Below are 227,997 nucleotides of genomic sequence, written 5' to 3' on the forward strand. Positions count from 1 at the left end.
CTCGAACAGATAGGCAAGCCCGGTACCGTTCAGGGCTGCTTCCAGAATAACCCTGTCATCATTGACGATCAGCAGCCCTTCGATAGCGATTTCCTGCGCCTCGCCCGCCCTTTCGAACTCCCATCGATAGGTTCGTCCGCTCGGAAAACGGTGGCGAATGCAGGTGTGATGCAGGAGATCGCGCGGCTCGACCGGAACCGGATGGTTCTCGAAATAAGCCGGTGCCGCGACGATTGCCGCTCGAACATGCCCAGTGAGCCGCGTTGCTATCATATCCGCTTCAAGGCTTTCACCGAGACGTACGCCTGCATCGAAGCCCGCTGCAACAATATCGGTGAAGCCATTTTCCACCCGCAGATCGAGTGTAATGTCGGGATAAGCCCTGACAAATTCGCCCAGGCGTGGCGCGATGACCATCTGGGCAGCCACATAGGGCGCCGTGATTCGCAGTACCCCCGACGGGCGATCCCGCGAATCGACGGCGGCGCCCAGAGCCGCATTGATCTCCTCAAGCGCCGGTGCCAGCCTCTCGAGCAATTGCCGCCCGGCCTCCGTCGGGGCGACGCTGCGCGTTGTGCGTGCAAGAAGACGCACGCCCAGACTGTCCTCCAGCGTTGCCACTGCGTGGCTGACGGCTGAGGGTGCGATCGCCAGTTCCCGTGCTGCGCCACGGAAACTTCCATGCGCTGCAACGGCGGCGAGAACGGCAAGCTGTGACAGTTGGCTTCGATTCATTGTTACAAATTACAGAACAAGCCGTGAAAATAAATCGGTATTATCGAACTTACCGCCCCGTTTTATTGTTTGCGACATGATCCTCGGTCGGAGCGCAGCCAGGGCCAAGGCGCATCCAGCCGGAATCTCCTCCCGATTTTCCCGCACAATTTTCAGTACTTTCAATCAATCATTCGAAAGGAACTACAATGAAACAGCGCAAACTCGGCCAGCAATTGAGCGTTTCTGCCCTTGGTTTCGGCTGCATGGGAATGACCTATGCTTATGGCGGACAGGATGAACAGGATGCGATCCGCACCCTGCATCGTGCCGTCGATCTTGGCGTGACATTTTTCGATACGGCAGAGGTCTATGGCCCCTTTGAGAACGAGAAACTTGTCGGCAAAGCGCTTAAGCCATTCCGTGACCAGGTGACCATTGCAACGAAGTTTGGCTTCAAGATCGAAGACGGCCAGATGAAGGGTGTCGATAGCCGCCCTGAACATATTCGCGACGTAGCCGAGGCCTCCCTGAAGCGGCTTGGCATCGATGTGATCGATCTGTTCTACCAGCACCGCGTCGATCCATCCGTGCCGATTGAAGATGTGGTTGGCACTTTGAAAGACCTGATCGATGAGGGAAAGATACGCGCCATCGGGCTTTCGGAAGCAGGTAGCGCCACCTTGCGCCGCGCGCATGCGGTCCATCCCATCGCCGCGCTGCAAAGCGAATATTCGCTGTGGGCGCGCGATCCGGAAGACAATGTGCTGCCGGTCTGCCGCGAACTCGGTATCGGTTTCGTACCCTATAGCCCGCTTGGGCGCGGTATGCTGACCGGCACATTGCGCTCACAGTCAGACCTTGCCGAAGACGATTTCCGCAAGACGCTGCCGCGTTTCCAGCCGGGCAATCTGGAAGCCAACAACCGGCAGGTGGATCGTATCGTCGAGATCGCACAGGAAAAGCAGGTCACGCCCGCGCAATTGGCGCTGGCATGGGTGCTGAGCCGGGGCGATTTCATCGTGCCGATCCCCGGTGTCCGCAAGATCCATCATCTGGAAGACAATGTGAAAGCCGTGGACATCGTGCTGACGGAGCAAGATCTCAAGCGTCTGGATGAGGTATCCGCACCCGCCCTGATCGCAGGCAAGCGTTACAACGAACAGCAGCTTGCTTTGACCGGTCTTTGATAAATGCTCCAAATAAAAGGGGAGCCCGTCGGGCTCCCTTTTTTACATCCTGCGCAGAGCTGGCGGTGCAAGCGTCAGAAGCCCGGCCAGTGTCATGGCAAAGCCGACCCATAGAGGTGCATGCAGGCCATAGCCTGCCTCCATTGCCTGTCCACCAACCCACGGCCCAAGCCCGAGACCGATATTGATGACCGATGCATGCATGGCGTTCACCAGCGCGCCCGGATGCGCGATCCGCATCACCCTCGCGATAAAGGCAGGATTAAGTGCTATGCCCGTCAGGCCGATCATCACGATGGCAAGGATCGTAGCCAGTTTCAGCTCGGCGAAAAGCGCGAAAATCAGCATGGCCGACAGCATCAACACAAGACCGATAGCGATAGTCGGGATTGTGTGACGGTCGGCAAAGCGACCGGTGACATAGTTGCCGACGATATTGGCGCCACCATAGACGGCAAGCAACAATGGCACCTGCATTGCGGAGAAGCCGGCAAGCTCCACCGTGATCGGTGACAGATAGCTGTAGACCGCGAAAGACGAACCGATGACGAGCGCGCTCGTGGCATAGGCGGCCCAGAGTTTCGGCTTGCGCATTTCCTTCAGTTCAGAGCGCAGATCGGCCTGCGGCGTATCGGGCGACGACTCAATCTTGATTGCGATGACAAGCGCGCATACCAGAATCAGGACCACAATAGCCCAGAAGCTCGCCCGCCAGCCGAACGCATTGGTGATCGCCGTCGCTATCGGCACGCCGAAGACGGTGCAGAGCATGAGGCCGGCAAAGACCAGCGATGAAGCCCGCCCGCGCAGTTCCGGTCCGACAAGCTGCGCGGTGATGGCAAGCATCAGCCCGAAGCTCGTTGCCGCCGCCATGCCGGTAAGAACACGCGCTATCAGCAGAACTTGGAAGCTGCTCGTGGACGCAGCTACACTTTGCGCCGCCGCATAAAATACAAGCAGAATCAGGAGCCCCCGCTTGTTCTCGATCTTCAACGCCAGAAACAGGATCGTGACCAGCGGCCCGCCAACCATCATGCCGAGCGCATAGAGCGAGATCAGATTGCCAATATCGGCGATGGAACGGCCGAATGCCACCTGAAGCGAAGGCAGCATGCCCGAAATCATGAGTTCGGAGGTCGTGAGCGCAAAGACACCGAGACTGAGGCAATAGACGACCAGCGGGATTGCGCGCGCTTTTCTCGAGGACGCAGAAACCCCTTCCGCCGCAAGGGCGGATTCGCACGTATCGTTCATGGGACGAATCCTATTTGTATAGTATAGACTACATAATTAATATCGCCTTGCCCGAAAGGGTCAAGAGAATTATATAAGGATGATTACAGAAAGGGAGAAAAATGGTTCCACGCGGACGCCCGCGCAGCTTCGACCGCGATGCAGCGCTGGACAAGGTGATGAAGGTTTTTTGGGCCAAAGGCTATGAATGTGCCCAGATCAACGACTTCACGACCGCCATCGGCATTACGCCGCCGAGTTTCTATGCCGCCTTCGGCAACAAGGAGCAGGCGTTTCGTGAAGCCGTCGACTATTATCGTCGTACCATCGGCGCGGCTCCTTTTGATGCACTGGAAAACGCGGCCACCATTCAGGAAGGCATGCGCCAATGGCTGGAACTGAGCGCGGACAGTGCTTTTGTCTGTCCGGCGGGCGGTTGCATGATCAGTGTGAGCTCGATCCAGTGCAAACCGGAAAATGTGCCTGTGAAGGAATTTCTCCAGGCTATCCGCCACGCCAATCATGACCGGCTTTCCAGGCGCTTGCAGCGGGCGATAGAAACGGGCGACCTACCGTCCGATTCCGATATTGCGCAAATGACCGAGTTCTATCACATGATCCAGCAGAGCATTTCCTTTGAAGCCCGCGATGGCAATTCACGCGCCGCTGTGCAGAAGATCATCGATATGGCCATGCGCGCCATGCCTGCCAAAGTAAAAAGCCCGGCTTGAAGCCGGGCTTTTTGTTTCATGCCTATCCGCGAAGGGCGCCGCCGGTCTGCTTGGCCACACTGGCCACGACCTGCTTCGACAGCGCTTCCAGATCTTCGTCTGTCAAAGTGCGATCCTGTGGCTGCAGCAGCACTTCAACCGCAATCGACTTCTTGCCTTCGCCAAGCGATGTGCCTGTGAAGATATCGAACACCTGAACGCCGACGATCAGTTTCTTGTCCGCGCTTGAGACCGCCTTCACGACATTCCCAGCCTCTACATTTGCATCCACCACAAACGCATAATCGCGCTTGAGGCTCTGGAACTGCGACAGGTTGAGTGCAGGCTTGGTGCGGGTTGCCTTTGCTTTCGGCTCAGGGATCGCATCGATATAGACTTCAAAGCCGCAAAGCGCACCTGAAACATCAAGCGCTTCCAACGTGTCCGGGTGGAACTCGCCGAAATAACCAAGCACGACCTTCGGTCCAAGCTTCAGCATGCCCGAACGACCCGGATGGAACCATTCAGGACCACCGGCTTCGATCTGGATACGATCAACCGGAGCACCGGCAGCTTCAAGGACAGCCAAAGCATCAGCCTTGGCATCGAAGACGCCAACGGGTGCTGCATTGCCAGCCCAGAAACGGCCCGAACCTTCAACGCCAGCCGTGCCGCGACGAATACCGCCAGCCACACGACGCTGCTGCTCAGGCTTGTCGCCTTCATAGATGCCCGACACTTCGAACAATGCCGTATCGCCAAAACCGCGATCCGCGTTGCGCTGTGCGGCAGCAAGCAGGCCCGGCAGAAGCGAAGGACGCATATCCGACATGTCGGCTGCAATCGGATTTGCCAGCTTCAATTCCGGCTTGCCGCCGCCAAACGCTTTGGCCTGCGCTTCGGAAATGAAGGAATAGGTCACCGCTTCCATCATGCCCCGCGAGGCGAGCATGCGGCGTGCATGACGGGTTCTGATCTGCAGTGTCGTCAGAATACGGCCGTTAACCGTGCCAAGGCCCGGCAGCGGCTGTGGTTCGATCTGGTTGATACCGTGAATGCGCATGACTTCTTCAACGAGGTCGGCCTTGCCTTCCACGTCTCCACGCCATGTTGGCACGACTGCCTTGATGACCTTACCGTCACCTTCAACGCCGAAGCCAAGACGCTTCAGAATGTCGAAAGATGCGGCATAGGAAACTTCGATACCGGTAAGACGCTTCACTTCCGTTACCGGGAAATCGATTACGCGCGGCTCAGGCTTGCTATATCCTACCACATCGAGCACCGTCGGCTGACCGCCGCAGAGTTCCAGCACCAGCTTGGTCGCGATTTCTGCACCCGGAACCATCATTTCTGGATCGACGCCACGTTCAAAACGGTAGCGCGCATCTGTAACGATGCCCAACTCGCGGCCCGTGCGCGCAATCATGCGTGCATCCCACAGAGCGGATTCGATCAGTACATCGACCGTGTTTTCGTCGCAGCCAGAATGCTCGCCGCCCATGATACCGGCAATCGATTCGGGGCCGTTTTCATCGGCAATCACATACATGCCCGGCTTGAATTTATAGTCGCGCTGGTCGAGGCCGAGAATGGTTTCGCCATCCTTTGCCAGACGCACCGTCAGATTGCCCTTGACCTTGGCGGCGTCGAAGACATGCAGCGGACGGCCCTGATCGAAGGTCACGTAATTGGTGATGTCCACCAGTGCATTGATCGGGCGCAGGCCGATGGCTTTCAGGCGCTGCTGCATCCATTTCGGGCTTGGGCCGTTCTTGACACCCCTGACCATGCGCAGTGCGAAACCGGTGCAGAACGGGTTTTCGGCATCCTGATCCAGTATGACCTTGACCGGCGTTTCGCCTTCACCCTTGACTGCTTCCGGCAGAGTGTTCTTGAGTGTGCCAAGACCGGCAGCGGCCAAATCGCGCGCAATGCCGCGAATGCCAGTGCAATCAGCGCGGTTTGGCGTCAGGCCGATTTCGATGATCGGATCATCAAGGCCCATATAGGCTGCAAAGCTGGTGCCGATCGGAACATCGTCAGGCAGGTCGATAATGCCGTTATGTTCGTCAGAGAGCTCCAGCTCGCGCTCGGAACACATCATGCCGAAGCTTTCGACACCGCGGATTTTGCCGACCGAAAGCGTGACATCAAGGCCCGGCACATAGTCGCCAGGACGGCCCAGAACACCGACGAGACCGGCGCGGGCATTCGGTGCGCCGCAGACGACCTGAACCGGCTGGCCTTCGCCCGTATCGACCGAAAGAACGCGCAGCTTGTCGGCATCTGGATGCTGAACGGCGCTCACGACCTTAGCGATCTTGAAGGCCTTGAAAGCAGCGCGGTCATCGACCGATTCCACTTCCAGACCGATATCGGTCAGCTTCTCGACGATCTGATCGAGCGTCGCATCGGTTTCAAGGTGATCCTTGAGCCAGGAAAGTGTGAATTTCATGTGTCTTGTCCCTTCCTGTCCTTACGCGCTCAGTCCGCCGAAAAGCGTCGGAATGTCGAGCGGACGGAAACCGTAATGTTCGATCCAGCGCACATCGGCATCGAAGAAGGCGCGCAAGTCAGGCATACCGTATTTCAGCATGGCGATGCGATCGATACCCATGCCCCATGCAAACCCCTGATAGACGTCCGGATCGTAGCCGGAAGCGCGCAGCACATTCGGATGCACCATGCCGCAACCCAGTATCTCCAGCCAGTCATTGCCTTCGCCGAACTTCACATGCGGACCGGAACGGTCGCACTGAATATCGACTTCAACCGATGGCTCGGTGAACGGGAAGAAGCTCGGACGCATGCGCATCTTGACTGAAGGCACTTCGAAGAAAGCCTTGCAGAATTCTTCAAGCACCCACTTCATGTTGGCGACGTTAGCCGACTTGTCGACGACCAGACCTTCGACCTGATGGAACATCGGCGAATGGGTGGCATCGGAGTCCATGCGATAAGTCTTGCCCGGAATGACGATACGGATCGGTTCGTCGCGACCTTCCTTGTCGCGCAGCGCTGCAAACTTCTCCATCGTATGCACTTGCACGGGCGAGGTATGCGTGCGCAACAGCTTGCGCTCGCCCTTCTCGTCTGCATTGAAGAAGAACGTGTCGTGCATTTCGCGCGCCGGATGGCCTTCGGGGAAGTTCAGCGCCGTGAAATTATAATAGTCGGTCTCGACATCCGGGCCTTCCGCAATCGAGAAACCCATATCGGCGAAGATTGCCGTGATCTCATCGATAACCTGTGAAATCGGATGGATGCGACCGCGCGATGCAGCGCTTTCGCGCACCGGCAAGGTTACATCGACCTTCTCACGCTCAAGGCGCGCTGCAATGGCCTGCTTGCGCAGTTCCGTCTTGCGCTCGGTCAGCGCTTCGGTAACCCGGTTCTTCAAGCCGTTGATGGCCGGTCCCTGAGCCTGGCGCTCTTCCGGGGTCATGCTGCCCAGCGTCTTCAGCTTTTCCGAAACCGAGCCCTTCTTGCCAAGTGCTGCGACACGCACGGCCTCGATAGCAGGCTCGTCAGCCGCCGCCGCAATGTCTTCGAGAATTTGCCGTTCGAGTTGTTCTAGATCACTCATCATTTAAATCCCTGTCGTGCCTGCGGCACTCCACGCCTCTTGCTTTGAGTTCCCTGTCGCGCTTGCAGCGCTCCACGCCTCTTGTCTTGGGTTCCCTGTTGCGCCTGCAGCGCTCCACATATTTCGCTTTGCAGCCAAAGAAGCGTTGTCGTTACTCTCTTTGGCCTGATTGGTGAGACGCATCAAGATTGGCGTCAAAAAATTCCATCGCCTGCAAAAGCCGTCTTCCGTCACCACCTAAAAATATCCGACGGAGCAGCCTCAGCGGCGCGATGGTAAATCGGAAAAACCCGACGATTTTCTTCAGTTCCGGGATTACCGCAAACGGTGCCGCCGCGCGATAGGTTTCAAATGCCCTTTGCGGCGTCCCCGTAAGACGCGCCTGCGCGGCGATCTGGAAGAACAGGAGCCATACATCGCGCGCCTGTGCAGCGGCAAGCGGCATCACCGTTTCCGGCTCCTCCTCGAAATCCAGAAAACCGGCAACGCCGTTCTTCTCGAAAAAATCGCGCGGATGCGGACGCCCATGGCAGAGCCCTGCCGCATGGGCCTCACCCAAAGCGCGGGCACAGTGGACGAGAAGCGCGTCATGGCTTTGCGGATCATCACGACGTAACTGATTCAGCCTGTCCTGAATGATCGGTGCAACGTCGCTCAAGACCATCACCGCGCCTTGACGATAGACAATTCCAGGCACCTGAAAACCCGCCTTTAGAAAAGCGTGCATCTTGCGCTCTTCACGGTCGGCCATGCCTGCTTCCCCCACCTCTTTCGGGCTGCGCAGGAACGGATAGAGAAGAAGCGGTGAAATCAAGCTGTGCAGACGCTTCGCAAGCGGACGCCTTTCGGCATCGTAACGTTTGATCCAGACGCGATGACCGCCAATGACAGCGCTGGAAATACGCTTGCCCTGGCTCTGGACAAGCAGAACCAGCAGGCTGCGAAGATCATCCGCATCCAGATCCAGTCTCAGCTTGCCCGGTTCATCCTTCATGCCCGGTTTTCACCCTTTGCTTTTAAGCATTATCCTGCACAAATCCGCTTCGCACGTCTGGCTCTAAATGCTGCGGACTCCCGAAAAAGGAAAACCCGCGCCAGCCGAGCCAGCGCGGGTTTCCCAAATTCAAAATGTCACTTGGGAAGGGCTGGCTTAACGGACAGCGCCTTCAAAAGCGTTCGGCGTCTCGGTGTTCTTGAGATATTCGAGAGCCTTCTTTGCCGATGCAACCAGCGCACCGAATGCATCCGGTTCGTGGATTGCGATGTCGGACAGAACCTTGCGGTCGATTTCGATGCCAGCCTTAGCAAGACCATCGATGAAACGGCCATAGGTCAGGCCCTGCTCACGAACAGCAGCATTGATACGCTGGATCCAGAGAGCGCGGAACGTACGCTTGCGATTCTTGCGGTCGCGGTAAGCATACTGCTTCGAACGATCTACAGCAGCCTTAGCAGTGCGGATTGTATTTTTACGACGGCCACGGAAACCGGAAGCCTGGTCGAGAACTTTTTTGTGCTTGGCGTGGGCGGTAACGCCGCGTTTTACACGTGCCATGATATGATCTCCTTACAAGGATAGACGGCTTAGAGGCCGTTAGGCAGGAACTGTTTTACGATCTTCGCATCTGCTTCCGAGAGCACCATGGTGCCGCGTGCATCGCGAATGAACTTGTTCGAGCGCTTGATCATGCCATGACGCTTGCCTGCAGCCGCGGCTACAACTTTGCCAGTGCCAGTAATTTTGAACCGCTTCTTGGCGGCCGACTTGGTCTTCATCTTGGGCATTTTGCTACTCCTTTGTTTAGTCCCCGTCATGTCTGCGGCACTCCACGCCTCTTGCTTTAAGGGCGCTCGTGCCTGCGTCACACAGGAACAGTGTTTTTACTTTCAGGCAGACCGAGCCTGAAAAGCATACGAAACCGCCACGGCATGCCCTGCCGGGCGGTTCGAACGCGGCCTTATAGGCTTAAAGACCGCAAAACGCAATGCCTGAATTGGGCTGAATCGCAGCCGAAATCTCAATAAAATCGCAGCAGCACCGGCAGGACGTGGCTGTCCTGCAAATATTCCACGAACTCAAAGAACGGATAGGCGACGAAGAACACCAGACCGTCCGTAAAGGTGCGGTAGATCCGGTCAGGCCGGACGATCAGCTCCTTATCGTCGCGAAACAGCGAAAACTTCGGGAAGAAACGCGGCACACTCGCGCAATAGGCTTCATAAGGCTGACCGAAATTCTGCTTGAGGAATTTCTCTTCCGTCCGGATGACAACCGAAAAAGCGAGATAGCACAGCACGCCGAATGCTGCGGCAATGATGATGCTGCCGGTCTGCGCGCCGATACCCATCGCACCGATGCTGCTGAAGACATAGAGCGGATTGCGCGTAACCGAATACGGCCCGCTCCGCACGATTTCCGCGCTCTTGCGCCCGCCGATATAGAGCGTGCACCACATGCGCCCGATAATGGCCGCAACGATCAGGCTAAGACCGAACGCCTCGATATACTCATGAAAATGCCCGGTCGATTGCGAGCTCACGAAAAGCAGCGCCACGACCAGAAGTACTATAACGGCGCCGATCGCAAAGCGCCGACGCTGCTGATATTTACCCAGTTCGCCCAAAGTCTTCATCGCGGTTCCATGATTCCAGTTTGTCCGGGCAAATGAAAAGCCGCCCGAAGGCGGCTTTTCCAAGGCATTTCGAAATGTTCAGCGCGGAGCGAGAACCATCATCATCTGACGGCCTTCAAGCTTCGGCTCGGACTCAACCTTGGCGATTTCGACCGTGTCTTCCTTGACACGCTGCAAAAGCTTCATGCCAAGTTCCTGGTGCGCCATTTCGCGTCCACGGAAACGCAAGGTAACCTTGACCTTGTCACCTTCCTCGAAGAAACGCAGAGCAGCCTTCATCTTCACCTCATAATCATGGGTGTCGATGTTCGGTCGCATCTTGATTTCTTTGATTTCAACCGTTTTCTGCTTCTTGCGTGCTTCGGCGGCCTTTTTCTGATTCTGATACTTCAGCTTGCCGAGATCGACGATCTTGCAAACCGGAGGCTCTGCGTTCGGCACGATCTCAACGAGATCGAGGCCCGCTTCCTCTGCCATGGCGATAGCTTCCTGAATGGAAACATCGCCGTGGTTCTGGCCTTCGGCATCGATAAGCTGAACCCGGGGAACCCGGATATCACGGTTGGAGCGCGGTCCATCTTTCTGAACCGGCGTCGCTCTGAAGGGTCGGCGAATGGTCGTTATCTCCTGAATTGTTACGTCTCATGCGGTCGGATACTTGCTGCCAGACGGCATATCCCCGATCAAACCGCAGTTGATCGCGGAAATGTCGTCAAGCAGGCGGCGAAGTCAATAGCATCTTTGACAGGAAAAATCACCCCCGCGTGATAAACGTTCTTTTTGGGGTCATTTCGCGGGAGACAAGCGGCATATCGGTCACATTTGCCGTCATTTCAAGGGCCTCGCACCAGATGGCGGGTTTTCACTCAATTACGAACATGCCAAAACAATCCCGAAAATTGAGGAGATTTGACATGAGCGCTGCGGGGCCGGAATTCATCGACGTGGACGGAGCGAAAATCGCCCTGCGTTACAGAGCCGGAAGCAAATCTCCGGGTATAGTCTGGCTCGGCGGCTATCGTTCCGACATGCTGGGCACCAAGGCCGTGGTTCTCGACGAATGGGCTGGTCAAACCGGCCACAGTTCTCTCAGACACGATTATTCCGGCCATGGCGAATCCGGTGGCGATTTCAATCAAGGCACCATCTCGCGCTGGCTGAACGAAAGCCTCGCTGTCTATCGCAAATATGCCAAAGGACCGCAGATTCTGGTCGGTTCCTCCATGGGCGGCTGGATTGCGCTGCGTATGGCGCAGGAGCTGAAGAAGGAAGGGAACCCGCCTGCCGGGATCGTGCTGATCGCGCCGGCGCCCGATTTTACCGCCGTGCTCGTGGAGCCTACGCTTTCCGATACGCAGAAAAACGATCTTCAGGAAAAGGGCTATTTCGAAGAACCGTCCGACTATTCGCCCAATCCTTATGTCTATACCCGCGCATTGATCGAGGACGGGCGAAAGAATCTGGTTCTCAAAGGCATCATCGAGACCGGCTGTCCGATTCATATCCTGCAGGGCATGCAAGACCCGGATGTTCCTTACAAGCATGCGCTGACGCTGGTGGAACACCTGCCAGCCGATGATGTGACCCTGACACTGGTGCGCGACGGCGATCATCGCCTGTCACGACCACAGGATCTCGATCTTCTGATCCGCACCGTATCCGGGCTGGCAGAACGCATCGGCGAAAAATCGTAACGGAGTACGGTCATGCGGTTTTCGGTTTTCGCTTCCTCGGCGGTTGCGGCCATTGTCGGTTTCGGCGGCACGCTGGCGCTCATCATTGCTGCAGCGCAGGTGCTGGGCGCCACGCAGGCCGAAACCGCAAGCTGGGTGACTGCGATCTGCCTTGCGATTGCCGCTTCCTCCGCCTGGCTCAGCATCCGCTACAAGATGCCGATCATCGCAGCCTGGTCCACACCGGGGCTGGCACTGATCGGCGCCAGTGCCGGTTTCACCATGCCGGAAGCGGTCGGCGCATTCATCGTGACGGCACTGGCACTGGTCGCCACCGGACTGATCCGCCAATTGTCGGTGCTCGTTTCCCGCATCCCCGCCTCGGTCGCGTCAGGCATGCTTGCAGGTGTGCTGCTGAGTTTCGTCATTGCCGCTGCCAAGACAGTGCCCGGCGATCCGGTTTTCGTCCTGCCGCTGGTGGCGCTGTTCTTCATCATCCGCCTGTTCAACCCGTCGCTTGCCGTCATTGCCGTTCTGGTGACCGGCATGGTGTTCGCATTGATCACAGGACGCTCCCCCCCCCTGCCCGCGCCTGAAATCTCGACGCTTACCCTCATCTGGCCGGAATTCCACATGGGTGCGATGATTGGCATCGCGATCCCGCTCTATCTGGTGACCATGGCCTCGCAGAACCTGCCGGGCTTCGCCGTGCTGCGCGCTTCGGGCTATGAGCCGCCAACCAGCGCCTGCCTGCGCGTAACCGGCCTGGTTTCTTTGCTGACAGCGCCTTTTGGGGCTTCTACCACCAATCTTGCCGCGATCTCGGCAGCGCTCTGCACCAATCCCGACGCACATCCGGACCACAGCAAACGCTGGCTCACCGGACCGGTCTATGCAGCGATTTATGTGGTGTTTGCCCTTTTCGGCGCCTCGCTGGTCGCGATCTTTGCCGTATTGCCTGTAACGCTCATCGCCCTTGTTGCAGGTCTTACCCTGACGGGCCCGTTCATCAATGCGATGTCGCTGGCGCTGAAGGACGAACATGAACGTCTTGCTGCAACGATAACCTTTGCCGTGACGGCCTCAGGCATGGCGTTTTTCGGGGTTGGCTCCGCTTTCTGGGCGCTGATCGCTGGACTTGCCGTCACTTTTCTCGAACATTTTCGTAAAAAAATTTCGAGATAATCACATTGGTTAGCAGAAACACGGTCTGAATCTGCAGGTTGCATTCTTGAAAAGACGCAATCTTTTCACCACGTCGAAGTCAAGCCGCCAGAACAAAATGCCCGCACAGGGCGGGCTGGCAGGCCTTGGTTTCGCGCATGTTGCCGGACGATGTCGAACGGTTGAATGGCATGCGCTTTTCGACGGAGCAGACCATGACCAATACCGCATTGATCCGCCCGGCATGGACGCCAGCCACGATTGCGCTGATGGTGCTCGGCTTTATCCTGTTCTGGCCGCTTGGCCTTGCCATGCTGGCCTATATCCTCTGGGGCGACCGCCTCGAAGGATTCAAGCGCGGCGTGAACGAGAAGACCGATTCCATGTTTGGCTCGTTCCGCAACTGCCGCAAGGGCGAAAGCTTCAACTTCGGTAGCACCACCGGCAACGAGGCTTTTGACGACTGGCGTCGCGCTGAGCTGGAACGACTGGCCGAAGAACGCCGCAAGCTTGAAGAGGCGCGCGCCGAATTCGAGGCCTATGCGGCAGAACTCCGCCGTGCTCGCGACAAGGAAGAATTCGACCGCTTCATGGCTGAACGCCGTGCAAGCTCGAAGAAGACGCCTGCCCCGCGCGCGAAAGGCGGCAAGGATGACATCACCGATCTTTGATCGATGAAATTGCCTGCAAAGCTATTGAACGGCGCGGCCATATCCGCGCCGTTTTGCTATTCATCGCAGGAAAATCCCGGTCGCACTTTTCGGGATGCGCTCCAATTCGCACTTTAACGCGTATCTTGTTCCGAAAACCGCTTCGCACTTTTCGGGATGCGCTCTTGAACGAATCGCTTATTCTTAACTGATGGGTCTTTCCTTTCTTCGGCAAATCAGCGGTAAAGGGGCATCCGCTGGGACGACAACCGTTCGCAGCGAACGTATTCACGCGGTCGCAGGACGGGAACTTTCCCTGCGTATTTTCGAAAATCCACGTGCCAAACGACTGACCCTGCGTATCGAAGCAGGTGGCAGGGGACTGCGCATCACGGTTCCGCCTGGCCTTCCCGAGCGTGAAGTGCTGAGCTTTCTCAACCGTCACGAAGGCTGGATCGAAAGCCGCATTGCAAAACTGCCGGACCAACCGGGCGTGCGTGCCGGTATCAAAATTCCCCTGCGCGGTGTGCCACATAAGATCGTGCATCAACCGGGCCGCGGCACCACCCAGCTTCTCGAAGGAAATATCTTGCTTGTCCATGGTGACCCGGCACATCTGCCACGCCGCGTCGCCGATCACATCAAGCGCGAAGTGAAGCGCGAGATCGAGGCGCTTGTCATCCGCCACACTGCCACAGTTGGCCGCAAGGCCAAATCCGTGCGTTTCAAGGACACGAAGAGCCGCTGGGGGTCCTGCACCTCCGACGGTGTGCTTTCCTTCTCCTGGCGCATCGGCATGGCTCCTGCCCCGGTGATCAACTATCTTGTCGCCCATGAGGTCGCCCATCTCATCGAGATGAACCATGGGCCGAAATTCTGGAAACTCTGCCATGAGCTTTGTCCCGACACGGAGCGCTGCAAGGCTTGGCTGAAGCGCAATGGCAGCGCATTACAGGCAATCGACTTCACATGACCCCATCCATACTGACCGCCGCCAAGGTGCTGTGGGATTATCACTGCATCTATGATCCTCTGGAAACCGCCGATGTCATTATCGGGCTTGGCAGCTACGATCCGCGCGTCGCCGAGAGGGCAGCCGATCTGTTTCTGACCAGCATGGCGACATGGCTGGTGTTCACCGGCAAAAGCGGTCACTGGACGGACAAGCTCTATCAATCAAGCGAGGCCGAAGCTTTTGCCGAAATCGCAATCAGGCGCGGCGTGCCCGAAGAAGCGATCACTGTCGAACCCAATGCCACCAATATCGGCGAAAACATAAGGTTCAGTCGTGAACGGCTTGCGCCCGGCGCAATCAGCGCCATCCTTGTGACCAAGCCGCAGACGCAGCGCCGCGTTCTGGCGACCGTGGCACGACAATGGCCGGAAGCGCGCGCAAGCATCACCGCGCCGCTTGTTTCCTTCGAAGACCAGCCGACGGCAGATCATCCGGTCGAAATGCTTATCAATGAGATGACCGGCGACCTTCAACGCATTCTGGAATATCCAGCCAAGGGCTATCAGATTGCACAGGCGGTTCCCCTTGAGGTCATGGAGGCGTATGATTTTCTGATCGCACAGGGTTTTGATGGCCATCCGCTCTCCGAATAGATCGGCAACGGACGGAATAACTTGAGTAGCCCCCGGATTTATGCGACGGAAAACCATGGTTCTCGATATCAAGATATGCGGGCTTAAAACCCCCGACGCCGTTGCCGCCGCCCTCGACGGCGGTGCGACGCATATCGGTTTCATCTTCTTTCCCAAAAGCCCGCGTCACATAACCCCGCAGACAGCAGCCAGCTTGCGCGATGCGGTCAAGGGACGTGCGCTTGTCGTTGCCGTTACAGTTGATGCAGACGATGAAACGCTGGATGATATCGTGAAAACGGTGAAGCCAGATATTCTGCAGCTTCACGGCGATGAGACGCCGGAACGCGTGGCCTTCATCAAGGCGCGTTATGGCTTGCCGGTCATGAAGGCTTTTTCGGTGCGCGAAGCCCGCGATCTTGCCGCGATTGCAGCCTATAAAGGCATAGCAGACCGTTTCCTGTTCGATGCCAAGCCGCCGAAGGGATCCGATCTTCCGGGTGGCAACGGCGTGTCATTCGACTGGGAACTTCTGGCCGCGCTTGACGCGGATATCGATTACATGCTTTCCGGTGGGTTGAATGCGGACAATATCGCCGAAGCGCTGCTGAAGACCCAGGCGCAAGGTATCGATATATCGTCCGGTGTCGAGCACGCGCCCGGCGAAAAGGATGTGCGTCTCATCGAGAATTTTTTCCGGGCTGTCGCCAATGCGCGCCGATGCCCTGTAGACAGCCTGAAATGACGGAGTGGCAAGCGTTGAACAAGCCGGTTGAACCCAATTCCTATAAGACAGGCCCCGATGAAGAGGGCATGTTCGGTATTTTCGGCGGACGCTTCGTCGCCGAAACGCTGATGCCGCTGATCCTCGAATTGCAGGAAGCCTATGAAACGGCGAAGAATGATCCCGAGTTCAAGGCGGAGCTGAATGCACTTTCCACCTATTATGCCGGTCGTCCTTCCAAGCTCTATTATGCCGAAGGCCTGACGAAACATTTGGGCGGCGCGAAAATCTACTTCAAGCGCGAAGACCTCAATCACACCGGCAGTCACAAGATCAACAACTGTCTCGGCCAGATTCTTCTCGCCAAGCGCATGGGCAAGACCCGCATCATCGCCGAAACCGGCGCCGGACAGCATGGTGTGGCTTCGGCCACCGTTGCCGCGCGTTTCGGCCTGCCCTGCGTGGTCTATATGGGCGCAACCGACGTTGAGCGCCAGAAGCCGAATGTGTTCCGCATGAAGCTGCTTGGTGCCGAAGTGATCCCGGTTTCCGCGGGCAACGGCACGCTCAAGGATGCGATGAACGAAGCCCTGCGTGACTGGGTGACGAATGTCGAAGACACCTATTACCTGATCGGCACGGCTGCCGGTCCGCATCCCTATCCGGAACTGGTGCGCGACTTCCAGTCGGTCATCGGCACCGAAGCCCGCCAGCAGATACTCGAACAGGAAGGACGCCTGCCGGATGTGATCGTGGCAGCGGTCGGCGGCGGCTCCAACGCCATTGGTCTGTTTCATCCATTCCTTGACGATGCCTCGGTGAAGATCGTCGGTGTCGAAGCAGGCGGGCGCGGTCTCGACGGCATCGAGCATTGCGCCTCGATGAGCGCAGGTCGTCCCGGCGTGCTGCATGGCAATCGCACCTATCTTCTCCAGAACGATGACGGTCAGATTCTCGAAGGTCATTCCGTTTCTGCTGGTCTCGACTATCCAGGCGTCGGACCGGAACATTCATGGCTGAAAGATAGCGGACGCGTCGACTATGTGCCTATCCTCGACGATGAGGCGCTGGATGCATTCCAGCTTTGCACGCGCACCGAGGGCATCATCCCCGCGCTCGAATCCGCCCATGCCATCGCGCAAGCCGTGAAAATGGCACCGACCATGGGCAAGGATCAGGTCATGATCGTCAATCTGTCCGGTCGTGGCGACAAGGATGTCCACACGGTCGGCAAGCTTCTCGGCATGGATATCTGACATGGGTAACGACGTCGCCGACATCTCCGTCTATAAGCCGCGTGCCGCATGGTTCGACGGTCTGACGACGTGCGGTCCGGCGACGATCAAGCTCAATATCATCGAAGCCGATCCGGCCAATCCTCTCGCGGAGGCTGCTGTCGGCCTCGCCCGCAGACAGATCGAAACTGCCGCTGAAAAGCTCGTCGCCCTGCCGCATTTGGGGGTTGGCTTCGCCGTTCTGCATCAGGGCGAGGAGAGCCTCTGGCTGCTTCTGCACTGGTGGCTGGAGGGCGGCATCGCCACGGAAATCCTCTGGCAGTCGGAACTTGGCGACGAGGTGGAATTCATGCCCGCACAGCCGCTGCTGATGGCCTGTGTGTGGGAACTCGGAATCATAGACTTTGAACGGCGTGCATGGATGGAAACGGCGATGGCGGGCAAGCCCGTTGCCGACTATCTCGCGCGCACTTTGCCACGGGGCACGGTATGACTACTCGCATCGACACCAAATTCGCTGAACTGAAGGCCAAGGGCCGTCCGGCGCTCGTTACCTATTTCATGGGTGGCGATCCCGATCTGGAAACCTCGCTCAAGGTGATGAAGGCGCTGCCAAAGGCCGGTGCCGACGTGATCGAACTCGGCATGCCCTTCTCCGATCCGATGGCAGACGGACCCGCCATTCAGGCCGCTGGCCTGCGCGCCCTCAACGCCGGTCAGACGCTTGCCAAGACGTTGCACATGGCAGCAGAATTCCGCAAGGAAGACGATACGACCCCGATCGTCATGATGGGTTATTACAATCCGATCTATATCTACGGTGTGGAACGCTTTCTGGCCGATGCCAAGGCTTCCGGCGTGGACGGGCTGATTGTCGTCGATCTACCATCGGAAATGGATGCAGAGCTTTGCATCCCGGCGATGAAAGTGGGCATCAATTTCATCCGCCTCACCACGCCGACCACGGACGACAAGCGCCTGCCGAAAGTGCTGCATAATTCATCGGGCTTTGTCTATTATGTCTCGATGAACGGTATAACCGGCTCGGCCATTGCCGATACGACAAAGGTCGGTGAAGCCGTGCGTCACATCAAGAAAAGCACCGATCTGCCGATCTGTGTCGGTTTCGGCGTCAAGACACCGGAGCAGGCAGCAGCCATCGCCACCCATGCCGATGGCGTTGTGGTCGGCACAGCAATTGTCAACGCGATTGCCGGTGAACTGGACGAAAATGGCAAGGCGAAGGGCGATCCTGTCGCCGCTGCAACCAGACTTGTCCACGCCCTTGCGGAAAGTGTGCGTGCCACACGCCTTGAAGCCGCCCAATAAATCGTCCATTTAGTGCACATCTTGAAAGTGCTAAGCGGCTGAAGCTCTTTGCCGAAGAACAAGAAACGGAAGCAAACGTCATGAACTGGATCACCAACTACGTCCGTCCGAAGATCAATTCGATGCTCGGCCGTCGTGAAATGCCGGAAAACCTCTGGATCAAGGATCCGTCGACCGGTGAAATGGTGTTTCACAAGGACCTTGAGAGCAACCAGTTTGTGATCCCGTCCTCGGGTCATCACATGCGCATCAAGGCGAAGGATCGTCTGCGTTTCTTCTTCGACAATGGCGAATACACCACGCTTGAAGCTCCGAAAGTGCCGGTCGATCCGCTGAAATTCCGCGACGAGAAAAAATATGTCGATCGTCTCAAGGATTATCGCACGCGCACGGGCATGGATGACGCCATCGTCAACGGCCTCGGCACCATTGACGGCCTGCCGATTGTTGCCACCGTTCAGGATTTCGGCTTCATGGGCGGTTCGCTCGGCATGGGTGCCGGCGAAGCGATCATTCAGGGCTTTGAAAAGGCCATCGAGCTGAAGCGTCCGCTGGTTCTGTTCGCCGCCTCCGGTGGAGCACGTATGCAGGAAGGTATCCTGTCGCTCATGCAGCTTCCGCGCACCACGGTTGCGGTGGAAATGCTGAAAGAGGCGGGCCTGCCCTATATCGTTGTCCTGACCAATCCGACCACCGGCGGCGTGACAGCTTCCTACGCCATGCTGGGCGATATCCACATTGCCGAACCCGGCGCACTGATCGGCTTTGCCGGACCGCGCGTCATCGAGCAGACGATCCGTGAAAAGCTCCCCGAGGGCTTCCAGAGCGCGGACTATCTCATGGAACACGGCATGGTCGACATGGTCGTCTCGCGTCTGGAATTGAAGGGCACGATTGCGCGCCTTCTCAAGATCATGACCCGGCAGCCCGGCACAAGCGATGCGCCGGAACGCGAAAAGACGGAAGCAACCGACAAGGCAGCCTGATCGTGACAGAAAAAGCCGCCGCCGCAATCGAGCGGCTTATGCAGTTGCATCCAAAGGGCTTCGATCTTTCCCTGGACCGCATCCGCGCTCTTCTGGAAAAGCTCGGTAACCCGCATCTGAAACTGCCGCCGGTCATCCACATCGCCGGAACCAACGGCAAGGGATCGGCGACAGCTTTCTGCCGCGCGCTTCTGGAAGCGGGCGGCTTCGATGTGCACGTCCATACCTCGCCGCATCTCGTCAACTGGCACGAGCGCTATCGCCTAGCAGCGCCGGGCGGTGGCAGGCTGGCCAGCGATGATGTTCTGGCCGACGCAATAGAGCGCGTTGCAGCGGCCAATGACGGCCAGCATATCACCGTTTTCGAAATCCTGACGGCTGTGGCCTTTGTGCTCTTTTCCGAGCATCCCGCGGATGTGGTCGTCATGGAAGTCGGTCTTGGCGGGCGTTTCGACGCCACCAATGTCATTACCGAGCCTGCCGTCTCGCTCATCATGCCGGTTTCCATCGACCATCAGGCCTATCTTGGCGACCGCGTGGAGCTGATCGCTGTTGAAAAGGCCGGGATCATCAAGAAGGATTGTCCTGTCGTCGTCGGTTTCCAGCCCTTCGATGCGGCGCGGGAAGTTCTCGTCTCGACTGCAGATCGGCTCGGCTGTCCGGTTTCGGTTTACGGGCAGGATTTCCTCGCCTTCGAGGAGCACGGCCGTATGGTGTTTCAGAACGAGGATGGCCTGATCGACCTGCCTTTGCCGCGCCTCCTCGGGCGCCACCAGATTTCCAACGCTGCTGCGGCAATCGAGGCTGTGCAGATGGCGGGTTTCAGCCTGACCGACAAAGCCGTCGAGAAGGCGTTGATGGTAGTGGACTGGCCTGCCCGTATGCAGCGGTTGACCCATGGCGCTCTCGTGGATATGGCTCCGGCGGCATCTGAGATCTGGCTCGATGGCGGTCATAATCCGGGTGCGGGGGCAGTCATCGCCGAGGCGCTTGGCGATCTGGAGGAGCGCAATGAGCGCCCGCTGTTCCTCATCACCGGCATGATCAACACCAAGGATCCGGTCGGTTATTTCGAAGCCTTTGCCGGTATGGCGCGACATGTTTTCACCGTGCCCATTCCGTCCAGCGATGCGGGTATCCCCAATGACGAGTTGGCGGTTGCGGCCCAGAAAGCCAATCTGTCGGCAGAGCCTGTGCATTCGGTTGCCAATGCGTTGAAGCTTCTGCGCGACACCTGGCCATCGGATGAGGCGCCGCCGCGTATCCTGATCGGCGGATCGCTTTATCTTGCGGGTGAAGTCTTGAGAGATAACGGCACACCACCGGGCTAGAGCATATCTCCCGAAAGCGGGAACCGGTTTCGAAGACATGCCTAAACAAAAACCCGGCTCGAAGGCCGGGTTTTGCATTTCTTATGCTGAAACGATCAGGCAGCCGAAGCCTTGATCCAGTCGGCAAGACGGCTTTTCGGAGCAGCACCAACCATATTGGCGGCGAGTTCGCCGTCCTTGAACATCAGAAGCGTCGGAATCGAACGCACGCCGAACTGAGCAGCCAGTTCAGGGTTTTCGTCGATATTGACCTTGGCGATCTTGACCTGACCGGCCATTTCCGTCGCGATTTCGTCCAGAGCCGGAGCGATCATCTTGCAGGGACCGCACCACTCCGCCCAGAAATCCACCACGACAGGCTCGCTCGACTGAAGAACGTCCGACTGAAAATTGCTGTTATCGACCTTAACGGTTGCCATAGGGCTATCCTCTTTTCTCACCAAGAACGGCAGACATCTTTTCAGACTCACAACACAATCCGCTCTTTATTCGCTATATCATGTGGCGTGTCTGCTGCCATCCGTCAAGTTCTGGTTCGTCACCTTTCCTTGAGAGTCTTTCAGAGACTGCAGCGCTTCATTCAGCACGAAATCCGGCAGCGGCATCAGATATGGGCCTTCGGTAAACAGAAGCGCTGTTTCGACAATCCGTCCCGGATAAAGCGGCGCCAGCAATTCGCGATAGAGTGCAAGCTGCGCCCGATAGGCGAAAGGAACCGCTTGAACAGTTTTCGGTGGCGGTCGATTGGTCTTGTAGTCGACGATCAGCACACGGTTTTCATCCACGCTGATGCGGTCGATCTGACCGGACACGGCATGATCGCGCCCGCCAAGCTCGATCGTGCCCATGATGGCAACCTCCCCGCGTGAGCCTTCTGCAAACACAGGCGCATAAGTCGGATCGTCCAGAATGGTCCGCACACTTTGCCAGGCAATCTGGCGCTCCGTTTCCGGCCAGTCGGCAGCGATCCGATCAAGATAGTCACGTGCCAGCGTTTCACGCCCATCCTGTGGGACATCCGGCAGATATTGCAGCAGCATATGGATCGCCGTGCCGCGTCGCAACGCAAAAGCTGGCGTCCCACTGTCCGGCCCCAGAACCGGCGAAAACGTATCGAGCGGCGGTTCCTCGTCGGCTTCGATCAGCGCGGATGCGCCGGACGGCGCCAGCGGTCGCGGCAGTCCGGTTTCCGGCTTTATCGGTCGCAAATAGTCGAGCGGCGGTGACGGCAGCGCATGGTCCTCGGTTCTATCCTGATCGGCAATCTCGACCATTCCGCGCGGGGTATTGCGATAACGCCTTGCGGCAACACCCAGAACGGGGTGCACGAATGTTTCGGCCTTGGTGGCCAGCGCATCCTCGACAAGGCGGTGCCATGTCTCGCCGCTTTCGCGCGTGCCGCGATAACCGCAGATGATGAGCCGGTCTTCGGCCCGCGTCATACCGACATAAAGCAGGCGGCGATATTCTTCTTCGGCCCGCGTTTTCAGCGTCTCGATCTGTGCCGTCGTAAAACCGGTCTGGCATCCGGCATTCGGTTGCCAGAGATAGCCTTTCACCGACGGATTATCGTGCGAAAAGTCAAAAGGAATGAGCTTCGGCGCGCGACTGCCTGTCCAGACCGCGCTTCCCGGATCGACAAGAAACACCACCGCCCCTTCCAGCCCCTTGGCGGCATGGACAGTCATGATGCGCACTTCATTGCGTCCCTGATCGAGTTCGCGCTTGATTTCCGGCGATGCCGCTTCCAGCGTTTCAAGGAAAGCCTGCAGGCCGGGCAGACCGGCGCGCTCGGCAGAAAGCGCATAATTCTGGAATTCATCGATGATGTCGCCAGCCTCTGGCCCCAACCTCGCCAGGAGTTTTCGACGTGCACCGTCCGCACTCAATATCCGTGCATAGAATTCGAACACCGGCATCGTATCGGCCATATTGCGCCAGCGGCTCAAGGTCTTGTGCACTTCGGCCAGCACGGTATCGCCACGCGAGACCTGATAAAGCCGCTCGAACAGCGTAAGGCTTGAACCTCGCGGATGGGCAAGCTCGAATAGCCGGTCGTCATCCCAGCCGAATAGAGGGCTTTTCAACACCGATGCCAGCGAAAGATCATCCGAAGGCTGGAGCACGAATCGACCGAGCGCCATAAGATCCTGAATGGCGATATGGCTGGTGAGCCGCAGACGGTCAGCACCGGCCACAGGAACGGACAGGTTTTTCAGCGCCCGCGACAGAGCAGGCATGAACTGGTCGCGCTTTCGTACCAGAACCATGATGTCACGCGGCATGATCCGCCGGTTCTGGCCCGGAATCGGTTCGCCGCGATCCAGCCAGTGGCGAATGGTGGCCGCGATCTGATCCGCCAGCCGGACAGCAGGTGCTGCCAGATGATCGACCGGCTCGCGCCAGTCGTCCGGCTCTTCCACCACTTCCGGCGTCAGCATATCCCAGATTTCCACCTCGCCCGGCGCATCGGAACGAATGGCTTCATGAACCGTTGCACCCGCAAGGCCGCGATTGGCTTCCGGTCTCGCAAACACCTCATCCACCGCCTGTAGGACATCGGGCGCGGATCGGAACGAGAAATTGAGGCTGACGCGCTCGAATTTCAGCTCCGCATCTTCCGCGCGAAGACTGACGGACCGCCCCTGCGCCGCGAAATCCTCCGGCACCGCGCCCTGGAACGAGTAGATCGATTGTTTTTCGTCGCCAACGGCAAAGAGCGTGCGGCTGATATTACGCTGGCCGAGGCCGGAGAAAAACTCTTCCGACAGCATACGGATCACCTGCCACTGGTCGGGACTGGTATCCTGCGCCTCGTCGACCAGAATATGGTCGATCCCGCGATCGAGCTTGTACTGCACCCACTGCCCTGCCCCGTTTCGGGCGAGCAACGCCACGGTCCGGGTGATGAGATCCTCGAAATCGAGCAGGCCACGCCGACGTTTCAGGTCGTGATAGCGTTGCAGCAGATTATCGATCAGCGTGAGCGCAGCCAGATTGAGCCGCACAAGGCGCAATTCCTTCAACCGATCGAGCCCCTGTTCAACACGCGCCGCTGCCGTGTCGAAATCCTCTTCGAAATCCGGCAGAAGCTTCTTGACCGCCGCCGAACCGACATAGGAACCGGATTTGGGCTCGCCTGTGCTTTTCAGGAAGGCTGCGCGCAACACGGCTTCCCGGTCACGCTGGCTTGTCACCTTTTCGAAACGCCGGAGCTGCAGTGCAAAATCCTGTGCGCGCGACGCACCCTTCTGGATCGACATGATAAGGTCGAGCGCATCGTCGGAAAATTCCGGTATCGGCCAGAGATCGGCGACAAGATCATCTTCGCTGGTTTGCGGGTCGAAGCGGAAAGCCCGGTGCAGCGCTTCGCTGCGATGCGCCGCCACGCCCAGTTCGGCGATATAGGTCTGCAAGCCGTTGCGCCTGCTTACGGCCTCATCCAGAAGCGATTGCAGCCCCATCTCGCCCGCTGCCTGCAGAACGTCGGCGAAGGCCGCTGCGAGCTCGATATCGCCGCCGCCATGCGCGGTTTCGAGCAACTGACGCCGTGCTTCACCGACAAGGGCTGCCTGCATCAGATCGTCCATCATCTCGAAATGGCCTGCAATGTTCGCCTCAAGCGGGAACTGGTGCAGGATCGCTTCGCAGAAAGCATGGATGGTCTGGATTTTAAGTCCGCCCGGTGTCTCGAGTGCGCGCGCAAACAGGCGTCTCGCTGCAGCAAGACGCGCATCGCCCGGTCTGCGGCCTTCGAGCGACTTCAGGCGTTCGGCGAGTTCGATATCGGGCAGGACAGCCCATTCTGAAAGCCGCATGAACACGCGGTTCTGCATCACCGCCGCAGCCGCCTTGGTGTAGGTGAGGCAGAGAATCTTGGACGGGTCCGTGCCCTCCAGCAGCAGGCGGATAACACGTTCGGTCAGAACATGGGTCTTGCCGGAACCCGCATTGGCGGACACCCAGACAGAAGCCTCCGGATTTGCCGCGTTGCTTTGCGCCCGCAGCGTTTCTTCCGGAATAATCGGTGCTTTTTTCACTCGCCGCCCTCCCCGCCCGCGTCACCGCCAGCAGACCATTCCAGCACCCGCGCCAGATGGTCGTAATCGCCCGTCAGGTCCGTTTCGCGAAACGGCAATGCGCGCGACAGGTAGCCCTTATCCGGCTTCTGGTACTCCGCCAGCAATTGCGCCAGCCGCTGCCAGGATTCCTCGCCGAGCGCCGGTGCGGTTTTTTCCGATGGCGGTCGTCCGATCTTGAGGATCGATTCCGGCTTTACCTCGCCACCAGCCTTGAGGCGCACATAGGTCAGATCGGATGCGCGGACCGAGCCGAGTTCCCGGAATGCACCGCGTACCAGAAGTGCTGCTTCCAGTGCAAGCTGCGGCGACAGCAACACATGCGCCTGTTTGGGCGATGGTGTCGATCCCGTCTTGTAATCGATGATCTCCGCTGTTCCGTCTCGCATCAGATCGATGCGGTCCGCACGACCGGAAAGCGTGATGCCAAGCCCTTCGACCTCACGTTTGTCGGATGAAATCTCGGCAAAGCGGGTCTGGACATTATAGGCGCGCTCGCGTTCCCAAGCCAGAAACTGCGGAATGAGCGCCGTGAAGCGTGGCCACCACACAGCCTCGATTTCGACCGGCAAATCCATGTCGGCAAAAAGGACGCGCCCCAGTTCCATCAACCGCTCTGCAGCGTCGGGCGCCAGTGGATCGATTGCCTCTTGCGTGAAATGCCCCAGAATATCGTGGAACAAGGTGCCGCGCTCGGCGGCAGCGGGGTCACGGATCAAAGGCTCCAGCGGCCGCAGTTTTAGTATCTTCTTGGCGAAGATAGCATAAGGATCGCGGCGCAGTGTTTCGATTTCCGTTACCGAAAAATGCTTCGGGCGTGCAAGGACCGGCGGTGCAGGCTCCGGGCGCTTGACGAAAGGCACGTCGGGCGCCTGATCGATTTCGCGTGACCACTGGATGAAACGCGCCCCACGCTTGCGCATTTCGGCGGTCACATCTGCGCCCAGCACAGTTTCAAGCCGCTGCAGCCAGCGCGAGGGAACGGTCGGCGCATTATCGGAACGCTGTGAGCGCGTCAGTACGACATGATCCATGCCGAGCGCCATCTGGAAGTCATGGGCGGCAAGGCCGGTGCGGCGTTCGGGCGGATCAAGCGCGATCATCGATTTCATCGGGCGCGACATGAACGGGTCGTTGCGGGTGCGGGCGGGCCAACTCCCCTCGTTGAGGCCGCCGATCACCACCGTATCCATGGTTTGCAGGCGTGCTTCCAGCGCACCCCAGATGAAGAGGCGCGGATGACCGCCCGGATGCGGCTTGACCGTCTCGCCCGCCATCAGGGCATCCAGGACGGCAGGCCATTCCGAGGCCTCGAAATCGAGCCCGGCTTCGCTCGAAACCAGACCGCGCAAAAAGGCAGCGAGCTGTTCTCCGCGTTCCCCGGAATAGAAAGGCGCGACGCTGGCCTTTTCATTGCGCGCAAGATTTTCCAGCGCCTCCACCGTGGCGCGCGCGATTTCACCGATCTCCGTCCTGCGTCCGGTGATCACGAAAGGCACCAGCGGCGCTACGGCCTTCGACAGGCTTTCGCAGAGATTTCGGGCGGCGGCGATCATGTCCGGCGTGACCGTGCCGTGCCATGCCGGTTGCCACGGCTGGCTGGCGCTTTCCTCCAGCCGCCGCTCGAAAAATGCGGGAAGATCGAGCACAGAGGCCCGGCCTGTGCCACCGCGAAAGGCGATAAGTTCCAGGGTTTCGGCGGCAAGGCGTCGATCGATACGAGGCGCTTCCAGCCGCAACAGCGGATGCTTGACCAGCGCCAGCAGCGCAACCGGATCGCCCGGACTAAAGACGGTCTCGACCAATAGCCGCAGCAAAGTCGTGGTCTCCACATCGCGCAGATGCCGTCCACCGGAATCATCGGCATCGACCCCGAAACGGGCGAGTTCACCCACCACGCGCCGTGCCAGATTGCGGTCTGCCGTGACGAGCGCTGCCGTCTTGCCTTCATCATTGATCGCATCACGCAGGACAAGAGCGACGGCAAGCGCCTCCTCCCGCTCATTGGCGGTTTCAATCAGGTCAATCTTTTGCGCCGCCTGCTGCAAGGCTGGCCGCTGCGTGTTTGGATCGCGCGCAAGCTGCCCCCATGCATCAGTCGTTTCCGCCGGGCGAAGCGCTTGGCTCACCACCCGCTCGCGCAGGCGTTTGGAAGCGGACATATCGTCCAGATGTTCCACGTCCCCGCGCAATGTCTGCATTGCATCAAGAAGCTTGCGCAAACCGAATTGCGGATGACCGAAGGTCGAGGGATTGTCGGTTGCCGATGCCAGCATCTGCCAGGCGGCATCATCCAGATCGCGGTCCAGTCCCGGCAGCACCACCGCGCCATTCGGCAAGTCCGCAATGGCGGAAATGAGCTCGGCAGTCGCCGGTATGGAACCGGTGGAACCTGCAACGATAACCGGCCCGGCAGGAGGATGATCCCGCAGGCGCTTCACTTCGCTCCAGATGAGATCGTTGCGATGCGCGGCGGGATTTGAAAGCCGGCGTTCTGCCAGAATATCCGGCCACAGATTGGTGACGATGTTGAGAAAGCCGAGCGTGACCTGCCACCAGTCGGCGAGGTCTTCCGGAGCAATTCCCGCAAGCTCGCTCCATTTAGCCCCATCGGTTTCGACCTGATCCATCAGCCCCGCCAGATCGCGGGCAAGCCAGATTGCATCGGCAGTCGTTGCCGGAACCGAAACGTCGTCAACACCGAACAGCGCGCGCACGTGCGAGGGGAGCGATTCCCGCCATGGACGGATCAATCGTGCCAGCAGCAGAAGTCGCTCCGCCGTACCGATCGGCGGATTAACATCGAAGACACCCGACGAACCGGCATTGAAGAACGCGGCATCTTCGTCCACATCACCAAGCGGCTTTATCGTCGGCAAAATAGCGCTTTTAGCCGGATTCCTATCGACCAGTATCGATCTCAACGCACGCGATGCACGGCGCGTTGGCACGTAGATGGTCGCATTGGCCAATGCCAGCGGATCGGATGGGTCGCCGGGAAAACCTTCAACCAGCCGTCCTTCCAGAAGCGCTTTGGCAAAAGCAGGCAAAAACGGCGTACCGGGAGGAATTGAAAACAGGCGCTGTTTCCCATCTCTGGGTTGTCGTGCGCTCATGCCGTTTGCCTCCCTCATGCAAATGTTGTGAGTACCGCCTCCGCCTCGCCGATGGCTTCCGGCGTTCCGACGGTCAGCCAGTGCCCGGTCATTGGCATACCATAAAGGCGACCTGCTGCAATCGCTTCATCAAAATAGCGGTTGAGCGAGGACACACCCGGCTCGGCGCCAGCGAAAATGCGGGGATGGATGATCCCTGCGCCCGCATAGATTACCGGCTCGCCGGAGACATCGCGCGCGCGACGCAGATGCCCCTTCTCATCGGCGACGAAATCGCCCTTGCCCTCATAGCCGGTTTCCTGATCAAGACGCGCCGTCATCAGGAGGATATCCATCCGGTCCGCGTCCCAGGCCTTAGCAAGCGCCAACAGATTGGGGGCCTTCTCGTCACCCACCCAGAATGTGTCGGCATTCAAAATGAAAAAAGGCTCCGCTCCGAGTATCGGCAACGCCTTCACGATGCCGCCGGCTGAATCGAGCAGCATTTCGCGTTCGTCCGAAATCACGATCTCAAGATCGTTGCGGTCACGAATATGCGCTTCCAGTTGGTCGGCTAAATAGTGCACATTGACGATTGCGGTGCCAATGCCTGCCTGCGCCGCTGCATCGAGCCCCCAGTCGATCAAGGGCTTGCCTGCCACCTTGACCAGCGGCTTTGGAATGGTTTCGGTGATGGGACGCATACGCTTGCCAAGCCCGGCGGCAAGAACCATAGCCGCCTTCGGGGCCATTTCAGGCATTTTCATTGTGCGGCCTCTTCCTGCATCAATCCCAATTCCTCGAACCACGCTGCCACCGGTGCCATGACCGGATGTTTCAGCACACGTCCAAGATAGTCGTAAATGCGCGGCAGGTGTTTTAGATAATCCGGCTTACCATCCCGCTCATCGAGCCGCACGAAAAGTCCGAGTAGCTTGGCATTGCGCTGTGCACCCATGGCCGCATAGGCCTTGCGGAACAATGCCTCGTCGAACGCATGTCCGAGCGCGCGACGCTCATCGCAATAGGCAGCGACCACAGCCTGTTCCAGCTCCGGCGAAATCGTCACACGCGCATCAAGCGCCAGCGAAGCCACGTCATAGGCTGCCGGTCCAATCATCGCATCCTGAAAATCGATGACGCCGATCTTGTCCTTGCCTTCCGCCTCCGGGAACCAGAACAGGTTCGGCGAATGGTAGTCGCGCAAGAGCAGACTCTTCTCAACATCGGCAATGTCGGCGATCACGTGGTCCCATGCGGCTTCGTAAGCTTGCTTTTCTGCATCCGTGAGCTGCCTGCCCATCATGCGCGGCGCATACCACTGGCCGATCAGGCTGACCTCGATCATCATCGCATCGCGATCAAAACCGGCGATGATGTGGTCGGGATACCCAGCCACCGGCGCACGATCGGGCCAGGCAATGCCATGCAGATGTGCCAGAAAGCGCCCGGCAGCTTCATAGCGTTCGGCGACGGGTTCACCGGAAGCCGCACGTACGCCTTCGGTTCCGAGATTCTCAAGGATCAGAAAACCGGCATCGAGATCGGCAGCACGCATTTGCGGTACACGGAAGCCCTGCCCTGCAAGAAGCCCATCAATGGCAGCAAAGGCAAGAATGTTTTCCGCCAGATGCGCAATCTGCCGATAGGATTTTCCGTCCCGCAGCGGCGGATCATAGGGCATCTGCGGCGCATTCATCAGAATTTCAACGCTGTGAGCAGCGGTGCGGATCGTCTCATATTTGCGTGGGGAGGCATCGCCCTGCAAATAGCGTCGCGTTGCGTCGGTGCGCTCATGAAGGTCCAGAAAAGCACGAATCGCCAGGCTGCGTTCCAGCCGCTGGATCGCGGCAACAGGTCCGGACACGGCAATGCGCCGCCCTGCCCCTTCATGGCTCAGCGTGACAGCAAAAGACGGTTCAGGCAGGAACCCCTCGCCCTGCTCCGGCCATTCGGCCAGAACCACGCCATCTTCCAGAAACTCCGGCAGCCCCAGCTCATCCAGCTCTTCGCCGTGTGAAATACGGTAAAGATCGGCATGAGCAACAGGAATGCGCAAAGTCTCATAGCTTTGCACCAGCGTGAAAGTCGGGCTCGGAACATCCAGCCCTTCATCATCGGCGATGGCCCGAATGATCGCGCGGGCAAGCGAGGATTTCCCCGCCCCCAGATCACCGGAAAGCGTGACGAGATCGCCCTTCTGCAGGGCGAGGGCGAAATCCTCGCCGAAACGCTGCGTTGCAGCTTCGTCGGGCAAGAAATAGCTGATGCTGGATAGTGAGGCGCTCATGGGCACCCTTTACCTTATTCGGCGGCGACGCGGAAGCTGCGTGTTTCCGATGGAAAACGGCAAATGACCGTTGTTCCACGATCGGAACCCGTATCGATGTCGACCGATCCACCATGCAGCTCGACAAAGCTCTTGACGATGGCAAGTCCCAGTCCGGCACCCCGGCGGCGACCGCCATTCGGATAGGACTGGAAGCGCTTGAAGACCGTATCAAGCACTTCTCCGGGCATACCGGGACCATCGTCGTGCACGGCAAAGACCACTTCCGATCCCTCGCGCGCCACCTGTAGCTGGATGCTGGAGCCTTCCGGCGCATAGTTGGTGGCGTTGGACAGGAGATTGAAAAGCACCTGCCGGACGCGGTTCGCATCGGCCTTGAACACATCCACATCGTCGGCAATGTCGATGTCGAGCCCGATATCGTGGTCGCGCATGCGCTCACCGACACGGGAGGCAGCAGCAGAAATCGCTTCCACGACGGAAACTTCGCCGACCTCCAGTTCCATGATGCCTGCATCGACGGTCGCCAGGTCGAGAATGTCGTTGACGATGGTAAGCAATACCGATGACGATGTGCTGATATGGTCGAGATATTCGATCTGGCGCTCGTTGAGCGCCCCGAAAGCCGGAGTCTGCAACAGTTCGGTAAAGCCGATGATGTTTGTGAGCGGTGAACGCAGCTCATAGGAAACGTGCTGGACGAAATCGTTCTTGATCTGGTCGGCCAGTTCCAGCGCCTCGTTCTTTTCCTTGAGCGCCCGTTCGACACGCACCGTATCGGTGACGTCGATAAAGGTCAGCATGGTCTGGCCCTTCGGCAACGGCACCACGGCGAAGGAAAGAATGGCGCCGTCGTCCAGTTCCACCTGCCCCATGCGTCCGTCGCGCGTGTCGAGGAAACCGGTGACGGTGGAAACGAAATCGTCCCACAGACCGTTGCCGCCACGCTCGCCGCAGATCTTGGCTATCGATGAAATATGCGTGCCTTCGACGATGAGCGGCATCGGCAGCGCCCAGAGATCGGCAAAGGACGGGTTGGAAAGCCGGATGCGGCCATCGGAACCGAACACCGCCACGGCTTCCGCCAGATGGTCGAGCGTTTCACCCTGTACCTTGATGAGCGTATTGTAGCGGCCTTCGAGTTCGAACTTTTCGGTCATGTTCTCGAAGAACCACGTCACACCGCCTTGCGGGTGCGGGTTGGAGACAACACGCATCGTCCGCGTATCGGGCAGATGCCACATATGTTCCTGCGGCTCGACAGCGCGATAGGCCGAAAGGACGGAATCCTTCCACTTGCGCCATTCCGGCTGTTCGGGCAGCTTGCCTTCCGAACGCAGGCGGTCGAGGATCAGCGTGTTGCTGGGCTGCGATTCCAGCCAAGCGGTATCGAGCGACCACAATTTCGCGAAAGCCTGATTGAAAAATTGCAGCTTCATCTCGGGATCGAAAATCGCCACTGCGGTCGAAAGCTGGTCCAGCGTTTCGGCATGGCTCTTCATTGTGCGGTTCAGTTCTTCACGCACAGCCTGCGCTTCGGTCTGGTCGAAGCCGAGCCCGACAGACCCTGTTTCCGCGCTGACATCCGTCACATCGAAAAGACGGCGGTCACCGTGTACGACAGCCGTCAGTTGTTCCTGCAGGACAGGCTCGGCAAAGCGGTCGCGCTCCAGACGCTGACGCGCCTGTGCGCCGAAAAGCTCGCGCCCTTCTGAAATGACCTGGCTCGCATCCGCCATATCGACCGCCTGCGCATAGGCGGCGTTGACCCATTCGACGCGGCCACCGGCGTCGCGAGTCCATACTGGCTGGTCGATCCGGTCGAGAAGACGCCGGAAAAGCTCGATACGATCGGAAAACTCACGGTTTTGCGCCTGTAGTGCTGCACGTTCCGCCTGCACGCCTTGCAGGCTCAGGAAACGGGCCACAGCAAAGCCGCCCGATGTGCGCCCACGCACGTCGAGCAGGGTGCCATTGACGGTTTCAACCGTCAGATCGAACGCCCGCGCCTGTTCGCGCAGCATTCCAATGGCGCGCTCAAGCGCCACCACTGATTGCGGACGCAGCCAGCGGCCAAAAGCCAGAAAGGTCGAACGATCCTGCGGGGCAGCACTTTCATCCGGCAATAGCCCAACGACTTCAGCGCGTGAGCCGTGACCGTCCCAGACCACAATGCGCTGATCCTTGAGGTTGAGCAGGGCTTCATTGCGCTGGGCGACCAGATTGAGGTCGGCGAATTTGGAACGCAGTTCCTTGTTTTCTGCGGCGACGCGCGATCGTTCGCGGATCAGCCAGCCAGCAGAAAGAAGAGCTGCGCCCATCACGCCGAGGAACATGGAAAACTGGATGACCTCGAACGCGCCGATACTGCCGCCGCCGAAGGGCAGGGCGATGCGCGCCGATTCCGTGCCCTGTGCAAAGGCGGGCACGGCTGTAAAAAGCGTCGCGAGGGAAACGGAAGCCTTCATCAGGGCTTTTTTCGAAGCAAGCCAGGCGAACGGCTTTGCAACTTGGGCGGCAGGACGCCATTGCCTGCCAGTAACCATTGCGGAAACATTCCGCAAAATCCCCGTTGCGCCGAACTCTGGCATGTTGTCCTTTTCTCCGCCACCCGGCCATGAAAACCGCCACGAAGGCAGATTGGCCGTATTAAAACACTTCAATACACATCAAAGCCCGACCATACGCACGCCGCCACAGTGCACGATAGTCAACGCGTTTTCAGGTGTTTAGGGGATGAATCCACCTGCCGCTTCCCGCCACAACCGGCAAAAAACGCACAACGCAAACACCCGCTCAAACACCTTGATTCGCCTACACAATACCCTTCCAGCGAATCCACGTGAAGCATCTTGCACGCAAAAAGAAAGACCGGGCGGCTTGTCAACCGCCCGATCTCAACATGTAGTGCAATGCTTAATGTATGGTTAATACCTGTAGTGTTCCGACTTGAACGGCCCCTGTGGAGTGACGCCGATATAGGCAGCCTGTTCCTCGGAAAGAACGGTCAACTTGGCGCCGAGCTTGTCGAGATGCAGGCGCGCGACCTTCTCGTCGAGATGTTTCGGCAGCACATAGACTTCATTCTTGTAGGCGTCGGTACGGGTAAACAGCTCGATCTGCCCCAGAACCTGGTTGGTGAACGAAGCCGACATGACGAAGCTTGGATGGCCCGTCGCGTTGCCCAGATTGAGCAGACGGCCTTCGGAAAGCAGGATGATACGCTTACCATCCGGGAATTCGATCAGATCGACCTGCGGCTTCACATTGGTCCATTTCAGGTTGCGAAGTGCCGCCACCTGAATTTCATTGTCGAAGTGACCGATATTGCCGACGATCGCCATATCCTTGAACTTGCGCATATGGTCGATGGTGATCACGTCCTTGTTGCCGGTCGTGGTCACGATGATATCGGCGGTCGAAGCAGCATCGTCGAGGGTCACGACTTCAAAACCGTCCATTGCCGCCTGAAGTGCGCAGATCGGATCGACTTCGGTGACCTTCACGCGGGCGCCTGCACCGGCAAGCGACTGGGCGGAACCCTTGCCGACATCACCATAACCGCACACGACAGCAACCTTGCCTGCCATCATGACGTCGGTGCCGCGACGAATACCGTCAACGAGCGATTCCTTGCAGCCGTATTTGTTGTCGAACTTCGACTTGGTGACGCTGTCATTGACGTTGATGGCGGGGAAGGGCAGGAGGCCCTTCTTCTGCAACTGGTAGAGACGGTTGACGCCGGTTGTGGTTTCTTCGGTCACACCCTTGATGGCGTCGCGCTGGCGCGTGAAGAAGCCCGGCGTTGCAGCCATGCGCTTCTTGATCTGCGCGAAAAGCACTTCCTCTTCTTCCGAACCGGGGTTCGACAGAACGTCCTCGCCCGCTTCGGCGCGTGCACCGATGAGGATATACATGGTGGCATCACCACCATCGTCGAGGATCATGTTGGACGGTTCTCCGTCCGGCCACTGGAAGATCTGGTCGGTATAGGTCCAGTATTCTTCAAGCGTTTCGCCCTTGATGGCGAAAACCGGCGTGCCGGTTGCGGCAATCGCGGCGGCTGCATGATCCTGCGTCGAGAAAATATTGCAGGAAGCCCAGCGAACCTGAGCACCCAGCGCCTGCAGCGTTTCGATCAGAACAGCGGTCTGGATCGTCATATGCAGCGATCCGGAAATGCGTGCGCCCTTCAGCGGCTGCGACTTGCCGAATTCCTCGCGGGCAGCCATCAGGCCCGGCATTTCGGTTTCAGCGATATCGAGTTCCTTGCGGCCCCAATCGGCCAGGCTAAGATCCTTGACGACAAAATCTTGGCTTGCGGTCATCGCGTACTCCAATCAAAGGCAGTTCAGGGGTGTTCCGGCTCGCCAAAGATGTAATCAGCAACCGGAATTGCATTCCAATGTGGAGCGGTTTTCCATGCGGAAAAAGCGCTCCGGCTGCCGCCTTGACTAGCAGATTGCAGCCAGAAGCACAACGCAATATAAAGAAATCTTTATACGTACATATCAGGAAGGTACGCCGGATATGGGCCAGATATGGGATTAATGACCGTCAAAGGAAGATCGATCTGCAATATTTCGAGCATACGGCGAAACTTCGCCACAGAATAGGTTTCACTTTCCGTCACAAGGGCAACTGTGCGACCGGCGCCGCCCTTCGGTTGCGGAAGTGCAGCGATCACGTCGTCAGCGGGGTCGAAAAACTGCCATTCTGGTCGTGCTGCTTCAAAAAATGATCTGAGCCACGGCAGGTGGGTGCTGGAAAGTGTCAGCGCGTCTGTGAGAGGGTGGCGCTCAGCAATATCATCACAAAATGCAGCGACCTTTTGCTCAGTCTCAACCGGTTGCAGAAGAAAAGCACCGTTTTCAACCAGTTCCACCATTGCCGACGCGTTGATGAGAGCCACGTCTTCCGCACGATCCGTCTGGCTCTGGATAAAACCTGTAAGCTCGTCGCTCTCGATCATCGAGCGCACGCCCATAATGGCGATCTTTCCGCTGCAGCTTGCCGTAAGTGCAGCGCGAACGGGCGGCGCCACGCCGTAGACCGGTATCGCGAAATCGTCCTTCAACGTGTCGAGGACCATGACGGAGGGCGCATTGGAAGCAAGCACGACCGTTTGAGCCCCCAGGCTCGTCAGACAATGGATCGTGCGGCGCATGATGGAAAGCAACTGGTCGCGACTTTTGGCGCCGTAGGGGAAATTGGCCCGATCGGCAAAATAGATGATGTCGCGTTGCGGCTGGCTGCGCCTGATCAGCTCAACCAGCGCGTAACTGCCGATGCCCGCATCGAAAACGGCCACCGGATCATTGAGATCAGCCACGGTGGTCTTATTGTTCAGCATTCTTCGCCGAATTTGTCTGCGATGAGCGTCTGGAGTGCATCAAGGACCGCGCCCGCCTGTTCGCCCGAAGCGCTGACGTCGATGCAGCAACCTGGCGATGCAGCGAGCATCATCAGGCCCATGATCGACGTGCCGCCAACAGTCATGCCGTCCTTGCTGACGCGGACATGCGCATTGTAACCATCAACCAGTTGCACGAACTTCGCCGAAGCGCGGGCGTGAAGTCCGCGCTTGTTGACGATCTCGAAGGATCGGGAAACTGCGGTTTCGGGTTCGTATTCACCGGTGACGGGCACGCTGGAGTACATGAATTACTTTCCTGTCAGGACCTGGCTCGCAACATTGATATATTTGCGCCCCGCATCCTGCGCCTCACGCAGGGCTGTCTTGATGTCGCCCCCGATGCGGACGCTAGACAGCTTGATAAGCATCGGCAGATTGACACCTGCGATGACTTCGACCTTGCCTTCCTTCATGACGGAGATGGCAAGATTGGACGGCGTACCGCCGAACATATCGGTCAGAATGATGACCCCGCTGCCATTATCGGCGCGTTCCACCGCATCAACGATATCCCGCCGACGCTGTTCCATATCGTCTTCGGCACCGATGCAAACGGTCTCGAAATTGTCTTGCGGCCCGACTACATGCTCAACAGCATGCAAAAACTCTTCGGCCAATCTTCCGTGCGTGACAAGCACGAGTCCGATCATACTATAAAAGCTCCCGTCGCGTGCCCGCCGCATCACCCCGCCAGAGTGTCAGATGGCACTGAAACCACACCGGAAAAGCACCGGCGAGTTGTGCATCTTGGCAGCGCAAATCTTGATAGCAAGTGAAAAATTCCCACGCTGCCATGAAAAAAGCAAAATGCCGCAGTGTTGCGAAAAATTAATCGATTCGTAACGAAGCTCGTTTCAACCTTCGTTCGAGGACCATCTTTCATAAAACAAAGTGGCCTCAATCGCCCGCGAAAGCGCGTTGGAATCGCCATTCGAAGACAAAGCCGGCAAAAGAAGCCGGGGGAGTGAAACCCCCTCGAATTCCCATGTTTCGCCGCTCGGATAGCGTTCAGCCTCGTCACGATCCACAAGCCGGACGACGAGATAGAGCGGCGTCGTCGCAGCATAAGCCACCTTGAAAAGCCCGGCGCCACGAATCTCCACGCCGCCTGCAAGGACTGCCGGAACACTGGCGATCAGCGTGCCGCTTTCTACATGAAGCAATGTGCGGTCGTCCGCGACCAGCGAAGCAGCTTCGCCGCGAAGAAGGGCCCTTTCCACAAGTGTCAGCGCAAGTTCGGTCTTGCCTGCGCCCGAACGCCCCATGATCATGACACCGCGACCGCGAACCTGAAGCGTCGTTGCGTGAAGTCCGCTTTTTTCCTCTTCAGGTGTCATGCGCTTGCTGGCAGGTCGACGATGAAACGTGCGCCCTTGAACTGATCGGACCTTACCGGATCGACGATGTTTTCGGCAGTCAGCGTGCCACCGTGAGCCTCGATGATCTGGCGACTGATCGAAAGGCCGAGGCCGGAATTCTGACCGAAAGCCTCCGAAGCCGGACGATCCGTATAGAAGCGCTCGAAGATACGTTCGATATTCTCGATCGGAATGCCCGGACCGTTGTCCTCGACAAGCACACGCAACCGGCTGCCTTCACCATTCAGCGTCACGACGATGCGCCCCGTATCGTCGGGCACGAAAGAACGTGCATTTTCAATCAGATTGCTCACCACCTGACCAAGACGCAGATCGTGACCGGCGACAAAGAAACCCTTCTTTCCAGCGGGCAGCTTGCCGGTATTGAAGACGATTTCCGTCCCGACCTTATTGCGGCGCACTTCACGCGCTGCCGTCACGAGACTGGTCAGAAGCGTCTTCATGTCAACGCGATCGATATATTCGCGCGCAAGTTCTGCATCAAGGCGCGAAGCGTCGGAAATATCGGTAATGAGGCGGTCAAGGCGACGAACGTCATGCTGAATGACGTCGAGAAGACGCTTGCGCGATTCTTCGCTCTTGGCGAGAGGCAGCGTTTCGACCGCACTGCGCAGCGAGGTGAGGGGGTTTTTCAACTCGTGACTGACATCGGCGGCAAAACTCTCGATGGCCTCGATGCGGGTATAGAGTGAATCGGTCATTTCGCGGATCGACGTGGAAAGATGGCCGACCTCATCCTGACGTTCGGAGAAGTCGGGGATTTCCACACGGCTTTTCACACCATGGCGAACACGGTCCGCGGCGGCGGAAAGCTTGCGCAACGGACTTGCAATCGTCGATGCGAGGAAAAGAGACAGGATGACCATGACCAGCGACACGACGCCGAACACCCGGAAGACCGCCATGCGTTCGGCTTGCACGATCTTGTCGATGTCATCGCCTTCGGTCGATAGCAGAAGCACACCCAATATTGCGCGGGAACGCTGGATCGGGACGGCCACCGAGACAACCAGTTCGCCCTTTTCATTGCGCCGCTGAGCCGTTTGCGGTGAACCGGCCAGCGCCTTGACGATTTCCGGATAGGCGAGGCCGTTGCCGCCCGGCTGTTCCTGATAGACCGGCAGTCCTCCACCGTAGAACAGGCGCGAGATCCATGTTCCCGCCCGTTCCCAGAGCGTTGGAGCCTCTTCCTCGATCGGCGGCAGGTCATAGCGAAGCACAGGCCCGGCCGAAGGAAAGCTTGGCGAATAGAGTGCGCGTGAATCGAGCAGCATATTGGCGTAGCGATCATAGATGCGCGCCCGCGTACTCGTCGGCGAAATCAACCGGCGCAGCAGCGGAGAAACCTTTTCCGGATTGATCGGAAACTCCCAATTGTCGGGCGAATCCGGTGAGGGCGTCAGGCTTTGCCCGGCCTGAAGCTCCAGAAGCTTTTCCGGATCGATCATCAGCGAATTGGTGTCGATGGTCGCCGATGCCGAGATCGCGCCCGCGATGATCTTGCCTTGGGTGAGCAGGCTTTCGATCTTCGCGTCGATCAGCCCCTCGCGGAACTGATTCATGTAGAGAATACCGGAAACAAGAACCGCCAGCGCCGCCAGATTGAGAAACAGGATACGGCGCGTCAGGCTCGAGAACAGATATTGGCCGAGAAACTTGCGCAAGGGCGCAAAAAAGCGACGCCAGAACACCGAGCGCTGCCGCCGGGCTCTGCGTTCGCGCAAATCCGATTTCTGGCCGACAAGGCCATCGTTCCGGGTTTCTGCGACCATGTCGCTCTGTCTGCTCTCATTAAACTACCGCCAGACCTCATGGACTGGCGGTATGTAATTATCTATCAGGCCTCGCGGAAGCGATAGCCGACGCCATAGAGCGTTTCGATCATTTCGAAATCGTCGTCAACCGCTTTGAACTTCTTGCGCAGGCGCTTGATATGGCTGTCGATGGTACGGTCATCCACATAGACCTGCTCATCATAGGCCGCATCCATCAGGGCGTCACGGCTTTTTACGACGCCCGGACGCTGTGCCAGTGAATGAAGGATCAGGAATTCGGTGACGGTCAGCGTGACCGGTTCGCCCTTCCAGGTGCAGGTGTGGCGCTCCTGATCCATGACAAGCTGGCCGCGCTCAAGCGATTTTGCCTGCTGTCCGGTCGGCTTTGCCGTGCCATCGCGTGCAGCAACCCGGCGAAGAACCGCCTTGACGCGTTCGACCAGAAGACGCTGCGAGAACGGCTTGGTGATGAAATCGTCCGCACCCATCTTGAGACCGAAAAGCTCGTCGATTTCGTCGTCCTTGGAGGTGAGGAAGATGACGGGGAGGTCGGATTTCTGGCGCAGACGGCGCAGAAGTTCCATACCGTCCATGCGCGGCATCTTGATATCGAAGATCGCAAGATTGGGCGGACGCGCCATCAGACCATCCAGCGCGGATGCGCCATCGGTATAGGTTTCGACCCGATAGCCTTCCGATTCCAGCGCAATGGACACGGAGGTCAGGATGTTGCGGTCGTCGTCGACCAGCGCAATCGTCTGCGTTGCCGAGGCTTCCTTCATGCGAACCTTTCTCCTTCAACTAAGCCAACCGGAATGTCCGGCTGGTGACGTCGCTCAGCCGCCAAAAGCAGGCAGGCTGTATAGATCGAGCGCCTGATTACACATCGATACTATTATAATGTGCCTGCTTGTGCAGTACAAATTAGGTACAAAATGTGGCAAGGCTGGAAGAAGCCGTGAAACCGCACGCACCGAATCGCGCTTTGGTTAATACCGGGGTTAGTGTCGCCCCTACCGTCTTTCCCCGAATCTCACAGCGCATAACACATAGATTAAACGATTTAAAAAAAATTCAAAAATTTTAAATCGATTAAATATTTGAATTGCCACGATTAATCTGTTTCTGACTGCCATCCCCTGTTTCGCGATCCATCTGGTGGGCGTGAAAAGAGACCGATTAATTGTCAAACCATATGGCGGAGACATCATGAGAGAGACCGGCATTCACAACACGGCCGCTTCCATTGCCACTTCAGGACTGAAGGAACTCTCCGCAGTCTTTTACAACCTCGGGCCAGCGCGCCTTTATGAGGAAACCGTCCGCCGGGGCGAAGCCGAACTGTCGGCGCAGGGTGCGCTTGTCGCACGCACCGGCCAGCACACGGGCCGCTCGCCGAAAGACAAGTTCGTCGTGCGCGATGCAAACACCGAAGATCACGTCTGGTGGGACAACAACAAGCCGATGACGCCGGAAGCCTTCGAGCTTCTCTATGCCGATTTCATCGAACACGCGAAGGGCAAGGAGCTTTTCGTTCAGGATCTGATCGGCGGCGCCGATGCCGACAACAAGATCAATGCCCGCATCATCACGGAATATGCATGGCATTCGCTGTTCATCCGCAATCTTTTGATCCGTCCGGAGCTGGAAGAGCTCGCTTCCTACGTACCGGAAATGACGATCATCGACCTGCCGTCCTTCAAGGCCGACCCGGAACGCTATGGTGTGCGCACCGAAACCGTGATTGCGGTCGACCTGACCCGCAAGATCGTGCTGATCGGCGGCACCTCCTATGCCGGTGAGATGAAGAAGTCGGTCTTCACGGCGCTGAACTACATCCTGCCTGCCAAGGGCGTGATGCCGATGCATTGCTCGGCCAATGAGGGCCCGAACGGCGACACTGCCGTCTTCTTCGGCCTGTCCGGTACCGGCAAGACCACGCTGTCCGCCGACCCGACCCGCACGCTGATAGGCGATGACGAGCACGGCTGGGGCGAACACGGCATCTTCAATTTTGAAGGCGGCTGCTATGCCAAGACCATCCGTCTGTCCGCCGAAGCGGAGCCGGAAATCTATGCGACCACGCAGCGTTTCGGCACGGTTCTGGAAAATGTGGTTCTTGATGAACACCGCCAGCCGGATTTCGACGACGGTTCGCTGACGGAAAACACCCGCTGCGCCTACCCGCTGGACTTCATTCCGAATGCATCAAAGTCGGGCAAGGGCGGTCAGCCGAAGAACATCATCATGCTCACCGCCGATGCCTTCGGCGTGATGCCTCCGATTGCCAAGCTGACGCCTGCACAGGCCATGTACCACTTCCTGTCCGGCTACACGGCCAAGGTCGCCGGTACCGAAAAGGGTGTGACCGAACCGGAAGCCACCTTCTCGACCTGCTTCGGCGCACCGTTCATGCCGCGTCACCCTTCGGAATACGGCAATCTTCTGCGCAAGCTGATCGCCGAGCACAAGGTCGATTGCTGGTTGGTCAATACCGGCTGGACCGGCGGTGCCTATGGCACCGGCAAGCGCATGCCGATCAAGGCGACCCGCGCTCTGCTCGCAGCCGCGCTCGACGGTTCGCTGAACGATGCCGAATTCCGCATCGATCCGAATTTCGGCTTCGCCGTTCCGGTCGAAGTACCGGGCGTGGACAAGTCCATTCTCGATCCGCGCTCGACCTGGGCCGACAAGGCTGCCTATGACGCACAGGCCAGGAAGCTGGTCGATATGTTCGTCACGAACTTCGAGAAGTTCGAAAGCCATGTCGATCACGAGGTAAAGGACGCAGCTCCGGCGATCCGTATCGCTGCGGAATAATTTGCTTTTACGCAATACTGAGGAGGAGAGAGCCCGGCCACATGCCGGGCTTTCTTTTTGGGCCGGGTTTTCTTTTTGACCTTTGTCGCCGGAATTTCGTCTTCTGCCAAATCAGTGTATGCCTTCCCATATGGAAGAGAACCGGAACATCATCCGCATCACCAATCGCCTGACGATCCATGAAGACGATCTGGAGGAGAGCTTTATCCGTGCCTCCGGGCCGGGTGGTCAGAACGTCAACAAGGTTTCCACTGCCGTACAGCTACGCTTTCATGCCGTGAGCGCTGGCCTGCCGGAAGATATTCTCAACCGGCTGTTCAAGCTCGCTGGACAGAAAGGCACCAAGGACGGCGATATTCTGATCGAGGCCAATCGTTTCCGCACCCAAGAGCGCAACCGCGAGGACGCGCGCGAGCGGCTGATCGCGCTTATTGCCAAGGCTGCCGAACCACCACCGCCGCCTCGCAGGAAGACAAAGCCTACAAAAGGCTCCGTCGAACGCCGTCTCAAGGCCAAGTCCGGTCGATCCGACATCAAGAAGGGTCGCGGCAAGGTTTCGTACGACTGAACCAACCCCGAAAGACCTCCACACAGGGAAACGCGAAACCATGAAGTTCCACGAAATCGAGACCAGCCACGGTCGCATTGCCATCCGTGAAAGCGCGGGCGAGGGGACGCCCCTGCTGATGATCCACGGCAATTCCAGCGCGGGCGCCATCTTCGCGCCGCAGCTCGAAGGCGAAATCGGCACGAACTGGCGGGTGATCGCGCCGGATTTGCCGGGCCATGGCCAGTCCGGCGACGCGCTTGATCCAGATCGCAGCTATTCCATGGAAGGCTATGCCGACGCGATGACGGAAGTGCTGGCAAAGCTCGGCATTCTTGATGCGGTCGTCTTCGGCTGGTCGCTTGGCGGCCATATCGGCGTCGAGATGATTTCCCGCTTTCCGGGCACGCGCGGCCTGATGATTACCGGCACGCCGCCTGTCGCGCGTGAGGAAGTGGGGCAGGGGTTCAAGAGCGGTCCGGACATGGCGCTTGCCGGGCAGGAAGTCTTTTCCGACCGTGATGTCGAATCCTATGCACGCAGTACCTGCGGTGAGCCCTTCGAAGACCAGTTGCTTGAAATTGTCGCCCGTACGGATGGGCGCGCGCGGCGCATCATGTTCGAAAAGTTTGCAGCCGGAACCGGCGGCAACCAGCGTGATATCGTTGCCGATGCCAAACTGCCGATTGCGGTCGTCAACGGTCGCGACGAGCCGTTCGTTGAACTGGACTTCGTCTCGAAAGTCCGTTTCGGCAATCTGTGGGAAGGCAAAACCCATATCATCGACGGGGCAGGGCATGCGCCCTTCCGCGAGACACCAGCCGTCTTCGATAACTATCTGCAGCGCTTCATGCGCGACTGCGCGGCCTGACCACTGCAATCACCGAAAGATGAAAGGGCCGGATAACCGGCCCTCTTCATATCTTGCGCTTTATATTTTTCTGAGCGCCACTTCCTCGATCAGATGATCGCTGCCCTTGCGCAGGATCAGATCGGCGCGCGGACGTGTCGGCAGAATATTATCCTTGAGATTCTTCAGGTTGATATTGTTCCAAAGCCCTTCGCCAATCGAACGCGCCGCATCTTCCGAAAGTTGCGAATAGCGATGGAAGAAGGATTCCGGATTGACGAAGGCGGTTTCCCGCAATCGCATGAACCGGTCGATATACCATTTGTGGATCAGCTTCGTTTCCGCATCGATATAGATCGAGAAGTCGAAGAAATCGGAAACGAAGGGCACCATCTTGCCGTCTTCCGGCAGATCGCGCACCTGCAGCACATTGATGCCTTCGAAAATCAGAATATCCGGCTTGTCGACGATCTGATATTCGCCGGGCAGTACATCGTAGCTCAGATGCGAATAGAGCGGCGCACGCACCTGGCTCATGCCAGCCTTGATCGCCGATAGAAAGCGTAAGACAGCGCCGACATCATAGCTTTCGGGAAAACCCTTGCGCTCCATCATGTTCTGCTCGCGCAGAACCGCATTGGGATAGAGAAAACCGTCGGTCGTCACCAGATCGACCTTCGGGCTCGAAGGCCAGCGTGCGAGAAGTTCTTTCAGGATACGCGCGGTCGTGGATTTTCCCACCGCAACCGAACCGGCGATGCCGATGATGAAAGGCGTCTTGAACGATTCCTCCATGTTGAGGAACTGCTTGCGCTGCTCGAACAGAAGCTGGCTCGCCTCCACATGCGCCGACAGCAGCCGCGACAGCGACAGATAGATGCGCCGTACCTCGTCGAGATCGATGGGATCACCCAGCGAGCGCAGCCGCTTGACCTCGTCATAGGTCAAGGTGAGCGGCGTGTCGGCCCGAAAGCCCGCCCATTCCTCAGCCGAGAAGAAACGGTAAGGCGAATAGCGCGACGGGGTGAGCTGATCGACTTTTTCCCACATGAATGTCTGCCCCTCAGGTCGTTGTCTGAGCATGATCTTATCCGGAAACCCCGGAAACCGGTTCCCGCTTTTCGGAATCATGCTTTTGGACGGCTGGCCTTTTCCGCCAGACCAGTCTGCGCCGTGCGATGCTGCAATTCCTGCAGAACCTCATTGAGCGGCACCTCCGCAATCTTGAGGACCACCAGCAGATGATAAAGCAGATCGGCGCTTTCGGTGACCACTTCTGCACGGTTGCCTTCAACAGCAGCAATGACCGTTTCCACGGCTTCTTCACCAAGCTTTTTGGCGGCTCGTATCTGTCCCTTGGCAATGAGGCTTGCAGTATAGGACGATCCATCCGTCGAATTTGCACGCTCCGCGACGATGCTTTCAAGGTCGGAAAGGGTGAACTCAGTCATCGGATTTCCTTCAGATTTTATACTCAACGGACTGGGTCGAGCCGCATCGGAATACCCGCTTCAGCCATATAGCGCTTGGCTTCGCCAATTGTATAAGTGCCAAAGTGGAAGATGGACGCCGCGAGAACTGCCGTCGCATGGCCGTCGCGAATGCCTGCCACCATGTGATCGAGATTGCCGACGCCGCCCGATGCAATCACCGGAACGCGTACGCTGTCGGCAACGGCACGCGTCAATGCCACGTCGTAACCGACCTTGGTGCCGTCGCGATCCATCGAGGTCAGCAGGATTTCACCGGCGCCGAGGCTCACCACCTTCTGCGCAAACTCCACCGCGTCGATGCCGGTTGTCTGGCGGCCGCCATGGGTGAAGATTTCCCAGCGATCGACTTCACCAACACCTGAAACCTTCTTCGCGTCGATGGCAACGACAATGCACTGATCGCCGAACTTGTCGGCAGCTTCAGCAACAAATTCCGGGTTCTTCACCGCGGCCGTATTGATCGAAACCTTATCGGCACCGGCCAGAAGCAACTTGCGAATGTCAGAAACCTGACGCACACCGCCGCCAACCGTCAGTGGCATGAAGCACTGTTCTGCCGTCCGGGCCACCACATCGAAAATTGTCTCGCGATTGTCCGAAGACGCCGTGATGTCGAGGAAGCACAATTCGTCTGCGCCCGCCGCATCATAGGCGCGGGCAGCTTCCACCGGATCACCCGCATCGATCAGATCGACGAAGTTCACGCCCTTGACGACGCGTCCGTCTTTCACATCGAGGCAAGGAATTACACGTGCTTTGAGTGTCATGCTGAAGCCCTCAGAACCGCTAGTGCTTCTGCCGGATCAATGCGGCCATCATAAAGCGCGCGACCGGAAATCGCGCCTTCCAGCTTGCGGGCATCGGGTGCAGCAAGGCGCTTGATGTCATCCATCGAAGCGAGGCCGCCTGATGCGATCACTGGGATGGAAACGCTGTCTGCGAGACCGAGGGTCGAATCCCAGTTGATGCCAGCCAGAACGCCATCGCGGTCGATATCCGTATAGATGATGGCGGCAACGCCTGCGCCTTCAAACTTTTTCGCCAGTTCCACCACGCCAAGCTCGGAAGCCTCGGCCCAACCTTCAACGGCGACATAGCCGCCCTTGGCATCGATCCCTACGGCAACCTGACCCGGAAATTCCTTGCAGGCTTCGATCACCAGTGCCGGATCGCGCACGGCAACCGTACCGAGGATTACGCGGCGCAGCCCCTTGGAAAGCCAGTTCTCGATATGCTGGAGCGTACGGATACCGCCACCGAGCTGAACCGGGTTTTTCGTGGCTTTCAGGATCGCTTCCACAGCCTTGCCATTGACGCTTTCTCCAGCAAAGGCACCGTTGAGATCGACCACATGCAGCCATTCAAAGCCCTGATCCTCGAAGGCCTTGGCCTGTGCTGCCGGGTCTTCATTATAGACGGTAGCCTGATCCATGTCGCCAAGCTTCAGGCGCACGCATTGACCGTATTTCAAATCGATGGCGGGAAAAAGGATCATATCTTCAAGGCTTCCATTTCAGGAAATTGGCAATGAGCGAAAGGCCGAGAAGCTGGCTCTTTTCAGGGTGGAACTGCGTGCCGACCATATTGTCGCGACCGACGGTTGCGGTGACGTCGCCGCCGTAATCGGTCACAGCCAGAACATCGACCTTGTTCTTCGCATCGAACATATAGGAATGCACGAAATAGGCATGCAAGCCATTCTCGCCGGTCTCGATACCTTCGAAAATCGGGTGGGAATGTTTCACGTGAATCCTGTTCCAGCCGATCTGTGGAATTTTGAGCGCCGGATCGGATGGCGTCATTTCACGCACGTCGCCCGCGATCCAGCCAAGACCCTCGGTCACTTCCTTTTCAAGGCCACGCTCCGACATGAGCTGCATGCCGACGCAGATGCCAAGGAAGGGATGCGCCTTTTTCAAAACCACATCTTCCAGCGCTTCCACCATGCCCGGAACGGCATGGAGGCCGCGACGGCAATCTGCATAGGCGCCAACGCCCGGAAGCACGATGCGGTCAGCCGTCGCCACGCGGTCGGCATCCGCCGTCAGTTCGATTTCTGCTGCGATACCGCTCTCATGTGCTGCGCGCTCAAAAGCCTTGGTGGCCGAGCGCAGATTGCCGGAGCCGTAATCGATGATTGCAACACGCATTTTCAGTTTTCTCCGCGATGACCGACGAATCCGATCGTCGAGCCAAATGAGGAATAGGTGGGACGAGGGGCCTGCTGTGCCCATTCCGGCGCAGGCTTATCCGCAAGAGAGGCTGCTGGCCGCGTCGCATCTTCGAGGCCGTGGAAATAGCGGATTTCTGCTTCTTCCAGATCGGATGCATCGATGACCGCCTTTTCAACAAAGCCTTGCCGCCTGAGCTTGGCTATCTTCCAGTTGACGCCTTCCAGCGCCACAAACAGCGATACGAGCAAGGTCAGCAACGGAACCGCATCGGCGATGCCGAAATACGCTCCGGCAAATCCGAGCAGGGTTGTGATGCCCAGGACGGCAAAAGCTTCAAACCACAGACGCTGTGTCAGAAGCCAGACGAAGGGCAGGACCAGCGCCAGCACATGGAATCCGTCGCGCACAAACACGGCTTGCTCAAAGTTTTGAGTGTCTTCCGGTTCAAGAACGACAAATTGCGCCATGGCTTACCCTTTCAGCGAACCCTTGGTGGAGGGGATTGCATCCTTCTGGCGTGGATCGGTATCAAGCGCCGTGCGCAGAACCCTGGCAACCGCCTTGAAGATCGATTCTGCAATATGGTGGTTGTTGGCGCCATAATGATTGTTGATATGGAGCGTGATACCCGCATTCATTGCGAACGCCTGGAAGAACTCACGCACCAGCTCGGTATCGAACGTGCCGATCTTGGACGTCGTGAACTTCACATTCCAGACCAGAAAGGCGCGCCCCGATACATCGACGGCGGCGCCGGTCAGCGTATCGTCCATGGCAAGGTCCATCGAGGCATAGCGCACGATGCCGCGCCGCTCGCCCAAGGCTTTGGCAATGGCCTGACCAAGCGCGATGCCCGTATCCTCGACCGTGTGATGATCGTCGATATGCAGGTCGCCCTTGGCCATGACGCGCATATCGATGAGCGAATGTCGGGAAAGCTGCTCCAGCATGTGATCGAAGAAGCCGACACCGGTGGTGATGTCGAACTTGCCGACGCCGTCCAGATCGACGGAAACGGCGATGCTCGTTTCCTTGGTCGAGCGCTCGATGCTTGCCTTGCGGGTGCTTTCTGCAGTCATAAGCTTTCCTCATTCAATAGCTTGGAGGCGTTCTAGAACAGCTTGCCCGCTTTGCCAATTCCTTTTGCCGGTTTGGCAAGCTGCAAATCGGCATTTGCAATTCGTCCGTACGTTCTTAAATATTCTCAGCGAAGCACGATTCATCCACCGCTGGTTGGCCGAAGCTGTTTCTCTAACAGATGAAGGGGCATCTGCAATTGCCTTCCGGGATTGCATATGCCGCCAAAGGAGCATCCATGATCGAACATCATCCCACGACAATTTACGGCACGACCATTGTTACCGTGCGCAAGGACGGCAAGGTCGTCATTGCCGGTGACGGACAGGTTTCGCTCGGCAACACCGTCATGAAGGGCAATGCGCGAAAAGTTCGCCGCATCGGCAAGGGCAATGTTATTGCCGGTTTTGCCGGAGCCACCGCCGACGCCTTCACCCTTCTGGAACGCCTCGAAGCGAAGCTCGAACAATATCCCGACCAGCTCATGCGGGCTTCGGTCGAACTTGCCAAGGACTGGCGCACCGACCGCTACCTGCGCAAGCTGGAAGCCATGATGCTGGTTGCCGACAGCAAGGTGACGCTGGCACTGACCGGCACCGGCGACGTGCTTGAACCCGAACATGGCGTGATGGCCATCGGTTCGGGCGGCAATTATGCGCTGGCCGCCGCCCGCGCGCTGGTCGATACGGACAAGTCAGCCGAGGAAATCGCCCGCAAGGCGATGGATATCGCCGCCGACATCTGCATCTACACCAACCACAACATCATCGTGGAAAGCCTGGACGCAGAATGAGCTCGCTGGCGCAGGCCTCTAAACCGAGTGCGCAACGCTGGGGTCTGGGCGCCCTGATCGTTCTCGCCATAGTCGCGGTACAAGCCTTCTGGCTCTATCTCGACGGGCGGATTGCCATGTGCGAATGCGGGACCATAAAATTATGGTCGGGTTCGCTGAAATCGGAGAACTCGCAGCATATATCCGACTGGTATACGCTGTCGCATATCATCCATGGCTTTCTGTTCTACTGGCTGTTCACTGTCATCGCACCCAAAGCCCCGCTCGGCTTGAGGCTTGCAGCGGCGGTCGGCATCGAAGCGGTATGGGAACTGGTCGAGAATTCGAATTTCATCATCGAACGCTATCGCGCCAATACGTCCTCGGTGGACTATTTCGGCGACAGCATCGTGAATTCGGTTTCCGATACGCTCGCCGCCGCACTTGGCTTTCTGATCGCCGCCAAACTGCCAGCAAAGATAACCGTCGCCATCGCGCTGTTCATGGAAGTTCTGGCGCTGATCGTCATTCGCGACAACCTTACGCTCAACGTGATCATGCTGCTGCATCCGTTCGAGTTCATCAAGCAGTGGCAAAGTGGGTTATAATTATGAGTAATTTCTCTCCCCGTGAAATCGTTTCGGAACTCGACCGCTTCATCATCGGCCAGAACGACGCCAAGCGCGCAGTCGCCATCGCTTTACGCAATCGCTGGCGCCGCCAGCAGCTCGAAGGCCAGATGCGCGAAGAGGTCATGCCGAAAAACATCCTGATGATTGGACCAACCGGCGTCGGCAAGACGGAAATTTCCCGCCGCCTCGCAAAGCTGGCCAATGCGCCTTTCGTCAAGGTGGAAGCGACCAAATTCACCGAAGTCGGTTATGTCGGCCGCGACGTCGAACAGATCGTCCGCGATCTTGTCGAGGCAGCTATCACGCTCGTCCGTGAAAAACGCCGCGACGACGTGAAGGCCAAGGCGCATCTCAATGCGGAAGAACGCGTGCTGGATGCGCTGGTCGGCAAGACCGCAAGCCCCACCACGCGTGACAGCTTCCGCAAGAAGCTGCGCAACGGCGAAATGGACGACAAGGAAATCGAAATCGAGGTCGCAGACACCGGTTCCGGCCCAAGCTTCGAGATTCCTGGCATGCCGGGCGCCAATATCGGCGTCATGAACCTGTCCGACATGCTGGGCAAGGCCATGGGCGGCCGCACCAAGACGCGCAAGACCACGGTCAAGGATTCCTATCCGATCCTGATCAACGATGAATCCGACAAGTTGCTGGACCAGGACCAGATCATTCAGGAAGCGCTCCGCGTTACCGAAGACGAAGGCATCGTGTTCATCGATGAGATCGACAAGATTGCATCGCGGGAAGGCGGCATGGGTGCCGGCGTGTCACGCGAAGGCGTGCAGCGCGATCTGTTGCCACTGGTCGAGGGCACGACGGTTGCCACCAAATACGGGCCGGTGAAGACCGACCACGTGCTTTTCATCGCATCGGGCGCCTTCCACGTATCCAAGCCGTCCGATCTTCTGCCGGAACTGCAGGGGCGCCTGCCGATCCGTGTCGAACTCAGCGCACTGACGCGTGAAGACTTCCGCCGCATTCTGACGGAAACGGAAGCAAGCCTGATCAAGCAGTATATCGCCCTGATGGAGACGGAAGAGGTGACACTTGAAATCACCGATGACGCCATCGACGCCCTGGCCGACATCGCTGTCGACCTGAATGCATCGGTAGAAAATATCGGTGCGCGTCGGTTGCAGACCGTGATGGAACGCGTTCTCGATGAAATTTCGTACACCGCGCCTGACAAGACCGGAGCCAAGTTTGTCATCGATGCGGATTATGTACGGGAAAAAATCGGCACCCTTGCAAAGAATACCGATCTTTCGCGTTTCATCCTCTAATATCAAGGCGCTGAGATGCTGACGCATCACGCCTTGAAAAAGTTCAATCGCCACTCGGGCTTAACCAAAGTCCAATGAGTTTCACTCAATGGAGTTGGTATAAAAGTGACCAGAAAGCCACGGCCCGAGTTCACTTTCGCAAATACTGCAAAAACCCCTCGACTTGCATCGGGGGGTTTTTTATTTTCCCCGCAACTTTTACCGAATATTCACCATATCAGGACCGTTTCCTCACAATGATCAGAATACCGGGGATCAGAATACCGGGCGCAAAATCACGGCGCATATTTGCTGGATTTGTGCTGGCTCTCAGCCTTGCCAGTCAGAGTGCCTATGCGGCAACGGTCGTGCCTCCGGGCAATCGCAGTGCTGAACAACCGCCGGTTCCCGGCGCATCTGCCAAGCGCACGCGTGAACTAAGCACGACTTACGAGAAGAAATATCAGAAGATTTATAATCTCCTGAAGAAGGATGCCTCGCTGCGCTCCAAGATCCGCTCGACGGCAGCAGCCTATGGTATCGATCCCATTCATATCGTCGGCGCGATCGTCGGCGAGCACACCTATAATGTCGACGTCTACGACCGGCTCCAGACCTATTACGTCAAGGCCATGTCCTATGTGAACCAGGGCGTGAGCTTCGGCTACAACGGTGAAAGCATCGGCCAGTTCATCAAGCGGCCCGAATTTGCCGACTGCCTGAAACACAAGGACAGCTATTCGCTGTGGTCCTGCCGCGAAAATGTCTGGAACAAGAATTTCCGCGGCAAATCGGTTGGTGGCAATGCTTATCCCAACAACCGTTTCAGCGCGGTCTTCTTCCAGCCTTTCTATGCCGGGCAGACATTCGGCCTGGGCCAGATCAATCCACTGACGGCCTTGCAGATGTCCGACATGGTGAACCGCGTTTCCGGTCTGCCCAAGCTCAATGCTGAAGACGGCAACGTGGTCTACAAGACGATCATGGACCCCGATCTGACGCTGCCTTACATCGCGGCGACGCTGAAACAGTCGATCAACGCCTACCGCCAGATTGCCGATTTCGACATTTCGAAGAACCCCGGCCTCACTGCCACGCTTTACAATACGGGCGGCGCAGAAGCACGCGCGCGGGCTTTGGCCAATGAAAATGCCAAGCGAAAGGCCGATGGTCAGGAACCTGTACTGCCGCAGGAAAATTATTATGGCTGGCTGGTCAATTCGAAGCTCGATGAGCTGAAAGCGCTTTTCTAGTGGTCTGCTTCCGACATTTACATCCCTCGGATATGAGCGCTGAGCAAATGTCGGAAGCAAAAAGACCACTAGTAACTTTATGAATCTAATGGATTTTTCGAATTTGACGTTTGAAACGTGATTTATATCGGATGGGTATCAAACGTCAAATTCAATCCACTAGAGCGCGTTTCGATCTGATTGGATCGGATCGGCGCTCTGATCATTTGTTTTTACGCGCATCTTTTCTGATCGAAGCAGGATCAGAAATCAGTCCAGTGGACTGATTTCCCTGCGTAGGCGTTTTACACTTTTCGGGATGCGCTCTAATCAACTTGAACAGGCTTGATGCCGCGGCGGCGCTTACGCGCCGCCTCTATTTCCTCACTCAGATGCCTGATCGTCTCGCGGTCGATGATGCGGATATTGCGTGCCAGAAGATTGGCGAGTTCCGTTGCCTGCGGTGACAGGCCCGACGTATCGATCACCACACGCGGATGCGACACGGCAGCAAGGTTTTGTAACTCTTCCGCCTCGTCCCAGATGATATTGAAATAGGTGATGATGCGCTGAAGCAGGTCCCAGGTCGGCTGGCCGCGCCGGCCATGTTCCAGCGCAGACAGATAGGCGGGTGAAACGCGAAGCGCTGCCGCCATTTCCTTCTGCGTCACACCCCGTTCTTCCCGCAATTGGCGCAAGCGTATTCCAAATGGCGTCATCGCGGCCTATTTCCTCCCGGCAATGTCTGGCGTGGCATCTGTTGGGTCTGACGGCGAAGCCTTACATAAAGAGCGCCATGACCGCCATGATGACGTGCTGCATCCTCATAGGCACTCACCAGAAGCCGGAACAGCGGCGTGGAGAACCAGTGCGGCACCGCCTGTCGCAAAATCCCTTCGCTGCCGAATGAACGGCCTTTGCCGGTAATGACCATGACATGACGCAGGCCACGCGCATGCGCGCTGACCAGAAATCCATAGAGCAGACCGTGCGCCTCTCCCTGCGTCAGACCATGCAGGTCTATGCGGGCTTCAATATCGACACGACCTTTGGCGATCTTTCGATGCGTCGGTTTGTCGAGTGACTGAATCTGCATCTCGCTGAGCGCCGACAAGCCCTTTTTCGGTTTGCTCGCCTCCGCTGCCGGCTGGACCTTCGCTTTGGCAGGGCGCTTTTCTTCTTGCGCCATCAGTGATTTGAAGTCGGGAAGCTCGTCCGGTTTCGCCTTTGGCTTTATCAGCGGCTTTGCGGTTTTCGCGACCGTTTCCCACAGGATGCGATCTTCAGGCCGCAGGTAATCTTTTTCCGGTTTGTCGGTCTCGCGCACCATCCCGTTCAAGCCCCCAGGAGCTTGCGCGGCACCAGCGCATAGAAGTCCGCATCATCCTTCACGCCACCGGCGATCTCGCCCGCCATATCACCCGATCCGGCGAAAAGATCGCCACGAGCCGGGCCGACGATTGCCGTTCCCGTGTCCTGCGCGATCATCAGGCGTGCAAAGGGTTCGCCATCAAAGACGGTGACTGTCGGAGCGCAGACATGGATCGGCGTTCCGAATGTGTGGAGCAATTTGTCGACGGCAAGCGAGCGTCCGGCCGTGAGCGGAACTTTTGCAGCGGCAATCGGACCGGCATTCGGATCATCCACCGGTGCTTCCCGGAAGAAAATATAGGAGCGGTTCTGCCAGATGAGGTCGTCTGCCTTGTGCGGGTGCTCGGCCAGCCAGTGGCGGATCGACTGCATGGAAATTTCCGAAGCGGGAATTTCGCCATTGGCAACCAGAATGCGGCCGATGCCTGTAAACGGATGGCCGGATTTGGCTGCATATGTGATGCGCAGCAACCCGCCATCGTGCAGTTTCAGACGCGCGGCACCTTGCACATGCGCGAAAAAGGCATCGACCCGGTCTACCACGAAAGCGATTTCCAGCCCACGCCCGGAAAGACTCCCCCGTTCGATTGACTGTCGATCGTCATATTCGGCAAGGCCGTTCTCCGTCCGGCGCGCAAAGGCAAAGGACGGATCGAGACCTGCTGGACGGGCTTCATCCGTCACTTTCACCAGGTCGTCGGGCTGGCGCAGGAAGGGCACGTTGAACCGGGTGTCGGCCTCAAGGGAGGCTTCGATCTCCGGTTCATAGAACGCAGTTACAAAGCCTGTTCCCTGATCGGGAACGATCCGGCAAGGGATGAAATTCTGTTCGAAGAAAGCACGCGCTTCTTCCACACCCGGATTGTCGAGACTACGTGCAGCCGCAAAGATCGGCTCCAGCGCTTCGAAACGGATGCCCAGACTGCCACTCTTGTAAGTTTGGTGTGATGCGTAATCAGCAGAACGGCGAAACGCAGCAAATGCTGCGGACTGATCGTCCCGGTTCCAGCCCGGACAATCGGAAAAAGCCACCGGGCGCAAAATCCTCGCCAAGTCGTTCATCGCCGCATCCGTTTAAGCTTACACAAACAAAACAAAAAGGCCGCTGAGCTGGGTCAGCGGCCCGATTCATACGCTTTCTCTTAATCTTCCGCTTCGGTCGCGACAAGCTTCCAATTTGGATCACGCGAGCGCGTATCGCGTGCGAAGGTCCACAAATCCTTGATCTCGAGTACATTTTCCGGGTCGCCGTCGATCAGCTTGCCGTCCTTGTCATAGGTGGAGGAAATCATCTGGCTGACGATATTGACCGTCACATGCGCTTCCGACCCCTTCATCTCGGCGCCGGTGATTTCCGCCTTATCAATGCCGACAAAGGACGAACGCACGCTTTCGCCACGGGATTCGCGTTCATCGATAGCCGAAACGAACCCTTCGAAAACATCCTTTGAAAGCAGATTTTTCAGGACCTTGCGATCACCATCGGCATAGGACATCACGATCATTTCATAAGCGATCTTTACGCCATCCACGAAACTGGCCGGATCGAAGGCCAGATCGACAGCGTAAATGGCACGCAGACCGTCGTTGATCGGCGTGCCGGCCGGAGCGGCCTTGTCGATGGCGGTGAAATCCTTTTCGCCCGGACGGCGCGGCAGGGAGACGACATTGTCGGCCTCACCGCTTGCCGGTGCCGCATCGGCACTGCGGGCTGAAGTGTAAGGATCGAAGGGCGGTTTTTCACTTCCGGTACGACGGCCAAGAACATTCCTCAGCTGGAGAAAGATAATCACCGCTGCGATGAAGAAGAATATCGTGCCAAAATCAAAAAATTCCATGCCGCCTGCCGCTGATTGAAGGATCAGGCATTTCGCCTTTCCCTATCCCTGGTTTGTATCTCATACATATAGATCGGCTTACGTCATCATTCAAATCCCGATCATGCGTACCTATTTGATATTGCATGACAGACAGTTTCAATTTCGTTCCGAACCTGAAAAAGTTACAATTCAGGATAAATTGAAACACTGAAACCAAACAACAAAGGTCGTAACTTACGTGTCCTCCTCTCTCGCCCCTCTCGTCATGCTGGCGATGCCCTTCATCGAAATTGCCGGTTTCGTCATCATCGGCAGCAAGATCGGTGTTTTCGCGACTTTGGGCCTTGTTATTCTCAGCGCAATGCTGGGCTTCTTTCTCCTGCGCGTGCAGGGCATCGGGCTTTTACAGCGCATTCGTACCGAAACGGCTGCGGGACGCGTGCCGGATCGCGAAATGGTGCATGGCGCCATGATGGTCCTGGCGGCGATCCTGCTGATCGTACCCGGTTTCGTGACCAGCACCGTCGGCATTTTGCTGTTCATTCCGTTCATTCGCGATTTCATGTGGGAAAAATTCATGCGCGGCCGCATGGTTGTCGCTACATCTGCGCGCTATTCGGACGGTTACGGGCAGCACCCAAGCCCCGGCCAGAACCCACGTCAGGATCATGTCATCGATCTCGACCCTGAAGACTACACCACCCGGCCGAATGAAAACTCACCCTGGAAAGATGATCGCAAAGATCATTGAATGTGCAAATACTAACCTAAAAAGCCTTTCTTGCCTCATGCCCGCGCACATGCTAGCCAAACACTCCGACCTTTCCGGGCAGGCTGTGGGCAGTTTGCGCTTGAGGGGGCAAAAATTTTAATCACCGATAGAAGGCATACCGATAATGAGCGATAAGGCCGCGGGCGAAGTAAAGAACGGCAATGGCGCGACGGCCGAGCCGTCCCTCAACATTCTGGCGCAATATGTGAAGGATCTGTCCTTCGAAAGCCCGGGCGCGCCGCTGTCGCTGCGTCCGCGCGAAAAGGCACCGTCCATCAACATCAACGTGAATGTAAATGCCAATCCGCTTTCCGAAACGGATTTCGACGTTGTGTTGACGCTGGAAGCCAAGGCCGTTGACGGCAAGGACGTTCTCTTCAACACCGAGCTCGTCTATGGCGGCGTGTTCCGCATTCAGGGCATCCCGCAGGAGCACATGCTTCCGCTTCTGTTCATCGAATGCCCGCGTCTTCTGTTCCCGTTCGCGCGCCAGATCATTGCCGACGCAACGCGCAATGGTGGCTATCCGCCGCTGATGATTGACCCGATCGATTTCGCACAGATGTTCCAGCAACGCATGGCCGAAGAACAGGCCAAGTCCGCCGTAAAAAGCTGATCGTTCGAATGATGATTGCAAAAAAGCCCGGTTTCGACCGGGCTTTTTCATATCCAGGTTTCGCTTCCGCGACGTGTTCAGTACTTCTTCCAGATGGCCTTGTCGCCCAGCTTCTCCACAAGGGCCGCGTGGGCGACACGCTCGGCTTCGGAAATACGCGGGGCAAGCGGCTTTGGGCGCGCTGCAAGAATGATGGCGGCACCGTTTTCTCTGCTATTATTGCCGTTTTCGGTACCGCCCATGCTAAGCCCGAGCGCCGTCTGCTTGCCGCCGATCAGTTCGATATAGACTTCAGCCAGAATCTCGGAATCGAGCAATGCGCCGTGCAGGGTGCGGTGTCCATTCTCGATGCCATAGCGCTTGCACAGCGCATCAAGTGAATTCGGCCCCATCGGATGCTTGCGGCGGGCAAGTGCCAATGTATCGATGATGCGTTCCGACTGGATTTCGGCCTGTTTGAGCCTTGCAAGTTCAGCATTGATGAAGCCAAGGTCGAACATGGCATTATGCGCCACCAGCTTGGCGCCATCGAAAAATTCGAGAAACTCGTCCAGAATTTCCGCGAATGTCGGCTTGTCCAGCAATTGTTCGTTGCTGATACCGTGCACCGCAAGCGCCTCGGGATGAACCTGACGCCCCTGCGGGTTAATGTATTTATGGAAAGTGCGGCCTGTGGGAAACTTGTTGATCAGTTCCACGCCGCCGATTTCGATCACACGGTCCTCAAGCCTTTCCAGGCCGGTGGTTTCCGTATCGAAAACGATTTCACGCATTGAAGAACCTCTCGGGAAATAACTTTGGTACCTATAGCACGCTGCCGCCGATTATTCGGTAGCGACCGCCGGCTTTCCACTCAATTCAGCGACGATTTCGGTAATCTGGCGGCGCAGATTGTCGAAACTTCCGCTTGTATCGATAATGAAATCGGCTCTTGCCCGTTTTTCCGCATCCGGCGTCTGGCGCGCGAGAATGGCATCAAGCTTTTCTTCCGTCATGCCCGGTCGCGCAAGCACGCGAATGCGCTGTATCTCGGCAGGGGCTGAGACAACCACGATCTTGTCCACACGCTTGTCGCCGCCGGTTTCGAAAAGCAGCGGAATATCGATCAGCGCCAGAGCGGCGCCGGTTTCTTCCGCGCTGCGGCGAAAGGCTTCCTCTTCCTCACGCACAAGCGGATGGACGATGGCTTCCAGTTTTTTCAGGGCTTCGGGTTTTCCGATGACGGCAGCGGAAAGCTTTTCCCGATCAACCGCACCGTTTTCCACAGTGCCCGGAAACGCAGCCTCAATCAGCGGCACCGCACGACCGGAATAGAGCCGATGTACTGTATCGTCGGCGCTATAGATCGGCACACCGGCTTCTGCGAACATGTTCGCCGCCGTTGTTTTTCCCATCCCGATGGAGCCGGTTAACCCAAGCACGATCATAGTATCTGTTCCAAAAGTCGTCATGCCTTGTTGCAAATGGCGTTTTTCCGCGCTTCCGATGCTCATGTACTAAAGTACACCGCGCTCCGGTTCTCGAAAATCACCATTTTCGCTACGGCCTGACGCTTTTTGATTCAGACACCAGAGCACCAGTCTTTGCCATATCTGCCAGAATATGCTCACGCAGCGCTTTCGTCACTTGCGGCCTTTTGCCGAACCAGCGCTCGAAACCCGGAACGGCCTGATGCAGCAGCATGCCGAGCCCATCCACAGTCACCAGACCTGCTTCTTCGGCCATTTTCAGGAATGACGTCTTGAGCGGCACATAAACAATATCGGTAGCGACTGCCTTTCGCGATGCCTTGCCAAGATCAAGCGGGAATGTTTCCTGCTCGTCATGGCCGCTCATGCCAAGCGATGTCGTATTGATGATCAAACCGGCGTCTGAAACCAGATTCTGCGCCGCATCCCAACCATGCGCCGAAACACCCGGTCCGAAATGGTTTGCGAGATCCTCGGCTCGACTCACTGTGCGATTGACGATGGCAACATTCTTAAAGCCGCGCGACAAAAGCGCATGAACGATTGCCCGGCTTGCGCCGCCAGCCCCCAGAACAAGAGCGCTGTCAGCATTGTCCCAACCGGGAGCCGAAGCATCGAGATTGGCCGCAAAGCCGTAGGCATCCGTATTGCCGCCATGAAGCCTGCCATTTTCAAGCCAGAGCGTATTGACCGCGCCGATAGCTTTCGCGGCCTCATCCAGACTTTCCACAGCAGCAAAGGCTGCTTCCTTGTGTGGAATGGTGACATTGCCACCGGCAAAACCATTTTCCGCAAGCGATGAAGCAAAGAAACCGAAATCCTCGGGTTTCACTTCAATCGCCTCATAAGAACCGTCGATCCCGAGCTCAGCGAGCCAGAAACCATGGATCAGCGGCGACCGCGAATGTTTTATCGGAAAGCCGGTGACAAACGCCTTCTTAGCCATCGATCAGTTTTTCCTTCCGCAGTTCAGCCAGCAGCGGCAACAGCGGCAGACCGACAATCGTGAAATAATCACCTTCGATCTTCTCGAAAAGCTGGATGCCCGGTCCCTCGACCTGATAAGCGCCGACGCTCGAAAGAGCGACGTCACCAGCGCGACCGAGATAACGCCCGACAAAGCCGGGGTCGAGATCGCGCATGGTCATACGGGCAATCGAAACGTGACGCCACAAGGTCTTGCCATCCTTCACCAGCACGACAGCACTGTTCAACTGGTGGGTCTTGCCGGAAAATTTCAGAAGCTGGTGGCGCGCTGCCTCCATATCTGCGGGCTTGTGGAAAATCTCGTCGCCGAGCGACAATGTCTGGTCGCAACCGATCACCATCGCGCCGGGGTTCTTCTCGCTCACATCGATCGCCTTCGCCTCGGCCAGAACCTGTGCGACTTCTTCCGGCGTGGCGCCCGTTTCATAAAGCGGGGTTTCCACCGCGCGCTCGTCGATATCCGCGCTTGCTGTTGAAAACTCGATGCCGGCATTTTTCAACAAAGCTGAACGGAAAGGGCTTTTGGAGGCGAGAACGAGTTTGTCCGTCATGGCTGCAATCCTTGTTTATGCCTTTTCGCTATGCGCGCGAAGCAGCGCCAGAATGGCGGCTGCAGTTTCCTCGATCGACCGGCGCGACACATCGATAATCGGCCAGCCGTGCCGGTTGCATATATTACGCGCATAAGCCAGTTCTTCCGAGATGGAAACGCGATCCGTATAAAGCCCCGTATCCAGCGACGGCACATTGCCGAGCGGCCGGTTCTGGCGGATTTGCGAAATCCGTTCGGCGGTCGCAACCAGTCCCACGATCAGCGGGCGCTTTGCCGTGAACAGGACTTCCGGCAGGGGGATGCCGAGCACAATCGGAACATTGGTGGCCTTGATGCCGCGATTGGCGAGATAGATGCTCGTCGGTGTCTTGGAGGTGCGTGAAATGCCGACAAGAATGACGTCCGCTTCCTCGATGTCATAGGGCAATTGCCCGTCATCATGCTCCATCGTGAAATTAAGCGCGTCGATCCGCCGGAAATAATCGGCATTAAGCACATGCTGCGCACTGGCGCGGCGATGCGCAGGCGCGCCGAGATAGGATTGAAACGTATTCAGCACCGGTTCCAGCACTGAAACACTCGGCACACCCATTTCAGCGCAGGATTCGTCGATGATCGCCGCCAGTTTCTGATCGACAATCGTATAGAGGACGATGCCGGGTTCCGCATCAATACCTTCGAGAACCTTACGCAACTGCTTTTCGGTGCGGATCAGCGGATAAATGTGCTCGATCGCGCGTGCATTGGCATATTGTGCCGCCGCCGCTCGTCCCGCCGCCAGGAGAGTCTCTCCGGTCGCATCAGAAATCAGATGAAGATGAAAGTAGGAAAGCGGTCTGGTCACAGTTTTGTTGCCCTCCTGTTGACGGCTGTGCGTAAAGGCCGAACGTCTTCCACAAGCCATGGCAGGCTGTGGGAAAATTGGCAAGTCATCCACAGCGGGCGAACATGTGCGAAGCTGTTTTCAACATATGTGGACAAGACTCATGAAACCGCGAAATCCCGTCGTAATTCCCAGCTTTTCCACAAATCAGCATGAACTGCGTCAATTGGTAACCCTTTATATTAAAAGAGGGAATTGAGTTTTCATTGTATTTGGTCAGACTATCGGTGAATGATTACACAGGATGAGATGGCAATTTCGGAACTGTGGGGAAAAACGGAACAGACCTTAATCCCCGATTCCAACAGACTCTAAGAATCAAAAGATTCCTGAATCATCCTTTCTTTATGAGAACCGGACTGGATAACTTCAGGCCAAACCGGATCAGATAACCAACAGGGCGGATAAAAATCAGATGAAGCGCAAAGTCTTGAGAGTGATCGACGGTGAAACGGTCTTTCCACCTCCCATCTGGATGATGCGCCAGGCCGGACGCTATCTCCCCGAATATCGCGAAACGCGGAAAAAGGCGGGGAGTTTTCTCGATCTGTGCTATTCACCCGATCTTGCCGTCGAGGTGACACTTCAACCGATCCGCCGGTTTGGCTTCGACGCAGCCATTCTTTTTTCAGACATTCTCGTCATTCCCCATGCCCTTGGGCGCGACCTTCGCTTTGAAGAAGGCAAGGGGCCTTTGATGACACCCATTGATGCCGACGAGATTTTCTGGCTTGAAACCGAAGGTGTCGCCAAAAGGCTGGAGCCGGTCTACGAGACGGTACGGCTGCTGCGCGAGCAATTGCCCGACGAAACGACGCTGCTGGGCTTCTGTGGCGCTCCCTGGACAGTTGCGACCTATATGATTGCCGGTCACGGCACGCCGGATCAGGCACCCGCCCGTCTTTTCGCCTATCGCTTCCCGGAAGCTTTTGAGAAGCTCCTGAACAATCTCGCCGATGTATCCGCTGAGTATCTCATCGAACAGCTCGATGCCGGTGCCGATGCGGTGCAGATTTTCGATTCGTGGTCTGGTGTTCTGGATGAGGACTGCTTTGAGCGGTTCTGTATCCAGCCCGTCGCGCGGATTGTCCAGAAGGTGAGGGCGGTTTACCCCGAAGCCCGTATCATCGGCTTTCCGAAAGGGGCCGGGATGCTTTATGCAGGCTATCGCGAAAAGACCGGTGTGGATGCTCTTGGTCTCGACTGGTCTGTTCCCTTTTCCTTTGCCGCCGCCCTTCAGGAAGAAGGCGCAATACAGGGTAATCTCGATCCATTGCGCGTGGTGGCTGGCGGCAATGCGCTGGATGAAGGTGTGGATGCCATTCTCGAACGTCTCGGCCAGGGCCCGCTGATCTTCAATCTCGGGCACGGGATTACACCACAGGCACCGATCGAGAATGTGCATCGCATGATCGACCGTATTCGTGGAGGAAAATCATGAGCCAGACAGCTCCGGAAAATCGTGGCTCGGCAGTTGCCATTCGCACGATCGTCTCACTGGTCGTGGTGGCGCTCGGTGTATGGGCATTGTTTCACGTGAATCCAGCCGATGCCTATCTCTGGGTCAAATCGCTTCACGTCATCGCAGTCATCGCATGGATGGCGGGGATGCTCTATCTGCCGCGCCTGTTCGTCTATCACTGCGCTGCAAAGCCCGGCTCTGAAACATCGGAGACCTTCAAGGTGATGGAAAAGCGGCTGCTGCGCTTCATCATTAATCCGGCCATGATCGTGACGTGGATTGCCGGCCTGTGGATGGCATGGGAAATCTTCGGTTTTCAGGGCGGTTGGCTGCATGCAAAACTGTTGCTGGTCGTTCTGATGTCCGGTCTGCACGGTTATCTGGCAAAATCCACGCGACTGTTTGCTGAAGACCGCAATATGCGCTCGGCGAAACACTGGCGAATCATCAATGAAGTGCCGACTGTGCTGATGATCCTGATCGTCATATTGGTGATCGTTAAGCCGTTCTGATCCTGAACCCGATTGAAAAAGGGGATCCGCTTGCCGGGTTTCCGCCATTTTTTTGTTGCAGAAATTTCGTGCGCCCCCTACATGAGGCTTGCTCTGCATGCTGCAAATCAGTATGTAGAAAGCCTCTTCCCTTCAAGACAGCAGGCCTTCGATGCCGGTCACGACGCTCAGGTGGCCACCTTTCCGAACAACTGCATTTTCTCCTTACATTTTAAAAAGAGTTCCTCATCCATGCAGGAAATGAAACTACAAGAACTAAAGAACAAAACACCGGTGGAGCTGCTGGCTTTTGCCGAAACGCTTGAGGTCGAAAACGCGAGCGCCATGCGCAAGCAGGAACTGATGTTCGCGATCCTCAAGAGGCTCGCGGCCCAGGATGTCGAAATTATCGGCGAGGGCGTCGTCGAGGTGCTGCTGGACGGATTTGGCTTCCTGCGCTCTGCTGATGCCAACTACCTGCCGGGTCCTGACGATATTTATATTTCTCCCTCGCAGTTGCGTCGTTTTTCTCTCAAGACCGGTGACACAGTCGAAGGTCCGATCCGCGGTCCCAAGGAAGGCGAGCGTTATTTCGCGCTGCTCAAGGTCAATTCGATCAATTTCGAAGATCCGGAAAAAATCCGTCACAAGGTGCACTTCGACAATCTGACGCCGCTCTATCCGAATGAGCGCTTCAAGATGGAACTGGAAGTTCCGACTTCCAAGGATCTCTCGCCACGCGTCATCGATCTGGTAGCGCCACTCGGTAAAGGCCAGCGCGGTCTCATCGTCGCTCCGCCGCGGACCGGTAAGACTGTTCTTCTCCAGAACATTGCCCATTCGATCACCGCAAATCATCCGGAATGCTATCTGATCGTTCTTCTGATCGACGAACGTCCGGAAGAAGTGACCGACATGCAGCGTTCGGTGAAGGGCGAAGTTATTTCCTCGACCTTCGATGAACCGGCAGCCCGTCACGTTCAGGTTGCTGAAATGGTCATCGAAAAGGCCAAGCGCCTTGTCGAACATGGTCGCGACGTTGTGATCCTGCTCGACTCGATCACCCGTCTCGGCCGCGCTTATAACACAGTCGTGCCGTCCTCGGGCAAGGTTCTGACCGGTGGTGTGGACGCCAATGCATTGCAGCGTCCGAAGCGTTTCTTCGGTGCCGCGCGTAACATCGAAGAGGGCGGTTCGCTCACTATCATCGCAACTGCACTGATCGATACCGGCAGCCGTATGGACGAAGTGATCTTTGAAGAATTCAAGGGCACTGGTAACTCGGAAATCGTGCTCGACCGCAAGGTTGCCGACAAGCGCATCTTCCCGGCCATGGACATTCTCAAGTCCGGCACCCGCAAGGAAGACCTGCTGGTACCGCGCGCCGATCTGCAGAAGATCTTCGTTCTGCGCCGTATCCTCGCACCGATGGGCACGACCGATGCGATCGAATTCCTTATCGACAAGCTCAAGCAGACCAAGAGCAATTCGGAATTCTTCGATTCGATGAATACCTGACAATCAATCGGTCTATACCGTTGAAAAAACGCCGCGCCGGAAACGGACGCGGCGTTTTTGTTTCAGGATGTTTTGCCGAGCAGCAGTCGCAACGCATCGGTGTTTTCGACAGGCGGCAGACAGATATGTCCCTTGCAGAACCAGGCCGACGGATGCTCAGGCCTTGCTGTTCCTCCGGTTGGTAGCTCTATTGTCTTACCGGCTTCGAACCGCACGAACTTGTCCACGCGTCGTGGGTCGGGATTTCGATTCGCTGTCGAAACAAGGTCTCCGTCATCGTCCTCGGTGGCCACGACAAGGGAAAGCGGTTCGGCTGCAAAGCGCGCCGCATTCAATATGCCAATCTGTCCATATTGCTGCGCGAAGGCTCGCCCGAGCGCCTGTTCAATCAGCTTCTCGTTGCTCTGATAGAGATCGATATTACCCGTTGCGAGAAACAGTCTTGTCAGTGCTTCGATGATCTGGCTGGTCGCGCTCGGTATCGCTTCATCATAGTCGCCATAGGCGTGCAGGATGACATCATCGGCGTCCAGCGCCGATAGCCGATAATTACCGGCGCCATCGCGGTGCCCATCATCGAGCGCCTGTTTGAACTTCAATGCGTCATCAATGTAGGCCCACTCGCTCGTTGCTTCATAAAGAGCAATGGCTGCATTGATCATCGATGCGTAATCGGTAGAAAGGGCGGGATAGAGAAGCGAATTTTCCATCCGGCAATGCGCGATGCGGCCATCCCGAACGCTGCTTACTATGGAGCGATAGGCACCAGTTGCGAGATCAATCCAGTCCTGTCTCCTGAAGTTCCGGCCCGCCTCGGCCAGTGCCCGGATAGCAAGCCCGTTCCAGTCGGTCAGCGCCTTTTCATCCCGTCCAGGCCGGACCCGCAGTTCCCGACGCGCCAGCAGCTTTTGCCGTGATGCTTCTATCAGTGGGGGAAGGGTTGCACTGTCATTGACCGCATGAAGGCGGTTCAGAATATTTTGACCCTCCCAGTTTCCACCCGTTGTCACGTCAAAAAAGCCCTTGAAAGCTTCGCTATCGCTTCCGAGCACCTGGTCGATTTCCTGTTCGCTCCAGATGTAAAATCGCCCTTCCTCGCCTTCACTGTCTGCATCGAGACTGGATGCAAAACTTCCATCAGTCATGCGCATTTCACGGGTCAGCCAATCAACAGTCTCTTCGATTCGCAAACGAAACAATTCACTTCCGGTTTCAGCGAAAGCGTAATTCGCATGGCGAATGAACTGCGCATTGTCGTAGAGCATCTTCTCGAAATGCGGCACCAGCCAGTTGGCATCGGTGGAGTAGCGGCAAAGCCCGCCACCCAGATGGTCGTAAATGCCTCCCTGCAGCATCACCTTGAGCGACAGGAGGAAATTGTCCCGATGCGTTTGGCTGTGGCTGTAGAGCCAGGAGAGCCACAGATTATCCATGAAAGGGGCGTTCGGGAATTTTGGCGCCCCCTCGATACCGCCGCGGACGGGATCGATCAGACTATTGATACGTGTCGCGATCTCGTCAAATCGCTCTAATTCGTTCTGGACCGGCACATTTTGTGCTGCCAGACGGCCTTCGAGATGATCAAAGACAGCCTGGGCATTATGGTTAATTTTTTCCTTGTCTTTATGCCAGAGATTGTTGACCGCATGCAGGACGTCCACAAAGCCCGGCATGTTGTGACGCGTGTGCCGGGGGAAATAGGTGCCACCCCAGAAAGGCTTGCCGTCCGGCATTAGAAACATGGTAAGCGGCCAACCGCCTTGTTGCCCCATTGCTCCAAGTGCCGCCATATAGATCTGGTCTATGTCGGGCCGTTCCTCGCGGTCTACCTTCACATTGACAAACAGGGCGTTCATCACCTCGGCCACATCCGGATCCTCGAAGGATTCATGCGCCATGACATGACACCAATGGCAGGCCGCGTAGCCGACCGAAAGCAGAATGGGCCGGTCCAGCTCCTTCGCGGCGTCCAGTGCTTGCCTGTCCCAGGGCTGCCAGTGAACGGGATTATCTGCATGCTGGCGCAGATAGGCGCTCGGTTCTTCGGCAAGGCGGTTGCCGCCTGCAGGACGGTTGCGGTTTAACTCTGTCATGAGGCTTTTCTTTCACTGCATGATTGAATATGCCATTCCTTCAGCACCCCGTTTGGCTGCTTTCATCCTTATTGATTATAGGTCAGGAAATGCAATGAGCGAGATCGCTTCCCTTCAAGATACGATTTTTGCTTTGTCGAGCGGGCGTTTGCCCTCCGGTGTTGCTGTGGTGCGCATTTCGGGCCCAAAAGTTCGATTCGTACTCGAAACAATAATCGGGTCCGTACCAACGCCTCGATATGCTGCCTATAAACTATTCCGTAGCCGAAATGGCGATCCAATCGATCGTGGACTGGTGTTCTTTTTTCCAGGACCCAACAGTTTCACCGGAGAGGATTGCGCCGAGTTCCATTTACATGGTGGCAAAGCTGTCGTCGAAAAGCTCCTGTCGGAGTTGGGGGAACTGGCCGGTTGCCGTATAGCGGAAGCCGGAGAGTTTACGAGACGGGCTTTTTCCAATGGCAAAATGGATCTGACCATTGCTGAAGGTCTGGCCGACTTGATCGCTGCTGAGACTGAAGGGCAAAGAAGACTTGCCTTGCAGGTCGCATCGGGTAAGCAGCGCGAACTCTACACGGAATGGCGACAACGCCTGCTGCGTGCTCGTGCCTTTATCGAAGCAGAACTGGACTTTGCCGATGAAAGTGATGTTCCGGGTTCTGTATCGGAGCAAGTCTGGCAATCGCTCACGCTCCTGAAGAGAGAGATCGAGAACCATATAGCGAGCGGCAAGCGTGCCTCCATGCTGCGCGATGGGCTGCATGTCGTTATCGTCGGTGCGCCGAACGCCGGAAAATCAAGTCTGCTGAATTTCCTTGCCGGTCGCGAAGTCGCGATTATATCGGAAGAGGCGGGCACCACCCGCGATCTTCTGGAAGTTAAACTCGACCTTGGCGGTATTCCGGTTTACGTGACGGACACAGCAGGTTTGCGAGAGACAGAAAGTTCTGTCGAAAAGATAGGAATTGAACGCGCCCGTGCACGCATGGCGGACGCCGATCTGGTTCTTCTGCTGGAAGATATGAGCAACCCCATAGCTATCGCTTCCGACGAAGTGCCGGAAGTTCTGTGGAAAATCGGAACAAAAGCCGATCTGAATGATGGATCATCCGATGAGTGGTCCCATCGTATTTCGACACAAACCGGCGAAGGATTGGACGGACTGCTGAATGACCTTCAGAGCTTTGCGGAAACGCAGATAGGCCAGATTGAGGATGCCGTCCCCACACGGCAAAGACATATTAGCCTCTTACGCTCCACAGTTGCAGAAATCGATAGAGCGCTGGATGGCGCACATCTCCCACTTGAACTTCGTGCGGAGAATATGCGTCTGGCCTCGCAGTATCTTGGGCGCATCACCGGAGACGTCGATGTGGAAGAAATTCTCGACGTTATTTTTTCACAGTTTTGCATCGGAAAGTGATTCACGTGAAACACGGACAAGGACAATCGGCGTTGAAGATTGTTTCACGTGAAACATCTGTGGAATCTCGCCGGGGTAATTGACTCACTGTCTTATCCATGAGTCGACCTGTTGCAGAGATTTGATCAGATTGCCGGACAGTTTGATCTTCCGTTTCAGGCACATTCGTGTCAAAGAGACATCTTTCAGAAACGGATTCGAGTTGCGTCAGGATGAACCCAATGAGTTCGACCGAAGCTACAGTCTTTGATGTCATTGTGATCGGTGGTGGCCACGCAGGGTGCGAGGCTGCGTCTGCAGCCGCGCGCGCGGGCGCCAGGACGGCGCTTGTAACGCATCGCTTTGATACTATTGGCGTTATGTCCTGCAATCCTGCCATTGGTGGCTTGGGTAAGGGCCATCTTGTGCGCGAGATCGATGCGCTTGATGGTCTGATGGGACGCGTCGCCGACGAAGCAGGTATCCAATTTCGTCTGTTGAACCGTCGGAAGGGCCCTGCCGTTCGCGGGCCTCGAACCCAGGCCGATCGTAAGCTTTACCGACTTGCCATGCAAAAGGTGATCGCGGCGCAAGACAATCTATTTGTTGTCGAAGGCGGTGCGCACGATCTTCGGGAAGAAGACGGGTGCATTACTGGGGTTGTTCTGTCCGATGGCCGAACCTTGACATGCGGTGCAGTCGTTCTGACGACGGGCACGTTCCTGAACGGGTTGATCCATATCGGGGAGAAGAAGATTCCGGCAGGCCGTATGGGCGAGAAGCCAGCGCTTGGTCTGTCGGAGCGGCTGACATCGTTCGGCTTTGCTCTTGGGCGCCTCAAGACGGGTACACCACCCCGACTGGATGGGCGCACCATTGATTGGCAGAGCCTCGACATGCAGTCCGCCGATGAAGATCCTGTACCTTTTTCTCTCATGACGGATCGGATCACGACACCCCAGATTGATTGCGGTATCACGCGCACAACACCGGAAACCCACGCAATCATTCGGGCCAATCTGCACCGTTCCGCGATGTATTCGGGCTCGATTGAGGGCATTGGTCCGCGCTACTGCCCGTCAGTGGAAGACAAGATCGTCAAGTTCGGTGACCGCGATGGTCACCAGATATTTCTTGAGCCGGAAGGGTTGGATGACGACACCGTTTACCCGAATGGCATCTCGACGTCGCTTCCTGAAGATGTACAGCTCGATATATTGAAGACCATACCGGGGCTTGAAAAGGCCACCATGCTACAGCCCGGATATGCGATTGAATATGACTTCATCGATCCGCGCGAGCTGAAACGCAGTCTCGAAACGCGCAAAGTCAAAGGTCTGTTTCTGGCTGGGCAGATCAATGGCACGACCGGCTATGAAGAAGCAGGCGCGCAAGGTCTGCTCGCGGGTATCAATGCCGCACGTCGGGCTTCCGGAGGTGATCCGGTCATCATTCAGCGCACCGAAGCCTATATCGGTGTTATGGTCGATGACCTGACGTCTCGCGGTGTCAGCGAACCCTATCGCATGTTTACATCGCGCGCAGAATTTCGTCTTTCGCTCCGTTCGGATAATGCCGATCAACGCCTGACGCCCTTGGCCGACAAGCTCGGCATACTGGGATATGCGCGCAAGGAGCGCTTTGAAATGCGTGAGGCAGCTTTGAGCGAAGCACGGACGCTGACCCAGTCATTGACAATTACACCCAATCTGGCCAGCCGTTACGAGCTCCGTCTCAATCAGGATGGTGTTCGCCGCTCAGCATATGATCTTCTTTCGTATCCCGATATCGATCTCGATCGCTTGAAATCCATCTGGCCCGAACTCGAGGCTATCGATGCGACAACGCGAGATGCTCTGGAGATTGAGGCTCAGTATGCTGTCTATATGGAACGCCAGAAGAGTGATATCGCGGTGATGGAGCGTGAGGAGCAACTGCTCATCCCGGCGGGGTTGGATATCGACGGAATCTCCGGCCTTTCCAATGAGTTGAAACACAAGCTCATGCAGCGCAAGCCGGAAACGATTGCAGAAGCTCAGCGTGTCGATGGAATGACACCGGCAGCTTTGGCGCTGCTTATCGCGCAGATCAAGAAGTTTGGATACCGCCACCGCGCGGCTGAGGCGCTCTCTGAAGGGCAGGGCGCGGCATGAACGCCCATAGCCGTCATGAAAGTTTGAAAGCAATCGTTCCCTCTGTTTCACGTGAAACAGTTGAGCGCCTGATTGCCTTTGAAGAACTGTTCCGCAAATGGTCGAAGGCCATCAATCTGGCATCGCCTTCTACTTTGGATGAGTTATGGACACGCCATATTCTGGACAGCGCACAGCTTTTCCCATTGGCAAGCCATGCCAGCCATTGGCTGGATATTGGCTCCGGTGGTGGGTTTCCGGGTATTGTGACGGCCTGCTTTCTCGCAGAACAGTCTGGCGGTACTATAGATCTCATTGAAAGTGCGGGAAAAAAGGCGGCCTTTTTGCGCACAGCAGCCGGACATTTGCATGTACCGGCTCGGGTTCATTCGGCGCGTATCGAAGCGATGTGGCAGAAAATTGAAACACCGCAAATAGTTACCGCCCGCGCATTGGCGTCGCTGAGCGATCTTTTTGGCCTGACCGAGCCATGGCTTACCATGGGCGCCAAGGCTCTTTTCCAAAAAGGTCGGGATTACCAGCGCGAGATCGATGAAAGCCGTGTCGGTTGGAGTTTTGATCTGGTACAACATCAAAGTGCTATCGATCAGGCTTCGGTCATACTCGAAATCAGCAATCTTCGGCGTAAGGCCGTTTGATGCCTGGAAATTTCGATGGGGCGGACAGCAGCAAGGCGACGGTGATGAACAAAATGTCGAGGATCATAACCATTGCAAACCAGAAAGGCGGGGTGGGCAAGACAACCACTGCCATCAATCTGGCCACAGCATTGGCAGCGATTGGCGAGACGGTACTGATTGTCGATCTCGATCCGCAAGGCAATGCCAGCACCGGTCTGGGCATCGATCGTCGCAATCGCCCATTGTCATCCTATGATGTCCTGACTCAAGAATCGTCCGTTCCCGACGCCGCGATGCCGACAGATGTTCCTAATCTCTATATAGTGCCCTCGACGCTGGATTTGCTTGGTATCGAGATGGAGATTGCGCAATCTGCCGACCGTACGCGACGTCTGCGCGATGCCCTGCGTTTCGATTCCGGTGTGTCGGAACGATTCTCTTACGTGCTTGTGGATTGCCCGCCGTCACTCAATCTCTTGACCCTGAACGCGATGGCTGCGGCTGATTCCGTTCTGGTGCCGCTCCAATGCGAATTCTTTGCACTGGAAGGCTTGAGCCAGCTTCTGCAGACGGTTGATCAGGTGCGGACTTCGATTAACGCTGATCTTTCGATTCAGGGCATTGTGTTGACCATGTTCGATAGCCGCAACAATCTCGCCGCACAAGTGGTGGATGATGTTCGCGCTTTCATGGGCGAAAAAGTCTATCGTACCGTCATTCCGCGTAACGTGCGCGTATCCGAAGCGCCATCTCATGGCAAGCCAGCCATTCTCTATGATTTGAAATGTGCTGGCAGTCAGGCCTACTTGCAGCTTGCATCTGAAGTTATCCAGCGTGAACGGCAATTGCAGGCCGCGTAAACCAATCGATTCGACGACGAAACAATTCAGGAATAAGCCGAACGATGAATGACGATCCTTCAAAGAAGCGCCTGGGCCGCGGATTAGCTGCTCTGATCGGCGAAATCGACCGCCCTGTCGAAGAGCGCAAGGCGCCGGTTCCTATCGAACGGAATGTTCCGATTGAATTCGTGACGCGCAATCCGCGCAATCCGCGTCGCATGTTCTCGGAAGGCGAGCTGGAAGATCTGGCGCAGTCGATCAAAGAGCATGGCGTCGTGCAGCCTATCGTTGTTCGACCGGCGCCAGGGCAGCCTGATCATTTTGAGCTGATTGCCGGCGAGCGCCGCTGGCGCGCGTCGCAACGTGCCGGTGTCGATACGATCCCGGTTATTGTCCGTGACGTTGATGACCGGGTTGCGCTTGAGATTGCGATTATCGAAAACGTGCAGCGCGCTGACCTTAATGCGGTCGAAGAAGCGATGGGATATCAACAGCTTATCGATAATCACGACTACACGCAAAATGATCTGGCGCAGGTGATCGGCAAGAGCCGCAGCCATGTCGCCAATACGTTGCGGCTGTTGAAACTCCCGCAGCCTGTGCAGGACTTTATCGCCGACGGCGCGCTTTCGGCAGGTCATGCGCGAAGCCTGATCACGATGGAAAATCCGACCGCTTTGGCGGAGCGGATCGTCAAGGACGGCTTGTCGGTGCGTCAGGTGGAGGCACTGGCACAAGCGGAAGCCCGTGGTGGTGCAGAAGCGAAGCCCGGTAAAACAGCGCCCGTCGAGAAAGACGCTGACACCAAAGCGCTTGAAAAGCTGCTTTCAGATGTCACTGGCATGAAAGTAGAAATCAATCATCGTGATCGTGGCGGCGATGTCAAGATACGCTATAGCTCTCTGGAACAACTTGATGAGATTTGCCGCCGTCTTCAAAGTTAAACCTGGGAATAATAGTTAGACCTAAAGGCTCGTTGCATATCATTGCGACGAGCCTTTTCTCTTGCGCCAAAGGATTACTTGAAGTGACTGCTATTATCGACGGGAGTTTCGAAGAGACTCGACGCTGATTGCCAGCAGGCATTGGCGAATGATGGGGATACCAAGGGCTGCATTCTGGCGGCTTTCGAGGACGGCGCGCTGCAGGCGCTCCATGACGCGGGCAAGGCTTTCGCCCGTCCATCGGCTTACGGCATTTTCGATCAGCTTCTTGCGGTTGAAGAAGATCGGCGGGCGGGCTCCGGCCACAACGACCGATGCGCTTTTGCGTTCGGTATCGACGATATGGCGCAAGGTCTGTACCTGCTGGAACTGACGCATCGCCGTATTGAGCAAGAGAAACGGTGTCGTACCGGATTTCACGACACGGTCGAAGGAGACTTCGAAGCGCGGAAGATCGCCAGCCAGAACCGCATCGATCACTTCGTCGGTTGAAAGACCGGCAACATCGCCGACAGCCTCGCGCACGTCGTCACTATCGATGCGCTCCTTGCCGCGTGTGTAAAGGCAAAGCTTTTCGAGTTCGCCACGTGTGGCGAGACGATCACCGCCCAGACTTGCGCGCAGAAGCTGGCGACCGTCGAGCGTGATCTGCATCTTCCATTCGGCCAGAACGTCATCGATGACGCCATCGATGCCGCGGCTATCATCCGAGTAACAGGGCAGGGCCATACCCGCCGCAGCGTTCTCGACGGCACTGCGCAAGCCTGCACCCTTCTTGAGGTCACCGGCTTCCACCAGCACGAACGTTTCATGCGGCGGCTCGGTTGCAAGTAGCTTGACCGCTTCGGCCAGCTTCTTCTGGCCAGCGGCATTCTTGATCCAGATCAGGCGCTGCCCGCCAAACATCGAGATAGTACGGGCTTCGTCGGCAAGTTTCGCCGGGTCGGCCTCGATCTCGTCCGCTTCCATGCGAATGACGGCGAAGGGATCATCCAGCGGCAATTTGCTTGCTTCAGCAAAACGGCGCGCACGTTCGCTTACCAGCCCTTTATCGGGACCGTAAAGCAGCACGACCGGGAACGAGCTCGTCGGTCTTGCCAGAAAACTATCGACTTCGTTTGCTTTCTTCTGCGCCATAAAGTTTCACTAGCGCAATTCGCCTGCAAACGAAACAGCCGCCAGTCGAACTGACCGGCGGCTGCGAAACAAAGCTGTTTGCAAAGCTTACTCGATCAGCAGCGCATCGTCATCGAGGGTCTGCCCGCGCACCTTGCGGAACATTTCGATGAGGTCTTCAACGCCGAGCGTCTTGCGTTTGTCGCCGGTCACGTCGAGCAGGATCTTGCCGCCATGCAGCATGATCGTGCGGTCGCCATAATCGAGCGCCTGCCGCATGGAATGGGTGACCATAAGGGCGGTAAGCTTGTTCTCGGCAATCAGCGTTCGGGTCAGCTCCATGACGAACTCGGCCATGCCGGGATCAAGCGCTGCCGTGTGTTCGTCGAGCAGCAGTACTTCCGAACCGGCAAGCGTCGCCATAATAAGCGACAGGGCCTGACGCTGCCCGCCTGAAAGCAACTCCATGCGGTCCTGCATGCGGTTCTCCAGCCCCAGATTGAGGCTCGCCACACGCTCGCGAAACCATGCCCGACGGCTTGAATTGAGCGCATGGGTAAGACCGCGCGTCTTGCCGCGTGAAGCAGCCAGCGCCAGGTTTTCCTCGATTGTGAGCGTACCGCAACTGCCGGCAAGCGGATCCTGGAATACGCGGGCGACAAGGCCGGCGCGTTCGGCCGTCGATTTGCGTGTCACATCCTGCCCGCTGATGACAACCTTGCCGGCCGTCGGGATAACGTCGCCTGCAAGAACACCCAGAATGGTCGATTTGCCAGCACCGTTGGACCCGATCACGGTGACGAAGGAGCCTTGCTCCATCGTCAGGTTGATCTTGTTCAGGACCTGCTTTTCCAGCGGTGTTCCGCGACCGAAGACGACCTCGAGGTTGGATACTTCGATCATGACGATGCTCCCCCACGACGCAGGCGCGGCAATATCAGGGCGAAGGTGACGAGAAGCGCTGTAGCAATGTTGAGGTCGGAAGCCTGAAGCCCGACGATATCGCCATTGGAAAGCGCGAGCTGGATGGCAATACGATAGATGATCGAACCGGCTACACAGCCAATGAGAATGACGAGGATAAGACGCGAGCGCAGCAGGGTTTCACCGATGATGACCGCCGCAAGGCCGACCACGATGGTGCCGACGCCGGAGGTCACGTCTGCAAAACCGTTTGTCTGGGCGAATAGCGAGCCGCCAAGCGCCACCAGAGCGTTTGAAAGCGCCATGCCGAGATAGATCTGCCTGTCGGTGCGAACGCCTTGTGCGCGCGCCATTCTTGGATTGGCACCGGTCGCACGCATGGCAAGACCCATGTCGCTTTCCAGAAAGCGCCAGACGATGAAGACCGCAATGGCGACAAGCACAAACAGGAACAGCGGACGTACATAATATTCGGGAATGCCATGGCCGAAGAACGGTGTCAGCATGGTGTCCTGATTGATGAGCGCGATGTTGGGGCGTCCCATGACGCGCAGATTGACGGAGAACAGCGCGATCATGGTGAGAATGGAGGCGAGCAAATTGAGAATCTTGAAACGCACATTCAGCGTCGCGGTTACAAGTCCGGCGGCTGCACCCGCAACCATGGCGATGGCGGCTGCCAGCCAGGCATTTACGCCCGCAATAATCAGCACGCCGGTTACGGCGGCGCCCAGCGGAAACGAGCCATCCACGGTCAGATCGGGGAAATCGAGCACGCGGAAAGCCAGATAGACGCCGATGGCGACAAAAGAGAAGACGAGGCCCAATTCGACCGCACCCCAGAAGGCGATCTGACTCACAATGTCATTCCTTGTTTCTCGCCGCGACCAAAACGACAGACCGCCGCTTCAAAGCAGTATCCATCGTCGGCGTTGCGAAAACCGCTTTCCGCTCGGCCAGCTTCAGTCACGACCGGTTTTGATTTGAGTTCGTCTGGCAGCCATAGGCTGCGTCAGATCATTCCCCGGTTGTTTATGCGAAACCGCATTTTTGCGGCTTTATATCTCAGGCGGGATACAACCCACAAGTTCCAGTGTGCAAGCAATATCGCCGGGCGAGCCCCGAAATGCGGCACTTTGTGGGGCAATTGCAACATCGAGCGTTTTCCGCCAAGGCTCAGTCGTCGGAAATACTCTGTCTATTTTTAACGCGCATCTTGTCCGAAAACCGGTTCCCACTTTTCGGGATGCGCTCTAGCAAAAAGGCGAAGCCCCTTTGAGACTTCGCCTTCTCCTATTCTGCTTTCAGGCTCGATCAGTCGATCTTGCTGGTCGCGCGGTCGATAACGGCCTGCGGGAATTCAATCCCCATCTTCTTGGCGGCAGAAAGATTGATGACGAGATCGGTACCCTTGGCGATGTCGACCGGAATATCGCCCGGCTTTTCACCCTTGAGGATCTTGACCACGACGGCACCCGTCTGCTTGCCGACATCGTAATAGTTGAAGCCGAGTGCGGCCAGTGCGCCGCGCTTCACGGAATCCGTATCGGCGGTGAAGAGCGGCAGCTTGCTTTCCTCGGCGACACCGACAGCGCTTTCCAGAGCCGAAACGATGGTGTTGTCGGTCGGAACATACATGGCATCCGCACGGCCGACGAGGGCGCGCGCCGCACCCTGTACTTCCGCCGACTTGGTGGCAGCCGATTCAACGATTTCGATGCCTTCGGCGGAAGCTGCTTCCTTTAGCGCTGCCAGCAACGAGACCGAGTTGGTTTCACCGGAATTGTAGAGATAACCGAGCTTCTTGATGTTCGGCATCACTTCCTTGATGAGCTTGATATGCTCTACCACCGGCGACATGTCGGAAAGACCGGTGACGTTGCCGCCTGGCTTTGCCATGTCCTTGACGAGCTGCGCACCGACCGGATCGGAAACAGCGGTAAAGACAATCGGAATATCACGGGTTGCCGAAACGACGGCCTGCGCCGAAGGCGTGGAGATCGGAACAATCACATCCGGGCCTTCGCCGACGAACTGGCGGGCGATCTGTGCTGCGGTTGCCGGGTTGCCCTGTGCGGACTGATAGACGAATTTGAGATTTTCGCCTTCCTTGTAGCCTGCTTCGGCCAGCGCGTCCTTCACGCCGTCGCGTGCGGCGTCGAGGGCCGGATGCTCAACGATGGCGGTTACGGCAACTGTTACGTCTTTTGCCTGTGCCGAGGTGGCAATGGCCGTTGCGGCCAGCAAGGCCAGAAGCATAGAACGCATGAAAATCTCCCCTGTTTTGGTGCGTTGCTTATCGGCAAACACCTTTTCTCCAATAACCTCAGATTGAAGGTTTATCCGCCAGATTTGAGGCTTAATCGGGTCCGGATAGACTGTCAACGTATCCGAAGGAAGCGCCCATATGGAATACGCGAAAGCCGCAGGCACCGAATGCTGAACACAGTGTCAGTGTTCGGCACTCTTTCAATTCGGCTGCGCGTGGCCATATTTGGCAGGAACCAATCTTTTGCCCGCAAGCAGGGAACATCATCATGAAGAAAATCGGCTTTCTTTCCTTCGGCCACTGGTCGCCGTCGCCGCAATCGGGAACCCGTTCCGCCAGCGACGCGCTTCTGCAATCGATAGACCTTGCTGTTGCTGCCGAGGAACTGGGCGCGGACGGCGCCTATTTCCGCGTGCACCATTTCGCGCGCCAGCTCGCTTCGCCATTTCCGCTGCTCGCAGCCATTGGCGCCAAGACGAGCAAGATCGAGATCGGCACTGCTGTCATCGACATGCGGTATGAAAATCCGTTCTATATGGTCGAAGATGCCAGTGCTGCAGATTTGATCTCCAAGGGGCGCCTGCAGCTTGGCATCAGCCGTGGCTCGCCGGAACAGGTGATCGATGGCTGGCGTTATTTCGGTTATGCGCCGGAAGAGGGCAAGACTGATGCCGATATGGGTCGACAGCATGGCGAGGTGTTCTTCGAAGCGCTCAAGGGACAGGGCTTTGCACAGCCAAACCCGCGCCCGATGTTTCCGAACCCTCCCGGTCTGCTGCGCGTTGAACCGCATTCGGAAGGTCTTCGGGATCGCATCTGGTGGGGTGCTGCATCGGATGCCACAGCCATCTGGGCCGCAAAGCTTGGCATGAATTTGCAAAGCTCTACCTTGAAGAAGGACGAGTCGGGCGAGCCTTTGCATATCCAGCAGGCCAAGCAGATCCGGGCTTATCGTGAAGCCTGGAAGGAAGCCGGACATATGCGTGAACCGCGTGTTTCGGTGAGCCGCAGCATCTTTGCGCTGGTCGATGATCGCGACCGGGCCTATTTCGGCAATGGCGGCAAGGAGCAGGATTCCATCGGCTATATCGAGGAAGATCTGCGGGCCGTCTTCGGGCGGTCTTATGCTGCCGAACCTGACAGGCTCATCGAGGAGCTGGCCAGAGATGAGGCTATTGCCGAAGCCGATACGCTGCTTCTCACCGTCCCGAACCAGCTTGGTGTCGAGTACAACGCGCATGTGATCGAGTCGATCCTCAAGCATGTCGCACCGGCTCTTGGTTGGCGTTGAGTAGTGTTGGGAACAGGCGGTGAATTCCGCCTGTTTTCATTCTATGCCGTAAATCGCCAAAAGCTGCTTCATGCGGCGAATGGCGAGGTCAGGCTGATCGAGTACATTGGCCTGATCGGCGAGACGGAATATGTCGGCGTAATGCAAAATGCCACGCGCCGACTGCATTCCGGCTGGCATAGTGAAATGGCTCTGGTGGCCATTGAGCCAGGCGAGAAACACGACGCCTGCCTTGTAATATTGCGTTGGCGCTTCAAAGATTTTCCGCGACAAGGGCACGGTCGGCTCGATGATCGCGCGGAAGCGGGCATTGTCGCCTGCGGCCAGCGCCGAAAGCGCGCTGGACGCTTGTGGAGCGACCGCATCGAAAATGCCGAGCAGCGCATGGCTGTGCTTGTTTCCGTCGCCTTCGATCAGCGGGGCGTAATTGAAATCGTCCCCCGTGAAACAGAGAACGCCGTCCGGCAAGCGGTTACGCAATGCAATTTCATAGCGCTCCTCCAGCAGCGAAATCTTGATGCCTTCCACCTTGTCGCTATTGGCTTCGATGATGCCGATCACCGTATCAAGTGCATCTTCGAAACGCGAAGAACCCCAATAGTTCTTGAGCTGCGGATCGAACATCTCGCCCAGCCAGTGCAGCACGACCTTGTCGCGCGCCTGTGTCAGAACCCGGCCATAGACCTCGACGTAATCGTCTGGTGAGCGGGCAATGCGCGCCAGGGCGCGACTTGCCATCAGGATGAAACGACCGCCGTGTTTCTCGATGAAACCGGCTTGTGTCTCATAAGCCTTGATGACGTCATCAAGGCTTTTTGCCTCCGACGGATCGAGATGATCTGTGCCGGCGCCAGAGGCCAGATCAGCGCCTGCCACGGTCCTGCTTTCTGCCAGTGAACGGCGGATCAGTTCCTGCGCGCCCGCCCAGTTCAGCCCCATGCCCCGCTGCGACGTATCCATCGCTTCAGCGATTCTGAAGCCGAGGCTCCACAGGTGATGCCGGAAAGCCATGGTCGCGTCCCAGTCTATCGCCGGTTCGTTCCATGGGCGGGCATCTTTCAGCGGATCGGAAACCACATGCGCCGCTGCATAGGCGATGCGATTGAACTGCGGCGGGCTTGCCGGGCGAGGGGCCGGACGTGGAGTTGGCGTCCCGATCAGCGTGTAGGCGCTCAGGCTTTTCTTGCCATCCGGCAATGTCACTTGATGGTCGCTCATGCCCTTGTCGTTCCTCCGCTTGAATATTTGATTGTTAGTTTAGAACGTTCCAAATGGCAATCCGATCAAAAATTGTGGCGAAAGTGTGATTTTAGTGTGCTTCAGCTCGAAATGAGCATTTCTGAAGAAAATATGCGCTGAGAACTGGCTTGAATTGTGGCGAAGAGAAGGCAAATAGCCCTTTCCATATCTGCTCTTGACAGTATTGGAACGTTCCAATTAAATCAGCAATCGAAACCGGAGCAGGTCATGAGCAAGAGCAGCGTTACCGTTATCGACATCGCACGCGAGGCTGGCGTGTCGAAATCGACTGTCTCGCTGGTGCTGCGTGACAGTCCGCTGGTTCATGCTGAAACGCGCGCCAAGGTGCAGGCGGCAATCGAGAAACTCGGTTATGTCTATAACCGTTCGGCGGCCAATCTCCGTCAGGCCAAGTCGAAGATCATCGGCCTTGTGGTCAATGATCTGACCAACAGTTTCTTTGCGGAGCTGGCCGTCGGTGTTGATCGCGTCATGCAATCGGCAGGCTATGTGCAGTTTCTCGCCAATACGGCGGAAAGCATTGATCGCCAGCGCGAGGTGATTGCCTCGATGCGTGAACATGGCATTGCCGGGCTGATCGTTTCGCCTGCGCGCGGCACTGAGGCCGGTGATTTGAAACCGCTCGCCAAAAGCGGCCTGCCGGTTGTGCAGATGGTGCGCGATGTGCCGGGGTCTGGTGTTTCATCGATTGTTTCTGATAATCGCGGCGGGGTTGCCAAGGCGGTGGAGCATCTGGTTAGCCTGGGTCATAAATGCATAGCATTTATGGGTGGTTACGCGGATACGGCGGTGTTCCTGGAGCGCGTTGCTGGCTATCGTACGGGACTTGAGCAGGCGGGTTTTGCATTTGACGATGCGCTGGTTTTTCCCGCTCCTCCGTCTCGTGCGGGCGGTGTTGAGGCGGTTGAGCAGATGCTGCGCCATGGCATGAAACCGACGGCGGCGGTGTGCTTCAATGATGCGGTGGCTTTCGGCGTCTGCGATGGTTTGCGCGCCGCAAATCTGGAACCGGGCCGGGATTTCGGGGTGGTTGGTTTTGACGATGTGATCGAAGCCAAGACCGCTGTTCCGGCACTGACGACTGTGGCTGTTGATCCGCAAGGTTTGGGGGAGCGTGCGGCGCAGCTTTTGCTGAAACAGATCAATTCGGAACGAGTGGAGGCGGAGGCGCAGCGTTTGGCGGTGCGTCTTGCGGTGCGGGCAAGTTGTGGCGCGCCGTTCCGGACAAAAGAGGAGAAATTCGAATGGCAAAATGGGGCCTTATAGGCGCAAGCACCATTGCAAAAGAATGGGTGATCGGAGCCATTCGCGCCACGGGTGGCGAAGTCGTTTCCGTCTACAGCACCAATGCTGAGCGTGGCGAGGCCTATGCCCGCGAAAACGGTATTTCCCGTTCAGTGACAAGCCTTGAAGCGCTACTGGCCGATCCGGAAATCGACGCTGTTTATATCTCCACCACCAATGAACTGCACCGCGATCAGGCGATTGCCGCCGCAAAAGCTCGCAAACATATCCTCTGCGAAAAGCCGCTGGCTCTGACGATTGGCGACGCGCATCAGATGCTGAAAGCCGTGCGTGAAGCGGGCGTTGTGGCGGGTACGAATCATCACTTGCGCAATGCTGCCAGCCACCGCGCCATGCGTGATGCGATCGCTCGAGGCAAGATCGGCAAGGTGCTTGCCGCGCGGGTTTTTCACGCGGTTTATCTGCCGCCGCATTTGCAAGGCTGGCGCATTGAACGCCCTGATGCGGGCGGCGGGGTCATCCTCGATATTACCGTGCATGATGCTGATACGCTGCGTTTCGTGCTGGGGGAAAATCCGGTCGCAGCAGTAGCTTTCAGCCAGCAAGGGGGCCTAGAGGGTAAGACGAGCGGTGAAGGGTTGGAGGACGGCGTGATGGGCGTTCTGCGCTTCTCCTCCGGCGCGATTGCCCAGTTCCATGATGCTTTCACGACCAAATATGCGGAAACCGGCTTTGAAGTGCATGGCAGCGAAGGCTCGCTCATTGCACGCAATGTCATGACGCAGAAGCCGGTCGGTTCGGTGCTGTTGCGTGACAAGGATGGCGAGCACGAATTGCCGCTCGACCAGAAGAATCTCTACGAAACCGCCTTGCAGGCTTTCCATAATGCCATTGGGGGTAAAGGCCAGCCGTCGGCGACACTGGAGGACGGCATCTGGTCGCTGGCGACCGGGATCGCCGTCGCTGAAGCCGCCAAGACCGGTAAGGCAATTGCCGTTCATTCAGGACTTTGAGAATTATGAGCAAACATATTTCATTTGCGGAAGCGGCAGCACTTATACCCGACAATGCTGTCGTTTCGGTTTCTTCATCCAGCGGTCTCGGCTGTCCGGATATGATGCTGAAAGCCATTGGCGAGCGGTTTGATGAAACCGGTCATCCGAAGAATATCACCACGCTGCATCCGATTGCGGCTGGCGATATGAGCGGCATCAAGGGTGTCGATTACATTGCCAAGAAGGGGCTTCTCAAGAAGATCATCGGCGGTTCTTATCCGTCAGGACCATCGGGTGCCGAGCCGCCACTGATCTGGCAGATGATCACCAATAACGAGATTCCGGCCTATAATATCCCGTCGGGCATTTTGTTCGACATGCATCGTGAGGCGGCGGCCAAACGCCCCGGCGTGCTGACCAAGGTGGGTCTTGATACCTTCGTTGATCCCAAGCGTCAGGGATCGGCAATGAACGACAAGGCGCGCGAAGAGCCGGTCGTCAAACTGGTCAGTTTTGAAGGTGAGGATTGGCTTTATTTCCCCAATATCATGCCGCAGGTGACCATCATCCGCGCCACGACGGCGGATGAACGCGGCAATCTCACCTATGAACATGAAGGTGCCTATCTCGGCGGGCTGGATCAGGCGCTGGCTGCGCGCAACAATGGCGGTATCGTCATTGCGCAGGTGAAGCGCATTGCCAAGGAAGGCACGCTGAAACCGCATGATGTGCGCGTGCCCGGCGTTCTGGTCGATTATATCGTGGTCGATCCTGACCAGAAACAGACGACGCAGACACTTTATGATCCGGCCATTTCCGGCGAGATTTTCCGCCCGCTCGATACGTTCCGCTTGGCCGAATTCAATATCCAGAAAGCGATTGCGCGCCGCGTCGCACAGGAGTTGCAAGCGGGAAGTGCGGTCAATCTTGGCTTCGGAATTTCCGCCAATGTGCCGCGCATTCTGCTGGAAGAGGGCCTGCACGGAGCTGTGACATGGGTGATTGAGCAGGGTGCCGTTGGCGGTGTGCCGCTTCTGGATTTTGCATTTGGCTGTGCATCGAATGCCGATGCCTATATGCCGTCGCCTTATCAGTTCACTTATTTTCAGGGGGCGGGCTTCGACGCCTCGCTTCTGTCCTTCCTTGAGATCGGACGCGACGGCTCGGTCAATGTGTCGAAGCTGTCATTCCGTCCGCATGTGACTGCTGGTGCCGGTGGCTTTGTCGATATTACCGCAAGGGCCAAGAAGATCGTCTTCTCCGGCATGTTCAATGCAGGGGCGAAATTGTCGGTCGCTGATGGCAAGCTGGTGATTGAGAAGGAAGGTAAGCTCAAGAAGCTCGTTAATGAGGTTGAGCATGTTACTTTCTCCGGTCCGCGCGGTGTCGAGCAGGGGCAGGATATTACCTATGTCACCGAACGCGCGGTTTTGAAGCTCACGCCGAAAGGCATTGTGCTCACCGAGATTGCGCCGGGTGTGGATTTGCAGACACATATTCTGGACCAAGCCGAGTTTCCGCTGATTGTTTCGGATAAGCTTAAACTCATGGATGAAGCTCTGTTCCGTGACGAGCCGATCGGGCTTGAATTGCCGCAAAAGCCTGCGCGAAAGCTGGAGGCGTAAATGGCTCAACGGATAGACATCTCGATTGAGAACCACATCGCGGTCATGATCATCAAGCGGCCCGAAAAGCTGAATGCATTCGATATCGAGCTTTTGCAGGAACTGTCTATCGCCTGTGATCGGGTGGAAGCGGACTGCAGCGTCCGGGTTGCGATCCTCACCGGCGAGGGCAAGGCTTTTTCCGCAGGCGGCGACATCAAGGCATGGGGCGGCATGGAACCGGCGGAGTTCGGTCATGCATGGGTGCGCTATGGTCATCGCGTGTTCGAGCGGTTGGCAACTTTGCGTGTGCCACTGATCGCAGCGATGAATGGTCATGCTTTGGGTGGTGGTCTGGAACTGGCAGGTGCCGCCGATATCCGCATTGTTGAACGACAGGCAAAAATCGGCCTGCCGGAAACATCGCTTGGCATGATCCCGGGCTGGTCCGGCACGCAGCGTCTTGTGCGCCGTTTTGGTGCGCAGATTGTACGCCGCATGGTGCTGGGCGGTGAAATGTTCACAGCGGACGAAGCGCTGTCGCATGGGCTGGTCGATCATGTAGTCGATACGGGTGAAGCTTTGCAGGCAGCGCAGGACTATGCGGCACGGGTGGCCAAGCGCGGACCGGCTGCGCTCGAAATTTCCAAACTGATGCTTTCCGTCGCCAATGGCGAGGACAATGGAACGGCAGTCGAGGCGCTGGGTTCCATTCTGGTCGCCAAGACCGGCGATCTGACAGAAGGCGTGCGCTCGTTTACCGAAAAGCGCGAAGCAAATTTTAAGGGAGAATGGTAATGAGCGTCGTCGTAAAACCGCAGCCGCTGACCGGGCTGGAAGTCCGCGAATTCTCCATGCTCATTGATGGCAAATGGGTGGGCAGCCAAAGCGGCCAGACAATCGAGCGTGTAGCGCCCGGCCATGGCGTCACGGTCAGCCGCTATCCGGCGGGCAACAAGGCCGATGTGGAACGCGCAGTTTCAGCCGCCCGCAAGGCTTTCGATGATGGGCGCTGGTCGTCTAAAACGGCATCGCAGCGTTCGCTGGTTCTGCTGAAAGCCGCTGATCTGATCGAGGCGCGGGCTGAAGAGCTTGCCTATCTCGACGCTATTGAAGCCGGCAAACCAATTTCCCAGGTGCGCGGCGAGATTGCCGGTTCCGTCGATATCTGGCGCTACGCGGCAGCGCTCGCACGTGACCTGCATGGCGAAAGCTACAACACGCTGGGCGACGGTACTCTGGGTGTCGTGCTGCGCGAGGCGATTGGCGTCGTTTCAATCATTACGCCGTGGAATTTCCCGTTTCTGATCGTAGGTCAAAAGCTGCCATTTGCGCTTGCCGCGGGTTGTACGGCGGTGGTGAAGCCTTCGGAACTCACATCGGGTTCGACATTGTTACTCGGCGAAATTCTGGCCGAAGCAGGGCTACCGGATGGTGTCGTCAATATCATCACCGGAACCGGCGCAGACGTTGGCCAGCATATGAGTACGCATCCGGACGTCGACATGGTGTCGTTTACCGGCTCCACAGGTGTGGGCAAGCTGACCATGGCCAATGCGGCGCAAACGCTCAAGAAAGTATCGCTGGAGCTTGGCGGCAAGAATCCGCAAATCCTGTTCCCGGATGCGGATATGGATGCCTTTATCGACGCAGCCGTTTTTGGCGCATGGTTCAATGCGGGTGAGTGCTGCAATGCCGGTTCGCGTCTGATCGTGCATCGCTCGATTGTTGACGAGATTGTCGGTCGGGTCGCTGATCTGTCGAAGAAAGTGATCGTCGGCGATCCGCTGGATGTCAGCACGCAGGTGGGTGCGATCATCACGCCGCAGCATTTGAGCAAGGTCGGCACCTATGTCGATCAGGCCAAAAAGGCGGGTGCTGCAATTGCCCATGGCGGCGATGTTCTGGATCTCGGCCTTGGCCAATATATGGGACCGACCATCATTGCAGGCGTGAAAGCCGACATGGCCGTGGCGCGCGAAGAAGTGTTCGGGCCGGTTCTATCGGTGCTGTCTTTTGATACAGTGGACGAGGCGATCTCGATTGCCAATGCGGTCGATTACGGGCTTTCGGCAGGCGTGTGGAGCCGCGATTTCGATACTTGCATGAACATTGGCCGCAAGGTGCGGGCTGGCACAGTCTGGATGAACACCTTCATGGATGGCACGCCGGAACTGCCTTTTGGCGGTTATCGCCAGTCGGGCCTTGGCCGCGAGCTGGGCCGTCATGCGGTGGAGGATTATACCGAAACCAAGACGCTCAACATGCATATCGGCGCGCGCACCGGCTGGTGGATGCCGCAAGCAAAATAAGGAGTGACGGCTTTGGGAGGACAGCCGGATATCGTCATCATCGGATCGGGCATCGGCGGCGCGACAATGGCCGCCGGTCTTGCCGCATCAGGTGCGGACATTCTTATTCTCGAGGCAGGGGAGCATTTGCCGGACAGGCCGGAAAACCGCGATCCGCGCGCCATTTTCCAGCGTGGTTTCTTTCGCCCGAAAGAGTTCTGGTATGAACCGGATGGCACGCCCTTCAATCCCGGCAATTATTACAATGTCGGCGGCAATTCCAAATTCTATGGCGCAGTGCTGGTGCGCTATAGGCGTGAGGATTTTGAGGAGCTTGCGCATCTCGAAGGTGTGTCTCCAGCATGGCCCTTTGACTATGACGAGCTTGAGCCCTGGTATTGCAAGGCGGAAGAGCTTTTTCAGGTACGCGGTGAGTTGGGTGATGACCCGACTGAGCCATATCATTCAAAGCCCTATTCTCATGCGCCGGTCGTTGATGAACGTCCGATTGCCGATGTGCGTGCACGGCTGAAGAAGGCGGGGCTGCATCCAGCTTCCTTGCCATTGGGTGTTGATATTGAGCGCTGGCTTGCAAAGGCCACAACGCCGTGGGACGCGCATCCCAACAGCAATGATGGCAAGATGGATGCGGAAACCTGTCCGCTTGCGGAGGCGCTTGAATATCCGAATGTCCGGCTGGAAACCTCGGCGCGGGTGATGCGACTGGAAACCGGGCCGGATGGGAAAACAATCACGGCAGTTCATTATGTGAAGAATGGTGAGGCGCTGGTCCTGCGTCCGAAGCTGGTCGCTTTATCCGCAGGTGCCGTGCAGTCGGCAGCGCTTCTGTTGCGTTCAAGACTGGCGAACCGTTCGGATCAGGTCGGTCGCAATTTCATGAACCATAATTCCAGCGCCGTGATCGCCTTCGATCCGCGCTATCGCAATGACAGCGTTTATCAGAAGACGTTTGGTTTCAACGATTACTATTTGTCGGACAGGGCCGGCGGGCCGCCGCTTGGCAATGTGCAATTGCTGGGGCGGGTGTCGGGTGCGATCCTCAAATCCAACATGCCTCGCGTGCCGGAATGGCTTTTAAACCGCATTGCCGGGCATACGATTGACTTTTACGCGATGAGCGAAGATTTGCCATCGCCGGAAAGTCGCGTGAGCGTGGATGGTGATCGCATCGTTCTGCATTGGGTGCGTTCCAACTGGAAGGCGCATCTGATGCTGGTGGAAAAACTTAAATCCGCGCTGCGTGCGGCGGGATTTCCAGTCGTGCTGTCGCGGGCCTTTGACCGGCGCACCCCGTCGCATCAATGCGGCACTGTGCGCATCGGTAACGACCCGACAACAGCGCCGCTTGATCCATATTGCCGTGCTTATGACCACCCCAATCTCCATGTGGTCGATGCGTCGTTCCTGCCGACTTCGGCTGCGGTCAACCCGGCGCTGACCATTGCCGCCCAAGCACTGCGCGTGGCGGACTATTTGAACCGGGAGGTGCTGGCATGAACCGTCAAAGACCTGTGGCAGTGGTAACCGGCGGGCGGCGAGGGATCGGGCTTGGCATTGCCCGCACGCTGGCCGCCAAGGGGTTCGATCTGGCGATTACCGACCGCGAGCCTGACGATGCCGTCATCCATGAATTGCGCGGACTTGGTGGAAGAGTGGCTTTCTTCGAAAGCGATCTGGCCGCCATTGGAATGCATGAGGCAACGGTCGCCGCAGTACTGAAAGAATTGGGCGGTATCGATTGCCTGGTCAACAATGCGGGCATGGGTTCGGTCGAGCGCGGCGATTTCCTTGGCCTGAAGCCGGAAAATTTCGACACGATCATGGATGTGAACCTGCGCGGCACGGTGTTTTTCACGCAGGCCGTGGTGAAGGCCATGCTGGCTGTTCACGAGGTACGTTTCCCACGCAGCATTGTGACGATCAGCTCGGTTTCGTCAGTGATGACATCGCCCGAAAGGCTTGATTACTGCATCAGCAAGGCAGGGCTGACAGCCTTCGTGCAGGGGCTTGCGCTGCGTCTGGCCGAAGCACGGATCGGTGTGTTTGAGGTGCGCCCCGGTATCATTCGCACCGATATGACGGCAAAAGTTGCTGAGCGTTACGATACGCTGATTGAAGCCGGTCTGGTGCCGATGAAACGCTGGGGCGAGGCCGGTGATGTTGGCGCGATTGTCGCCGGGCTTGCCTGTGGCGATTTCATCTTTGCGACCGGCTCGGCGATCAATGCCGATGGGGGCCTGTCGATTGCAAAATTATAAGGGTAGGGCGATGGATTACGATTATATCATCGTGGGTGGCGGTCCTGCCGGTTGTGTTCTCGCCAATCGTCTGAGCGAAGATGCATCGATAAAAGTGCTGTTGCTGGAAGCTGGTGGCAGCGACTGGAACCCGCTCTTTCACATGCCTGCCGGTTTTGCCAGGATGACCAAGGGTGTAGCGAGCTGGGGTTGGGAAACCGTTCCGCAAAAGCACCTGAAAAACCGGGTGCTTCGATATACGCAGGCGAAAGTTATCGGTGGCGGCTCCAGCATCAATGCGCAGATTTATACGCGCGGCAATGCAGCCGATTATGATCTCTGGGCTGGCGAAGACGGCTGTACAGGCTGGGACTATCGCCATGTGCTGCCCTATTTCAAACGCGCCGAAGACAATCAGCGTTTCAACGATGACTTTCATTCCTATGGCGGGCCGCTTGGCGTTTCCATGCCTTCCGCGCCGTTGCCGATATGCGATGCCTATATTCGTGCCGGGCAGGAACTTGGGCTTCCGTATAATCCGGATTTCAACGGTCGCGAACAGGCAGGCGTCGGCTTTTATCAGCTCACCCAACGCAATCGCCGCCGTTCGTCGGCATCCCTTGCCTATCTGTCCACGATCAGGGATCGCAAGAACCTTACCGTGCGGATGAATGCGCCGGTGCGCACTATCGAGCTGGAAAAGACCCGCGTAACGGGCGTTACGCTGATGAGCGGTGAGGTTCTGCGCGCATCGCAGGAGGTGATTGTTTCATCGGGCGCGATTGGCTCACCAAAACTGCTGTTGCAATCAGGCATTGGACCCGCTGATCATCTTAAAAAACTTGGCGTAAGTGTAAAACATGATCTGTCGGGCGTGGGTGAGAACCTGCAGGATCATCTCGACCTGTTTGTCATTGCCGAATGCACGGGCGATCATACCTATGATGGCGTGGCAAAGCTGCATCGGACGCTTGGAGCGGGCTTGCAATATCTGTTGTTGGGTTCCGGCCCGGTGGCGTCCAGCCTCTTCGAAACCGGCGGCTTCTGGTATGCGGATCCGGATGCCCGCTCGCCGGACATTCAGTTCCATCTGGGGCTTGGTTCGGGCATTGAGGCGGGCGTCGAGAAGCTTAAAAATGCTGGCGTGACGCTCAATTCTGCTTATCTGCATCCGCGCTCGCGTGGAACCGTGCGGCTGACGTCCAATGATCCGGCTGCTGCTCCGCTGATCGATCCGAATTACTGGAGCGATCCGCATGATCGCAAGATGTCGCTTGAAGGTCTGAAGATCGCGCGCGAAATCCTGAGCCAGGATGCATTGAAACCTTTTGTCATGGCCGAGCGTCTGCCGGGGCCAAAAGTCGTCAGTGATGATGATCTGTTCGATTATACCTGTGCCAACGCCAAGACCGATCATCATCCGGTTGGCACCTGCAAGATGGGAACCGATGCGATGGCCGTTGTCGATCTCGATCTGAAAGTGCGCGGTCTGGAAGGGCTGCGGGTGTGCGACAGTTCGATCATGCCGCGCGTTCCGTCCTGCAACACCAATGCGCCGACCATCATGATCGGCGAAAAGGGTGCGGATATTATTCGCGGCCTCGATCCGCTACCGCCAGTTCTGTTTTCATGGGAGAAGAACGAACATAAGCAGCGGGCGAGGATTTAGAGCATGTCTCCCGAAAGTGGGAACCGGTTTCGGGAGACATGCGTAAAAATAAAAAAGTTAGAGCGGTTCAACGCTCCCGTTCTAACCGGAACCGCTCTAGTCCTCGTCAACAACGGGCTCAAAACGCAGATAGCCCGCAATGCCGGAACCTTTGTAGTTCGGATTATCGGACGGGTGGTTCACGCCGTCATTCACCTCGATGACTGCAAAATCGAATGGTGATACGCCCTCCAGACAAGCCGCATTCACGCCGAACTGGCGTGGATTGGAACGGCGCTGGTGAAAGGTGTAAATCCCGCATTTCGAGCAGAAATAATGTTTGGCGACGCCGGTATTGAACTGGTAGAGCGTCAGCGCATCTTTCCCTTCAAGCACGTCCAGCCCGTCCAGTTCTGCGGACACAGCGACAGCCCCGCGCATCCGGCAATAGGAGCAGGTGCAGCGCCTTGCTGTGTGCAGGCCATTGGATAGTTTGACGCGAAAACGCACGGTCCCGCAGTGACACGCGCCATTGGCTTCCTTGATGTCAGGATTCATTTTCTCTCCTCGCATTTATACGGAAGCTATTTTGTTTTTTGCCGGTTTACCATCGCTGAAAACCGATTAAATTCGTGGCCGAAAATACTTCCGGGAGGGATTTGGCATGGGTGAATTTGCAGTCGTCACAGGTGGAAGCACAGGCATCGGAAGGCATCTTGTTTCTGCTTTTGCCGATGCGGGTTACACAGTGGCCTTCAGCTACAAGCACGATGAGGAAGCTGCACAATCGCTCGTGGAAGCCATTGAGGAGGCGGGCGGTCAGGCGCTAGGGCTTGGCTGCGATGTGGGGCGGCGTGTCGAGGTCGAAGCCTTCTTCGATGAGGTCTGCGACTGGTTCGGTGACGCACCCGATGTACTGGTCAACAATGCAGGCATCCAGACCTGGGCACCCTTGCTGGAACTTTCCGAGGATGGTTGGGACGATGTCATCCGCACCAATCTGAAAGGTTGTTTCCTCAATACGCAGGCCGCCGCGAAGCGCATGGTGGAGGCAGACAAGGGCGGCGCCATCGTCAATATCGGATCAGGCTGCAACAAGCTCGCCTTTCCGAAACTGGTTTCCTACACGGCGTCGAAGGGCGGCATAGAGCAGTTCACCAAAGTGTCTGCGGTGGAGCTTGGGCCTCACGCCATCCGCGTCAATTGCGTGGCTCCCGGTGCGATTTACAATGAGCGCACCGCACAGGAACAGCCGGATTATGCAGAAACATGGGGTCGGATTACGCCACTGCGACGGGTCGGAACGGTGGAAGATCTTTCCGGTCCAGTGCTGTTTCTGGCATCCGATGCAGCACGATTTGTTTCGGGCCAGACGATCTGGGTCGATGGTGGCCTGTTTTCACAGGCCAACTGGCCTTATGAAGGGTAACGGATTGCCAGTATTCTGTAATTTTCGCACCAATTGGACGTTCCTCAATCATATCTACCATCTGCTTTATTGATGGGCAGAAATGCTAGCATTTTAGCTCGCACAATTACTTAATACTCAATTAATACTACCAATGAATTGCGCTTTTCGTATCCTTTGTGTTGGTTACGGTTTACTGGCCTTCATTGGAACGAAAACAATATGGGAGTAATACAATGCATATTGACCTTAAAGATAAAGTATCAATAGACGCTCTGACGAAAGGGCTTTCTATCACGCAAACAGACCAGAGTGCACGGATAGCCACTCCACTCTAGGGTATAATGATAAAAATGGTTCGGGCAACAAGCCTGTATGAAAATTTATTTACAGGGGCGATTATTATCGCCCCTTTCGTTTTTAATGGGAGAGGATATGTTGATGAATGCCGTTCAATCTCAGGCCCCAATTTTTTCGATCAGTGTCGAGTATGCCCGCGATTTTGCCTGCAAGAATTTACGGATCGATGACGCTCCCCTCTCGCTAGCCCATACGCGAGACAAATTGGTAATGGGCAGGTTGACCGAACAAGCTTCCCTCTTGTTTGCCGATCTAATTCCCGAAATCCGGCATCAGCTTGATCATCCATTGGTCGGGATCGTTGCTATTGACGTACCGCAAGTGTCTGAAGATGCCACCGTTGATGCAATCGTAGGTTCCTTGATTGCAGTCTCACTTACACAAGCAATTATGCCGAACTTACCCGATCGTGAGAACAAAACGCCGTTTTCAATTTTTAGTGCGTTAAGAGATAATAGTAAGAAGCTAGATCGCGTAGGTATATGTGGCCTCTCTCCTACTGATGTTCTTGACTTTCATTCTGATGGGTCGATTGTCGATGGCAAACTGTCAGTTCCAGACTACATTTCCATTTTTAACGTGTTTATCAATTACCACAATAGAGGCAACTTTTATTGGGTTCCGACGAGCAAAATTTCGAGTTTTTCTCATATCGTCGAAAAGGTAGGATTGTCGCAGGAATACTGTTTCAGTCTCACTCCCGCTGTTTATGATAACGGCCAATCTGATGTTAAGGTTGTAGATAGGCGCGCAAGGGCGGCAATTTTTACCCGCGCTCTAGACGGTTCAACTACAACTTTTATGAATGGTACTTTTGAAGGTCGGGCTGGTACTAGCGTCGATCAAGCAGAAGACGTCACCGCTGAAATCAAGACAGCTATTTCGACCAATCCGGTCCGTTATTCAATTCCGCAGGAAAGCCGGAGGCTTATCCTTCTCAATAATGTGAACGGGTTTCATGCTCGCGATATTTTTGAAAACCCTATGGAAGAATATCCCGTTACCCGAACATATCTGCGAAGCGCTTCCATTGCTGGTAAAGTTGTTGGTCAGATAGTTGAGGACTGATTTTGCTTCAAAGAGTTTTTAAGTATTTTGAACAGTTAGTTGATTTTCACCATCACGGTCTGCGGGCGCATCAGTCGCGTACTGCGCTCGCACTTTTCTTTGTTCTCATAAAACCGTTTCGGTGGCTGATTGTGGCATCTGCGCTGTCTGGTGCTGCTCTTACGGCGATTGACCTGCTTAGAATGTGGGCTGTGGCGTATATCGTTGATATGGTCGCGCATTCGCCCGAGCTCAATTTAACTTCTGCAACGATCACCTTTTTTGGCTCGTTGATTGTCGCTTATGCGGTAGCTGATCCTGCACTCTGGCTCGTCAATTACATGCTTCGAATGCAGGCGCTTCGATCACAGACAAAATCATCTGCCCTTTGGCAGTCGCACAAGGCTGCTTCTCAACATGGTATGGAATATTTCCATTCGCACCACGCCGGCCAGATTTCCGGGCGTATAGGGCAACTCTCGAATGCAGTGCAATCGGGTATAGAAATTCTAGCTGGTCGTTTCCCACTCGGCTTTGTGCGTTTCGCAGGTTCTGCCGTTCTTATTTCTTATCTTGCTCCTCTATTTGTCGTTCCAGTGTTGATTTGGATTTTACTAAATGGATTGTTAGCGATCTATCTTGTGCCAAAGTTCAATGCTCAAGCTGAAAAAATTTCCGAGACGTCCAGCATCGTAAACGGCGCTGTCACAGAATATTTTTCAAATATTCGTGCGATAAAGACCTTATTTGCTTATGATACAGAGAACAGTTTTGTTCTTTCAAGAATTGATAAGCAACACAAAACAAACCTCGATATTAACCATTTAACAACGATTGCCGGGCTGTTCATTCGTGTGCTGAACACAGGTCTGGTTGCCTGCATCCTCGCATTGGGCTTATACGGATTAGCCCACGGAATGATATCGCCCGGTGAATTTGTTGCAGGAATTACCTTAGCTGGGGGTATGGCTGCGGATGCTGGTTGGTTTGTGGGGGTATGGGAAGGGCTAACACAGACATTCGGCACTATCAGAGATGCGCGTTCAACTGTCACGGCAAAGCCAACTGTTAAAGACGGCAGCGAGCGCCTAAAGGCATCCAATCCACCACACATTTCATTGCATAACGTCAGTTTCTCTTATGGAATAAAACAAACTTTGAGGAATATCTCGTTTGAGATAGAGGCTGGGCAGAAGGTTGGTATCGTTGGGCCCTCTGGAGCAGGTAAATCTACGCTTATCGATCTAATGCTGAGACTATACGATGTTGATGCAGGACAGATTGCGCTTGATGGGCAGGATATTCGCTCTGTGAAGATTTCCGAGCTACGAGGCGTCTTTTCAGTCGTTGCGCAAAGCGACGCGCTGTTTCATCGGTCGATAAAAGAAAATATCGCGTTTGGCGCGGAAATCTCCAACAATGCAGCGATAAAGCGTGCAGCCGAGTTAGCAGATGCATCTTCGTTTATTGAAGAGCTAGCCCCGGACGGGAAGGGCTTTGACGTAGTCGTTGGAGAGAGGGGAGCGAGGCTTTCGGGTGGTCAACAACAACGCATTTTACTCGCACGCACCTTCCTACAAAATCGGCCCGTTCTTATTCTTGACGAAGCCACCTCCGCTCTCGATACCAATAGTGAAAGCTTGATTAAGAATGCAATTGCGTCGCTTGACGCAGATACAACTGTTATCGCAGTTGCGCATCGCCTTTCTACCGTCAGAGACTTTGATAAAATCATCGTTCTAGACAATGGTGCTGTCGTGGCAATGGGACCACACGAAGATCTTATTCAATCCTGTGAGCTTTATCGAGAGTTGTGGATTAAGCAGGCTGGCCTGACGACGATGTAGAATACGCTGTAGCGAGACCAGAGACCGTAGGAAACGCGACGGATTGGGGTAAGCCGGAAGACACCAAAATCAGGGACTTGTATCTGATCTCTACCACTAAAGCTTTTCAACGAACTAAGGAAATTGAATGGTGATCCCGACTGGATTCGAACCAGTGGCCTACAGATTAGGAATCTGTCGCTCTATCCTACTGAGCTACGGGACCAACCGATGAGCATCCGCCGCTGATTCCAGCATATCGAATACTTTTCGAGACATAATGGTTTTCATAGCTGTCGCCAACCCCGCAAAAGCGGGGCAGGCGGATTTCTTCAAGCATCAGGCAGCAAGTGCTGTTTCCGCTACCGCCACGAAATAGCTGACGCCATAAGGAATGGCATCGTCGTTGAAGTCATAGGCCGGGTGGTGAAGGCCGGGCGTGTCGCCATTGCCGAGGAAGATATAGGCGCCGGGGCGCGCTTCCAGCATGTAGGAAAAATCTTCCGCCGCCATCATCGGCTCGACGCTCTCGTCCACCTTGCCTTCGCCCGCCACGGCGCTGGCGACACGGGCGGCAAACTCCGTCTGTGCATCGTGATTGTAGGTGACCGGATAATTGTTCTTGTAGCGAACGGTGATTTCCGCGCCGGTGACTGCTGCAATACCAGCAGCGGCTTCGCGGATACGGCGTTCGGCGAAGGCGCGGGTTTCTTTCTTCAGCGTGCGGACGGTGCCCGACAGCGTCGCCTTTTCCGGGATCACATTATAAGCCTCGCCGGCAATGAACTTCGTCACCGAGATCACAAGTGAATCGAGCGGATCGGTATTGCGCGAAACAATCCCTTGCAGGGCAATCATCAACTGCGAACCCGCCAGGATTGGATCGATGGTGCGGTGCGGCTGCGCCGCATGGCCGCCGCGCCCGGTAATGAAAAGGTCGAACTCATCGGTCGCGGCCATGATCGGGCCTTTTCGCATCGCGAACTGCCCGACCGGCAGGCCCGGCATGTTGTGGACACCATAGACTTCCGAAATATTGAAGCGGTCCATCACGCCGTCCTCGACCATGGCGAGGCCCCCGGCACCGCCTTCTTCGGCAGGCTGGAACAGAAGCGCGACCGAGCCGCGGAAATTGCGGGTCTCTGCGAGATATTGCGCTGCGCCTAAAAGCATGGAGGTATGGCCGTCATGGCCGCAGGAATGTGCCTTGCCGGGATTCTGCGAGGCCCATTCGACACCGCTGGTTTCAGTGATCGGCAGGGCGTCCATGTCGGCGCGCAGGCCGATTGCCGGGCCATCGCCATGACGGCCCTTGATGATGCCGACGACGCCGGTGCGTCCGACGCCTGTTTCCACAAGATCACAACCGAAGGATTTCAGCTTGTCTTCGACAAATTTTGCAGTTTCGTGCACGTCGTAGAGAAGTTCGGGATTCTGGTGCAGTTTTCGCCGCCATGCGGCAATTTCCGCTTGCGTTTCAACGGCACGATTCAACACTGGCATTTTCGGATGGCTCCCCGGATTGGGCATGATTTGAAGAAAACAGGATATGACGTTTCGATGAAAGCGGGCAATCCCTGTTTGCCTTTTCATCGCCACATGGCATAGATAAAGAAAACGTTAATCCTTCACTAGAGCGGTTCCAGTTGACACGGAGTCATTGGAACGGCTCTATCTTTATGTTTTTACGCATTATCCGACGCAAAACCGCTTCGCACTTTTGCCGGAAATGCTCCAGAGCGCAATTCGAACCCGCAGAAGTTGCAGGCTATTTCGATTGGAACTACGGAATGATGTCGAAATCATTGAAAATCTGGTTTGTAGCTGCTGGCCTGTCCGCTACCGCGCTGGCGTCTGCTGCGGCTAATCCCTCGATTGCAGTGGATGTCGCAACCGGCAAGGTCTACCAGCAGCAGGAAGCTTTTCAGCGCTGGTATCCGGCTTCCCTGACCAAGATGATGACGGCCTATGTGGCATTCCGTGCGCTTCAGTCGGGCCAGATGACGCTGGATTCTCCGGTGCGCATGACGGTCAACGCCGCCAAGGAACCGCCGAGCAAGATGGGCTACAAGCCGGGATCGGTCATGACGCTCGATACCGCGTTGAAGATCATGCTGGTGAAGTCGGCCAATGACGTTGCCGTTGCCGTTGCCGAAGCCGTGGGCGGAACGGAATCCGGTTTCGTGCAGCGCATGAATGAGGAAGCGCAGCGTATCGGCATGGTCGGCTCGCATTTTGCCAATCCGAACGGCCTGCACAACCCCAACAACTACACGACGGCGCGCGACCTCGCGGTTCTGGCCGTGCAGCTTCGCCGCGAATTTCCGCAATATGCGCATTATTTCGCGACAGAGGCGATCGATCCGGGTGCAGGCAAGAAGGTTCAGGCCAATTACAACATCCTGCTTGGCCGCTATGATGGTGCAGACGGTATGAAGACCGGTTTCGTCTGTGCATCCGGCTTCAACCTTGCAAGTTCGGCGACGCGCAATGGCCGAACTGTGCTGGCAATCATTCTCGGTGCCGACCGGCAGGAGGCGCGTGCAGTTCAGGCTGCACAGCTCATGACCGATGCTTTCCGCGCAAGTGCCGGTGGTGGCGCGACGCTGGCGACCTTGCGTCCGGCGGCTGGCGGTAATCTCAATCAGGCCGTCGACATGCGCAAGGCGATCTGCAGCCAGCAGGCCATGGCCGATCGCTGGGACGGACGCGATGTCGAAGGCAAGCTGAAAATCAATTCGCCCTATATCCATGCTATGGATCGCGACCCGGTTCCGGTTCGCGTCGGTCTGGTTTCCGAGCCGGGTCCGACGACCCGTCCGAGCCAACTCGACATTTCGCAGATTCCAGTGCCGATGCCGCGCCCGCAGCGGGCAGCAGGCGTGAAGACAACGGCCATCAACTGATATGCGAAATCCCATTCCCGTTTCCGTGCTGACCGGTTTTCTTGGTTCAGGCAAGACGACGCTTCTCAACCGGCTTCTGAAAGATCCGGCGCTGAGCGATACGGCGGTGATCATCAATGAGTTCGGCGAAGTCGGCATCGATCACCTGCTGGTCGAGCAGGCGAGCGCAGGCGTGATCGAGCTTTCCGACGGCTGCCTGTGCTGCACGGTGCGCGGCGAACTGGTGGATACGCTGGCAGATCTTATCGATCGCCTCCAGACCGGGCGGATCAAGGCGCTGAAGCGTGTGATCATCGAAACCACCGGCCTTGCTGATCCGGCGCCGGTGCTGCATTCGATCATGGGGCATCCCGTGCTCATGCAGGCTTTCAGGCTCGATGGGGTTCTGGCAACGGTGGATGCCGTGAACGGCATGGCGACGCTCGACAATCATGAGGAAGCCGTCAAGCAGGCGGCGATGGCCGACCGCATCGTGCTGACCAAAACCGATCTGCCGGAAGCGCAGGCAGGACTGGCTGCATTGAAGGCGCGTCTTCACGCACTCAATCCCGGCGCGGATATTCTGGAAGCCGGTGAACAGCGCACAGGCTATGCGGCGCTTTTCGAATGCGGTCTCTATAATCCGGAAACGAAATCGGCGGATGTGCAGCGCTGGCTCAAGGCGGAAGCCTATGAGGACGAGCATCATGATCATTCACATCATGACCATGCTCATGTATGCGGGCCGGATTGCGATCACGACCATCATCACCACGACCACGATCATGGCCACGCGCATCATCACCATGACGATGCGATCCGGTCCTTTTCGCTGCGCCAGGATGCGCCGATCCCGCTATCGACCTTCGACATGTTCCTCGATCTTCTGCGTTCGACACATGGGGAGAAGCTTCTGCGCGTGAAGGGTATCGTGCAAATTGCGGAAGACCCCGACCGCCCGGTGGTCATTCACGGGGTGCAGAAGATTTTCCATCCGCCAGCGCGCCTGCCGCAATGGCCGCAGGATAAGCGCGAGACGCTTCTGGTGATGATCGTGAAGGATCTGCCGGAAACCTATGTGCGCGAGCTTTTCGATGCGTTTTTAGGACGCCCGGCGCTGGACAGGCCCGACCGTGACGCGCTGACCGAAAATCCGCTGGCTATTCCGGGTTTCTCGCCACGGAGCTGATACTCACTTCCTGCGAATAAGGAAGCGACGCAACGTCCCTTGACGCTCCTGCGCGAGGAGGGCGTGGCCTTCCTGCGTGCAGAAATGCGGGACGTCGATGCCTGACAGCGGATCGGTCGCCTCCACCCAGAGAAGCGCCTGGCTCGGCATTTTTTCCAGACGATTGCGGGTTTTCAAAACCGGAAGGGGGCATTTAAGCCCCCTCAGGTCATAGACAGGAATGTCATCCTGCAAAGTCATCAGTTCCCGATGATCTTCCACCATGGCTTTTTCGGTTCGGGGGCTGCGACAGGTGCCGGTTGTTCGACATTCTGCGCCACCGTGCTGGCGGTAGTCATTGGTGAGATTTGTGGAGCAGACGCTTGTGCAGGGGCTGCCGGGTTTGGCTGCGGTGCGGGCACGGCTGCGGTCTGTGCTGCAGGAATGGCAACCGGTTGCGGCGTCGCCGCAATGGCTGTCGGCTGTACGGACGGCGCTTGTGGGCGAATGTCCGGTGCACCGGCCTTTTCTGCAGAAGCGGGAGAAAGCGACGGTGGTTCGCGCGTTACTTTTTCACCGCGTGCACGTGCAGCACTCCAGGCGGAGACGAGCCTGGCTTCGGTAATGCCCTGAATGGACGGTGCCGGTGCCTTCTGGCTGGCGCTGAATGCAGACTGATAGGTCTTTTCGTAAGACGCATAGGACATGGCCTCGCCGCCAGCCGATGGCGGGCAGGCATCCGTTGCGGACAAGGGCTGGCCGTCAGGCGTCGCAACGTTGAATACATAGCGCTTTTCGCAGACATCGACTTTCGGCGGCACCTTGGCGGTTTCGAAAGCGTCGTAGCCCTGCTTCAGCATCTTCCAGAAGGAATAATTTGGATCGCTCTTGTAGCGCGCCATGTTGGCAGCCGTCATGCGGAACGGAAATGCCTGGATCTGGAAATCGCGCTGGCCGCCCTTGAAGGCGTCGCGACCGAAGGCGTAAATCTCGGCGACCTGTTCGTCGGTCATCGAGTAGCAGCCCGACGACGAGCATGCGCCGTGCACCATCAGATGCTGGCCGGTGCGGCCATTGGCACGGTCATAAGCGTTGGGGAAGCCGATATTGAACGAGAGATAATAGCTGGAATTCGGATTCATCTGGGCGGGGCGGACAGTATAGAAACCTTCCGGCGCCTGACGGTCACCCTCAATGAATTTCGGTCCGAGCTTGCCCGACCACTTGCAGATTTCGTAGGACGCAATCTGGTCGTACTTGCCGTTGTTCTTCTGCTTCCAGACTTCGAGTGTGCCTTCTTCCTTGAAAATGCGTACCATGATCGGCGAGGTGCGGGTCATGCCCTTCGCCTTCATCTTGGCAACGACCTTTTCGGGAAGCGGCTTCTCAGCCCGGAGGCTGAGATCGGATACGGACGAACCCTGACAGCCCGCGAGGAGCGCGGTTGCCATTACGGAGCCTAGAATTGCGGTTCTGATCTTCATGTCGCATCGAGTCTGTTAGAGCTACGCCAGAGACTTTATGAGCAAAAGCCAATTTCCTGAACGTGGAATTTTAAAACTGAAACCTTACGGTATCGTTTATAAATCCTTGCTCAGATAGCTAAAATCCAGCGCGTCGGCAATATGGCTGAATTTACAGCATGATGCAAATCCGAGAGGCGCGAGGCCTCCCGGATGAATTATCTCTTTGTTTTGTACCGCGCATCTTACCCCGAAAACCGCATTACACTTTTCGGGGTGCGCTCCAATTCGTGGTGAAAATCAGATGTTGCGACCGATTTCGAGGAACTTCTGGCGGCGTTCCTGCTTCAGCGTTTCGCCGTCGACATCCTTCATCGAGCGCAGCGATGCGGTGATGATGTCACCAGCCGCATCGATGACGGCTTCCTTGCCGCGATGGGCGCCGCCCAGGGGTTCAGGAATGATACCGTCGATGATCTTGAGATCGAACAGGTCCTGCGCGGTGATGCGCATGTTGGAAGCGGCATCCTTGGCGCGGGTCGAATCATGCCAGAGGATCGAGGCAGCACCTTCCGGCGAGATCACCGAATAGATCGAATGCTCAAGCATATAGACGCGGTTTGCAACGGCGATGGCGATGGCACCACCGGAGCCGCCTTCACCGATGATGATCGAGATGACCGGAACGCGCAGCCGCAGGCACTCTGCCGTCGAACGGGCAATAGCTTCGGCCTGACCGCGTTCCTCGGCGCTGACACCCGGATAGGCGCCTGCAGTATCGACGAAGGTGATGAGCGGCAACTGGAAGCGGTCGGCCATTTCCATGATGCGGACGGCCTTGCGATAGCCTTCCGGGCGGGCCGAGCCGAAATTGTGCTTCAGGCGCGTCTTGGTGTCGGAGCCTTTTTCCTGTCCGAGAATGGCAACGGCCTGTCCGTTGAAACGGGCAAAGCCACCCTGGATCGCTTCGTCATTGGCGAATTTCCGGTCGCCGGCAAGCGGGGTGAATTCGGTGAACAGCCGGTCGATATATTCCAGGCAGTGTGGACGGTCCGGATGGCGGGCGATCTGCGCCTTCTGCCAGGGTGTCAGCTTGCGATAGATGTCCTTCAGCGCATCGGCCGAACGCTTCTCGAGGCGACGAATCTCGTCGCTCATCTCGACGCTGCCTTGTTCCTGCGCGAGCTTCTTCAGCTCAAGAATCTGGCCTTCGAGGTCGGCGACGGGTTTTTCAAAATCGAGATAGTTGTACATCGGGCCTGACTGTTCGTACGTTTCTAATGAACTCGCCGTTATTGCGAGCCTGAAAAAGGCTGTTTTACGGCGCTTTACATATTCACTACTGGCTCATCTTGCAAATTTTTGATTTTCTCATAACCGGACAGAGGCTAATCGGCAAGCGGATGATGCTCGCTGACAAGCTTATGCAGTCTTTCCTCCAGCACATGGGTATAGATTTGCGTCGTGGAAATATCGGCATGGCCGAGCAATTGCTGCACGGTGCGCAGATCGGCGCCATTCTGCAGCAGATGGCTGGCAAAGGCGTGGCGAAGCACGTGCGGCGAGATAGCCGCCGCCGATAATCCTGCCCGCGCGGCAAGTCCCTTCAATTCGCGGGCAAAAACCTGACGCGCCAGATGGCCGCTTTCCGAAAAAGCCGGAAACAGCCATGGATTGTCATCGCTGCCGGGCAAGGAATCCCGCAAGGTGAGGAAACGCTGCAGCGCTTCGCGTGCCTTGGGCGAAAGCGGAACCATGCGTTCCTTGGAGCCCTTGCCGCGCACCAGCAGGAAGCGGTGGTCGGTGCGCGCGACGGTGACGGGCAGACCAACAAGTTCCGAGACACGAAGCCCCGTGGCATAGAGCGTTTCGAGAAGCGCATGAAGGCGCAAGGCTTTGATGTGGTCAGCCGGCTCGGCTGCTTCATCGGCTTCGAGCGTCGCGCGGTCGAGGAGTCTGGTGACGTGTTCGACGCTCATGATCTTCGGCAGCGGCTTTTGCTTCCTGGGCGCATCGACCGTACCGGTCGGGTCGTCTTGCCGATAGCCTTCCGAATAGAGAAAGCGGAAGAACTGGCGCAGTGCCGACAGGCGTCGGGCCTGCGATGTTGCGGCAAAGCCTTCCGCCGCCATGGCATCGATGGCACCGCGAACATGGTCTGGCCCGGCTTCAGCCAGATTGACGCCCCGCGCTGACAGTGCCTCTGCCACTGCCTCAAGATCGCGCCGGTAGGATTCAAGCGTGTTTTCCGCAGCACCCCGTTCGGCGCTCATCATTTCCAGAAAATTCTCAATCGCCAGCGATGCGCGCATCGTCACTCCTGCGGTGTCTGTGACGATTGGGGCAATTGGGGTGCCGTAGCGGCAGCTTCTGCCGAGGCAGGCTCGGCCGCGGGAGCTGGCGGAGGCGCAATCGTGACCGGTTTCAGCTTCGAAGCCGGTATATCGACGGTGATCTCGCGTGTGTCCGGTTCAACGAAATTGGCAAGTGTATACATCGCGCCATAAACGACGGCGGCGACAAGAGCGAGAAAGAGGACGAGGCGCGTTAGCGTAGGCATTCATCTTTTATGCTGTGGCATTGAGACGAAAGCAAGGAGGGGGACGAAAGCAAGGAGGAGGAATGAAAGAGGAGACAAGAGCGCAATCATGCAAAAAAGCCTTGCTTGCGGCCATGCACGCCCTGAAAACCAATCAAAGCAATTGACGGCGCGCTGTTTTTCATGTGGAACCGGAGCAAATGGACGAGGTCAATGAGCGGTACGACAAAACAAAACAATCTACATGAGAAAGCGGAGACGATCCGCGATCTGCTCGGTTCGAAAGTCGTGGTGCTCGTGGGGTTGATGGGGGCAGGAAAATCCACCGTCGGACGCAAGGCGGCAGCCTTGCTCGGACTGCCGTTTCGCGATGCCGATACGGAGATTGAAGCGGTTTCCCGCATGACCATTCCTGAATTGTTCGAAGCCTATGGCGAGGTCGAGTTCCGCGATCTCGAGCGCCGCGTCATCATGCGTCTGCTCGAAGACGGGCCGATGGTTCTGGCAACCGGTGGCGGGGCCTATATGAATGCCGAAACACGCGCGGCAGTTGGTCGTGCGGGCGTCTCCGTCTGGCTCAATGCGGAAATCGATATTCTGATGGAGCGCGTATCGCGCCGCCAGAACCGTCCGCTGCTGAAGAACAGCGATCCGCGCGGCGTCATGCTGCGGCTGATGAACGAACGCTATCCCGTCTATGCGCTGGCCGATCTCCAGTTGATGACCCGCGACGACAAGAAGGAAGTGATCGCTGCCGAACTGCTCGACGTTCTGGCGGATCATCTCGAAAATTTAGAGGCACAGTCGGTTCGGTAGAAGGAACCGCTGATTTCCCAGAGCATTTTCTGCTTTGCATGAGTCATTGGAAATGCTCTAGTTTTTGCTTTTACGCGCATCTTGTCCGAAAACAGCTTCGCACTTTTCAGGATGCGCTCTAGCCGCATGATATTGGAGACTACGCATGAATGCGCCTTTGACCGCCGATGCCAGTGTCACAACCGTTCCCGTCTCGCTTGGCGACCGTTCCTACGACATTCTGATCGGAAAGGGGCTGGTTGATCGCGCGGGCGCGGAGCTGGCGAAGCGCCTGAAAGGCGTGCGTGTAGCGGTGGTGACGGACGAAAATGTCGCCAACGCTCATCTGGAACGCCTCACTTCAAGCTTTGCCAGGGCCGGTATTGATGTAACGCCGATCATCGTTGCGCCGGGTGAGAAATCCAAATCCTTCGCCACGCTGGAAACGGTGACCGATGCTGTGCTGGCAGCACGGCTGGAGCGTGGCGATGCGGTCGTGGCGTTTGGTGGCGGCGTGGTTGGCGATCTGTCCGGCTTTGTCGCCGGTATCGTACGGCGTGGCATGAATTTCGTACAGATGCCGACTTCGCTTCTGTCGCAGGTCGATTCCTCGGTCGGCGGCAAGACCGGGATCAATACAGCCCATGGCAAGAATCTTGTCGGTGTCTTTTATCAGCCCCAGCTTGTTTTGGCCGATACGGACGTTCTCGATACGCTGAGCCCGCGCGAATTCCGGGCGGGTTACGCCGAAGTTGCGAAATACGGCCTGATCGATCGTCCTGACTTTTTCGAATGGCTGGAGCGGAACTGGCAGGAGGTTTTCTCCGGCGGCGCGGCGCGGACGGAAGCCATCGCCGAATCCTGCCGTTGCAAGGCTGCTGTCGTTGCCCGCGACGAGCGCGAAACCGGTGATCGTGCGCTTCTCAATCTCGGCCATACTTTCGGTCATGCGCTGGAAACGGCGACCGGTTACGATTCATGCCGTCTCGTGCATGGCGAAGGTGTGGCTATCGGCATGACGCTGGCCCATCGCTTCTCCGTCAAGATGAACCTGTGCGGTATCGAGGATGCGGAGCGCGTCGAAGCGCATCTGAGGGCCGTCGGCCTGCCATATCGGCTGTCGGATGTACCGGGCGGATTGCTCCCGGCGGAAAAACTGATGGATTATATCGCCCAGGACAAGAAAGTGGCGCGCGGTGCGCTCACCTTCATCCTGACGCGCGGCATCGGCCAGTCCTTTATTGCCAGGGACGTGCCGTCCACAGCCGTGCTAGAGTTTTTGAAAGAACGTCTGGTGGATTGAATTTGATGTTTGAATCCCGACTGAGTTAGATGCTGTTTCAAACGTCAAATTCGAAAAATCCACTAGATATGAAATAAGAGGACAAGGCGAATGGCTTTCGAGCTCTGGGTTATGTGCGGCATTATCCTGCTCTGCGTCATTCTCTCCGCGTTCTTTTCAGGGTCCGAAACGGCGCTGACGGCGGCCTCGCGCGCCCGCATGCTTACGCTTGAGCATAATGGAGATGACCGCGCAGGGCTGGTCCAGCGCCTCATCGGTCGCCGCGACCGGCTGATCGGCGCGCTTTTGATCGGTAATAATCTCGCCAATATTCTGGCTTCCTCGATCGCCACCAGCATTTTCCTCAATCTGTTCGGCGATGCGGGCGTCGCCTATGCGACACTGGCGATGACGGTCATTCTGGTCATCTTCGCGGAAGTGCTGCCGAAATCCTGGGCGATTGCAGGCCCCGATCGGTTTGCGCTCGGCGTGGCGCGCGGCGTGTCGCTGGTCGTGCTGATCCTCGGCCCTGTTTCCAGTGTCGTGAACCGGATCGTGCGTGCGATCCTCAAGGCTTGTGGCATCAATCTTGCCGCTGGTCGTTCCATGCTGAGCCCGCAGGACGAATTGCGCGGCGCGGTCGAGGTGCTGCATCGCGACAAGTCGCTCATCAAGGAAGACCGCGACCAGTTGGGCGGCCTCCTCGACCTCAAGGAACTGGAGGTGAGTGACGTGATGGTGCATCGGACCTCGATGGGCACCGTCAATGCCGACGCGCCGGCGGATGAGATCGTCCGTGACATTCTGGCCAGTCCGCATACGCGCATGCCGCTCTGGCGCGACGATATCGACAATATTGTCGGTATTATTCACACCAAGGATCTGTTGCGCGCGCTTTACGACGTGGACAATGATTTTACGCGCATCGACATCATGAAGGTCGCGCGCAAGCCATGGTTTGTGCCGGATACGACGACATTGCAGGACCAGCTCGACGCGTTTCTTCGTCGCAAGGCACATATTGCCATCGTCGTCGACGAATATGGCGACGTGCAGGGGCTGGTGACGCTTGAGGATATTCTGGAAGAGATCGTCGGCGATATTGCTGATGAACACGATATCGAAATCCAGGGCGTTCGCCTGCAGCCGGACGGTTCGGTGATCGTCGACGGCTCGCTGCCGATTCGCGATATCAATCGTGCCCTCGACTGGTCTTTACCCGACGAGGAGGCAACCACGATTGCCGGTCTGGTCATTCATGAGACCCAGACCATTCCCGAAGTGAAGCAGGCTTTCACCTTTTACGGGAAGCGCTTTTCCGTCCTGAAGAAGGAAAAGAACCGGCTGACACGGTTGCGTATCGTACCGCTCGATGCCGATGGCAAACCGACCCCGATTGTCGCGGCGCTGCCTCAATAACGAGGTGACCCGCTGCAGCTTTGCGATTGCAGATTCCTCATAATATTCTCGATTATCTATTATTAGATAAATCAAATAAACAATGTAATAATCGCTAATGTACTAAATAAACAAACAGTATACATGAATAAATATTGTTGAAATTACCGTAAAAGTAATGTTATATAGGATTTAAGACGTTTTTCAGCCATTATATGTGGCTTATATTAGGATGCGAAAACTTCGGGTTAATTCTTCTTCTATTCGTTATTTATAATGAAGAAATAAGACCTTCGTTCATTCGTTTATACCGGTTTCATTCCGGAAATTTCATCTCTCCGTAAAGTTCGATCCATAGTGTAAAGGCGCCTGCGAGGGCGCCTTTACATGCTTCTGGAATTATCTCCCCCAATCTGTTTACGTGGCTAGCCATCCTCCCTTCAGTGACGGCAAGTCGAGGCTGGGGCGGGAAAGGGTAGTCTGATAATTATTCAACGCCGCGTCTGTTCACCGGGAGCCGAGGGTTCAAGCGCCAATGCGTGCACACCGCCGTCGAGCTCGTCCTTCAAAAGGGCATTGATGGCGCGATGACGCGCGATGCGACTCATTCCGGCAAAAGCCTCGGCAACGATACGGATGCGGAAATGGGTTTCTCCGGTTCCGTCATAGACCTCGTGCTGGCCGCGTTCTTCGTGATGATGTCCGGCGTGGAGGTGGCTTTCATTAATGACTTCAAGCCGTTCGGGAGCGAAAGCCGTGGTCAGTTTGGCTTCCATTGCGCTTTGTTTGCTATTGTGAATGGACATTTGGACCACTTCTCCCCATATAGACGCTGTGCCTCATATAACGCTGCTTCGGTGGCAAAAGGTGGGGCAAATCCGCACAGGAAAGCCACCTGCTTCAAAATTTCGCCCAGTTGAAATGGCTCAAAGCCATACCGGACGAAATGTCAATTCTTGTTCAGCAACTCATAATCCGCATAATTCGATTCGATGACAACGAACTCAAAATTTTTCGACAGTATCCGCATCAAGCCCAAGAAGACCGCGGAAGCGAAGGCTTCAGGCCCCTGCTGCCAATGGGACGGTTGCGACAAGCCAGGCACGCATCGCGCGCCTGTCGGACGCATGCGTGAAGGCGAGTATTTCCGCTTCTGTGTTGATCACGTGCGGGAATATAACAAAAATTTCAATTACTTCTCTGGTCTTTCCGATGGAGACATCGCGAAATTCCAGAAGGATGCGATCACGGGCCATCGCCCGACCTGGTCGACGACGGCGAATTCCACCGCCAAACCGCGCACATCGCCGGATGTGGCCAAGATGCGCTCCGGCTCGGCCTCCTATCACAACCGTATCCGTGACCCCTTCAATCTTTTTAAGGAAGCCAAGGGACATGCGCCGGGTCAGAAGGCACAGCGCAAACCGCGTACGCTCGAGATAAAGGCGCTGGCGACGCTCGGTCTTGAACCAAATTCGACTGGCGATAAGATCAAGGCGCGCTATAAAGAGCTGGTAAAGCAGCACCATCCCGATGCGAATGGTGGTGATCGCGGATCGGAAGAAAGATTTCGCGACGTTATTCAGGCTTATCAATTGCTCAAGCAGGCAGGTTTTTGCTAAAGCCTGTTTGGGCCTGACAGGCTGACTATGGGAGTTGTCGCCGACAACTCCGACGGACATTCTTCTGCCGCGCGATTGCGCGGGCGCAAGCACGGATGCCCGCAACGAATTACGGAAGGGGCATACCGTCCGGCTCGCCGGAAAAATACGCCCACGGATGAAGATGAATGTCGCGGCCGGTCGCTGCCTGCCGCTCTGGAGGCATGATGAACAAGGTTGAGCGGGATATAGCCAATTTGCCGGATACAACGGTTTCGGTGCGTGACGTGTTCGGGATCGATTCCAACATGACGGTGCCGGCCTATGCGGCAGGCGATTCCTATGTGCCGGAGCTTGATCCGGATTATCTTTTCGACCGTCAGACGACGCTCGCGATCCTTGCAGGCTTTGCCTATAACCGTCGCGTGATGGTTTCCGGTTATCACGGCACCGGCAAGTCGACTCATATCGAGCAGGTCGCAGCCCGCCTCAACTGGCCTTGCGTGCGCGTCAACCTCGACAGCCATGTCAGCCGTATCGATCTTGTCGGCAAGGACGCCATCGTCGTCAAGGACGGCGTTCAGGTTACCGAATTCAAGGACGGTATCCTGCCTTGGGCTTATCAGCACAATGTGGCGCTGGTATTCGACGAATATGATGCCGGTCGTCCGGATGTGATGTTCGTCATTCAGCGTGTTCTGGAATCTTCCGGTCGCCTGACGCTCCTCGACCAGAGCCGTGTCATCCGCCCGCACCCGGCTTTCCGTCTGTTCGCAACCGCCAACACCGTTGGCCTCGGCGACACCACCGGCCTCTATCACGGCACCCAGCAGATCAACCAGGCGCAGATGGACCGTTGGTCCATCGTGACGACGCTGAACTATCTGCCGCACGACAATGAAGTGAACATCGTTCTCGCCAAGGCCAAGCATTATCAGAATGCCGAAGGCCGCGAGATCGTGAACAAGATGGTGCGTGTTGCCGACATGACCCGCCAGGCCTTCGTCAACGGCGATCTTTCGACCGTCATGAGCCCGCGTACGGTCATCACATGGTCGGAAAACGCCGCGATCTTCAATGATGTCGGCTTTGCCTTCCGCCTGACCTTCCTCAACAAGTGCGACGAACTGGAACGCCCGATTGTGGCCGAGTTCTATCAGCGCGCTTTCGGCGTGGAACTGCCGGAATCGGCAGCCAATATCGTTCTCGCCTGATGTGGAAGAAGCCTGCCGCCTGATATTTATCCGGCGGCAGAGCAATGTCTGATGCGGGGGTGGTCAGCTTCGCCCTTGCTTGAAAGCGAAGTCAGGATAGGCATATGTCGGGCCAGAAGTCAGGAATAGGCGATAATTCGCGCGAGCGTAAACCGGGACCGGTGGATTCCGAACCGTTCAAGCGTGCTCTAACGGCTTGCGTCCGTGCCATTTCCGGCGAACATGAGCTGGAGGTGGCGTTTACCAACGATCGCCCGGCATTGAGCGCCAATCGCGCCCGTCTTCCCGATCTGCCGAAGCGTCCGACCGCACATGATATTGCCGTCACACGCGGCCTCGGCGATTCCATGGCCTTGCGTCAGGCGCGTCACAATCCGCGCATTCACGCGAGCTTCGCCCCGGAAGGAAAGCAGGCGCGCGCGATTTACGACGCTGTGGAGCAGGCGCGTGTGGAAGCCATCGGCGCCCGCGCCATGTCCGGCATGGCGGACAATCTTTCCACCATGCTGGCCGATAAATATAGCCGCGCCAATTTTGCTGCCGTGACGGCCAAGGAAGATGCGCCGCTCGAGGAAGCCGTGTCGCTTCTGCTGCGCGAAAAGCTGACCGGGCGGGCTGCACCTGCGGAAGCGGGCCAGGTGCTGGAATTGTGGCGCGACTGGATCGAGCAGAAGGCTGCCGCCGATATTGCGCGGCTTGGCGATAATCTCGACGACCAGCAGGCTTTTGCGCGCACGGTGCGTGACATGCTCGCCTCTATGGACATGGCGGAAGAGCTGTCGCAGGAAGAACCGAGCGACGACGAAGAGCAGAATGACGAGCAGACGCCGGATTCCGACGAGAACGAGGAAGGCGGCGACGAGAGCCAGGAAGGCTCCGATTCGGCTGAAAGCGAAGAATCCGACAGTTCGAGCGATGAGGGCGAGCAGGGCGAGATGGATGCCGCCGATGCTTCTGCCGACGACATGGACGACAGCGACGATATCGACGCGGAAACGCCGGGCGATACGCGCCGTCCGAACCAGCCTTTCGCCAATTTTGCCGAGCATGTCGATTACAAGGTCTTCACGCGCGAGTTTGACGAAGAGGTCGAGGCCACCGATCTTTGCGACGAGGCGGAACTCGACCGTCTGCGCGGCTTCCTCGACAAGCAGCTTGCCAATCTGCAGGGCGTGGTCGGGCGCCTGGCAAACCGTCTGCAGCGCCGCCTGATGGCGCAGCAGAATCGCTCCTGGGATTTCGATCTGGAAGAGGGTTATCTCGATTCGGCCCGTCTGGTGCGCATCGTCATCGATCCGACGCAGCCGCTTTCCTACAAGCAGGAGCGCGATACCGATTTCCGCGATACGGTGGTGACGCTGGTGCTGGACAATTCCGGCTCCATGCGCGGCCGTCCGATTACGGTCGCCGCGACCTGCGCTGATATTCTGGCCCGCACGCTGGAGCGTTGCGGCGTAAAGGTGGAAATTCTGGGCTTCACCACCAAGGCGTGGAAGGGCGGCCAGTCACGCGAAGCGTGGCTTGGACGTGGCAAGCCTGCCAATCCGGGTCGCCTCAATGATCTGCGCCATATCGTCTACAAGAGCGCCGATGCGCCATGGCGTCGTTCACGGCGCAATCTCGGCCTGATGATGCGCGAAGGCCTGCTCAAGGAAAACATCGACGGCGAGGCGCTGATCTGGGCGCATCAGCGGTTGCTGGCGCGTCCTGAACAGCGCAAGATCCTGATGATGATCTCGGATGGAGCGCCGGTCGACGACTCGACGCTTTCCGTCAATCCGGGGAATTACCTTGAACGTCACCTGCGCGCCGTGATCGAAGAGATCGAAACGCGTTCGCCGGTGGAACTGATCGCAATCGGTATCGGCCATGATGTCACGCGCTATTATCAGCGTGCCGTCACGATTGTCGATGCGGAAGAGCTGGCTGGCGCCATGACGGAGCAGCTTGCTTCGCTGTTCGAGGAGCAGGGCGCTGCGGCGTCGGGCAAGGGCAGACGGCGCGCCGGTCGACGATAGAATATCGGTCAAAGAAAAGGGCGCCTGAAGCGCCCTTTTTTCATACTTGCTGTTTGGTTGCAGTCAGAACGATTTCGCGTATGCAGACGCCTTGTGGCTGCTCATAGGCATAGAGAATGGCGCGAGCCACATCGTCAGCCGAGAGCACAGGCGCGCCCATTTCCTTTTTCCATTCTTCGTAACCGGCCTTGATACCGTCGTCGCTGGTATGGCTCAGAAGTTCGGTTTCCACGGCACCGGGCGCAATCGTCACGACACGGACATTGTGCGGGGAAAGTTCCTCACGCAGATTTTCCGACATGCCATGCACGGCGAACTTGGTACCGACATAGGCAACATGATTGGCGAAGGTCTTGCGGCCAGCCACCGAACTGATGTTGATGATGGTTCCGTGCTTGCGCGCGACCATCCCGCCAGCCACGGCGTGAATGCCATTAAGGAGGCCCTTGACGTTTACTTCCAGCATCCGGTCCCACTCATCCGGGTTCTGTCTGGTTACTTCGCCGAGCAACATCACACCGGCATTGTTGACGATAGCGTCGGCGGGACCAAACTTTGCTTCGGCTTCCTGAACGGCGGCCAAAAGTGCCTTGCGGTCAGTAACGTCAACCGATTTGCAGAGCGTGTTCGGCAGGTTGAGCTTTTCCATCGCGTCCAGCCGGCGTGCCAGAAGCAGCAGCGGGTGACCACGTTGTGCAAGCATTTTTGCAGTGGCAAGGCCAATGCCCGAACTAGCACCAGTGACGATTACGAGCGGAAGCTTTTCCTTGTTAAAAGACATCTAATCAATCCTAATTTAAATATAAATATAGTCACGTTGGAACGTGAAAGCTGATGCTCGAACAAATTCAAGCGATTCTTGCTTTCTTCACGTGATATAGATACCAGTCCCGATAAAGAAAGACCGCAGGCAAAACCTGCCGTCGATCGAATATCGGTTCATATAAGACGTATTTATTGCGGAAAACCTGTTTCCATTGCCTTCAACAGATCGAGATTTCGGGAAATGGTATCAGCCGGCGTTTGTCCGGTTTGGCGCGTAAAGCGTCGGAGCAAAGACGGCGAGAACCGCGCCATAGGGGATCAGCATCAGCGTTCCCATGATGACCTTCACGAAGAAGTCACCGAAAGCCAGCGACGCCCAGAGCGGCACGCCGAGGCCGAGGAAGGATGCGGGTTCAGCAAGTGACGAATCGGGCATTCCCGTCAGCCTGTCGATCCAGCCAAAACCGGCTGCGAAGGCAATCGAGAAGAACAGGATCGTATCCAGCACCGAGCCGAACATGGCGGCGGCAAAGGGAGCCTTCCACCAGGTCTTGCGACGTAGGCGATCGAAGACGGTGATGTCCATCAGTTGTGCGAAAAGGAAGGCGGAACCGGAGGCAATCGCAATACGCGGGGTCGCGAGCCAGATCGACATGACGACGCCAAGCACGAAACCGGCATAGACGACCTTGCGCGCGGCAGCAGGGCCGAAGCGGCGATTCGTCAGGTCGTTGACCAGAAAGGCGACGGGATAGGTAAAGGCGCCGTAGGTGAGCACTTCACCGAGGCCGAAATGATGGAATGGATATTGGACAAGTATGTTCGACGCGGCAACCGCCACGCACATTGCCAGTATCGCAGGCATAAGCCGGGAATAAGAAGGTGTCTCGATTGACATTTTTTTATCCTGGGTGATGGAACCAGCAAAAAAGGCCGACAAAAGCCGACCTTTTTTGTCGAAATGTTTGGCCGGAAGCTTAGGCAGCGACTGCTTCAGCCTGCTTCTTTGCGATCTGACGCTTCAGCAGGCGAGCGCGCTGCGACAGTTCCTTGTCGTCAGACTTGACGAGGAACGCATCGAGACCGCCGCGATGCTCAACCGAACGCAGGGCGTTGGCAGAAACGCGCAGACGATAGCTCTGGCCGAGTGCTTCGGAGATCAGCGTAACATTGCAGAGGTTCGGCAGAAAGCGGCGACGCGTCTTGTTGTTCGCGTGGCTGACATTGTTGCCGTACTGGACCGACTTGCCGGTCAATTCACAAGCGCGGGACATTTTGGTCTCACCTTCAATTACGTTCTTTTCAGGCCCCGACCCGAATGTCCGAATTCAAGCAATCAACGCAGTTTGATGCTGCTGGCGCGCGATTTCGGACAGGCGGCCTATTGGGAAAGTCGCGTTTCTATAGTGACAGCAGCCGTTGCAGTCAAGTGAGATTCCGTATCCATCGCGCAAAGACGCGGTTTTCAGGCTTTCGCACGGTCTTCACGAAAGCTTGCGATCATAACTTCGCCGGTTTTGCCTGCTGCACAGATACTGTATCGAAGAATCTCACGCAACTTTGTGGCGTTCCAATGTGGTTGAAAACCATCGTGGAGACGCCGGACGAAAAGCAAGTCGCAAGCTAGGATAAAGCGGATCTGCTTTGGGTTTTTGTCTTTACGCATGTCTCTATCGGAAAACCAGTTCCCATTTTTCCGAGATGTGCTTTAGCGGAAGGAATGCGCGCATGATCGAACCGTCGCATAAGTTGAAGCCTGTCTGGCACCGGCTGGCGCATTATGGTGTGTTGACCTTTGCAGGACTGGTCTTTGCGAGCGGATCGGCCAACGCCAATGATCTTTATCGGACCGAATACGATATCTCCATTTTCGGGCTTTCGATTGCGCGATCGGCCATAGAAACCACGGTCAATGGCGCCAATTACAATCTCAACGGTCGCTTTCTGACTTCCGGTCTGGCGCGGGTATTCGACGATACGGACGGAACCGTACACGTTACCGGCAGTGCGGTCAGCGGTAAGGTCGTGCCCAAGAGCTTCGATCTGGCCTATAAGCATGGCCGCAAGAACAAGAGCACGACGATCCGTTTTGCCAATGGCAATGTCGTCTCGGCAGAAAACCAGCCGCCGGTTAAAAAGCGCGATCCATGGGTGGAAACATCGCCGCAGGACCTTCTCAATGTCAGCGATCCGTTGAGCGCATTGATGATACCGGCAAAGAACGGCCGGGCGGTCTGCGACCGCTCGCTGAGTGTGTTCGATGGCCAGATGCGCGCGGAGATCAAGCTTGCCTTCAATGGCACCGAATCATTTACGACCGACGGCTTCACCGGCGAATCGGTTATCTGCTCGGCAAAGTTTGTTCCGGTTTCCGGATATCAGAAGGGCAAGAAGGCAATCGATTATCTGAGCAATCGCAGCCGGATGACGATTTCCTTCGCATCGCTCGGCAATTCGGGCATCTATGCGCCCGTCGTGGCCCGGATCGGCACGCGGATCGGCACGCTCAAGATCGAGGCTACCCGCTTTTCCAAGGTAAACTGACCGGCGGTCAGAATTCAATGCTTGGGATGTGCGCATTCCTCGTGGTTGCCGAGAATCTCTATAACGCGGCACTGGTCGATCCGGCCATGGGCAGTGCATTCCAGCATGCGTTTCAGTTCGGTTTTAAGCGAGAGCAGTTTTGCGATGCGATGTTCCACATCGCTCAAGCGTGCGCGTGCAATGGCATCGGCCGCCGCGCATGACTGGTCGGGATTGTCCTGAAGATCGAGAAGGGTGCGGATGGCATCCACTTCGAAACCCAGATCACGTGCGTGGCGAATGAACAGCAGCCGCTGGACGTCGTGCTGGTCGTAGAGACGGCGATTGCCGTCGCTGCGCGGCGCTGAGGGCAGCAGACCGATCTGCTCGTAATAACGGATCGTCGGCACCTTGACGCCGCTCGCTTTCGACGCTTCGCCGATCGATACATTCATGATCATTTTTCGCTTGCTCCTCTAGTCACTAGAGGATGTAGACCTTGCTCAAGACAATTCAAGAGCGATCCTGAAAAGAGCAGATCATGAGTGAAATATTGAACCAGATTCGCTTTCGCATCGATGGAATGGATTGCGCATCCTGCGCAGCCAAGATCGATACTGCCGTGCGGCGTGTGCGCGGTATCGAGGATGTGTCCGTTTCTGTCACGGCAGGCACGATGACCGTCAGCCACGATGGAACAGGCGATCTCGACAAGATCGCAAGCAAGGTGCGCAGCCTCGGCTATGGCGTTGAGCCGCTCATCGAGGAAAAAACAGTCGCGAAGCATGAGCATTCGCACGATCATTCACACCACGACCACGACCATAGTGCGTGCGGGGGGCATCACGATCACGCCCATGATCATGACACCCACGACAAGGTCATTGCCGTAGCGGCCAACAGTTTCCGCTTTCAGGTCGACGGTATGGATTGCGCATCCTGCGCAGCCAAGATCGATACTGCCGTGCGGCGCCTGTCGGGCGTGACGGATGTGTCCGTTTCGGTGACCAATGGCGCGATGACCGTCAATCATGATGGAACGGCAAAGAGCGACGAAATTGCCGGAAAGGTAACGGCGCTTGGCTACAAGACCGCGCTTGCTGAAATGGCTCTCCCCGGTGCCAGTTCAGCGCGGAACACAATAGCGCCGGCAAAGCCACTGCCGTGGTGGCGCTCGAAAAAAGGTCAGATGATGTTGGCCTGCGGCGGCGGGCTGGTCGCGGCCTATATTGTCGGGCATCTTTATCCAACCATCGCGCTCTGGGCCTTTACGGCTGCCATGCTGATCGGTCTCGTGCCGATTGCCAAGCGCGCCTATATGGCGGCCATCAACGGCACGCCGTTTTCCATCGAGATGCTGATGACGATTGCTGCCGTGGGCGCAATGTTCATCGGCGCGACCGAGGAAGCGGCAGCCGTCGTGTTTCTGTTCCTGGTCGGTGAGCTTCTGGAAGGCGTTGCCGCAGGAAAGGCGCGTGCCAGCATTCAATCCCTGACCGCACTGGTGCCGAAGACTGCATTCCTTGAGAAAAACGGGACGACCACGGAAGTTGCCGCCGAAGGTCTGGCGGTTGGCGATGTGATTTCCGTGCGTCCCGGCGACCGCATGCCTGCCGACGGCGAAATCCTGACGGGTGAAAGTGCTGTCGATGAGGCACCGGTTACAGGTGAAAGCACGCCGGTCGGGAAGGCTGAAGGCGGCACGGTTTTTGCCGGCACGATCAATGGCGACGGCGTGCTGCGGGTCCGGGTTACCGCTGCCGCGCAGGACAACACCATCGCCCGCGTTGTGCGGCTGGTTGAGGAAGCGCAGGAAGCCAAGGCGCCGACGGAACGTTTCATCAATCGTTTCTCGACCTATTACACGCCGGGCGTCGTGGTTGTGGCCGCGCTCGTCGCCATTCTGCCGCCGCTTGTTGCGGGGGGTGACTGGAATGAATGGGTCTACAAGGGGCTTGCGATCCTTCTGATCGGTTGTCCTTGCGCGCTGGTCATATCCACACCTGCTGCCATTGCAGCGGCTCTGTCGTCGGGCGCACGGCGCGGCCTTCTGATGAAAGGTGGTGCGGTTCTGGAAACCATTGGCAAAATCACGGCGGCCTGCTTCGACAAGACCGGCACGCTGACCGAAGGCAAGCCGAAGGTGACAGACGTTCTCGCTGGTGATCTGTCCGAAGATGAGGTGCTGCGTCTTGCAGGCTCTCTGGATGCGGGCTCAAGCCATCCGCTGGCGCTGGCGATTGTCGGTGCCGCAGAGCAGCGCAGTCTGAAACTATCCGCTATCATGCAGGGTAAGGCCCATGGTGGCAAGGGTGTTTCAGGGACGGTTGGTGAAATGGACCTGTTTCTGGGCTCGCGCCGCGCCGCCAATGATATTGCGACCATTCCGGATGCGCTGGCGAGCCGTATTGCTGCCTGCAACGATGAAGGCAAGACCGTTTCTGTCCTTGTTGCCAATGGCAAGATTGCCGGTGCAGTCGCGATGCGTGATGAACCGCGCGCCGATGCCATTGCCGGTTTGCAGGAACTGAAGGCGGCCAATATTCGCACGGTCATGCTGACCGGCGATAATCGTCGTACCGCAGAAGCCATTGGTCGCGACCTTGGTATTGAGGTGCGGGCAGAGCTTCTGCCGGAAGACAAGCAGCGCATCGTCGGAGAGTTGCGTAAACAGGGACTGGTTGTCGCCAAGATCGGTGATGGCATCAACGATGCACCAGCACTGGCTGCAGCCGATGTCGGCATCGCCATGGGTGGCGGCACGGACGTGGCGCTGGAAACAGCCGACGCCGCAGTTCTACACGGCCGCGTTGGCGATGTGGCGGAAATGGTCGACCTTTCCAAGCGAACCATGCGCAATATCCATCAGAACATTGCCATAGCGCTTGGATTGAAGGCTGTCTTTCTGGTCACCACCGTGCTGGGCATCACCGGCCTGTGGCCCGCCATTCTGGCCGATACAGGTGCAACCGTTCTCGTGACGCTCAACGCTTTGCGGCTTCTCAGGCAACCGGCGCGATAAAACAAAAGAACCGGCGAAACCGCCGGTTCGTCTCTCTTTCTTCGTGATGTGTTACTCGCCGATCAGAACGCGGATGCGCTCGCTATATTGCTTGCCGAAGGCGAGATGTTCGGGATTGATGTCCTTCAATTCGTCGACGAGCTGCGGTTCACTCTCGGCGTCTGCGGCGGCAAGGCTGCTCATCAGGGCAAAATAGCCGAGAATATAATCGCTAGGCGTAATATTCTGAGCCTTGAGCACTTCCACCACTTGCGGGCGGGATTCGATGCTCTTTACCATCTTGGCGAATGATGGCGTGGCATCCTGGCCTTCCTCTTCAGTCGCGGAAAGTTCCATGCCGCCTAGCTGTTCCTGCACTTTTTCCATGCGTGACAGGAAATCTTCGCTCAGCTTGAAATTGTTGATTTCGGCAGGCGTCTGCTTCGGCGCGACATCGAGCAGGTCGTCAGCAAACGCGACGCCTGTGGAAACGGGCAGGGCGATAAGGGAAAGGCCGAGGAAAACGGCGCAGCCTGCAATCTTGAAACGGGAAAACACCGTCATTGTTCTATCCTCGAACTGTGGAACGATTCGCGTGTTGTTTCTACGCATTATCCTACGCAAAACCGCTTCGCACTTTTGCTGGAAATGCTTTTATACTATGTCAGAACATATCCTTGCGCTTGCGTATTTCGGCAAACACGGCTTCGTCGGGTGCATCCTGCAGGCCGAGGCGGCTGCGAATGCCGGCATCATGCCAGCGCAGGAAGGGGTTCGTCGCCATTTCAAGCGCGATGCTTGACTGCAATGTCATGCGATCGGCGGCACGAAGCCTTGCAATCTCGGCGGCGCGTTCCTTGAGCGCGGAATTGGCGGGGTCGATGGTGAGCGCAAAGCGGGCATTGCTTTCGGTATATTCATGGCCGCAATAGATCGCCGTGTCGCCGGGAAGCGCAATCAGCTTCTGCAATGACTGGAACATGGTGAGCGGCGTTCCCTCGAAAAGCCGTCCGCAGCCCAGTGCGAACAGCGTATCGCCTGTGAAGACGGCTTTCGCATCGGGAAGATAATAGGACACTTCGCCCGCCGTATGACCCGGCGTTGCGATGGTCTTGACGCGAAAGAGACCGAATGTGAATTCGTCGCCGTCCTTCACGGTCCGGTCGATGCCGGGAATCTTTGCTTCTTCGGCCTTGGGGCCGATGATGCTGACCCCGAACTTTGCCTTCAGCGTTTCATTGCCCTCGACGTGGTCGAGATGGTGGTGCGTGGTGAAGATAAAATCGAGCGTCCAGCCGCGCCGCTTCAGCGCCGCTTCGATTGCCGCTGCATCAGGCGCATCAATGGATGCGGTCAGCGCACTTTGCGGGTCGTGGATCAGGACGCCGTAATTATCGCTGCGGCAGATGAACTGTTCGATTTCAAGCCGTGGTGCGATCCCGTTCATGGCGTCCTTCCTTTTATTGCTATGCGGACTAGTTGTCTTCCGTCAGTGAATGCTTCTGGATAAGCGGCATTTGTAAAAGCGTGAAGACAATGGTGATGGGCATAATGCCCCACACCTTGAACGATACCCAGGCATCGGTCGAGAAGTTCCGCCAGACAAGCTCGTTGACTACGGCGAGAAAGATGAAGAACAGGCCCCAGCGCAGCGTCAGCTTTCTCCAGCCTTCGGCATCCAGCTTGAAAGCCGAATCAAACACATAGCCGAGCAGGGACTTGCCGAAGAAAAGCCCGCCGAGCAGAATCACACCGAACAGCGTGTTGACGATGGTGGGCTTCATCTTGATGAAGGTGTCGTTGTGCAGCCAGAGCGTCAGCGCACCGAACACCAGAACCACGATGCCGGAAACAAGCGGCATGATGGGCAGTGTGCGCGTCATTGTCCATGAAATGGCGAGCGCGATCACAGTTGCGGCCATGAATAGGGCCGTTGCCAGAAAGATCGGCGCGCCGATGGAAGCCAGCACCGGGAAACGCTCGATCAGGCTTTCTCCACGCGCATTGGCGAAAAAGAAGACAAGAAGTGGTCCCAGCTCCAGCGCGAGCTTGAGCAGCGGCGGGACTTCCTTGCGTTCTGCTTCGGTCTTTTGTGACGGATCGCGTTCGAAAACGGGATGCTCCATCAGGCAACTCCTGCGATGGCGCGGGCAAAATCCTTGGCCGCAAAAGGTTCCAGATCGTCGACACCTTCGCCGACGCCGATGAAATAGATCGGCAGTTTATGCTTGGCCGAGATGGCGACAAGAATGCCGCCCCGTGCCGTGCCGTCAAGCTTGGTCATGACCAGACCGTTGACACCGGCAATATTCTTGAAGATTTCGACCTGATTAAGGGCATTCTGGCCGGTGGTGGCATCGAGTGTCTGCAGCACCGTATGTGGAGCTTCCGGATCATGCTTGCCCAGCACGCGCACGATCTTCGCAAGCTCGTCCATCAGTTCGGCCTTGTTCTGCAACCGTCCTGCCGTATCGATGATGAGAACGTCGCTGCCCGCTTCCTTGGCCTTTTCCCATGCATCATAGGCAAGGCCCGCCGCATCGGCGCCGAGCTTGGAGGAGACAACCGGCGAACCGGTGCGTTCGCCCCAGATATGCAACTGCTCGATGGCGGCCGCGCGGAATGTATCGCCTGCCGCCAGCATGACCTTGAGACCGCCTGCGGTAAGCTTTGCGGCAAGCTTGCCGATTGTGGTGGTCTTGCCGGTGCCATTGACACCGACGACCAGGATCACATGCGGCTTGTGCGACAGGTCAAGCTCCAGCGGCTTTGCCACCGGACCTAGAACCTTTTCGATTTCCGCACCCATGATGGTGCGTACTTCCTCGCCCGTCACGTCCTTGCCGTAGCGACCCGAGGCAAGCGCATCGGTCACGCGCATGGCGGTTTCAAGCCCGAGATCGGCCTGAATGAGTACGTCTTCGAGATCCTGCAACGTGTCATCATCGAGCTTGCGCTTGGTGAAAATGCCGCCGATGGATTCGCTCAATGAATTCGATGAACGGAGCAGGCCGCGACGTAGCCGCTCGAACCAGGACAGCTTTGGCTCAGGCGCTGCTTCAACCGGCGCTTCTTCCTGATGTTCTTCAACGGCCTTGGCGACCTTGACCTTCTTGGGCTTCACCGGTTCTGGCTGAGGCGCGGGTTCGACCGCTTCCTCTGCAACCGATGTATCCGGAGCTTTTGCGACTTCCGGCTGTTCGGGTTCAGCAACAGATTCGGGCTCTGGCTCGACAACAGGTTCCGGCACAGTTGCTTCAACCGCGATTGGTTCCATTACCGGGGGCTGTTCAATCGGGATTTCAATCTCGGTAACCGGATGCTCCGGTTCGGCCTTTTCCTCCTCAACTGTTTCAGTCGCAGGCTCTTCTACCGGCTCAGGCTCGTCGAAGGTCACTGGTGCTTCCGGTTCGGAAACGACCACTTCAACGGTATCTGTTTGAGTAATTTTGGGCGTTTCAACGGTTTCAGGAAGCTGGGTTTCTATCGCCGCTTCCACGGCATCGGGAGCCGGTTGTTCGACCGGCTTTTCCTCGACCTCCTTCTTGCCGAAGGAGAACATTTTCTTGATGAAACCCATTGCCATGAAATCTGATGCCCTTAAGCTTTAAGCCGCTTGCGGCTCTGCCTGACGGGTGAGGAGTTTCTCACCGTCATGGCCTGTCACGATACGTTCGATGATTTCGCCCGGTGCGCCGCGGTCCACCGATGCCAGCGTAAAGCCTTCCGTGCGCGCAATGCCTTCCTTCTCGACCAACAGGCGCTGCACAGTGCCGTTGAGAGAAGCGAGGTGCTTTTCATAAGCGCGGTCACCTTCGGCACGCAAACGCGCTGCACGTTCCTTGACGATTTCGCGCCGTACTTGTGGCATGCGGGCGGCAGGTGTGCCTTCGCGTGCGCTGTAGGGGAAGACGTGCAGGTGGGACAGTCCGCATTCCTCGATGATCTTCATCGAATTTGCGAACATCTCTTCGGTTTCAGTCGGGAAACCGGCGATGATGTCTGCACCGAACACGATATCGGGGCGAAGCCCACGCACCGTTTCGCAGAAGCGGATCGAATCGTCGCGCAGATGGCGGCGCTTCATGCGCTTGAGGATCATGTCGTCGCCCGCCTGTAGCGACAGGTGAAGATGCGGCATAAGGCGCTTTTCATTGGCAATCGCATCCATCAGATCGTCATCGGCCTCGATGGAATCGATGGAGGAAAGACGCAGGCGCTGCAGATCCGGCACTTGGTTGAGAACCGTTTTTACCAGCTTGCCGAGACGCAGGCTTCCCGGAAGATCGGGACCATAGGAGGTCATGTCCACGCCGGTCAGCACCACTTCGGCATAACCGTTGCCGACAAGGCGCTTGACCTGATCCACCACCGCGCCCATCGGAACGGAGCGGGAATTACCGCGACCATAAGGAATGATGCAGAAGGTGCAGCGATGATCGCAGCCGTTCTGTACTTGCACGAAAGCACGCGCCCGGCCTTCAATCGCATCAACCATATGGCTTGCGGTTTCGCGCACTTCCATAATGTCGTTGACGCGGACCTTCTCGAACTGGTTGACGCCGAAATCCGGCAACATCCGGTAGGAATTGGATTTCAGTTTTTCCTCATTGCCAAGAATGAGGTCGACTTCGTCCATGGCGGCAAAATTGTCCGCTTCGGTTTGCGCAGCACAGCCGGTGACGATGATGCGCGCTTCCGGGTTTTCACGGCGGGCCTTGCGGATCGCCTGACGCGCCTGTCGCACGGCTTCCGCCGTCACGGCGCAGGTGTTGAAGATGATCGCGCCATCCTTCAATTCGCCAAGTCCGGCGGCATCGGCTTCGCGTTTCATCACCTCTGATTCATAGGTGTTGAGACGGCATCCGAATGTTACGACTTCCACCGACATCAGGCCGCACCCCTGTCAGTTGGCTTGTCATTCTGGGCGTCGCGTCTCCATTCGCCGGTCGCAGGATCGAAAGTGCCTGAGAACTCCCATTCGGCGGGGCCGGTCATCATGACATGATCGTCGTCGCGCCATTCGATCCTGAGCGGGCCGCCGGGAACATTGACGGTGACGGTGCGCCCGGTGCGGCGTGTGCGCGCTGCCGAAACGGCGGCGGCGCAGGCGGCGGAACCACAGGCGCGGGTCAGGCCTGCACCGCGCTCCCATGTGCGCAGATCGATTGTCTCGGGCGAGGTGACATGGGCAATCGAGATATTGGCGCGCTCAGGAAAGATTGGATGATGCTCCAGAAGCGGCCCGAACTTTTCCAGCTCATAGGACCAGACATCGCGGTCGACCCAGAAGATTGCGTGCGGGTTGCCCATGGATGCGACCGACGGCGAATGCAGCACCGGCGCGTCGATGGGGCCGACCTGCAATTCGATCATGCGCGTATCGCGAAATTCTTCGGCAAGTGGAATGTCCTGCCAGTCGAAGCGCGGCTTGCCCATATCGACTGAAATCAGGCCGTCCTCATGCTCGGTCGCGGTGAGAATTCCGGCGCGGGTTTCAAACGTGAAATCCTGCTTGCCGGTCTCGGCGGCCAGCGCCTGCACGACGCAGCGCGTGCCATTGCCGCAAGCCTGCGCTTCCGTGCCATCGCAATTGATGATGGCGATATAGTTGTCGGTTCCCGCTATGCTCGGGTCATGGATCGCCATGATCTGATCGAAAGCGGTTTCGCTGTCGCCTGCAAGACGGATCGCAGCTTCAGGCGTAATCCGGTCCGCGCGGCCGCGCATGTCGGCAACGATGATCTGATTGCCGAGCCCGTTCATCTTGGCGAAGGCTGCCCTGGTGGCCATAACTATCGTGGTTCCGTTTTCCTGTGGCTTTGGTCGATAAAGCCTATGGGACAATTAGCGTCTATATGGCGGAAAAGCCCGCAAATTGCCAGTACCCGCATCAGATTGCGAAAAGTTGTGGCGCAGATGTTTTCTCAGAACAGACGGCAATATCAGGGAAACTGTGGCCTTCCTGTCCCAGTTTCAAGATTATTAAGCGGTTTCGAGCATTCTTAAAGAGTTTGGGAGGCAAAAATGACAGGTGCCGGTGTTGCTTTTTTAACCATATAGCCATTTTATCGGTCCAATATTGTCACAATGCAGGGCTTCGGTAGGAAGTCCGGGGCATCCCCACCCCTGATGAGAAATGCGGAAATGGAGAACCAGATGGGAATTTCGAAAGCAAGTCTGCTCAGCCTCGCGGCGGCTGGCATTGTTCTGGCCGGGTGCCAGAGCTCCCGGTTTGGCAATCTCGATACGGTTTCGCCACCACCGCCACCTCCGCCGGTCAATGCGGCTCCGGCAGGCTCGGTGCAGAAGGGCAACCTCAATTCTCCCAATGCTTCGCAGTTTCCGACGGCTCCGACCACGGACCCGAATGCACAGCCCGGCTCACAGGTTGCAAGCCTGCCGCCGGCATCCGCGCCCGATCTGACGCCGGGCTCCGTCGCCGGTGTCTGGAACGCATCGCTTGGCGGCCAGAGCTGCAAGATCGCGACGCCGCAGACCAAATATGGTCAGGGCTTCCGCGCAGGTCCGTTGCGCTGCCCGGGTGAACTCGGCAATCTCGCTTCCTGGGCCGTCAACGGCAAGCAGCTCGTTCTCTATGATGCGAATGGCGGTACCGTCGCTTCGCTCTATTCTTCGGGACAGAGCCGTTTCGACGGACAGACTTCGGGCGGTCAGGCCGTGTCGCTTTCGCGCTAAGACATTCTTTCGCTTGGAGCTTGCCGCGCATATTGCCCGAAAACCGTTTCACACTTTTCGGGATGCGCTCTAAAGACAGGCGGACCATCGCGAGATGGTCCGCCGTTTTTGCAATTGAAAGGTTGAACGGAAGCAATCATGTCTTTCGACGGTAATCTGAAGGCGTTCCCCTCGGTTCGCGAACACTACGACGCGATGGTCGCGGCGGGCGATGTGGAAGCCGATCCCGCTCAACTCGAACTCACCGTCCGTTATGACCGGCTGATCGAGGAAATCTGCACCAAACGCCTGTCACGCAAGTCGAGCGCGCTCGGCTGGCTGTTCGGCAAGCGCAAGGAGGCAACGAGCATCATCAAGGGGCTTTACGTGCACGGCGAGGTCGGGCGCGGCAAGACCATGCTGATGGACATGTTCTTTTCGCTTCTTCCGGTGGAACGCAAGCGCCGCGCGCATTTCAACGATTTCATGGCCGATGTGCACGAGCGTATCTATGCGCATCGTCAGGCGCATAAACGTGGCGAGACCAAGCAGGACGATCCGATCCCGCCGGTCGCAGATGCCTTGAGCCAGCAGGCCTGGGTGCTGTGTTTCGACGAATTCACCGTGACCGATATTGCCGATGCGATGATCCTGTCGCGCCTGTTCAGCGCCTTGTTCGCCCGTGGCGTGGTTCTGGTGGCGACATCCAACGTCGCGCCGGACAATCTTTATCGCGATGGGCTGAACCGGCAGCTCTTCCTGCCCTTCATTGATATTCTCAAGCAGCATGTCGATGTGATCAACCTCGATTCGCGCACCGATTACCGTCTGGAGAAACTCGACCGCCAGCCGGTCTATCTGTCGCCACTTGGTCCTGAGATGGCAAAGCGCATGGATGCGGCCTGGACGGCGCAAAAGGACGGCGCGCATGAAAAGTCCGACGTCATCCGCATTAAGGGACGCGACATCGAGGTCGCCCGTGCCGTGCACGGCGCGGCGCGCTTCACTTTCGATGCGCTCTGTTCGAAGCCGCTTGGTGCCTCGGACTATATCGCCATCGTGAAACACTATCCGACCTTGTTCATCGATGATGTTCCGGTGTTGGACTATTCACGCCGCAACGAGGCCAAGCGCTTCATTCTGCTGGTCGACGTGCTCTACGATCACCACGCGCGGGTATTCATTTCCGCAGAAGCCCAGCCGGAAAAGCTCTATCTTGCCAGCAAGGGTACGGAGGCCTTCGAGTTCGATCGCACTGCTTCCCGTCTCTTCGAGATGCAGAGCGCGGATTATCTGGCCGAGCCGCCCGGCAAGGCCGGATAAACAGCCTGCACATCAACTGCCCTATCATCAGACTGCCACAGACTGGACTTATAAGCCCGGTGGGCTATGTTGCTCGCGCAATTCATGCGGAAGGTGTGGCACTTTCGTGCCGGACTTTCGATACTGCATCAGTTTTAAATCGGGGCCGGTTTTGAACAGGTGCACAACGTTGTTGGAATTGGCAGCTTGCCAGTCGCTCCGTCACCGCTTCGCCGGGGATGGTTCGCGGCGGTAGGAGAGGGTGGTTTTGCCTTGATATTGACAAATTATCTTACGTTTACGTAAGAACCATTAATTCTAACCGATTGAAAACATTAGTCGCAAAATAATGAGTTGAGTTTATCGCCAAAGAGTCCTATCTCGCAGTTCCAACGCTTGAGCGTTTCCGGCGAGGATTCCGGATGGCTTGATGCGTTTCTGGATCAAAAGTGAGGAAAGAAACAATCATGGCACGCAACAAGATTGCCCTCATCGGCTCCGGCATGATCGGCGGCACGCTCGCCCATCTGGCTGGTCTGAAGGAACTCGGCGACGTCGTCCTTTTCGACATTGCGGAAGGCATCCCGCAGGGTAAGGGACTGGATATCGCCGAATCTTCACCGGTTGACGGTTTTGATGCGAAATACACCGGCGCCAACGACTACGCAGCAATCGAAGGCGCAGACGTTGTCATCGTGACCGCAGGCGTGCCGCGCAAGCCGGGCATGAGCCGCGACGACCTTCTGGGCATCAACCTCAAGGTGATGGAACAGGTAGGCGCGGGCATCAAGAAATATGCCCCTGAAGCTTTCGTCATCTGCATCACCAATCCATTGGACGCCATGGTCTGGGCGCTGCAGAAGTTCTCCGGTCTTCCGGCGCACAAGGTCGTCGGCATGGCTGGCGTTCTCGACAGCGCCCGCTTCCGTTATTTCCTCTCGGAAGAATTCAACGTTTCGGTTGAAGACGTCACGGCATTCGTGCTGGGCGGCCACGGCGACAGCATGGTTCCGCTGGCCCGTTACTCGACCGTTGCAGGCATCCCGCTGCCAGACCTCGTCAAGATGGGCTGGACCAGCCAGGACAAGCTAGACAAGATCATCCAGCGCACCCGTGACGGCGGCGCGGAAATCGTCGGTCTCCTCAAGACCGGTTCGGCTTTCTACGCTCCGGCTGCATCGGCCATCCAGATGGCTGAATCCTACCTCAAGGACAAGAAGCGCGTTCTGCCAGTGGCAGCACAGTTGACTGGCCAGTATGGCGTCAAGGACATGTATGTCGGCGTGCCGACCGTGATTGGCGCCAATGGCGTCGAGCGCATCATTGAAATTGATCTCGACAAGAACGAAAAGGCCGAGTTCGACAAGTCGGTGGCATCTGTCGCCGGTCTTTGCGAAGCCTGCATCGGCATCGCTCCGTCGCTGAAGTAAATTCCAGACAAGGCCGGATTGTCGCCTGCGGGCGGCTCCGGCCTTTTCCGGCTGTCAATCCGTACCGGTTCCGTTCAATCCCAATATGCAACGGACCGGGAATCCGCAGAGGACAACCAGATGAATATTCACGAATACCAGGCTAAGCGCCTGCTTCACACCTACGGCGCTCCGATCGCCAATGGTGTGGCTGTCTATTCCGTCGAACAGGCGGAAGAATGGGCAAAGACGCTTCCCGGACCGCTTTATGTCGTCAAGAGCCAGATCCATGCTGGCGGACGCGGCAAGGGCAAGTTCAAGGAACTGCCAGCCGATGCAAAGGGCGGCGTGCGCCTCGCCAAGTCTGTCGAGGAAGTGGTTGCCAATGCGAAGGAAATGCTTGGGCATACGCTCGTCACCAAGCAGACCGGTCCTGCAGGCAAGCAGGTCAACCGCCTTTACATCGAAGACGGTGCCGATATCGCTCGCGAGCTTTATCTCTCGATCCTGATCGACCGCACCGTTGGCCGTCCGGCTTTCGTCGTTTCGACCGAAGGCGGCATGGATATCGAAGCCGTTGCCGAAGAAACCCCTGAAAAGATCGTCACCGTTGCCATCGATCCGGCCAAGGGTGTGACGGACGAAGACGCCAGCAAGCTCGCCGACGCGCTGAAGCTTGAAGGTCAGGCTCGTGAAGACGGCGTCAAGCTGTTCCCGATCCTCTACAAGGCGTTCACCGAAAAGGACATGAGCCTTCTCGAGATCAACCCGCTGATCGTCATGACCGATGGCCGCGTGCGCGTTCTCGACGCCAAGGTATCGTTCGATGGCAATGCGCTGTTCCGTCATCCTGACATTCAGGAACTGCGCGACCTGTCGGAAGAAGACGAAAAAGAGATCGAAGCTTCCAAGTACGACCTCGCTTACGTCGCTCTCGACGGCAATATCGGCTGCATGGTCAACGGCGCGGGCCTTGCCATGGCAACGATGGACATCATCAAGCTCTATGGCGCAGAACCTGCCAACTTCCTCGATGTTGGTGGCGGCGCTTCCAAGGAGAAGGTGACGGCTGCGTTCAAGATCATCACCGCTGACCCGGCTGTCCAGGGCATTCTGGTCAACATCTTCGGTGGCATCATGAAGTGCGACGTCATTGCCGAAGGCGTGATCGCTGCGGTCAAGGAAGTCGGCCTCAAGGTTCCTCTGGTTGTCCGTCTCGAAGGCACCAATGTCGAACTCGGCAAGAAGATCATCAACGAGAGCGGCCTGAACGTCATTTCGGCCGACGATCTCGACGATGCGGCGCAGAAGATCGTCGCTGCAGTGAAGGGGAATTAAGGCATGTCCATTCTCGTCAACAAGGACACCAAGGTTCTCGTACAGGGCCTGACCGGCAAGACCGGTACCTTCCACACCGAACAGGCGCTTGCCTACTACGGCACGCAGATGGTTGGCGGTATCCATCCGAAGAAGGGTGGCGAAACCTGGGAAGGCTCCAAGGGCGAAAAGCTTCCGATCTTCGCAACCGTTGCCGAAGGCAAGGAACGCACCGGTGCTGACGCATCCGTGATCTACGTTCCGCCAGCAGGCGCCGCCGATGCGATCATCGAAGCGATTGAAGCTGAAATCCCGTTCATCGTCTGCATCACCGAAGGCATTCCGGTCATGGACATGGTTCGCGTCAAGGAGCGTCTGGAACGCTCGAAGTCGCGCCTGCTCGGACCGAACTGCCCTGGCATCCTGACCCCTGAAGAGTGCAAGATCGGCATCATGCCGGGCAATATCTTCAAGAAGGGTTCGGTGGGTGTTGTTTCCCGCTCCGGCACGCTTACCTATGAAGCTGTGTTCCAGACCTCGAACGAGGGCCTCGGCCAGACCACCGCTGTCGGTATCGGCGGCGATCCGGTCAAGGGCACCGAGTTCATCGACGTCCTGGAAATGTTCCTGGCCGACGACGAAACCAAGTCGATCGTCATGATCGGTGAAATCGGCGGTTCGGCTGAAGAAGATGCGGCTCAGTTCCTCAAGGACGAAGCCAAGCGCGGTCGCAAGAAGCCGATGGTTGGCTTCATCGCTGGCCGTACGGCTCCTGCCGGACGCACCATGGGCCATGCTGGCGCCGTGATCTCCGGCGGCAAGGGCGGCGCGGAAGACAAGATTGCTGCCATGGAATCGGCTGGCATTCGCGTGTCGCCGTCGCCGGCGCAGCTCGGCAAGACGCTGGTCGAAGTCCTCAAGGGCTGAGATCGCGTATCGGTCTGAATATCCCGGCGGCGGCGAAAGCCGCTGCCGGGTTTAGCATAACAACGGGTCATGTGATCCGGATTAGAGGGACGGATATCCGTTCCGACGCGTAGAGTTTAGTCATGCCGGGGTCTGTAGCGGTTCCTCCCCGGCGGCGTGAGGGATGAAGTTTCGAACTTCCGGCCCGCGCAAGATGAGCCACTGACAAGGAGACGGAGCGTTGCTCCGGATAGGCTATGGCAAGGCAAGAACAAGCCAACGACGTTTTCGCCCTTACCTCATTCCTCTATGGCGGCAATGCCGACTATATCGAGGAGCTGTACGCCAAATATGAGGACGATCCGAATTCGGTCGATCCGCAGTGGCGCGATTTCTTCGCGAAGCTGGGCGACAATGCCGACGATGTGAAAAAGAATGCGCAGGGCGCAAGCTGGACCAGAAAGAACTGGCCGATTGCCGCCAATGGCGAACTCGTTTCGGCACTCGATGGCAACTGGGCTGAAGTCGAAAAGCATGTCACCGACAAGCTGAAAGGCAAGGCTGCAAAGGGCGAAGCGAAGGGTGCGACCGGCGCAGCCCTTACCAGCGAAGAGATCACGCAGGCTGCACGCGACAGCGTTCGCGCCATCATGATGATCCGCGCCTACCGCATGCGTGGCCATCTGCACGCCAATCTCGATCCGCTCGGTCTCTCCGAGAAGCCGAACGACTATAATGAGCTGGAGCCGGAAAACTACGGTTTCACGCCAGCCGACTACAACCGCAAGATCTTCATCGACAACGTGCTCGGCCTCGAATATGCGACCGTGCCGGAAATGCTCGATATTCTGAAGCGTACCTATTGCGGCACGATCGGCGTCGAGTTCATGCATATTTCCGATCCGGCTGAAAAGGCCTGGATTCAGGAACGCATCGAAGGTCCGGACAAAAAGGTTGCTTTCACGCCGGAAGGCAAGAAGGCCATCCTGTCGAAGCTGATCGAAGCGGAAGGCTTCGAGCAGTTCATCGACGTCAAGTACAAGGGCACCAAGCGTTTCGGCCTCGATGGCGGTGAATCGCTGATTCCGGCCCTTGAGCAGATCGTCAAGCGTGGCGGCGCCATGGGCGTCAAGGAAATCATCTTCGGCATGGCCCACCGTGGCCGTCTGAACGTGCTTAGCCAGGTCATGGGCAAGCCGCATCGCGCTATCTTCCACGAATTCAAGGGCGGCTCCTATGCGCCGGACGACGTGGAAGGCTCGGGCGACGTGAAGTACCATCTGGGCGCTTCGTCGGATCGTGAATTCGACGGCAACAAGGTCCACCTGTCGCTGACCGCCAACCCGTCGCATCTGGAAATCGTCAACCCGGTCGTGATGGGCAAGGCCCGCGCCAAGCAGGATCTGCTGGCCGGTCGCACCCGTGACGACATGGTTCCGCTCGCAACGCGCGCCAAGGTTTTGCCGCTGCTCCTGCATGGCGATGCTGCCTTTGCCGGTCAGGGTGTCGTGGCCGAGTGCCTCGGTCTTTCCGGTCTGAAGGGGCACCGCGTTGCCGGTACGGTTCACTTCATCATCAACAACCAGATCGGTTTCACCACCAATCCGGCCTTCTCGCGTTCGTCGCCTTATCCGTCGGATGTGGCGAAGATGATCGAAGCGCCGATCTTCCACGTCAATGGCGACGATCCGGAAGCCGTGGTGTTTGCCGCCAAGGTTGCGACCGAGTTCCGCATGACCTTCCACAAGCCGGTGGTCATCGACATGTTCTGCTATCGCCGCTTCGGTCACAACGAGGGCGATGAGCCGTCTTTCACCCAGCCGCTGATGTACAAGGCGATCCGTGCGCACAAGACGACGGTTCAGCTCTATAGCGACAAGCTGATTGCGGAAGGTCTGATCAAGCAGGAAGAAATCGACCAGATGAAAGCGCAGTGGCGCGAAAATCTGGAAACCGAATTCGACGCCGGACAGAGCTACAAGCCGAACAAGGCCGACTGGCTGGACGGTGCGTGGGCTGGCCTGCGTACCGCAGACAACGCCGACGAACAACGCCGCGGCAAGACCGCCGTGCCGGTGAAGACGCTGAAGGAAATCGGCAAGAAGCTGGTTGAAGTGCCGAAGGACTTCCACGTCCATCGCACGATCCAGCGCTTCCTCGACAACCGTGCCAAGATGATGGAAACGGGCGAAGGCATTGACTGGGCAACGGCAGAAGCGCTTGCTTTCGGTTCGCTGGTCGCGGAAGGCAATCCGATCCGTTTCTCGGGTCAGGATGTCGAGCGCGGCACCTTCTCGCAGCGCCATACGGTTCTCTACGATCAGGAGACCCAGAACCGCTACATCCCGCTCAACAATATCCAGAAGGGCCAGGCGATTTACGAGGTCATCAATTCGATGCTCTCGGAAGAAGCGGTTCTCGGCTACGAGTACGGCTATTCGCTGTCCGAACCGCGTGCGCTGGTTCTGTGGGAAGCCCAGTTCGGCGATTTCGCCAACGGTGCGCAGGTCGTGTTCGACCAGTTCATCTCGTCGGGCGAACGCAAGTGGCTGCGCATGTCCGGTCTGGTCTGCCTTCTGCCGCACGGCTATGAAGGTCAGGGTCCAGAACACTCCTCGGCTCGTCTGGAGCGTTATCTCCAGCTCTGCGCCGAAGACAACATGCAGGTGGCAAACGTCACGACGCCAGCCAACTACTTCCATATTCTGCGCCGCCAGATGAAGCGCGACTTCCGCAAGCCGCTCATCATGATGACGCCGAAGTCGCTGCTGCGCCACAAGCGCGCCATTTCGACCTTGGCCGAAATGTCGGGCGAATCCTCGTTCCACCGCCTGCTGTGGGATGATGCGCAATACAACAAGGACGAAGGCATCAAGCTCCAGAAGGATGCAAAGATCCGTCGCGTCGTACTCTGCTCGGGCAAGGTCTATTACGATCTCTACGAAGAGCGTGAAAAGCGCGGCATCGATGACGTCTACCTGCTGCGTGTCGAACAGCTTTATCCATTCCCGGCCAAGGCGCTCATCAACGAGCTGTCACGCTTCCGCCATGCGGAAATGGTCTGGTGCCAGGAAGAGCCGAAGAACATGGGTGCATGGTCGTTCATCGACCCGTATCTGGAATGGGTGCTGGCTCATATCGACGCCAAGCATCAGCGCGTGCGCTATGCGGGCCGTCCGGCCGCAGCATCGCCTGCAACGGGTCTGATGTCGAAGCATCTTGCACAGCTCGCCGCTTTCCTTGAGGATGCGCTCGGTAACTGATCCGGGTTAGAGTTTTGGAGCAGTTTTTCGAAACTGCCTCAAGCTGAATTGAACACAGAATCTAAAGTTTGAAGATCAACGGAAGAAGAAACCATGGCCACCGAAATTCGCGTTCCCACGCTTGGGGAGTCCGTTACTGAGGCAACCATCGGAAAATGGTTCAAGAAGGTCGGCGACGCCATCGCTGTCGACGAACCGCTGGTGGAACTGGAAACCGATAAGGTGACAGTGGAAGTTCCGGCTGCTGCTGCGGGCGTTCTGGCTGAAATCACGGCCAAGGAAGGCGACACGGTCGAGGTCAATGCGCTTCTCGGCCAGATTTCCACCGATGGCTCTGCCGTCGCTGCGGCCCCTGCTGCGAAGAAGGAAGAAGCCAAGCCTGCTGCCGCCGCTCCTGCTGCGGCACCTGTCGCCTCGGCTTCGTCGGGCCCGGCCATGCAGCCGGCTCCTGCCGCTTCCAAGCTGCTTTCAGAAAACAACCTCTCCGCCGATCAGGTCGAAGGTTCCGGCAAGCGCGGCCAGGTGCTGAAGGGTGATGTGCTCGACGCCATCGCCAAGGGTGTTTCTGGGGGCGTTTCGGCTGTTCCGGCTCCGGCCACACCGGCTGCTGCCCGTCCGGCATCGTCGGCTGATGACGCATCGCGCGAAGAACGCGTGAAGATGACCCGCCTGCGCCAGACGATCGCCAAGCGTCTGAAGGATGCGCAGAACACTGCCGCCATGCTGACGACCTATAACGAAGTCGACATGTCTGCGGTCATGGAACTGCGCACCAAGTACAAGGACGTCTTCGAGAAGAAGCATGGCGTGAAGCTTGGCTTCATGGGCTTTTTCACCAAGGCCGTGACCCATGCGCTGAAGGAAATCCCGGCGGTCAACGCCGAGATCGACGGCACTGACATCATCTACAAGAATTTCGCCCATGTCGGCATGGCCGTCGGTACGGACAAGGGCCTTGTGGTTCCGGTCATCCGTGATGCCGACCAGCTTTCGATTGCTGGCGTTGAAAAGGAACTGGGACGTCTTGCCAAGGCAGCGCGTGACGGTACGCTTTCGGTCGCCGACATGCAGGGCGGCACGTTCACCATCACCAATGGCGGCGTGTACGGTTCGCTGATGTCCTCGCCAATCCTGAACGCGCCGCAGTCCGGTATCCTCGGCATGCACAAGATCCAGGAACGTCCGGTTGTCGTCGGCGGTCAGATCGTGATCCGCCCGATGATGTATCTTGCCCTGTCCTACGATCACCGCATCGTGGACGGCAAGGAAGCCGTGACTTTCCTCGTGCGCGTCAAGGAAAGCCTCGAAGATCCGGAACGTCTGGTTCTCGATCTCTAAGGGCGAACGATGGAGCCGGGCATCTTCTCCGCATCCCCGTTTCTGCCGCTGGTCGGCTTGAGCGTCGTCCTGCTGATGGTTCATATCCTCCTGCAGGGCTTTGCGGCAACAAAGGAACTCGGCTCTCAATGGAATGCCGGTCCGCGCGACGAGGGTTTGAAACCCTCCGGCAAATTTGCCGGTCGCGCGGAGCGAGCCTCCGCCAATTTCCGCGAGACCTATCCGGCTTTCATCGCTCTGGCGCTGGCGCTCGTGCTGAAAGGCGACCCGTCCGGATGGGGTATTCTCGGGGCGTGGCTCTGGTTTTTCGGTCGCATCGTCTATATCCCGCTTTATCTGGCGGGCATTCCCTATTTCCGTTCCTTCGTCTGGCTCATTAGTCTGGTGGGGCTCGGTATCATGCTTCTGGCTTTGGTTCTGTGATGACAGCCTGCGCGTGAAAAACGCGCAATGAAGGAAACGCGATGCATCCCTATCTGTTCGAACTTGCATCCCTGATGGCGATTTTCGTCTTTGCCATCGTTTCCCCTGGCGCCGATCTCGCCATGGTTATCCGGCAGTCACTGCTGCATGGCCGTCGCGAGGCGATCATCACGAGCTTCGGCATTGGCGCCGCCCTGATGATGCATGTCACCTATACGGTTTTGGGTCTCGGGCTCATCATTTCCAAGTCGATCTATCTGTTCAATATCGTCAAATGGTGCGGCGTGGCCTATCTGGTCTATATCGGCATCAAGGCGTTGCGCGCTGGAACGACGAAGATCGATGTGGAAGCGGCACCGAAGGAACCGCGCAAGCCGCAGAGCTTCGCCAAGGCGTTCGGCCTCGGCTTTGCCGCCAATGCGCTCAATCCAAAAGCTGTGTTCTTCTTTCTGTCGATCTTTTCGACGGTCGTTCACGCCCATACACCGACCGAGGTGAAGCTTGGCTATGGGGTCGTGATGGCGACCGCGCTGATCTCATGGTTCGTCGGCGTCAGCCTTTTCATGACGACGCCGAAGATGCGCGCCGCCTTCTCGCGTGCCTCGAAATGGATCGATCGGACCAGCGGTGTTGTCTTCATCGCGCTGGGACTTAAACTTGCCACCGAAAAGGCTATGTAAGAAGCAACAGGTTCAGTTTCGCTGAATCTCGATTCGCTGCCGGAAACACTCAACCGGAACATTCAGGGAGAACCGACAGATGCACGCTGCAAACAAGCTTTTCAGGACTGCCGCCGTTTCGGTGCTTGCGCTCACCGTGTTCTCGACCGCGGTTCAGGCGGCTTGCACGCAGAACCGGGCGATTTATCGTGATCGCGATGATGCCTATACGCTGACCTTCCGCCCCGAGCAGCCGAACGACCTGAAAATGTCGCCAGCACCGACGAATGAGTTCACCATTACCGCCAATGACAAGCCTGAATTCAAGCTGAGCGGCATGGTAATCTGGCCGGAAGAAGGCGTGGCGCGTCCCTATGCGTTGCTGACCTTCAACTGCAAGGGCGACGGTTCCAACCCGGAAGATCTCGACGATTGCAGCATCTGGCAGAGCGTCATCTATTCGCTGAAGGAAGGCGCAGAAGCCGATGTCCTGCCCAAGGCGGAAGAACCGGCGGCCCAGGCGATCCTGCTGCCCGATCTGGTGACGGCGCTCGATGGTTATGATTTTGGAGCGGCAAAACCCGAAAAGCCGCTTCAGTGGGAAGCATTCCGTTTTCAGGGATGCTCACCAGACGAGGAATGATCGGTAGCCCGCAGGCACTGATTGTATGTGAATAATTTCGAATGAAGGAACGGGCCCGGATGGACGGGGCGTTCGAAAAACGTTCAGGACAGACTGAAGAAGGATAGTTCAATGTCATACGATGTGGTTGTCATCGGTACGGGCCCCGGCGGTTATGTCGCCGCGATCAAGGCTGCACAGCTTGGTCTTTCCGTTGCTGTTGTGGAGAAGCGCAAGACCTTCGGTGGCACCTGCCTGAATATCGGCTGCATTCCTTCCAAGGCGCTTCTGCATGCGTCGGAAGTCTTTGCAGAAGCCGGTCATTCCTTCGACACGCTCGGCGTGGAAGTGACGCCGAAGCTCAATCTGGGAAAGATGCTGGCGCACAAGGACACAACCGTGAAGGCCAATGTCACGGGTGTTGAATTCCTGTTCAAGAAGAACAAGATCACAGCCTTCATCGGTACCGGCAAGATCGTTGGCAAGGGCAAGGTTTCCGTGACTGCCGAAGACGGCAAGGTCGAGGAGATCGAAGCAAAGAACATCATCATTGCTACCGGTTCTGATGTCGCGGGCATTCCGGGCGTCAAGGTCGATATTGACGAGAAGGTCATCGTGTCTTCGACCGGTGCGCTTTCGTTCGACAAGGTTCCGGGCAGCCTGATCGTTGTCGGCGGCGGTGTGATCGGTCTGGAGCTTGGTTCCGTCTGGGCGCGTCTTGGTGCGAAGGTTACGGTTGTCGAATATCTCGACAAGGTGCTTGGCCAGATGGACGGCGAAGTTTCCAAGCAGTTCCAGCGCCTGCTCGAAAAGCAGGGCATTGCCTTCAAGCTTGGCGCGAAGGTGACCGGCGTGGAAAAGGCTGGCAAGGGCGCAAAAGTAACCTTCGAACCGGTCAAGGGTGGCGCGGCTGAAACGCTTGAAGCCGATACGGTTCTGATCGCGACCGGTCGCCGTCCTTATACGGACGGTCTCGGCCTTCAGGAAGCCGGCGTGAATGTCGATGATCGTGGCCGCGTTGCGATCGACGATCACTGGCGCACCAATGTCGAGGGCATCTACGCCATCGGCGACGTGGTGCAGGGTCCGATGCTGGCGCACAAGGCCGAAGACGAAGGCATTGCTGTTGCCGAAATCATTGCCGGTCAGGCCGGTCATGTGAATTTCGATGTCATTCCGAGCGTCGTCTACACGCAGCCGGAAGTCGCTTCGGTCGGCAAGACTGAAGAAGAACTGAAGGCCGCTGGCATTGAATATAAGGTCGGCAAGTTCCCGTTCACGGCCAATGGTCGTGCACGTGCCATGCTCCATACCGATGGTTTCGTGAAGATCCTCGCCGACAAGGCGACGGACCGCGTTCTGGGTGCGCATATCCTCGGTTACAATGCCGGTGAAATGATCCATGAACTGGCCGTCCTGATGGAGTTTGGCGGTTCGTCGGAAGATCTGGCTCGCACCTGCCATGCCCATCCGACCATGTCGGAAGCCGTGCGTGAATCCGCTCTGGCGACCTTCGCCAAGCCGATCCATATGTAATCGGCTGCGATCATATAATTATAAAAAGGCCCGCTGATGTGGGCCTTTTTTGATGCCTAATTCTGCGCTGGCGGGTTAGCAGGAGCTGGAGCCGGTGTTGCAGGTTCGCTCTGGGTCGCCGGTGGTGGGGGAGGCGGAGCCGCAGTATCCGTTCCACTGCCATTCCGGTAGAAGAAGTAAGCGAGGATAATGATCGCTGCCAAAAGCACTGCGCCGAGCAGATAGCCGCTTCCGCCGCGTTGGGGTGGAGGCGTCGGCATTCCCGACTGGCTAGACGGGTCAGACAGGCGCGGATCAGTCGTCGTGCGGGGATCACTGTTTCGCGGATCAAGGGGATCAACCATAACGGGTTCCTCCAGTGGTCCCTTCCATCATCAAGGTGATAGTTGGGAAGCGATAGTTGCCGGGTATCAGCGGTCATTCATGAGCCAGTATGCGCTCCGACCACTCCTCTACGTGTTGCCCTGCATTGCGATAACAAACTCGGTGTATATCAATGCGAAAACGAGCGAATAGTTCCGAAGTGGCTAATATAAGAAGGAACATGGGCTAATCGCTATGCCAGGGCGGTAGGCGAAGGTGTTGTTAACCCGAGAGAAACTGCGCATCGCTATGTATATTCAATCATTGAAGCGGTCTGATGATCGGAATTATGTTCGATCAACTGGCTATCCGGGCCTTATCACTGTAAACCATTGATAAAGCGGATCGTTGCAAGCGATCAGAAACGACGCCGAAATTTGAGGAACGACTTAATGCCGTCGAAAGAAAACCTGAAAACCATCGAGCGCTTCGAAAAGCTCTCATCGCTTTTGCGCGATGAACAGTTCAAGCTTCTGGATGAAGCGGCCAGGGAAGAAGCGCTGCCGGGAAAATCCATACTGAGACAGATTGCCGAACTTGAACTCAATATTACTGCTATTGAAAACAGCATCACCGATCTGAAAGCCGGTTAGAAATATTCAGGCATATACTTCTATAGCGGGGTCACCCGATAGCCTTTTGCACGTAGCAATTCGACTATCCCATCCTTGCCTGGCAGATGGAGTGCACCGACAGCAATAAACGCATTTCCCTTGTCGATGATCGGAACGGCACGATCTGCCATGACCTGATTGCGGTCGAAAATGAGATATTTCAGAAATAGCTCGTAATCCTCTTCGGAAAGGCTGTCTGGAACGATTTTCCGGAGCAACGGCATGATTAAGCCAATCTCGCCCTTCAGGTAGAGCGCAGTCGTGGTCTCCATGGCATCCTCGACCTTGTCGCCATAGTCGACGGTAGCCACCAGATTGCGGAGATGGAAGTCAAGCGGCATCCGGTTCATCGCCACCAGTTGTTCTGCAGCGCTTTCCAGCCCCAAAACATTGCGGCCCTCGGCCTGTGCATCGAGAGCCAGCCGTTCATCAAGTGATTTTTCGCCTTCGCTTTTGCGCTCCCTCTCGCATTTGGGAAGTGCGAGCAGGCTGGTCAGCACCCACGGCTTCATTTTCGCAACTGCGTCGAGAACGATACCGCGTTCTGCAAGCTTCTGCTCGATCTCCGCGCGTCGCTCGGGTGGAATATGCGACTTCAGAGTGCTGCCGTCAGTGAAGAGCAGCAGGTCGGGCTGTTCAAGCTTGAGACGCAGGAAAGCCTTTGGGTCCAGAATATCCGTCGTTTCGATGACGACGGTGCTTGCTGACCGATAGGCCTCATTGGCAGCTTTCGGCAATGTCAGGACGCGCGGATCGGAAAGATGGATCGTGCCGAAGAGATAGGAGGGGGCGCCGCCGTCTTTGTCGATCTTCCAGAGAAGCCCCCTGCGATTGGGCACAGCGTCGGCTGCGCGCTGCAATTCCTCCCAGCTTGCCGGGTCCTTGGTCTCCAGCCCGTCGATGAGATTGACGCCGTGCACAGCGCAAGTGGCAGGCACATCGTCGGCGCGGGCAGAAGTTGCGCCTGCCAGGCAGGCATAGAGAAGAACGAGAAGCAGCTTTTTCATGAGAGTAATATAGGGGTGGTTTTTGCCGATGCCAGCGACTTCTCAAGCCGGTTAAGCCCGGGGATGCGCTTTGTCATAGACTTCCAGCAGCCGCTCGGTGTCCACGCCGGTATAGACCTGTGTGGTCGAGAGGCTTGCATGGCCAAGCAGCTCCTGGATCGTTCTGAGATCGCCCCCCCGCCCCAGAAGGTGGGTGGCGAAGGAATGGCGCAGCGCATGCGGTGTCGCGCTGTCGGGCAAGCCGAGGCCAGCGCGTAGTTTCTGCATTTCGCGCTGGATGATCGCGGCATGCAGCACGCCGCCCTTGGCACCACGAAAAAGCGGCTTGTCGGCGGAAAGATCGAATGGGCAAAGCGCTCGATATTGGGCGACGGCGCGATGCACGATGGGTAGCAACGGCACGAGGCGGGCTTTGTTGCCCTTACCTGTAATGGGGATCGAACGGGCGGTGCTGTCGGATAATGCATCCCCCATCAGACCGAGTGCTTCGGAAATGCGCAGACCGCAGCCGTAGAGCAAGGTCAGAACGGCGGCGTTGCGCGCGGCGATCCACGGCTCCTCCGCCATCTGCCCGTCGGCGGCAACCACGCGCCGGGCGTCTTCGGCTGTCAGCGGCTTCGGCAGTGATTTCGGCTGACGTGGTGCGCGCATGGCGCTTACGCCCGCTGCATTGGCAAGGCCGCGCTTTTCCAGATGACGCAGAAGCGAGCGCACACCGGCAAGACCGCGCCCCAGCGTCCTGGCACCGACGCCTTCATTGCGACGGCTGGCCAGAAAGGAACGCAGATCGGCAATGCGCAGATTGCCGACATCTTTCAGCGATGGCGGCTCTCCTAGATGGCCAGTCAGAAAATTGAGGAACTGACGTGTGTCGCGCTCATAGGCTTCAAGCGTATTTTCCGACAGGCGGCGCGCATCTTTCAGCGTCTTCAGCCATTCTTCACGTGCCGCTGCAAGGTCGGCGCGGGCAGGGATCAGAAATTCGCTGTTCGTCGTCATGGTCAAGCCGGTTGCTCACTCTGGATGGAAGGGCAGTTTGCCAGCGATAGGTTACCGGCTGGTTGTCCGCGAGATGAAAAGCACTATTCTTACGAATTGACGTGAAAAGGGCTGACGAAAGGGTTATTGAACGAAAAATAATCCTATCCGAGCAGCAGAAACAAGGTTGGCAATGCCGCGTCCAGAAAACCCGATCCAGCTCGCCGTCATCGGTGCCGCTCATGGCACGCGCGGCGAAGTGCGAGTGAAGACCTTTACCGGCGATCCGCTGGCGATCGCCGAATATGGTCTGCTCTATGATGAACAGGGCAAGAGCTATGAAGTTCTGGAAGCGCGCCCTGCCAAGACGGTTGTGGTGGTGCGCTTCAAGGGCATCAACGACCGCAATGCCGCCGAGGCACTGAACGGAACGGAACTTTTCATAGATCGTGCCCAGCTACCGGATGACGAACTGGATGAAGACGAGTTCTTCCAGACCGACCTGATCGGCTTGCTGGCAGTCGATGCTGAAGGCAAGACCTATGGCGTGGTGAGCGCCCTGTTCGATTTCGGTGGCGGCGACCTCATCGAACTCAGCGAAAAGGGCAAACGCCCGATGCTTATCCCTTTCACGGAAGCAGCCGTACCGGAAATCGATCTGGACAAGGGCACTTTGCTGGTCGAGCCCTATGCCGCTGGACTGATCGCCGACGATGAGGATGAGCGTCCGCAAAATGAAAAGAAAAAGCCGAAGAAGTCATGACCGAAGTTTCCAAGGTGGATGACGAAGCTGATTTCTTTGAGCCCGGTTTCTTTCATGCATCCGTGCTGACGCTTTATCCTGAAATGTTTCCCGGACCGCTCGGTACCTCCCTTGCAGGCAAGGCGCTCGGCGAGGGCAAATGGCAGCTCGATGCGGTGCAGATTCGCGATTTTGCGGAAGGGCGGCACCGTATGGTGGACGATACGCCCTCCGGTGGCGGGGCTGGCATGGTGATGAAGCCCGATGTTATTGCCCGTGCCCTGGATTCGGTTGCCGACGATCGTCGTCCGATGCTGTTGATGAGCCCGCGCGGGAAGCCGCTGACGCAGACACGCGTGCGCGAACTGGCGGACGGACCGGGTGCGATCATTCTTTGCGGCCGTTTCGAGGGCGTGGACGAGCGTGTCATCGAAGCGCGCAATCTCGAGGAAGTATCAATCGGCGATTACATCCTGTCGGGTGGAGAAACTGCCGCAATCGTTCTGCTGGACGCCATCGTGCGGCTTCTGCCGGGTGTGATGGGTAATCGAGAATCCGGCGAGACGGAAAGTTTCGAGACCGGGCTGCTCGAACATCCGCATTATACTCGTCCGCAGATTTGGGAGGGACGGTCGATTCCAGAAATCCTGACCTCCGGAAATCATGGCGCCATCGATAAATGGCGGCATGAGCAAGCCGAGCGGATTACGAAGGAACGGCGTCCCGATCTTTGGGAAGCCTATTGCGAGGGCAAACACAAATGAACCTGATCCAGCGGCTCGAAAGTCTGTCTCTCGCTTTGCTGGCATTGGGTGCTTATTGGGTCAGTGGCTCAAGCTGGTGGCTTTTCGCGATATTCATTCTGGCACCTGATCTTTCGTTCCTAGGTTATCTCAAAGGTCCACGCACAGGTGCAGTTATCTATAATGTAGCTCATAGCTGGATCGGCGTTGTACTTCTCGCAGTGCTGGGTTGGGCGATGAACTGGCAAATCTGCATCGCCATGGCACTGATCTGGGCTGTGCATATCGGTGTTGATCGGGCGCTTGGCTTCGGTCTCAAATATGGATCAGGGTTTCAGGATACGCATCTTGGCCGGATTGGCCGGTAAATGAAAAATGCCCGGCAGATGCCGGGCATTTTTGTTTGCTATTGTCAGGCAGAATGCTGATTTGCGGGTCTGCGAAGTTCTCTTTGCGATCTGCGGAGCACAAAATAGACGCCGCCGCCAATCGCTACACCGAAGAACCAGCCATAGGTTGCCCACCAGGACGGCAGGAGATTGGTGGTCATCGGCAGGATGGACGAGAACAATGCGCCGATTGCAAAGGCGATGAAAGCCTTGACGTGCCAGCCGTTCTGGAACCGGAATTCACCGTTTTCCTGATATAGATCGGCCACGTTCAGTTCGCCGCGACGGAGCAGGTAGTAGTCAACCATCATGATTCCGAAGATTGGACCCATGGTGGAGCCGAGGAAGTTGACGAAATGCGCGGCACCCGTTTCCCATGGTGCGAACGGGTAGAGAAGCAGTGCGATCAGTGCTGCAACGACTCCGCCCCGCTTGAACGAGACTTTCTGCGGGAAGGTATTCGAGAAGTCGAACGCGGCCGAAACGAAATTCGCGACCACATTGATGCCGAGTGTTGCGACGGTAAAGGTCAGTGCAGCCAGAAGTGCGAGAAACCAGCTATCGAATTTTGCCGAAATCTGGTCAGGGTGCAGAAGAACTTCGCCGTAAACAGTGAAGGCTGCGGTGGTGGTGACGCCCGCAACAAGGCAGAAGGCCATGAGGTTGATCGGCAGACCCCACAGGTTGCCGCGCCGCAGGGATGCTTCATCCTTGGCATAACGTGAGAAGTCGCAGAAGTTCAGATAGAGCGCCGCGAAATAGGTGATCCAGGTGGCCGCAACAGCCGCGAGCGCTGCAAAGGACCCTGGCTCGCCCATGACACCCGCATCCCTCGTTTTCTCAAGCAGTACATCGCGCGGGATTTCGCTGCCGAAGGAGAAGGTGCCGGCTTTGATGACCAGATAAACAGCCAGGATGAGCATCATGATCCAGACGGCCGGGCCCGCCCAATCCTGAAACTTGCGTACGGTTTCCATGCCGCGCTGGATGATGAGAAGCTGTGCCGCCCAAACCAGGACGTAGCAGATAACTTCCAGCGTCGAGTGGCCGAGAAGATGGCTGTTCTGGTGAAAGGACAGCATGCTTTCGTTGCGAATAAGCAGCGCGACGAGCGCGCCGGAGGCTGCGGCTGTCTGTGCGCCATACCAGAAACAGGCGACGACGCCGCGCACGAGTGCGGGAAAATTGGCTCCGAATGTGCCGAAAGATGCACGCGCCAGTACCGGGAAAGGTACGCCGGTTCGCACACCGGCATTGCCGACCAGGCTCATCAGGAAAAAGATGACCAGTGACCCCGCGCCGATGGCCAGAACAAAGTTCAGGAAGCTGCCGCACAGGAGAAACAGACTTGCGGCAAGATAATAGCCCCAGAGACTATGAACGTCTGATGTCCAGACGTTGAAAATACTGAATGCGCCCCATTTACGCTCTTCGGCTGGTGCCAGATCCTCATTATACAATGAGGGTGATGGATTCTTGATTGTCATAGTGTCCCCATTTTAGCATTGTCTTTTAAAGTTGTTTACAATTGAATCATTATTGTTAACAATAACTCTGGCACAGTCCCGCGCTGCTGGCTATGAAAATTTATGACAGGGCGTGACAAATCCTCCGGGATGCTGTATTGGCCCGTCAGTTCGGGAAAACCGACATTGTAATATCTCGTTCGGGCAAAGCCCGCGACGTCCGTAAACCAATAGATGGTGTACCGCTCCTGCCTGGTATTTCAGGCATAGTCGCAAGGCCAAGGATTGCTTGGCGGCAAGTGCAGGGCGCTCTGACTGTTTGAGAAGAACAAAGAAGGAGTCAGACGATGACCGATATCATTCGTCAGCTTGAAGCCGAACAGGCAGCAAAGATCGAAGAAAAGCGCAAGCTTCCAGATTTCCAGCCGGGCGATACGGTTCGCGTTCAGGTTCGCGTTACCGAAGGTACGCGTACCCGCGTGCAGGCCTATGAAGGCGTGTGCATTGCCCGTTCCGGTGCTGGCCTCAACGAAAATTTCACCGTTCGCAAGATTTCTTACGGCGAAGGCGTAGAGCGCGTATTCCCGGTTTACTCGCCGATCGTTGAAGGCGTTGAGCTGGTTCGCCGCGGCAAGGTTCGTCGCGCCAAGCTTTACTACCTGCGTGGCCTTACCGGTAAGGCTGCTCGTATTGCTGAAAAGAAAGACAACCGCACCAAGGCTGAGCGCGAAGCCGACAAGGCTGCCGCCGCCAAGGCCGAAGGTGCCAAGGCTGCCGCTGAATAAGCTTCAGGGCATTCTGTTTGAAAAAGGCGGCCTTTGGGTCGCCTTTTTTATTTGCAAAAGCCAAAAGCCTGCGTAACATATCGCATAATTCTGCCAATATTCCGCAAGATTGTTACTGCGACACCCTGTTGCGGTTTGTGTTTCTTGACGAATTGCGGCGGCGGGTGCATATGACAGCCAAAGTTAAGAACTATTCAAAGGAACTCTCGCAATGAGCGCGCCGCGTACACTTTATGACAAGATCTGGGACGACCATGTAGTGGATCAGCAGGAAGATGGTACCTGCCTCCTTTATATTGATCGCCATCTTGTGCACGAAGTGACCAGCCCGCAAGCTTTCGAAGGCTTGCGCATGGCAGGCCGCAAGGTGCGCCATCCCGAGAAAACGCTGGCTGTTGTCGACCATAATGTTCCGACGTCACCAGACCGCATCAACGGCATCAAGAACGAGGAAAGCCGCATTCAGGTTGAGGCTCTGGCCAAGAATGCCGCGGATTTCAACGTCGAATATTATTCCGAACGTGATCGCCGTCAGGGTGTTGTGCACATCGTCGGACCAGAGCAGGGCTTCACCCTGCCGGGCATGACCATCGTTTGTGGTGACAGCCATACCTCGACGCACGGCGCTTTCGGCTCGCTTGCGCACGGTATCGGTACTTCGGAAGTCGAGCATGTGCTTGCAACGCAGACACTGATCCAGAAAAAAGCCAAGAACATGCTGGTGCGTGTTGAGGGCGAATTGGCTGCAGGCGTCACCGCCAAGGATATTACGCTTGCCATCATCGGCGAAATCGGCACTGCAGGCGGCACCGGTTACGTGATCGAATATGCAGGCAGCGCCATTCGCTCCCTGTCGATGGAAGGTCGTATGACCGTCTGCAACATGTCGATCGAAGGCGGCGCGCGCGCTGGCCTGATCGCACCGGACGAAACGACTTTCGCCTATGTGCAGGGAAAGCCACGTGCACCGAAGGGCGAAGCGCTGGAACAGGCGGTTTCCTACTGGAAGACGCTGCATTCGGACGAGGGTGCACATTTCGACAAGATCGTCGAACTGGACGCCGCCAAGATTTCGCCAGTCGTTTCCTGGGGCTCATCGCCTGAAGACGTCGTATTCGTCACTGACATCGTTCCTAACCCGGACGAGATCAAGGACGAAACCAAGCGTGCTTCGAAGTGGCGCGCGCTCGACTATATGGGCTTGAAGCCGGGCACCAAGATGACCGACATCAAGATCGACCGCGTCTTCATCGGCTCTTGCACCAATGGCCGCATCGAAGATCTGCGCGACGCGGCACGCATGGCTGAAGGCAAGAAGGTTGCTGCTGGCGTCAATGCCATGATCGTGCCGGGTTCTGGTCTGGTGAAGGAACAGGCGGAAGCCGAAGGTCTCGACAAGATCTTCATCGAAGCCGGTTTTGACTGGCGCGAGCCGGGCTGCTCCATGTGCCTTGCCATGAACGACGACCGTCTGAAGCCGGGTGAACGTTGCGCTTCGACCTCGAACCGCAATTTCGAAGGTCGTCAGGGCTTCAAGGGCCGCACGCATCTCGTATCGCCAGCCATGGCTGCCGCTGCTGCGATTGCCGGACATTTCGTCGACATTCGCGAGTGGAACTGAGGTTTCACACGGACGACTGCAGGGCGGTTCCGGGTAAAACGGAGTCGTTGGAACCGCTCCGTCTCTTTGTTTTTTGCATGTCTTAATCCCAAAACCGGTTTCCACCTTTTGGGGACATGCGCTCATTGAAGTGTTTTTGAGACGCTTCCGAAAAGATCAGACCGCCGGTTCATCCCGGCGGTTTTTCTTTGACTGTGTATTAGCAGCTTTTTCACGCTTTGATTGTAAGGAGAATTGGGGGTGGCTGGCGTCGAGAGGCTTTTGAGCGCCGGCACGGGGAAGAACATTGATGAATGGGGCCGACTTTATCCTCCTGATCAACATGACCGTTTCCGGTCTGTTTGCTTTTGCATTTCTCGGCATAGCCGTTTATGCGCGGGACAATGCTGCAGCACCCGTCTTCGCCTTCGGCTTCATCTTTGCCATGCTCTACTTCCTGACAGAGCTCGCCATGCCTTCCATTCCCAATCCCCGTCTCGGTTATATGCTCGCCTTCACAACCTATTACCTGACATTGTCCTGTCTGGTCGTCGGTCTGGCTCGAATGTATGCCCGACCGGTGCCGTGGATTGCGCTCGGCTCGCTGACCATTACGTCCCTTGCCATGGTCTACGGCATATATGACATTGCCCGCAGCCAGATGATCGGCATGCTGCTTTACCAGACGCCCTACTTCCTCATGCTCATGCTTGCGGTGTGGGTGATCCTGCGGGTGGACCGCAACGGCATCGACACCTTGATGGCGGTGCTGTTCGGCATCAGCGCCGTGCATTTTCTGTTCAAGCCCGTCGTCGCCGCGCTGTCGGGAGGCACAGGTGCTGAACCGGCTGACTATATCGATACGACCTATGCGATGTTTTCGCAGTCGATGGGGGCTGCTCTTTCCGTTGCAGGCGGATTGCTTCTGCTTTTGAGCCTGATGCGGGAGCTGATCACCAATATGCTGATCCGCTCGGAAACGGACCAGCTTTCGGCGCTGCTCAACCGACGCGGCTTCGAGTTTCGTGCGGAAGCTGCAATCGAAAAATCGAAACGCATGCGACAGGCCCTGTCGCTCGTTTTGTGCGACATCGATCACTTCAAGATAATCAACGACACGCATGGTCATGCGTTGGGGGATCGCGTCATTGCCGCTTTCTCTGCCGAACTGCGTAAGGCGGCCAACGCCAAGGGCGGGATTGCCGCGCGCATAGGCGGTGAGGAATTCGCAGTCATCCTGCCGGGAAACACGATTCAATCCGCATGGCGATTTGCCGACAAGGCCCGGCTTGCCTGCCATGATATCCATATCCCCGGCAAGAACGGGGAGACCGAATTCACTGTGAGCTTCGGGGTCGCGGAAATGGAATTCGACGATGTGTTTTCCGATCTCTACAAACGTGCAGATGGTGCGCTGTATGAAGCGAAGAAGGGCGGACGCAACTGTGTCCGCACCGCCTTGCCGATACTGGTCGACGAAAACGTTCTGGAATTCCGCTCAATGACCGGGCGTTGAACGAAGCCTATTGATAGCTGCAACCTGCATGGTCGAGAACCGGCGTTTCTCCACGATCGATTCCATACATGAAAGAGCGCCCCTGTCGTACGACTGCACTTTCGCAATCGCTGTTGGGTTTGGCGACGATATGGGCGACGGCGCGATCTTGCGGTCCAGAAATCACTTTGATGCGCTGTGCCGAACGGGAGGCTGTCTTCTGTGCCGCTCCGATCCGAATGATCTTCGCGCCGTTATCTGGCATCTGAATGACAATACTTCCCGACGCATCGAAAGAGCGTATCGCGTTGTCGGCCAGTGCGGGACGGGTCAGTGCGGAACCGGGCAGCGCAAGAGCGCCGACGACAACCAGACCAAGCATCGTCCGTTTGCGGTTTGCCATCGTTGATCGAGCCTCACCATGCATGATCCCAAAGAGAATGAGGACCATCTTAACTCTTTCTTTACCTTTGTCATCCGTGCTGGCTAAAATCGAACCGGTCTTCCCGTGCGGTACTGCTTCGCAAGCTGCACGTGGGAGAGCTGGAAACGCCAAGGAACGTCCAATGACCAAAGATCATGCCGTCGATATTGCGCTCCTCCATCTGCGTGATGCCCACGAATTCGCACCGCTGCTGGCAAGCTATGCGCAGGCGCTCAAGCGCGGTGCCCCACGTCGCCCCGACGATTTTTATGCCGAGCATCTGCTTCAGGATCGCGCTGCTGAAACTCTGGGGGCCAGGGTCGACGGCAATCTGGTCGGTTTCGTGATCTTCTACGATCTGCCCGAGCCGGTGACGGGGCTGCGTGCGGGGCAAGTGGATCATATCTATGTGCATCACGATCATCGCGGGAAAGGCATAGCCAAGGCGTTGATCGACGTGCTGGCCGACAAGGCCGAGGAGCGTAGCTGGTCAAAGCTCGTGCTCAACGCGCCGCGCGTGCCGGAAGACGGGCGCAAGCTCTATGAACAGATTGCCACGGCAGCCGACTGGTCGAGCTACGTGATTCGATTCGGTAATTAATCATTCTCCCAAAAGTGGATGAAATTACACATGTTTTTGCCGATTGCGGCCTTCAATCGTTTGAATGCCGCAATCACGCGAATGTGTCGCCCAGGTGCGACCAATTGTTAGTCTTTTCGTGAAAAAGCTTCTTTGACGTGATGGTAAAAGCGCAGTAGAAAGCGCCACATAGGGCCGTACGCCACGGTCCAGCCATATTTTATTGGGTCGTACCGGCGCGGGATCGTAAAGTCCGGTTCCCTGCGCTTTGGACGACGTCGAACCAGGGTTCGGGAGAATCCGCAACCTGGCTGCTTCGCTGATCGTCGTCAGCGGGGTGTGGCCGGGGAGAAACGTCAGGGAAGCCTACAGAGCCATGACACAACCGACTGTAACGCGCCAGCGTCCTTTGTCGCCGCACCTGTCCATCTACAAGCCGGTCATTACGATGACGATGTCCATCGTCCATCGCATTACAGGCGGCGCACTTTACTTCGGCACCTTGTTGCTGGCGGCCTGGTTGATCTCGGCTGCAGTCAGCGAAGAGTGCTTCAATTTCGTCAATGCATTGTTCTCGTCCTGGATCGGTCGCCTGATCCTGTTCGGCTATACTTGGGCGCTTCTGCACCATCTGGCCGGTGGCGTTCGTCACCTGATCTGGGATACGGGTGCGGGTCTTGAAAAGCACACGGCTTCGAAGATCGCCTGGACGACCGTCGTTTTCTCCGTCATCGCCACGATCCTCGTCTGGGTCGTTGCCTATTCGGTGCGCTAAGGGGAGCAGGTTTCATGAACGGTCTGAACAATGATATGCGCACCCCGCTCGGCAAGGTCCGGGGTCTGGGATCGGCCAAGGAAGGCACCGGTCATTTCTGGTATCAGCGCCTGAGCGCGGTCGCTCTGGTGCCGCTGGTCATGTTTTTCATCGGTCTGGTTATTTCGCTCAATGGCGCAAGCTATGCGGAAGTCCGGGCTGCTCTTTCGCATCCCATTACAGCCATTGTCATGGCGCTGTTCGTTCTGACGGGCGTCTATCACATGCGTCTGGGTATGCAGGTCATTATCGAAGATTATGTGCATGGCGAAGGCATGAAGGTCGTGCTGGCAATGCTGAACACCTTCTTTACGGCGGTGGTTGGCTTTGCCTGCGTTTTCGCGATCCTTAAGCTGAGCTTCGGAGGTTGATAGCCCGATGGCTAGTGCAGTAAACAACGCGGCTGATGCTGCCGTGGCAAGCAAATATACCTATGTCGATCACAAGTTCGACGTGGTGGTGGTTGGAGCTGGCGGCGCGGGCTTACGCGCAACGCTCGGCATGGCCGAACAGGGCCTGAAGACGGCTTGCATCACCAAGGTTTTTCCAACCCGTTCGCATACGGTTGCAGCACAGGGCGGCATCGCCGCTTCGCTCAAGAATATGGGCCCGGATAGCTGGCAGTGGCATATGTACGATACCGTCAAGGGATCGGACTGGCTCGGCGATACCGATGCGATGGAATATCTGGCGCGTGAAGCGCCTGCAGCCGTCTACGAACTGGAACATTACGGTGTGCCGTTCTCGCGTACGGAAGAAGGCAAGATCTACCAGCGCCCGTTCGGCGGCCACATGCAGAACTTCGGTGACGGCCCTCCGGTTCAGCGCACCTGTGCTGCTGCCGATCGTACCGGCCATGCGATCCTGCATACGCTCTACGGCCAGTCGCTGAAGAACAACGCACAGTTCTTCATCGAATATTTCGCGCTTGATCTCATCATGACCGACGGTGTCTGCACCGGCGTCGTGGCGTGGAACCTCGATGACGGCACGATCCATCGCTTCTCCGCCAAGATGGTGGTTCTGGCGACGGGCGGTTATGGCCGTTCCTATTTCTCGGCTACGTCTGCTCACACCTGCACCGGCGACGGCGGCGGCATGGCTGCACGCGCTGGCCTTCCGCTGCAGGATATGGAATTCGTTCAGTTCCACCCGACCGGCATTTATGGTGCAGGCTGCCTCATCACCGAGGGCGCACGCGGCGAAGGCGGTTATCTGGTCAATTCCGAAGGCGAACGCTTCATGGAGCGTTATGCGCCGTCGGCCAAGGATCTTGCTTCGCGTGACGTGGTCTCGCGCTGCATGACCATGGAAATCCGCGCCGGTCGCGGCGTTGGCAAGAACAAGGACCATATCTACCTGCATCTCGACCATCTTGATCCGGCTGTTCTGCATGAACGCCTGCCGGGCATCTCTGAGTCGGCCAAGATTTTTGCAGGCGTCGATGTGACCAAGGAACCGATCCCGGTTCTGCCGACCGTTCACTACAATATGGGCGGCATCCCGACCAATTACTGGGGCGAGGTGCTGAACCCGACCGAAGCTGATCCGGACCGTGTACAGCCGGGCCTGATGGCTGTCGGTGAAGCGGGCTGTGCTTCGGTGCACGGTGCAAACCGTCTCGGTTCCAACTCGCTGATCGATCTGGTGGTGTTTGGCCGTGCGGCTGCGATCCGTGCCGGTGAGGTTATCGATCGCAATACAAAGGTTCCAGACCTCGACATCGCTGCCTGCGACAAGATCATGGAACGCTTCGACCGCCTGCGTTTTGCCAATGGCTCCCAGCCGACTGCAGAACTGCGCGAGAAGATGCAGCGTACCATGCAGGAAGACGCTGCCGTGTTCCGCACGTCGGAATCGCTCAAGCAGGGCGTCGAGCGCATGGAAAAGCTCTGGAAAGAGCTGCCGGACATCAAGGTCACCGACCGTTCGATGATCTGGAACTCCGATCTGGTCGAAACGCTCGAGCTGGAAAACCTGATGGCCAATGCGCTGACGACGGTTGTTTCGGCCGAAGCGCGTCACGAAAGCCGCGGCGCCCATGCGCATGAGGATTTCCCGGACCGCAACGATGCCGAGTGGCGCAAGCACACGCTGTCCTGGCTGTCGCCGGATGGCAAGGTCAAGCTTGACTACCGCCCTGTCCACCTTGATCCGTTGACGACGGAAGAGGAAGGCGGCATCAGCCTCGCCAAGATTGCGCCGAAGAAGCGCGTTTACTGATTAAGGGAAAGAGCAATGGTTGAACTCGCACTTCCCAAGAATTCGCGCCCGCAAGAGGGCAAGACCTGGCCGCGCCCTGATGGTGCCAAGCGGGTTACCGAATTCCGTATCTATCGTTGGTCGCCGGACGACGACGCCAATCCGAGCATCGACACCTATTATGTCGATCGTGACGATTGCGGCCCGATGGTCCTGGATGGTCTGCTCTATATCAAGAACAAGATCGACCCGACGCTGACGCTGCGCCGGTCGTGCCGTGAAGGTATTTGCGGTTCCTGTGCCATGAATATCGATGGCGCGAACACGCTGGCCTGCACCAAGGGCATGGATGATATCAAGGGCGCCATCAAGGTCTACCCGCTGCCGCACATGCCGGTGGTGAAGGATCTGGTACCGGACCTCACCAATTTTTACGCCCAGCACCGTTCCATCGAGCCTTGGCTCAAGACGGTTTCGCCGGAGCCGCAGAAGGAATGGCTGCAGAGCCATGACGACCGCCAGAAGCTCGACGGTCTTTATGAATGCATTCTGTGCGCATGCTGTTCGACCTCGTGTCCGAGCTATTGGTGGAACGGCGACCGTTATCTCGGACCTGCCGTTCTGCTTCAGGCTTATCGCTGGCTGATCGATTCCAGAGATGAAGCCAAGGGTGAACGCCTCGACAATCTTGAGGACCCGTTCCGGCTCTATCGCTGCCACACGATCATGAATTGCGCGCAGACCTGCCCGAAGGGGCTGAACCCTGCCAAGGCAATTGCCGAGATCAAGAAGATGATGGTCGAGCGCCGCGTGTAGTCGCGATATAGCCACTTTTTGCGATCCCTGTCGGCCTATAGGCCTTCGCGCCGCTTGTGCCACGATCAAGGATAAAAAGGGGAAGGTGGTAACCTTCCCCTTTTTCTTTGTCTGAGAGCCTGTTCCAAAAGTCGCCACGCCGGTCTGCAAATGGCGCTTTTCTGCGTTCCGGTGCTCATGTACGTTCAGTACATTGCGCTCCGGTACTCGAAAATCACCATCTTCGCCTCGGCCCGCCGCTTCTTGATTCAGGCTCTGAACCCTGGTTGTCTTCGCAGAAGGCTTGATCTTTGTAGCGACACCGATATCTCATTGGAGAACAGGTCCATTGGAGACAGGGCAATCATGCTCGATCACATCGGTTTCAATATTTCCAGCATGCCCAAGTCGCGGACTTTCTATGATGCGGCACTGGCCCCGCTCGGCATAAGCCGCGCCATGGAGTTCGGCGACTGGGTGGGTTACGGTCGCAACGGCAAGCCGGAATTCTGGATCGGCAAGCAGAAGGGGGCGAAACTCAACGGTGTGCTTCATGTCGCCTTTTCTGCAGGAACCCGCTCCGAAGTCGATCGTTTTTACGAAGCAGCCATCGCCGCCGGCGGCGCAGACAACGGCAAGCCGGGCCTTCGTACGAATTATCATCCCGATTATTACGCCGCCTTCGTGACCGATCCGGACGGGCACAATATCGAGGCTGTTTGCCACTTGCCCGAGTAAAAAGCGGGCTTACGCCCGCTTATCTTTTCAGTTGGTCAATTTGTTCAGACCAGTTTTGCATCCAGTGTCACTTCAATCGCGCCGAGTGCTTTCGAGAGCGGGCAGGACTGCTTGGCCTTGTTGGCGAGCGCTTCAAAATCTTCGACCGAGATACCGGGGATCGTGGCATTGAGCGTGAGCGCACTGCGGCTGATTTCAAAGCCTCCGCCGGCTGCGGGGCCGACAGTGACCGCCGCAGTGGCTTCCAGTTTTTCCGGTGGCGTTCCGTGTTCCGTCAGAAGTGCGGAAAGCTGCATGGCGAAACAGCCTGCGTGAGCGGCGCCGAGAAGTTCTTCCGGATTGGTGCCGGAGCGACCGCTTTCGTCCTGAAAGCGTGCCTTGAAATCGTAAGGCAGATCCTTCAGTGCACCACTTTGCGTGTTAAGGGTGCCTTTGCCTTCCTTCAGCGTGCCTTGCCAGACGGCAGTTGCTTTTCTGTCCATGGGAAGCTCTCCTCTCGGTTTGGATTTCCGTTTCCGATATAGGGCACTTGACCGTGGCTTCCAGCAATCAGCCAGAACGCAGCCAGAATTCAGATCGCCTGTCCTTTTAACAGGCGTGGCGTATCGCCGGAAAGACCGGCCGCCTGTTTGATGAAGAAGGATTTCAGCGCCGGCACCCGGTCGACGAGTCCCAGACCGATATCGCGGATCGAGCGGACCGCCAGATGGTCGTTGGAGAAAAGCCTCGTCAGGATATCGGTCGTCACCCCCATCTGTACGGTGTCGAAGCGACGCCAGGACTGGTAACGTTCCAAAGCGGCAAATGATCCGATGTCGAGGCCGAGCCGGTCTGTTTCGACTACGACTTCCGCAATCGCTGCCGCATCTCGGAAACCCAGATTGAGACCTTGCCCGGCAATGGGATGGATGCGGTGCGCCGCATCGCCCACCAGAACGAAGCGCGGCTTCACGAATTCCCGCGCCAGCGTCAGTCCGAGCGGAAAGGCGCGGCGAGGTCCTTCGACATGCAGGACACCCAGACGATGACCGAAGCGCTGTTCCAGTTCCGCTTCGAACACGAAGTCGTCTTCGCGAATGAGGCGTTCGGCATCTGCTGTGCGCTCGGTCCAGACGAGGGAACTGCGATTGCCCTTCAACGGAAGGATCGCAAATGGACCGGCTGGAAGAAAATGTTCATCGGCTCGGCCGCCATGCGGCAGTTCATGGGCAACATTGCACACGATACCCGACTGGCCGTAATCCCAGTTGACCGTCTTGATGCCAGCCAGATCGCGCAGGCGGGAACGTGCGCCGTCAGCCGCAATCAGCAGGCGCGTTTCAAGCGTATCGCCTTTGGAGAGCGTGACAGTCACCCCCTCGGGAAGGGTGTTGAAATTCTCCACGCTGGTGGCTTCAAGGAAGGCGATTCCGAGCGCTTCAGCCTTGTTGTGCAGGGCGGTGTTGAGGACGCGGTTTTCGACCATATGGGCAAAGGGTTCGCCGGGTTCGACTTCGCCTTCGAAAGTGAGGAATACCGGACGCACGGGATCGGAGGTACGCGAATCGGTGATGACCATTTCCGTAATCGGTTGGGCTTCGGGAAGGATTTCCTGCCAGCAACCAAGCTTGTCGAGCATGCGTGAAGCGGCTGCAGCAATGGAGGAAGCGCGCGGGTCATTCTTCCAGGCGCCAGCCGGTGCGCCGTCAATCACGGTGACGGAAAGGTGTGGCGCTGCTGATTTGATCGCAACTGCCGTGACGAGCCCGACATAGCCGCCGCCTGCAATCACTACATCGTTATGGCGTGCTGCTTCCTGCTTCTTCCGGGCGGCCATTGTCATTTCCTTTCGAGAATCCATCTCACGAGCGCTGTTTTGGCATATATCTTTGTCCAAGAAACCCGATATTTTGCCGCGGTGCATATCGAAACGCGAGCTGTCGAAGCGAGGTATCCGGGCTTCTGCCAATACAGCTTTTCCCGCGCGCTTCTTGACAGGTTCCAATGCTCCGGCTCAAACAAGAAACCAAAGCATATATATGGTTGCAGGAGACAGGCTGTCCATGACCGATCAAGAAAAGTCTGCTGGTGAGCAGGCCGATGCCCCGACTGAAGCCCCGACTGAAGCTCAGACGGATGCGATGCGTGAGCTTCTTTCCATCCTCGATCTGGAAACGCTGGAGGTGGATTTGTTCCGCGGTAACAGTCCGCAGGTCGGGTGGCAGCGGGTTTTCGGCGGACAGGTGATCGGACAGGCGCTGATTGCGGCGCAGCGCACCGTCGAGCCCGAACGGGACGTCCACTCCCTGCATGCTTATTTCGTGCGGCCCGGCGATCCGTCGATCCCGATTGTCTATGAGGTGGATCGTATCCGCGACGGATCGAGCTTCAGCACCCGGCGCGTTCTGGCAAAGCAGCACGGCAAGGCGATTTTCTCCCTCTCGGCTTCGTTTCAGGTGGATGAGGGCGGACTTGATCACCAGCTTCCCATGCCGGAAGGATTGCCGATGCCTGAACAGCTTGTCGGTGATCGTGACATCAAGGAACAATATCTCCATATGGCGCCGCCCAATGTGCGCAAATATTGGGAGCGGGAACGGCCGATCGAAATCAAGCCGGTGTCGCTGACCCATTATTTCTCGCGCGAGAAGCTCGAGCCTGCCCAGCATGTCTGGGTCAGGGCGCGCGGCATTGTGCCGGATGATCGGGCCCTGCAGGCCGCCATTCTCGCTTATCTCTCGGATATGACGTTGCTCGATACGTCCCTGCATCCGCATGGCCGCACGATTTTCGACCGCGATCTGCAGGTTGCGAGCCTTGATCACGCCATGTGGTTCCATCGCCCTTGCAGGCTCGATGACTGGCTGCTCTACACGCAGGATACGCCGAGTGCCTCCGGCGCGCGCGGTTTCAACCGGGGTGCGCTTTATACGCGTGATGGCGTGTTGATCGCATCGGTCGCGCAGGAAGGCCTGATCCGCGTTCACGATAAAAAGAAATGACTATTATTTAATCATTACCTTCGTGCGTGATTAAATATAAGGCATTCGCTACGCGAAAGCGGATGCCTATGAGGGAAAGCCGAGCCGAATGAATCGTTTAAGGCTTCATTCAGGGTAAGTTGCAGCAACATCTTCTCTTCCATGGACCTCCATTTGCGCCTTCGGTGCACTCAATTTCAGAAAATTTACGGTTAGTTTGCCAACCCCGGCCAACTGGCATGAATTTTGTTTCTCTCTGTTTGAACCGGTCTTTCCAGCGCAGCCGCGTTTGAAACCGCCCTTCGACGGAGATATTCGATGCTGATAACAGGAAGAAACAAGCAAACGGCCCTTCTGGCTACCCTGCCTGCGCTCGTCGCCATGGCCGGGACGGCAATGGCACAGGACGCCGCACCGACACCAACCCTCGATACGGGCGACACGGCGTGGATGCTGACTTCAACCGCGCTTGTGTTGATGATGACCATACCGGGTCTGGCACTTTTCTATGGCGGCATGGTGCGCAAGAAGAACGTGCTGTCCACGGTGATGCAGAGCTTTGCGATTACCTGTCTGATGTCCATTCTGTGGATGGTTGCAGGTTATTCACTCGCCTTCACCGATGGCGGCTCTCTCAATTCTTATATTGGCGGGCTTTCAAAAGCCTTCTTCTCCGGCGTCACGATGGAATCGCTGACGGGAACCATTCCCGAATATGTGTTCATTACCTTCCAGATGACCTTTGCCGTCATCACGCCCGCACTCATCGCCGGTTCGTTCGCCGAACGCATGAAGTTCTCCTCCATGCTGGTCTTCCTGACACTCTGGCTGTTCATCGTCTATATCCCGGTCGCACATTGGGTCTGGGGCGGCGGTTTCATGGCGTCGGATGGCGTGCTTGATTTTGCCGGTGGTACGGTTGTCCATATCAACGCCGGTGTCGCCGGTCTGGTTGCGGCCCTCATCATCGGCAAACGCGATGGTTACGGCCACACCAACATGGCGCCGCACAATCTCGTGCTCTCGGTCATTGGTGCTGCCCTTCTGTGGGTGGGCTGGTTCGGCTTCAATGCGGGTTCCGCTGCTGGCGCCAATGCACTTGCTGGCGTCGCCATGCTCAACACCCAGGTTGCGACCGCCGGTGCTGCTCTGGCCTGGATGTTCATTGAATGGGCGGTTGCCGGCAAGCCAAGCGTGCTCGGTATCATTTCAGGCGCCGTTGCGGGTCTCGTTGCTGTCACGCCCGCTGCCGGTTTCGTCAATCCGATGGGTGCGCTCATCATCGGCATCGTTGCCGGTGTGGTCTGCTATCTGGCAGCCGTAAAGATCAAGCATGCGCTTGGTTACGACGATTCGCTCGATGCATTCGGTGTCCATGGTGTCGGCGGTTTCGTCGGTGCGGTGCTGACCGGTCTTTTTGCCGATGCGGCAATCAACCCGGCCGGGGAAGGTGCGACCATCGGCAAGCAGTTCTTTGGTGCTGCCATCACGATTGTCTATACGGCTATCGCCACTGCGATCATTCTTTATGTGGTCAAGGCCATCATGGGTCTGCGACCCAGCAAGCAGGCTGAGATTGAAGGTCTCGACATCGCTTTGCACGGCGAATCCGTTCAATAGAGCGGGATTGTCCGAAGAGGAAAAAAGGCGCGGGAAACCGCGCCTTTTCATTTCATCAACGGATTTGCTTGCGACCTTTTGCATGGTTAATGAGGAATTAACCATCCGGCGATTAGGATCGGACCGATTCAGTGTGCCCGGAGTATTTCCGCTCAGGGGCCAGCAAAGATATTCGGTTCGGGACAGGCTATATGCGGCAAGGATATTCGCCCTCATACCCGCTGCGTGACGAGCGGGTTACGGAAGACAGGCTCAGACTGGCCAATCTCTTCCGCAGGCAGTTCTATATCTTGTTCGGGTTGGGGCTTATGGCGCTCACCGGCATGGCCGTCGGTGCGCTTGCGACGTGGAATGTTGCCGATCCGAGCTTCAGTCACGCAACAGACAATCCGGTAACCAACGCGCTCGGCTACCCAGGCGCCGTGTTCTCCGACATCGCCATGCAGTTTTTCGGCCTGGCGAGCGTTCCCGCTTTGCTTCCGCTTGCCGTCTGGTCGCTCCTGATGATGACGCGTGGTGGAATCGGGCGCATAGCCAAACGCAGTTTCGCGTGGCTCGGCGCTGCATTGCTGTTCGCAGCTATTGCCAGTTGCTTTGCCGTGCCTGAAAGCTGGCCCATGCCGATTGGCCTCGGTGGCGTCTTCGGCGACATGGTCCTGAAGTTCCCGGGCCTTTTCATCGGTAGTTTCCCGCAAGGCGCGATAGCGTCGGGAATTGCGCTTATTCTCGCGATACCGGCTCTGTGGCTCTGCCTTTTTGCCAGCGGGATCATCGGTCGCGGGGCAGGAATCATCAATCCTGCACAGCCATCGGCACGTCGTGGTGCGGAGCACGATGATTTTGCCGGAGATGAGGAAGACGATGAAGCATCTGCCGGTGGCGGTTTCCAGCTTGTTGGCGCGCTCACCCATCTGGCATTGACCACGACCGCAAATTTCAGGCGTCTGACGGGGCTTGGACGCCGCCGCCCGCGCGAGGAAGATTTCGACGAAATGCGCGTTGTGCGCCGCAATGCGGAAACACGCAATGCGCCGCGCCGCGAACCCGGTTTCGGAGCATCTGCCCCAGCCGATGACGAGCCGCCTTTCGATATGGATGACATGGATGACGGTTCGCCACTCGCCGGTCAGGAGTGGCATGATGCGCCGCCCGCGCGAAGCCGCAAGGCTCGTGTGGAACAGGTCGCACCTTCGCCAAAGCCCGGCGCGCGCGCCCAGCGTGAGGCGCAGCCGTCCTTCCTCAAGGACAACGGCGTCTTTGAAATGCCATCGCTGCATTTCCTTGCGGAACCGAAGCTGGTCCAGCGTGATCCCGCACTTTCCAAGGATGCTCTGGAACAAAACGCGCGTTTGCTTGAAGGTGTTTTGGAAGATTTCGGTGTGCGTGGTGAAATCATCAATGTGAAGCCAGGTCCGGTGGTCACACTTTACGAGCTTGAGCCAGCACCGGGTATCAAGTCATCACGTGTTATCGGGCTTGCCGACGACATCGCCCGTTCAATGAGCGCGATTGCAGCGCGTGTGGCGGTCATTCCGGGGCGTAATGCCATCGGTATCGAACTGCCCAATCCCAAGCGCGAAATGGTTTATCTGCGCGAAATGCTGGCAAGCCGCGATTTTGAACAGTCCAAGGCGAAACTGGCGCTGGCGCTCGGCAAGACAATCAATGGCGAGCCAGTCATCGCCGATATCGCCAAGATGCCTCATGTTCTCGTTGCCGGTACCACAGGCTCAGGCAAGTCGGTGGCGATCAATACCATGATCCTGTCGCTACTTTACCGCATGACGCCGCAGGAATGCCGCCTGATCATGATCGATCCCAAGATGCTGGAACTTTCCGTCTATGACGGTATTCCACATCTGCTGACGCCCGTTGTGACCGATCCGAAGAAGGCGGTCGTCGCGCTCAAATGGACCGTGCGCGAAATGGAAGACCGCTATCGCAAGATGTCCAAGGTCGGCGTGCGCAATATCGACGGCTTCAACCAGCGTGTCGGTCTGGCGCAGAAGAAGGGCGAACCGATCGCGCGTACCGTGCAGACCGGCTTCGACCGCAATACCGGTGAGGCGATCTACGAGACGGAAGAGCTCGATCTGGCGCCGATGCCCTATATCGTCGTGATCATCGACGAAATGGCCGACCTGATGATGGTCGCAGGCAAGGATATCGAAGGCGCGGTGCAGCGCCTCGCGCAGATGGCGCGTGCGGCCGGTATCCATGTCATCATGGCGACGCAGCGTCCATCGGTGGACGTCATCACCGGCACGATCAAGGCCAACTTCCCGACACGTATCTCCTTCCAGGTGACGTCGAAGATCGACAGCCGCACCATTCTGGGCGAGCAGGGTGCCGAACAGCTTCTCGGCCAGGGCGATATGCTCTTCATGGCTGGCGGCGGTCGTATCCAGCGCGTGCATGGGCCTTTCGTCGGTGACGATGAGGTGGAACGCATCGTGCAGCACCTGAAGCTTCAGGGCGTACCGGAATATCTCGATGCGATCACCGAGGATGAAGAAGACGACGAAGGCGGCGGTCCGGCTGGGACCTCCAGTCTGGAGGATTCCGACGATCCGTATGATCAGGCTGTCGCCGTGGTGCTGCGCGACAAGAAGGCTTCGACTTCCTATATCCAGCGCCGTCTTGGAATTGGCTACAACCGGGCTGCCTCGATCATCGAACGCATGGAGGACGAAGGCATTGTCGGTCCGGCCAACCATGCGGGCAAGCGTGAAATTCTCGTCCCGACCGGTGACGATGATTTCTAAGCCGGGTGTATGACTGCGGGACGCCATACTCGCGCCCAACTGCCAGCGTAGTTCAACAGAATGATGAAAAGAGAAAGTTTGTCGATGATGTTCTCCCGTTTTTCCGCCATTGCGAAAGCTGGTCGTTTTGCAGCCGTGCTGGGAATGGGAGCGCTTGGCCTTGGCATGACGTCACTGATTCTGGCGCCGGTCGCCGCGATGGCACAAGGTGCTGGCGCTGGTGCTGCGGCACAGCAGATTGCAGATCATTTCTCATCCGTGCGCACAATGACTGGCGAATTCGTCCAGTTCGGTCCGAAGGGCGACCAGACCGGCGGCACTTTCTATATCGAGCGTCCGGGAAAGATCCGTTTCAACTACAACAACTCGCCGATTCGGGTGATTTCGGATGGCGAATCGGTGGTCATCAACAATCGCAAGCTCGACACGTGGGATCTCTATCCGCTTTCGAAGACGCCGCTGAAGCTGCTGCTCGCGGACCGGATCGATCTTGGCGGCGGCCGTCTTCAGAATGTGAAGCAGGAGCCGGACATGACCACGCTGGTATTGGGCGACAAGTCGGTCTTCGGCGATTCGAAAATCACCATGATGTTCGACCCCAAATCCTACGAGCTGAAGCAGTGGACCATCACGGATGCCCAGAAGCTCGATACCACTGTCATGATCTTCAATGTGCGCAGCGGCGTTCGGTTCACCGACGATATGTTCAAGATCGACTATCAGCGCATCGCGATGAAGCGCAAAGGCCAGTAATCGTCAGTTTGTGATAGGCAAGTCGTTTGCATTTGTCGGATAAATGATTAGGTTCGCGGCATCTTTTTCGTTGCTGCGAGACCTACCTCCATGACATTTTCTGTTGCTACCTGGAACATCAATTCCGTTCGCCTGCGTATGCCGCTGGTCGAGCAGTTTTTGAGCGATTATCAGCCGGATGTTCTCTGTCTTCAGGAAACCAAATGTCCCGATGACCAATTTCCTTCCAAGGGCTTTCGCGCACTTGGCTATGAGCACATCGCCATCAGCGGCCAAAAGGGCTATCACGGCGTTGCAACAATATCGCGCCGTCCACTGACGGGCGTGGAAAAGATCGGGTTTTGCGACATGGGCGATTGCCGCCATCTGAGCGCGGTGGTCGAAGCAGGTGGTAAAAAGCTTCGCATTCATAACTTTTACGTTCCTGCGGGTGGTGATGAGCCGGACCCGCAGATCAATCCGAAATTTGCACATAAGCTGGCTTTTCTCGAGGAGATGCGCGCCATCGTAGCCGACCGGCAGGATGGACATTCATCCGTTCTCGTCGGCGATCTCAACATCGCGCCGCTCGAAAATGACGTCTGGTCGCACAAACAGCTTTTGAAGATCGTTAGCCATACGCCCATCGAGACCGAAACGCTGGAAGATTTGCGTGTGAAGGGCGGCTGGAGCGACCTGATGCGGCAGCTCATTCCGGCAGACCAGAAAATCTATACCTGGTGGAGCTATCGCGCCAAGGATTGGGCCGAGTCAGATCGTGGTCGCAGGCTGGATCACGTCTGGGGTTCCGCCGATCTTGAAACACATATCCAGAGCCTGCAAATTCTTCGCGACGCGCGCGGCTGGGATCGCCCGTCCGACCACGTGCCGGTTATTGCGACATTCGATCTGGATTGATCATGTCGTAAGCCCTATATAGGGGGCAGTTTAGAGCGAATTTCGATCTTATTGAATCGGATCGGCGCTCTAAATATCTGTTTTAACGCGCATCTTTTCCGAAAACCGTTTCACACGTTTCGGGATGCGCTCTGAACAAGGAGAGAAGAACGATGGATCGGATTGCACTGTTTCAAATGACCAGTGTTTTCAACGTTTCCATGGTTCGCGATGTCTGCTGTTCTTACACTTCAGGATATTTCCTGCGTTACGGCTGATGGCCGTACTCTCTTCGAAACCATCAATTTCAGTATAACCGCAGGCCGCATCGGTCTGGTCGGGCGCAATGGCGTCGGCAAATCAACGCTGTTGCGCATCATGAGCGGGGCGCTGCTTCCGACAAACGGAAATGTGACCGCGAACGGAAGCATCGGTGTGCTGCGGCAGAATGCCGGCGGCGATTGCACCGGGGCACTGGCTGATCTTTTCGATGCGCGGACAGATTTCGATATTCTGGCACGCGTCGAACAGGGGCTGGCCAGTGACCGCGATCTGAATGAGGCCGACTGGCTTCTGCCGCAGCGCTTTGTTGACGCACTACAGCAGCTTGGTTTGCCTGATATGGGTCCGGAAACACCCGTTTCCGCTTTGAGTGGAGGCCAGCAGACGCGCGCGGCGCTTGCAGCCCTCATCTTCCGCAAGCCTGACCTGATTCTTTTGGACGAACCGACCAATAATCTCGATCGCGCCGGTCGTCTGGTCGTCGTCGATTTATTGGCCGCCTGGCGCGGTGCAGCCGTGGTGGTCAGCCACGACCGTGAACTGCTGCAGTCGATGGATGCGATAGCGGAATTGTCGGCAGACGGGCTTCGAATCTATGGCGGGAGCTGGGATTTCTATCACGGGAAAAAGACCGAAGAACGCGAGAAAGCAGCCCACGACCTCGCAATGGCACGACGCGAGGTCAAGCAGGTCGAGCGAAAGGCGCAGACTGCAGCCGAAAGACAGGCGCGCAGCGATGCGCGCGGTAAGAAGTCACGAGCCGATGCTGGAATGAGCAAAATGCTGCTTGATGCCCGGGAAGATCGTGCGCAGCAGTCGAAGGGCCGAGGCAATGCGCTGGCGGAACGCCAGTCCGGCAAGGCCGACGAGCAGTTGCGGGAGGCCGAGGCAAAAGTCGAGCGGGTGAAGCCGATGCATTTCGATGTGGCTGGCGCGGTTCCGCCTTCCGGTCGCGTCATGCTGGATATGCAGCATGTCTCAGGCGGACCTCAGACCGATTGTCCGGTGATCCGCGACCTGTCGCTGAAGATTGTAGGAGCCGAGCGCGTGGTTGTCGCAGGGCCGAATGGCGCTGGCAAAACCAGCTTGCTGCGGTTGATGACGGGAGATCTTCAGCCTGTAGCCGGAACGGTTCTGCGTCCGGCGCGTGTAGTGATGTTCGACCAACAGATGAGCCTGATGGATCGCAGCCAGACTCTCTATGAAAACTATCGGCGTCTCAATCCGGGATCGAACGACAATGATGCGCGCGCGGCGCTGGCACGGTTTTCGTTCCGTAGCGAGGGGGCTTCACGGCTTGCCGGCAGTCTCAGCGGCGGCGAATTGTTGCGGGCGGCACTTGCCTGCGTACTCGGTGGAACGGAGCTTCCTGAACTCCTTATTCTCGATGAACCGACAAATCATCTCGACCTCGACTCCATTGAGGCGCTGGAAACCGCTCTCAATGCCTATGAAGGGGCGCTGATCGTTGTCAGCCACGATCAGACGTTTCTCGACGCTATCAGGATGAAAAGGGTAATAGAGCTTTAAAGGATCTGCTGCAAACTTTTCGTCAAGGATGTTGATGACGGCATTCAGGCTTTGCAAAGCAACTTGACGCAGATGCGCTTACGATTGCGCCTTCCGCGATCCGTCACCGGATTCCCGAATGACACAATCGGCAAGCGTCCCCCGAAAGCTTTACTTCTTTATATCCCTGATCAACCTGTCGGCCCACCACTGTGTCTGCCCGATCATCATATCGCGATCATCGCGAGCCGTCAGTGGTTGTAAATTCAATATTTGCGATGATCCAACGTCGGATCGTCACCAACTGTGACAATATACAGTTTAGTTATAAAGGTTATGTGTCATAATGAAAACCGTAAAGAAAATACATATTGGCGAATATACAGTAAATTTCTCGAATATAATGGAGAACATAATGAATAAATTTTTATGTGCAGCAGTCGCACTATCATCTTTCATTCCTAGCTATGCGTTTGCATCGCAATCATATCAGGTCGTTTTTGTAAATAATACTTATAATGAATTGAAAATTATACCGAACGGATCGGCTGGGAAATGCTTCCACATATGGAATGTGCCCTCAGGAGGAGCGACTCTGACGAATAAGGCTCCTGACAATAGATTGACTGTTCGTGTAGAAGATAAAAATTCCGGAAACTGCATAAATGCAGAAAAAAAAGCTGCATGGAACGTGACACCGGATGGCAAGGTCGGTCAAATAATTACCTTAGATCATCAGCGTTCCAACTGGGCAACTCAAGTAACTTCAAACTTATACGACAGTGATCCATTGAAAAATAAAAGCATAATAAAAACGGCTACTTGTCAGACTGGAAGTACCGCATCTGCTGCTGTCAACTGTTACGAGAATCTAGTACCGGGGGTCCCGGAAGCGGGTGTTATACTAATAAATTTTTAATACTGTAGAATAGAATCCATATTATTAGTAAAAGCAAGGCGCCATTAAATGACGCATACTATATAATACAGCGAAAATTCGATTGTAATTATATTATAATGAATATAAAATATAATAGTATGAAAATAATGATAATTATCGTGATAATACAATTGAGATGGCGTCTTGGTTTTATTTTATGGTTATATTAGGATACCAATCCTTTCCTTGAATTTAGTATTATCTAATATTGCGTAGAAATTAATCGATTTGGAGAAGAGATGACAAGTGTGAATATTATCGTTTACGATTTCGGCGTTCGAGGTTTTACGAGCAGCAGAGATATTCAAGTCGCTATGAACGTTAATGTCAATGTTGTCCTGACTTTCGCGTTGTGCGATCAAAATGGTACATTGATTAACCTTAGTCAACCAAGTGCAGCAGATGCAATTAAATATTTCCAATTAACAGATTACTATAGTGGGTCGAGCAGTATAGCAGACTTCGCGATTCAGGATCCGACGATTGCTAAAACTGCGTATAATTCATTTACGGTCGAATGGAAAGTTACGTGTAAAATTTCAAACGCGCGACAGACCTTTGGATATATAATCGACACCCAGAATTGGGCCCTGCAAGGAAGTGGGCAAGCTTATAATTTATCAATGAAAGGAGCTCAGAACGCGTTTTCATTACATTCTGGGCAGTCTTAGAGCGCCGATCTGAATCAATCAGATCGAAATGCGCTCTAGGAAAAAGACCGCACATGCATTGGAGCAGGAACAGCCAGGTCTGATGAGCTGAGGTGAAGATGGGTTCAAAAGTCGGCGTGACCTTGATCCCGCACGCCTCGTTTTTATTGATGGTGAGGCGGACAAGCAATCGATCCAGTGAATCGATTGCCCGTCGAACGGCCTGAACACGAAGGTCGCAAGGCTCTGTGGATAGTCTCAACGCGACGAAAGAACCAAGCAGGCATTTCCACATGATCATTGGAAAACAACCAGATTCTCCGGTGCGCTTCGTCTGTCAGGCTTGACGGCACCGATGGTGCTTGAAGGCGTGATGAACACCGATGCTTTTCGTGCCTATGTCAATCAGGTTCTCGTGCCGACCCTGACACTCAGTGACATTATCATCATGGATAACCTGTCCGCCCACAAGGTTGCGGGCATCAAGGAAGCAATCGAGGCGGCAGGTGCTCAATTGCGGTATCTGCGTGCAAAAGCCGAGTGCACTGTCCAGGTCCTGTGAAATGCCGTCGGCCAAGTCGTAATACTGTTCGAATCAACTGAGTGCGTAAATTACTTTGCCGACTGCGGTTATGATCCAAGATAAACGGATGCGCTCTAGATCGCGGAGTTATTTTAATGAATGTATATTCTCAAATTTATACAAAGGCCACGGATTTTGTCGGCGCGATTAAGGGTGACGTGGATCCACGCACCGGACAATTTACAATCAAGATCAGTCTTGGGTCGCTGATGGCCAATAATGGGCTTGGACCAAAGATTCCACTTGATCTCAGATACTCGCCGATGACACAGGCCAATCTTGGTTTCGGTGTCGGTTTCGGGTTTGGCTTTACCACCTACGATCAGCGATCCACCCTGCTGTCGCTTGGAGGCGGCTCGACTTATAAGGTTCTGGAAAGCGACGAAACTCTATCCCTGATCGACGCAAAGCTGCGCCAGGTCTCTGTCTCCAAGATCCCGCAACACTATTATAAAACGCTCTATAAGGACGGCAGTTTTGAGCTGCTCACCGCGCCCGAGGTTCTGAGCAGTTTGAAGGTTCCCGACACGATCGTATCGGCAAGTGGTCACTTTGTTACGCTCAACTGGGCGTTCGCGGATAACCAGTTCCGTCTCGTGTCGATTGTCGATGAGAACGGTAGCACCCTGGTCAGTGTCGACTACCCGGATGAGCAAAACCTGGCCACTCGGATTGCGGTTCTGCCCGACCGTCAGATCGCGACCGCCGGCTCGGACGACCCTGAAGGATACAATGTCTATCTGTTCTTTGGCGACAGTCACCATTTGACCAGGATTACCTGCGATGCAGCGGACGATCTGGAATGGAATATCGGTTACACGAATCTGAATAGTATCGGTCCTTGGGGACAGGTGGCCTCCAGCATCACTTACCCGGGTGGGCTTTACGAATATGTGAAATATTCCAGGAGCCGCGGACATCGTTTCAGCAGCGCACGCCCCGATATGTCGTCAAGCCTTTATCCCTACGTGAGGGAATTTACCCGCGTTCCGGGTGATAGTCAGCCCATGATCACGACGACCTATGATTATGAGGTCATCAACAGCCATAATTTTCTCGGCCACGCAGCGCCGGGCATTTATGCCCGCAATCCGACATTGGATGCGCTTTATAATTGCGCAGACAGCACCTATCGCTACCATACGCTGGAAACCCATGTCGATGACAACGGCGAAGAGACGCGGATCGGGCGTACCTATAATTGCTTTCACCAGCTCGTTGAACAAAAGAGCACGACAAGCGATTGCTCGGTCACCCGGCGCACGAAGTATGGTTCCTTGCCGGGCAGCGGTTTCGAGGCTCAGCCTGCGAATTTCCAGTGCCCCAAAACGAAGACCATAATCTGGAGCCGGACCGACCCGGTGACCGGGGCGGTTGTGTCCACGAGCGAGGCCGCTCAGAATTTTACGTATGACAACTACGGCAATATCCTGGAACGAAGCGGTACCTATACCGACGCGGCAGGCACAGAAACGGCGATTGGTACGCTCACCTATGAATATTATCCTGCTGAAACGGGCACGTCTTATGATCCGAACACAGGGTTTGGCTGTCCGGCTGATCCAAACAGCTATAATAAAGGGAACAAAATTCCACGGTTTGTGAAGAGCAAAACCTTCACACCGCACCAGTTCCACGGCGATGAACAGCCGAAAGAAATCCGGTACGCCTATACCCAATACGACCTGCCGGATGCGGTGAAGCAACTGCTTTCGTCCACCGATCCCGATTACAATAGCGCTTATGCGGTGTTGAAGTCCGAACAGCGGATCTATGATAATGGCGAGACGCTGCTGGAAAAAACCACTTATACTTATGCGGACAAGGACGCTGTTCTGGCCGGAACCGACATGCGCGAGTTCGGCCAATTGCTCCAGACCATCGACACGCATTATCCAAATGACGGTGTGGTGATCGATTCAACTGATCCGAAGACGGCTGCAAGCTTTGAGACCACTACCAATACACAGATCGAACTGGTCAATAGCAACAATGACCTGAAGACAACCACAACCGTTACAACATGGGACAGCCTTTCGACTTCGTCGAGCCAGACGAGTTCGCGCTTTACCGGTCGGATCAAGGAGCGCGTTGATGAAGTGGGCATCGTGATCCAGGCGACATATGATGCGCTTGGGCGGGTAGTATCGGAAACGACCGCTGTTGGAACCGACTATGAAGACGAGTACACTCTAAGTTATGTCTTTGGCACCGCTGCCACGACATCCTACTTGATCACTGCTACAGACAGGTTGGGTAATCAGGCGAAAACAACCTTTGACGGGCTCGGCCGGGCTCTGACAGGCACGGTCAAGCTGGGGACGGCTGGCGCGATCTGGCAAACGATGCAGAGCCGACAATATGACTGCTCCGGTCGACTGAGTGCCTCAACAAGCTATGACTATAAGGATGAAACGAAAGCCGATATCATCGGCGCTTACAGTACGGTGACGTCGACGCGGCATTATGATAACTGGGGCCGGGTCGATTATGTGACGGATGCGGAAGGTATTCGGCGCTATAATAGCATCGATCCGATCGCCCTGACAAAAACGGCCTACAGCCAGAGCGCTGATGCTTCTGCTGAAACCGCAAGAACCGTTTTGTCCGCGAATGTCGCCACCTGTTCCGCCAGCATAGAGCTCTTCAATTCAACAACAGCGCCCAGCAATAGCGGCGGACTGTATAGTACCGTAACCCAGAACTATGACGGCTGGAAGCAGTTGCGTAAAACCACGGATGAGCTGGCGCGCGACACGACATTCGACTATGACGTTTTTGGGCGCGTCACCACGACGACCTTGCCCATTGTGCCTAACCAGAAGGGTGACGGAAGCACCGTTGTAACGCGTCTCTACAGTCGCGATAGCGCATCCTCGACTGTAACTGATATCCAGGTGAACGGCACATCCATGGGCACCCGTGAAGTTGATAGCTTGGGGCGCGTGACAAAACAGACCGTGGGCGGGCGTGTCACGACCGCTATTTATGATGCAGCTTCTGGCAGTCTGACCGCACCTTTCCAGGTTACCACGCCTTACGGAACAACGGTTCAGTTTCTATATGAGGCAGCCCTTGGAGGGAAGATTGCTTCAAAAAGCCTGATGGTGGGCGGCAAAGCTACCGACACGGCGGTGTTTTCCTATTCCAAAAAGACGGATCAGACACAGGTCGGTCGACTTTTGAATACCGTGAGCACGGTCAACGCCCTATCAAATACCATCACAAACTCCTACGATCTTGCCGGGCGCCTGCTGACAGAGACCTTTAACGATGGATCGACGGCATCACACAAGCATACGGTTGCCGGTAAAGCCTGGAGCTACACCGATATTACGAGTCAGACATGGGAGGTGACGGAGGCCGACGTCTATGGCCGACCGACGACCGTGAACGATGGCGGCTATGTCCGGCTGAGTCTTTCCTATGACAATCTCGGTCGCACACAGAGCTGGACCACAACTGACAGCCTTTCTGCCGAAACGCTCATCACAAGTCTGATATGGGATGGCGTGGATCGGGAATTTACCCGTACTATGGACAGCTCGCGTACGGGCCAGCGAATGCTCGTTCAGCAGGACTATTCTAAAAACCACCAGATCAGCAGGCGAACTCTCAAGCGCGGTTCGGTTTCCACACCGCCCGAGAATCTTACAACCACCCGTATTGAGAACTATGCCTACGACAAACGCAATCGTCTGAGCAGCTACAATGTCCAGAATCCGACTGATCTGGACTGGATCAGAGATGACAAGAACAATATAATTACTGGCGAGGCTTATGGCTCTGCTGGTGATCCAGGTTACGATGCCTTCAACAATATTCTGAAGGTTACCACGACCTTTAAAAATGGCCAGGATATTGCGACCTTCACATATGACACCACGGACATCACCCAGCTCGTCACTATAAATCACAGCAACATCACCCTCGGTAGCCAGATTGACCTGACTTATGATGGGTATGGCTGCCTGCAAAGTGACGAGAACGGTTCAGTGATGAGTTATGATCAGGGGATTAATTGCGGCTATATTTGTGGATTTCAAACGCAGGGCTCCACTGATGTTCCGAAAACATTTCAGTATGATGCGCTTCGACGCGTCGTCAACGAAAGCGGCACCACCCTATTCTACAACGGCACGACACTTGCCGCCCAAAGACAGGGCAACAATACAAACCGTCTTGTCTATGGCCCTTCCGGTGCCATTGGGCAGGTCGATAACGCCAATACGGTCTGGCTGAACGGTGCCGGTCTCGACGGCTCCATCCTCAGTGCTGATAGTCCTGACGGCGCGCAGCAACACTATGATGTGGCTTATGGGCCATACGGCCAGCAGACAACGCAGGAAGGGCAGTCACCTGTCATCCTCGGCTATAATGGCGAGCGCAAAAGCAACCTGCTTGGCGGCTATCAGCTCGGAAACGGATACCGCCTCTATAAACCGTCCCTGCGCCGCTTCACATCACCTGACACCCTCAGCCCTTTCGGTGCCGGCGGCATAAATCCCTATGCCTATTGTGAAGGCGATCCGATCAACAATACCGATCCAACAGGGCATTAGCAGGTTCGGAGATTCCTTATGGATGCGGGCCCATAGGGATGGATGCTGTCCCCGGAACTGGCGAAGTTGCAATGGGAGCAGAAGTGGCTGGAGCCGCTGGCGCAGAAGCAGCGGCTGGGGCTGCCGCCGCAGCCGGTGGAAAAGTCGCAGCGGATGCCGCCGCCGCAGGAGCTAACGCTGGCGCCCGAGCAGTCGCAGCCGGAGGAGCGCAAGACGCAGTTAATAATAACTTCGTCCTTACTTATGAAAGGCTAGATCAGTTCATTTCAGAATCTGAACAGGAACACGCAGACGAGGTGATTGATGAGGAACTTAAGAGCCTTAAAGGGGATGGCAGCCCATTCGATTGGGGCTTAAACACGACTGGGAAGATATTAAGGAATATATCAAGCCAGTAGATGATCCAGCACAGCCAGGGCCAAGTAATAGGTCCGCACAAAGGCAGCCCCGGGATGCAGAAAATCCGTCACGCAAACGTCCAGTTGAAGCCCGACCTCAGTCGTCGGGAGATGAGGGGCCGCGACCCAAGCGTAGCAGAAGAGTACCTGGAAATCCAGATCTTGAAGCTCTTCAGAAGCGTTTTCCAAATAGAAATACCAACGATATAAATAGAGATGAAAGTTTTATTAATAATGCATACTGTCATTTTAAAGTCTTAGAAAAACGAAAGGCAATCGCTTCTGATAGACTCGGTGTCATTGGCGATAATGATCTTGCAAATAATCACGGCCTCAACAGAAGCCAATTGAAAACTGTTTTATATGATATCTGGTTTGATCCTGTAAAAATATAGAAAATTTCTCTAATTGTAGTTATTTCTATTTAATTACGCCAATTTTTCTCAAAAATTGTTTAGAGTAGAGAGAGAATTAAATGAACATGAAATTACTTTTCCATTATTTTGAACCGTTATTTGATGTTTGATGGTTTCATTGAAGTGAAGACGCCTTGTTGCTTGCGCATCATGTGAATGACGCTCGATGGCAGCCAAAGCGATACCGGCAGAGGCTTCGGACTTGAAGCCGAGCATGTCTTTATCCTAAAGCCGGGTCCCATGTTGGGGAGACATGCATTTGAGCGCGTTTCGATCTGATTGAATCAGACTGGCGCTATAACTGGTTGTTTTAACGCGTATCTTTTCCGATCGAAGCAGGATCGGAAATCAGTCCAGTGAACTGATTTCCCTGCGTAGGCGTTTCACACTTTTCGGAATGCGCTCTAATCGCCATTAAGGCGCGGCGCGACTTTTTCGATTTCGCCGATCAGTTCCAGCAAATTGCGACTGATATGGGAATGCAACGCCGCCGCCACTTCCGGATATTCCTCGAGGATGCGTCGGAAGATCGAACGGCTGATGCGGATAACCTCGGTTTCCGCTTCGGCGACCGCACCGGTGAGACGCGAGGTCTGTGCGATCAACGCCATTTCTCCGATCATCGCACCTGGACCGACGGGGCGGATCGCAATCCGCCCTTCGTCTTGTTCGTGAAACAGGGTGATGTTCCCGGAAACGACGATATAGGCGCAGTCGGCACTTTGTCCTTCACGGAAAAGTTCGCGCCCGGTTCTGAGAACGAGACGTTCCGCACCGAAGGCAAGCAACCGCAACTGTTCGGGCGTGAAAGACTCGAACAGGCCTACCGTGCCGAGAATGCGAATATCGTCATCGAGCGCCATGGATCGTCAATACACCTGCATCGGGCGCTGTCCATCATGGGACAAGCTTGTATCCCCCGCTTTCTGTGACCAGAAGCGCCGCATTGGACGGGTCTTTTTCTATTTTCTGGCGCAGACGGTAGACGTGGGTTTCCAGTGTGTGCGTGGTCACACCCGAATTATAGCCCCATACTTCTTCAAGGAGCACATCGCGGCCGATAACCTTGTCGCCGGCGCGATAGAGATACTTGATGATGGCTGCTTCCTTCTCGGTGAGACGAATCTTGCTGCCCTTCTCGTCGATGAGCAGCTTCTGGCCGGGCTTGAATGTGTAGGGGCCGACGATGAACGTCGCGTCTTCGCTCTGCTCGTGCTGGCGAAGCTGTGCACGCACACGCGCCAGAAGCACCGCGAATTTGAATGGCTTAGTGACGTAGTCATTGGCGCCCGACTCGAGACCGAGAATCGTATCCGATTCCGTATCGTGACCGGTGAGCATGATGATCGGTGCCTTGAAACCGCCCTTGCGCAGCAACTTTACGGCTTCACGGCCATCCATATCTGGCAGGCCAACATCCATGATCAGGAGGTCTACAATGCCGTTTCGTGCAGTCTGGATGCCCTTGGTGGCATTGTCTTCCTGCAGAATCTGGAATTCTTCGCACAGCTCGAGCTGTTCGACGAGGATGGAACGGAGATCTTCGTCATCGTCCACAATCAGTATTGTACGGCCTGTCATGCCTGTCCTCGTTACTCTTTGATTTAAATGGCTCTTGGTGTTTTATGACATTTAATGGAGACAAGTTGAAGCGGCGAAACGCGAAAGAGTTTTTTGCGCTCGCCGACAACGGTTTAAAACATGCATGACACGGAGGCGGGAGCTTGGCCAGATACGAAATCAGCCGGGGAATCGGCGTTATCGATGTACGGGCCAAACCGGGCCACAAGACTCGCGGCTTGCTTGTTGCCGGCAATCTGGTGCTGGAATGCGCTCTTGGCAAGGGGGGGATCAGCGCTTTCAAGCGCGAAGGTGATGGGGCGACGCCGCTGGCAACCATGCGGCTGCTCTATGGATATCGACGTGGCGACAAGGGTTTGTTGCCCTCATCACGACTACCGCTCGGGCGCGTCCGCCGTCTGGACGGCTGGTGTGATGCATCGTCCGATGCCAATTATAATCGTCCCGTAAAGCTGCCTTATGCGGCCAGCCACGAGGATATGTGGCGGCGCGATGACCTTTATGATGTCTGCATTGTCATGGACTGGAACATCGCGCCACGTCGTCGTGGATGCGGCAGCGCGATCTTCTTTCATCTGGCGCGACCCGGCTATACGCCAACCGAAGGCTGCATAGCATTGAGGCGCGCCGACATGGCGCGCCTCTTGCCTCATCTGACGGATCGGACTGTGATCCGTGTTTTAAGGTAATCTTCTGAGAGCGCCGATCTGATCGGCGCTCTCAGTATTTGTTTTAATGCGCACCTTTTCCGAAAACCGTTTCACACTTTTCGGGATGCGCTCAGTGTGCGGCGGCGACGACTCTCACTTCGTTGCCATCGGCATCGTAGAGCTTTCCGTTCAGGAAATAATCTCCGTCATGCAGCTCCGAGATGTTGTGATGGCGGATGATGCGCTCCGTGCCTTCCGCAAAGACTGACATCTGATTGCTGTTGCCCAGTTTGATTTCATTGAACATCAGGTTGAGCGCAATGGCCATCAACGCTGCCGAACTGATGCCGGAATGGAAGATGGTTTCGAACCAGGTCGGGAAGTTGTGGTAGAACTGGGGCGCGGCGATCGGGATCATGCCAAAGCCGATCGAAGTTGCCACGATGATGAGATTGATATTGTTCTCATAATCCACTTTCGCCAGCGTGCGGATGCCGCTTGCGGCCACCGTGCCGAACAGGACAATGCCCGCTCCGCCCAGAACCGCCGGAGGAACGCAGGCAATCACCCGGCCCATCACCGGCAGGAGGCCGAGCGTGATGAGGATCAGCCCGCCGGTTGCCACCACGTAGCGGCTTTTCACACCCGTCACCGCGACTAGGCCGACATTCTGCGCGAAAGCACTCTGCGTGAAAGAGCCGACAATCGGTGAGAGGATGCTTGAAAGCATATCCGCACGCAGGCCATTGGCCAGACGACGCGAATCCACTTTCGTACCGATGATTTCACCGACAGCCAGGATATCGGCGGAAGTTTCGACCAGCGTGACCATGATCACGATGAACATCGAGAGCGTTGCTGCAAGGCTGAACACCGGCATGCCGAAATGGAAAACTTCCGGCAGGGCCACCATCGCGCCTTCGCCCACACGCGAAAAGTCGGTCATGCCGAGCGCCCAGGCGATAAAGGTTCCGATGATCATGGCGAGCAGGATCGAAAGCCTGGAAATCGTGGCATTGCCCATCTTGCTGAGAATGAGGACGATGACCAGTGTGAGGCCGGCAAGCCCGATATTGGCCATGCTGCCGAATTCGGGGCTGTTGCTGTCTCCGCCCATTGCCCAGCGCGCCGCAACGGGCATCAGCGTCAGACCGATCGTGGTGATGACGATGCCTGTGACGAGCGGTGGGAAGAAGCGCGTGATGCGTGAGAATATCGGCGTGATGATAAGGCCGATTACTGCTGCCGTGATGACGGCTCCGAGCACGACCTGCAGACCTGCTTGCCCGGTTTGGCTCGACGTAACGATGGCTACCATGGTGGCGACGCCCGAAAACGAGACGCCCTGAACCAGAGGTAGCTGGCAGCCGAAGAAGGGGATGCCGATGGTTTGCAGGACGGTCGCAACACCGCCAGCAAACAGCGACGCGGTGATCAGCAAGCCGATTTCGGTCGGGCTGAGACCGGCCGCCTGACCGATGATCAGCGGAACCGCGACGATGCCCCCATACATGGTCAGAACATGCTGGAAGCCATAAGCCAGATTGGCAGTTGCTGATAGTTTTTCATCTTCGGGACGCGAAAGCGCATCCGCCCCGGATTGGTGCGTATTCAATGATACTTCCTCCCAGCAGGCGCAAGCTCATAGCCCGCCTGCTCTCTCCGTTCTCCCTGCGCTGATCGTCGTGGCGGCATGTCTTTCGACACCGAACCGACGATGAAATGCGCGATGTCTCCTCCAAAGACACGTCGCAGGAGTATAACCGCAGCCGTCCGGATGACTGTGTCTCTTTTGCTTGAAATTGTTTTCGATGCGGGGATGCTAATGTTGAGGGAGTTTTTCAGATGTCTATTTGGCGCGGGCTTCTCTCATTGCATCGCGCAACACCGCAAAAATGTAGGGTTCCAGCGATTGCGCAACGTTGAAGCGGAGAAAGCCGCTTGCTGTGCGTGATGGGCTGAAGACATCGCCCGGTGCCAGAAGCACACCCTTCTCCAGAGCATGCCGGGCAATCTGGCCGGAGTCCAGCCCATCCGGCAATTCCGCCCAAAGGAACATGCCGCCTTGCGGCTCGGTCCACAGCGTGAGGCCTTCCGCTTTCAGGCGATTGGCGGTCAGCGTCATGGCGTCGGCCAGTTTGGCGCGCAAGCTGTCGATATGACGGCGATAGGTACCGTCGGTCAGAAGTGCGTGCACGATCTGCGGCGACAATGCATTGCCGCCGAAGCTGGTGGCAAGTTTCAGGTCGGTGAGCCCGTCGATCCAGTCGCGACGCCCGGCAATATAGCCGACGCGGGCAGCAGCGGATAGCGTCTTGGAGAAGCTGCCGATGTGTAAGACGCGCTCAAACCCATCGAGCTCGGCAAGCAGTGGTGCGGGGGAGGGGTGGAAATCGCCGAAGATATTGTCCTCAACGAGCGTGACGCCATGCGCTTCGGCAAGCTTCAGCAGGCGGTGAGCGGTGGCTGGCGTCATTGAGCCGCCGGTCGGGTTATGCAGTCCGGCATTGGATATATAGAGTTTCGGCGCGTGTCCGCTGGCCGCTCTCGCAAAAGCCTCGAGGTCCGGGCCGGTATGGGCATAGGGCACGCCGATCAGTTTTACACGGTGCGTCAGAAGTACGGCCTGAAAGTTGAAGTAGCAGGGATCGTCGACCAGAACCGTATCACCCGGCTGCAACAGATAGCGGCAGATCAGGTCGATTGCCTGCGTGCCTGAATCGGCCAGAAGTATTTCTCCGCTCGAAACGTCGATGCCCTGTTCGCCGAGCCGGCGAGCGAGATGCTGGCGCAGAGGACGGAAACCGAGCGGTTCGCCATAGGTGGCAAGATTGCTTGTCTCGTCGCGGGCAACCAAGCGCATTGCCCGACGGATCGCTTCCTGCGGTAGCCATTCGTCAGGCAGCCACCCGCATCCCGGTTTGAGAGTGGCGTCATCAGCCTCAAGCGATTGCCGCATGACCCAGAAGGGATCGATCTGGCGTTCCTTATGTGGCGTGTTGGTGGCGAGTGAAAATGGCTGGCGGGCACGTTCCGAAACATAGAAGCCTGCTCCGCGCCGCGACTGGATGATGCCTTCCGCCACCAGCCTGTCATAGGCTTCGACGACGGTGGATTTCGAGACGTTCATCGTTTCGGCGAGGCGTCGGATAGAGGGCAGTCGTGCACCCGGCGCGAGGCTCATCGCGGTGATGCGTCCGCGAATAATGCCCATCACCTTTTCAACAAGCGGCATCCTGTCGGCGGTGGCGTTTTCATCGTCGCGCTCGATTTCGCCGCTTGCGTAAGCGGCTTCTACAGCTTCAAGGCTGCGCAGCAGGCCCGTCGAGATCATCTGTACTATTCCTTGTATCAGTACAGTTTGTCAGGATTGTCCGGAAACTGTCTCTGATTATTCGGGCAGTTTCGCGGCATTGTCTCACGAATCCTTATACGATTTTAGAGAAAGCCGAAAAGACACAATGCGTGAGAATGTTGGGAATAAGACCGCCGGATGGATCAACGGGTTTTTGGGCGTATTGATTTTTTCCGGCTCGCTGCCGGCAACGCGGCTGGCGGTGATCGATATCGATCCGACTTTCCTGACGATGGCGCGCGCATCGATTGCAGGTGTGCTGGGACTGGCGCTGTTGCTGGCGTTTCGGGAACCTTTTCCCCGCCGTAACGATGCGATCTCGTTGATCGTGGTGGCGCTCGGCGTGGTCGTCGGCTTTCCGCTTCTGACGGGGCTTGCCCTCCAGCACATGACATCTGCCCATGCGATTGTCTTTATAGGACTGCTTCCGCTTGCCACGGCAATCTTCGCTGTCCTGCGCGGTGGAGAGCATCCGCGCCCAATGTTCTGGCTGTTTTCAGTGGTTGGAAGCCTCATCGTCGCTTCCTATGCCTATGGACAGGGAAGCCAATCCACGCTTCTGGGTGACGTGCTGATGCTCGCTGCCGTTATCGTTTGCGGTCTGGGCTATGCGGAAGGCGCGCAACTTTCGCGCAGGCTCGGCGGCTGGCAGGTTATCTGCTGGGCGCTGGTGTTCTCGCTGCCGGTCATGCTGCCGCTGAGTGTCATAACACGCCCGGAGACATGGGCAGGCATCGGTACGCCAGCCTGGATAAGCCTTGGCTATGTCTCGCTGTTTTCGATGCTGATCGGCTTTTTCTTCTGGTATCGCGGTCTTGCGCAGGGTGGAGCGGCCACGGTGGGCCAGTTGCAGCTTCTCCAGCCTTTTTTTGGCCTTATGCTGGCAGCCGGTATTGCGGGGGAACCAGTCAGCACGGGGATGGTTGCGACGGCAGTGGTGGTCGTCATCTGCGTGGCGGGTGCGAAGAAATTTGCTTAAATAAATGCCCATACGGTCGTGCGCTTCACTTCCGCGTCTTCAAGGGCGCGGGTGACGGGCACAGTATAGACGGCAAGCTGCTGCAGCCGGTCCTTGGGCAGATAGGCGCGCCCCGGATCGCCGACGACGATACGGGCGCCGCGTTCGGCAAGTTTCGAAAACCAGGGAATAAGTCGCTCGGCGAGCGGCTTTTCGTAAAAGACGTCGCCTGCCAGAACCACGTCCCAGCCGCCGTCTTGCCCGGTGAGATCATCCAGAGAGGGAACAACTGATACGCCATTGGCCGATGCATTGATCTCGATGGCGGGAAGCGCGAAGGGATCGATGTCGGAAGCCAGTACGCTTGATGCGCCTGCCTGCATGACGGCAATGGCGACAAGGCCGGAACCCGATGCGAAATCGAGCACCGTCTTATCTTTCACCGTTTCGGGATGATCCAGAATATAGCGTGCCACACCCTGACCGCCCGCCCAGGCGAAAGCCCAGAAGGGCGGCGGCAGTCCGATCGTGGCAAGCTCTTCCTCCGTCTTGTGCCAGAGGTCGTGTGCTTCATCGGCCAGATGCAAAAGAATTTCCGGCACATGCGGCGGCGCTTGCAGACTGGTATTGGCCAGAATGAAATCGCGCGCGCTTTTATGTGCCGGATCAAGCATCAAATATCTTTGACATCAAGTTCGCCCATGCGGCAGACTTCGATCCATTCGTCTTCCATGACCGGCTGCACCGAAAGCCGCATCGAGGTGACGAGTGCCATCTTCTCCAGCTTCGGATTGGCCTTCACATCCTTCAGCGTTACCGGCTTCGGCATGTCGCGGACAGCCCTGATGTCCACGCAGTCCCAGCGCGGATCGTCCGTGGTACTGTCAGGATGTGAAAGGGCGCAGACCTCGACGATGCCGACGACTTCCAGCCCTTCATTGGAATGATAGAAGAAGCCTTTGTCGCCCAGTTTCATGGCACGCATGTTGTTGCGCGCCTGATAATTGCGCACACCATCCCACTGCTCGCCTTTTTCGCCACGGGCTTTCTGCATTTCCCATGACCATTTGAACGGTTCGGATTTGAACAGCCAGTAAGCCATCAGTCATGAGCCTCAAGCGTTGGCGGGGTTGTTGATCGCCCAGTTCCACGGGCGCACGGTCACGCCCTCGAAAAGACCCGCGAGTGCATAAGGGTCATTGGCGGCGATCTTTTCCGCCGTGGCTTTGTCGGCAGCTTCGACAACGACAAGGCTGCCATTCGGCTTTCCATCTTCACCGAGAAAGGGGCCTGCGAACTTCAGCCCATCACCAAGACCCTTGAGATAGTCGAGATGCGCAGGGCGCGTATCGAGGCGCACTTGCAGATGGTCCGGCTTGTCGTTGCACAGAAGAGCAAAAAGCATTGTCAATTATCCTTTCCGTTCGAGCATGATCTTGTCCGAAAACCGGTTCCCACTTTTCGGATCACGCTCTAGTCCTCGGTCTTGAGTGGTCGATTGAGCAGAGCCGTCACGGCTTCGTCGATGGTGATGGTGCCGTCGAGCAGCGCACCTGTTGCATCAATGATGGGCGCTGAGATCGCATGTTTGCGACATAATTCAGCGGCAATCGGCGCGGTGGCTACGCCTTCGGCGAGCGGGCGATTGGTCAGGTCTTCGCCGCGTCCGAGTGCCAGCCCGTAGGAATAATTGCGCGATTGCGACGACGAGCAGGTCAGCATCAGATCGCCGAGGCCGGAAAGGCCCATGATGGTTTCGGCTCTTGCACCCATGGCCCGACCAATGCGGCGCAGTTCGGCAAATCCGCGCGTGACGAGTGCGGCTTGAGCGCTCGCGCCAAAGCCGCGCCCGACGGCAGCACCGGCGGCAATGGCAAGAACATTTTTCAAGGCACCGCCGATTTCAACCCCTTTAAGATCGGTTGTCGAATAGCAGCGGAATGCGGGACCGGACAAAAGTGCAGCGAGCTGATCGGCGGTTACCGCATCCTCACAGGCAACCGTCACGGCGGTCGGAAGCCCTCTGGCGACGTCTGTTGCAAAACTGGGACCGGATAGCGCTGCGATCCGGTGGTTTGGCAGAACTTCGGCCATGACTTCCGACATCAGTCGTCCGGTACTGCGTTCTATCCCCTTGGCGCAGAGCACGACGGGCGCGTTTTGGGGGATGAGACTGCTCAATTCCGAAAGTCCGGCGCGCATGGCCTGGGCGGGAATGACGGCCAGAACGGCATCCGCTCGCTCGATGACAGCGGCTGCGTCCGTGCTTGCATTAATAGCGCCGGGAAGTTCGATTTCGCCCAGATAGCGTGGATTGCGGTGTGTCTGGTTGATGGCTTCGACCATCACCTCGTCGCGGGCATAAAGCCATGTGTCATGACCGCTGCCGCTTGCCATTGCCGCAAGGGCCGTGCCCCAGGCACCGCCACCCAGAATGGCAATCTTGCTCGTCTTTCCGTTCATGCCTTGGCTCCACGTCGTCCGGTTCCGATCAGCGGAGCCGATTTTTCGTCAAGTGGCCAGCGCGAGCGCGGTGCAAGATCAAGCGAATCAGGCGCTTCGGTCGCTGCACGTTCGGCACCGGCCCAGGCGATCATCGCGGCATTGTCGGTGCACAGATCGAGCGGCGGGGCGATAAAACTGAAACCGTGCCGGGCGCAAAGAGTTTCGAGGGCTGTGCGCAAGGTCTTGTTGGCCGCGACCCCACCGGCAACGACAAGCGCCGGTGTTTCGCAATCGGGAAATTCATTTTTGAAACGCTCAAGCGACCGGCCCACCCGGTCGGACAGCGTGTCGGCGACCGCAGCCTGGAAAGAGGCGCAAATATCGGCCACATCCTGATCCGACAACGGAACCAATTCGGTTGCCGTCTGGCGCACCGCCGTCTTGAGACCGGAAAAAGAGAAGTCGAGTCGTGCTTCGCCTTTCAGCGGCCGAGGCAGGGCGAATCGCTTCGGATCGCCCGTGAGCGCCATGCGTTCGACCGCCGGACCGCCTGGATAAGGCAGGCCCAGTAGCTTGGCCGTCTTGTCGAAGGCTTCGCCGAGCGCGTCGTCGATTGTAGTGCCGAGCCGCTCGTAATCGCCAATGCCGCGTACCAGCACCATCTGCGTATGACCGCCGGAAACGAGCAGGAGCAGATAGGGAAATGGCAGGCCGTCGGTCAGACGCGCCGTCAATGCATGGCCTTCCAGATGGTTGACGGCGTAAAACGGTTTCTGTGCAGCCATGGCCAGCGCTTTGGCAGTCATGAGCCCGACGATCAGCCCGCCGATCAGTCCCGGCCCTGCCGTGGCTGCCACCGCATCGACATCGGCAAGTTTCATGTTGGCGTCATCTAGCGCGCGTGCAATCAGCCGGTCCAGCGCTTCGACATGGGCGCGTGCGGCAATCTCGGGCACCACGCCGCCATAGGGTTCATGCTCGGCGATCTGGCTCAGAACCACATTTGACAGAATCCGTCCTTCGCCCCGATCGTCACGTTCGACGATTGCGGCGGCTGTTTCGTCGCAACTTGTTTCTATTCCAAGAATGCGCATTTGCGGTTAGACCCTGCCTGTCTCATAATTCATTGAAAAATCCGGTACCATGGACGGCGCAATATGCAAACAGCATCCTTGAAGAATGGCACGTTGAAGATAGGCACGCGGGGCAGCAAGCTTGCTCTCGCCCAGGCTTACGAGACGCGTCGCCGCCTGATGGAGGCGCATGGTCTGCCGGAAGAAGCCATCGAAATCATTCCCATGTCGACGGCGGGCGACCGCATTCAGGACCGCGCGCTTTCCGAGATCGGCGGCAAGGGACTTTTTACCGAAGAAATCGAGCAGGCGCTGACGGAAGGGCGAATCGATCTTGCGGTCCATTCGACCAAGGATATGCCGACGGTTCTGCCTGATGGACTTCATCTTTCCGTTTTCCTTGAGCGCGAAGATCCCCGCGATGCCTTTATCGGTCGCACGGCTTCGCGCCTTCTCGATCTGCCGCAGGGCGCGATAGTCGGATCGTCATCGCTGCGTCGTCAGGCTTTGATCCGCCGTCTTCGCCCCGACATTCAAGTGGTGATTTTCCGCGGCAATGTCGATACCCGCCTGCGCAAGCTGGAAGCTGGAGAAGTCGACGGGACGTTTCTCGCCTGTGCGGGGTTGCGGCGTCTGGGGCTTGGCGATGTCATTACTGATCTGGCCGATCCGGAAAGCTTCCCGCCTGCGCCCGGACAGGGTGCCATCGGCATAGAAACCCGTATCGGCGATACACGCATCGATGCGCTGCTGGCCCCCCTTGCGCATCGCGAAACAGGCATAGCTCTTGCCTGTGAACGGGCATTTCTGGCCGCCCTAGACGGCTCCTGCCGCACGCCGATTGCCGGTCTTGCAACCGTGAACGGTGACACGGTTTCGTTCCACGGCATGATTTTGAAGCCGGACGGGTCTGAAGCGCACGAGATAAGGACGGAAGGTCCAGCATCGAATGCTGCCGCACTTGGTACGGAAGCCGCAGAGCATCTGCGTGTGACGGCCGGTCCCCAATTCTTCGAGGGCTGGGAGTAGATTTGGCGGCGCGGGTACAAGTCGCATCTGTCGGCCGTGTTCTGGTGACGCGGCCACAACTGGCTGGCTCGCAGACCGCCGTAAAACTGGTGTCGAGGGGGTATGAGCCGGTTCTGCTTCCGCTGAGTCGGACCGTTGCGCTTTCCTTTGCTATGCCCGAGGGCTTGTTTGCGGCTTTAACGGTGACGAGCGCCAATGCCTTTCACCACATCGACATGGAACGACTGATGCCGTTTCTAGACCTGCCGCTTTTTGCCGTAGGGCAGGGAACAGCGCAGGCGGCGCGGAAGGCCGGATTCAGCCGGGTGATCGACGGCGGCGGCGACGCGGTTCGTCTTGCTGCAACGATGCGGCGCGATCTTCCCCAACAATCTCGTGTTCTTTATCTCGCCGGGCGGGTACGCCAACCGGTGTTCGAAGACGAGATGCGGGCCGCTAGGCTCGATATGCACGTCGCCGATGTCTATGACACGGAGATGATTCCTTATTCTGCGCCAGCACTTCTGGACGTGCTTCATGGCGCGCCTTTTGTCGCGGTCATGCTTTATTCCGGTGTCGCTGCGACGAGCTTCATCGAAGCAATGCGCGAGATCGAGCCGCCTTTTGACGAGAAAACGCGGTTTTTGTGCATTTCAGCCCGCGTGGCCCAGCGATTGCCGCCATTATGGCGGGCAAAAGCTCTTGTTGCAGACCATCCGGATGAAGAAGGACTTTTCCGGCTGTTTGCCAAACTTTGACTCATTTCGGCGCAACCTTCCTTCATCTGGCGATTTTATCTGTTAGACTTTGAGGCAGCCAATCGGCGTTTACGAGAGGATCCATGGCGAAACCCGGCACTCCGCGACATTCCAAACCGGCCCGTAATCCTGTGACGATCAATCTCGATCCATCAGACGTAAAGCGGGTTGATGAACCGGCAAAGGCGACGCCAGACGCAGAGCCGGTAGGAAGCTTTTCAAAACTTGAGAACCCAAAGCCGGAAACCCCGAAGTCCACATCGCCTAGACCGGAAGCAGCGACTGCCGAAAAGACCGTGAAAACCGAAACGCCGGAAAACTCGACATATGCCAGGCCGCCTTTTACGTCGGGCGTGAAACCTGAAACTCAGCAGCCTGTGCAAAAGAGCGGTGTGACCGCGGCACATCTTCTGGCCGGTATTGCCGGTGGCATTATCGGACTTGGCGGTTTGCTGGCGCTGCAATGGGGCAATGTTATTCCATCTCCGGGTGCAAGAGTGACGGCGGAACAGCTCGCGCATATGGAACAGCAGATCGCCGATCTGCGGAGCAATCCAACGCCCGCGCCGCTTGATGATGCGAGCCGCGCGCAGCTTGCAGCTCTGGAAAAGAACGTACAGGCCGCCGAGATCAAGTCAGAGGCGGTCGCAGGTTCCTTCGCCGATCTTCAGCAGCAATTTGCGGCCTTGCCGAAAGAGGCGGGACAGGAAGCGGCAGCCGATTCCTCTGCTCTGACCGAGCGGCTTGACGCGCTGGAGAGCAAGCTTTCAGCGGCGCAGAGCCGGGCCGATGAAGCGACAGCCGGAGTTTCGGGAAATAGCGGCACGATTTCCTCGCTCGAATCGAAAGTGACCTCCTTGCAGGAAAAGGTCAGTCAGGCTTCGCGCCAGCCCGATGCGACGGCGCTTATAGCGGCAAATGCGCTGAAAACCGCGATCGATCGCGGTGGCTCTTTCAAGGCGGAACTGGATACTTATGCATCGGTGGTGCCCGACGAGGCATCCATCGAACAGCTCCGTGCCCTCGCCGAGAAAGGCGTTCCGACCGTTGCCGACCTGAATGCCTGGTTTGGTGCCGTTGCAAACCGGATCATCGCGACGGAGAACAAGCTGCCTGCCGATGCCGGAATTTGGGATCAGCTTGTCGCCAGCGCCAAGGGGTTGGTCAGCGTACGTCCAGTTGCGGGCAATGTCAGCGGCACCGGTGTCGGACCGATCACGGCCCGCATGGAAGCAGCACTTCAGGCAGGCGATCTGGAGCGCACTCTCAGCGAATGGGAACAGTTGCCTGCCGATGCCAAGGCCACCTCACAGGAATTTGCCGATCAGGTGCGGGCGCGACGTGATGCAGATGGGCTTGTGCAGCGTGTCGTCGCCAACAGCCTGAAGCCCAGCGCATCTGCGGATGAAACCGGCGGGGCTCCAGCCTCTTCCGGTCAATAGGAGGCGAGCCGATGCTGCGTGTCCTGTTTTATCTCTTCATCGTTGCTGCGCTCGGCTTTGGCTTTGCCTGGCTTGCGGATCGTCCGGGAGAACTTGATGTAACCTTCGCTGGCAACCACTACAATGTGCCCTTGATAACTGCCGTTGCGGGAATCGTTGCCATTGTCGCGGCTATTCTCATCCTGTGGTGGCTGGTCAAGAGCATCATCCAGTCGCCCTACACGCTGCGCAGGCATTTTCGTGCTCGCAAGCGCGATCGTGGCTATCAGTCGCTGTCGACCGGACTGATTGCAGCCGGTGCCGGCGATGCGGAAGCAGCGCGCCGTATGACAAAGCAGGCAGGCAAATTGCTCAGCTCCGACCAGGAACCGCTGATAAAGCTTCTGGAAGTGCAAACCGCGATGCTGGAAGGGCGCACTGAAGATGCCCGCAAGGGTTTCGAGGCGATGGTGGAGGACCCCGAGACGCGGCTGCTCGGTTTGCGTGGGCTTTATATCGAAGCCCAGCGCGTTGGCGCTCGCGATGCCGCTCGTCATTATGCTGCCGAAGCCGTCAGCCAAGCGCCGCAGCTTGAATGGGCCTCGTCGGCCATGATGGGGCAGCTTTGTGCCGAGGGCGATTGGGATGCGGCGCTGAAGCTTGTCGATGCACGCAAGCAGGCGCTTGCCCATAGCAAGGATGTAGTGAAGAAGGAACGCGCCGCGCTTTTGACCGCCAAGGCGATGGCCGTGGTCGATGTCGATCATGCGCAGGCAAAGGCGCTGGCGCTTGAGGCGAACAAAATCGTGCCCGATCTGGTGCCTGCTGCCGTGGTTGCCGCGCGTGCGCTTTTCGCCGATGGTGATGTACGGAAAGGTTCGAAAATTCTCGAAGCGGCCTGGAAACGGTTTCCGCATCCCGACATTGCTTCGACCTATATCTACGCCCGGTCTGGCGATACCACACAGGATCGCCTGAAGCGTGCAAAACATCTTGTATCGCTGCGCTCTAACAATGCCGAGGGCAGTCTTGCTCTGGCGCGTGCCGCCTATGAAGCAGGCGATTATCGTCTTGCCCGCGACAATGCCGAGCAGGTTCTGCGCGCTTCGCCACGCGAGAGCGCCTATCTGCTGCTTGCCGATATAGAAGAAGCCGAAACCGGCGATCAGGGCAAGGTTCGTGAATGGCTGGCGCGTGCAGTCAAGGCACCGCGCGATCCCGCCTGGACTGCTGACGGCTATGTTTCCGAACAATGGTCGCCTGTATCGCCGGTCACGGGGCGGCTCAACAGTTTCGAGTGGAAGGTTCCAGTGGTGGAACTCGCTCCGGCTATTGAAGCGGAAAAGCCAGAAATCAAGGGACCGGTGGAAGCAAAGCCGATCAATCCACTTGTTCTGGCTGAGCCGAAAGACAAGGCTGATATGGTGGATATATCCGAAAGTGTGGAGAGCAAACCGCCTGTTCGTGATGTGGAGGAAGCCGAAGTCGTGCCTGCTGCCGAGCTCGTCAAAGTGTCGTCAGCTCCTCCGGCAAGGACGGTCGAAAGGATGATGCCACCTATGGCCGACGTCGTTGTGGCCGACGATGATGCGGATGATGAGCCGCGCCGCGCGCATATTGTGGTGGACGATCCGGGCGTCGAGGAAAGCAAGCCTTCACAGAAAGCCCAGAGCGGATTGAGACTTTTTTGATTCTGCTCTGGCTAAGCGTTGCCGAAAAACAACGCGACGCGCCTCTTGGGCGACAAACGGCTGTGCAAACCGTTTATCGCCTTGCTTGGCGTTCTCAGCCCGTTACCTTCAATCTTGCTAACAAAGGATGCCGGAATCGCCGGTCCGGTCGGCAAGCAGTGAATGTGGCAGTGAATGTGGCAGCGAGGGTAAATGTTCGACCGTCTCCTGGACTTTTTGAAAGAACTTCCCGCAAATGGTTTTCGCGACCGGAGCGAAAAATTTTCCAACGACGATCCGAGACTGGCTGCTGCTGCTTTACTCTATCACATCATGGATGCCGACGGCGAAACGCGTGAAAGCGAGCGCAAAAAACTCTCATCAATGCTGTCGCAGAAATATGGCCTGAAGGGCGACAGTCTGAAACGGCTCATCCGTGCGGCGGAAAAAGCTGATCAGGAAGCAATAGACCTGTCCGATTTCACGTTGGTTCTGAAGCGGCAGCTCGATTATCAGGCCCGTCTCGATCTGGTCGCCCTGATGTGGGAAATGGTCTATGCCGACGGTAAGGTGAGTGAAGTCGAGGCCGACGTGATGTGGCGGGTTGCCGAACTTATCGGTATCCGGGAAGATGACCGCAACATTATTCAGGATCGCATGGACAAGGCGAACCGCAGCACGCCTGCGTCCTGACGGATTCTTATATTTTCAACGATCAGGTCCGACCCTGCAGGTGACGGGCCTTGCGCAACTGAGGGAACATTGCCGCCCAAGCGACAGCGACGGCGATCGATCCCATTCCGCCAATCACGACGGCAGGGACCGCGCCGATGGCTGCCGCCATCAGACCGGCGCGAAATTCGCCGAGTTCGTTTGATGCGCCGACAAAGACCATATTGACGGCATTGACGCGGCCACGCACATGATCAGGTGTCCAAAGCTGCATCAGCGTTTCACGGATATAGACGCTGATCATGTCAGCCGCGCCTGCAAGTGCCAGGGCAACGACCGACAGCCATGTCAGGGTCGAGACGCCGAAGATAATATTGAAGAAACCGAAGAGACCGACGAAGACGAACATCACCCGGCCTGCATGGTCGCGGATCGGATGTCCGGCCAGCCAGACCGCAGTCAGAACCGCACCTAGACCGGGAGCGGAGCGCAGCAATCCCAGCCCCCAGGGGCCAAGATCGAGGATGTCGCGTGCATAAATCGGTAATAGAGCCACTGTCCCGCCGAGAAGAACGGCGAAAAGGTCGAGCGAAATCGCACCCAGGACGATCTTTTCCTTCCATATATAGCGGAAACCCGCCAGCATGCTTGTCAACGAGCGCTGTTCGGCAAGCGTGTGCTGCTTGGGCTTTGGAATGGAAAAGATCAGGAAGGAGCCTAACAGCAGGAATACCGTTGCGACGGAATAAGCCGCAACGGGCGAAATTCCATAAAGCAGGCCACCTGCGACCGGACCGACGATTGTGGCCACTTGCCATGCAGATGAATTCCAGGAAACGGCGTTGGCGAAATCCTCCGTCGGCACGAGATTGACCACCAGCGATGCTGAGGAAGGTCCGAGAAATGCACGCGCCACGCCAAAAAGTGTCAGTGCTGCAAAGACGGTCAGGGGCTCGAACAAGCCCGCAAGAGTCAGACCGAGCAGCAACGCCGTCACGACACTTTCCAAGATAAGCGACAGGCCCATGATGAAGCGCCTGCCGAAGCGGTCGGCAGCAGCGCCGGTTACCAGAACCAGCAGCAGGGCCGGTAGAAATTGTACCAGTCCGACCATGCCCAGATTGAAGGCGTCGCGGGTCAGATCGTAGATCTGCCAGCCAACCGAAACACTTACGATTTGAACCGCAAATGCGCTCAGGAAACGGGCGCCCCAATATTTTTTGAAGGCAGAGTGCCGGAATGCTGCGTAACGATCCGCAGGAGAAACATCGGTGGAGGGGGACATCGCTCACAACATCTAGGGCATTTCCAGCAAAAGTGCGTAGCGGTTTTGCGTTGGACAATGCGCGATAACAAGAAGATAGATGTTACTTACAGCATCCTTCCTATGATCGGAACCATTTTTTGGAATCTGTTCGAGACAGTCCAAGGGTCGCCCGAAAGCATGAAAGGCCGGTTTCAACCGACCTTTCATTGTTATGGTTCTGGATCAATCCTTGCCGAGCAAGCCTTTCCAGATGATCGCGCCGATCGCGGCGCCGACGAGTGGTGCAAGCCAAAACAGCCAAAGCTGGCTGAGCGCTGCCGTGTCGGCGAAGAGCGCAACGCCGGTCGAGCGGGCCGGGTTGACCGATGTATTGGTGACCGGGATCGAAATCAGATGGATCAAGGTCAGGCCAAGGCCGATGGCAATCGGGGCAAAGCCAGCCGGAGCCAGCGACGAGGTGGAGCCCAGAATGATGATGAGGAAAAAGGCCGTCAGGATGATTTCGATCAGCAGGCCAGCCATCATGCTGTAACCGCCAGGCGAAAGTTCGCCATAGCCGTTCGAGGCGAGGCCACCAGCCGAGAAGCCTTCCTTGCCTGAAGCGATGAGGAAGAGCACGGCTGCGGCCGCAATGGCACCCAGAACCTGCGCGACCCAGTAAGGGATCAGGTCTTTGGCCGGAAGACGGCCAGCCACCATGAGACCCAACGAGACGGCGGGGTTGAAATGGCCGCCGGAAATGCCGCCAACAGCGTAGGCCATTGTAAGGACCGTCAGACCGAAAGCGAGGGCGACGCCAAGAAAGCCGATGCCCAGTTCAGGGAAGGCTGCGGCGAGGATCGCGCTGCCGCAACCCCCGAAAACGAGCCAGAACGTTCCGAAAAATTCAGCCGACAATTTATTGAGCATGAAAGTCCCCAAGGTTGGTGTAGTGAAACTGCCGCATGCGAATCATTTAGCGAGAAGCATATAATCGTATTTTTCTTCGATCAATCTTGTTTAACTTGTTATGTCGTGGTCGTTTTCTGTGGGATTTATCAGTCATTTCAGTAAACGAGGAAGCTATTCTTCTTATATTCGTAATTGCTTTTATAACTCTTCCAAATTGGGTGCCGAGGGATAGTAGGCGTTGATTGGCCTGTTCTTTAGAGCGCGCTTCGAACTGATTGAATCAGGACGGAGCTCTAAATATTTGTCTTAACGCGCATCTTTTTCGAAAACCGTTTCACACTTTTCGGGATGCGCTCTAAACGGCGCCGAACCAGTTCAGCGATATTGCGGAGAGGGGCGGTGGCACGTTATAAGCGCAACTGTCGAATGGGCGACGCTGGCCAGTGCACGTGCAATTGGCAGGTGACTTCGCGGGGCAGATAGGAGTTGTCAGCCTTGAACACTCATCCTGGGACGAAAGCGCAAAGGCTTGTTTTGGGGGTCGTCAAAGTCGTTCCGATTATTGCAGCCTTGTCGGGTTGCACGGCGACGGCATGGACGGAGAATGTGAAGATCGACACCACCCCGATGCCGACCGAATGCACGGGTTGGCAGAAAATCGATCTCAAGCAGCGCACGACACTGGTTCTCTTGCGTGAAGACCCGCGTCTTGTAGTCGATATTGATGCGCACAATCTCAAGGGTCGTAATTTGGGTTGCTGGCAATAGAGCGCCGTGCGTCTATTTGGACGCACAAAGGTCGCTCTGACTTATTGAATCTACACATCGCGTCAGACCGGGCTGGCCAACCGGACATCGACTTTTTCGATTGTGCCGTGCACAGCCGGAAGCATTGTTTCGAAGTCGATATATCCACCTGGTTTCAGCATTGTTTCTCCCGAGGCCAGAGGACGTTCGTGTTTGCTGCCGTCGCTATAGATAATCGTGACGATCAGCGGTGGTGCGGCGCGTTCTTTGGTTGTGTTGTTCCGGATGCGTCCAGCAACACTCAAAACGTCACCCTTGTCACGTATTCCGACACTGTTTTTCAGTTCTGTGAGCTGAAGCGCTGAAATGAGCGGCAGTGTCGATTGTTCGACGGAGAGGGCGGGCCTCCTGTCGGCAAGCAGCGTATATCCGCCAGCTACCCAGAAAGCGGTTGTCGCGCAAAGAGCGACGAAAACCCAATATCCGAATCCTGGCCATTCGCTGGCGAGATATGCTTCAGACACAGATTTTCGTGTGATGAGCGGCATTTCCGAAATATTGGGCGAGAAAGATTTTCGGGGCGCAGAGGCGGGAACAATGGTTTCGAATTCTGCGTCCTCGACCGGCCCGGCATTGGAAGCAAACCATGCTACAGGAAGCTGTCCACGCGAAGGCGTGCGCGAAATCTGCGCTGTCGATGGTTGTTTCGCCATCATGACGTCATCTTCCTTTGCGTTTTTCGCCGCTTCGACCGGTGTTATACACTGGCTCATAATGGTTAATGCTTCATGGGGGCGGCTTCGTTCACGTATTTTTTTGAAGTGCGTACACTCGGATTTAACGCAACATTAACCATAGAGGATAAAGGTCGATTTGATATCGATGTCATCCGTTCGTCTTCAAAACGCGCGGACAATTTAAGAGAAACAGCCGGTGATACGTTTTGAGAATGTCGGCCTGCGATATGGAATGGGTCCTGAGATCCTGCGCGATGTCAGTTTCCATATTCCGCCGCGTTCATTCCAGTTTCTGACCGGCCCTTCCGGGGCGGGAAAGACTTCGCTCATGCGCCTTCTCTTCATGGCGCTGAAGCCGACGCGCGGTCTTATCAATATTTTTGGCAAGGATGTTGCACGGCTCAATCATGCCGAAATTCCGCTTTTGCGCCGCCGCATCGGTATTGTGTTTCAGGATTTTCGCCTGCTTGACCATATGACCACCTATGAGAACGTGGCTCTTCCGCTGCGGGTGCGCGGAAAGGAAGAGGCAACCTACCGTCATGAGGTGGAGGAGCTTCTGCACTGGGTTGGGCTTGGCGATCGCATGAATGTACTGCCGCCGGTTCTTTCAGGTGGTGAAAAGCAGCGTGCCGCAATTGCTCGAGCGCTTATTGATCAGCCAGAACTGCTTTTGGCCGACGAACCGACCGGGAATGTCGATCCACCGCTCGCAAAGCGCCTCCTGCGCCTTTTCACCGAGCTGAACCGTTCGGGCACGGCTGTTATCATCGCGACTCACGACCTTTCCCTGATGGATCAGGTCGATGCGCGGCGCATGATCCTCGAACATGGGCGGCTCGACATCTATGATTGATGCAAGGAAGGCCTGGCAGCGCACGCTGGATGATATTCGGGTTCGTCTGGAAGACCTCAAGGATATTGTGCTCGTCCGTATCGGCAAGCGCCGGAAACGTCAGGGACCAAGTCCCATCGTTCCCGATGGTAGTGTTACGGGCACCGCACTTGTCATTGTTATCGCCATCATGACCTTTCTGGCATGTCTGACGATGGGTGGCGTGACACTCGTTCGCGCCTCGGCTGCTGCCTGGCAGAGCCAGATCGCTCGCGAGGCCACAATCCAGATCCGGCCCGTCGACGGACAGGACATGGAAAAGGCTCTGGCTCAGGCAAGCGAGATCGCGCGCGGTTTTGCCGGTGTGAAAGGCACCAGCATCATCGACAAGGATGCGACCGCACGGCTGCTCGAACCATGGCTCGGCAGTGGTCTTAATATCGATGACTTGCCTGTGCCGCGCCTTGTCGTCGTCACGATCGATGAAAATGCACCACCTGATTTTGAAACCATGCGCGCTGAAATCACACGCGCTATTCCGGCTGCGTCCTTCGACGATCATCGCACCTGGGTCGACCGGCTCGTCTCCATGGCGCATACGACGGTGTTCGTTGGCACAGGTGTTCTCTCGCTTGTGATCGCCGCGACCGTCTTGACGGTAATCTTTGCCACACGGGGCGCGATGTCGGGCAACGGGCACATTATTGAGGTGTTGCATTTCATCGGCGCGGAATCGAAATTTGTGGCGCGCGAGTTCGAATGGCATTTTTTTCGTACCGCATTGAAGGGCGCTCTGTGTGGAGGAGCGGCGGCAATGCTGGTCTTCCTGATCTTTTCCTGGTGGGCGTCGAGCCACATGGCAACACCTGAAGGCGATCAGGCTGCGGCCATGTTCGGCAATTTCGCCATCGGGCGCAGCGGCTACATCGGAGCCGCCGTCATCATTATTCTGGTCAGTTTCCTGACCATGCTAACCAGCCGCCTGACGGTGATCCGCCAGCTTGCAACTATGGACGGTCCAGGAGTGCGCTCCGAATGAAGACCTTCTCCGATACTGGCGCTTTCAAGACAAGATTTTCGTGCGCTTCTCCGACTTCTCGCCGCAATGCTGGTTATGATGGAAGAAGAGATGGTAAGCGAATCCCGCAAGCGCTATCGGGCGGGCACCGGTCGAGTGACGATGCAGTGGCACAGAGACAGACAGCGAAGGGATTTTCTACAGGAGGTGTGGTCTGGCGCCGCAGCCGAAACGGCGTTCCCCTGCAATCCTTTGCACTTGCGTCCGGCAACTTCCTATGGTCTGTCATGATGCGCATGTTCAGACGTTTCCAACCCGTTACCATCGTCTTGTTTATAATTCTTCTGGCGTTTCTCGTCGGCTTCGTCGCGTTCGGCGAAAAGGTTACCAGCATGCAGCCTCCTGTCATCGACGAACCTGCCGATGCGATTATCGTCCTGACCGGTGGCCAGTCCAGAATTCAGGCGGCAGTCGATCTCCTGAAGGACAAGCGCGGAAAGCGTCTTCTGATCAGCGGCGTTCATCCGGCGACCAATGAAAAAGCGCTGCAACGTGCCACACATGCCGACCAGAGCCTGTTCGAATGCTGCATCGATCTCGATCGGTCGGCCCTCAACACCATCGGCAATGCGACCGAAAGCGAACGCTGGATCCGTAGCAACAATTATCGTCGTGTAATCCTGGTCACCAACAACTACCACATTCCGCGCAGCACGCTGGAAATGTCCTATCGCATGAAAGACGTGGAATTCATTCCCTATCCGGTCGTGAATGGCGAGCGCCGCGAACATAGCTGGGTTGCCGAAGGCGACACATTGCGTGTGCTCTTCATCGAATATGTGAAATATCTCGGAGCCGCCGTTCGCGTGGGTACGACCGAACTGTTTGGAACGCAGCCCGAGCACAGCGCAACGACCGAGAACTGATCTCACCGCCGGATTACGATTTCCTGATGGAAATGGCCGATCTTCCTGATATATCGGTGCCGTCACTTTCTGAAGAAAGTCCAGAATTTGCGCATGATCGTTTTCCGCCAGCCGGGAGCGGGAATGCTTTAGCCAGGGTCTCCGCCGACAGATGCTTCTCTATCTGCGCTCAATCGTGTTCAATGCGGCGTTTTATATCTGCACACTGGTTCAGATGATCGTCTATACGCCTTTCTATTTTCTCCTGCCCCGCAAAAAGGCCTGGATCGTGCCGAAGCTGTGGGCACGGGTCAATCTCTGGCTCCAGAAGCATATCGTGGGCACCGACTATGTGGTCGAGGGATTGGAGAACATTCCCGAAGGTGCTTACATTTGTGCGCCCAAGCACCAGTCTGCCTGGGACACCTACGCTTTCCTGCCGTATCTCGATGATCCCGTGCTGATCCTGAAGCGGGAACTGATGCGCATTCCACTTTTCGGCTGGTATATCGCCAAGATGCAAATGATACCGGTCGATCGCGGTTCCCGTGTGAAGGCGCTGCATTCCATCACCAAGGGCGCGGAAAAGGCGATTGTGGAAGGTCGCCAGATTCTCATCTACCCCGAAGGAACGCGCCGGGCACCGGGCGCTCCGCCTCAGTACAAATACGGCATCGTCCATCTCTACGAAGCGCTCAATCTCCCGGTTGTGCCGATCGCGCATAATGCTGGCCTCTACTGGCCGCGTCGCAAGTTCCTGCGCTATCCCGGAACCGTTCGTGCCCGTATTCTGCCACCTATTCCGCCGGGCCTTCCGAAGGAAGAATTCCTCAAACGATTGATCGAAACGACCGAGACGGCTTGCGATGAATTTCTGGTCGCTGCCAGCCACGATCCTAATCCGCCACCCATGCCACCGACCGCCGTTCAACGATTGAACGAGCTCGGCGCTTAACCTTCACAGCATGTTAACGGCCTGATCACGTTCAATTGCGTTGCGAGAACGACAATTCGCCGCGTTTTCTAGAACTTTCGTTTTTCTTGCGCGCAACCTTGAAACCCGTTATCAGAGCCCGACACGAAAGGACACATCATGAATATTGATGCCATCTCCATCGGCTCCAATCCTCCTGAAGACGTCAACGTCATCATTGAAGTGCCTGTCGGCGGCCAGCCGATCAAGTACGAGATGGACAAGAAAGCCGGCGCCCTCATCGTCGATCGCTTCCTCTACACGCCAATGACCTATCCGGGCAATTACGGCTTCGTGCCGCATACGCTTTCGGAAGACGGCGATCCGATTGACGTTCTCGTCTGCAACACCCGTCCGCTGGTTCCTGGCTGCGTGATCAATGTACGCCCGATCGGCGTTCTGGTCATGGAAGACAATTCCGGCAAGGATGAGAAGATCATTGCCGTTCCGTCGCCGCATCTGACGCGCCGCTACGAGAAGATTCACGACTATACCGATATGCCGGAGATTACTCTGAAGCAGATCGCGCACTTCTTCGAACACTACAAGGATCTGGAACCCGGCAAATGGGTCAAGATCGGTGACTGGGGCGACGAAGATTACGCACGCAAGTTCATTGTTGAAGCTATCGAACGCGCCAAGGGCAAGTAAGCGATAGCTCTCCGATCTGCATAAAACAAAAGCGCCCGGCAATGTCCGGGCGCTTTTGTTTGCGGGCTTGTGAACTTGAGCTTTTGAACAGTCGTGCATGCTTACAGGAAAAGCGGCAACAGCGTCGTCCACATGAATTGACGGACGAAGAAGATGATCAGCAGCAGGACAATCGGCGAAATATCGATTCCGCCGAGATTGGGCAGAATATTACGGATCGGGCGCAAGACGGGTTCGGTCACCTTGTAGAGAAACTCACCGATCGAAGCCACAAATCGATTGCCGGAGTTGACAACATTGAACGCATAGAGCCATGAGAAAATGGCGCTCGCAATAATGATATAGGTGTAGATATCGAGCGCCAAATCAATGGTGCGGAACAATGCGATCATGGAGGTCTCCTTGGCAATTGGCCGAGATGTAGCGGTTGCATGGGGCAAGAACAAGGGCCGAGCGCGCGGCCGCTCGAATTTTTGAGAAGCGCGGTGCGCTCTTTTAGTCGGTCGAATCGTCCGATTGTCGTTGAATATTGCGGTAAATGAGATCGTTGACATGCTCCAGCCAGCGGTCGCACACACGCATATTGCGCAGATGCTGGAGCGTATTGGCGACGTAATCCACATTGGCGCCGGAATCGCCGCGGGCGGATGCGACGATTGCCGCTGCATTCTCGGCTGAGATCGATCCGGCATATTGCAGGTGACGACGGTCGGCCACATAGGTGACCGCGTCGACATTGCGCCCGTCGTTGAGACGCAGGCGGAGATGCTTCTCGTGGTAAACCTGGTTCGACATTTCACGTTCGCGCAGATAGGTCATCACTTCATCGGTCATGTCGCCGGGCACGCGAAAAGCAATGCCGAGGCACGAACCACCGGCATCCAGACCTAGGACCAGACCGGGATGGTCTGGTGTTCCACGATGGACATGCGAATAGATGCACAGGCTGCGCCTGTAGCCGTAAAGACGGGCACGGACGGTTTCGACGTGTGCAAAGCCCGGCCGCCACATCAGCGACCCGTAGCCGAAAACCCAGAAATCATTCATTCGTCCGTCATCGAGGCGTGTGGTCATGAGGGTGTCCATAATGATTTAGTGAACGCTGATTTCCACTGGTAATCAACGGATATCCCTCGATTTTTCCGCTCTATCGCTTCACAAGGCACATTCCTGCCATAATATGGCCAACAGTCGGGAGGAGCAAACATAACGGGGTTGGAATAATCATTCTGAACCGGGAGCGAGGCTCTTCGAAACAACCGTCTGATTAATGTAAGGCTTTTGAAATGGCGCACACTCGAATGAACGCACCGAAAGCCAGAAAGCGTCCCATGGCGCTTATCGTCATACTGGTTGTCTTGATCGCCGGCTATACGGCGGGCTGGTTCTATATAGCAAACAGGCTTGAGGCGCGGGCCAAGGCTGACATGGCCAAGCTTGCTGCCCAAGGTGTCGGCGTGAAATGCGAAGACCTGCGCATGGGCGGTTATCCGCTACGCGTCAATGTCATTTGCGACAGCATTTCCTGGCAGCGCCCTTCCGAGGGCATGTCGTTCCGTGCCGGGCGTTTCACCTCGGGGTCTCCGGTCTATGCGCCACGTTCCCTGTCGAACGACTTGACCGGACCTGCCTTCATCGAGTTTCCAGGGCTGGAACCACTGGAAGTCAACTGGAGCAAGTTTAATTCCAGTACCCGGCTGGCCCGTCCGTTCCCGACCGAAATCGAGTTGGCGGCACGTGAGGTCGCGGTTGGTCTTCGCACCGAGACGACGACGACGGAACCGCTCAGCACTCTCGAGCAGATGGATTTCCGTATGGGCGCAGCGGATGGCACCTTGAAGATCAATGGTCGCTTTGCCGGATTGAAGCTTGCCAAGGCCGTGATTGGCAGTGCCACCAGTCCTGAAATCGACGGTGTGGCGGATATCGACGTGTCAGACGCTGCGACACTGCTTGCAAGGAGCGATGCTCCTTTCAATGAACGGCTGCGTGGGCATTCCGGCACCATCAATCAAGCTTTCTTGTCGATGCCGAATGGAGCCATGGTTTCTGTCACGGGACCGTTTTCGGTTGATCCTGACGGGCTGATCAATGCCGACGTCAAGCTTACGCTGGTCAATCCGCAATCGCTGGCACAGGCAGGACAAACGGTATTCCCCGAGCAGGGCGGCAATATCGCGACCGTTCTGTTTGCTCTCTCGGCCATGCCGAAAGACGAAAACGGCAATCCTGTGATGGAGATTGCCGTTCGCAAGGGCAAAGTCAGTGCCGGATTTATTCCGCTCGGGCGACTGCCTTCTCTTTAGGAGAGTAGGGGAATAAGGGAATAGGGGAGTAAGGCAGTATGCATGCTGCCCTATCGTTCCCTACTTCTTTTCGCTCGTGCGCGTCGCGGCCTGACGGCCGAAGTCCGGAGCGTCCACTTCCTGACCTGCATCAATGATGCCACGGCGGACAGCGCGTGTGCGCGTGAAAAGATCGAACAGTGCGTCACCGTCACCCCAGCGTATCGAGCGCTGCAGCGAGGCGAGGTCTTCCGAAAAGCGCCCGAGCATTTCGAGAATGGCATCCTTGTTGTGCAGGCAGACGTCGCGCCACATCGTCGGATCGGATGCGGCAAGGCGCGTGAAGTCGCGGAAACCGGAAGCGGAATATTTGATGACTTCCGATTTGGTCACCTGTTCCAGATCGCTTGCCGTGCCGACGATGTTGTAGGCGATGATGTGCGGCAGATGCGAGACGATGGCAAGTACCAGATCGTGGTGCTGCGGGTCCATGCGATCGAGCCGCGAGCCGCAGGCGAGCCAGAAGTCGCTCAGCTTTTCCAGTGCTGCTTCATCCGTATCGGGCAGGGGTGTCAGGATGCACCAGCGATTGGTGAAGAGCTCCGCGAAGCCGGCATCGGGGCCGGAATATTCAGTACCTGCCAATGGGTGGCCGGGAATGAAATGCACGTTGCCCGGCAGCTCCGGCTGCATCTGCGCGATCACGGAAGCCTTGGTGGAGCCGACATCGGTGACGATAGCGCCAGGCTTGAGGTTTGCCGCGATCTGGCTTGCCACTGTTCCAGAGGAGCCGACCGGAACAGACACGATGACCAGATCGGCGTTTTTGACGGCCTCAGTGCTGTCGGTTGTGTAGCTGTTACCGAGCCCCAGTTCTTCGGCGCGCTTCAGTGTTTCACTGCTGCGTGTGGCAATAGCGATGTGATCTGCGAGCTTTTCACGTCGAATGACGCGGGCCAGCGATGAACCGATAAGGCCGATGCCGATCAGGGCGATCTTGTTGAAATGGACCGTAGACATTGTTCTACTTCAAAAATTCGGTCAGGGCGGCGACTACGCCGCGATTGGCTTCTTCCGGTCCGACCGTCATGCGCAACGCATTGGGAAAACCGTAACCGCCGACACGACGCAGAATGTAGCCGCGTCTGGAAAGCCATTCGTCAGCCTTGTCCGCCGAATGCACGGCATCGTCCGGAAAATGGATCAGCAGGAAATTCGTGACCGAAGGCGTTACCCGAAGACCGAGCTTGGTGAACTCTTCGGTCAGCCAGCCAAGCCATTTGTCATTATAGGTGATCGACTTTTCAACATGGGCGCGGTCGCGTATGGCCGCGGCACCGGCGGCAATGGCGGCTGAATTCATGTTGAACGGTCCGCGAATGCGATTGACGGCATCAACCACGTGCAGCGGCGCATACATCCAGCCGATACGCAGGCCAGGCAGCCCGTGGATTTTCGAGAAGGTGCGCGTCATGACGACGTTCTCGTTGGATGAAACGAGCTCGAGGCCTGATTCATAGTCGTTGCGACGGACATATTCGGCATAAGCCGCATCGAGAACCAGAAGCACGTGCTTGGGCAGTCCGGCATGAAGGCGACGAACTTCCTCGAAAGGCAGATAGGTTCCGGTCGGGTTGGCTGGATTGGCGATGAAGACGATTTTCGTGCGCGGCGACAGGCCAGCCAGAATGGCGTCCACGTCGATACGCTCGTGCTTCTCCTTGACCGTTATCGGCGTCGCGCCTGCACCCAGCGTCTGGATCTTGTAAACGGCAAAACCATGTTCGGTGATGATGGCTTCGTCGCTTGGAGCAAGATAGGTCTGGCAGATCAGGCCGAGCAATTCGTCGGAGCCGTTGCCGCACAGGATATTGGCCATGTTGAGCCCCTGCGTTTCGGCAATCGCCTCGCGCAGCGCCAGCGCCTGTCCATCGGGATAAAGCTCCAGTTTTTCGCCTGCGTGTCGATAAGCTTCGACCGCATGCGGGCTTGGGCCTACCGGCGTTTCGTTGGAGGAGAGTTTATAGACCTTGGCAACGCCTTCCACGTGTTCCTTGCCGGGTACGTAGGCCGCGATGTCGAGCAGGCCTGCCTTGGGCTGGGGACGGGTAAGGTTCTGCGTATCGGTCATGATTTTGGCTCCGCCAAAAAGGTCAATGTTAATTGTACGATGGCGGCATATCCCGCCATTGCGTCCAAGTCGAGAAAAACCTTGTTCGATAGTACGTGCCGACCGCAGCAACTGTACGTTTTCGCGGGCCATGATGCGCAAATGCCCTAGCTTTTTCTCTCTGTCCGGCTGATCTGTGCCGGTGTTTTCCGCAATCCACCGACGGGTGTTCCTTGCGGTGCGAGAACCGGAACGAAGACGCGACGTGACGAGCGTTGAGCGACAGGCAATCCCTGATAGAGCCGTTTCTGCGCCTCGACTACCAGAACGCCTGAAAAGACCGGCCACAGCCGCCGCCCCATTCCTTCCAGTGCGAGACAAGGCCGCATCAACCATCGGCGTGTGGCGGGTGGAAAATGCAGGGCGTCGCTCACCGTGTTGACGGTGAAATTCGCCTCACGCAATAGGGTTGTTAGCTGCGTCCGGCTATAAGGCCGCCCGCTGCCGAAAGGTGTATGTTCAAAGCGGGCCCAAACGCCGCGGCGGTTTGGCACCACGATAACGAGCCGCCCATTGGGGGCGAGGACGCGCCACATCTCCTTCAGCGTTTCCGTCGGGTTTTCTGCATATTCCAGCGCATGGACCATAAGCACGCGATCAATCGAGGAATCGGGTAGCGGCAGTTCCTCATCGAAGACGAGAGCTGTGGCCGTTTTCTCAACCGAAGGCCAAGCAACGGCTCCCTGACCTGCCGGCATGAACGCGAATGTGCGCTCGGTATCGGCACTGAAACGGTCGAGATAGGGCAAGCTGTAGCCCATGCCGACAAGCCGCTCTCCCGGCACGTGCCCCCACAGCCCCGCAAGTGCCATGCGAATGGCACGCTCCGCGAGATGGCCCAGCGTGGTGTCGTAAAATGATCGCAGTTCAATGATGTCCGGATGCATGACAGTCACGCTATATGAAATCTCGACGCTGGGAAATGGAGAAGCCTGAGCATCTTCATCTGGTGGGGTGCAATTTCCTCAAACCATGCTATAGAGCGTGCCTTTCCGGCGCCTTTGATGCGCGCCAAGTCTGCGCGAAAGCGAACGATCAGGAGAAGCAGCAGATGCCCGAAGTCGGTGGCAAGACAATCGAAGTTCTCTTTAGTCCGGACGAGATTGCCGGTCGCAATCTCGATCTCGCCAAGGCCATTGCTGAACGCAAGTTCCACAATCTGCTGACGATTTCGATCCTGAAAGGTTCCTTCATTTTTGCGGCCGATCTCATTCGTGCGATGCATGATGCAGGCGTAGAGCCCGATGTCGAATTCATCACCGTGTCGAGCTACGGCAAGGGTACGACCAGTACGGAAGTTCGCCTGTTGCGCGATATAGATAGCGACGTGCACGACCGTGATGTGCTGCTGATCGACGATATTCTGGAATCCGGCAAGACGCTGAAGTTCGTTCGCGAACTCATGCTGGAACGCGGGGCGCGGAGCGTCAGCATTGCTGTTCTTCTCGACAAGAGCGTACGTCGCAAAGTCGATCTCGATGCTGATTTCGTGGCCTTCGAATGCCCGGACTATTTTGTTGTCGGTTATGGCATGGATGTCGGGCACGCCTTCCGCCAGTTGCCCTTCGTCGGCCGTGTGATGGAATAAGGCTGCTCGGTAGCGGCCTATCGGCTCAATCGAACTTCAACAGGCGCTGCAGATATTCCTTTTCCATCTGCGGCGTCAGTGCATTGCCAAGCTTGCGGCGGATTTCATCGAGAATTTCACGCGCGCGCTGAATATCGATTTCACCCGGAATCTTGACATCATCGTTGAGGCCGCTGTCCCCGGTGCCCTGCTGGCGCCCGAGCGGGTCCTTTCCGCGACTGCCATTCGCGCCATTCTGGCCCTGGCCTTGCTGGCCCATGGCCTGCTGCATTTTCTGCATCATGTCGCGTCCGCCGCGCCGCAACGCATCGAGCGCATTGCCCTGCTGGTCGCTCGCTTCCGCGCCTTCGCTGCGACCGAGCGCATCCGTGGCGTTGCCCATTGATTTTCCGGCGTCCGAAAAATCCTTGCCGGGTTCGATGCCCATGCCTTTCAGATCGTCCATCAGCTTTTGCAGATCGGACTGGAGATCCTTCTGTTTCTGCTGCAGCTTGCGCATGGCTTCCGCCATATCGGGCGGAATGTCACCTTTATCGTCCTGACCGTTCCCGCTTTGGCCGTTTTCGGCTTCCCCGCCCGGCTGCCCGCCGCCCATGGAGCCGTCATCGCCGGGGAACATGTTATCGCCGAATTCGCCTTCACCTTCATTGCCGCCGAACTGGCGCTGCATTTTCTGATCGAGATCGAAGGTCTCATTCATCGTTTGCTGCTGGCGTTGCATCAGCTCGCCAAGCTTGTTCATCTGCTGCTGCATCTGGCCCTGTTGGCCCTGTTGACCTTGTCCCTGGCCTTGCTGTCCCGGCTGCGCCTGTCCCATCTGCAGATTGTTCATTAGATTCTGCAATTGCGACAGCAATTCTTGCGCCTGATCGCGCGAGCCCTGGCGCGCCAGATTTTCAATCTGGTCCATCATGCGCTGGAGGTCTTTTTCCGTTAGCATCCGGGCATTAGGATCTGGCGCGGCGCGACGTGCATTCGGATTTTGCTGCTGGCGTTGGGCGAACTCCCGCAGAAAATCCTGCATCGCCTTGCGCAGTTCAGCCGACAGCTTTTCGATTTCCTCTTGTGAGGCGCCGCTCTGAAGAGCGTTTTTCAGCGCTTCTTGTGCCTGCCGCAGGCGCTTTTCGGCTGCGGACAGGTTTCCGTCCTCGATACCAAGTGCAACCTGCCACATATAGTCGACCGCGTCGCGCAGGGCGTCATCGCTGTTGGCGACCCCAAGACGCGTACGGATCGTGACCAGTCCCAGATAATGGGCCGCGTTCTTGATCGTTTCTTCGGGGCGCAGCATGATTGCCGACAGCATGTCGAGAACATGATCGCGCTGCGTGGCATCGAGCGCCAGAATACGGCGTTGTTCAGCGACGGCACGGGCAAGCGGATTGCCGAAAGGGCGCTCGGGCAAGGTGATGATCTTGGTTTCGCTGCGCCCCGTTTGTCCTGCCGCATCCGTGACGACGAGCGTAAGCGCAACTTTCTCGCCTGCCCATGGGTGTTCGGTCAGGTCCTTCGATGTCGTGGCATCCTTAACGCCGCGTCGCGGCAATGTAAGTGGCAGTTCCGGTGCATCGTAAAGCGGTGCGGCTTCCTCGTCCTCATCATTGTTGAGCGAAACGATCTGACCTTCGGCCTTCACCGGCGCATAGTCGTCATCAATTTGATAGGAAAGCTGCAATGTGCCGTTCAGCGCATGCCCCGGTTCCTTTGTGAAGCGGATCGTCGGCGAATTGTCTGGCGTGACGGCAAATTTCCAGCGAGCATCGGTGCCGGAAAGCGCCCCCGAAAGCGCCAATGTCTCGTCCTGCTGCAAATCGTAACGGAAATTCCGGCTTCCATCGACAACGGCCTGCTCTGCAGGCTCCTTTTGGTCTTCCTTTGCGCTTACCGGCTGCACGTCGCGGCGCTCGCCCTTCGCATCGGTCGCAGTCAGGCGTTCAGAACCGCCACCGATCACACGGACCGAGAGAATGCTGCCTTGCGGAACATTGATTGCGGCCTGTTCACTGTCATTCGTGGCGGTCAGGAAGACCGGAGCGCGACCGGTATAGCGCGGCGGCGTTACCCAGGCATCGATGCGGGCAACGGCGCTGCCGTCGCCCGGATGGATATGAAAGGCATCGGCAATACGACCGCTGTTGGGGCTGAGGCTATAGGCAAAGGCGGTCACGAAGAGCAGGGCGACCACTGCACGAATGCCAAGGGGGTCATGCTCGGGGACGCGTGTATGAGGCAAACCGGATTGCAGGTTCCTGAGCTGGTCTGCCATGCGGCGCTGGTGTTCCTGCCACAAGGCGATGGCGAAGGGATCATGTTCACCGGTCGCCATATGGCCTGTCTGCACTGCGAGCGGCTCGTGAACGAGACCGTTGATTGCCTCAATACGGTTCGTGATGTCACTTTCCGCCGGCGGTCGAAACCGGAACGGCAGGTAAAGCGCAATAAGACCTGCAAGGGTGAAGAGCGTCAGAACGGCGATATGCAGCCATCGCGGCATCATACCGAAAAGGCCGAACCAGCTTAGGCTGGCAAACAGGCCGATGAGAAGGATCAGCGGCAGAACGAGTGGCCAGAACCGCTCGAAACTGATCGAGAAAAAGGCGCGCAGACGCAAACGGCGCAGGCCAGCGCCTTCACCTGAAAACAGCCGTAGAAAAGCATCCCGCGCGCGACGCGGCAGGTTGTTCCTGTCGTTGCTTCTATCTGTCTGTCGGGCCGCCTTTGGGGCAGTCATAGGGTATAGTCTTTCACGTCAGCCGATTTCGGTTCGGCTGACAGGATAACATGCATCATGGCAAAGACGAGGCTTTGCCATGAGAATTATGGACCACGAGAATTATAACCACTCCGGCACGCAATCGAGCGCGAGCAGTTCTTCGTAGGTAAGGCGCGGGCGCACGACATGATAACGGTCGCCGTCGACCAGTACTTCGGGAATGAGCAGGCGGCTATTATAGGTACTGGACAGCACTGCACCATACGCGCCCGTTGTGCAGACGGCGATAAGGTCCCCCGAAGCAGGTTTTGCCACTTCCCGGTCGAGCCCGAGATAATCGCCGGTTTCGCAGACCGGGCCGACAAAATCGGCACGGATGCGCGGCGCATCATCCCTTGGCGCGACTACTGGCTTGATGTCGTGGAACGCATCGTAAAGCGTCGGGCGAATCAAGTCGTTCATCGCCGCATCCACGATGACGAAGTTCTTGGCGTCGCCTTCCTTGACGAAGATCACTTCCGTTACCAGAAGTCCGGCATTGCCGACGATCAGGCGGCCCGGCTCGAACACGGTCTTCAAGCCGAGCGGCTTGATGTGCTTGGCGACGATTTCCGCGTAGGCGACGGGTAGCGGCGGCGGCGTGTTGTCGGTGCGGTAAGGAATGCCGAGCCCGCCACCGACATCGACGTGGCGGATGTTGTGGCCATCGGCCTGCAGTTCCTTGACCAGTTGCGCCATCAGGGCAAAGGCATTGTCGAATGGCTCGAGGTCGATGATCTGGCTACCGATATGCATATCGATACCGACCACGTCGAGACCAGGCAGGCTTGCCGCGCGGGCATAAGCCTCGCGCGCCTTGACACGTGGAATGCCAAACTTGTTTTCGGATTTTCCGGTCGAAATCTTGGCATGCGTCTTGGCGTCCACATCGGGATTGATGCGCAGTGACACGGATGCGACCTTGCCCGCCTTGACGGCACGAGCGGATAGAATTTCCAGTTCCGGCTCGGATTCAACATTGAAGCAGTAGATGCCTGCTTCCAGCGCAAAATCCATTTCGTGCGGTGTCTTGCCGACGCCCGAAAAGACAATCTTGTTGGCTGGGATACCTGCAGCAAGCGCCCGGCGAATCTCGCCTTCCGAAACGGTGTCGGCACCGGCGCCAAGCTTAGCCAGCGTTTTCAGCACTGCGAGGTTGGAGTTGGCCTTCAGCGCATAGGTGATGAGTGTTTCCATGCCGGCGAAGGCTTCGCTGAACACTCGGAAATGGCGCTCGATGGTTGCGCGGGAATAAACGTAGAAAGGTGTGCCGACGGCCTGAGCGATTTCAGGCAGGCTGACATTTTCGGCGTGAAGAACGCCGTTGCGATATTCGAAATGGTTCACGGGACGGCCCTGCAGCAGAAACTTACAACAGCTTGTCGAGGATGATCGGCTTGTCTTCCTTCGGTTTCGGCTTGGTGTGGCCCTGTTCGTCCGTCACGACGGCGGATGGCGGCGGCTCCAACGGGCCCTTGCGACCGCAAGCAGCGAGCGTGGCCGCGAGCGCGGCGATCAGAAGCACAGAAGAAATGGCGGAGCGGCCTGTCATCAGCTTTGGTTCCTGAAACATATGATCTTGCGATAGGTCTAACCCATAATGCCAGAAAGTGGAATCATCAGTTGGAAAGATGATTCCACATGACATCATGTTGATTGGCCATCAGGCTTTTGCGATCCGCTTTTTCCAGTAACGGATCTGGCGGCGCACTTCCTGCGGGGCTGTACCACCGAAGGACTGACGGCTCTTCACTGATTTCTCGACCGTCAGATAGCCGAATATCGCATCCGTGATGCCCGGATGTATCGATTGCAGTTCCTCAAGTGAAAGCTTTGCCAGATCGACCTTGCGGCTTTCTGCCAGAGCGACGGCCCGACCGGTGACGTGATGGGCTTCACGGAAAGGCAGTCCCAGTTCGCGCACCAGCCAGTCGGCGAGATCGGTCGCCGTGGAGTAGCCGGAACCGGCCGCCTTCTTCATCGATGCCACATTGATGGTCAGGTCGCGCACCATGCCAGCCATGGCGGCGATCGCCAGTTCCAGATTTTCAGCGGTGTCGAAGACCTGTTCCTTGTCTTCCTGCATGTCCTTGGAATAGGCGAGCGGCAGACCCTTCATGATGGTCAGAAGGGCGACCAGCGAACCGTTGATGCGGCCCGTCTTGGCACGAACCAGCTCGGCGGCATCCGGGTTCTTCTTCTGCGGCATGATCGACGAGCCGGTGGAGAAGGCATCGGAAAGGCGCACGAAGTTGAACTGCGGCGTCGACCAGATGACGATTTCTTCGGCGAGGCGCGAGAGATGACCGGCGCAGATGGCTGCGAGCGACAGGAATTCCAGCGCATAATCACGGTCTGAAACGCTGTCGAGCGAATTGCGAGTCGGTTCGCGGAAACCAAGCGTCTTTGCCGTCATGTGGCGGTCGATCGGGAAGCCGGTGCCGGCAAGGGCTGCAGCACCCAAAGGCGATTCATCCATGCGTTCGATGGCATCGCGTACACGGGACAGATCGCGGCCGAACATTTCCACATAGGCCATGCAGTGATGACCGAAGGTGACAGGCTGCGCGGTCTGTAGATGCGTAAAGCCCGGCATCACGGTCGCGGCATGTTCTTCGGCGCGCTCCAGAAAGGCTTCGATCAGATTTTTCAGGGCAATCGCGGTCTTTTCCATCTCCTGCTTGACCCAGAGACGGAAATCGACGGCCACCTGGTCGTTGCGCGAACGGGCCGTGTGCAGGCGTCCGGCGGACGGTCCGATCAGATCGGCCAGCCTTGCCTCGATGTTCATGTGAATGTCTTCGAGCTTGCGGGAAAAGGTGAACTTGCCGTCCTCGATCTCCTTGAGGATGGCTTTCAGACCGTTCTCAATCTTCTCATGATCTTCTGCCGCAATGATGCCCGTCTTTGCAAGCATGGCTGCATGGGCGAGCGAGCCCTGAATATCCTGCGCATAGAGCTTGCGGTCAAAGCCGATCGATGCATTGATCTCTTCCATGATCGCATCGGGTCCTGAGGCAAAACGGCCGCCCCACATCTGATTGCTTGATTTTTGTTCGCTCATGCTCATATGCCCCGAGTGACGATTTGGCCGGATAATGGAAAGAAGTGACGCGACATGGCAGAAGACAGCGAAAAGGCGAAATCGGGAAATCGCAAGATCGTCCTTCTTGCAGCCCTTGCCGGTGTCATTGCCGGTATCGGGGCGGTATACGTGATGGAGCGCCCCTCTGGCAATGTGGTAGCCCAGAATGTTTCAGCCGAAAATGACGAATCGTCAGCCCAATGTGCCCTCAAGGCGGAATCTCTAAAGGCTCTCGACGCGGCTGCGACCGGTGGCGTGGCCGCGATGCGCGCCGCCGAAAAGCCGATTTCCGTCTCGCATATCGCCTTTACAGGCCCGGACGGCAAGCAGATGACGCTCGGCGATTTCAAGGGCAAGACGCTGCTGGTCAACCTCTGGGCCACATGGTGCGCGCCATGCCGCGAGGAAATGCCAGCCCTCGACAAGCTAGAGGCGGAGAAGGGCGGGGCCGATTTCGAGGTGGTTGCGATCAACATCGATACCGGCTCGGATGACAAGCCCAAGGGTTTCCTGAACGAAATCGGCATCAAGAATCTGACGCTGCATCGGGACGCTTCCATGTCGAGTTTCAATGAATTGAAGCGCAAGAATCTGGCGTTCGGCCTTCCAGTGACGCTGCTCGTCGACAAGGAAGGTTGCCAGATTGCAGCCATGAACGGTCCGGCGCCGTGGGATAGCCCGGAAGCCGTGAAACTCATCGAATCGGCACAGAATCTTTAACGCTCGACAAAATCAAGAATCAGTGGCTTGCTTTCCCTTCAAGAGAGGAAGTTACCCATGAGCCTTGAGGTCTGGCTTGCATTTTCCGCCGCGTCCATCGTGCTCCTGGTCATTCCGGGGCCGACCGTCCTGCTTGTCGTCTCATATGCCTTGGGACAAGGGTGGAAGGCGGCTTTCCCAATGGCGGTCGGTGTTGCACTTGGCGACTTCACGGCGATGACGCTTTCCATGCTCGGTGTGGGTGCGCTGCTGGCAGCGTCAGCAACCGTGTTCACCGCTGTCAAATGGGCCGGAGCGGCCTATCTGGTCTGGCTCGGCATAAAATTGTTTCGCGCTGGCGGGACACTTCATGCAAGCGCGCGGCACGACAAGGTGCATCCCGCAAGAATGCTGGTTCATGCTTGGCTGGTAACCGCGCTCAATCCAAAGAGCATTACCTTCTTCGTGGCGTTTTTGCCGCAATTCCTTAGCCCGCATCGCGATTTTCTGACCCAGATGCTGGTTTTCGAAAGCACCTTCCTCGTGCTCGCTTTCCTCAACGCCTTTGCCTATGCGCTTCTGGCGACCCGCGCACGCCGCTTCTTCTCAAGCGAACAGGCGTTGCGCATTTTCAATCGGGCTGGCGGGACATTGCTGATCGGCGCGGGTGTTGTCACCGCCTCAATGCGGTCAGCCTGAGACGAACCCGGCACGTTTCAGCCGGACGATGGCAAGTTCAAGCGCGGAGAGAAACGCTGAGCGGTCCTTCGGCGAAAAGGGTGCGGGACCACGAGTGACTTCGCCTGCGGAACGCAACGAATCCATCAGATTACGTGTCGCCAGCGTATTGCCGATAGTGCTTTGGGTGTGGATACGACCATTCGGTGCGATGACCGAGGCACCTTTTTCGAGCGAACGGCTGGCCAGGGGAATATCGGCGGTAACCACGATTGCACCCGGTCGCGAATTATCGGCAATCCAGTCATCGGCAGCATCGAGCTTATCCGATACGACAACGCGCTCCACGCGTTCTGCATCGCGCGGGATGGCAATGAAACTATTGGCCACCAGCACGACAGGCAGATTATGTCGTTCCGCCACGCGATAGATTTCGGCTTTTACCGGGCAGGCATCGGCATCGACGAGAATGCGGATTGTTTCAGGTTCATTGTTCATGCCGCTTCATAAAATGCGGACGCCTGTTTGGCAAATTCAACGCTGCGATCAGTTTTATGAGATAGGCGTTCGTTGCGAACCGGTATAAGGCGAGCCGCGAAAGTGAGAGTTCCGCCATGGCTGCCCGTTTCTTCCCCATCATGTTTGTCCTGCTTTGGGCCACCGGTTTCATCGGGGCGGGGCTTGCCATGCCTTATGCGGAACCATTCACCTTCATGGCGGTGCGTTTTTCCATCGCGGCGGTCATCATGACACTCTGGGCGCTGGCAAGCAAGGCGGTGTGGCCGAAGGGACCGGTACTGGTTCATGCGGCAATCGCCGGGTGTCTGATCCATGGCGCTTATCTCTCCGCTCTGTTCTGGGCCGTTCATCACGGCCTGCCAGCCGGCATGTCGGGCCTTGTCGCGGGCCTGCAACCCATGCTCACCACGCTCATCGCCGCCATGCTTCTCGGTGAGCGAGCAAGCGGACGCCAGTGGGCAGGATTGCTCATCGGCTTTCTCGGTGTTGCGATGGTTGTGTGGCCGAAGTTTTCGGCTGGTAGCGGCGTTGATCCGAAAAGCCTTGCAGCGGCGTTCTTTGCAGTTCTGGCCATCAGTACAGGCACGGTCTGGCAGAAACGTTTCGGAACAACCGGCGATCTGAAAACGGGCACGGCAGTTCAATATATCGCCGCCGCTGCGTTGACCGCTCTTTGCGCCTTTGCGTTCGAAACCCGGGTGATGATCTGGTCGCCGCAGCTCATTTTTGCGCTGGTCTGGCTGACGCTCGCCATTTCCATTGGGGCCATTCTGGCTCTGCTGGTGATGATTCGTGAGGGCGCCATGTCGAAAGTCGCGTCGCTGTTCTATCTCGTGCCGGGAACTGCGGCGATCATGGCCTATCTGATTTTCGACGAGACGCTCGGTCCGATCCAGATTTCCGGCATGGGTATCACCACGCTTGGCGTGGCCTTGACCACGATCAAGCGCTGATTATTCGACGAGCAAATCCGGCTGCTGCTCGCGTTTACGGAAATTCATGATCGCAGCGTTGATTTCTGCGCCGATGATGAAAATGGCCGACAGCATGTAGAGAAAGACGATCGCAACCATGATCGAGGCAAGACCTGCATAGGTCGTCACATAAGTGGCGAAGGTTTCCAGATATTTGGCAAAGGCCATCGCGGCGGCGAGCCACGCGAGAAGCGTGATCAATATGCCGGGCAGGATGTCACCGAGGCTGCGCCGTCCGGCTGGAAGCCAGATATGCACTGTGAACAGTGCCAGCACCAGAACGGCCACAGCCACGCTATAACGCCAAAAGGCGATGGTGCCGGTGAACGGCGCGATGTCGGGAAACCATTGTTCGGCGATGCGCACGGCAAGCGGCGCCAGTACCAGCAGGAAGCTGATCGCCATCAGGCTGAGGGTGCCGACCAGAACGAAGCCGAGGCTCTGAAGGCGGCAGAAAATGATCGAGCGCTGGTCGGTGACGCGATAGGCGCGGTTGAGCGCGATGCGTAGCGCCTCCACGCCGTTGGAGGCAAAATAGGCGGCGGCAATCACGCTCAACGTCAAAAGTCCGCTGCGTTGCACTGTCAGAACATTGGTCACTTCATTGGCGATGGGGGCTGCAATGTTCGATGGCCACATATCGAAAATGACGTGGACCGCCGTTTCGGCGAATTCCTTGGTGCCGAGAAAACTCGCAAGCGTCGTGGCGAAGATGAGAAATGGAAACAGTGCCATCAGGCCGGAAAGCGCAATATGACTGGCGAAAGCCCAACCATCGTCCGAACTGAAATGACCGATGACGTCGTAGGTGATCTGACGGAGAAAACGTTTGATTTTTCGCATCCGTAGATTTGTCCCCTAAAGCACTTTCGATGTTCGGTACGCGTTCAGCCTGTGTTTCAAGGCCTTAAATCTAGTATCGGTCTGCGGATTGCAAGAGCATGGGCCGTTTTAAACCGGAGCCGAATCAAGCAAGCTTGGCGAAATGGCAGCGGGAAGCAGACATATGACTCTGGCAAAAACCGGTCAGAACCGACAGCGTAGTATCATCATCACCGGCTGCTCCTCCGGTATCGGCGCCTATTGTGCCGAGGCGCTTCACAAACGTGGCTGGCGCGTCTTTGCGACCGCCCGCAAGGATGAGGATATTGCGACACTGAAGGCAAAGGGAATGGAAGCCCATTATCTTGACTACACGGAGTCGCAGTCGATCGCGGTCCTTGCCGATGAGGTTCTGCGCCAGACCGGTGGGACCCTCGACGCCCTGTTCAACAATGGTGCTTATGCTCAACCCGGCGCGATTGAGGACTTGCCGGTCGAAGCCTTGCGCCAGCAGTTCGAAGCCAATTTTTTCGGCTGGCATGATCTCACCCGACGCGTGATTCCGGTCATGCGTCAGCAAGGACATGGACGTATCGTCCATTGCTCGTCGATCCTCGGTCTCGTGCCGATGAAATGGCGCGGTGCCTATGTAGCGTCAAAATTTGCGCTCGAAGGACTGATGCTCGCCCAGCGCATGGAACTGGAAGGCTCCGGTATCGACGTGTCGCTGATCGAACCTGGCCCGATCGCTTCGCGTTTTACTTATAATGCCGCCAGCCATGCTAGAGCCAATATCGATATGGAAGCCTCGGTGCATCGCGAGCTCTATCAGCGCCAGATGGCAAAACTGACAAGCGGCGGGACAAAATCCAAGAACAAGCTTGGACCGGAAGCCGTCTATGCTGTACTGCTTCATGCATTGGAGGCGCCGCGTCCCCGTCCGCATTATGTGGTGACAAGACCGGCAAAACTTGGGTCATTGGCGCGGCGCCTGATGCCTGCACGCTGGCTCTACCGGATGCTGTCCGACCAGTCATGAGGTCAGGAACAGTGCGCATGGGAAGGAAATAAAATGGACGTTCTGTTCAAGGGCGCGGCAATGGTGGCCATGTTTGCTGTGGCTGTCGTTCTGATCATCGGTCTGCGCAACATGATGCGTGGCGGTGACGGCAATTTCTCAAACAAAATGATGCAGTTGCGTGTTCTCCTGCAATTCATTGCCATTGTTCTGATCGTCGGGGCTATCTATTTTGCCCGCCAGAAAACCGGCCAGTAAATATGGTCAAGCTCAACAAGATCTATACCCGCACAGGCGACAAGGGAACGACCGGCCTTGCCAGCGGACCACGTCGGTTGAAGTCGGACCTGCGTGTCGAAGCCTATGGTACCGTGGATGAAACCAATGCCTGCATCGGCATGGTGCGCATTTATACCGGCGGTGAAGATAATCCACATGCGCAGATCGATGCCATGCTGGGCCGTATCCAGAATGATCTTTTCGATCTTGGTGCCGATCTGTCGACGCCGGATGATGGTAAGTCGCTTGCCTATGAACCGTTGCGCATTGTCGCATCACAGGTCGCGCGCGTGGAGGCCGACATCGATCTCCTCAATGCCGATTTGCAACCGCTGCGCTCGTTCATTCTCCCCGGTGGTTCGGCAGCATCGGCTGCATTGCACCTCGCTCGCACTGTCTCACGCCGGGCCGAGCGATTGATGGTTGCGCTTGCCCGCGTCGAAGGGGAGGTCGTGTCGGCGGAGGCTCTGCAATATATCAACCGCCTTTCCGATTTCCTGTTCGTGGCATCGCGAACCGTCAACGATAATGGCGCGCAGGACGTACTCTGGGTGCCCGGCCAAAACAGATAATCAGACGCCGCGTCGGTTGCCCCAGATCAGCACGTGAAGCTGGGGCAGGACGTGCGCATCATACCAGCCATCTGCAATTACCTTTTTCACCAGCCATTCCATCCGCTGCATGATGCCGTCAATATCGATTGCCGCATCATGTGCCTCGGGCGGCGGCGGTGTGTGATTACCGGGTTGGAGATAGACCGGCAAAACGGGGTACCGGCTGACCATGTCTTTGGCGAAGGCATAATCGGAATCGTCGAAGATGACGAATTTCAGCACCGTTCGCGACGCCGTGCCCGCAGCCTCGACACACGCGGCGAATGCATCGAAATCTGTCTTCATGTCGCTTGAGGGAGGCTTGGGGCTAAGCACCAGCGTGTCGAGTGCGGAAAACCAGTCTCGCGCAACGGAACCTTGGGTTTCCAGTGCAAAGCGATAGCCCTCGGCCTTGCCGCGTTCAATCAAGGGTCCGAGCGGCTGGATGGCCGGGTTGCCGCCAGAAAGTGACACCGTTAGCGGCTTGTTTCGAGAAAGTGCCGTCACTTCATCCCAAAGCGCCTCCACGCTCATTGCTTTCCACTCATGGCGAAAACGGCTTTCAACGGCATGGAGGCTGTCGCACCAGGCACAGCGATAATCGCAGCCGCCGGTTCGCACGAAAACCGTCGGCTCACCGATGAGCACACCTTCGCCCTGTATCGTCGGACCGAAAATCTCTGCGATACGGATGTCTCGCGGCGGTTTCTGTTCCGACATCACCGTCTGTACTCGGCCCATGTCTTGGGCGTTTCGCTGACCCGCACGGCGGAAATTTCCGGCCAGCGCGCGTGGCACCATTCAAAAAAATGCCGGGCGAGGGTTTCGGCGGTCGTTTGGCCATGGCCCATAACATCGTTGAGATGGCGATGGTCAAAACAATCATCGATGTAGCGCTTGAACGGCGCCAGCTCGTGATAATCCCGGACAAAACCGTGCTGGTCCAGATCACGAGCCGAAAGCTCGACCTCGACAATATAGTTGTGGCCGTGCAGGCGGGCACATTGATGATCTTCCGGCAGCCCGGTTAGTTGATGCGATGCGGAAAAGTGAAACTCCTTGGTGATGCGAAACATCAAGCGTTCCTCCGCGCAACGGCATCGCGCCAGAAATCCGCATCCTCATAGAGTGTCGGGTCTTCGATACCGGCGTGATGGAAAGCTTCGCGCCGTTCGACGCAGGTGCCGCAGCGCCCGCAGTGATGCTCGCCGCCCTTGTAGCAGGACCATGTCGCCGCAAAGGGCGTACCGTATCTTGCGCCATCGGTAACGATGTCGGCTTTCGATGCGCGCACATAAGGTGCGAGCAGCTTTATATCCGCATAACCGTCTAATGCATGGTTCTGCATGATCTGGAAAGCATCGATGAAGCCGGGGCGACAGTCCGGATAGATGAAATGATCGCCGCCATGGACGGCAAGTGCCACGGCGTTCGCTTTTTGCGCAGCCGCTACGCCGAATGCGATTGCCAGCATGATCGCATTGCGGTTCGGAACGACGGTGATTTTCATCGTTTCTTCGGCATAATGTCCGTCGGGAACGTCGACATCGTCGGTCAAGGCCGAGCCGGTCAGGCTTGCGCCGATGTTGGTGATATCAATGATCTGATGGCGGACGCCCAGCCTTTCGGCGCAGGCTTTGGCCGAGTCCAGTTCCTTCTTGTGGCGCTGGCCATAGTCGAAGGAGAGAAGCGCGGCGAGTTGGTGTTCGGATGCTATTCTGTAAGCAAGCGAAACGGAATCGAGTCCGCCGGAGCAGACGACGAGCGTTTTCATAAGTCAGGGTTCCTTGTTTTGACCGGGTAGGCTGCGACCGGATTACGGGGCGTTACCTAAAGCATGGCGTGTGGCTTGTAAACGACATGAAAACAGGAGGCGTCGGGTTGCGCAGTTTCGGAATGACTTCTTGTCAAGATAAATTGATTTTAATCGATATAGCGGCCCAACCCTGATTGACGTGCACGTCACCCGTCTTTAGGTTTCGTGCCGGTTCCCGGCGGATAGGCAGCGCATTTGCGCCATAACCCAAGTTGCGCCGGTGCCGCTTTCATGTCGGATTTTGACATGCGGGTGGGAGTTCACGGCGGCATAGTCCTGCTGCAAGAGTTATTGAAGAGGTAATCGCGGATGAAAGTCCTTGTCGCAGTGAAACGGGTTGTCGATTACAACGTTAAGATCCGTGTAAAGGGAGACGGATCGGGCGTTGAGCTTGCGAACGTCAAGATGTCGATGAACCCGTTCGACGAGATCGCAGTTGAAGAAGCGATCCGACTGAAGGAAGCGGGCAAGGTGACGGAAATCGTTGCGGTTTCAGTTGGCCCGACTCAGGCACAGGAAACGCTGCGCACGGCGCTCGCCATGGGCGCTGATCGTGCCATTCTGGTCAAGGTTGATGAAGCGGTCGAACCGCTCGGCGTTGCCAAGGTGCTGAAGGGCGTGGTCGATGCTGAAAAGCCGGACCTCGTCTTCCTCGGCAAGCAGGCAATCGACGACGATTCAAACCAGACCGGCCAGATGCTGTCGGCGCTCCTCAACTGGAGCCAGGCAACCTTTGCTTCTAAGGTGGAGTTGGGTGACGGTTCGGCCAAGGTAACGCGTGAAGTTGATGGCGGTCTCCAGACCATCGACGTGAAGCTTCCGGCGATTGTCACGGTTGATCTTCGTTTGAATCAGCCGCGCTATGCGTCGCTGCCGAACATCATGAAGGCCAAGAAGAAGCCGCTCGACGAAAAGTCGCCTGCTGATTTCGGTGCCGATATTGCGCCGCGTCTCAAGGTCCTGAAGACGGAAGAGCCAGGCGGCCGCAAGGCTGGTGTGAAGGTCGGCTCCGTTTCCGAACTGGTCGAGAAACTCAAGGCCGACGGCGTACTGTAAAGAAATCGGAAGGGACAAGACATATGGCTATTCTTCTTATTGCCGAACACGACAATGCAACCCTTTCGGATCAGACGGCCAAGGCGCTGACGGCAGCCGCCCAGATCGGCGGCGATGTTGATGTTCTGGTTGCAGGCAAGGGTGCGAAGGCTGCAGCCGATGCCGCCACCAAGCTCAAAGGTGTACGTAAAGTCCTGCTTGCTGAAAGCGATGCGCTGGAAAACCGTCTGGCCGAGCCGACGGCAGCACTCATCGTGGAACTGGCAGCCAATTACGACACGATCATTGCGCCGGCGACGACCTCGGCCAAGAATATCCTGCCGCGCGTTGCAGCCCTTCTCGATGTGATGCAGCTTTCGGAAATCATGGAAGTTGTGTCGGCGGATACGTTCAAGCGCCCGATCTATGCGGGCAATGCGATCCAGACGGTACAGTCCACCGATGCCAAGAAGGTGATCACGGTACGCACGGCTTCGTTCCAGGCAACGGGCGAAGGCGGTTCGGCTGCGGTTGAAAGCGTCAATGCAGCGGTCGATCCGGCGCTGTCGAGCTTCGTGGGCAACGCGCTCTCGGATTCGGACCGTCCAGAACTGACCTCGGCCAAGATCATCATCTCGGGTGGTCGTGCGCTTGGTTCGGCTGAAAAGTTCCAGGAAGTGATCCTGCCGGTTGCAGACAAACTCGGTGCGGCGGTCGGCGCCAGCCGTGCGGCTGTCGACGCGGGCTATGCGCCGAACGACTGGCAGGTCGGTCAGACGGGCAAGGTGGTTGCACCGGATCTCTACATAGCGGTCGGTATCTCCGGCGCAATCCAGCATCTGGCGGGCATGAAGGATAGCCGCGTGATCGTGGCGATCAACAAGGACGAAGAAGCGCCGATCTTCCAGGTTGCTGATTACGGCCTCGTCGGCGATCTCTTTACAGTTCTGCCGGAACTGCAAAAAGCGCTTTGATCGATCAGAAGCGGCGGGCAGGTCCCGCCGCTTTTTATTTGTGGGAAGCTCTCCGGCATGAAAGCGCTGTTTTTGCCTTTCGCAATATGAGAGCTGTATCTGTCTCGAACGGAATTGGTATACTCGCCCCGGCTCCGTTCCGGAGCGGCTGAATGAAGGAGTTATGATTGTGGCAATCAAGACGGTAGGGGTGGTCGGCGCAGGACAGATGGGCAGCGGTATTGCTCATGTATGCGCGCTGGCCGGGTTCGATGTGCTTCTTCACGATGCGGCAGCGGACCGGCTCGAAAAGGGCATTGCCACCATCAATGGCAACATGGCGCGTCAGGTTTCTTCCGGCAAACTGCTTGAAGATCAGCGCGCCGCTGCGATGAAGCTTATCCGTCCGGCAAATTCCATGGCTGATCTGGCTGGCGTCGATCTCGCCATCGAAGCGGCAACGGAAGACGAGACCGTCAAGCGCAAGATTTTCGCGCAGCTTTGCTCGGCCCTGAACCCGGAAGCGATCCTCGCGACCAACACGTCGTCGATCTCGATCACACGTCTCGCCTCCACGACCGATCGTCCTGAGCGCTTTATTGGCATTCATTTCATGAATCCCGTACCGGTGATGAAGCTTGTCGAACTGGTGCGCGGTATTGCCACCGATGAGGAAACCTTCCGCAAATCGAACGATTTCGTAACCGCGCTTGGCAAGACGATAACCGTTGCCGAGGATTTCCCGGCCTTTATCGTCAACCGTATCCTTTTGCCGATGATTAATGAGGCTATCTATACGCTTTACGAAGGTGTCGGCAGCGTTGAGGCGATCGATACGGCCATGAAGCTTGGCGCCAACCATCCAATGGGACCGCTACAGCTCGCCGATTTCATCGGTCTCGATACCTGTCTTTCGATCATGCAGGTTCTGCATGACGGGTTGGCGGATTCCAAATATCGCCCATGTCCGCTTCTGGTCAAATATGTCGAGGCAGGCTGGCTGGGACGCAAGACGGGCCGTGGCTTTTACGATTATCGTGGCGAGCATCCGGTTCCGACGCGGTGAGACACATAATCTTTCGCACGGAAAAGGCCGGTTCAAACCGGCCTTTTTCAATTGTGGCAGCAATTCGCGACCTGTGGAAAGCTTCAACATCCTTACCATTAACTTACCCTTAACCATAAAGGTTCAGAGCTTATTCATCTTTGATTGTTAAAGTTTTCATTAAGATGTTCGGAAATGAACAACGTTTCATGGTCCCGATTGAACGGGACATGACGGGCATCCATTCCGAATAGCGTGTTTTTGACGAAGGTTAAGACGATGAGCATTCTTGTTCAGTTGCGTGACAGCGTTAATGTCATCCGTGAGTTCGTCGTACCGAGCTATCGGCCCGAGCGTCATTATATGCGTGGACCTGGTCCGGCTTGCGCGGCACGTACGCATCATTGATATGAGCGTTTAAAGCCTTCCCGTTCGTTTGACGCACGGCAGGTACGTTCAAAGTAAAGCCAGAACGGTTGCCCGCTCTGGCTTTTGTCTTTTGAGAACTCGTGCGTGAAACGGGCTATTCAAGGCCCTCGAACAGCGCGGTCGAAAGATAGCGCTCGGCAAAAGATGGAATGATGATGACGATGTTCTTGCCAGCATTTTCCGGACGTTTGCCGATCTCGACGGCAGCCGCCAGAGCAGCGCCGGAAGAAATGCCAACCGGAATGCCTTCGAGGCGGGCGAGCAGGCGTGCATTGGCGAAAGCATCGTCGTTGGAAACCTGAACGACTTCGTCATAGATGCCGGTATCAAGCGTCTTTGGGGCAAAGCCTGCGCCGATGCCCTGAATCTTGTGCGGGCCTGGTGTTCCGCCGGAAAGAACGGGTGAATCCTTCGGCTCCACCGCGATCACCTTGAAGGACGGTTTGCGTCCCTTGATGACCTGGCCAACGCCGGTAATTGTGCCGCCGGTTCCGATGCCGGAGATCAGGATATCGGCTTCGCCATTGGTGTCGTTCCAGATTTCCTCCGCCGTCGTCAGACGATGAATTTCGGGGTTGGCAGGGTTTTCGAACTGTTGTGGGATGATCGCGTTCGGATTGCCTTCTGCAATGGCTTCAGCTTCTGCGATAGCTCCCTTCATGCCTTTGGCGCCCTCGGTCAGAACCAGTTCAGCGCCAAGGAGCTTGAGAAGTTTGCGACGCTCCACCGACATGGTTTCCGGCATGGTGAGGACGAGGCGATAGCCCTTGGCTGCCGCGGCGAAGGCAAGCGCGATGCCTGTATTGCCGGAAGTGGGTTCGACAAAGACCGTCTTGCCCGGTACAGCCTTGCCATCGCGTTCAAGCGCTTCGATCAGTGCCAAGCCGATGCGGTCCTTCACACTTGCCAGCGGATTGAAGAATTCAAGCTTGGCGAGAAGGTTGGCTTCCACGCCCTTTTCCTTGGCAAACTTGTCGATGCGCACAAGTGGGGTATTGCCGATCGTGTCGAGAATGGAATCATAAATGCGACCGCGACCTGCGGTTTTACCGGCTTTCGGTTCGTTCAGGGGCTTGTTCATGGCGTGATCTCCCTTTTGTCGCGCAAAGTTTAAGAGGAAACTGCGCAAAAGCATAGTTGGGTATATGCGCTTGTCGTATCAAGTTTAGAAATTTATTCTTTATAATCGAATAAATTGGAAGTAAATTCCATCATAATTGGGAGTTGGCGTATTAGCTTGGGTTAAAGCTTGATTGATCCGCGTCAATGCGTTGCGACGGGGAGACGCGCATCATCGGACATCAGGCAGCCAGGAGAGCACGAATGTATAAGAACATACTGATCGCAACCGACGGATCGGAACTTGCCGAGAAAGGCGTCGACCAGGGCGTGGCGTTGGCCAAGGAAACGGGTGCCAGGGTTACCTTCGTTTCCGTGACCGAACTTCTGCCATCCTACGGTATCGTTGTCGCGGCAGAATGGGCATCGAGCCCGGCGGCATTTCAGGAATATCGTGAGGCTATCACCAAGGCAGCCACCGAAATCCTATCGAAGGCAAAAGCCAAGGCAACGGCGATCGGCGTCAGCGTTGAGGCTGTGCATGTCGAGAATCAGTCTCCGGCGCAAGGCATCGTCGAGGCCGCGAATGCCAAGAATGCCGATCTGATCGTCATTGCATCGCACGGCCGTCGTGGCGTGAACAAATTGCTGCTGGGAAGCCAGGCTGCGGAGGTTCTGTCACTCAGCACCGTACCGGTATTGGTCGTCAAGTAATCGAGGTATTTCTACCCAATCTGCATCTTCTGCCATTGCAGCGATTTCTCTAGAGAGCGTAACAACGCAAGAAGATTCTCGAAGACCTCTGTTAAGCTCCTCCTGTCCGAATACGGGCGGGAGGATTTTTCTCAAGGAGGTATTTATGACTGCGCCACGGCCTTCAAAGACCATGTTGGGCAATCATCCGCTTCATCCTGAAACGCAGATGCTCAATTACGGCTACGACCCGGAACTCTCCGAGGGAGCGGTCAAACCGCCGGTATTTCTGACGTCGACTTTCGTTTTCAAGACCGCAGAAGACGGGCGTGATTTTTTTGATTTTGTTTCCGGTCGCAAAGAACCACCCGCCGGTGTGGGCGCCGGTCTCGTCTACTCCCGCTTCAATCACCCCAACAGCGAGATCGTTGAAGATCGCCTCGCCGTCTATGAAGGCACCGAGAGTTGTGCGTTGTTTTCTTCCGGCATGTCGGCAATTGCCACGACACTGTTTGCTTTCGCGCGCCCTGGCGATGTCATTCTACATTCGCAACCGCTCTACGGCGGCACGGAAACTCTTCTTGCCAAGACATTTCTCAATTTCGGCGTCGAAGCGGTTGCCTTCGCCGATGGCGTGCACGAAGCCTCGATAGAGCTGGCTGCTGAAGAGGCTGTTCGCAAGGGGCGCGTTTCGGTGATTTTGATCGAGACGCCTGCCAATCCCACCAACAGCATTGTCGATATCGCAGCCATCCGGCGTGTCGCGGAAAAAATCGAACAAAAGCAGGGGCACCGTCCGATCATTGCCTGCGACAACACTTTGCTTGGCCCGGTTTACCAGAAGCCGCTCGACCATGGTGCAGATCTTTCGGTCTATTCGCTGACCAAATATGTCGGCGGGCATTCGGATCTGATTGCCGGGGCGGTACTGGGTCAAAAAGCTGTCGTAAAGCAGGTCAAGGCATTGCGCGGCGCCATCGGTACACAACTTGATCCGCATTCATGCTGGATGCTGGGACGCTCGCTTGAAACGCTCGGACTGCGCATGGAGCGCGCCAACAACAATGCCCAGGCAATTGCTGAGTTCCTGCGCGATCATCCGAAGGTGGAGAAATTGCACTATCTCCCATTTGAGGATGAGAGCTCGGACGTCGGTGCGCTGTTCAAGCGCCAATGCAGCGGTGCGGGATCGACTTTCTCGTTCGATATCAAGGGTGGGCAGGCGGCGGCTTTCCTCTTCCTGAATGCGCTTCAGATATTGAAACTTGCGGTCAGTCTCGGCGGAACGGAATCGCTTGCGAGCCATCCCGCCGCGATGACCCATTCGGGCGTTCCCGTCGACGTGAGAGAACGTATTGGCGTGCTGGAATCGACGATCCGTCTTTCCATCGGCATCGAGCATCCCGATGATCTGATTGCCGATCTGGCGCAGGCGCTTGAAGTGGCGTGACGAGAAAACTTGTGGTGGGATGATTGGTGCGGGTGGTCGGAATCGAACCGACACTCCTTTCGGAACCGGATTTTGAGTCCGGCGCGTCTACCAGTTCCACCACACCCGCACATTTCCGCCGAAGCAGTTCGATATGGTCCAAAGGGACAGCGGGTTGGGATATACCGGCTAAACGAAACGAGGTCAATTGCTCAAAAGCGCAGCTTGCACCGCTCTCTGGACGGAAGGCGGACGGGGCAAAGAGATAATGACGCACAATCCACTCAACCGTTCGTCGCAACGGCTGGATTTTCGTCAAAGAACCTGTTCCTGATCGTATCAGGCACAATAGGCTCCACGGGATCGGGACGACTTTAGGACGCGTTTCGATCTGATTGAATCAGATCGGCGCTCTAAAATAAGCCGCCGCTATTTATCTGTGTATGTTCGCTTCGACCAGATTCCAGAAGACCAACAAGGCGATGAAGCCCAGCAGGATGTAATCCAGCGTGCTGACATAGTGAAAATATTCCATAGCGCATCTCCTTCCCCGGGAGGGCGCGACAGCGTTTGAGCCAGACGGAAGTTTTATAATTTTAACCGGGCTTCAGGCACCTCTTCGGAATGCCGGATTGCACCGGTGCGGACCTCCTTTTCCGCCTGTCCATGCGCTCTCCCAGAACAAAGTGTATCACGCTTTGTCGGACGGCTCAAATCATTGGTTCGGCTGATATAATCAGCGACCTGTGCGCGAAGCCGAGTATTTTAGTTCGACGTTGCGACATGAGCTTTCCGGCAATTGGCAAAGCGGTCCAGCGCCTGGTCATACGCCGAGGTCTTAATACCCATCATGCCAATGATCGTGTGGAACAGATTGTCGTGTGAGGAAGGAGCGGCGGCGTCTTGCCTGACACAAGCTGTGTCGAGCTTGGTGGCATCGGTGTAGTCGGGCGAAAACCACGCGACGAAAGGAATATGCGTCTGCTCGTCAGGAGCAATGAAATAGGGCGCGGCGTGAAGATAAAGGCCATCTTCGCCAAGCGATTCGCCATGATCGGACATGTAGATCATGGCAGGGGCAAAACGGTCTTCGCTTGCTTTAAGGACATTGATAATCTCCGACAGGACATGGTCGGTATAGAGGATGGAGTTGTCATAGGCGTTGACGATCTGGTCCGTGGTGCAATCGGAAAATTCGCTGGTGCGGCACTCCGGCTTGAACTTTGCAAATTCCGGCGGATAGCGGCGATAATAGGATGGTCCGTGACTGCCCGTCATATGCAGGACGATCGTCGCATTGCCATTCACGTCTTTCAGGCGATCGCGAAGCTGGTCGACCAGAATCTGGTCGAGACATTCGCCGCCTTCGCAGTAGCGCGCATCATTCGAATTCTGCAGATCGACCGTCGGTATGCGGTCCGACACGCCCTTGCTGCCGGTGTTGTTCTCGTACCATGCAACCTGTACGTCAGCATGTTTGAGAACATCCATCAGATTCTCCGAACCATGGAACTTGGAGCTTGAATAATCCTCGCGTGTAAAGGGCGAGAACATACATGGTACGGAAACAGAAGTGTCCGTTCCGCAGCTTGTCGTATTCGTGAAGGTGACGATATTCTGCTGCTTGAGTTCGGGATTGGTTTCGCGCGGGTAGCCGTAAAGGCTGAAATTCTGGGCACGGGCCGTTTCGCCCACCACGACAACCGTCAGCAGCTTCTTGCCCGATGCAATCGGTGGCAATGTTTGTTTGGCATCGAGGCCGAGCGGCTGCATAACGATTTGCCTGTCATTCAGGTCACGCGCGACATACTGCACCGTGCTCTTGAGCGGCGTGCCCGGCATCAACCGTTCCATGATGTCTGAACGATGCTCGCGGTACATGGAAGAGAAGCTGCCGTAATCCGAACCGATCAGCGCAATGGCGACGGCCAGGCAGACGATGATCGAAACCATATTGACGAGAAGCTTTTGCAGCAAAGGCCGATGCTTCACGCGGACCCAGATGATGAGCAGCGAGGGGATGACGGCGTAGAGCAGCATATGCAGCAGAAAGCCCGTCGTTATCAGATGGCCCGACTCGGCTTTTGTCGTCGTGAGCGTTGCCTCGACTACATTCCGGTCGATGATCGTGCCGAAAGTATCCGTGAAATAGGATCCGCCTGCGGCAACCCAGATGGCAAAAATCAGAACCGGCTTGATGATATATTTTGCCGAGAAAGCCATCAGGACGGCAATATGGATGAGAAGAAGGGCTGCCGCTGCAACAATGAGCTTTTGCGGATGGTCGGAGAAATAGGCGATCAAACGTTGCCAGAAAGAAGTATTGGTGAAGGCGAGGAGATAAATCGCGGTCAGGACGCAAAGCGTACCGCTGGCAATGGTCGGGCGTCGAAATCGCATTCCTGAACCTTCACAATTCGATATGGGCGAGTATATGGGCCGACACTGGCCGATAGTTGCGGTCGAAGCTTCGCAGGGCTTGTGCGAAACTGCAATCGCAACTTTCTTTGCCGGATAAATCCGCCGATCGATGATTCAGGACAGTGATTTCTGGGCTTTTTTAAGGTTAACTTAAATTCGGCCCTATTTCCTTTCGGCGAAGCTGCGGATGCGGTTGCGCACGATGCGGGCCAGATTGCGTGTTCGCTGATAAAGGTGGATCTGCGATGCAGCCTGACGGACAAGCTTGTCTGCAGACGGATTGAGACCGATAACTAGAGTTTCGATCGTCTCGCGTTTGTCGAACAACCGCGTCATGACCGGATGATCCGGAACTGCGCAGGAATCGGTGCGGTTGATGTTCGGATCGTTCAGATGGTTCTTCACGACTTCAATCATCAGAAGCACGCCGGGCGACCAGGCGTTAAGGCTCTCGTCATAGGCGGTCTTCCAGGTCCAGGCTTCTCCTGAAACGGTAAAGACGATCAAAATGGCGATAACCCGTCCATCAAGTTCAAGCGTATGCACGCGCACGCAGTCGCGCTCGGCAAGATTGTTGACCGCCTCGCGGGCGAAAGCCGCGCGAAACCGGTCGACGGCCATGGCGGTGCCGCGCTTGCCTTTCCAGCCGCTCGCTTCCAACGTCAGGAAATGTTCGAATGCGTGACGCACTTCGTCGGACGTGCGGGCGACGCGATAGGTAAGCTCGCCCTTTTCCGCCAGCCTGCGCCACAAACGATTATAGTCCCGGCGATGGTGCGCGCCGATTGCTTGCTTAATATAGGCGTCGCCGTCCAGATCGCTTTGGAGAAAGGGGCGTTCCTTCTGTTCTATGGCGACCAAAGGCAGTTGTCGGCCTACAGCAACGGAACGGATCAGCTTTGCTGCCGGGCCGTTGGCTCGCATTTCGGGCAAAACGAGCACATCCGGCAAATTGAGATGCCTGCGCGCCAGAATATCGAACAGGTCTTCCAGCACGCCGACAGGGTCGTCGTGATCGATCAGCGGTGTTCCCTGAGGTCCGAACGGCGTGGACCAGGCGCGGATCACGGGCGTCGAAAGCGGCAGGCCGGGACGCTCGATCGTATAGGGCATGACGAAGCGCAAACGGCTGCGTATTTCGTTCTCGTCGCGCATGACCATGAAGCGAACTTCGCGATCTTCAAGACGCGGCATGGCCGGTGCCAGGAACCGCGCATTGAAGAAGACGTTCGGCTCGACCGTGCGGTTGCTCAAGTGATCGAGTTCATCCCGCAACTCGAAGCCCGCTGCCGCACCATAGATTGCAAGCTTGCGCGGTATATCGCGGCTATGAAGGCTTTCCTCCAGCTTCTTGGCGGCTTCATGGGCCATGCCGCTTTCGGAAAGTTCCGAAACGATGTGGGCTGCATTTCCGCCTGCCGATTCTTCAAGCAAAGGTTTCGCGGCCATTACAAAGTCCCCTCCGAGGTCTTGGTACGGTCTCGTGGAATGAGAATGAACATGGTTATGTGCAAGGTGCGTGATACGGCTGCCGAAAGAAGCGCCGCTTCCATCAGCATGGCGATGGCTGTCGAAATGGCGGCACCCGTCAGGCCGAGGCGTGGTATGAGCACCAGATTGAGAATGACGTTGACGGCAAGCGTGGCTGCATAGAGCAGGGCGCAGATATTCTGCTTTCCCGACATGTTGAGGAGGCTTTCCGCCGGGCCGACACTGGCGCGCGCAATTACCCCGACGATGAGGATGAACAGAAGCGGATAACCGGCGGTGAAGGCGGGACCGAAAAGCCGCAGAAGCGGATAGCCAGCCAGCAGAATGACGGCACCCAGAAACAGCGTCGGCCAGAATGTCCAGCGAACGGAGGCTTCCGCAAAGCTTGCGAATGCGGCGCGGTCGCCGCTGTGCAGCAGATCCGAATAGCGCTGGGCGACGCTTGCCTTCACGGCGAAATAGACGAAATGGGCAAGCGCCATGATCTTCGTCGCTGCAAAATATATCGCCACGTGCTCCGGATCGAGCGCGTGGCCGACCATCAGAACATCGACATTGATGAGCAGGAAGAAAAAACCTTCCACGAGGAAAATCGGCAGGGCAACCTTCATCCATTCGCCAAAGCGCTGGTCACACGTTGCAGCGGGAATATCCTTTTCCAGTGAGCGGTCGACGGTAAGGAATTGCCCGACCGTCGTAAGCCAGGTTGCGGCAATCGATACGGCCAGCGCGATAGTCGCCGTGGAGGGCAATCCGGCTTCATGCGCGATGATCATGAACAGGAGAACCAGGAGCGGTCGGACGATATAGCTTGGCGTCAGCGCCATCATCATCCAGGTGCGCGAGCGCGCAATGCCATCCAGCATGTTGCCGAGCGTTATCATGGGCAGGCAGATGAAACCGAGAATGAATGGCACGAGATAATAACTCGCGACATGGTCCTTGAGCAGGAGCAGCAAGGTAGCCCCCAGAAGCGCGACGAGTGTGGCGGCCGTGAAAGCGAAGATGCGTCCGGTCAGGATGATGCCACGCACGAGGCCGAACATCTGGCGCTGCACATATTCCGGTACGAAGCGGATAATGGTTGTGTGCAGTCCGAAACAAGCCAGATCGCCGATGATGATCATGGTCAGCCAGACGAGGACAAAAATTCCGTACTCGAATTCACCCATCCACCGGGCCAGAATGACTTGAGACAGGAGTGCGATGGCGGCACTCGCAATGCGCACGGAAAAGGCGACAAGGGATGAACGCTGCGCGCTTGCCTGCGGTCCGCTATCCGTAAGCACAGCATCCAGCCGCTCCGTCATGGGACGAAGTCTGGCTGCGATTTTGCCGGGTAGAAACCGGCTCGCCGTTTCAGCCGCCGAAAACCGCACTAATTGCCAACCCTGTTTTTGCCAGCCTTCTCGGGCCCGCTTTTTCTGTACCGGATCGCCCGGCTTTTTGCGCTTTGTCTTTCACAAGCCGCCTGAGAACCTTAGACAGGAGTTCTTTATAAAGAGAAAAAGAAAAAGTCTAATCTGCCGAAGGTCGAAAGACTTCAAGGAATGGTGAGTATTTCCTAAACGGCATCTATATTTGATATGTCTAAAATAAAACAAGCCACACAACTGTTCGCGGTGCGTATCGACGTTCACCGTGTGCTAGAGCATTTCCTGTTTTGATTGAATCATTGGAAATACTCTATCCCTTTGTTTTTACGCATGTCTCCCGAAACCGCTTCCCACTTTCGGGAGACATGCTCTGGAAAACACAAACCCGGCAAATGGCTTGCCGGGGTTTGTTCGATAGAGGCGATGACGAGCTCGGCTCACATCACTCGAAAGCGCCGTGGCAGTGCTTGTATTTCTTGCCGGAGCCGCATGGGCATGGTTCGTTGCGGCTGACCTTGCCCCAGGTCCGCGGGTCGGTCGGATCGCGTTCGGCAGCAGGCACGTTGCGCTCGTCGTGCTGATGTTCAGCCCAGGACGCTTCGTCGAAATCGTTTTCGCCTGTCGTGCTGTCGATATGACGGCCGGTCATCGGTGGCAATTCTGGTTCAGGCGGTGCTTCGCGAACGATCTCGACGCGCATCAGTTGCGAGATAACCACTTCGCGCAGGTTCGCAAGCATCGACTGGAACAGTTCGAAAGCTTCGGTCTTGTATTCGTTCAGCGGGTCGCGCTGGGCATAACCGCGGAAACCGACGACCGAGCGCAGATGGTCCAGATTGACAAGATGTTCGCGCCACAGATTGTCCAGTGACTGCATGATGACCGATTTCTCGACATAGGTCATGATCTGCGGGCCGAAGCGTTCAGCCTTTTCGGCAGCAGCCTTGTCGGCGGCTTCCTTGATGCGGTTTTCAAACTCTTCTTCCGCGATACCCTCTTCCTTGGCCCAGTCCTCGACCGGCAGGTCGAGATTGAGCTTGGAGATGATGTCTTCCTTCAGGCCGGCAATATCCCACTTTTCCGCATAGGCATCCTTGGGGATGCGCAAAGCGACCATGTCCTCGATGACCTCATGGCGCATTTCGCCAACGATCTCGGTCAGGTCTTCTTCATCCATCATTTCCAGACGCTGTTCGAAGATCACCTTGCGCTGATCGTTCATCACGTCGTCGTATTTCAGAAGATTCTTGCGGATTTCGAAGTTACGCGCCTCGACCTTCTTCTGCGCCTTCTCAAGCGCCTTGTTGATCCACGGATGGACGATGGCTTCATCTTCCTTGAGGCCGAGCTTCTGCAGCATGCTGTCCATGCGATCGGAACCGAAGATGCGCATCAGGTCGTCCTGCAGCGACAGGAAGAACTTGGAACGGCCCGGATCGCCCTGACGGCCGGAGCGACCGCGTAGCTGGTTGTCGATGCGGCGGCTTTCATGGCGTTCGGTGGCGAGAACGTAAAGCCCGCCTGCGGCCAGAGCCTTTTCTTTCAGATGTGCAATATTGGCCTTGATTTCGGCGATCCTGGCGTCGCGTTCGGGGCCTTCCGGAACATCGGCCAGTTCCTGCCGAACGCGCATTTCCAGATTGCCGCCGAGCTGGATGTCGGTACCGCGACCGGCCATGTTGGTAGCGATGGTGACGGTTCCGGGCACGCCGGCCTGTGCAATGATAAAGGCTTCCTGCTCGTGATAGCGGGCGTTCAGGACCTGGAATTCCTTGATGCCTTCCTTGCGAAGGCGTTCGGCGAGTTGCTCCGACTTTTCGATGGAAGTCGTGCCGACGAGGATCGGCTGGCCCTTTTCATGCGAGGCGCGGATATCGCGCACGATGGCGCGGTATTTTTCCTCGACAGAACGATAGACTTCATCGTCTTCGTCGATACGCTTAACCGGCAGATTGGTCGGAATCTCGAGCACTTCGAGGCCGTAAATATTACCAAATTCTTCGGCTTCCGTCGAAGCCGTGCCGGTCATGCCCGACAGCTTGTTATACATGCGGAAATAGTTCTGGAAGGTGATAGAAGCCAGTGTCTGGTTTTCCGGCTGGATCGTCACCTGTTCCTTGGCTTCCAGCGCCTGGTGCAGGCCTTCCGAATAGCGGCGGCCCGGCATCATGCGACCGGTAAATTCGTCGATGATGACGATTTCGTCGTTGCGGACGATGTAGTCTTTGTCGCGCTGGAATAGCTTGTGAGCGCGCAACGCGTTGTTCAGGTGATGAACGACGGCAACGTTTTCGATGTCGTAAAGGCTTTCACCCTTGAGGTGGCCTGCCGCTTCCAGAAGCTGCTCGACCTTTTCGGTGCCGACTTCGGTGAAAATGGCGGTCTTCTGCTTTTCATCGACTTCGTAATCTTCGTCCGCCAGCGGTGGAATGAAGGTATCGATGAGATTGTAGAACTCTGAACGATCTTCCAGCGGACCGGAAATGATAAGCGGCGTGCGCGCTTCGTCGATGAGGATCGAGTCCACTTCGTCGACGATGGCGTAATTGTGCGGACGCTGCACCATCTGGGCGCGTTCATATTTCATATTATCGCGCAGATAATCGAAGCCCAGTTCATTATTGGTGCCGTAGGTGATGTCGCAGGCGTAGGCCGCGCGGCGCTCATCGTCGTCGAGGCCATGCTTGATGACGCCGACGGTGAGGCCGAGGAAGTTGTAAAGCTGGCCCATGGTTTCGGCGTCACGGGTGGCGAGATAGTCGTTCACCGTCACGACATGGACGCCCTTGCCCTCAAGCGCGTTGAGGTAGACCGGCAGGGTCGCCATCAGGGTCTTGCCTTCACCAGTACGCATTTCGGCGATGCCGCGTTCGTGCAGAACCATGCCGCCGATGAGCTGCACGTCGAACGGGCGCATGCCGAGCACGCGCTTCGCGGCTTCACGCGCCGTCGCAAATGCGTCGGGCAGAAGGGCGTCAAGCGTCTTTCCGTCGGCCAGCGCGGCGCGGAATTCGGCAGTCTTGGCCTGAAGCTGCTCGTTGGTGAGCGTTTCGTAATTCTTCTCAAGCGCGGTAATCTGTTGCGCACGCTGACGCAGGGTCTTTACCTGGCGGTCATTGGATGAACCGAATATCTTGCGGGCGAGGCCGCCAAAGCTGACCATCACTGGTCCTTTCCTGTCCGTTCAGCCGGAAGCGCTTCCGGCAATGTCGAATGCTTTATTCACGCGTATTGAAACAATTGCAAGAAAACTGCATCGTGAAAGCTGCCAGATACGGCGCATTTCCGGCGCAATTCACCCGCCCCTTACTGGACGTAAAGCCGAAGGACAGATAAGAGGGGCTTCGGGCGATGTCAACGTTGCTCTAAGGGCTGGAAAACCTTTCCTTTGTTGCAATATAGGGGGTATCCGGGCCAAATTCCGCCGCATTCATCGGGCCGGTAAGCGGTCACGAAGGAGAGAATTCCATATGAAAGCCATTCTGAAAGCCCCTTATCGCAAGGCTCTCGCTGTCGTCGGCATGTCTCTGGCAGCCTCTGTGGCGCTGGCGAGCTACTCAGGCGTCGCATTCGCGCAGGATGCTGCCAAGCCTGCTGCTGCACCGGCCGCGGCCCCTGCAGAAAAGGAAGACCCGTCCAAGGTTCTGGCCACTGTCAACGGCACGGATATCACGGTTGGTGAAGTCGATCAGGCTGCAGGCGATCTCGATCCGCAGTTCTCGCGCCTTCCTGCCGAGCAGCGCCGTCTGGCTGCGCTCGCCGCCCTGATCGACATCAAGGCGATGGCTGGTGAAGCGGAAAAGGAAAAGCTTGATCAGTCCCAGGAATTCAAGGATCGCA

At 56.8% G+C, this 227,997-nt stretch carries 216 protein-coding genes, 2 tRNA genes and 2 pseudogenes (2 of these 220 only partly in view); 117 read left to right on the forward strand and 103 right to left on the reverse strand.

The genetic code is table 11. From position 1 onward, the window contains the following. Positions 1-735, reverse strand: the 5' portion of a protein-coding gene (locus ACYSN1_RS07445) for a LysR family transcriptional regulator (RefSeq protein WP_461725049.1). 168 nt of this gene lie to the left of the window's left edge; only the first 735 of its 903 coding nucleotides appear in the window; the start codon lies at positions 733-735; its stop codon lies beyond the left edge, outside the window. Positions 736-923: 188 nt separating this feature from the next. On the opposite strand from ACYSN1_RS07445, the gene ACYSN1_RS07450 reads away from it, so the two are divergent. Further along, positions 924-1,904 (forward strand): aldo/keto reductase, encoded by a 981-nt coding sequence (locus ACYSN1_RS07450; RefSeq protein WP_461725050.1) that lies wholly within the window; start codon positions 924-926, stop codon positions 1,902-1,904. Between the two features lie 42 nt (positions 1,905-1,946). On the opposite strand, the gene ACYSN1_RS07455 is transcribed toward ACYSN1_RS07450, so the two are convergent. Next, positions 1,947-3,158, reverse strand: a complete 1,212-nt coding sequence (locus ACYSN1_RS07455) for an MFS transporter (protein WP_461725051.1) — start codon at positions 3,156-3,158, stop codon at positions 1,947-1,949. A gap of 101 nt (positions 3,159-3,259) precedes the next feature. Between ACYSN1_RS07455 and ACYSN1_RS07460 the strand changes: the two genes are divergently transcribed. Beyond that, the gene (locus ACYSN1_RS07460; protein WP_461725052.1) at positions 3,260-3,868 is read left to right on the forward strand and encodes a TetR/AcrR family transcriptional regulator; all 609 of its coding nucleotides are present in this window, start codon (positions 3,260-3,262) and stop codon (positions 3,866-3,868) included. Between the two features lie 22 nt (positions 3,869-3,890). Here ACYSN1_RS07460 and pheT read toward each other — a convergent pair whose 3' ends face one another. From pheT to infC, 7 genes are all read right to left on the reverse strand, one after another. Then, positions 3,891-6,305 carry a phenylalanine--tRNA ligase subunit beta gene (pheT, locus tag ACYSN1_RS07465; protein ID WP_461725053.1) on the reverse strand — a complete coding sequence of 805 codons (2,415 nt, stop codon included), beginning with the start codon at positions 6,303-6,305 and terminating at the stop codon, positions 3,891-3,893. Between the two features lie 21 nt (positions 6,306-6,326). After that, a complete protein-coding gene (gene pheS / locus ACYSN1_RS07470; protein WP_461725054.1) occupies positions 6,327-7,436 on the reverse strand; it encodes a phenylalanine--tRNA ligase subunit alpha in 1,110 nt (369 codons plus the stop codon). 151 nt (positions 7,437-7,587) lie between these two features. Then, entirely contained in the window at positions 7,588-8,430 is an 843-nt protein-coding gene (locus ACYSN1_RS07475; protein ID WP_461725055.1) for a BUD32 family EKC/KEOPS complex subunit, read from the reverse strand. Positions 8,431-8,586: 156 nt separating this feature from the next. Continuing rightward, positions 8,587-8,991, reverse strand: coding sequence for a 50S ribosomal protein L20 (gene rplT / locus ACYSN1_RS07480; protein ID WP_007872656.1), 405 nt, complete (start codon positions 8,989-8,991; stop codon positions 8,587-8,589). A 29-nt stretch (positions 8,992-9,020) separates the two neighbouring features. After that, a complete protein-coding gene (rpmI, locus tag ACYSN1_RS07485) occupies positions 9,021-9,221 on the reverse strand; it encodes a 50S ribosomal protein L35 (protein ID WP_024898386.1) in 201 nt (66 codons plus the stop codon). A gap of 233 nt (positions 9,222-9,454) precedes the next feature. Continuing rightward, on the reverse strand, positions 9,455-10,069 hold the full coding sequence (locus ACYSN1_RS07490) for a methyltransferase family protein (RefSeq protein ID WP_461725056.1): 615 nt from the start codon (positions 10,067-10,069) through the stop codon (positions 9,455-9,457). 78 nt (positions 10,070-10,147) lie between these two features. Beyond that, positions 10,148-10,684: a translation initiation factor IF-3 gene (gene infC, locus ACYSN1_RS07495; protein ID WP_012091035.1), complete on the reverse strand. Its 537-nt coding sequence runs from the start codon at positions 10,682-10,684 to the stop codon at positions 10,148-10,150. Positions 10,685-10,983: 299 nt separating this feature from the next. Here infC and ACYSN1_RS07500 point away from each other — a divergent pair, with 299 nt between their 5' ends. The 11 genes from ACYSN1_RS07500 to ACYSN1_RS07550 all read left to right on the forward strand — a co-directional run bounded on the left by ACYSN1_RS07500 (position 10,984) and on the right by ACYSN1_RS07550 (position 20,748). Further along, positions 10,984-11,763, forward strand: coding sequence for an alpha/beta hydrolase (locus ACYSN1_RS07500; RefSeq protein ID WP_461725057.1), 780 nt, complete (start codon positions 10,984-10,986; stop codon positions 11,761-11,763). Positions 11,764-11,775: 12 nt separating this feature from the next. Continuing rightward, the gene (locus tag ACYSN1_RS07505; protein ID WP_461725058.1) at positions 11,776-12,927 is read left to right on the forward strand and encodes a benzoate/H(+) symporter BenE family transporter; all 1,152 of its coding nucleotides are present in this window, start codon (positions 11,776-11,778) and stop codon (positions 12,925-12,927) included. 194 nt (positions 12,928-13,121) lie between these two features. Beyond that, on the forward strand, positions 13,122-13,577 hold the full coding sequence (locus ACYSN1_RS07510; RefSeq protein ID WP_461725059.1) for a DUF2852 domain-containing protein: 456 nt from the start codon (positions 13,122-13,124) through the stop codon (positions 13,575-13,577). A gap of 190 nt (positions 13,578-13,767) precedes the next feature. Beyond that, positions 13,768-14,529: a M48 family metallopeptidase gene (locus ACYSN1_RS07515; RefSeq protein WP_461725060.1), complete on the forward strand. Its 762-nt coding sequence runs from the start codon at positions 13,768-13,770 to the stop codon at positions 14,527-14,529. Then, complete coding sequence (locus ACYSN1_RS07520) at positions 14,526-15,164, forward strand: YdcF family protein (RefSeq protein ID WP_461725061.1); 639 nt, start codon at positions 14,526-14,528, stop codon at positions 15,162-15,164. Before ACYSN1_RS07515 ends, ACYSN1_RS07520 begins: the two co-directional genes overlap by 4 nt. A gap of 55 nt (positions 15,165-15,219) precedes the next feature. After that, positions 15,220-15,888: a phosphoribosylanthranilate isomerase gene (locus ACYSN1_RS07525; protein ID WP_461725062.1), complete on the forward strand. Its 669-nt coding sequence runs from the start codon at positions 15,220-15,222 to the stop codon at positions 15,886-15,888. A 14-nt stretch (positions 15,889-15,902) separates the two neighbouring features. Then, on the forward strand, positions 15,903-17,123 hold the full coding sequence (gene trpB / locus ACYSN1_RS07530; protein ID WP_461725297.1) for a tryptophan synthase subunit beta: 1,221 nt from the start codon (positions 15,903-15,905) through the stop codon (positions 17,121-17,123). 1 nt (position 17,124) lies between these two features. Further along, positions 17,125-17,595, forward strand: coding sequence for a hypothetical protein (locus tag ACYSN1_RS07535; protein WP_461725063.1), 471 nt, complete (start codon positions 17,125-17,127; stop codon positions 17,593-17,595). Then, positions 17,592-18,431 (forward strand): tryptophan synthase subunit alpha, encoded by an 840-nt coding sequence (trpA, locus tag ACYSN1_RS07540; protein WP_461725064.1) that lies wholly within the window; start codon positions 17,592-17,594, stop codon positions 18,429-18,431. The genes ACYSN1_RS07535 and trpA overlap by 4 nt, the downstream gene beginning before the upstream one ends. Positions 18,432-18,511: 80 nt before the next feature. After that, a complete protein-coding gene (accD, locus tag ACYSN1_RS07545; protein ID WP_461725065.1) occupies positions 18,512-19,417 on the forward strand; it encodes an acetyl-CoA carboxylase, carboxyltransferase subunit beta in 906 nt (301 codons plus the stop codon). A 38-nt stretch (positions 19,418-19,455) separates the two neighbouring features. Continuing rightward, positions 19,456-20,748, forward strand: a complete 1,293-nt coding sequence (locus ACYSN1_RS07550; RefSeq protein ID WP_461725298.1) for a bifunctional folylpolyglutamate synthase/dihydrofolate synthase — start codon at positions 19,456-19,458, stop codon at positions 20,746-20,748. 95 nt (positions 20,749-20,843) lie between these two features. Here ACYSN1_RS07550 and trxA read toward each other — a convergent pair whose 3' ends face one another. The 13 genes and pseudogenes from trxA to ACYSN1_RS07615 all read right to left on the reverse strand — a co-directional run bounded on the left by trxA (position 20,844) and on the right by ACYSN1_RS07615 (position 39,564). Beyond that, complete coding sequence (gene trxA, locus ACYSN1_RS07555) at positions 20,844-21,167, reverse strand: thioredoxin (protein ID WP_006473274.1); 324 nt, start codon at positions 21,165-21,167, stop codon at positions 20,844-20,846. Positions 21,168-21,245: 78 nt separating this feature from the next. Beyond that, positions 21,246-24,788 (reverse strand): double-strand break repair helicase AddA, encoded by a 3,543-nt coding sequence (gene addA / locus ACYSN1_RS07560; RefSeq protein WP_461725066.1) that lies wholly within the window; start codon positions 24,786-24,788, stop codon positions 21,246-21,248. After that, positions 24,785-27,943 carry a double-strand break repair protein AddB gene (gene addB, locus ACYSN1_RS07565; protein WP_461725067.1) on the reverse strand — a complete coding sequence of 1,053 codons (3,159 nt, stop codon included), beginning with the start codon at positions 27,941-27,943 and terminating at the stop codon, positions 24,785-24,787. The genes addA and addB overlap by 4 nt, the downstream gene beginning before the upstream one ends. 14 nt (positions 27,944-27,957) lie before the next feature. Next, positions 27,958-28,689: a nucleotidyltransferase family protein gene (locus ACYSN1_RS07570; protein ID WP_461725068.1), complete on the reverse strand. Its 732-nt coding sequence runs from the start codon at positions 28,687-28,689 to the stop codon at positions 27,958-27,960. Beyond that, positions 28,676-30,212, reverse strand: a pseudogene (gene tsaE / locus ACYSN1_RS07575) (tRNA (adenosine(37)-N6)-threonylcarbamoyltransferase complex ATPase subunit type 1 TsaE). The gene ACYSN1_RS07570 and the pseudogene tsaE overlap by 14 nt, the downstream one beginning before the upstream one ends. A 14-nt stretch (positions 30,213-30,226) precedes the next feature. Then, positions 30,227-32,680, reverse strand: coding sequence for a sensor histidine kinase (locus ACYSN1_RS07580; RefSeq protein WP_461725299.1), 2,454 nt, complete (start codon positions 32,678-32,680; stop codon positions 30,227-30,229). 459 nt (positions 32,681-33,139) lie between these two features. Continuing rightward, complete coding sequence (gene ahcY, locus ACYSN1_RS07585; RefSeq protein ID WP_461725069.1) at positions 33,140-34,540, reverse strand: adenosylhomocysteinase; 1,401 nt, start codon at positions 34,538-34,540, stop codon at positions 33,140-33,142. A 170-nt stretch (positions 34,541-34,710) separates the two neighbouring features. Next, positions 34,711-35,565, reverse strand: a complete 855-nt coding sequence (locus tag ACYSN1_RS07590; RefSeq protein WP_461725070.1) for a glutamate racemase — start codon at positions 35,563-35,565, stop codon at positions 34,711-34,713. After that, positions 35,559-35,873: an HPr family phosphocarrier protein gene (locus ACYSN1_RS07595; protein ID WP_140020551.1), complete on the reverse strand. Its 315-nt coding sequence runs from the start codon at positions 35,871-35,873 to the stop codon at positions 35,559-35,561. Before ACYSN1_RS07595 ends, ACYSN1_RS07590 begins: the two co-directional genes overlap by 7 nt. Positions 35,874-35,876: 3 nt before the next feature. Beyond that, positions 35,877-36,278, reverse strand: coding sequence for a PTS sugar transporter subunit IIA (locus ACYSN1_RS07600; protein ID WP_006472522.1), 402 nt, complete (start codon positions 36,276-36,278; stop codon positions 35,877-35,879). A gap of 204 nt (positions 36,279-36,482) precedes the next feature. Then, positions 36,483-36,965 carry an HPr kinase/phosphorylase gene (locus ACYSN1_RS07605; protein ID WP_461725071.1) on the reverse strand — a complete coding sequence of 161 codons (483 nt, stop codon included), beginning with the start codon at positions 36,963-36,965 and terminating at the stop codon, positions 36,483-36,485. After that, a complete protein-coding gene (locus ACYSN1_RS07610; protein WP_461725072.1) occupies positions 36,962-38,779 on the reverse strand; it encodes a stimulus-sensing domain-containing protein in 1,818 nt (605 codons plus the stop codon). The genes ACYSN1_RS07605 and ACYSN1_RS07610 overlap by 4 nt, the downstream gene beginning before the upstream one ends. Before the next feature lie 65 nt (positions 38,780-38,844). Continuing rightward, on the reverse strand, positions 38,845-39,564 hold the full coding sequence (locus ACYSN1_RS07615; protein WP_006468074.1) for a response regulator transcription factor: 720 nt from the start codon (positions 39,562-39,564) through the stop codon (positions 38,845-38,847). 427 nt (positions 39,565-39,991) lie between these two features. Between ACYSN1_RS07615 and ACYSN1_RS07620 the strand changes: the two genes are divergently transcribed. From ACYSN1_RS07620 to ACYSN1_RS07630, 3 genes are all read left to right on the forward strand, one after another. Beyond that, on the forward strand, positions 39,992-41,602 hold the full coding sequence (locus ACYSN1_RS07620; RefSeq protein ID WP_461725073.1) for a phosphoenolpyruvate carboxykinase: 1,611 nt from the start codon (positions 39,992-39,994) through the stop codon (positions 41,600-41,602). A 118-nt stretch (positions 41,603-41,720) separates the two neighbouring features. Beyond that, positions 41,721-42,170: an alternative ribosome rescue aminoacyl-tRNA hydrolase ArfB gene (gene arfB, locus ACYSN1_RS07625; RefSeq protein WP_461725074.1), complete on the forward strand. Its 450-nt coding sequence runs from the start codon at positions 41,721-41,723 to the stop codon at positions 42,168-42,170. A 40-nt stretch (positions 42,171-42,210) separates the two neighbouring features. Continuing rightward, on the forward strand, positions 42,211-43,020 hold the full coding sequence (locus tag ACYSN1_RS07630; protein ID WP_461725075.1) for an alpha/beta fold hydrolase: 810 nt from the start codon (positions 42,211-42,213) through the stop codon (positions 43,018-43,020). A gap of 60 nt (positions 43,021-43,080) precedes the next feature. Here ACYSN1_RS07630 and coaA read toward each other — a convergent pair whose 3' ends face one another. The 7 genes from coaA to hisB form a co-directional block, all read right to left on the reverse strand. Beyond that, a complete protein-coding gene (gene coaA, locus ACYSN1_RS07635) occupies positions 43,081-44,049 on the reverse strand; it encodes a type I pantothenate kinase (protein WP_105543317.1) in 969 nt (322 codons plus the stop codon). A 77-nt stretch (positions 44,050-44,126) separates the two neighbouring features. After that, a complete protein-coding gene (locus ACYSN1_RS07640) occupies positions 44,127-44,450 on the reverse strand; it encodes a phosphoribosyl-ATP diphosphatase (protein WP_461725076.1) in 324 nt (107 codons plus the stop codon). 23 nt (positions 44,451-44,473) lie between these two features. Further along, positions 44,474-45,259 carry an imidazole glycerol phosphate synthase subunit HisF gene (gene hisF / locus ACYSN1_RS07645; protein WP_461725077.1) on the reverse strand — a complete coding sequence of 262 codons (786 nt, stop codon included), beginning with the start codon at positions 45,257-45,259 and terminating at the stop codon, positions 44,474-44,476. Further along, entirely contained in the window at positions 45,256-45,987 is a 732-nt protein-coding gene (gene hisA, locus ACYSN1_RS07650; protein WP_461725078.1) for a 1-(5-phosphoribosyl)-5-[(5-phosphoribosylamino)methylideneamino]imidazole-4-carboxamide isomerase, read from the reverse strand. Before hisA ends, hisF begins: the two co-directional genes overlap by 4 nt. 4 nt (positions 45,988-45,991) lie before the next feature. Further along, on the reverse strand, positions 45,992-46,642 hold the full coding sequence (hisH, locus tag ACYSN1_RS07655) for an imidazole glycerol phosphate synthase subunit HisH (protein ID WP_461725079.1): 651 nt from the start codon (positions 46,640-46,642) through the stop codon (positions 45,992-45,994). 2 nt (positions 46,643-46,644) lie between these two features. Then, positions 46,645-47,133 carry a DUF2628 domain-containing protein gene (locus ACYSN1_RS07660; protein WP_461725080.1) on the reverse strand — a complete coding sequence of 163 codons (489 nt, stop codon included), beginning with the start codon at positions 47,131-47,133 and terminating at the stop codon, positions 46,645-46,647. A 3-nt stretch (positions 47,134-47,136) separates the two neighbouring features. Then, positions 47,137-47,745 (reverse strand): imidazoleglycerol-phosphate dehydratase HisB, encoded by a 609-nt coding sequence (gene hisB, locus ACYSN1_RS07665; RefSeq protein WP_461725081.1) that lies wholly within the window; start codon positions 47,743-47,745, stop codon positions 47,137-47,139. 236 nt (positions 47,746-47,981) lie between these two features. Between hisB and hslV the strand changes: the two genes are divergently transcribed. The 4 genes from hslV (at position 47,982) to ACYSN1_RS07685 (ending at position 51,662) form a co-directional block, all read left to right on the forward strand. Continuing rightward, positions 47,982-48,536, forward strand: coding sequence for an ATP-dependent protease subunit HslV (hslV, locus tag ACYSN1_RS07670; protein WP_061344603.1), 555 nt, complete (start codon positions 47,982-47,984; stop codon positions 48,534-48,536). Then, positions 48,533-49,123 carry a DUF2585 domain-containing protein gene (locus ACYSN1_RS07675; RefSeq protein WP_461725082.1) on the forward strand — a complete coding sequence of 197 codons (591 nt, stop codon included), beginning with the start codon at positions 48,533-48,535 and terminating at the stop codon, positions 49,121-49,123. Before hslV ends, ACYSN1_RS07675 begins: the two co-directional genes overlap by 4 nt. A 2-nt stretch (positions 49,124-49,125) precedes the next feature. Beyond that, complete coding sequence (gene hslU, locus ACYSN1_RS07680) at positions 49,126-50,430, forward strand: ATP-dependent protease ATPase subunit HslU (protein WP_461725083.1); 1,305 nt, start codon at positions 49,126-49,128, stop codon at positions 50,428-50,430. 236 nt (positions 50,431-50,666) lie between these two features. After that, the gene (locus ACYSN1_RS07685; RefSeq protein ID WP_461725084.1) at positions 50,667-51,662 is read left to right on the forward strand and encodes a DUF1402 family protein; all 996 of its coding nucleotides are present in this window, start codon (positions 50,667-50,669) and stop codon (positions 51,660-51,662) included. Positions 51,663-51,967: 305 nt separating this feature from the next. Here the strand turns inward: ACYSN1_RS07685 and ACYSN1_RS07690 are convergent, their stop codons facing one another. From ACYSN1_RS07690 to ACYSN1_RS07705, 4 genes are all read right to left on the reverse strand, one after another. Beyond that, on the reverse strand, positions 51,968-52,360 hold the full coding sequence (locus ACYSN1_RS07690) for a helix-turn-helix domain-containing protein (protein ID WP_461725085.1): 393 nt from the start codon (positions 52,358-52,360) through the stop codon (positions 51,968-51,970). After that, complete coding sequence (locus ACYSN1_RS07695; protein WP_461725086.1) at positions 52,357-52,971, reverse strand: Smr/MutS family protein; 615 nt, start codon at positions 52,969-52,971, stop codon at positions 52,357-52,359. Before ACYSN1_RS07695 ends, ACYSN1_RS07690 begins: the two co-directional genes overlap by 4 nt. 5 nt (positions 52,972-52,976) lie before the next feature. Continuing rightward, a complete protein-coding gene (gene mltA / locus ACYSN1_RS07700; RefSeq protein WP_461725087.1) occupies positions 52,977-54,074 on the reverse strand; it encodes a murein transglycosylase A in 1,098 nt (365 codons plus the stop codon). Positions 54,075-54,154: 80 nt separating this feature from the next. After that, positions 54,155-54,850: a Tim44/TimA family putative adaptor protein gene (locus ACYSN1_RS07705; RefSeq protein WP_461725088.1), complete on the reverse strand. Its 696-nt coding sequence runs from the start codon at positions 54,848-54,850 to the stop codon at positions 54,155-54,157. A gap of 220 nt (positions 54,851-55,070) precedes the next feature. On the opposite strand from ACYSN1_RS07705, the gene ACYSN1_RS07710 reads away from it, so the two are divergent. Both ACYSN1_RS07710 and secB read left to right on the forward strand, forming a co-directional pair. After that, complete coding sequence (locus ACYSN1_RS07710; protein WP_461725089.1) at positions 55,071-55,583, forward strand: FxsA family protein; 513 nt, start codon at positions 55,071-55,073, stop codon at positions 55,581-55,583. Between the two features lie 145 nt (positions 55,584-55,728). After that, positions 55,729-56,220: a protein-export chaperone SecB gene (secB, locus tag ACYSN1_RS07715; protein WP_010657658.1), complete on the forward strand. Its 492-nt coding sequence runs from the start codon at positions 55,729-55,731 to the stop codon at positions 56,218-56,220. A gap of 77 nt (positions 56,221-56,297) precedes the next feature. Here secB and dnaQ read toward each other — a convergent pair whose 3' ends face one another. The 5 genes from dnaQ to ACYSN1_RS07740 all read right to left on the reverse strand — a co-directional run bounded on the left by dnaQ (position 56,298) and on the right by ACYSN1_RS07740 (position 60,073). Next, the gene (dnaQ, locus tag ACYSN1_RS07720; RefSeq protein WP_461725090.1) at positions 56,298-56,993 is read right to left on the reverse strand and encodes a DNA polymerase III subunit epsilon; all 696 of its coding nucleotides are present in this window, start codon (positions 56,991-56,993) and stop codon (positions 56,298-56,300) included. Between the two features lie 51 nt (positions 56,994-57,044). After that, complete coding sequence (gene coaE / locus ACYSN1_RS07725; RefSeq protein WP_461725300.1) at positions 57,045-57,647, reverse strand: dephospho-CoA kinase; 603 nt, start codon at positions 57,645-57,647, stop codon at positions 57,045-57,047. A gap of 112 nt (positions 57,648-57,759) precedes the next feature. After that, complete coding sequence (locus ACYSN1_RS07730) at positions 57,760-58,635, reverse strand: shikimate dehydrogenase (protein WP_461725091.1); 876 nt, start codon at positions 58,633-58,635, stop codon at positions 57,760-57,762. Next, positions 58,628-59,227 (reverse strand): Maf-like protein, encoded by a 600-nt coding sequence (locus tag ACYSN1_RS07735; protein WP_461725092.1) that lies wholly within the window; start codon positions 59,225-59,227, stop codon positions 58,628-58,630. Before ACYSN1_RS07735 ends, ACYSN1_RS07730 begins: the two co-directional genes overlap by 8 nt. 15 nt (positions 59,228-59,242) lie before the next feature. After that, positions 59,243-60,073, reverse strand: coding sequence for a pyruvate, water dikinase regulatory protein (locus ACYSN1_RS07740; RefSeq protein WP_109986999.1), 831 nt, complete (start codon positions 60,071-60,073; stop codon positions 59,243-59,245). 454 nt (positions 60,074-60,527) lie between these two features. On the opposite strand from ACYSN1_RS07740, the gene hemE reads away from it, so the two are divergent. From hemE to rho, 3 genes are all read left to right on the forward strand, one after another. Continuing rightward, complete coding sequence (hemE, locus tag ACYSN1_RS07745; protein WP_461725093.1) at positions 60,528-61,553, forward strand: uroporphyrinogen decarboxylase; 1,026 nt, start codon at positions 60,528-60,530, stop codon at positions 61,551-61,553. Continuing rightward, positions 61,550-62,086 carry a protoporphyrinogen oxidase HemJ gene (hemJ, locus tag ACYSN1_RS07750; protein ID WP_140020522.1) on the forward strand — a complete coding sequence of 179 codons (537 nt, stop codon included), beginning with the start codon at positions 61,550-61,552 and terminating at the stop codon, positions 62,084-62,086. Before hemE ends, hemJ begins: the two co-directional genes overlap by 4 nt. Positions 62,087-62,317: 231 nt before the next feature. Further along, positions 62,318-63,583 carry a transcription termination factor Rho gene (gene rho, locus ACYSN1_RS07755; RefSeq protein ID WP_140020521.1) on the forward strand — a complete coding sequence of 422 codons (1,266 nt, stop codon included), beginning with the start codon at positions 62,318-62,320 and terminating at the stop codon, positions 63,581-63,583. A gap of 62 nt (positions 63,584-63,645) precedes the next feature. On the opposite strand, the gene ACYSN1_RS07760 is transcribed toward rho, so the two are convergent. Next, entirely contained in the window at positions 63,646-65,676 is a 2,031-nt protein-coding gene (locus ACYSN1_RS07760; protein ID WP_461725094.1) for a thioredoxin domain-containing protein, read from the reverse strand. A gap of 94 nt (positions 65,677-65,770) precedes the next feature. Between ACYSN1_RS07760 and mnmE the strand changes: the two genes are divergently transcribed. From mnmE to ACYSN1_RS07785, 5 genes are all read left to right on the forward strand, one after another. Next, complete coding sequence (mnmE, locus tag ACYSN1_RS07765; protein WP_461725095.1) at positions 65,771-67,099, forward strand: tRNA uridine-5-carboxymethylaminomethyl(34) synthesis GTPase MnmE; 1,329 nt, start codon at positions 65,771-65,773, stop codon at positions 67,097-67,099. 221 nt (positions 67,100-67,320) lie between these two features. After that, positions 67,321-69,231: a tRNA uridine-5-carboxymethylaminomethyl(34) synthesis enzyme MnmG gene (gene mnmG, locus ACYSN1_RS07770; RefSeq protein WP_461725096.1), complete on the forward strand. Its 1,911-nt coding sequence runs from the start codon at positions 67,321-67,323 to the stop codon at positions 69,229-69,231. Next, complete coding sequence (rsmG, locus tag ACYSN1_RS07775) at positions 69,228-69,869, forward strand: 16S rRNA (guanine(527)-N(7))-methyltransferase RsmG (RefSeq protein WP_461725097.1); 642 nt, start codon at positions 69,228-69,230, stop codon at positions 69,867-69,869. The genes mnmG and rsmG overlap by 4 nt, the downstream gene beginning before the upstream one ends. Before the next feature lie 44 nt (positions 69,870-69,913). Further along, positions 69,914-70,711, forward strand: coding sequence for a ParA family protein (locus ACYSN1_RS07780; protein ID WP_105543314.1), 798 nt, complete (start codon positions 69,914-69,916; stop codon positions 70,709-70,711). Positions 70,712-70,755: 44 nt separating this feature from the next. Further along, positions 70,756-71,637, forward strand: coding sequence for a ParB/RepB/Spo0J family partition protein (locus ACYSN1_RS07785; RefSeq protein WP_461725098.1), 882 nt, complete (start codon positions 70,756-70,758; stop codon positions 71,635-71,637). Positions 71,638-71,730: 93 nt separating this feature from the next. Here the strand turns inward: ACYSN1_RS07785 and holA are convergent, their stop codons facing one another. From holA to ACYSN1_RS07805, 4 genes are all read right to left on the reverse strand, one after another. Beyond that, on the reverse strand, positions 71,731-72,774 hold the full coding sequence (gene holA / locus ACYSN1_RS07790) for a DNA polymerase III subunit delta (RefSeq protein WP_461725099.1): 1,044 nt from the start codon (positions 72,772-72,774) through the stop codon (positions 71,731-71,733). 87 nt (positions 72,775-72,861) lie between these two features. After that, positions 72,862-73,656 (reverse strand): ABC transporter ATP-binding protein, encoded by a 795-nt coding sequence (locus ACYSN1_RS07795; protein ID WP_461725100.1) that lies wholly within the window; start codon positions 73,654-73,656, stop codon positions 72,862-72,864. Further along, positions 73,653-74,537, reverse strand: coding sequence for an ABC transporter permease (locus tag ACYSN1_RS07800; RefSeq protein WP_461725101.1), 885 nt, complete (start codon positions 74,535-74,537; stop codon positions 73,653-73,655). The genes ACYSN1_RS07795 and ACYSN1_RS07800 overlap by 4 nt, the downstream gene beginning before the upstream one ends. Positions 74,538-74,991: 454 nt before the next feature. Further along, positions 74,992-75,945 (reverse strand): ABC transporter substrate-binding protein, encoded by a 954-nt coding sequence (locus tag ACYSN1_RS07805; RefSeq protein WP_461725102.1) that lies wholly within the window; start codon positions 75,943-75,945, stop codon positions 74,992-74,994. Between the two features lie 269 nt (positions 75,946-76,214). Between ACYSN1_RS07805 and ACYSN1_RS07810 the strand changes: the two genes are divergently transcribed. After that, entirely contained in the window at positions 76,215-77,237 is a 1,023-nt protein-coding gene (locus ACYSN1_RS07810) for an LLM class flavin-dependent oxidoreductase (RefSeq protein WP_461725103.1), read from the forward strand. 36 nt (positions 77,238-77,273) lie between these two features. Here ACYSN1_RS07810 and ACYSN1_RS07815 read toward each other — a convergent pair whose 3' ends face one another. Continuing rightward, a complete protein-coding gene (locus tag ACYSN1_RS07815; RefSeq protein ID WP_461725104.1) occupies positions 77,274-78,455 on the reverse strand; it encodes a dihydrodipicolinate synthase family protein in 1,182 nt (393 codons plus the stop codon). A gap of 249 nt (positions 78,456-78,704) precedes the next feature. Between ACYSN1_RS07815 and ACYSN1_RS07820 the strand changes: the two genes are divergently transcribed. From ACYSN1_RS07820 to ACYSN1_RS07855, 8 genes are read left to right on the forward strand one after another with little or no spacing between them, the layout of a single operon-like run. Beyond that, positions 78,705-79,763 (forward strand): LacI family DNA-binding transcriptional regulator, encoded by a 1,059-nt coding sequence (locus tag ACYSN1_RS07820; RefSeq protein WP_461725105.1) that lies wholly within the window; start codon positions 78,705-78,707, stop codon positions 79,761-79,763. After that, positions 79,742-80,755: a Gfo/Idh/MocA family protein gene (locus ACYSN1_RS07825; RefSeq protein ID WP_461725106.1), complete on the forward strand. Its 1,014-nt coding sequence runs from the start codon at positions 79,742-79,744 to the stop codon at positions 80,753-80,755. The genes ACYSN1_RS07820 and ACYSN1_RS07825 overlap by 22 nt, the downstream gene beginning before the upstream one ends. Before the next feature lie 5 nt (positions 80,756-80,760). Further along, on the forward strand, positions 80,761-82,362 hold the full coding sequence (locus ACYSN1_RS07830; protein ID WP_461725107.1) for an acyl CoA:acetate/3-ketoacid CoA transferase: 1,602 nt from the start codon (positions 80,761-80,763) through the stop codon (positions 82,360-82,362). Further along, positions 82,363-83,139, forward strand: coding sequence for an enoyl-CoA hydratase/isomerase family protein (locus ACYSN1_RS07835; RefSeq protein WP_461725108.1), 777 nt, complete (start codon positions 82,363-82,365; stop codon positions 83,137-83,139). Then, positions 83,133-84,653: an aldehyde dehydrogenase family protein gene (locus ACYSN1_RS07840; protein WP_461725109.1), complete on the forward strand. Its 1,521-nt coding sequence runs from the start codon at positions 83,133-83,135 to the stop codon at positions 84,651-84,653. The genes ACYSN1_RS07835 and ACYSN1_RS07840 overlap by 7 nt, the downstream gene beginning before the upstream one ends. Positions 84,654-84,665: 12 nt before the next feature. Beyond that, positions 84,666-86,150 (forward strand): GMC oxidoreductase, encoded by a 1,485-nt coding sequence (locus tag ACYSN1_RS07845; RefSeq protein WP_461725301.1) that lies wholly within the window; start codon positions 84,666-84,668, stop codon positions 86,148-86,150. Further along, positions 86,147-86,911: a 3-ketoacyl-ACP reductase gene (locus ACYSN1_RS07850; protein ID WP_461725110.1), complete on the forward strand. Its 765-nt coding sequence runs from the start codon at positions 86,147-86,149 to the stop codon at positions 86,909-86,911. The genes ACYSN1_RS07845 and ACYSN1_RS07850 overlap by 4 nt, the downstream gene beginning before the upstream one ends. A 10-nt stretch (positions 86,912-86,921) precedes the next feature. Then, positions 86,922-88,559 carry a GMC family oxidoreductase gene (locus ACYSN1_RS07855; RefSeq protein ID WP_461725111.1) on the forward strand — a complete coding sequence of 546 codons (1,638 nt, stop codon included), beginning with the start codon at positions 86,922-86,924 and terminating at the stop codon, positions 88,557-88,559. A 96-nt stretch (positions 88,560-88,655) separates the two neighbouring features. Here the strand turns inward: ACYSN1_RS07855 and ACYSN1_RS07860 are convergent, their stop codons facing one another. Then, complete coding sequence (locus ACYSN1_RS07860; protein ID WP_461725112.1) at positions 88,656-89,096, reverse strand: GFA family protein; 441 nt, start codon at positions 89,094-89,096, stop codon at positions 88,656-88,658. Between the two features lie 106 nt (positions 89,097-89,202). Between ACYSN1_RS07860 and ACYSN1_RS07865 the strand changes: the two genes are divergently transcribed. From ACYSN1_RS07865 to ACYSN1_RS07875, 3 genes are all read left to right on the forward strand, one after another. Beyond that, positions 89,203-89,967 carry an SDR family NAD(P)-dependent oxidoreductase gene (locus ACYSN1_RS07865; protein ID WP_461725113.1) on the forward strand — a complete coding sequence of 255 codons (765 nt, stop codon included), beginning with the start codon at positions 89,203-89,205 and terminating at the stop codon, positions 89,965-89,967. Between the two features lie 414 nt (positions 89,968-90,381). Then, a complete protein-coding gene (locus ACYSN1_RS07870; protein ID WP_461725114.1) occupies positions 90,382-91,374 on the forward strand; it encodes a hypothetical protein in 993 nt (330 codons plus the stop codon). Positions 91,375-91,376: 2 nt separating this feature from the next. Beyond that, positions 91,377-93,200 (forward strand): ABC transporter ATP-binding protein, encoded by a 1,824-nt coding sequence (locus tag ACYSN1_RS07875; RefSeq protein WP_461725115.1) that lies wholly within the window; start codon positions 91,377-91,379, stop codon positions 93,198-93,200. A 128-nt stretch (positions 93,201-93,328) separates the two neighbouring features. Here the strand turns inward: ACYSN1_RS07875 and ACYSN1_RS07880 are convergent. Next, positions 93,329-93,405: transfer RNA gene (locus tag ACYSN1_RS07880), tRNA-Arg, on the reverse strand. 113 nt (positions 93,406-93,518) lie between these two features. Further along, a complete protein-coding gene (locus ACYSN1_RS07885; protein ID WP_461725116.1) occupies positions 93,519-94,682 on the reverse strand; it encodes a M20 aminoacylase family protein in 1,164 nt (387 codons plus the stop codon). Between the two features lie 287 nt (positions 94,683-94,969). Between ACYSN1_RS07885 and ACYSN1_RS07890 the strand changes: the two genes are divergently transcribed. Continuing rightward, on the forward strand, positions 94,970-96,085 hold the full coding sequence (locus tag ACYSN1_RS07890; RefSeq protein ID WP_461725117.1) for a D-alanyl-D-alanine carboxypeptidase family protein: 1,116 nt from the start codon (positions 94,970-94,972) through the stop codon (positions 96,083-96,085). 1 nt (position 96,086) lies between these two features. Then, positions 96,087-97,253, forward strand: coding sequence for a CobW family GTP-binding protein (locus tag ACYSN1_RS07895; protein WP_461725118.1), 1,167 nt, complete (start codon positions 96,087-96,089; stop codon positions 97,251-97,253). Positions 97,254-97,256: 3 nt separating this feature from the next. Here ACYSN1_RS07895 and ACYSN1_RS07900 read toward each other — a convergent pair whose 3' ends face one another. The 5 genes from ACYSN1_RS07900 to ACYSN1_RS07920 form a co-directional block, all read right to left on the reverse strand. After that, a complete protein-coding gene (locus ACYSN1_RS07900; protein WP_461725302.1) occupies positions 97,257-97,514 on the reverse strand; it encodes a sulfurtransferase TusA family protein in 258 nt (85 codons plus the stop codon). After that, a complete protein-coding gene (locus ACYSN1_RS07905) occupies positions 97,493-98,716 on the reverse strand; it encodes a L,D-transpeptidase family protein (RefSeq protein ID WP_461725119.1) in 1,224 nt (407 codons plus the stop codon). The genes ACYSN1_RS07900 and ACYSN1_RS07905 overlap by 22 nt, the downstream gene beginning before the upstream one ends. 279 nt (positions 98,717-98,995) lie before the next feature. Beyond that, positions 98,996-99,949 carry an acetyl-CoA carboxylase carboxyltransferase subunit alpha gene (locus tag ACYSN1_RS07910; protein ID WP_461725120.1) on the reverse strand — a complete coding sequence of 318 codons (954 nt, stop codon included), beginning with the start codon at positions 99,947-99,949 and terminating at the stop codon, positions 98,996-98,998. Positions 99,950-100,083: 134 nt separating this feature from the next. Continuing rightward, a complete protein-coding gene (gene xerD / locus ACYSN1_RS07915; protein ID WP_461725121.1) occupies positions 100,084-101,007 on the reverse strand; it encodes a site-specific tyrosine recombinase XerD in 924 nt (307 codons plus the stop codon). A 2-nt stretch (positions 101,008-101,009) separates the two neighbouring features. Further along, positions 101,010-101,255 (reverse strand): hypothetical protein, encoded by a 246-nt coding sequence (locus ACYSN1_RS07920; RefSeq protein WP_461725308.1) that lies wholly within the window; start codon positions 101,253-101,255, stop codon positions 101,010-101,012. 192 nt (positions 101,256-101,447) lie between these two features. On the opposite strand from ACYSN1_RS07920, the gene ACYSN1_RS07925 reads away from it, so the two are divergent. From ACYSN1_RS07925 to ACYSN1_RS07935, 3 genes are all read left to right on the forward strand, one after another. Further along, the gene (locus ACYSN1_RS07925) at positions 101,448-102,050 is read left to right on the forward strand and encodes a shikimate kinase (protein ID WP_461725122.1); all 603 of its coding nucleotides are present in this window, start codon (positions 101,448-101,450) and stop codon (positions 102,048-102,050) included. A gap of 145 nt (positions 102,051-102,195) precedes the next feature. Continuing rightward, on the forward strand, positions 102,196-103,332 hold the full coding sequence (gene aroB / locus ACYSN1_RS07930; protein ID WP_461725123.1) for a 3-dehydroquinate synthase: 1,137 nt from the start codon (positions 102,196-102,198) through the stop codon (positions 103,330-103,332). Positions 103,333-103,422: 90 nt separating this feature from the next. After that, positions 103,423-104,730 (forward strand): HlyC/CorC family transporter, encoded by a 1,308-nt coding sequence (locus tag ACYSN1_RS07935; protein ID WP_461725124.1) that lies wholly within the window; start codon positions 103,423-103,425, stop codon positions 104,728-104,730. A 470-nt stretch (positions 104,731-105,200) separates the two neighbouring features. Here ACYSN1_RS07935 and ACYSN1_RS07940 read toward each other — a convergent pair whose 3' ends face one another. Continuing rightward, on the reverse strand, positions 105,201-105,515 hold the full coding sequence (locus ACYSN1_RS07940) for a BolA family protein (RefSeq protein ID WP_461725125.1): 315 nt from the start codon (positions 105,513-105,515) through the stop codon (positions 105,201-105,203). Between ACYSN1_RS07940 and ACYSN1_RS07945 the strand changes: the two genes are divergently transcribed. The 4 genes from ACYSN1_RS07945 to cobT all read left to right on the forward strand — a co-directional run bounded on the left by ACYSN1_RS07945 (position 105,508) and on the right by cobT (position 109,542). Beyond that, positions 105,508-105,705: a hypothetical protein gene (locus ACYSN1_RS07945; protein ID WP_140020485.1), complete on the forward strand. Its 198-nt coding sequence runs from the start codon at positions 105,508-105,510 to the stop codon at positions 105,703-105,705. The two genes, ACYSN1_RS07940 and ACYSN1_RS07945, sit on opposite strands and share 8 nt — an antisense overlap. Then, entirely contained in the window at positions 105,702-106,331 is a 630-nt protein-coding gene (locus tag ACYSN1_RS07950) for a J domain-containing protein (protein WP_151555417.1), read from the forward strand. The genes ACYSN1_RS07945 and ACYSN1_RS07950 overlap by 4 nt, the downstream gene beginning before the upstream one ends. A 206-nt stretch (positions 106,332-106,537) precedes the next feature. Then, positions 106,538-107,524, forward strand: a complete 987-nt coding sequence (gene cobS / locus ACYSN1_RS07955; RefSeq protein ID WP_461725303.1) for a cobaltochelatase subunit CobS — start codon at positions 106,538-106,540, stop codon at positions 107,522-107,524. A 104-nt stretch (positions 107,525-107,628) separates the two neighbouring features. Beyond that, the gene (gene cobT / locus ACYSN1_RS07960) at positions 107,629-109,542 is read left to right on the forward strand and encodes a cobaltochelatase subunit CobT (protein ID WP_461725126.1); all 1,914 of its coding nucleotides are present in this window, start codon (positions 107,629-107,631) and stop codon (positions 109,540-109,542) included. 40 nt (positions 109,543-109,582) lie between these two features. On the opposite strand, the gene ACYSN1_RS07965 is transcribed toward cobT, so the two are convergent. The 3 genes from ACYSN1_RS07965 to rpmB all read right to left on the reverse strand — a co-directional run bounded on the left by ACYSN1_RS07965 (position 109,583) and on the right by rpmB (position 111,581). Beyond that, positions 109,583-110,323, reverse strand: coding sequence for an SDR family oxidoreductase (locus tag ACYSN1_RS07965; protein WP_461725127.1), 741 nt, complete (start codon positions 110,321-110,323; stop codon positions 109,583-109,585). A gap of 231 nt (positions 110,324-110,554) precedes the next feature. Beyond that, positions 110,555-111,205 carry a queuosine precursor transporter gene (locus ACYSN1_RS07970; protein WP_461725128.1) on the reverse strand — a complete coding sequence of 217 codons (651 nt, stop codon included), beginning with the start codon at positions 111,203-111,205 and terminating at the stop codon, positions 110,555-110,557. Positions 111,206-111,284: 79 nt separating this feature from the next. Next, the gene (rpmB, locus tag ACYSN1_RS07975; RefSeq protein WP_078337585.1) at positions 111,285-111,581 is read right to left on the reverse strand and encodes a 50S ribosomal protein L28; all 297 of its coding nucleotides are present in this window, start codon (positions 111,579-111,581) and stop codon (positions 111,285-111,287) included. 454 nt (positions 111,582-112,035) lie between these two features. On the opposite strand from rpmB, the gene ACYSN1_RS07980 reads away from it, so the two are divergent. Beyond that, complete coding sequence (locus tag ACYSN1_RS07980; RefSeq protein ID WP_461725129.1) at positions 112,036-112,851, forward strand: DUF3108 domain-containing protein; 816 nt, start codon at positions 112,036-112,038, stop codon at positions 112,849-112,851. Between the two features lie 14 nt (positions 112,852-112,865). Here ACYSN1_RS07980 and ACYSN1_RS07985 read toward each other — a convergent pair whose 3' ends face one another. Further along, entirely contained in the window at positions 112,866-113,291 is a 426-nt protein-coding gene (locus ACYSN1_RS07985; RefSeq protein ID WP_461725130.1) for a MerR family transcriptional regulator, read from the reverse strand. A gap of 80 nt (positions 113,292-113,371) precedes the next feature. Here ACYSN1_RS07985 and ACYSN1_RS07990 point away from each other — a divergent pair, with 80 nt between their 5' ends. Further along, positions 113,372-115,852, forward strand: coding sequence for a heavy metal translocating P-type ATPase (locus ACYSN1_RS07990; protein WP_461725131.1), 2,481 nt, complete (start codon positions 113,372-113,374; stop codon positions 115,850-115,852). 51 nt (positions 115,853-115,903) lie between these two features. Here ACYSN1_RS07990 and ACYSN1_RS07995 read toward each other — a convergent pair whose 3' ends face one another. The 6 genes from ACYSN1_RS07995 to dapF all read right to left on the reverse strand — a co-directional run bounded on the left by ACYSN1_RS07995 (position 115,904) and on the right by dapF (position 121,624). After that, positions 115,904-116,395 carry a hypothetical protein gene (locus tag ACYSN1_RS07995; protein WP_461725132.1) on the reverse strand — a complete coding sequence of 164 codons (492 nt, stop codon included), beginning with the start codon at positions 116,393-116,395 and terminating at the stop codon, positions 115,904-115,906. Positions 116,396-116,495: 100 nt separating this feature from the next. Further along, positions 116,496-117,278 (reverse strand): hydroxyacylglutathione hydrolase, encoded by a 783-nt coding sequence (gene gloB, locus ACYSN1_RS08000; RefSeq protein ID WP_461725133.1) that lies wholly within the window; start codon positions 117,276-117,278, stop codon positions 116,496-116,498. A 28-nt stretch (positions 117,279-117,306) separates the two neighbouring features. After that, entirely contained in the window at positions 117,307-117,957 is a 651-nt protein-coding gene (locus ACYSN1_RS08005) for a septation protein A (RefSeq protein ID WP_461725134.1), read from the reverse strand. Next, entirely contained in the window at positions 117,957-119,417 is a 1,461-nt protein-coding gene (gene ftsY / locus ACYSN1_RS08010; RefSeq protein ID WP_461725135.1) for a signal recognition particle-docking protein FtsY, read from the reverse strand. Before ftsY ends, ACYSN1_RS08005 begins: the two co-directional genes overlap by 1 nt. Before the next feature lie 21 nt (positions 119,418-119,438). After that, a complete protein-coding gene (gene mtaB, locus ACYSN1_RS08015; RefSeq protein WP_461725136.1) occupies positions 119,439-120,722 on the reverse strand; it encodes a tRNA (N(6)-L-threonylcarbamoyladenosine(37)-C(2))-methylthiotransferase MtaB in 1,284 nt (427 codons plus the stop codon). Further along, complete coding sequence (gene dapF, locus ACYSN1_RS08020) at positions 120,722-121,624, reverse strand: diaminopimelate epimerase (RefSeq protein WP_461725137.1); 903 nt, start codon at positions 121,622-121,624, stop codon at positions 120,722-120,724. Before dapF ends, mtaB begins: the two co-directional genes overlap by 1 nt. Before the next feature lie 366 nt (positions 121,625-121,990). Here dapF and ACYSN1_RS08025 point away from each other — a divergent pair, with 366 nt between their 5' ends. The 11 genes from ACYSN1_RS08025 to lpdA all read left to right on the forward strand — a co-directional run bounded on the left by ACYSN1_RS08025 (position 121,991) and on the right by lpdA (position 135,284). Continuing rightward, positions 121,991-122,530: a protease inhibitor Inh/omp19 family protein gene (locus ACYSN1_RS08025; protein WP_461725138.1), complete on the forward strand. Its 540-nt coding sequence runs from the start codon at positions 121,991-121,993 to the stop codon at positions 122,528-122,530. Positions 122,531-122,668: 138 nt separating this feature from the next. Beyond that, a complete protein-coding gene (gene zapE, locus ACYSN1_RS08030) occupies positions 122,669-123,832 on the forward strand; it encodes a cell division protein ZapE (protein ID WP_461725139.1) in 1,164 nt (387 codons plus the stop codon). A gap of 446 nt (positions 123,833-124,278) precedes the next feature. Then, positions 124,279-125,241, forward strand: coding sequence for a malate dehydrogenase (gene mdh, locus ACYSN1_RS08035; RefSeq protein ID WP_010657595.1), 963 nt, complete (start codon positions 124,279-124,281; stop codon positions 125,239-125,241). A 120-nt stretch (positions 125,242-125,361) separates the two neighbouring features. Further along, positions 125,362-126,558, forward strand: a complete 1,197-nt coding sequence (sucC, locus tag ACYSN1_RS08040; protein ID WP_461725140.1) for an ADP-forming succinate--CoA ligase subunit beta — start codon at positions 125,362-125,364, stop codon at positions 126,556-126,558. Between the two features lie 3 nt (positions 126,559-126,561). Continuing rightward, on the forward strand, positions 126,562-127,464 hold the full coding sequence (sucD, locus tag ACYSN1_RS08045) for a succinate--CoA ligase subunit alpha (protein WP_109986951.1): 903 nt from the start codon (positions 126,562-126,564) through the stop codon (positions 127,462-127,464). A 236-nt stretch (positions 127,465-127,700) separates the two neighbouring features. Next, on the forward strand, positions 127,701-130,706 hold the full coding sequence (locus tag ACYSN1_RS08050) for a 2-oxoglutarate dehydrogenase E1 component (protein WP_461725141.1): 3,006 nt from the start codon (positions 127,701-127,703) through the stop codon (positions 130,704-130,706). A 93-nt stretch (positions 130,707-130,799) separates the two neighbouring features. Further along, positions 130,800-132,044 carry a 2-oxoglutarate dehydrogenase complex dihydrolipoyllysine-residue succinyltransferase gene (gene odhB, locus ACYSN1_RS08055; RefSeq protein ID WP_461725142.1) on the forward strand — a complete coding sequence of 415 codons (1,245 nt, stop codon included), beginning with the start codon at positions 130,800-130,802 and terminating at the stop codon, positions 132,042-132,044. Positions 132,045-132,053: 9 nt separating this feature from the next. Further along, the gene (locus tag ACYSN1_RS08060; protein WP_461725143.1) at positions 132,054-132,467 is read left to right on the forward strand and encodes an MAPEG family protein; all 414 of its coding nucleotides are present in this window, start codon (positions 132,054-132,056) and stop codon (positions 132,465-132,467) included. Between the two features lie 41 nt (positions 132,468-132,508). Beyond that, positions 132,509-133,147, forward strand: coding sequence for a LysE family translocator (locus ACYSN1_RS08065; protein ID WP_140020465.1), 639 nt, complete (start codon positions 132,509-132,511; stop codon positions 133,145-133,147). 79 nt (positions 133,148-133,226) lie between these two features. After that, on the forward strand, positions 133,227-133,769 hold the full coding sequence (locus ACYSN1_RS08070) for a hypothetical protein (RefSeq protein WP_151616154.1): 543 nt from the start codon (positions 133,227-133,229) through the stop codon (positions 133,767-133,769). Positions 133,770-133,880: 111 nt separating this feature from the next. Further along, a complete protein-coding gene (gene lpdA / locus ACYSN1_RS08075) occupies positions 133,881-135,284 on the forward strand; it encodes a dihydrolipoyl dehydrogenase (protein WP_461725144.1) in 1,404 nt (467 codons plus the stop codon). 56 nt (positions 135,285-135,340) lie between these two features. On the opposite strand, the gene ACYSN1_RS08080 is transcribed toward lpdA, so the two are convergent. After that, complete coding sequence (locus ACYSN1_RS08080; protein WP_461725145.1) at positions 135,341-135,628, reverse strand: hypothetical protein; 288 nt, start codon at positions 135,626-135,628, stop codon at positions 135,341-135,343. 411 nt (positions 135,629-136,039) lie between these two features. Between ACYSN1_RS08080 and ACYSN1_RS08085 the strand changes: the two genes are divergently transcribed. Then, positions 136,040-136,240 carry a hypothetical protein gene (locus ACYSN1_RS08085; protein WP_006470960.1) on the forward strand — a complete coding sequence of 67 codons (201 nt, stop codon included), beginning with the start codon at positions 136,040-136,042 and terminating at the stop codon, positions 136,238-136,240. 20 nt (positions 136,241-136,260) lie between these two features. On the opposite strand, the gene ACYSN1_RS08090 is transcribed toward ACYSN1_RS08085, so the two are convergent. Together ACYSN1_RS08090 and ACYSN1_RS08095 are read right to left on the reverse strand one after the other, a co-directional pair. Then, positions 136,261-137,268: a TraB/GumN family protein gene (locus ACYSN1_RS08090; protein ID WP_461725146.1), complete on the reverse strand. Its 1,008-nt coding sequence runs from the start codon at positions 137,266-137,268 to the stop codon at positions 136,261-136,263. A 51-nt stretch (positions 137,269-137,319) separates the two neighbouring features. Next, positions 137,320-138,267, reverse strand: coding sequence for a tyrosine recombinase XerC (locus ACYSN1_RS08095; protein WP_461725147.1), 948 nt, complete (start codon positions 138,265-138,267; stop codon positions 137,320-137,322). A 172-nt stretch (positions 138,268-138,439) separates the two neighbouring features. Between ACYSN1_RS08095 and rimM the strand changes: the two genes are divergently transcribed. From rimM to ACYSN1_RS08110, 3 genes are read left to right on the forward strand one after another with little or no spacing between them, the layout of a single operon-like run. Continuing rightward, a complete protein-coding gene (rimM, locus tag ACYSN1_RS08100) occupies positions 138,440-139,009 on the forward strand; it encodes a ribosome maturation factor RimM (RefSeq protein WP_140020458.1) in 570 nt (189 codons plus the stop codon). Next, positions 139,006-139,752, forward strand: a complete 747-nt coding sequence (gene trmD / locus ACYSN1_RS08105) for a tRNA (guanosine(37)-N1)-methyltransferase TrmD (protein ID WP_461725148.1) — start codon at positions 139,006-139,008, stop codon at positions 139,750-139,752. Before rimM ends, trmD begins: the two co-directional genes overlap by 4 nt. Beyond that, a complete protein-coding gene (locus tag ACYSN1_RS08110; RefSeq protein WP_461725149.1) occupies positions 139,749-140,099 on the forward strand; it encodes a DUF4260 domain-containing protein in 351 nt (116 codons plus the stop codon). Before trmD ends, ACYSN1_RS08110 begins: the two co-directional genes overlap by 4 nt. Positions 140,100-140,143: 44 nt before the next feature. On the opposite strand, the gene ACYSN1_RS08115 is transcribed toward ACYSN1_RS08110, so the two are convergent. Further along, positions 140,144-141,607: an NCS1 family nucleobase:cation symporter-1 gene (locus ACYSN1_RS08115; RefSeq protein WP_140020455.1), complete on the reverse strand. Its 1,464-nt coding sequence runs from the start codon at positions 141,605-141,607 to the stop codon at positions 140,144-140,146. Between the two features lie 326 nt (positions 141,608-141,933). On the opposite strand from ACYSN1_RS08115, the gene rplS reads away from it, so the two are divergent. The 3 genes from rplS (at position 141,934) to ACYSN1_RS08130 (ending at position 145,487) form a co-directional block, all read left to right on the forward strand. Beyond that, positions 141,934-142,371: a 50S ribosomal protein L19 gene (gene rplS, locus ACYSN1_RS08120; RefSeq protein WP_140020454.1), complete on the forward strand. Its 438-nt coding sequence runs from the start codon at positions 141,934-141,936 to the stop codon at positions 142,369-142,371. A gap of 211 nt (positions 142,372-142,582) precedes the next feature. After that, on the forward strand, positions 142,583-143,992 hold the full coding sequence (leuC, locus tag ACYSN1_RS08125; RefSeq protein ID WP_461725150.1) for a 3-isopropylmalate dehydratase large subunit: 1,410 nt from the start codon (positions 142,583-142,585) through the stop codon (positions 143,990-143,992). A gap of 289 nt (positions 143,993-144,281) precedes the next feature. Then, entirely contained in the window at positions 144,282-145,487 is a 1,206-nt protein-coding gene (locus ACYSN1_RS08130) for a GGDEF domain-containing protein (protein ID WP_461725151.1), read from the forward strand. A 7-nt stretch (positions 145,488-145,494) separates the two neighbouring features. On the opposite strand, the gene ACYSN1_RS08135 is transcribed toward ACYSN1_RS08130, so the two are convergent. Beyond that, a complete protein-coding gene (locus tag ACYSN1_RS08135) occupies positions 145,495-145,869 on the reverse strand; it encodes a hypothetical protein (protein ID WP_461725152.1) in 375 nt (124 codons plus the stop codon). Between the two features lie 163 nt (positions 145,870-146,032). Between ACYSN1_RS08135 and ACYSN1_RS08140 the strand changes: the two genes are divergently transcribed. The 6 genes from ACYSN1_RS08140 (at position 146,033) to ACYSN1_RS08165 (ending at position 151,019) form a co-directional block, all read left to right on the forward strand. Continuing rightward, entirely contained in the window at positions 146,033-146,491 is a 459-nt protein-coding gene (locus ACYSN1_RS08140; RefSeq protein WP_006470954.1) for a GNAT family N-acetyltransferase, read from the forward strand. A gap of 355 nt (positions 146,492-146,846) precedes the next feature. After that, a complete protein-coding gene (gene sdhC, locus ACYSN1_RS08145; protein ID WP_140020450.1) occupies positions 146,847-147,245 on the forward strand; it encodes a succinate dehydrogenase, cytochrome b556 subunit in 399 nt (132 codons plus the stop codon). Between the two features lie 14 nt (positions 147,246-147,259). Further along, complete coding sequence (gene sdhD, locus ACYSN1_RS08150) at positions 147,260-147,655, forward strand: succinate dehydrogenase, hydrophobic membrane anchor protein (RefSeq protein ID WP_461725153.1); 396 nt, start codon at positions 147,260-147,262, stop codon at positions 147,653-147,655. 7 nt (positions 147,656-147,662) lie between these two features. Further along, positions 147,663-149,507 (forward strand): succinate dehydrogenase flavoprotein subunit, encoded by a 1,845-nt coding sequence (sdhA, locus tag ACYSN1_RS08155; protein ID WP_461725154.1) that lies wholly within the window; start codon positions 147,663-147,665, stop codon positions 149,505-149,507. A gap of 15 nt (positions 149,508-149,522) precedes the next feature. Next, positions 149,523-150,302 carry a succinate dehydrogenase iron-sulfur subunit gene (locus ACYSN1_RS08160; RefSeq protein WP_140020447.1) on the forward strand — a complete coding sequence of 260 codons (780 nt, stop codon included), beginning with the start codon at positions 149,523-149,525 and terminating at the stop codon, positions 150,300-150,302. Between the two features lie 345 nt (positions 150,303-150,647). Continuing rightward, the gene (locus tag ACYSN1_RS08165; protein WP_461725155.1) at positions 150,648-151,019 is read left to right on the forward strand and encodes a VOC family protein; all 372 of its coding nucleotides are present in this window, start codon (positions 150,648-150,650) and stop codon (positions 151,017-151,019) included. 44 nt (positions 151,020-151,063) lie between these two features. Here ACYSN1_RS08165 and ACYSN1_RS08170 read toward each other — a convergent pair whose 3' ends face one another. Together ACYSN1_RS08170 and ACYSN1_RS08175 are read right to left on the reverse strand one after the other, a co-directional pair. After that, positions 151,064-151,501, reverse strand: coding sequence for an OsmC family protein (locus ACYSN1_RS08170; protein WP_140020445.1), 438 nt, complete (start codon positions 151,499-151,501; stop codon positions 151,064-151,066). An 89-nt stretch (positions 151,502-151,590) separates the two neighbouring features. Continuing rightward, positions 151,591-152,835, reverse strand: coding sequence for a ubiquinone biosynthesis hydroxylase (locus ACYSN1_RS08175; protein WP_461725156.1), 1,245 nt, complete (start codon positions 152,833-152,835; stop codon positions 151,591-151,593). A 226-nt stretch (positions 152,836-153,061) separates the two neighbouring features. On the opposite strand from ACYSN1_RS08175, the gene tesB reads away from it, so the two are divergent. From tesB to ACYSN1_RS08235, 12 genes and pseudogenes are all read left to right on the forward strand, one after another. After that, on the forward strand, positions 153,062-154,000 hold the full coding sequence (gene tesB / locus ACYSN1_RS08180; protein ID WP_461725157.1) for an acyl-CoA thioesterase II: 939 nt from the start codon (positions 153,062-153,064) through the stop codon (positions 153,998-154,000). Positions 154,001-154,297: 297 nt separating this feature from the next. After that, positions 154,298-155,599, forward strand: a complete 1,302-nt coding sequence (locus ACYSN1_RS08185) for an ammonium transporter (protein WP_461725158.1) — start codon at positions 154,298-154,300, stop codon at positions 155,597-155,599. A gap of 191 nt (positions 155,600-155,790) precedes the next feature. Beyond that, complete coding sequence (locus ACYSN1_RS08190) at positions 155,791-158,364, forward strand: DNA translocase FtsK (RefSeq protein WP_461725159.1); 2,574 nt, start codon at positions 155,791-155,793, stop codon at positions 158,362-158,364. Positions 158,365-158,448: 84 nt separating this feature from the next. Continuing rightward, entirely contained in the window at positions 158,449-159,117 is a 669-nt protein-coding gene (locus ACYSN1_RS08195; protein ID WP_461725160.1) for an outer membrane lipoprotein carrier protein LolA, read from the forward strand. Positions 159,118-159,207: 90 nt separating this feature from the next. Further along, on the forward strand, positions 159,208-160,014 hold the full coding sequence (locus tag ACYSN1_RS08200) for an exodeoxyribonuclease III (RefSeq protein WP_461725161.1): 807 nt from the start codon (positions 159,208-159,210) through the stop codon (positions 160,012-160,014). Positions 160,015-160,224: 210 nt separating this feature from the next. Next, complete coding sequence (locus ACYSN1_RS08205; RefSeq protein WP_461725162.1) at positions 160,225-161,805, forward strand: ABC-F family ATP-binding cassette domain-containing protein; 1,581 nt, start codon at positions 160,225-160,227, stop codon at positions 161,803-161,805. A 394-nt stretch (positions 161,806-162,199) separates the two neighbouring features. Then, positions 162,200-162,703, forward strand: a complete 504-nt coding sequence (locus tag ACYSN1_RS08210; protein ID WP_461725163.1) for a hypothetical protein — start codon at positions 162,200-162,202, stop codon at positions 162,701-162,703. A gap of 260 nt (positions 162,704-162,963) precedes the next feature. Beyond that, positions 162,964-163,395, forward strand: coding sequence for a hypothetical protein (locus tag ACYSN1_RS08215; RefSeq protein WP_461725164.1), 432 nt, complete (start codon positions 162,964-162,966; stop codon positions 163,393-163,395). A 37-nt stretch (positions 163,396-163,432) separates the two neighbouring features. Beyond that, positions 163,433-164,020: pseudogene (locus tag ACYSN1_RS08220) on the forward strand (transposase); the annotation flags it as partial. A 32-nt stretch (positions 164,021-164,052) separates the two neighbouring features. Further along, positions 164,053-168,519 (forward strand): RHS repeat-associated core domain-containing protein, encoded by a 4,467-nt coding sequence (locus tag ACYSN1_RS08225; protein WP_461725165.1) that lies wholly within the window; start codon positions 164,053-164,055, stop codon positions 168,517-168,519. Positions 168,520-168,561: 42 nt separating this feature from the next. Further along, positions 168,562-168,774: a hypothetical protein gene (locus ACYSN1_RS08230; RefSeq protein ID WP_461725166.1), complete on the forward strand. Its 213-nt coding sequence runs from the start codon at positions 168,562-168,564 to the stop codon at positions 168,772-168,774. A 91-nt stretch (positions 168,775-168,865) separates the two neighbouring features. Further along, complete coding sequence (locus tag ACYSN1_RS08235; RefSeq protein WP_461725167.1) at positions 168,866-169,312, forward strand: hypothetical protein; 447 nt, start codon at positions 168,866-168,868, stop codon at positions 169,310-169,312. A 48-nt stretch (positions 169,313-169,360) separates the two neighbouring features. Here ACYSN1_RS08235 and ACYSN1_RS08240 read toward each other — a convergent pair whose 3' ends face one another. The 3 genes from ACYSN1_RS08240 to ACYSN1_RS08250 all read right to left on the reverse strand — a co-directional run bounded on the left by ACYSN1_RS08240 (position 169,361) and on the right by ACYSN1_RS08250 (position 170,914). Then, the gene (locus ACYSN1_RS08240; RefSeq protein ID WP_461725168.1) at positions 169,361-169,549 is read right to left on the reverse strand and encodes a hypothetical protein; all 189 of its coding nucleotides are present in this window, start codon (positions 169,547-169,549) and stop codon (positions 169,361-169,363) included. Positions 169,550-169,737: 188 nt separating this feature from the next. After that, positions 169,738-170,196, reverse strand: a complete 459-nt coding sequence (locus tag ACYSN1_RS08245) for a cyclic nucleotide-binding domain-containing protein (protein ID WP_461725169.1) — start codon at positions 170,194-170,196, stop codon at positions 169,738-169,740. Between the two features lie 34 nt (positions 170,197-170,230). After that, the gene (locus ACYSN1_RS08250; protein WP_006467959.1) at positions 170,231-170,914 is read right to left on the reverse strand and encodes a response regulator transcription factor; all 684 of its coding nucleotides are present in this window, start codon (positions 170,912-170,914) and stop codon (positions 170,231-170,233) included. A gap of 143 nt (positions 170,915-171,057) precedes the next feature. On the opposite strand from ACYSN1_RS08250, the gene ACYSN1_RS08255 reads away from it, so the two are divergent. After that, positions 171,058-171,603: a L,D-transpeptidase family protein gene (locus ACYSN1_RS08255; RefSeq protein ID WP_461725170.1), complete on the forward strand. Its 546-nt coding sequence runs from the start codon at positions 171,058-171,060 to the stop codon at positions 171,601-171,603. A 91-nt stretch (positions 171,604-171,694) separates the two neighbouring features. Here ACYSN1_RS08255 and ACYSN1_RS08260 read toward each other — a convergent pair whose 3' ends face one another. Beyond that, positions 171,695-173,179, reverse strand: coding sequence for a nucleobase:cation symporter-2 family protein (locus ACYSN1_RS08260; protein ID WP_461725171.1), 1,485 nt, complete (start codon positions 173,177-173,179; stop codon positions 171,695-171,697). Between the two features lie 234 nt (positions 173,180-173,413). Next, positions 173,414-174,898, reverse strand: a complete 1,485-nt coding sequence (locus ACYSN1_RS08265) for an aminotransferase-like domain-containing protein (RefSeq protein WP_461725172.1) — start codon at positions 174,896-174,898, stop codon at positions 173,414-173,416. A gap of 127 nt (positions 174,899-175,025) precedes the next feature. Between ACYSN1_RS08265 and ACYSN1_RS08270 the strand changes: the two genes are divergently transcribed. Further along, complete coding sequence (locus ACYSN1_RS08270; RefSeq protein WP_461725173.1) at positions 175,026-175,898, forward strand: DMT family transporter; 873 nt, start codon at positions 175,026-175,028, stop codon at positions 175,896-175,898. Here ACYSN1_RS08270 and ACYSN1_RS08275 read toward each other — a convergent pair. The 5 genes from ACYSN1_RS08275 to tsaD form a co-directional block, all read right to left on the reverse strand. After that, complete coding sequence (locus ACYSN1_RS08275) at positions 175,895-176,551, reverse strand: class I SAM-dependent methyltransferase (protein ID WP_461725174.1); 657 nt, start codon at positions 176,549-176,551, stop codon at positions 175,895-175,897. The two genes, ACYSN1_RS08270 and ACYSN1_RS08275, sit on opposite strands and share 4 nt — an antisense overlap. Continuing rightward, entirely contained in the window at positions 176,551-176,979 is a 429-nt protein-coding gene (locus ACYSN1_RS08280) for an EVE domain-containing protein (RefSeq protein ID WP_461725175.1), read from the reverse strand. The genes ACYSN1_RS08275 and ACYSN1_RS08280 overlap by 1 nt, the downstream gene beginning before the upstream one ends. Before the next feature lie 12 nt (positions 176,980-176,991). Next, positions 176,992-177,282, reverse strand: coding sequence for a YciI-like protein (locus ACYSN1_RS08285; protein ID WP_461725176.1), 291 nt, complete (start codon positions 177,280-177,282; stop codon positions 176,992-176,994). 68 nt (positions 177,283-177,350) lie between these two features. After that, positions 177,351-178,340, reverse strand: a complete 990-nt coding sequence (locus ACYSN1_RS08290) for an NAD(P)H-dependent glycerol-3-phosphate dehydrogenase (protein ID WP_461725177.1) — start codon at positions 178,338-178,340, stop codon at positions 177,351-177,353. Next, complete coding sequence (gene tsaD / locus ACYSN1_RS08295) at positions 178,337-179,416, reverse strand: tRNA (adenosine(37)-N6)-threonylcarbamoyltransferase complex transferase subunit TsaD (RefSeq protein ID WP_461725178.1); 1,080 nt, start codon at positions 179,414-179,416, stop codon at positions 178,337-178,339. Before tsaD ends, ACYSN1_RS08290 begins: the two co-directional genes overlap by 4 nt. Before the next feature lie 63 nt (positions 179,417-179,479). Between tsaD and hemC the strand changes: the two genes are divergently transcribed. From hemC to ACYSN1_RS08320, 5 genes are all read left to right on the forward strand, one after another. After that, on the forward strand, positions 179,480-180,424 hold the full coding sequence (gene hemC, locus ACYSN1_RS08300; RefSeq protein ID WP_461725179.1) for a hydroxymethylbilane synthase: 945 nt from the start codon (positions 179,480-179,482) through the stop codon (positions 180,422-180,424). A gap of 2 nt (positions 180,425-180,426) precedes the next feature. Beyond that, entirely contained in the window at positions 180,427-181,161 is a 735-nt protein-coding gene (locus ACYSN1_RS08305) for a uroporphyrinogen-III synthase (protein ID WP_461725180.1), read from the forward strand. Between the two features lie 83 nt (positions 181,162-181,244). After that, a complete protein-coding gene (locus ACYSN1_RS08310; protein ID WP_461725181.1) occupies positions 181,245-182,603 on the forward strand; it encodes a COG4223 family protein in 1,359 nt (452 codons plus the stop codon). A gap of 11 nt (positions 182,604-182,614) precedes the next feature. Further along, positions 182,615-184,273: a heme biosynthesis HemY N-terminal domain-containing protein gene (locus ACYSN1_RS08315; RefSeq protein WP_461725182.1), complete on the forward strand. Its 1,659-nt coding sequence runs from the start codon at positions 182,615-182,617 to the stop codon at positions 184,271-184,273. Positions 184,274-184,465: 192 nt separating this feature from the next. Further along, a complete protein-coding gene (locus tag ACYSN1_RS08320) occupies positions 184,466-184,945 on the forward strand; it encodes a tellurite resistance TerB family protein (RefSeq protein ID WP_140020418.1) in 480 nt (159 codons plus the stop codon). A gap of 22 nt (positions 184,946-184,967) precedes the next feature. On the opposite strand, the gene ACYSN1_RS08325 is transcribed toward ACYSN1_RS08320, so the two are convergent. Both ACYSN1_RS08325 and aqpZ read right to left on the reverse strand, forming a co-directional pair. Continuing rightward, entirely contained in the window at positions 184,968-186,209 is a 1,242-nt protein-coding gene (locus ACYSN1_RS08325; protein ID WP_461725183.1) for an MFS transporter, read from the reverse strand. Between the two features lie 204 nt (positions 186,210-186,413). Further along, positions 186,414-187,100 carry an aquaporin Z gene (aqpZ, locus tag ACYSN1_RS08330; protein ID WP_461725184.1) on the reverse strand — a complete coding sequence of 229 codons (687 nt, stop codon included), beginning with the start codon at positions 187,098-187,100 and terminating at the stop codon, positions 186,414-186,416. 477 nt (positions 187,101-187,577) lie between these two features. Here aqpZ and ACYSN1_RS08335 point away from each other — a divergent pair, with 477 nt between their 5' ends. Continuing rightward, positions 187,578-187,850 (forward strand): hypothetical protein, encoded by a 273-nt coding sequence (locus ACYSN1_RS08335; RefSeq protein ID WP_461725185.1) that lies wholly within the window; start codon positions 187,578-187,580, stop codon positions 187,848-187,850. Between the two features lie 62 nt (positions 187,851-187,912). Here ACYSN1_RS08335 and ACYSN1_RS08340 read toward each other — a convergent pair whose 3' ends face one another. Beyond that, positions 187,913-188,545 carry a hypothetical protein gene (locus ACYSN1_RS08340; protein ID WP_461725186.1) on the reverse strand — a complete coding sequence of 211 codons (633 nt, stop codon included), beginning with the start codon at positions 188,543-188,545 and terminating at the stop codon, positions 187,913-187,915. 253 nt (positions 188,546-188,798) lie between these two features. On the opposite strand from ACYSN1_RS08340, the gene ftsE reads away from it, so the two are divergent. From ftsE to ppa, 5 genes are all read left to right on the forward strand, one after another. Then, a complete protein-coding gene (gene ftsE, locus ACYSN1_RS08345; protein WP_235925422.1) occupies positions 188,799-189,422 on the forward strand; it encodes a cell division ATP-binding protein FtsE in 624 nt (207 codons plus the stop codon). Continuing rightward, the gene (locus ACYSN1_RS08350; protein ID WP_461725187.1) at positions 189,415-190,440 is read left to right on the forward strand and encodes a cell division protein FtsX; all 1,026 of its coding nucleotides are present in this window, start codon (positions 189,415-189,417) and stop codon (positions 190,438-190,440) included. The genes ftsE and ACYSN1_RS08350 overlap by 8 nt, the downstream gene beginning before the upstream one ends. 146 nt (positions 190,441-190,586) lie before the next feature. Next, a complete protein-coding gene (locus ACYSN1_RS08355) occupies positions 190,587-191,345 on the forward strand; it encodes a YdcF family protein (RefSeq protein ID WP_461725188.1) in 759 nt (252 codons plus the stop codon). A 151-nt stretch (positions 191,346-191,496) separates the two neighbouring features. Continuing rightward, positions 191,497-192,279, forward strand: a complete 783-nt coding sequence (locus tag ACYSN1_RS08360) for a lysophospholipid acyltransferase family protein (protein ID WP_461725189.1) — start codon at positions 191,497-191,499, stop codon at positions 192,277-192,279. A gap of 138 nt (positions 192,280-192,417) precedes the next feature. Then, complete coding sequence (gene ppa / locus ACYSN1_RS08365) at positions 192,418-192,948, forward strand: inorganic diphosphatase (protein ID WP_010657539.1); 531 nt, start codon at positions 192,418-192,420, stop codon at positions 192,946-192,948. Positions 192,949-193,049: 101 nt separating this feature from the next. Here the strand turns inward: ppa and ACYSN1_RS08370 are convergent, their stop codons facing one another. After that, a complete protein-coding gene (locus ACYSN1_RS08370; RefSeq protein WP_461725190.1) occupies positions 193,050-193,340 on the reverse strand; it encodes a YggT family protein in 291 nt (96 codons plus the stop codon). 103 nt (positions 193,341-193,443) lie between these two features. Beyond that, positions 193,444-194,022 (reverse strand): gamma-glutamylcyclotransferase, encoded by a 579-nt coding sequence (locus tag ACYSN1_RS08375; RefSeq protein WP_461725191.1) that lies wholly within the window; start codon positions 194,020-194,022, stop codon positions 193,444-193,446. 227 nt (positions 194,023-194,249) lie between these two features. Here ACYSN1_RS08375 and ACYSN1_RS08380 point away from each other — a divergent pair, with 227 nt between their 5' ends. Continuing rightward, a complete protein-coding gene (locus ACYSN1_RS08380) occupies positions 194,250-195,254 on the forward strand; it encodes a DUF2125 domain-containing protein (RefSeq protein WP_461725192.1) in 1,005 nt (334 codons plus the stop codon). Positions 195,255-195,314: 60 nt separating this feature from the next. On the opposite strand, the gene ACYSN1_RS08385 is transcribed toward ACYSN1_RS08380, so the two are convergent. The 3 genes from ACYSN1_RS08385 to ACYSN1_RS08395 all read right to left on the reverse strand — a co-directional run bounded on the left by ACYSN1_RS08385 (position 195,315) and on the right by ACYSN1_RS08395 (position 198,290). Further along, complete coding sequence (locus tag ACYSN1_RS08385) at positions 195,315-196,253, reverse strand: prephenate/arogenate dehydrogenase family protein (RefSeq protein ID WP_461725193.1); 939 nt, start codon at positions 196,251-196,253, stop codon at positions 195,315-195,317. Between the two features lie 4 nt (positions 196,254-196,257). After that, positions 196,258-197,364, reverse strand: coding sequence for a histidinol-phosphate transaminase (gene hisC, locus ACYSN1_RS08390; protein ID WP_461725194.1), 1,107 nt, complete (start codon positions 197,362-197,364; stop codon positions 196,258-196,260). 146 nt (positions 197,365-197,510) lie between these two features. Further along, positions 197,511-198,290, reverse strand: a complete 780-nt coding sequence (locus ACYSN1_RS08395) for a class I SAM-dependent methyltransferase (RefSeq protein WP_461725304.1) — start codon at positions 198,288-198,290, stop codon at positions 197,511-197,513. A 164-nt stretch (positions 198,291-198,454) separates the two neighbouring features. Here ACYSN1_RS08395 and hpt point away from each other — a divergent pair, with 164 nt between their 5' ends. Next, a complete protein-coding gene (gene hpt, locus ACYSN1_RS08400) occupies positions 198,455-198,991 on the forward strand; it encodes a hypoxanthine phosphoribosyltransferase (RefSeq protein ID WP_461725195.1) in 537 nt (178 codons plus the stop codon). Between the two features lie 25 nt (positions 198,992-199,016). Here the strand turns inward: hpt and ACYSN1_RS08405 are convergent, their stop codons facing one another. The 4 genes from ACYSN1_RS08405 to argH all read right to left on the reverse strand — a co-directional run bounded on the left by ACYSN1_RS08405 (position 199,017) and on the right by argH (position 204,807). Next, positions 199,017-201,722 (reverse strand): TIGR02302 family protein, encoded by a 2,706-nt coding sequence (locus ACYSN1_RS08405; protein WP_461725196.1) that lies wholly within the window; start codon positions 201,720-201,722, stop codon positions 199,017-199,019. 102 nt (positions 201,723-201,824) lie between these two features. Next, complete coding sequence (gene lysA / locus ACYSN1_RS08410; RefSeq protein WP_461725197.1) at positions 201,825-203,090, reverse strand: diaminopimelate decarboxylase; 1,266 nt, start codon at positions 203,088-203,090, stop codon at positions 201,825-201,827. Positions 203,091-203,112: 22 nt separating this feature from the next. Next, positions 203,113-203,295, reverse strand: coding sequence for an LPS translocon maturation chaperone LptM (gene lptM, locus ACYSN1_RS08415; RefSeq protein ID WP_006467922.1), 183 nt, complete (start codon positions 203,293-203,295; stop codon positions 203,113-203,115). A 111-nt stretch (positions 203,296-203,406) separates the two neighbouring features. After that, positions 203,407-204,807: an argininosuccinate lyase gene (gene argH, locus ACYSN1_RS08420; RefSeq protein ID WP_461725198.1), complete on the reverse strand. Its 1,401-nt coding sequence runs from the start codon at positions 204,805-204,807 to the stop codon at positions 203,407-203,409. 54 nt (positions 204,808-204,861) lie between these two features. Between argH and tlpA the strand changes: the two genes are divergently transcribed. Beyond that, the gene (gene tlpA / locus ACYSN1_RS08425; protein ID WP_461725199.1) at positions 204,862-205,548 is read left to right on the forward strand and encodes a thiol:disulfide interchange protein TlpA; all 687 of its coding nucleotides are present in this window, start codon (positions 204,862-204,864) and stop codon (positions 205,546-205,548) included. Between the two features lie 57 nt (positions 205,549-205,605). Beyond that, positions 205,606-206,226: a LysE family translocator gene (locus tag ACYSN1_RS08430; protein WP_461725200.1), complete on the forward strand. Its 621-nt coding sequence runs from the start codon at positions 205,606-205,608 to the stop codon at positions 206,224-206,226. Here ACYSN1_RS08430 and ACYSN1_RS08435 read toward each other — a convergent pair. After that, on the reverse strand, positions 206,218-206,703 hold the full coding sequence (locus ACYSN1_RS08435) for a YaiI/YqxD family protein (RefSeq protein WP_461725201.1): 486 nt from the start codon (positions 206,701-206,703) through the stop codon (positions 206,218-206,220). The two genes, ACYSN1_RS08430 and ACYSN1_RS08435, sit on opposite strands and share 9 nt — an antisense overlap. Before the next feature lie 116 nt (positions 206,704-206,819). Between ACYSN1_RS08435 and ACYSN1_RS08440 the strand changes: the two genes are divergently transcribed. Further along, positions 206,820-207,677 carry a DMT family transporter gene (locus ACYSN1_RS08440; protein WP_461725202.1) on the forward strand — a complete coding sequence of 286 codons (858 nt, stop codon included), beginning with the start codon at positions 206,820-206,822 and terminating at the stop codon, positions 207,675-207,677. On the opposite strand, the gene ACYSN1_RS08445 is transcribed toward ACYSN1_RS08440, so the two are convergent. Beyond that, the gene (locus ACYSN1_RS08445; RefSeq protein ID WP_140020397.1) at positions 207,678-208,541 is read right to left on the reverse strand and encodes a YihY/virulence factor BrkB family protein; all 864 of its coding nucleotides are present in this window, start codon (positions 208,539-208,541) and stop codon (positions 207,678-207,680) included. A 163-nt stretch (positions 208,542-208,704) separates the two neighbouring features. Here ACYSN1_RS08445 and ACYSN1_RS08450 point away from each other — a divergent pair, with 163 nt between their 5' ends. Genes ACYSN1_RS08450 through ACYSN1_RS08460 form a run of 3 tightly spaced genes read left to right on the forward strand, consistent with a single transcriptional unit; the run spans position 208,705 to position 210,389 of the window. Continuing rightward, positions 208,705-209,559, forward strand: a complete 855-nt coding sequence (locus ACYSN1_RS08450; RefSeq protein ID WP_461725203.1) for an SDR family oxidoreductase — start codon at positions 208,705-208,707, stop codon at positions 209,557-209,559. 33 nt (positions 209,560-209,592) lie between these two features. Continuing rightward, positions 209,593-209,796 (forward strand): twin transmembrane helix small protein, encoded by a 204-nt coding sequence (locus tag ACYSN1_RS08455; RefSeq protein WP_140020395.1) that lies wholly within the window; start codon positions 209,593-209,595, stop codon positions 209,794-209,796. Between the two features lie 2 nt (positions 209,797-209,798). Continuing rightward, entirely contained in the window at positions 209,799-210,389 is a 591-nt protein-coding gene (locus ACYSN1_RS08460) for a cob(I)yrinic acid a,c-diamide adenosyltransferase (protein WP_461725204.1), read from the forward strand. Here ACYSN1_RS08460 and queE read toward each other — a convergent pair whose 3' ends face one another. Genes queE through queC form a run of 3 tightly spaced genes read right to left on the reverse strand, consistent with a single transcriptional unit; the run spans position 210,390 to position 212,184 of the window. Further along, positions 210,390-211,151 carry a 7-carboxy-7-deazaguanine synthase QueE gene (queE, locus tag ACYSN1_RS08465; protein ID WP_461725205.1) on the reverse strand — a complete coding sequence of 254 codons (762 nt, stop codon included), beginning with the start codon at positions 211,149-211,151 and terminating at the stop codon, positions 210,390-210,392. Continuing rightward, positions 211,130-211,486 (reverse strand): 6-carboxytetrahydropterin synthase QueD, encoded by a 357-nt coding sequence (gene queD, locus ACYSN1_RS08470; protein ID WP_461725206.1) that lies wholly within the window; start codon positions 211,484-211,486, stop codon positions 211,130-211,132. Before queD ends, queE begins: the two co-directional genes overlap by 22 nt. Continuing rightward, the gene (queC, locus tag ACYSN1_RS08475; RefSeq protein ID WP_461725207.1) at positions 211,486-212,184 is read right to left on the reverse strand and encodes a 7-cyano-7-deazaguanine synthase QueC; all 699 of its coding nucleotides are present in this window, start codon (positions 212,182-212,184) and stop codon (positions 211,486-211,488) included. The genes queD and queC overlap by 1 nt, the downstream gene beginning before the upstream one ends. A 351-nt stretch (positions 212,185-212,535) precedes the next feature. Between queC and ACYSN1_RS08480 the strand changes: the two genes are divergently transcribed. From ACYSN1_RS08480 to ACYSN1_RS08495, 4 genes are all read left to right on the forward strand, one after another. Beyond that, positions 212,536-213,282: an electron transfer flavoprotein subunit beta/FixA family protein gene (locus tag ACYSN1_RS08480; protein ID WP_461725208.1), complete on the forward strand. Its 747-nt coding sequence runs from the start codon at positions 212,536-212,538 to the stop codon at positions 213,280-213,282. A gap of 23 nt (positions 213,283-213,305) precedes the next feature. Next, positions 213,306-214,235, forward strand: a complete 930-nt coding sequence (locus tag ACYSN1_RS08485) for an electron transfer flavoprotein subunit alpha/FixB family protein (RefSeq protein ID WP_461725209.1) — start codon at positions 213,306-213,308, stop codon at positions 214,233-214,235. A gap of 169 nt (positions 214,236-214,404) precedes the next feature. Then, a complete protein-coding gene (locus ACYSN1_RS08490; protein WP_461725210.1) occupies positions 214,405-215,280 on the forward strand; it encodes a 3-hydroxybutyryl-CoA dehydrogenase in 876 nt (291 codons plus the stop codon). A gap of 258 nt (positions 215,281-215,538) precedes the next feature. Continuing rightward, positions 215,539-215,667, forward strand: a complete 129-nt coding sequence (locus ACYSN1_RS08495; protein ID WP_268898993.1) for a hypothetical protein — start codon at positions 215,539-215,541, stop codon at positions 215,665-215,667. Between the two features lie 115 nt (positions 215,668-215,782). Here the strand turns inward: ACYSN1_RS08495 and cysK are convergent, their stop codons facing one another. Then, positions 215,783-216,769 carry a cysteine synthase A gene (gene cysK / locus ACYSN1_RS08500; protein WP_140020388.1) on the reverse strand — a complete coding sequence of 329 codons (987 nt, stop codon included), beginning with the start codon at positions 216,767-216,769 and terminating at the stop codon, positions 215,783-215,785. A gap of 242 nt (positions 216,770-217,011) precedes the next feature. Here cysK and ACYSN1_RS08505 point away from each other — a divergent pair, with 242 nt between their 5' ends. Both ACYSN1_RS08505 and ACYSN1_RS08510 read left to right on the forward strand, forming a co-directional pair. After that, entirely contained in the window at positions 217,012-217,461 is a 450-nt protein-coding gene (locus ACYSN1_RS08505) for a universal stress protein (RefSeq protein ID WP_461725211.1), read from the forward strand. 145 nt (positions 217,462-217,606) lie between these two features. Continuing rightward, positions 217,607-218,890, forward strand: coding sequence for a cystathionine gamma-synthase family protein (locus tag ACYSN1_RS08510; protein ID WP_461725212.1), 1,284 nt, complete (start codon positions 217,607-217,609; stop codon positions 218,888-218,890). Positions 218,891-218,914: 24 nt separating this feature from the next. Here ACYSN1_RS08510 and ACYSN1_RS08515 read toward each other — a convergent pair. The 5 genes from ACYSN1_RS08515 to secA form a co-directional block, all read right to left on the reverse strand. Beyond that, positions 218,915-218,999 (reverse strand) — tRNA-Leu (locus tag ACYSN1_RS08515). 635 nt (positions 219,000-219,634) lie between these two features. Further along, entirely contained in the window at positions 219,635-221,269 is a 1,635-nt protein-coding gene (locus tag ACYSN1_RS08520) for a phosphoethanolamine transferase (protein ID WP_461725213.1), read from the reverse strand. Positions 221,270-221,452: 183 nt separating this feature from the next. Further along, complete coding sequence (gene bspF / locus ACYSN1_RS08525; protein ID WP_461725214.1) at positions 221,453-222,739, reverse strand: type IV secretion system effector crotonyl transferase BspF; 1,287 nt, start codon at positions 222,737-222,739, stop codon at positions 221,453-221,455. Next, a complete protein-coding gene (locus tag ACYSN1_RS08530) occupies positions 222,739-224,091 on the reverse strand; it encodes a lipopolysaccharide biosynthesis protein (protein WP_461725215.1) in 1,353 nt (450 codons plus the stop codon). Before ACYSN1_RS08530 ends, bspF begins: the two co-directional genes overlap by 1 nt. 508 nt (positions 224,092-224,599) lie before the next feature. Next, on the reverse strand, positions 224,600-227,320 hold the full coding sequence (secA, locus tag ACYSN1_RS08535) for a preprotein translocase subunit SecA (protein ID WP_461725305.1): 2,721 nt from the start codon (positions 227,318-227,320) through the stop codon (positions 224,600-224,602). A gap of 307 nt (positions 227,321-227,627) precedes the next feature. On the opposite strand from secA, the gene ACYSN1_RS08540 reads away from it, so the two are divergent. Further along, positions 227,628-227,997, forward strand: the 5' portion of a protein-coding gene (locus ACYSN1_RS08540; RefSeq protein ID WP_461725216.1) for a peptidylprolyl isomerase. Its footprint extends 611 nt past the window's final position; the window shows 370 of its 981 coding nt (coding positions 1-370); the start codon lies at positions 227,628-227,630; its stop codon lies beyond the right edge, outside the window.

This window comes from Brucella sp. LJL56 (genome assembly GCF_054871705.1).

Coding starts and splice junctions, on each gene's coding strand:
- ACYSN1_RS07855 (WP_461725111.1), top strand. CDS start 86,922: ATGGATTACGATTATATCATCGTGGGTGGCGGTCCTGCCGGTTGTGTT.
- hisC (WP_461725194.1), bottom strand. CDS start 197,364: ATGACCGATACGCAGAACCTTACCCGTCCCCAGCCCAAGGCAGGCCTG.
- ACYSN1_RS08530 (WP_461725215.1), bottom strand. CDS start 224,091: ATGACGGAGCGGCTGGATGCTGTGCTTACGGATAGCGGACCGCAGGCA.
- zapE (WP_461725139.1), top strand. CDS start 122,669: ATGTCTTTCGACGGTAATCTGAAGGCGTTCCCCTCGGTTCGCGAACAC.
- tesB (WP_461725157.1), top strand. CDS start 153,062: ATGACCGATCAAGAAAAGTCTGCTGGTGAGCAGGCCGATGCCCCGACT.
- ACYSN1_RS08205 (WP_461725162.1), top strand. CDS start 160,225: ATGTCTGCTGTTCTTACACTTCAGGATATTTCCTGCGTTACGGCTGAT.
- ACYSN1_RS07980 (WP_461725129.1), top strand. CDS start 112,036: ATGATCGAACCGTCGCATAAGTTGAAGCCTGTCTGGCACCGGCTGGCG.
- ACYSN1_RS07970 (WP_461725128.1), bottom strand. CDS start 111,205: ATGTCAATCGAGACACCTTCTTATTCCCGGCTTATGCCTGCGATACTG.
- leuC (WP_461725150.1), top strand. CDS start 142,583: ATGAGCGCGCCGCGTACACTTTATGACAAGATCTGGGACGACCATGTA.
- ACYSN1_RS08185 (WP_461725158.1), top strand. CDS start 154,298: ATGCTGATAACAGGAAGAAACAAGCAAACGGCCCTTCTGGCTACCCTG.
- hslU (WP_461725083.1), top strand. CDS start 49,126: ATGAGTAATTTCTCTCCCCGTGAAATCGTTTCGGAACTCGACCGCTTC.
- ACYSN1_RS08090 (WP_461725146.1), bottom strand. CDS start 137,268: ATGAAAAAGCTGCTTCTCGTTCTTCTCTATGCCTGCCTGGCAGGCGCA.
- tsaD (WP_461725178.1), bottom strand. CDS start 179,416: ATGCGCATTCTTGGAATAGAAACAAGTTGCGACGAAACAGCCGCCGCA.
- ACYSN1_RS07850 (WP_461725110.1), top strand. CDS start 86,147: ATGAACCGTCAAAGACCTGTGGCAGTGGTAACCGGCGGGCGGCGAGGG.
- ACYSN1_RS08115 (WP_140020455.1), bottom strand. CDS start 141,607: ATGACAATCAAGAATCCATCACCCTCATTGTATAATGAGGATCTGGCA.
- ACYSN1_RS08380 (WP_461725192.1), top strand. CDS start 194,250: ATGAACGCACCGAAAGCCAGAAAGCGTCCCATGGCGCTTATCGTCATA.
- hemC (WP_461725179.1), top strand. CDS start 179,480: ATGCAAACAGCATCCTTGAAGAATGGCACGTTGAAGATAGGCACGCGG.
- ACYSN1_RS07820 (WP_461725105.1), top strand. CDS start 78,705: ATGAGCAAGAGCAGCGTTACCGTTATCGACATCGCACGCGAGGCTGGC.
- trmD (WP_461725148.1), top strand. CDS start 139,006: ATGACCGAAGTTTCCAAGGTGGATGACGAAGCTGATTTCTTTGAGCCC.
- ACYSN1_RS08435 (WP_461725201.1), bottom strand. CDS start 206,703: ATGAACAATGAACCTGAAACAATCCGCATTCTCGTCGATGCCGATGCC.
- ACYSN1_RS08270 (WP_461725173.1), top strand. CDS start 175,026: ATGCGTGAGAATGTTGGGAATAAGACCGCCGGATGGATCAACGGGTTT.
- ACYSN1_RS07570 (WP_461725068.1), bottom strand. CDS start 28,689: ATGAAAATGCCTGAAATGGCCCCGAAGGCGGCTATGGTTCTTGCCGCC.
- ACYSN1_RS08510 (WP_461725212.1), top strand. CDS start 217,607: ATGACTGCGCCACGGCCTTCAAAGACCATGTTGGGCAATCATCCGCTT.
- ACYSN1_RS08280 (WP_461725175.1), bottom strand. CDS start 176,979: ATGGCTTACTGGCTGTTCAAATCCGAACCGTTCAAATGGTCATGGGAA.
- trpA (WP_461725064.1), top strand. CDS start 17,592: ATGACTACTCGCATCGACACCAAATTCGCTGAACTGAAGGCCAAGGGC.
- trxA (WP_006473274.1), bottom strand. CDS start 21,167: ATGGCAACCGTTAAGGTCGATAACAGCAATTTTCAGTCGGACGTTCTT.
- ACYSN1_RS07510 (WP_461725059.1), top strand. CDS start 13,122: ATGACCAATACCGCATTGATCCGCCCGGCATGGACGCCAGCCACGATT.
- ACYSN1_RS08495 (WP_268898993.1), top strand. CDS start 215,539: ATGAGCATTCTTGTTCAGTTGCGTGACAGCGTTAATGTCATCCGTGAG.
- ACYSN1_RS07940 (WP_461725125.1), bottom strand. CDS start 105,515: ATGTCCATTCACAATAGCAAACAAAGCGCAATGGAAGCCAAACTGACC.
- ACYSN1_RS08135 (WP_461725152.1), bottom strand. CDS start 145,869: ATGGCAAACCGCAAACGGACGATGCTTGGTCTGGTTGTCGTCGGCGCT.
- ACYSN1_RS07795 (WP_461725100.1), bottom strand. CDS start 73,656: ATGATCGAAGTATCCAACCTCGAGGTCGTCTTCGGTCGCGGAACACCG.
- ACYSN1_RS08405 (WP_461725196.1), bottom strand. CDS start 201,722: ATGACTGCCCCAAAGGCGGCCCGACAGACAGATAGAAGCAACGACAGG.
- hpt (WP_461725195.1), top strand. CDS start 198,455: ATGCCCGAAGTCGGTGGCAAGACAATCGAAGTTCTCTTTAGTCCGGAC.
- ACYSN1_RS08375 (WP_461725191.1), bottom strand. CDS start 194,022: ATGACCACACGCCTCGATGACGGACGAATGAATGATTTCTGGGTTTTC.
- ACYSN1_RS07760 (WP_461725094.1), bottom strand. CDS start 65,676: ATGACAGAGTTAAACCGCAACCGTCCTGCAGGCGGCAACCGCCTTGCC.
- ACYSN1_RS07490 (WP_461725056.1), bottom strand. CDS start 10,069: ATGAAGACTTTGGGCGAACTGGGTAAATATCAGCAGCGTCGGCGCTTT.
- ACYSN1_RS07810 (WP_461725103.1), top strand. CDS start 76,215: ATGAAGAAAATCGGCTTTCTTTCCTTCGGCCACTGGTCGCCGTCGCCG.
- coaA (WP_105543317.1), bottom strand. CDS start 44,049: ATGTGGGAAAAAGTCGATCAGCTCACCCCGTCGCGCTATTCGCCTTAC.
- ACYSN1_RS08450 (WP_461725203.1), top strand. CDS start 208,705: ATGACTCTGGCAAAAACCGGTCAGAACCGACAGCGTAGTATCATCATC.
- ACYSN1_RS07885 (WP_461725116.1), bottom strand. CDS start 94,682: ATGCCAGTGTTGAATCGTGCCGTTGAAACGCAAGCGGAAATTGCCGCA.
- aroB (WP_461725123.1), top strand. CDS start 102,196: ATGAATGCGCCTTTGACCGCCGATGCCAGTGTCACAACCGTTCCCGTC.
- ACYSN1_RS07965 (WP_461725127.1), bottom strand. CDS start 110,323: ATGTCTTTTAACAAGGAAAAGCTTCCGCTCGTAATCGTCACTGGTGCT.
- coaE (WP_461725300.1), bottom strand. CDS start 57,647: ATGATCGTGCTTGGGTTAACCGGCTCCATCGGGATGGGAAAAACAACG.
- ACYSN1_RS07520 (WP_461725061.1), top strand. CDS start 14,526: ATGACCCCATCCATACTGACCGCCGCCAAGGTGCTGTGGGATTATCAC.
- ACYSN1_RS07500 (WP_461725057.1), top strand. CDS start 10,984: ATGAGCGCTGCGGGGCCGGAATTCATCGACGTGGACGGAGCGAAAATC.
- ACYSN1_RS07675 (WP_461725082.1), top strand. CDS start 48,533: ATGAGCTCGCTGGCGCAGGCCTCTAAACCGAGTGCGCAACGCTGGGGT.
- sdhC (WP_140020450.1), top strand. CDS start 146,847: ATGACACAACCGACTGTAACGCGCCAGCGTCCTTTGTCGCCGCACCTG.
- ACYSN1_RS08395 (WP_461725304.1), bottom strand. CDS start 198,290: ATGCATCCGGACATCATTGAACTGCGATCATTTTACGACACCACGCTG.
- ACYSN1_RS08480 (WP_461725208.1), top strand. CDS start 212,536: ATGAAAGTCCTTGTCGCAGTGAAACGGGTTGTCGATTACAACGTTAAG.
- ahcY (WP_461725069.1), bottom strand. CDS start 34,540: ATGACCGCAAGCCAAGATTTTGTCGTCAAGGATCTTAGCCTGGCCGAT.
- ACYSN1_RS07735 (WP_461725092.1), bottom strand. CDS start 59,227: ATGACGGACAAACTCGTTCTCGCCTCCAAAAGCCCTTTCCGTTCAGCT.
- ACYSN1_RS07985 (WP_461725130.1), bottom strand. CDS start 113,291: ATGATCATGAATGTATCGATCGGCGAAGCGTCGAAAGCGAGCGGCGTC.
- ACYSN1_RS07925 (WP_461725122.1), top strand. CDS start 101,448: ATGAGCGGTACGACAAAACAAAACAATCTACATGAGAAAGCGGAGACG.
- ACYSN1_RS07580 (WP_461725299.1), bottom strand. CDS start 32,680: ATGAAGGCTTCCGTTTCCCTCGCGACGCTTTTTACAGCCGTGCCCGCC.
- sdhA (WP_461725154.1), top strand. CDS start 147,663: ATGGCTAGTGCAGTAAACAACGCGGCTGATGCTGCCGTGGCAAGCAAA.
- ACYSN1_RS07615 (WP_006468074.1), bottom strand. CDS start 39,564: ATGAAGGAAGCCTCGGCAACGCAGACGATTGCGCTGGTCGACGACGAC.
- ACYSN1_RS07595 (WP_140020551.1), bottom strand. CDS start 35,873: ATGTACTCCAGCGTGCCCGTCACCGGTGAATACGAACCCGAAACCGCA.
- rplS (WP_140020454.1), top strand. CDS start 141,934: ATGACCGATATCATTCGTCAGCTTGAAGCCGAACAGGCAGCAAAGATC.
- sucC (WP_461725140.1), top strand. CDS start 125,362: ATGAATATTCACGAATACCAGGCTAAGCGCCTGCTTCACACCTACGGC.
- ACYSN1_RS08275 (WP_461725174.1), bottom strand. CDS start 176,551: ATGCTTGATCCGGCACATAAAAGCGCGCGCGATTTCATTCTGGCCAAT.
- ACYSN1_RS07950 (WP_151555417.1), top strand. CDS start 105,702: ATGACAACGAACTCAAAATTTTTCGACAGTATCCGCATCAAGCCCAAG.
- ACYSN1_RS07640 (WP_461725076.1), bottom strand. CDS start 44,450: ATGACTGAGTTCACCCTTTCCGACCTTGAAAGCATCGTCGCGGAGCGT.
- ACYSN1_RS08455 (WP_140020395.1), top strand. CDS start 209,593: ATGGACGTTCTGTTCAAGGGCGCGGCAATGGTGGCCATGTTTGCTGTG.
- ACYSN1_RS07550 (WP_461725298.1), top strand. CDS start 19,456: ATGCAGTTGCATCCAAAGGGCTTCGATCTTTCCCTGGACCGCATCCGC.
- ACYSN1_RS08320 (WP_140020418.1), top strand. CDS start 184,466: ATGTTCGACCGTCTCCTGGACTTTTTGAAAGAACTTCCCGCAAATGGT.
- ACYSN1_RS07785 (WP_461725098.1), top strand. CDS start 70,756: ATGAATGACGATCCTTCAAAGAAGCGCCTGGGCCGCGGATTAGCTGCT.
- ACYSN1_RS07825 (WP_461725106.1), top strand. CDS start 79,742: ATGGCAAAATGGGGCCTTATAGGCGCAAGCACCATTGCAAAAGAATGG.
- pheT (WP_461725053.1), bottom strand. CDS start 6,305: ATGAAATTCACACTTTCCTGGCTCAAGGATCACCTTGAAACCGATGCG.
- ACYSN1_RS08505 (WP_461725211.1), top strand. CDS start 217,012: ATGTATAAGAACATACTGATCGCAACCGACGGATCGGAACTTGCCGAG.
- secA (WP_461725305.1), bottom strand. CDS start 227,320: ATGGTCAGCTTTGGCGGCCTCGCCCGCAAGATATTCGGTTCATCCAAT.
- rpmI (WP_024898386.1), bottom strand. CDS start 9,221: ATGCCCAAGATGAAGACCAAGTCGGCCGCCAAGAAGCGGTTCAAAATT.
- queE (WP_461725205.1), bottom strand. CDS start 211,151: ATGGGCCGAGTACAGACGGTGATGTCGGAACAGAAACCGCCGCGAGAC.
- ACYSN1_RS07730 (WP_461725091.1), bottom strand. CDS start 58,635: ATGGCTAAGAAGGCGTTTGTCACCGGCTTTCCGATAAAACATTCGCGG.
- ACYSN1_RS07460 (WP_461725052.1), top strand. CDS start 3,260: ATGGTTCCACGCGGACGCCCGCGCAGCTTCGACCGCGATGCAGCGCTG.
- ACYSN1_RS08175 (WP_461725156.1), bottom strand. CDS start 152,835: ATGGCCGCCCGGAAGAAGCAGGAAGCAGCACGCCATAACGATGTAGTG.
- ACYSN1_RS08085 (WP_006470960.1), top strand. CDS start 136,040: ATGCCGTCGAAAGAAAACCTGAAAACCATCGAGCGCTTCGAAAAGCTC.
- ACYSN1_RS07890 (WP_461725117.1), top strand. CDS start 94,970: ATGATGTCGAAATCATTGAAAATCTGGTTTGTAGCTGCTGGCCTGTCC.
- rho (WP_140020521.1), top strand. CDS start 62,318: ATGCAGGAAATGAAACTACAAGAACTAAAGAACAAAACACCGGTGGAG.
- queC (WP_461725207.1), bottom strand. CDS start 212,184: ATGAAAACGCTCGTCGTCTGCTCCGGCGGACTCGATTCCGTTTCGCTT.
- ACYSN1_RS08070 (WP_151616154.1), top strand. CDS start 133,227: ATGCACGCTGCAAACAAGCTTTTCAGGACTGCCGCCGTTTCGGTGCTT.
- ACYSN1_RS07905 (WP_461725119.1), bottom strand. CDS start 98,716: ATGAAGATCAGAACCGCAATTCTAGGCTCCGTAATGGCAACCGCGCTC.
- holA (WP_461725099.1), bottom strand. CDS start 72,774: ATGGCGCAGAAGAAAGCAAACGAAGTCGATAGTTTTCTGGCAAGACCG.
- ACYSN1_RS08225 (WP_461725165.1), top strand. CDS start 164,053: ATGAATGTATATTCTCAAATTTATACAAAGGCCACGGATTTTGTCGGC.
- ACYSN1_RS08445 (WP_140020397.1), bottom strand. CDS start 208,541: ATGCGAAAAATCAAACGTTTTCTCCGTCAGATCACCTACGACGTCATC.
- ACYSN1_RS08265 (WP_461725172.1), bottom strand. CDS start 174,898: ATGATCTCGACGGGCCTGCTGCGCAGCCTTGAAGCTGTAGAAGCCGCT.
- ftsY (WP_461725135.1), bottom strand. CDS start 119,417: ATGGCAATGGGTTTCATCAAGAAAATGTTCTCCTTCGGCAAGAAGGAG.
- tlpA (WP_461725199.1), top strand. CDS start 204,862: ATGGCAGAAGACAGCGAAAAGGCGAAATCGGGAAATCGCAAGATCGTC.
- ACYSN1_RS08230 (WP_461725166.1), top strand. CDS start 168,562: ATGCTGTCCCCGGAACTGGCGAAGTTGCAATGGGAGCAGAAGTGGCTG.
- bspF (WP_461725214.1), bottom strand. CDS start 222,739: ATGGCCGCGAAACCTTTGCTTGAAGAATCGGCAGGCGGAAATGCAGCC.
- ACYSN1_RS07535 (WP_461725063.1), top strand. CDS start 17,125: ATGGGTAACGACGTCGCCGACATCTCCGTCTATAAGCCGCGTGCCGCA.
- ACYSN1_RS08460 (WP_461725204.1), top strand. CDS start 209,799: ATGGTCAAGCTCAACAAGATCTATACCCGCACAGGCGACAAGGGAACG.
- ACYSN1_RS08310 (WP_461725181.1), top strand. CDS start 181,245: ATGGCGAAACCCGGCACTCCGCGACATTCCAAACCGGCCCGTAATCCT.
- ACYSN1_RS08215 (WP_461725164.1), top strand. CDS start 162,964: ATGACAAGTGTGAATATTATCGTTTACGATTTCGGCGTTCGAGGTTTT.
- ACYSN1_RS07630 (WP_461725075.1), top strand. CDS start 42,211: ATGAAGTTCCACGAAATCGAGACCAGCCACGGTCGCATTGCCATCCGT.
- ACYSN1_RS07475 (WP_461725055.1), bottom strand. CDS start 8,430: ATGAAGGATGAACCGGGCAAGCTGAGACTGGATCTGGATGCGGATGAT.
- dapF (WP_461725137.1), bottom strand. CDS start 121,624: ATGGCCACCAGGGCAGCCTTCGCCAAGATGAACGGGCTCGGCAATCAG.
- ACYSN1_RS07605 (WP_461725071.1), bottom strand. CDS start 36,965: ATGACACCTGAAGAGGAAAAAAGCGGACTTCACGCAACGACGCTTCAG.
- ACYSN1_RS07945 (WP_140020485.1), top strand. CDS start 105,508: ATGGACATTTGGACCACTTCTCCCCATATAGACGCTGTGCCTCATATA.
- ACYSN1_RS07805 (WP_461725102.1), bottom strand. CDS start 75,945: ATGCGTTCTATGCTTCTGGCCTTGCTGGCCGCAACGGCCATTGCCACC.
- ACYSN1_RS08210 (WP_461725163.1), top strand. CDS start 162,200: ATGAATAAATTTTTATGTGCAGCAGTCGCACTATCATCTTTCATTCCT.
- hisH (WP_461725079.1), bottom strand. CDS start 46,642: ATGCGTGTTGCAATCATCGATTACGGCTCCGGCAATCTGCGCTCGGCC.
- rsmG (WP_461725097.1), top strand. CDS start 69,228: ATGAACGCCCATAGCCGTCATGAAAGTTTGAAAGCAATCGTTCCCTCT.
- ppa (WP_010657539.1), top strand. CDS start 192,418: ATGAATATTGATGCCATCTCCATCGGCTCCAATCCTCCTGAAGACGTC.
- queD (WP_461725206.1), bottom strand. CDS start 211,486: ATGTTTCGCATCACCAAGGAGTTTCACTTTTCCGCATCGCATCAACTA.
- ACYSN1_RS07695 (WP_461725086.1), bottom strand. CDS start 52,971: ATGGTGCGCGAGACCGACAAACCGGAAAAAGATTACCTGCGGCCTGAA.
- cobS (WP_461725303.1), top strand. CDS start 106,538: ATGAACAAGGTTGAGCGGGATATAGCCAATTTGCCGGATACAACGGTT.
- dnaQ (WP_461725090.1), bottom strand. CDS start 56,993: ATGCGTGAAATCGTTTTCGATACGGAAACCACCGGCCTGGAAAGGCTT.
- ACYSN1_RS08290 (WP_461725177.1), bottom strand. CDS start 178,340: ATGAACGGAAAGACGAGCAAGATTGCCATTCTGGGTGGCGGTGCCTGG.
- ACYSN1_RS08340 (WP_461725186.1), bottom strand. CDS start 188,545: ATGATGGCGAAACAACCATCGACAGCGCAGATTTCGCGCACGCCTTCG.
- hemJ (WP_140020522.1), top strand. CDS start 61,550: ATGAGCCAGACAGCTCCGGAAAATCGTGGCTCGGCAGTTGCCATTCGC.
- ACYSN1_RS07455 (WP_461725051.1), bottom strand. CDS start 3,158: ATGAACGATACGTGCGAATCCGCCCTTGCGGCGGAAGGGGTTTCTGCG.
- odhB (WP_461725142.1), top strand. CDS start 130,800: ATGGCCACCGAAATTCGCGTTCCCACGCTTGGGGAGTCCGTTACTGAG.
- ACYSN1_RS07600 (WP_006472522.1), bottom strand. CDS start 36,278: ATGATCGGACTCGTGCTTGTCACGCACGGAAGATTGGCCGAAGAGTTT.
- lpdA (WP_461725144.1), top strand. CDS start 133,881: ATGTCATACGATGTGGTTGTCATCGGTACGGGCCCCGGCGGTTATGTC.
- hisB (WP_461725081.1), bottom strand. CDS start 47,745: ATGACTGCAGAAAGCACCCGCAAGGCAAGCATCGAGCGCTCGACCAAG.
- ACYSN1_RS08110 (WP_461725149.1), top strand. CDS start 139,749: ATGAACCTGATCCAGCGGCTCGAAAGTCTGTCTCTCGCTTTGCTGGCA.
- mtaB (WP_461725136.1), bottom strand. CDS start 120,722: ATGTCGGTGGAAGTCGTAACATTCGGATGCCGTCTCAACACCTATGAA.
- ACYSN1_RS08440 (WP_461725202.1), top strand. CDS start 206,820: ATGGCTGCCCGTTTCTTCCCCATCATGTTTGTCCTGCTTTGGGCCACC.
- aqpZ (WP_461725184.1), bottom strand. CDS start 187,100: ATGCTCAATAAATTGTCGGCTGAATTTTTCGGAACGTTCTGGCTCGTT.
- ACYSN1_RS07610 (WP_461725072.1), bottom strand. CDS start 38,779: ATGGTCGCAGAAACCCGGAACGATGGCCTTGTCGGCCAGAAATCGGAT.
- hisA (WP_461725078.1), bottom strand. CDS start 45,987: ATGATCCTTTTTCCCGCCATCGATTTGAAATACGGTCAATGCGTGCGC.
- ACYSN1_RS08370 (WP_461725190.1), bottom strand. CDS start 193,340: ATGATCGCATTGTTCCGCACCATTGATTTGGCGCTCGATATCTACACC.
- sdhD (WP_461725153.1), top strand. CDS start 147,260: ATGAACGGTCTGAACAATGATATGCGCACCCCGCTCGGCAAGGTCCGG.
- ACYSN1_RS08360 (WP_461725189.1), top strand. CDS start 191,497: ATGCTTCTCTATCTGCGCTCAATCGTGTTCAATGCGGCGTTTTATATC.
- ACYSN1_RS07685 (WP_461725084.1), top strand. CDS start 50,667: ATGATCAGAATACCGGGGATCAGAATACCGGGCGCAAAATCACGGCGC.
- ACYSN1_RS07865 (WP_461725113.1), top strand. CDS start 89,203: ATGGGTGAATTTGCAGTCGTCACAGGTGGAAGCACAGGCATCGGAAGG.
- ACYSN1_RS08350 (WP_461725187.1), top strand. CDS start 189,415: ATGATTGATGCAAGGAAGGCCTGGCAGCGCACGCTGGATGATATTCGG.
- ACYSN1_RS07705 (WP_461725088.1), bottom strand. CDS start 54,850: ATGGAATTTTTTGATTTTGGCACGATATTCTTCTTCATCGCAGCGGTG.
- ACYSN1_RS08315 (WP_461725182.1), top strand. CDS start 182,615: ATGCTGCGTGTCCTGTTTTATCTCTTCATCGTTGCTGCGCTCGGCTTT.
- ACYSN1_RS08195 (WP_461725160.1), top strand. CDS start 158,449: ATGATGTTCTCCCGTTTTTCCGCCATTGCGAAAGCTGGTCGTTTTGCA.
- ACYSN1_RS07990 (WP_461725131.1), top strand. CDS start 113,372: ATGAGTGAAATATTGAACCAGATTCGCTTTCGCATCGATGGAATGGAT.
- ACYSN1_RS07935 (WP_461725124.1), top strand. CDS start 103,423: ATGGCTTTCGAGCTCTGGGTTATGTGCGGCATTATCCTGCTCTGCGTC.
- ACYSN1_RS08190 (WP_461725159.1), top strand. CDS start 155,791: ATGCGGCAAGGATATTCGCCCTCATACCCGCTGCGTGACGAGCGGGTT.
- lptM (WP_006467922.1), bottom strand. CDS start 203,295: ATGACAGGCCGCTCCGCCATTTCTTCTGTGCTTCTGATCGCCGCGCTC.
- ACYSN1_RS07780 (WP_105543314.1), top strand. CDS start 69,914: ATGAACAAAATGTCGAGGATCATAACCATTGCAAACCAGAAAGGCGGG.
- ACYSN1_RS08050 (WP_461725141.1), top strand. CDS start 127,701: ATGGCAAGGCAAGAACAAGCCAACGACGTTTTCGCCCTTACCTCATTC.
- ACYSN1_RS08385 (WP_461725193.1), bottom strand. CDS start 196,253: ATGTCTACGGTCCATTTCAACAAGATCGCCCTGATCGGCATCGGCCTT.
- ACYSN1_RS08065 (WP_140020465.1), top strand. CDS start 132,509: ATGCATCCCTATCTGTTCGAACTTGCATCCCTGATGGCGATTTTCGTC.
- mnmE (WP_461725095.1), top strand. CDS start 65,771: ATGAGCGAGATCGCTTCCCTTCAAGATACGATTTTTGCTTTGTCGAGC.
- ACYSN1_RS08095 (WP_461725147.1), bottom strand. CDS start 138,267: ATGACGACGAACAGCGAATTTCTGATCCCTGCCCGCGCCGACCTTGCA.
- ACYSN1_RS08130 (WP_461725151.1), top strand. CDS start 144,282: ATGAATGGGGCCGACTTTATCCTCCTGATCAACATGACCGTTTCCGGT.
- mltA (WP_461725087.1), bottom strand. CDS start 54,074: ATGAACGACTTGGCGAGGATTTTGCGCCCGGTGGCTTTTTCCGATTGT.
- ACYSN1_RS07840 (WP_461725109.1), top strand. CDS start 83,133: ATGGTAATGAGCGTCGTCGTAAAACCGCAGCCGCTGACCGGGCTGGAA.
- ACYSN1_RS08025 (WP_461725138.1), top strand. CDS start 121,991: ATGGGAATTTCGAAAGCAAGTCTGCTCAGCCTCGCGGCGGCTGGCATT.
- hisF (WP_461725077.1), bottom strand. CDS start 45,259: ATGACACTCAAAGCACGTGTAATTCCTTGCCTCGATGTGAAAGACGGA.
- ACYSN1_RS08250 (WP_006467959.1), bottom strand. CDS start 170,914: ATGACAGGCCGTACAATACTGATTGTGGACGATGACGAAGATCTCCGT.
- ACYSN1_RS08430 (WP_461725200.1), top strand. CDS start 205,606: ATGAGCCTTGAGGTCTGGCTTGCATTTTCCGCCGCGTCCATCGTGCTC.
- mdh (WP_010657595.1), top strand. CDS start 124,279: ATGGCACGCAACAAGATTGCCCTCATCGGCTCCGGCATGATCGGCGGC.
- sucD (WP_109986951.1), top strand. CDS start 126,562: ATGTCCATTCTCGTCAACAAGGACACCAAGGTTCTCGTACAGGGCCTG.
- cobT (WP_461725126.1), top strand. CDS start 107,629: ATGTCGGGCCAGAAGTCAGGAATAGGCGATAATTCGCGCGAGCGTAAA.
- ACYSN1_RS07860 (WP_461725112.1), bottom strand. CDS start 89,096: ATGAATCCTGACATCAAGGAAGCCAATGGCGCGTGTCACTGCGGGACC.
- rpmB (WP_078337585.1), bottom strand. CDS start 111,581: ATGTCCCGCGCTTGTGAATTGACCGGCAAGTCGGTCCAGTACGGCAAC.
- ACYSN1_RS08285 (WP_461725176.1), bottom strand. CDS start 177,282: ATGCTTTTTGCTCTTCTGTGCAACGACAAGCCGGACCATCTGCAAGTG.
- ACYSN1_RS08170 (WP_140020445.1), bottom strand. CDS start 151,501: ATGGACAGAAAAGCAACTGCCGTCTGGCAAGGCACGCTGAAGGAAGGC.
- ACYSN1_RS08325 (WP_461725183.1), bottom strand. CDS start 186,209: ATGTCCCCCTCCACCGATGTTTCTCCTGCGGATCGTTACGCAGCATTC.
- ACYSN1_RS08520 (WP_461725213.1), bottom strand. CDS start 221,269: ATGCGATTTCGACGCCCGACCATTGCCAGCGGTACGCTTTGCGTCCTG.
- pheS (WP_461725054.1), bottom strand. CDS start 7,436: ATGAGTGATCTAGAACAACTCGAACGGCAAATTCTCGAAGACATTGCG.
- ACYSN1_RS07830 (WP_461725107.1), top strand. CDS start 80,761: ATGAGCAAACATATTTCATTTGCGGAAGCGGCAGCACTTATACCCGAC.
- ACYSN1_RS07815 (WP_461725104.1), bottom strand. CDS start 78,455: ATGAGCGACCATCAAGTGACATTGCCGGATGGCAAGAAAAGCCTGAGC.
- ACYSN1_RS08160 (WP_140020447.1), top strand. CDS start 149,523: ATGGTTGAACTCGCACTTCCCAAGAATTCGCGCCCGCAAGAGGGCAAG.
- hemE (WP_461725093.1), top strand. CDS start 60,528: ATGAAGCGCAAAGTCTTGAGAGTGATCGACGGTGAAACGGTCTTTCCA.
- ACYSN1_RS08200 (WP_461725161.1), top strand. CDS start 159,208: ATGACATTTTCTGTTGCTACCTGGAACATCAATTCCGTTCGCCTGCGT.
- ACYSN1_RS07690 (WP_461725085.1), bottom strand. CDS start 52,360: ATGACGCCATTTGGAATACGCTTGCGCCAATTGCGGGAAGAACGGGGT.
- mnmG (WP_461725096.1), top strand. CDS start 67,321: ATGAGTTCGACCGAAGCTACAGTCTTTGATGTCATTGTGATCGGTGGT.
- arfB (WP_461725074.1), top strand. CDS start 41,721: ATGCCTTCCCATATGGAAGAGAACCGGAACATCATCCGCATCACCAAT.
- ACYSN1_RS07835 (WP_461725108.1), top strand. CDS start 82,363: ATGGCTCAACGGATAGACATCTCGATTGAGAACCACATCGCGGTCATG.
- ACYSN1_RS07515 (WP_461725060.1), top strand. CDS start 13,768: ATGGGTCTTTCCTTTCTTCGGCAAATCAGCGGTAAAGGGGCATCCGCT.
- ACYSN1_RS07895 (WP_461725118.1), top strand. CDS start 96,087: ATGCGAAATCCCATTCCCGTTTCCGTGCTGACCGGTTTTCTTGGTTCA.
- gloB (WP_461725133.1), bottom strand. CDS start 117,278: ATGAACGGGATCGCACCACGGCTTGAAATCGAACAGTTCATCTGCCGC.
- secB (WP_010657658.1), top strand. CDS start 55,729: ATGAGCGATAAGGCCGCGGGCGAAGTAAAGAACGGCAATGGCGCGACG.
- ACYSN1_RS07590 (WP_461725070.1), bottom strand. CDS start 35,565: ATGCTGAACAATAAGACCACCGTGGCTGATCTCAATGATCCGGTGGCC.
- ACYSN1_RS07870 (WP_461725114.1), top strand. CDS start 90,382: ATGTTGATGAATGCCGTTCAATCTCAGGCCCCAATTTTTTCGATCAGT.
- ACYSN1_RS07660 (WP_461725080.1), bottom strand. CDS start 47,133: ATGGCGCAATTTGTCGTTCTTGAACCGGAAGACACTCAAAACTTTGAG.
- ACYSN1_RS07620 (WP_461725073.1), top strand. CDS start 39,992: ATGAGAGAGACCGGCATTCACAACACGGCCGCTTCCATTGCCACTTCA.
- ACYSN1_RS07450 (WP_461725050.1), top strand. CDS start 924: ATGAAACAGCGCAAACTCGGCCAGCAATTGAGCGTTTCTGCCCTTGGT.
- ACYSN1_RS08165 (WP_461725155.1), top strand. CDS start 150,648: ATGCTCGATCACATCGGTTTCAATATTTCCAGCATGCCCAAGTCGCGG.
- ACYSN1_RS08485 (WP_461725209.1), top strand. CDS start 213,306: ATGGCTATTCTTCTTATTGCCGAACACGACAATGCAACCCTTTCGGAT.
- ACYSN1_RS08060 (WP_461725143.1), top strand. CDS start 132,054: ATGGAGCCGGGCATCTTCTCCGCATCCCCGTTTCTGCCGCTGGTCGGC.
- accD (WP_461725065.1), top strand. CDS start 18,512: ATGAACTGGATCACCAACTACGTCCGTCCGAAGATCAATTCGATGCTC.
- ACYSN1_RS08005 (WP_461725134.1), bottom strand. CDS start 117,957: ATGGAGCATCCCGTTTTCGAACGCGATCCGTCACAAAAGACCGAAGCA.
- rimM (WP_140020458.1), top strand. CDS start 138,440: ATGCCGCGTCCAGAAAACCCGATCCAGCTCGCCGTCATCGGTGCCGCT.
- argH (WP_461725198.1), bottom strand. CDS start 204,807: ATGAGCGAACAAAAATCAAGCAATCAGATGTGGGGCGGCCGTTTTGCC.
- ftsE (WP_235925422.1), top strand. CDS start 188,799: ATGGGTCCTGAGATCCTGCGCGATGTCAGTTTCCATATTCCGCCGCGT.
- ACYSN1_RS07525 (WP_461725062.1), top strand. CDS start 15,220: ATGGTTCTCGATATCAAGATATGCGGGCTTAAAACCCCCGACGCCGTT.
- ACYSN1_RS08240 (WP_461725168.1), bottom strand. CDS start 169,549: ATGCTCGGCTTCAAGTCCGAAGCCTCTGCCGGTATCGCTTTGGCTGCC.
- hslV (WP_061344603.1), top strand. CDS start 47,982: ATGATCGAACATCATCCCACGACAATTTACGGCACGACCATTGTTACC.
- ACYSN1_RS07910 (WP_461725120.1), bottom strand. CDS start 99,949: ATGTACAACTATCTCGATTTTGAAAAACCCGTCGCCGACCTCGAAGGC.
- ACYSN1_RS07505 (WP_461725058.1), top strand. CDS start 11,776: ATGCGGTTTTCGGTTTTCGCTTCCTCGGCGGTTGCGGCCATTGTCGGT.
- ACYSN1_RS07920 (WP_461725308.1), bottom strand. CDS start 101,255: ATGCCTACGCTAACGCGCCTCGTCCTCTTTCTCGCTCTTGTCGCCGCC.
- cysK (WP_140020388.1), bottom strand. CDS start 216,769: ATGAACAAGCCCCTGAACGAACCGAAAGCCGGTAAAACCGCAGGTCGC.
- ACYSN1_RS08080 (WP_461725145.1), bottom strand. CDS start 135,628: ATGGTTGATCCCCTTGATCCGCGAAACAGTGATCCCCGCACGACGACT.
- addB (WP_461725067.1), bottom strand. CDS start 27,943: ATGAGCGCACGACAACCCAGAGATGGGAAACAGCGCCTGTTTTCAATT.
- ACYSN1_RS08140 (WP_006470954.1), top strand. CDS start 146,033: ATGACCAAAGATCATGCCGTCGATATTGCGCTCCTCCATCTGCGTGAT.
- ACYSN1_RS07995 (WP_461725132.1), bottom strand. CDS start 116,395: ATGACGGTGTTTTCCCGTTTCAAGATTGCAGGCTGCGCCGTTTTCCTC.
- rplT (WP_007872656.1), bottom strand. CDS start 8,991: ATGGCACGTGTAAAACGCGGCGTTACCGCCCACGCCAAGCACAAAAAA.
- ACYSN1_RS08245 (WP_461725169.1), bottom strand. CDS start 170,196: ATGGCGCTCGATGACGATATTCGCATTCTCGGCACGGTAGGCCTGTTC.
- xerD (WP_461725121.1), bottom strand. CDS start 101,007: ATGCGCGCATCGCTGGCGATTGAGAATTTTCTGGAAATGATGAGCGCC.